This window comes from Nonomuraea sp. NPDC049141, assembly GCF_040648415.1.
Taxonomy (GTDB): Bacteria; Actinomycetota; Actinomycetes; order Streptosporangiales; family Streptosporangiaceae; genus Nonomuraea.
In genome coordinates this window covers 135,754-364,114 of the sequence record NZ_JBEZDR010000006.1, presented here as the reverse complement: position 1 = coordinate 364,114, position 228,361 = coordinate 135,754, and the positions used below count along the sequence as shown (strand labels likewise).

202 protein-coding genes and 5 pseudogenes (1 of these 207 cut by a window edge) are annotated in these 228,361 nt (G+C 70.9%); 120 read left to right on the top strand and 87 right to left on the bottom strand.

Features of this window, described 5'->3' with window-relative positions; genetic code table 11:
• On the top strand, positions 1-872 hold the 3' portion of the coding sequence (locus AB0B91_RS20680) for a hypothetical protein (protein WP_358321682.1). The gene continues 112 nt to the left of window position 1, outside the view; the window shows 872 of its 984 coding nt (coding positions 113-984); its start codon lies beyond the left edge, outside the window; its stop codon occupies positions 870-872.
• Positions 872-1,237, top strand: a complete 366-nt coding sequence (locus AB0B91_RS20675; protein WP_358321679.1) for a GntR family transcriptional regulator — start codon at positions 872-874, stop codon at positions 1,235-1,237. Before AB0B91_RS20680 ends, AB0B91_RS20675 begins: the two co-directional genes overlap by 1 nt.
• An 842-nt stretch (positions 1,238-2,079) precedes the next feature.
• Here AB0B91_RS20675 and AB0B91_RS20670 read toward each other — a convergent pair.
• Positions 2,080-2,334 carry an RICIN domain-containing protein gene (locus tag AB0B91_RS20670; RefSeq protein ID WP_358321676.1) on the bottom strand — a complete coding sequence of 85 codons (255 nt, stop codon included), beginning with the start codon at positions 2,332-2,334 and terminating at the stop codon, positions 2,080-2,082.
• Between the two features lie 366 nt (positions 2,335-2,700).
• On the opposite strand from AB0B91_RS20670, the gene AB0B91_RS20665 reads away from it, so the two are divergent.
• Positions 2,701-3,132 (top strand): calmodulin-binding protein, encoded by a 432-nt coding sequence (locus tag AB0B91_RS20665; RefSeq protein ID WP_358321673.1) that lies wholly within the window; start codon positions 2,701-2,703, stop codon positions 3,130-3,132.
• A gap of 331 nt (positions 3,133-3,463) precedes the next feature.
• Here AB0B91_RS20665 and AB0B91_RS20660 read toward each other — a convergent pair whose 3' ends face one another.
• Complete coding sequence (locus tag AB0B91_RS20660) at positions 3,464-4,228, bottom strand: SDR family oxidoreductase (RefSeq protein ID WP_358321670.1); 765 nt, start codon at positions 4,226-4,228, stop codon at positions 3,464-3,466.
• 159 nt (positions 4,229-4,387) lie between these two features.
• Here AB0B91_RS20660 and AB0B91_RS20655 point away from each other — a divergent pair, with 159 nt between their 5' ends.
• Positions 4,388-5,050 carry a TetR/AcrR family transcriptional regulator gene (locus AB0B91_RS20655; protein WP_358321667.1) on the top strand — a complete coding sequence of 221 codons (663 nt, stop codon included), beginning with the start codon at positions 4,388-4,390 and terminating at the stop codon, positions 5,048-5,050.
• Between the two features lie 41 nt (positions 5,051-5,091).
• Here the strand turns inward: AB0B91_RS20655 and AB0B91_RS20650 are convergent, their stop codons facing one another.
• On the bottom strand, positions 5,092-6,102 hold the full coding sequence (locus AB0B91_RS20650; protein ID WP_358321665.1) for an ADP-ribosylglycohydrolase family protein: 1,011 nt from the start codon (positions 6,100-6,102) through the stop codon (positions 5,092-5,094).
• Between the two features lie 86 nt (positions 6,103-6,188).
• Here AB0B91_RS20650 and AB0B91_RS20645 point away from each other — a divergent pair, with 86 nt between their 5' ends.
• Positions 6,189-7,181 carry a pyridoxal-phosphate dependent enzyme gene (locus AB0B91_RS20645; protein ID WP_358321663.1) on the top strand — a complete coding sequence of 331 codons (993 nt, stop codon included), beginning with the start codon at positions 6,189-6,191 and terminating at the stop codon, positions 7,179-7,181.
• Here AB0B91_RS20645 and AB0B91_RS20640 read toward each other — a convergent pair.
• Together AB0B91_RS20640 and AB0B91_RS20635 are read right to left on the bottom strand one after the other, a co-directional pair.
• Positions 7,120-7,848 carry a TylF/MycF/NovP-related O-methyltransferase gene (locus AB0B91_RS20640; protein ID WP_358321661.1) on the bottom strand — a complete coding sequence of 243 codons (729 nt, stop codon included), beginning with the start codon at positions 7,846-7,848 and terminating at the stop codon, positions 7,120-7,122. The genes AB0B91_RS20645 and AB0B91_RS20640 overlap by 62 nt on opposite strands.
• A 108-nt stretch (positions 7,849-7,956) precedes the next feature.
• Positions 7,957-8,817 (bottom strand): SpoIIE family protein phosphatase, encoded by an 861-nt coding sequence (locus AB0B91_RS20635; RefSeq protein ID WP_358321658.1) that lies wholly within the window; start codon positions 8,815-8,817, stop codon positions 7,957-7,959.
• Between the two features lie 241 nt (positions 8,818-9,058).
• Between AB0B91_RS20635 and AB0B91_RS20630 the strand changes: the two genes are divergently transcribed.
• The 10 genes from AB0B91_RS20630 to AB0B91_RS20585 all read left to right on the top strand — a co-directional run bounded on the left by AB0B91_RS20630 (position 9,059) and on the right by AB0B91_RS20585 (position 20,359).
• Positions 9,059-10,213, top strand: coding sequence for a hypothetical protein (locus AB0B91_RS20630; RefSeq protein WP_358321655.1), 1,155 nt, complete (start codon positions 9,059-9,061; stop codon positions 10,211-10,213).
• A complete protein-coding gene (locus AB0B91_RS20625; RefSeq protein ID WP_358321652.1) occupies positions 10,210-11,328 on the top strand; it encodes a hypothetical protein in 1,119 nt (372 codons plus the stop codon). Before AB0B91_RS20630 ends, AB0B91_RS20625 begins: the two co-directional genes overlap by 4 nt.
• Positions 11,298-11,984, top strand: coding sequence for a response regulator (locus AB0B91_RS20620; RefSeq protein WP_358321649.1), 687 nt, complete (start codon positions 11,298-11,300; stop codon positions 11,982-11,984). Before AB0B91_RS20625 ends, AB0B91_RS20620 begins: the two co-directional genes overlap by 31 nt.
• A 52-nt stretch (positions 11,985-12,036) precedes the next feature.
• Positions 12,037-15,513: a serine/threonine-protein kinase gene (locus tag AB0B91_RS20615; RefSeq protein WP_358321646.1), complete on the top strand. Its 3,477-nt coding sequence runs from the start codon at positions 12,037-12,039 to the stop codon at positions 15,511-15,513.
• A gap of 2 nt (positions 15,514-15,515) precedes the next feature.
• Positions 15,516-16,490, top strand: coding sequence for a hypothetical protein (locus tag AB0B91_RS20610; protein ID WP_358321643.1), 975 nt, complete (start codon positions 15,516-15,518; stop codon positions 16,488-16,490).
• 66 nt (positions 16,491-16,556) lie between these two features.
• Positions 16,557-17,375 (top strand): ABC transporter permease, encoded by an 819-nt coding sequence (locus tag AB0B91_RS20605; RefSeq protein ID WP_358321640.1) that lies wholly within the window; start codon positions 16,557-16,559, stop codon positions 17,373-17,375.
• 32 nt (positions 17,376-17,407) lie between these two features.
• Positions 17,408-18,451: an ABC transporter substrate-binding protein gene (locus tag AB0B91_RS20600; protein ID WP_358321637.1), complete on the top strand. Its 1,044-nt coding sequence runs from the start codon at positions 17,408-17,410 to the stop codon at positions 18,449-18,451.
• Positions 18,435-19,238 (top strand): ABC transporter ATP-binding protein, encoded by an 804-nt coding sequence (locus tag AB0B91_RS20595; RefSeq protein ID WP_358321634.1) that lies wholly within the window; start codon positions 18,435-18,437, stop codon positions 19,236-19,238. Before AB0B91_RS20600 ends, AB0B91_RS20595 begins: the two co-directional genes overlap by 17 nt.
• Positions 19,239-19,243: 5 nt before the next feature.
• The gene (locus AB0B91_RS20590; RefSeq protein ID WP_358321631.1) at positions 19,244-20,104 is read left to right on the top strand and encodes a TauD/TfdA family dioxygenase; all 861 of its coding nucleotides are present in this window, start codon (positions 19,244-19,246) and stop codon (positions 20,102-20,104) included.
• A 39-nt stretch (positions 20,105-20,143) separates the two neighbouring features.
• Positions 20,144-20,359, top strand: a complete 216-nt coding sequence (locus AB0B91_RS20585) for a hypothetical protein (protein ID WP_358321628.1) — start codon at positions 20,144-20,146, stop codon at positions 20,357-20,359.
• A 10-nt stretch (positions 20,360-20,369) separates the two neighbouring features.
• Here AB0B91_RS20585 and AB0B91_RS20580 read toward each other — a convergent pair whose 3' ends face one another.
• Positions 20,370-21,068 carry an SDR family oxidoreductase gene (locus AB0B91_RS20580; protein WP_358321625.1) on the bottom strand — a complete coding sequence of 233 codons (699 nt, stop codon included), beginning with the start codon at positions 21,066-21,068 and terminating at the stop codon, positions 20,370-20,372.
• A gap of 147 nt (positions 21,069-21,215) precedes the next feature.
• On the opposite strand from AB0B91_RS20580, the gene AB0B91_RS20575 reads away from it, so the two are divergent.
• Complete coding sequence (locus AB0B91_RS20575; RefSeq protein WP_358321623.1) at positions 21,216-21,431, top strand: hypothetical protein; 216 nt, start codon at positions 21,216-21,218, stop codon at positions 21,429-21,431.
• A 65-nt stretch (positions 21,432-21,496) separates the two neighbouring features.
• Here the strand turns inward: AB0B91_RS20575 and AB0B91_RS20570 are convergent, their stop codons facing one another.
• A complete protein-coding gene (locus AB0B91_RS20570; protein ID WP_358321620.1) occupies positions 21,497-22,042 on the bottom strand; it encodes an HAD domain-containing protein in 546 nt (181 codons plus the stop codon).
• A 136-nt stretch (positions 22,043-22,178) separates the two neighbouring features.
• On the opposite strand from AB0B91_RS20570, the gene AB0B91_RS20565 reads away from it, so the two are divergent.
• The 3 genes from AB0B91_RS20565 (at position 22,179) to AB0B91_RS20555 (ending at position 24,925) form a co-directional block, all read left to right on the top strand.
• A complete protein-coding gene (locus tag AB0B91_RS20565; RefSeq protein ID WP_358321618.1) occupies positions 22,179-23,081 on the top strand; it encodes an aminoglycoside phosphotransferase family protein in 903 nt (300 codons plus the stop codon).
• Positions 23,082-23,625: 544 nt separating this feature from the next.
• Positions 23,626-23,967 (top strand): Tn3 family transposase, encoded by a 342-nt coding sequence (locus AB0B91_RS20560; RefSeq protein WP_358321615.1) that lies wholly within the window; start codon positions 23,626-23,628, stop codon positions 23,965-23,967.
• Between the two features lie 547 nt (positions 23,968-24,514).
• Positions 24,515-24,925, top strand: a complete 411-nt coding sequence (locus AB0B91_RS20555; RefSeq protein WP_358321612.1) for a spore-associated protein A — start codon at positions 24,515-24,517, stop codon at positions 24,923-24,925.
• Positions 24,926-25,210: 285 nt separating this feature from the next.
• Here AB0B91_RS20555 and AB0B91_RS20550 read toward each other — a convergent pair.
• The 3 genes and pseudogenes from AB0B91_RS20550 to AB0B91_RS20540 form a co-directional block, all read right to left on the bottom strand.
• Positions 25,211-26,024, bottom strand: a pseudogene (locus tag AB0B91_RS20550) (IS5 family transposase).
• Between the two features lie 60 nt (positions 26,025-26,084).
• On the bottom strand, positions 26,085-26,669 hold the full coding sequence (locus tag AB0B91_RS20545) for a DinB family protein (protein WP_358321609.1): 585 nt from the start codon (positions 26,667-26,669) through the stop codon (positions 26,085-26,087).
• A gap of 199 nt (positions 26,670-26,868) precedes the next feature.
• Positions 26,869-28,173, bottom strand: a complete 1,305-nt coding sequence (locus AB0B91_RS20540; RefSeq protein ID WP_358321606.1) for an MFS transporter — start codon at positions 28,171-28,173, stop codon at positions 26,869-26,871.
• An 89-nt stretch (positions 28,174-28,262) separates the two neighbouring features.
• On the opposite strand from AB0B91_RS20540, the gene AB0B91_RS20535 reads away from it, so the two are divergent.
• Positions 28,263-29,243: a winged helix-turn-helix domain-containing protein gene (locus AB0B91_RS20535; RefSeq protein WP_358321604.1), complete on the top strand. Its 981-nt coding sequence runs from the start codon at positions 28,263-28,265 to the stop codon at positions 29,241-29,243.
• A 32-nt stretch (positions 29,244-29,275) separates the two neighbouring features.
• Here the strand turns inward: AB0B91_RS20535 and AB0B91_RS20530 are convergent.
• A pseudogene (locus AB0B91_RS20530) lies at positions 29,276-29,462 on the bottom strand (IS5/IS1182 family transposase); the annotation flags it as partial.
• 105 nt (positions 29,463-29,567) lie between these two features.
• Between AB0B91_RS20530 and AB0B91_RS20525 the strand changes: the two are divergent.
• Positions 29,568-30,026 (top strand): annotated as a pseudogene (locus tag AB0B91_RS20525) (transposase); the annotation flags it as partial.
• Between the two features lie 127 nt (positions 30,027-30,153).
• The gene (locus AB0B91_RS20520) at positions 30,154-30,651 is read left to right on the top strand and encodes a DUF4265 domain-containing protein (protein WP_358321601.1); all 498 of its coding nucleotides are present in this window, start codon (positions 30,154-30,156) and stop codon (positions 30,649-30,651) included.
• Between the two features lie 70 nt (positions 30,652-30,721).
• Here the strand turns inward: AB0B91_RS20520 and AB0B91_RS20515 are convergent, their stop codons facing one another.
• The 6 genes and pseudogenes from AB0B91_RS20515 to AB0B91_RS20490 all read right to left on the bottom strand — a co-directional run bounded on the left by AB0B91_RS20515 (position 30,722) and on the right by AB0B91_RS20490 (position 37,732).
• Complete coding sequence (locus tag AB0B91_RS20515; RefSeq protein ID WP_358321598.1) at positions 30,722-31,711, bottom strand: serine hydrolase domain-containing protein; 990 nt, start codon at positions 31,709-31,711, stop codon at positions 30,722-30,724.
• 4 nt (positions 31,712-31,715) lie between these two features.
• Positions 31,716-32,120, bottom strand: a complete 405-nt coding sequence (locus tag AB0B91_RS20510; RefSeq protein WP_358321595.1) for a RidA family protein — start codon at positions 32,118-32,120, stop codon at positions 31,716-31,718.
• A gap of 370 nt (positions 32,121-32,490) precedes the next feature.
• Positions 32,491-32,592 (bottom strand): annotated as a pseudogene (locus AB0B91_RS20505) (transposase); the annotation flags it as partial.
• A gap of 127 nt (positions 32,593-32,719) precedes the next feature.
• Positions 32,720-35,020: a family 43 glycosylhydrolase gene (locus tag AB0B91_RS20500; protein WP_358321592.1), complete on the bottom strand. Its 2,301-nt coding sequence runs from the start codon at positions 35,018-35,020 to the stop codon at positions 32,720-32,722.
• A gap of 62 nt (positions 35,021-35,082) precedes the next feature.
• The gene (locus AB0B91_RS20495; protein WP_358321589.1) at positions 35,083-36,411 is read right to left on the bottom strand and encodes an MFS transporter; all 1,329 of its coding nucleotides are present in this window, start codon (positions 36,409-36,411) and stop codon (positions 35,083-35,085) included.
• Between the two features lie 157 nt (positions 36,412-36,568).
• Positions 36,569-37,732 carry a sugar diacid recognition domain-containing protein gene (locus AB0B91_RS20490; RefSeq protein WP_358321586.1) on the bottom strand — a complete coding sequence of 388 codons (1,164 nt, stop codon included), beginning with the start codon at positions 37,730-37,732 and terminating at the stop codon, positions 36,569-36,571.
• Between the two features lie 181 nt (positions 37,733-37,913).
• Here AB0B91_RS20490 and AB0B91_RS20485 point away from each other — a divergent pair, with 181 nt between their 5' ends.
• The 11 genes from AB0B91_RS20485 (at position 37,914) to clpB (ending at position 51,135) form a co-directional block, all read left to right on the top strand.
• Positions 37,914-38,771: a transporter substrate-binding domain-containing protein gene (locus tag AB0B91_RS20485; protein ID WP_358321583.1), complete on the top strand. Its 858-nt coding sequence runs from the start codon at positions 37,914-37,916 to the stop codon at positions 38,769-38,771.
• A 14-nt stretch (positions 38,772-38,785) separates the two neighbouring features.
• A complete protein-coding gene (locus AB0B91_RS20480; protein ID WP_358321580.1) occupies positions 38,786-39,499 on the top strand; it encodes an amino acid ABC transporter permease in 714 nt (237 codons plus the stop codon).
• Complete coding sequence (locus AB0B91_RS20475; RefSeq protein WP_358321577.1) at positions 39,496-40,236, top strand: amino acid ABC transporter ATP-binding protein; 741 nt, start codon at positions 39,496-39,498, stop codon at positions 40,234-40,236. Before AB0B91_RS20480 ends, AB0B91_RS20475 begins: the two co-directional genes overlap by 4 nt.
• Positions 40,233-41,516: an FAD-dependent oxidoreductase gene (locus AB0B91_RS20470; RefSeq protein ID WP_358321574.1), complete on the top strand. Its 1,284-nt coding sequence runs from the start codon at positions 40,233-40,235 to the stop codon at positions 41,514-41,516. The genes AB0B91_RS20475 and AB0B91_RS20470 overlap by 4 nt, the downstream gene beginning before the upstream one ends.
• 113 nt (positions 41,517-41,629) lie before the next feature.
• Positions 41,630-44,224, top strand: a complete 2,595-nt coding sequence (locus tag AB0B91_RS20465) for an AAA family ATPase (protein WP_358321571.1) — start codon at positions 41,630-41,632, stop codon at positions 44,222-44,224.
• A gap of 90 nt (positions 44,225-44,314) precedes the next feature.
• Entirely contained in the window at positions 44,315-44,791 is a 477-nt protein-coding gene (locus tag AB0B91_RS20460) for a general stress protein (RefSeq protein ID WP_358321569.1), read from the top strand.
• Between the two features lie 12 nt (positions 44,792-44,803).
• A complete protein-coding gene (gene dnaK / locus AB0B91_RS20455) occupies positions 44,804-46,702 on the top strand; it encodes a molecular chaperone DnaK (protein WP_358321566.1) in 1,899 nt (632 codons plus the stop codon).
• A 1-nt stretch (position 46,703) separates the two neighbouring features.
• On the top strand, positions 46,704-47,228 hold the full coding sequence (locus tag AB0B91_RS20450; protein ID WP_358321563.1) for a nucleotide exchange factor GrpE: 525 nt from the start codon (positions 46,704-46,706) through the stop codon (positions 47,226-47,228).
• Positions 47,228-48,163, top strand: coding sequence for a DnaJ C-terminal domain-containing protein (locus AB0B91_RS20445; protein ID WP_358321560.1), 936 nt, complete (start codon positions 47,228-47,230; stop codon positions 48,161-48,163). The genes AB0B91_RS20450 and AB0B91_RS20445 overlap by 1 nt, the downstream gene beginning before the upstream one ends.
• Positions 48,160-48,453 carry a chaperone modulator CbpM gene (locus tag AB0B91_RS20440; protein WP_358321557.1) on the top strand — a complete coding sequence of 98 codons (294 nt, stop codon included), beginning with the start codon at positions 48,160-48,162 and terminating at the stop codon, positions 48,451-48,453. Before AB0B91_RS20445 ends, AB0B91_RS20440 begins: the two co-directional genes overlap by 4 nt.
• A 66-nt stretch (positions 48,454-48,519) precedes the next feature.
• On the top strand, positions 48,520-51,135 hold the full coding sequence (gene clpB, locus AB0B91_RS20435; protein WP_358321555.1) for an ATP-dependent chaperone ClpB: 2,616 nt from the start codon (positions 48,520-48,522) through the stop codon (positions 51,133-51,135).
• Between the two features lie 3 nt (positions 51,136-51,138).
• Here clpB and ppk2 read toward each other — a convergent pair whose 3' ends face one another.
• On the bottom strand, positions 51,139-52,035 hold the full coding sequence (ppk2, locus tag AB0B91_RS20430; RefSeq protein ID WP_358321552.1) for a polyphosphate kinase 2: 897 nt from the start codon (positions 52,033-52,035) through the stop codon (positions 51,139-51,141).
• An 84-nt stretch (positions 52,036-52,119) separates the two neighbouring features.
• Complete coding sequence (locus AB0B91_RS20425; RefSeq protein WP_358321549.1) at positions 52,120-53,076, bottom strand: acyl-CoA desaturase; 957 nt, start codon at positions 53,074-53,076, stop codon at positions 52,120-52,122.
• Positions 53,077-53,292: 216 nt separating this feature from the next.
• On the opposite strand from AB0B91_RS20425, the gene AB0B91_RS20420 reads away from it, so the two are divergent.
• The 4 genes from AB0B91_RS20420 (at position 53,293) to AB0B91_RS20405 (ending at position 58,677) form a co-directional block, all read left to right on the top strand.
• Positions 53,293-54,600, top strand: a complete 1,308-nt coding sequence (locus tag AB0B91_RS20420) for a cytochrome P450 (RefSeq protein ID WP_358321546.1) — start codon at positions 53,293-53,295, stop codon at positions 54,598-54,600.
• Between the two features lie 2 nt (positions 54,601-54,602).
• Positions 54,603-56,189: a peroxidase family protein gene (locus tag AB0B91_RS20415; RefSeq protein ID WP_358321543.1), complete on the top strand. Its 1,587-nt coding sequence runs from the start codon at positions 54,603-54,605 to the stop codon at positions 56,187-56,189.
• Positions 56,186-58,357 (top strand): hypothetical protein, encoded by a 2,172-nt coding sequence (locus AB0B91_RS20410; RefSeq protein WP_358321540.1) that lies wholly within the window; start codon positions 56,186-56,188, stop codon positions 58,355-58,357. The genes AB0B91_RS20415 and AB0B91_RS20410 overlap by 4 nt, the downstream gene beginning before the upstream one ends.
• 77 nt (positions 58,358-58,434) lie before the next feature.
• Positions 58,435-58,677 (top strand): hypothetical protein, encoded by a 243-nt coding sequence (locus AB0B91_RS20405; protein WP_358321537.1) that lies wholly within the window; start codon positions 58,435-58,437, stop codon positions 58,675-58,677.
• Between the two features lie 73 nt (positions 58,678-58,750).
• Here AB0B91_RS20405 and AB0B91_RS20400 read toward each other — a convergent pair whose 3' ends face one another.
• From AB0B91_RS20400 to AB0B91_RS20365, 8 genes are all read right to left on the bottom strand, one after another.
• Positions 58,751-60,289 (bottom strand): FAD-dependent oxidoreductase, encoded by a 1,539-nt coding sequence (locus AB0B91_RS20400; protein WP_358321534.1) that lies wholly within the window; start codon positions 60,287-60,289, stop codon positions 58,751-58,753.
• Between the two features lie 45 nt (positions 60,290-60,334).
• The gene (locus AB0B91_RS20395; RefSeq protein WP_358321531.1) at positions 60,335-63,532 is read right to left on the bottom strand and encodes an amidohydrolase family protein; all 3,198 of its coding nucleotides are present in this window, start codon (positions 63,530-63,532) and stop codon (positions 60,335-60,337) included.
• The gene (locus tag AB0B91_RS20390) at positions 63,529-63,774 is read right to left on the bottom strand and encodes a hypothetical protein (RefSeq protein WP_358321528.1); all 246 of its coding nucleotides are present in this window, start codon (positions 63,772-63,774) and stop codon (positions 63,529-63,531) included. Before AB0B91_RS20390 ends, AB0B91_RS20395 begins: the two co-directional genes overlap by 4 nt.
• A 7-nt stretch (positions 63,775-63,781) precedes the next feature.
• Positions 63,782-64,597 carry an ABC transporter ATP-binding protein gene (locus AB0B91_RS20385; protein WP_358321525.1) on the bottom strand — a complete coding sequence of 272 codons (816 nt, stop codon included), beginning with the start codon at positions 64,595-64,597 and terminating at the stop codon, positions 63,782-63,784.
• Between the two features lie 44 nt (positions 64,598-64,641).
• Positions 64,642-65,691, bottom strand: a complete 1,050-nt coding sequence (locus AB0B91_RS20380) for an iron chelate uptake ABC transporter family permease subunit (RefSeq protein ID WP_358321522.1) — start codon at positions 65,689-65,691, stop codon at positions 64,642-64,644.
• Positions 65,688-66,758: an iron ABC transporter permease gene (locus AB0B91_RS20375; RefSeq protein ID WP_358321519.1), complete on the bottom strand. Its 1,071-nt coding sequence runs from the start codon at positions 66,756-66,758 to the stop codon at positions 65,688-65,690. Before AB0B91_RS20375 ends, AB0B91_RS20380 begins: the two co-directional genes overlap by 4 nt.
• Before the next feature lie 6 nt (positions 66,759-66,764).
• The gene (locus AB0B91_RS20370) at positions 66,765-67,820 is read right to left on the bottom strand and encodes an ABC transporter substrate-binding protein (protein WP_358321516.1); all 1,056 of its coding nucleotides are present in this window, start codon (positions 67,818-67,820) and stop codon (positions 66,765-66,767) included.
• A 290-nt stretch (positions 67,821-68,110) separates the two neighbouring features.
• Positions 68,111-69,127 (bottom strand): LacI family DNA-binding transcriptional regulator, encoded by a 1,017-nt coding sequence (locus AB0B91_RS20365; RefSeq protein ID WP_358321513.1) that lies wholly within the window; start codon positions 69,125-69,127, stop codon positions 68,111-68,113.
• A 116-nt stretch (positions 69,128-69,243) separates the two neighbouring features.
• Here AB0B91_RS20365 and AB0B91_RS20360 point away from each other — a divergent pair, with 116 nt between their 5' ends.
• The 3 genes from AB0B91_RS20360 (at position 69,244) to AB0B91_RS20350 (ending at position 71,578) form a co-directional block, all read left to right on the top strand.
• Positions 69,244-70,470 carry a serine hydrolase gene (locus tag AB0B91_RS20360; protein WP_358321510.1) on the top strand — a complete coding sequence of 409 codons (1,227 nt, stop codon included), beginning with the start codon at positions 69,244-69,246 and terminating at the stop codon, positions 70,468-70,470.
• 94 nt (positions 70,471-70,564) lie between these two features.
• Positions 70,565-71,356 (top strand): hypothetical protein, encoded by a 792-nt coding sequence (locus AB0B91_RS20355; protein ID WP_358321507.1) that lies wholly within the window; start codon positions 70,565-70,567, stop codon positions 71,354-71,356.
• A gap of 9 nt (positions 71,357-71,365) precedes the next feature.
• Positions 71,366-71,578: a hypothetical protein gene (locus AB0B91_RS20350; RefSeq protein WP_358321505.1), complete on the top strand. Its 213-nt coding sequence runs from the start codon at positions 71,366-71,368 to the stop codon at positions 71,576-71,578.
• A gap of 28 nt (positions 71,579-71,606) precedes the next feature.
• On the opposite strand, the gene AB0B91_RS20345 is transcribed toward AB0B91_RS20350, so the two are convergent.
• From AB0B91_RS20345 to AB0B91_RS20320, 6 genes are all read right to left on the bottom strand, one after another.
• Complete coding sequence (locus AB0B91_RS20345; protein ID WP_358321502.1) at positions 71,607-72,212, bottom strand: Chromate resistance protein ChrB; 606 nt, start codon at positions 72,210-72,212, stop codon at positions 71,607-71,609.
• A gap of 75 nt (positions 72,213-72,287) precedes the next feature.
• On the bottom strand, positions 72,288-73,277 hold the full coding sequence (locus AB0B91_RS20340) for an NlpC/P60 family protein (RefSeq protein WP_358321499.1): 990 nt from the start codon (positions 73,275-73,277) through the stop codon (positions 72,288-72,290).
• Positions 73,278-73,572: 295 nt separating this feature from the next.
• Complete coding sequence (locus AB0B91_RS20335; protein ID WP_358321496.1) at positions 73,573-73,986, bottom strand: peptidase inhibitor family I36 protein; 414 nt, start codon at positions 73,984-73,986, stop codon at positions 73,573-73,575.
• Positions 73,987-74,160: 174 nt separating this feature from the next.
• Complete coding sequence (locus AB0B91_RS20330; protein ID WP_358321493.1) at positions 74,161-75,039, bottom strand: hypothetical protein; 879 nt, start codon at positions 75,037-75,039, stop codon at positions 74,161-74,163.
• Between the two features lie 130 nt (positions 75,040-75,169).
• Positions 75,170-75,541, bottom strand: a complete 372-nt coding sequence (locus AB0B91_RS20325; protein ID WP_358321490.1) for a nuclear transport factor 2 family protein — start codon at positions 75,539-75,541, stop codon at positions 75,170-75,172.
• Positions 75,542-75,669: 128 nt separating this feature from the next.
• A complete protein-coding gene (locus AB0B91_RS20320) occupies positions 75,670-76,932 on the bottom strand; it encodes an FAD-dependent monooxygenase (RefSeq protein WP_358321487.1) in 1,263 nt (420 codons plus the stop codon).
• Between the two features lie 93 nt (positions 76,933-77,025).
• Between AB0B91_RS20320 and AB0B91_RS20315 the strand changes: the two genes are divergently transcribed.
• Positions 77,026-77,910 (top strand): TetR family transcriptional regulator, encoded by an 885-nt coding sequence (locus tag AB0B91_RS20315; RefSeq protein ID WP_358321484.1) that lies wholly within the window; start codon positions 77,026-77,028, stop codon positions 77,908-77,910.
• A gap of 79 nt (positions 77,911-77,989) precedes the next feature.
• Here the strand turns inward: AB0B91_RS20315 and AB0B91_RS20310 are convergent, their stop codons facing one another.
• The 3 genes from AB0B91_RS20310 to AB0B91_RS20300 form a co-directional block, all read right to left on the bottom strand.
• A complete protein-coding gene (locus tag AB0B91_RS20310; protein WP_358322200.1) occupies positions 77,990-80,548 on the bottom strand; it encodes a tetratricopeptide repeat protein in 2,559 nt (852 codons plus the stop codon).
• Between the two features lie 110 nt (positions 80,549-80,658).
• Complete coding sequence (locus AB0B91_RS20305; protein WP_358321481.1) at positions 80,659-81,141, bottom strand: hypothetical protein; 483 nt, start codon at positions 81,139-81,141, stop codon at positions 80,659-80,661.
• Positions 81,142-81,335: 194 nt separating this feature from the next.
• Positions 81,336-83,039, bottom strand: a complete 1,704-nt coding sequence (locus tag AB0B91_RS20300) for a serine/threonine-protein kinase (RefSeq protein ID WP_358321479.1) — start codon at positions 83,037-83,039, stop codon at positions 81,336-81,338.
• 271 nt (positions 83,040-83,310) lie between these two features.
• Between AB0B91_RS20300 and AB0B91_RS20295 the strand changes: the two genes are divergently transcribed.
• From AB0B91_RS20295 to AB0B91_RS20270, 6 genes are all read left to right on the top strand, one after another.
• Positions 83,311-85,086, top strand: a complete 1,776-nt coding sequence (locus tag AB0B91_RS20295) for a PA14 domain-containing protein (protein WP_358321477.1) — start codon at positions 83,311-83,313, stop codon at positions 85,084-85,086.
• A gap of 95 nt (positions 85,087-85,181) precedes the next feature.
• A complete protein-coding gene (locus tag AB0B91_RS20290) occupies positions 85,182-86,894 on the top strand; it encodes an AMP-binding protein (protein ID WP_358321475.1) in 1,713 nt (570 codons plus the stop codon).
• Positions 86,891-87,547, top strand: coding sequence for a nitroreductase family protein (locus AB0B91_RS20285; RefSeq protein WP_358321472.1), 657 nt, complete (start codon positions 86,891-86,893; stop codon positions 87,545-87,547). Before AB0B91_RS20290 ends, AB0B91_RS20285 begins: the two co-directional genes overlap by 4 nt.
• 102 nt (positions 87,548-87,649) lie before the next feature.
• On the top strand, positions 87,650-89,518 hold the full coding sequence (locus tag AB0B91_RS20280) for a ricin-type beta-trefoil lectin domain protein (protein ID WP_358321469.1): 1,869 nt from the start codon (positions 87,650-87,652) through the stop codon (positions 89,516-89,518).
• A gap of 49 nt (positions 89,519-89,567) precedes the next feature.
• Positions 89,568-90,068 carry a MarR family transcriptional regulator gene (locus AB0B91_RS20275; protein WP_358321466.1) on the top strand — a complete coding sequence of 167 codons (501 nt, stop codon included), beginning with the start codon at positions 89,568-89,570 and terminating at the stop codon, positions 90,066-90,068.
• Between the two features lie 108 nt (positions 90,069-90,176).
• Positions 90,177-90,845 carry a DUF4142 domain-containing protein gene (locus AB0B91_RS20270; protein ID WP_358321463.1) on the top strand — a complete coding sequence of 223 codons (669 nt, stop codon included), beginning with the start codon at positions 90,177-90,179 and terminating at the stop codon, positions 90,843-90,845.
• A gap of 18 nt (positions 90,846-90,863) precedes the next feature.
• On the opposite strand, the gene AB0B91_RS20265 is transcribed toward AB0B91_RS20270, so the two are convergent.
• Positions 90,864-91,400, bottom strand: coding sequence for an NUDIX hydrolase family protein (locus tag AB0B91_RS20265; protein WP_219538811.1), 537 nt, complete (start codon positions 91,398-91,400; stop codon positions 90,864-90,866).
• 109 nt (positions 91,401-91,509) lie between these two features.
• Here AB0B91_RS20265 and AB0B91_RS20260 point away from each other — a divergent pair, with 109 nt between their 5' ends.
• On the top strand, positions 91,510-92,379 hold the full coding sequence (locus AB0B91_RS20260; RefSeq protein WP_358321460.1) for a phenylalanine 4-monooxygenase: 870 nt from the start codon (positions 91,510-91,512) through the stop codon (positions 92,377-92,379).
• 8 nt (positions 92,380-92,387) lie between these two features.
• On the opposite strand, the gene AB0B91_RS20255 is transcribed toward AB0B91_RS20260, so the two are convergent.
• Positions 92,388-92,963: a TetR/AcrR family transcriptional regulator gene (locus AB0B91_RS20255; RefSeq protein WP_358321457.1), complete on the bottom strand. Its 576-nt coding sequence runs from the start codon at positions 92,961-92,963 to the stop codon at positions 92,388-92,390.
• A gap of 95 nt (positions 92,964-93,058) precedes the next feature.
• On the opposite strand from AB0B91_RS20255, the gene AB0B91_RS20250 reads away from it, so the two are divergent.
• On the top strand, positions 93,059-94,426 hold the full coding sequence (locus tag AB0B91_RS20250) for an MDR family MFS transporter (RefSeq protein ID WP_358321454.1): 1,368 nt from the start codon (positions 93,059-93,061) through the stop codon (positions 94,424-94,426).
• On the opposite strand, the gene AB0B91_RS20245 is transcribed toward AB0B91_RS20250, so the two are convergent.
• Both AB0B91_RS20245 and AB0B91_RS20240 read right to left on the bottom strand, forming a co-directional pair.
• Complete coding sequence (locus tag AB0B91_RS20245) at positions 94,427-95,689, bottom strand: M1 family metallopeptidase (RefSeq protein ID WP_358321452.1); 1,263 nt, start codon at positions 95,687-95,689, stop codon at positions 94,427-94,429. It abuts the gene before it with no gap.
• Entirely contained in the window at positions 95,686-99,678 is a 3,993-nt protein-coding gene (locus AB0B91_RS20240; protein ID WP_358321449.1) for a Pls/PosA family non-ribosomal peptide synthetase, read from the bottom strand. The genes AB0B91_RS20245 and AB0B91_RS20240 overlap by 4 nt, the downstream gene beginning before the upstream one ends.
• A gap of 254 nt (positions 99,679-99,932) precedes the next feature.
• Between AB0B91_RS20240 and AB0B91_RS20235 the strand changes: the two genes are divergently transcribed.
• A complete protein-coding gene (locus AB0B91_RS20235; RefSeq protein WP_358321446.1) occupies positions 99,933-100,919 on the top strand; it encodes a phosphotransferase in 987 nt (328 codons plus the stop codon).
• A gap of 4 nt (positions 100,920-100,923) precedes the next feature.
• Here the strand turns inward: AB0B91_RS20235 and clpX are convergent, their stop codons facing one another.
• A complete protein-coding gene (gene clpX, locus AB0B91_RS20230) occupies positions 100,924-102,141 on the bottom strand; it encodes an ATP-dependent Clp protease ATP-binding subunit ClpX (RefSeq protein ID WP_358321444.1) in 1,218 nt (405 codons plus the stop codon).
• Between the two features lie 19 nt (positions 102,142-102,160).
• Entirely contained in the window at positions 102,161-103,339 is a 1,179-nt protein-coding gene (locus tag AB0B91_RS20225) for a cytochrome P450 (RefSeq protein WP_358321441.1), read from the bottom strand.
• Positions 103,340-103,444: 105 nt separating this feature from the next.
• Between AB0B91_RS20225 and AB0B91_RS20220 the strand changes: the two genes are divergently transcribed.
• Entirely contained in the window at positions 103,445-104,536 is a 1,092-nt protein-coding gene (locus AB0B91_RS20220) for a TetR/AcrR family transcriptional regulator (RefSeq protein ID WP_358321438.1), read from the top strand.
• Here AB0B91_RS20220 and AB0B91_RS20215 read toward each other — a convergent pair.
• Positions 104,533-105,087, bottom strand: a complete 555-nt coding sequence (locus AB0B91_RS20215; protein WP_358321436.1) for a hypothetical protein — start codon at positions 105,085-105,087, stop codon at positions 104,533-104,535. The genes AB0B91_RS20220 and AB0B91_RS20215 overlap by 4 nt on opposite strands.
• A 190-nt stretch (positions 105,088-105,277) precedes the next feature.
• On the opposite strand from AB0B91_RS20215, the gene AB0B91_RS20210 reads away from it, so the two are divergent.
• The 13 genes from AB0B91_RS20210 to AB0B91_RS20150 all read left to right on the top strand — a co-directional run bounded on the left by AB0B91_RS20210 (position 105,278) and on the right by AB0B91_RS20150 (position 122,030).
• A complete protein-coding gene (locus tag AB0B91_RS20210) occupies positions 105,278-107,305 on the top strand; it encodes a translation factor GTPase family protein (protein WP_358321433.1) in 2,028 nt (675 codons plus the stop codon).
• Positions 107,306-107,396: 91 nt separating this feature from the next.
• Positions 107,397-108,446, top strand: coding sequence for an aromatic ring-hydroxylating dioxygenase subunit alpha (locus AB0B91_RS20205; RefSeq protein ID WP_358321430.1), 1,050 nt, complete (start codon positions 107,397-107,399; stop codon positions 108,444-108,446).
• Between the two features lie 5 nt (positions 108,447-108,451).
• On the top strand, positions 108,452-108,643 hold the full coding sequence (locus tag AB0B91_RS20200; protein ID WP_358321427.1) for a hypothetical protein: 192 nt from the start codon (positions 108,452-108,454) through the stop codon (positions 108,641-108,643).
• Entirely contained in the window at positions 108,640-109,566 is a 927-nt protein-coding gene (locus AB0B91_RS20195) for a PDR/VanB family oxidoreductase (protein WP_358321424.1), read from the top strand. The genes AB0B91_RS20200 and AB0B91_RS20195 overlap by 4 nt, the downstream gene beginning before the upstream one ends.
• Before the next feature lie 14 nt (positions 109,567-109,580).
• Positions 109,581-110,339 carry an IclR family transcriptional regulator gene (locus AB0B91_RS20190; RefSeq protein ID WP_358321421.1) on the top strand — a complete coding sequence of 253 codons (759 nt, stop codon included), beginning with the start codon at positions 109,581-109,583 and terminating at the stop codon, positions 110,337-110,339.
• A gap of 135 nt (positions 110,340-110,474) precedes the next feature.
• Positions 110,475-111,350, top strand: a complete 876-nt coding sequence (locus tag AB0B91_RS20185) for an SDR family NAD(P)-dependent oxidoreductase (protein WP_358321418.1) — start codon at positions 110,475-110,477, stop codon at positions 111,348-111,350.
• A 1-nt stretch (position 111,351) separates the two neighbouring features.
• A complete protein-coding gene (locus AB0B91_RS20180; protein WP_358321415.1) occupies positions 111,352-112,227 on the top strand; it encodes an amidohydrolase family protein in 876 nt (291 codons plus the stop codon).
• Complete coding sequence (locus AB0B91_RS20175; protein WP_358321412.1) at positions 112,224-112,682, top strand: MaoC family dehydratase; 459 nt, start codon at positions 112,224-112,226, stop codon at positions 112,680-112,682. The genes AB0B91_RS20180 and AB0B91_RS20175 overlap by 4 nt, the downstream gene beginning before the upstream one ends.
• 9 nt (positions 112,683-112,691) lie before the next feature.
• Complete coding sequence (locus AB0B91_RS20170; protein WP_358321411.1) at positions 112,692-114,278, top strand: long-chain fatty acid--CoA ligase; 1,587 nt, start codon at positions 112,692-112,694, stop codon at positions 114,276-114,278.
• The gene (locus AB0B91_RS20165; protein ID WP_358321408.1) at positions 114,275-115,753 is read left to right on the top strand and encodes an aldehyde dehydrogenase family protein; all 1,479 of its coding nucleotides are present in this window, start codon (positions 114,275-114,277) and stop codon (positions 115,751-115,753) included. Before AB0B91_RS20170 ends, AB0B91_RS20165 begins: the two co-directional genes overlap by 4 nt.
• Positions 115,754-115,763: 10 nt before the next feature.
• Positions 115,764-116,870: an NAD(P)-dependent alcohol dehydrogenase gene (locus tag AB0B91_RS20160; protein ID WP_358321405.1), complete on the top strand. Its 1,107-nt coding sequence runs from the start codon at positions 115,764-115,766 to the stop codon at positions 116,868-116,870.
• 240 nt (positions 116,871-117,110) lie between these two features.
• A complete protein-coding gene (locus AB0B91_RS20155; RefSeq protein WP_358321402.1) occupies positions 117,111-118,991 on the top strand; it encodes a potassium transporter TrkA in 1,881 nt (626 codons plus the stop codon).
• A 129-nt stretch (positions 118,992-119,120) separates the two neighbouring features.
• Complete coding sequence (locus AB0B91_RS20150) at positions 119,121-122,030, top strand: CBM35 domain-containing protein (RefSeq protein ID WP_358321399.1); 2,910 nt, start codon at positions 119,121-119,123, stop codon at positions 122,028-122,030.
• Here AB0B91_RS20150 and AB0B91_RS20145 read toward each other — a convergent pair.
• The 7 genes from AB0B91_RS20145 to AB0B91_RS20115 form a co-directional block, all read right to left on the bottom strand.
• The gene (locus tag AB0B91_RS20145) at positions 122,019-122,411 is read right to left on the bottom strand and encodes a DUF1622 domain-containing protein (protein WP_358321397.1); all 393 of its coding nucleotides are present in this window, start codon (positions 122,409-122,411) and stop codon (positions 122,019-122,021) included. The genes AB0B91_RS20150 and AB0B91_RS20145 overlap by 12 nt on opposite strands.
• 108 nt (positions 122,412-122,519) lie before the next feature.
• Positions 122,520-123,479 (bottom strand): phosphatidate cytidylyltransferase, encoded by a 960-nt coding sequence (locus tag AB0B91_RS20140; RefSeq protein WP_358321394.1) that lies wholly within the window; start codon positions 123,477-123,479, stop codon positions 122,520-122,522.
• Positions 123,476-125,191, bottom strand: a complete 1,716-nt coding sequence (locus AB0B91_RS20135) for an aminotransferase class I/II-fold pyridoxal phosphate-dependent enzyme (RefSeq protein ID WP_358321392.1) — start codon at positions 125,189-125,191, stop codon at positions 123,476-123,478. Before AB0B91_RS20135 ends, AB0B91_RS20140 begins: the two co-directional genes overlap by 4 nt.
• A 158-nt stretch (positions 125,192-125,349) precedes the next feature.
• Positions 125,350-125,811, bottom strand: a complete 462-nt coding sequence (locus AB0B91_RS20130; RefSeq protein ID WP_358321389.1) for a peptidase inhibitor family I36 protein — start codon at positions 125,809-125,811, stop codon at positions 125,350-125,352.
• Positions 125,812-125,921: 110 nt separating this feature from the next.
• Positions 125,922-126,596, bottom strand: coding sequence for a FadR/GntR family transcriptional regulator (locus AB0B91_RS20125; protein ID WP_358321386.1), 675 nt, complete (start codon positions 126,594-126,596; stop codon positions 125,922-125,924).
• 7 nt (positions 126,597-126,603) lie between these two features.
• On the bottom strand, positions 126,604-127,740 hold the full coding sequence (locus AB0B91_RS20120; RefSeq protein WP_358321383.1) for a mandelate racemase/muconate lactonizing enzyme family protein: 1,137 nt from the start codon (positions 127,738-127,740) through the stop codon (positions 126,604-126,606).
• Between the two features lie 39 nt (positions 127,741-127,779).
• Positions 127,780-128,589 (bottom strand): IclR family transcriptional regulator, encoded by an 810-nt coding sequence (locus AB0B91_RS20115; protein WP_358321380.1) that lies wholly within the window; start codon positions 128,587-128,589, stop codon positions 127,780-127,782.
• Between the two features lie 96 nt (positions 128,590-128,685).
• On the opposite strand from AB0B91_RS20115, the gene AB0B91_RS20110 reads away from it, so the two are divergent.
• Genes AB0B91_RS20110 through AB0B91_RS20085 form a run of 6 tightly spaced genes read left to right on the top strand, consistent with a single transcriptional unit; the run spans position 128,686 to position 134,370 of the window.
• Positions 128,686-129,624: a 5-dehydro-4-deoxyglucarate dehydratase gene (locus AB0B91_RS20110; protein WP_358321377.1), complete on the top strand. Its 939-nt coding sequence runs from the start codon at positions 128,686-128,688 to the stop codon at positions 129,622-129,624.
• A 15-nt stretch (positions 129,625-129,639) separates the two neighbouring features.
• A complete protein-coding gene (locus AB0B91_RS20105; RefSeq protein ID WP_358321374.1) occupies positions 129,640-130,932 on the top strand; it encodes a glucarate dehydratase family protein in 1,293 nt (430 codons plus the stop codon).
• Between the two features lie 13 nt (positions 130,933-130,945).
• Entirely contained in the window at positions 130,946-131,941 is a 996-nt protein-coding gene (locus tag AB0B91_RS20100) for a tripartite tricarboxylate transporter substrate binding protein (RefSeq protein WP_358321372.1), read from the top strand.
• Positions 131,938-132,462: a tripartite tricarboxylate transporter TctB family protein gene (locus AB0B91_RS20095; RefSeq protein WP_358321369.1), complete on the top strand. Its 525-nt coding sequence runs from the start codon at positions 131,938-131,940 to the stop codon at positions 132,460-132,462. The genes AB0B91_RS20100 and AB0B91_RS20095 overlap by 4 nt, the downstream gene beginning before the upstream one ends.
• A gap of 16 nt (positions 132,463-132,478) precedes the next feature.
• A complete protein-coding gene (locus tag AB0B91_RS20090; protein ID WP_358321367.1) occupies positions 132,479-133,978 on the top strand; it encodes a tripartite tricarboxylate transporter permease in 1,500 nt (499 codons plus the stop codon).
• Positions 133,975-134,370 (top strand): universal stress protein, encoded by a 396-nt coding sequence (locus tag AB0B91_RS20085; RefSeq protein ID WP_358321364.1) that lies wholly within the window; start codon positions 133,975-133,977, stop codon positions 134,368-134,370. Before AB0B91_RS20090 ends, AB0B91_RS20085 begins: the two co-directional genes overlap by 4 nt.
• A 7-nt stretch (positions 134,371-134,377) precedes the next feature.
• Here the strand turns inward: AB0B91_RS20085 and AB0B91_RS20080 are convergent, their stop codons facing one another.
• From AB0B91_RS20080 to AB0B91_RS20065, 4 genes are all read right to left on the bottom strand, one after another.
• A complete protein-coding gene (locus AB0B91_RS20080; protein ID WP_358321361.1) occupies positions 134,378-135,922 on the bottom strand; it encodes an OmpA family protein in 1,545 nt (514 codons plus the stop codon).
• A gap of 66 nt (positions 135,923-135,988) precedes the next feature.
• A complete protein-coding gene (locus tag AB0B91_RS20075; protein WP_358321358.1) occupies positions 135,989-136,942 on the bottom strand; it encodes an NAD(P)-dependent oxidoreductase in 954 nt (317 codons plus the stop codon).
• A 10-nt stretch (positions 136,943-136,952) separates the two neighbouring features.
• The gene (locus AB0B91_RS20070) at positions 136,953-138,215 is read right to left on the bottom strand and encodes a hypothetical protein (protein WP_358321355.1); all 1,263 of its coding nucleotides are present in this window, start codon (positions 138,213-138,215) and stop codon (positions 136,953-136,955) included.
• 260 nt (positions 138,216-138,475) lie between these two features.
• The gene (locus AB0B91_RS20065; protein ID WP_358321352.1) at positions 138,476-138,799 is read right to left on the bottom strand and encodes a hypothetical protein; all 324 of its coding nucleotides are present in this window, start codon (positions 138,797-138,799) and stop codon (positions 138,476-138,478) included.
• 332 nt (positions 138,800-139,131) lie between these two features.
• Between AB0B91_RS20065 and AB0B91_RS20060 the strand changes: the two genes are divergently transcribed.
• The 5 genes from AB0B91_RS20060 to AB0B91_RS20040 are packed head-to-tail and all read left to right on the top strand — an operon-like array spanning position 139,132 to position 152,068.
• Positions 139,132-139,998 carry a DUF4132 domain-containing protein gene (locus AB0B91_RS20060; RefSeq protein ID WP_358321349.1) on the top strand — a complete coding sequence of 289 codons (867 nt, stop codon included), beginning with the start codon at positions 139,132-139,134 and terminating at the stop codon, positions 139,996-139,998.
• A gap of 2 nt (positions 139,999-140,000) precedes the next feature.
• Positions 140,001-144,935: a DNA-binding protein gene (locus tag AB0B91_RS20055; protein WP_358321346.1), complete on the top strand. Its 4,935-nt coding sequence runs from the start codon at positions 140,001-140,003 to the stop codon at positions 144,933-144,935.
• Positions 144,936-144,972: 37 nt separating this feature from the next.
• Complete coding sequence (locus AB0B91_RS20050; protein WP_358321344.1) at positions 144,973-146,109, top strand: AAA family ATPase; 1,137 nt, start codon at positions 144,973-144,975, stop codon at positions 146,107-146,109.
• A complete protein-coding gene (locus AB0B91_RS20045; RefSeq protein WP_358321341.1) occupies positions 146,106-149,942 on the top strand; it encodes a DUF5682 family protein in 3,837 nt (1,278 codons plus the stop codon). Before AB0B91_RS20050 ends, AB0B91_RS20045 begins: the two co-directional genes overlap by 4 nt.
• A complete protein-coding gene (locus AB0B91_RS20040; RefSeq protein WP_358321339.1) occupies positions 149,942-152,068 on the top strand; it encodes an SWIM zinc finger family protein in 2,127 nt (708 codons plus the stop codon). Before AB0B91_RS20045 ends, AB0B91_RS20040 begins: the two co-directional genes overlap by 1 nt.
• Before the next feature lie 435 nt (positions 152,069-152,503).
• Here AB0B91_RS20040 and AB0B91_RS20035 read toward each other — a convergent pair whose 3' ends face one another.
• The gene (locus tag AB0B91_RS20035; protein ID WP_358321336.1) at positions 152,504-153,619 is read right to left on the bottom strand and encodes a branched-chain amino acid aminotransferase; all 1,116 of its coding nucleotides are present in this window, start codon (positions 153,617-153,619) and stop codon (positions 152,504-152,506) included.
• Positions 153,620-154,000: 381 nt separating this feature from the next.
• Between AB0B91_RS20035 and AB0B91_RS20030 the strand changes: the two genes are divergently transcribed.
• Positions 154,001-154,945, top strand: coding sequence for a zinc-binding dehydrogenase (locus AB0B91_RS20030; RefSeq protein WP_358321333.1), 945 nt, complete (start codon positions 154,001-154,003; stop codon positions 154,943-154,945).
• Between the two features lie 186 nt (positions 154,946-155,131).
• On the opposite strand, the gene AB0B91_RS20025 is transcribed toward AB0B91_RS20030, so the two are convergent.
• Both AB0B91_RS20025 and AB0B91_RS20020 read right to left on the bottom strand, forming a co-directional pair.
• Entirely contained in the window at positions 155,132-156,250 is a 1,119-nt protein-coding gene (locus AB0B91_RS20025) for an epoxide hydrolase family protein (RefSeq protein ID WP_358321330.1), read from the bottom strand.
• A 43-nt stretch (positions 156,251-156,293) separates the two neighbouring features.
• Entirely contained in the window at positions 156,294-157,127 is an 834-nt protein-coding gene (locus tag AB0B91_RS20020) for an NAD(P)H-binding protein (protein ID WP_358321328.1), read from the bottom strand.
• Positions 157,128-157,239: 112 nt separating this feature from the next.
• On the opposite strand from AB0B91_RS20020, the gene AB0B91_RS20015 reads away from it, so the two are divergent.
• The 4 genes from AB0B91_RS20015 to AB0B91_RS20000 all read left to right on the top strand — a co-directional run bounded on the left by AB0B91_RS20015 (position 157,240) and on the right by AB0B91_RS20000 (position 161,062).
• A complete protein-coding gene (locus AB0B91_RS20015; protein WP_358321325.1) occupies positions 157,240-158,220 on the top strand; it encodes a WYL domain-containing protein in 981 nt (326 codons plus the stop codon).
• 59 nt (positions 158,221-158,279) lie between these two features.
• On the top strand, positions 158,280-159,299 hold the full coding sequence (locus tag AB0B91_RS20010) for an NADP-dependent oxidoreductase (protein WP_358321322.1): 1,020 nt from the start codon (positions 158,280-158,282) through the stop codon (positions 159,297-159,299).
• A gap of 16 nt (positions 159,300-159,315) precedes the next feature.
• Positions 159,316-159,702 carry a MerR family transcriptional regulator gene (locus tag AB0B91_RS20005; protein WP_358321319.1) on the top strand — a complete coding sequence of 129 codons (387 nt, stop codon included), beginning with the start codon at positions 159,316-159,318 and terminating at the stop codon, positions 159,700-159,702.
• An 88-nt stretch (positions 159,703-159,790) separates the two neighbouring features.
• Positions 159,791-161,062, top strand: a complete 1,272-nt coding sequence (locus AB0B91_RS20000; RefSeq protein WP_358321316.1) for a lipase family protein — start codon at positions 159,791-159,793, stop codon at positions 161,060-161,062.
• Between the two features lie 11 nt (positions 161,063-161,073).
• Here AB0B91_RS20000 and AB0B91_RS19995 read toward each other — a convergent pair whose 3' ends face one another.
• Positions 161,074-161,592: a GNAT family N-acetyltransferase gene (locus tag AB0B91_RS19995; RefSeq protein WP_358321313.1), complete on the bottom strand. Its 519-nt coding sequence runs from the start codon at positions 161,590-161,592 to the stop codon at positions 161,074-161,076.
• Positions 161,593-161,672: 80 nt separating this feature from the next.
• On the opposite strand from AB0B91_RS19995, the gene AB0B91_RS19990 reads away from it, so the two are divergent.
• Both AB0B91_RS19990 and AB0B91_RS19985 read left to right on the top strand, forming a co-directional pair.
• A complete protein-coding gene (locus tag AB0B91_RS19990; RefSeq protein WP_358321311.1) occupies positions 161,673-162,257 on the top strand; it encodes a TetR/AcrR family transcriptional regulator in 585 nt (194 codons plus the stop codon).
• Positions 162,258-162,334: 77 nt separating this feature from the next.
• Positions 162,335-163,507 carry an MFS transporter gene (locus tag AB0B91_RS19985; RefSeq protein WP_358321308.1) on the top strand — a complete coding sequence of 391 codons (1,173 nt, stop codon included), beginning with the start codon at positions 162,335-162,337 and terminating at the stop codon, positions 163,505-163,507.
• On the opposite strand, the gene AB0B91_RS19980 is transcribed toward AB0B91_RS19985, so the two are convergent.
• Complete coding sequence (locus AB0B91_RS19980) at positions 163,487-164,746, bottom strand: MFS transporter (protein WP_358321305.1); 1,260 nt, start codon at positions 164,744-164,746, stop codon at positions 163,487-163,489. The two genes, AB0B91_RS19985 and AB0B91_RS19980, sit on opposite strands and share 21 nt — an antisense overlap.
• A gap of 92 nt (positions 164,747-164,838) precedes the next feature.
• Positions 164,839-165,270, bottom strand: a complete 432-nt coding sequence (locus AB0B91_RS19975) for a MarR family transcriptional regulator (RefSeq protein ID WP_358321302.1) — start codon at positions 165,268-165,270, stop codon at positions 164,839-164,841.
• A 79-nt stretch (positions 165,271-165,349) separates the two neighbouring features.
• Here AB0B91_RS19975 and AB0B91_RS19970 point away from each other — a divergent pair, with 79 nt between their 5' ends.
• On the top strand, positions 165,350-165,763 hold the full coding sequence (locus tag AB0B91_RS19970; protein WP_358321301.1) for an organic hydroperoxide resistance protein: 414 nt from the start codon (positions 165,350-165,352) through the stop codon (positions 165,761-165,763).
• A gap of 214 nt (positions 165,764-165,977) precedes the next feature.
• Here the strand turns inward: AB0B91_RS19970 and AB0B91_RS19965 are convergent, their stop codons facing one another.
• Both AB0B91_RS19965 and AB0B91_RS19960 read right to left on the bottom strand, forming a co-directional pair.
• Positions 165,978-166,448, bottom strand: coding sequence for a VOC family protein (locus AB0B91_RS19965; RefSeq protein WP_358321298.1), 471 nt, complete (start codon positions 166,446-166,448; stop codon positions 165,978-165,980).
• A gap of 110 nt (positions 166,449-166,558) precedes the next feature.
• The gene (locus tag AB0B91_RS19960; protein ID WP_358321296.1) at positions 166,559-167,095 is read right to left on the bottom strand and encodes a TetR/AcrR family transcriptional regulator C-terminal domain-containing protein; all 537 of its coding nucleotides are present in this window, start codon (positions 167,093-167,095) and stop codon (positions 166,559-166,561) included.
• 93 nt (positions 167,096-167,188) lie between these two features.
• On the opposite strand from AB0B91_RS19960, the gene AB0B91_RS19955 reads away from it, so the two are divergent.
• Entirely contained in the window at positions 167,189-168,352 is a 1,164-nt protein-coding gene (locus AB0B91_RS19955) for an NAD(P)/FAD-dependent oxidoreductase (protein ID WP_358321293.1), read from the top strand.
• A gap of 10 nt (positions 168,353-168,362) precedes the next feature.
• Here AB0B91_RS19955 and AB0B91_RS19950 read toward each other — a convergent pair whose 3' ends face one another.
• The gene (locus tag AB0B91_RS19950) at positions 168,363-169,019 is read right to left on the bottom strand and encodes a pyridoxamine 5'-phosphate oxidase family protein (protein ID WP_358321290.1); all 657 of its coding nucleotides are present in this window, start codon (positions 169,017-169,019) and stop codon (positions 168,363-168,365) included.
• Between the two features lie 148 nt (positions 169,020-169,167).
• Between AB0B91_RS19950 and AB0B91_RS19945 the strand changes: the two genes are divergently transcribed.
• Positions 169,168-170,010: a universal stress protein gene (locus tag AB0B91_RS19945; RefSeq protein ID WP_358321287.1), complete on the top strand. Its 843-nt coding sequence runs from the start codon at positions 169,168-169,170 to the stop codon at positions 170,008-170,010.
• A 10-nt stretch (positions 170,011-170,020) separates the two neighbouring features.
• On the opposite strand, the gene AB0B91_RS19940 is transcribed toward AB0B91_RS19945, so the two are convergent.
• Complete coding sequence (locus tag AB0B91_RS19940; protein ID WP_358321284.1) at positions 170,021-171,304, bottom strand: ArsB/NhaD family transporter; 1,284 nt, start codon at positions 171,302-171,304, stop codon at positions 170,021-170,023.
• A 175-nt stretch (positions 171,305-171,479) separates the two neighbouring features.
• Here AB0B91_RS19940 and AB0B91_RS19935 point away from each other — a divergent pair, with 175 nt between their 5' ends.
• From AB0B91_RS19935 to AB0B91_RS19915, 5 genes and pseudogenes are all read left to right on the top strand, one after another.
• Positions 171,480-171,947 (top strand): cupin domain-containing protein, encoded by a 468-nt coding sequence (locus AB0B91_RS19935; RefSeq protein ID WP_358321282.1) that lies wholly within the window; start codon positions 171,480-171,482, stop codon positions 171,945-171,947.
• 227 nt (positions 171,948-172,174) lie between these two features.
• Entirely contained in the window at positions 172,175-172,264 is a 90-nt protein-coding gene (gene kdpF, locus AB0B91_RS19930) for a K(+)-transporting ATPase subunit F (protein WP_358321279.1), read from the top strand.
• The gene (locus tag AB0B91_RS19925; RefSeq protein WP_358321276.1) at positions 172,264-172,692 is read left to right on the top strand and encodes a potassium-transporting ATPase subunit KdpA; all 429 of its coding nucleotides are present in this window, start codon (positions 172,264-172,266) and stop codon (positions 172,690-172,692) included. The genes kdpF and AB0B91_RS19925 overlap by 1 nt, the downstream gene beginning before the upstream one ends.
• Positions 172,686-172,895: pseudogene (locus AB0B91_RS19920) on the top strand (potassium-transporting ATPase subunit C); the annotation flags it as partial. The gene AB0B91_RS19925 and the pseudogene AB0B91_RS19920, both read left to right, overlap by 7 nt.
• The gene (locus AB0B91_RS19915) at positions 172,892-175,426 is read left to right on the top strand and encodes a sensor histidine kinase KdpD (RefSeq protein ID WP_358321273.1); all 2,535 of its coding nucleotides are present in this window, start codon (positions 172,892-172,894) and stop codon (positions 175,424-175,426) included. The pseudogene AB0B91_RS19920 and the gene AB0B91_RS19915, both read left to right, overlap by 4 nt.
• 12 nt (positions 175,427-175,438) lie before the next feature.
• Here AB0B91_RS19915 and AB0B91_RS19910 read toward each other — a convergent pair whose 3' ends face one another.
• From AB0B91_RS19910 to AB0B91_RS19900, 3 genes are read right to left on the bottom strand one after another with little or no spacing between them, the layout of a single operon-like run.
• The gene (locus AB0B91_RS19910; RefSeq protein WP_358321270.1) at positions 175,439-175,849 is read right to left on the bottom strand and encodes a DUF1232 domain-containing protein; all 411 of its coding nucleotides are present in this window, start codon (positions 175,847-175,849) and stop codon (positions 175,439-175,441) included.
• Complete coding sequence (locus AB0B91_RS19905) at positions 175,846-176,463, bottom strand: Chromate resistance protein ChrB (protein ID WP_358321267.1); 618 nt, start codon at positions 176,461-176,463, stop codon at positions 175,846-175,848. The genes AB0B91_RS19910 and AB0B91_RS19905 overlap by 4 nt, the downstream gene beginning before the upstream one ends.
• A gap of 18 nt (positions 176,464-176,481) precedes the next feature.
• Positions 176,482-177,924 carry an MFS transporter gene (locus tag AB0B91_RS19900; protein ID WP_358321264.1) on the bottom strand — a complete coding sequence of 481 codons (1,443 nt, stop codon included), beginning with the start codon at positions 177,922-177,924 and terminating at the stop codon, positions 176,482-176,484.
• A 57-nt stretch (positions 177,925-177,981) separates the two neighbouring features.
• On the opposite strand from AB0B91_RS19900, the gene AB0B91_RS19895 reads away from it, so the two are divergent.
• From AB0B91_RS19895 to AB0B91_RS19885, 3 genes are all read left to right on the top strand, one after another.
• Entirely contained in the window at positions 177,982-178,647 is a 666-nt protein-coding gene (locus tag AB0B91_RS19895; protein ID WP_358321262.1) for a TetR/AcrR family transcriptional regulator, read from the top strand.
• Positions 178,648-178,785: 138 nt separating this feature from the next.
• Entirely contained in the window at positions 178,786-180,663 is a 1,878-nt protein-coding gene (locus tag AB0B91_RS19890) for a glycoside hydrolase family 97 catalytic domain-containing protein (RefSeq protein WP_358321259.1), read from the top strand.
• A 125-nt stretch (positions 180,664-180,788) separates the two neighbouring features.
• A complete protein-coding gene (locus tag AB0B91_RS19885; protein WP_358321256.1) occupies positions 180,789-181,208 on the top strand; it encodes a hypothetical protein in 420 nt (139 codons plus the stop codon).
• Here the strand turns inward: AB0B91_RS19885 and AB0B91_RS19880 are convergent.
• Positions 181,198-181,848, bottom strand: coding sequence for a TetR family transcriptional regulator (locus AB0B91_RS19880; RefSeq protein ID WP_358321254.1), 651 nt, complete (start codon positions 181,846-181,848; stop codon positions 181,198-181,200). The genes AB0B91_RS19885 and AB0B91_RS19880 overlap by 11 nt on opposite strands.
• Before the next feature lie 81 nt (positions 181,849-181,929).
• On the opposite strand from AB0B91_RS19880, the gene AB0B91_RS19875 reads away from it, so the two are divergent.
• The 5 genes from AB0B91_RS19875 (at position 181,930) to AB0B91_RS19855 (ending at position 186,220) form a co-directional block, all read left to right on the top strand.
• The gene (locus AB0B91_RS19875) at positions 181,930-182,814 is read left to right on the top strand and encodes a hypothetical protein (RefSeq protein ID WP_358321252.1); all 885 of its coding nucleotides are present in this window, start codon (positions 181,930-181,932) and stop codon (positions 182,812-182,814) included.
• Positions 182,811-184,058, top strand: a complete 1,248-nt coding sequence (locus tag AB0B91_RS19870) for a methyltransferase (RefSeq protein WP_358321249.1) — start codon at positions 182,811-182,813, stop codon at positions 184,056-184,058. The genes AB0B91_RS19875 and AB0B91_RS19870 overlap by 4 nt, the downstream gene beginning before the upstream one ends.
• A gap of 85 nt (positions 184,059-184,143) precedes the next feature.
• Positions 184,144-184,704 (top strand): dihydrofolate reductase family protein, encoded by a 561-nt coding sequence (locus AB0B91_RS19865; protein ID WP_358321246.1) that lies wholly within the window; start codon positions 184,144-184,146, stop codon positions 184,702-184,704.
• Positions 184,705-184,714: 10 nt separating this feature from the next.
• Positions 184,715-185,053, top strand: coding sequence for a YciI family protein (locus AB0B91_RS19860; RefSeq protein ID WP_358321243.1), 339 nt, complete (start codon positions 184,715-184,717; stop codon positions 185,051-185,053).
• A 3-nt stretch (positions 185,054-185,056) separates the two neighbouring features.
• A complete protein-coding gene (locus AB0B91_RS19855; RefSeq protein ID WP_358321241.1) occupies positions 185,057-186,220 on the top strand; it encodes a sigma-70 family RNA polymerase sigma factor in 1,164 nt (387 codons plus the stop codon).
• Positions 186,221-186,276: 56 nt separating this feature from the next.
• On the opposite strand, the gene AB0B91_RS19850 is transcribed toward AB0B91_RS19855, so the two are convergent.
• Positions 186,277-188,232, bottom strand: coding sequence for an AfsR/SARP family transcriptional regulator (locus AB0B91_RS19850; protein ID WP_358322197.1), 1,956 nt, complete (start codon positions 188,230-188,232; stop codon positions 186,277-186,279).
• A gap of 93 nt (positions 188,233-188,325) precedes the next feature.
• On the opposite strand from AB0B91_RS19850, the gene AB0B91_RS19845 reads away from it, so the two are divergent.
• The 6 genes from AB0B91_RS19845 to AB0B91_RS19820 all read left to right on the top strand — a co-directional run bounded on the left by AB0B91_RS19845 (position 188,326) and on the right by AB0B91_RS19820 (position 193,464).
• Entirely contained in the window at positions 188,326-189,204 is an 879-nt protein-coding gene (locus tag AB0B91_RS19845; RefSeq protein WP_358321238.1) for an alpha/beta hydrolase, read from the top strand.
• Positions 189,205-189,252: 48 nt separating this feature from the next.
• A complete protein-coding gene (locus AB0B91_RS19840; RefSeq protein ID WP_358322194.1) occupies positions 189,253-189,564 on the top strand; it encodes a PadR family transcriptional regulator in 312 nt (103 codons plus the stop codon).
• Positions 189,561-190,409, top strand: coding sequence for a hypothetical protein (locus tag AB0B91_RS19835; RefSeq protein ID WP_358321235.1), 849 nt, complete (start codon positions 189,561-189,563; stop codon positions 190,407-190,409). The genes AB0B91_RS19840 and AB0B91_RS19835 overlap by 4 nt, the downstream gene beginning before the upstream one ends.
• Before the next feature lie 79 nt (positions 190,410-190,488).
• Complete coding sequence (locus AB0B91_RS19830) at positions 190,489-191,562, top strand: MerR family transcriptional regulator (protein ID WP_358321233.1); 1,074 nt, start codon at positions 190,489-190,491, stop codon at positions 191,560-191,562.
• A complete protein-coding gene (locus tag AB0B91_RS19825; RefSeq protein ID WP_358321230.1) occupies positions 191,559-192,854 on the top strand; it encodes an MFS transporter in 1,296 nt (431 codons plus the stop codon). Before AB0B91_RS19830 ends, AB0B91_RS19825 begins: the two co-directional genes overlap by 4 nt.
• Before the next feature lie 4 nt (positions 192,855-192,858).
• The gene (locus AB0B91_RS19820) at positions 192,859-193,464 is read left to right on the top strand and encodes a TetR/AcrR family transcriptional regulator (protein ID WP_358321227.1); all 606 of its coding nucleotides are present in this window, start codon (positions 192,859-192,861) and stop codon (positions 193,462-193,464) included.
• Here the strand turns inward: AB0B91_RS19820 and AB0B91_RS19815 are convergent.
• Complete coding sequence (locus tag AB0B91_RS19815; protein WP_358321224.1) at positions 193,461-194,117, bottom strand: response regulator transcription factor; 657 nt, start codon at positions 194,115-194,117, stop codon at positions 193,461-193,463. The two genes, AB0B91_RS19820 and AB0B91_RS19815, sit on opposite strands and share 4 nt — an antisense overlap.
• A complete protein-coding gene (locus tag AB0B91_RS19810; RefSeq protein ID WP_358321222.1) occupies positions 194,114-195,298 on the bottom strand; it encodes an ATP-binding protein in 1,185 nt (394 codons plus the stop codon). The genes AB0B91_RS19815 and AB0B91_RS19810 overlap by 4 nt, the downstream gene beginning before the upstream one ends.
• An 86-nt stretch (positions 195,299-195,384) precedes the next feature.
• Between AB0B91_RS19810 and AB0B91_RS19805 the strand changes: the two genes are divergently transcribed.
• The 3 genes from AB0B91_RS19805 to AB0B91_RS19795 are packed head-to-tail and all read left to right on the top strand — an operon-like array spanning position 195,385 to position 198,628.
• Positions 195,385-196,314, top strand: a complete 930-nt coding sequence (locus AB0B91_RS19805; RefSeq protein ID WP_358321219.1) for an ATP-binding cassette domain-containing protein — start codon at positions 195,385-195,387, stop codon at positions 196,312-196,314.
• On the top strand, positions 196,311-197,855 hold the full coding sequence (locus AB0B91_RS19800; RefSeq protein WP_358321216.1) for an ABC transporter permease subunit: 1,545 nt from the start codon (positions 196,311-196,313) through the stop codon (positions 197,853-197,855). The genes AB0B91_RS19805 and AB0B91_RS19800 overlap by 4 nt, the downstream gene beginning before the upstream one ends.
• Positions 197,852-198,628, top strand: a complete 777-nt coding sequence (locus tag AB0B91_RS19795) for an ABC transporter permease (protein WP_358321214.1) — start codon at positions 197,852-197,854, stop codon at positions 198,626-198,628. The genes AB0B91_RS19800 and AB0B91_RS19795 overlap by 4 nt, the downstream gene beginning before the upstream one ends.
• Position 198,629: 1 nt before the next feature.
• Here AB0B91_RS19795 and AB0B91_RS19790 read toward each other — a convergent pair whose 3' ends face one another.
• Positions 198,630-199,724, bottom strand: a complete 1,095-nt coding sequence (locus AB0B91_RS19790; RefSeq protein WP_358321211.1) for a hypothetical protein — start codon at positions 199,722-199,724, stop codon at positions 198,630-198,632.
• A complete protein-coding gene (locus AB0B91_RS19785) occupies positions 199,721-200,239 on the bottom strand; it encodes a SigE family RNA polymerase sigma factor (RefSeq protein ID WP_358321209.1) in 519 nt (172 codons plus the stop codon). The genes AB0B91_RS19790 and AB0B91_RS19785 overlap by 4 nt, the downstream gene beginning before the upstream one ends.
• 138 nt (positions 200,240-200,377) lie before the next feature.
• On the opposite strand from AB0B91_RS19785, the gene AB0B91_RS19780 reads away from it, so the two are divergent.
• On the top strand, positions 200,378-201,550 hold the full coding sequence (locus AB0B91_RS19780; RefSeq protein ID WP_358321206.1) for a beta-propeller fold lactonase family protein: 1,173 nt from the start codon (positions 200,378-200,380) through the stop codon (positions 201,548-201,550).
• A 27-nt stretch (positions 201,551-201,577) separates the two neighbouring features.
• Here the strand turns inward: AB0B91_RS19780 and AB0B91_RS19775 are convergent, their stop codons facing one another.
• From AB0B91_RS19775 to AB0B91_RS19760, 4 genes are all read right to left on the bottom strand, one after another.
• On the bottom strand, positions 201,578-202,138 hold the full coding sequence (locus tag AB0B91_RS19775) for a GNAT family protein (RefSeq protein ID WP_358321204.1): 561 nt from the start codon (positions 202,136-202,138) through the stop codon (positions 201,578-201,580).
• A 24-nt stretch (positions 202,139-202,162) separates the two neighbouring features.
• On the bottom strand, positions 202,163-203,296 hold the full coding sequence (locus tag AB0B91_RS19770) for an alpha/beta hydrolase (RefSeq protein WP_358321201.1): 1,134 nt from the start codon (positions 203,294-203,296) through the stop codon (positions 202,163-202,165).
• 87 nt (positions 203,297-203,383) lie between these two features.
• Entirely contained in the window at positions 203,384-203,701 is a 318-nt protein-coding gene (locus AB0B91_RS19765) for a hypothetical protein (RefSeq protein ID WP_358321198.1), read from the bottom strand.
• 74 nt (positions 203,702-203,775) lie between these two features.
• Complete coding sequence (locus tag AB0B91_RS19760) at positions 203,776-204,393, bottom strand: helix-turn-helix domain-containing protein (RefSeq protein WP_358321195.1); 618 nt, start codon at positions 204,391-204,393, stop codon at positions 203,776-203,778.
• A 156-nt stretch (positions 204,394-204,549) separates the two neighbouring features.
• On the opposite strand from AB0B91_RS19760, the gene AB0B91_RS19755 reads away from it, so the two are divergent.
• The 3 genes from AB0B91_RS19755 (at position 204,550) to AB0B91_RS19745 (ending at position 206,919) form a co-directional block, all read left to right on the top strand.
• On the top strand, positions 204,550-205,497 hold the full coding sequence (locus AB0B91_RS19755) for an NAD(P)-dependent alcohol dehydrogenase (protein WP_358322191.1): 948 nt from the start codon (positions 204,550-204,552) through the stop codon (positions 205,495-205,497).
• 109 nt (positions 205,498-205,606) lie between these two features.
• Positions 205,607-206,452 carry a universal stress protein gene (locus AB0B91_RS19750; protein WP_358321193.1) on the top strand — a complete coding sequence of 282 codons (846 nt, stop codon included), beginning with the start codon at positions 205,607-205,609 and terminating at the stop codon, positions 206,450-206,452.
• Complete coding sequence (locus AB0B91_RS19745; protein WP_358321191.1) at positions 206,449-206,919, top strand: CBS domain-containing protein; 471 nt, start codon at positions 206,449-206,451, stop codon at positions 206,917-206,919. The genes AB0B91_RS19750 and AB0B91_RS19745 overlap by 4 nt, the downstream gene beginning before the upstream one ends.
• On the opposite strand, the gene AB0B91_RS19740 is transcribed toward AB0B91_RS19745, so the two are convergent.
• A complete protein-coding gene (locus tag AB0B91_RS19740) occupies positions 206,916-207,944 on the bottom strand; it encodes an amidohydrolase family protein (RefSeq protein WP_358321188.1) in 1,029 nt (342 codons plus the stop codon). The genes AB0B91_RS19745 and AB0B91_RS19740 overlap by 4 nt on opposite strands.
• Before the next feature lie 93 nt (positions 207,945-208,037).
• On the opposite strand from AB0B91_RS19740, the gene AB0B91_RS19735 reads away from it, so the two are divergent.
• Positions 208,038-208,763 (top strand): TetR/AcrR family transcriptional regulator, encoded by a 726-nt coding sequence (locus AB0B91_RS19735; RefSeq protein ID WP_358321185.1) that lies wholly within the window; start codon positions 208,038-208,040, stop codon positions 208,761-208,763.
• A 28-nt stretch (positions 208,764-208,791) separates the two neighbouring features.
• Here the strand turns inward: AB0B91_RS19735 and AB0B91_RS19730 are convergent, their stop codons facing one another.
• Entirely contained in the window at positions 208,792-209,391 is a 600-nt protein-coding gene (locus AB0B91_RS19730; RefSeq protein WP_358321182.1) for a TetR family transcriptional regulator, read from the bottom strand.
• Between the two features lie 71 nt (positions 209,392-209,462).
• Here AB0B91_RS19730 and AB0B91_RS19725 point away from each other — a divergent pair, with 71 nt between their 5' ends.
• Complete coding sequence (locus AB0B91_RS19725; protein WP_358321179.1) at positions 209,463-210,290, top strand: class I SAM-dependent methyltransferase; 828 nt, start codon at positions 209,463-209,465, stop codon at positions 210,288-210,290.
• A gap of 48 nt (positions 210,291-210,338) precedes the next feature.
• Here AB0B91_RS19725 and AB0B91_RS19720 read toward each other — a convergent pair whose 3' ends face one another.
• On the bottom strand, positions 210,339-210,833 hold the full coding sequence (locus AB0B91_RS19720) for an FBP domain-containing protein (protein ID WP_358321176.1): 495 nt from the start codon (positions 210,831-210,833) through the stop codon (positions 210,339-210,341).
• A gap of 74 nt (positions 210,834-210,907) precedes the next feature.
• Here AB0B91_RS19720 and AB0B91_RS19715 point away from each other — a divergent pair, with 74 nt between their 5' ends.
• Positions 210,908-211,483, top strand: a complete 576-nt coding sequence (locus AB0B91_RS19715) for a WHG domain-containing protein (protein ID WP_358321174.1) — start codon at positions 210,908-210,910, stop codon at positions 211,481-211,483.
• 7 nt (positions 211,484-211,490) lie between these two features.
• Here the strand turns inward: AB0B91_RS19715 and AB0B91_RS19710 are convergent, their stop codons facing one another.
• Positions 211,491-212,342, bottom strand: a complete 852-nt coding sequence (locus AB0B91_RS19710) for an NAD-dependent protein deacetylase (RefSeq protein WP_358321171.1) — start codon at positions 212,340-212,342, stop codon at positions 211,491-211,493.
• A gap of 98 nt (positions 212,343-212,440) precedes the next feature.
• Between AB0B91_RS19710 and AB0B91_RS19705 the strand changes: the two genes are divergently transcribed.
• Positions 212,441-214,000 (top strand): PucR family transcriptional regulator ligand-binding domain-containing protein, encoded by a 1,560-nt coding sequence (locus AB0B91_RS19705; protein WP_358321170.1) that lies wholly within the window; start codon positions 212,441-212,443, stop codon positions 213,998-214,000.
• A 16-nt stretch (positions 214,001-214,016) separates the two neighbouring features.
• Here the strand turns inward: AB0B91_RS19705 and AB0B91_RS19700 are convergent, their stop codons facing one another.
• From AB0B91_RS19700 to AB0B91_RS19685, 4 genes are all read right to left on the bottom strand, one after another.
• The gene (locus AB0B91_RS19700; RefSeq protein WP_358321168.1) at positions 214,017-215,144 is read right to left on the bottom strand and encodes an NADH:flavin oxidoreductase; all 1,128 of its coding nucleotides are present in this window, start codon (positions 215,142-215,144) and stop codon (positions 214,017-214,019) included.
• On the bottom strand, positions 215,141-215,746 hold the full coding sequence (locus tag AB0B91_RS19695) for an urea carboxylase-associated family protein (RefSeq protein ID WP_358321167.1): 606 nt from the start codon (positions 215,744-215,746) through the stop codon (positions 215,141-215,143). Before AB0B91_RS19695 ends, AB0B91_RS19700 begins: the two co-directional genes overlap by 4 nt.
• Before the next feature lie 122 nt (positions 215,747-215,868).
• Positions 215,869-216,825 carry a hypothetical protein gene (locus tag AB0B91_RS19690; RefSeq protein WP_358321166.1) on the bottom strand — a complete coding sequence of 319 codons (957 nt, stop codon included), beginning with the start codon at positions 216,823-216,825 and terminating at the stop codon, positions 215,869-215,871.
• Between the two features lie 205 nt (positions 216,826-217,030).
• Positions 217,031-217,225 (bottom strand): hypothetical protein, encoded by a 195-nt coding sequence (locus AB0B91_RS19685; protein ID WP_358321164.1) that lies wholly within the window; start codon positions 217,223-217,225, stop codon positions 217,031-217,033.
• 251 nt (positions 217,226-217,476) lie between these two features.
• Here AB0B91_RS19685 and AB0B91_RS19680 point away from each other — a divergent pair, with 251 nt between their 5' ends.
• On the top strand, positions 217,477-218,019 hold the full coding sequence (locus AB0B91_RS19680; protein WP_358321162.1) for a MerR family transcriptional regulator: 543 nt from the start codon (positions 217,477-217,479) through the stop codon (positions 218,017-218,019).
• A 24-nt stretch (positions 218,020-218,043) separates the two neighbouring features.
• Here the strand turns inward: AB0B91_RS19680 and AB0B91_RS19675 are convergent, their stop codons facing one another.
• Entirely contained in the window at positions 218,044-218,808 is a 765-nt protein-coding gene (locus AB0B91_RS19675) for an SDR family oxidoreductase (protein WP_358321161.1), read from the bottom strand.
• 135 nt (positions 218,809-218,943) lie between these two features.
• Between AB0B91_RS19675 and AB0B91_RS19670 the strand changes: the two genes are divergently transcribed.
• Both AB0B91_RS19670 and AB0B91_RS19665 read left to right on the top strand, forming a co-directional pair.
• On the top strand, positions 218,944-219,483 hold the full coding sequence (locus AB0B91_RS19670) for a helix-turn-helix domain-containing protein (protein ID WP_358321159.1): 540 nt from the start codon (positions 218,944-218,946) through the stop codon (positions 219,481-219,483).
• A 226-nt stretch (positions 219,484-219,709) separates the two neighbouring features.
• A complete protein-coding gene (locus tag AB0B91_RS19665) occupies positions 219,710-225,199 on the top strand; it encodes a carboxyl transferase domain-containing protein (RefSeq protein WP_358321158.1) in 5,490 nt (1,829 codons plus the stop codon).
• Between the two features lie 13 nt (positions 225,200-225,212).
• Here the strand turns inward: AB0B91_RS19665 and AB0B91_RS19660 are convergent, their stop codons facing one another.
• Complete coding sequence (locus AB0B91_RS19660; protein ID WP_358321157.1) at positions 225,213-226,196, bottom strand: hypothetical protein; 984 nt, start codon at positions 226,194-226,196, stop codon at positions 225,213-225,215.
• Positions 226,197-226,417: 221 nt separating this feature from the next.
• Here AB0B91_RS19660 and AB0B91_RS19655 point away from each other — a divergent pair, with 221 nt between their 5' ends.
• Both AB0B91_RS19655 and AB0B91_RS19650 read left to right on the top strand, forming a co-directional pair.
• Complete coding sequence (locus AB0B91_RS19655; RefSeq protein ID WP_358321155.1) at positions 226,418-226,948, top strand: I66 family serine proteinase inhibitor; 531 nt, start codon at positions 226,418-226,420, stop codon at positions 226,946-226,948.
• Between the two features lie 449 nt (positions 226,949-227,397).
• The gene (locus AB0B91_RS19650; RefSeq protein ID WP_358321154.1) at positions 227,398-228,225 is read left to right on the top strand and encodes a hypothetical protein; all 828 of its coding nucleotides are present in this window, start codon (positions 227,398-227,400) and stop codon (positions 228,223-228,225) included.
• Positions 228,226-228,361: the final 136 nt, after the last annotated feature.

The window sequence follows — 228,361 nt, the reverse complement described above, 5'->3', positions numbered from 1 at the left end:
GGGGACGCCTCCCCGACCGCGCCTACGTCGACAGCTGGGCCACCACCACCGAATACGCGCCCACCTGGGAAGACTGGGTGTCGCAACATCGCTTCTCACTGGTGTTGTTCGAAGCGGCGCTCCTCGTCCCGTTCCTGCGCTGCTGGCGCCTGCCGCAGGCCCAACGCGCCATGGTGATCCTCAGCTTCGTCGTCGGCGTGTCCGTATCGGTGTCCGGCGCACTGTGGCTGATGACGCTGCTCGACGCCCCAGGTCCCATGCCCCGGCCCGCCTGGCACCTGGCGGTGGAGATCGCCGCGACCGTTGCGGCGGCCGTGCTGGGCTACCTGGCGGCGGGCCGGCTGCCATCGCCGCCCGAGGCGACCGCCGCGCCACCGCCGCACACGCCCGCCATGGAGCTCGGCCCGTCCCAGCGGATCATGTTCGTGACCTCGTCCTGGTCGGCGCGCAGGCTGGTGGTCGCCGCGGTACTGGGCGCGGTCACCGCGCTGAGCGTGGACAACTTTTCCGACGCATGGCAAGGAACAGCGTTGCTGGCACTGTGGACGATTTTCGAGGCGGCGCAGACACGCACCCGCCTGCAGATCGACGCCTCAGGGATCACAGTGAGGCCCTCCTGGCTGCCCGTCCTGCGGCGTACGGTGCCGTACTCCTCGGTACGGTTCGCCGAGGCCAGGAGCGAACCTCCTCCCGGGCGTTACAAGCTGGACGACGGTGAGGCGGGCTGGGGCGTCGTCACCGGCAAAGGGCCGGTCCTCGTTTTGTCGTTGACCGACGACCGGCGGTTCGTCTATTCCACCCGCGCGGCCGAGACCGCGGCTGCCCTGGTCAACGGATGGCTGAGCAGGCAACGACAGGGAGAGACGGCGTAGTGCTGATCACAGTGGATCCGGCATCGTCCCAGCCGCTCGCCGACCAGGTGGCCGGCTCGGTACGCGCCGCGCTGGCCAACGGCACGGCAGCGCCCGGGGACCGGCTCCCCTCGGCCCGCAACGTGGCCGCCACCCTCGGCATCAACCTGCACACCGTGCTGCGGGGCTACCAGCAGTTGCGCGACGAGGGGCTGGTGGAGCTACGCCGCGGCCGAGCGGCCGTGATCACCGAGACGGCCGACCAGTTCCGGCTCCGGCTCGCCGCAGCGGCCGAAGAGTTCGCCAGAGCCGCCCTGCACACCGGAGCCTCCGACGAAGAGGCACTCACGGCAGCGCAAGAGGCGTTGCTCGCCCTGCGAGGCTGACGCGCCTGTTCCAGCCCCCACATGGTTCTGTCGCACCTGCTCTGGCTCATGGCGTGCTGGATCCTGAGCACCGAGATGCGCACCTGGAGCCTGCTCATCCCCATCATGGTGGCCGGACTTGTCCCAGATCATGCAGTCCCAAGGCTGGGGATCGGCGCTGTGGAGCCTGCCAACCGTCGTCACCATCCACGAGGTGGTACATCGTCTACGCCGACGTTGGAACGTGACAGCGCGGCGTCCCCGCCTGTGGCTACGCAGCATCGGCCGACATGCCCGTCACCGCGACGACTCATCCAGCCGCAGATGAGCAGCATCCGCCCGAGCCCCACCGCGCATACTCCCCAGCCGGAGCGACCGCCGCGCGCGGAGCGGCTCGGCCGCCGAGGGTTTCATGACTTTTGTGACAGGGTCACGCGCGCACGCATGAGGGGGTTGCGGAGTCCTGGGATCTTCAGGGTGCATGGTGTGTTCTCGATGCCGCTGAGACCAACGTTGACTTTGCGCGCATCCGGCGACCTGACATGTGATGGCGTCAACTTCCATGTCCAGCTCCAGTCGCCGCTGAGCACCCTCGGCCAGCAGGTCTCCACGATCGTCGGCGGAGGGCTCGTGAACTGCCACGCGGCGTTGCCCTTGCCGTGGCCTGCTTGTGGCGGTCAGCCAAGGTGAGCGGGGCTGATCACTTCGGGCCCGCCACTCCGCTACCAGTGGATAACCGAACAGTCCGCACTCCGTCCTCCCCGGGGGTGCGTGAGCAGGACGTCGATGCCGACAGGCAGGGAGATGGGGCCGTGCCGGTAGAGCCGGCACGGCCCCTTGTGCTTCCGGTGTGGCCGGCGGGGTCAGGTCAGGGTGTCTTCGACCTCGATCAGGCCGTTGTCGATCACCCACTTCTGGTTGGTGTGGTTCGCGCACTGCCACAGGTGCACCCGGGTGCCGTTGGTGCGGGCGTTGGTGGCGTCCAGGCACATGGGGGGTCCGGCGAGAGCGGTGTGGGTAGCGAGTTGTTGGGCGGCGGCCGCGGCGGGCAGGGCGGTGACCGCGCTCAGGGCGATGGCGGCGACGGCGCCGGCCAGGAGGTGGCGGGCATGCAGCATGGGGGGTCTCCTCGGGAAGGATGATCAGGACCCAAGCACCAGCTCATAGCTGAGAGTGATTGATATATTACTCATAGTCACATTCGCCTGCCCCTGGGGCGCGGCGAAAAGAGGTGGGCGACACCGACGACGGTCCGCCCCGCGGTGGTCGTGCACCATCACCCAATCGGCGCGCGTCATGGCAGCGTCGCCGACGGCACTCGCGAACAGCGCCACAGCGGGCGCCCAGCGTCGGGCCAGTCGGGCACGCGTGCAGGCGGTGACTGCGTTGTCACCGTGACGTCAGGGACCGTTTCTCATCTTCGCGTGATTACTTAGAGCATGCGACAGTAACTCAAAGTTATCGCGCGTAGTGAAAGGATCTCCATGCGCCGCATCCTGACCAAGACCCTCACGCTTCTCACCGCCGTCGCGACAATCGGCCTCGTCGCCCCAGCACCCGCCCATGCAGCGGACTCGGCCTACTTCGTGATGACCGACGTCACCCGCGCGGAGTTCGTCGTCAAACTCACCGACCCTCGCAAGATCCAGCACGCCCGCGACCTGCTCAGCGGCACCACCACCAACGAACCACACGTCATCGGACGCATCGACAAGAGACCCGCTCCCTACAACTGGCGCTGGAGTTACCATCTGAGGCCCGAAACGGTCGACTTCTTCGACTTCGCCATCGAGGTCTGCGACGCGACCATCCCCTACGTCGAGGATCACCTGGACGAGGCCGGCGGGCCGTTCCTGCCCGGCCTCGTCTGGTGCCCCTGGACTTCCAACCTCGTGCGCGAAATCCCAGCGCCATAGCCCCGGACGTCATCTGTTATCGCGGCTGCTTCGGCCCGTCCGGGCGGGAAGCGCGAGTCCGTCGTTACAGGTTTCAAGCGGACACGGCACCGTTGCGCCGCGATTACATCGCGTAGCTGACCATAACGTTGCCCGTTTCATGCCGAAGGCCGTAGCCCGGCCGCCCGCTTCGGGGCCATCGCCGCCAGCAGTTCGGCCGCCCGCTTGGAGTCCATCGCCGCCAGCCGCCCGGCCGCCCACATCGGGTGGACGGCCTGTTCGAGTACAGCCTCGCCCGCCCCCTCGACGGTTTCGCCGCCATGGTGGAGGGATCGTCCCGCAAGGCGCCTGGCTAGACTGCGGCCCAGCCGTTGTCGACGGGGAGGACGACGCCGTTGATGTTGCTGGCGGCGTCGGAGGCGAGGAACACGATGGCGGCGGCCTGTTCGTCCGCCTCGGCGGGGCGGCCGACGTTGTGCATGTACGCGCCGATGGTCTGCGGGCCGTGCGTGGCGGGGTCGGCGTTGACGACGATGCCGGTCTTGGTGCCACCCGGGGCGATGGCGTTGGCCCGGATGCCGGAGTTGCGGTACATGACGGCGACCGACCGGGTGAGTCCGACGATGCCGTGCTTGGAGACGGTGTACGCGGTGCCGGCCGCGCTGCCGCGCAGGGCCGCCTCGGACGCGGTGTTGACGATCGCGCCCTTGCCCTTGGCGAGCATGTGCGGCAGTGCGGCCCGGGTGAGCAGGAACGGCGCGGTCAGGTTGACCCGGATGACGCGTTCCCATTCGGCGTCGGAGACGTCGGCCGTGCCGGACATCTGGTCCATGATGCCGGCGTTGTTGACCAGGACGTCCAGCCCGCCGAAGGTGTCCATTGCGGTGGCGACGACCTGGTCGACCACCGCGGGGTCGCTCAGGTCACCGGTCACCACGACCGCGGTGCCACCCGCCTCCTGAATCTCCGCCACGACGGCCTTGGCGGCCTCACCGTTGAGATCGGCCACCACCACCTTGGCGCCCTCCTGGGCGAAACGCAGAGCGGCGGCCCGCCCGATACCCGATCCGGCGCCGGTCACGATGACGCTGCTGTCTTCCAGGCCACTGCTGCTCATGTTCCGCTCCTCGCGGTCGTACGTCATGGATCAGGCCCGCCGATAAGACCTGGTCAGGAGACCGTACGACTTTTTGTCGCTGAACGCCAGATAGTCAGGAGGCGACAAAAAGTGCTAACGTCCGCAGAGTCGTGTGCGCGACAGGCCGGGGAGGTAGTGGTGACTCACGACGCATGGGCGCCGGTCGGGGTGACCACGGCTCGCTCCACCGCGCGGATGGGGCGCCCGCCCCTGACCGAACGGCGCAAGGCCGCGACCCGTCTGGAAATCGCCCGAGAGGCGGTCCGCCTGTTCACCACCAACGGCGTCGGCGGCACCTCCGCCGAGGAGATCGCCGCGGCGGCCGGAATCTCCGCTCGCACGCTGTGGCGCTACTTCCCGAACAAGGAGAGCTGCGTCCTGCCCCTGCTGACCGGCGGGATCGAAGTCACCCGGCGTTGCCTGCGCTCATGGCGCCCCGACCAGGGCGTGACGGAGCTGCTCGACGCCATGCGGGCCAGTGCCGGCGAGCTCGCCGCCGACAGAACGGCGCTGCTCAACCTGGTACGCCTGACCGGCAGCGAGCCGGGACTACGCGCGGTGTGGCTGGAGGCGCACCGGGAGGCCGAACCGGTCTTCGCGGCCGCGCTCGCCCAGCGTGCCGGGATGTCCAGCCCCGACCTGGTCGTCACCGTGCAGGCCGCCATGATCAACACCGCGCTGCGGACAGCGGTGGAGCACTACGCCTTCCACACCGACCCGGCCGCCGCGGAGGAGGCGGGTCTGCTGGAAGCGACGGTGAACCAGGCGCTGCTGGCGGCGGCTCGCGGTCTCTCCCATTAGGCATGGGAAGTGGCCAGGCTGTTTGAGCGGAGTCGGCTGGATCAGCCGTACGCGGCCGAGAGCTCGTCGGCGAGCCGCTCGATCGTCTCCCGCCCCTCCAGCGGACGCCACCACTCGGCCGGGAATACGGCGGCGCCGTGCGCGACCCCCAGGAGGTTGCCGCAGACCGAGCCCGTGGAGTCGCTGTCTCCCGAATGGTTGACCGACAGCAGCATCGCCCGTTCCACCGACGGCTCCACCAGCGCGCAGTAGACCCCGATCGCCAGCGCCTCCTCGGCGACCCACGCCCCGCCGAGCGACTCGACCGCCTCCGGCGTGTGCGCGCCGCCGCGGGCCAGCTCGGCCGCCGCGCGGAGCGCGCCGGCCGTCTCCTCATGCCGCGGGTACGTTGCCAGCAGATCCAGAGTGTCCTGTACGGCCTGCGCCAGGGGCTTCCCCGCCACCAGGAGCGCGACGATCGCGGCGAACGCCCCGGCGGCCAGGGAGCCGGTCGGATGCCCGTGGGTGATCTGCGCGCAGGCGGCGGACAGCTCGAAGGCGGCCCGCGGGTCCCTGACGGCCAGGCCGAACGGTGCCGAGCGCATGACCGTGCCGCATCCCTTGGAATCGGGGTTCACCGGGCCTGGCTCGCCGAGCGGAGCCGGGCCGGGAAAGTGCCGATGCAGCCCTGACAGGCAGGCGTTGCCCGGTGCCCGCCGGGAGTACAGCCAGCCCTCCTCGCGCAGCCGGCCCGTACGATGCGGGCGGTCCGGTGGGGGAGGCGCCGGATTGTCCTGGGTGTCGAGCCAGCGCTGGTACGCCAGCCGCACTGACTCCACGGCACCGTCCACGGTCTCGGCGCGGGTGAGCCCCTCCACCGTGAAGAGCGTCATCTGCGTGTCATCCGTGATCAACCCGGTCTTGCCCCGCCAATCGGTGACATATCCGGAAATGCCGTCATTGCCCCAGTGCTTGCGGATCTCCCTGAGCGACTGGAACTCGATCGGCGCCCCCAGCGCGTCGCCGATCGCTCCGCCGAGCAGGCAGCCTCGAACTCGATCCCGGACGTCCATGGGAAGATCCTGCCAGGTCCCCAAGGGCGGCTGAAAGACCGCGGGTCATCGATGGCGGCTCGCCCGGCGGCAGACAGGAGAAGCCAGTGATTCTCCCCATCGAGGACACCCCGCTGCACCGGCTGCCGAATCTGGCGAGGCACCTCGGCATGGACCCAGACCAGTTGTGGGTCAAGCGGGAGGACCTGACGGGCCTCGCCGGCGGCGGCAACAAGGCCCGCAAGCTGGCCGCGATCGTCGCGCACGCGATGGCCCAGGGCTGCGATCACCTGGTGACCGGCGGGGGAGCGCAGAGCAACCACGCCAGGATGACCGCCGCCGCGGCCAACATCGCCGGCCTCGACTGCGACCTGGTACTCACACCGAGCATGCCAGGCGACGAGAGCGGCAATTTCCTGCTGGACCGGATACTCGGGGCGCACATTCACCGCCTGGACGCCGCGGCGATGCCGTACCACGAGCTTGAGGCCGCCATCCAGGCGCGTGCCGACCGGCTCGCCGAGCAGGGACGCCGACCGTACGCCATCCCGATCGGCGGCTCGTCGGCGCTCGGCGCGGCCACGTACATCCAGGTGGCCCGCCAGCTGAGGCAGCGGCTGGACCCCGACCTGGTCGTGGTGGCCGCCGGTTCGGGCGGCACGCACGCCGGCCTGGTCGCCGGCTTCGGTGACCACGGCAAGGTGCTCGGCATCGACGTCGGCGCGCGCCCCGGGCTGAGCGCGGCGGTGGAGGAGCTCGCCGCCCAGGCGGCGAGCCAGGCCGGCCTGCCCCGGCCCGCAGGCCGGTGCCGGATGGATACCGCGCAGGTCGGGGCGGGGTACGGGGCGCCCACGGACGCGGCGTTGGCGGCGCTGCGGGTGGCGGCCAGGACCGACGCGTTGCTGCTCGATCCCGTCTACACGGCCAAGGCGATGGCGGGCCTGTTCGCCGCGGTGCGCGCCTGTCCGGGGACGCTGGTGGTGTTCCTGCATACCGGTGGTCTGCCGGGGTTGTTCGCCTCGCGGTATGCGGGGTGGCTCACCAGTTCGCTGCCAGCCTCCTCCGCAGCCGGGCCAGGAACAGCGGCGGAACCTTTCTGACCTCGCGGGCACCGATCACCTGGAACAGCGCTCGCCTGTCGGTCATGTCGCCCTTGCCGCTCGGTTCCCTGCCGAACATCGCGACCAAGGCCGTCGTGATGCCCGTCTTCTCGCTCCACTCCACCAGGGCGCGGCACTCGGCGGGATCCTCGCCGAAGAACTCGTCGAACAGCAGCAGGCAGCCATCGGACAGCAGCGGCGTCACCCAGGCCAGCGCGCAGGCCGTGGCGGATTCGAGGTCGGCGTCGAAATGGACCAGGCTGACCTGGTTCACCTCGGCGGCGAGCTCCGGCGTGAGGGAGTCCTCGAAGAACCCCTCGACGATCCGGACGCCCCTGAGCCGCGGCACCGGCGTCGCGAAGGTGCCCGCGCGCAGGTGCTCGTAGCTTTCCGGAAGCCCTTGGAAGGAGTCGCAGGCGTAGATCCGCTTCCTGCGTTGCCGGCGATCCCAGAGGCCGCTACGCCACAGCTCGTCCCTGATCACCCGGGTGGAATACCCCTTCCAGACGCCGAACTCGACGATGTGGCCGGGCACGGCGCGGGCCAGCTGCACGGACAGTTCGATGACCTGGGCACGGGAGGGGAAGGTGACCTTGCCCCTGATCCCCGTCCAGTCCCCGGGAGTGCCCCGTAACCACGTCTCGTCGAGCAGCCGGTTGTCGGCCATGAGAGGTTCCTCCACTTGTCGCGACTCCGGCCCCCCGGAGACCCTCCTCATGGAAGCAGTGCCGACACGCGCGGACCATGCAGAATTACCGGCCCGGCACGGGAGGCCTCAAGTGGTGACGAAGTCCGCGATGACCACGGTCGCGTCGTCCTTCGGCTCCACGGCGGCCATCTCGTCGAACACCCTGTCCAGACAGGCGGCGGGGGACTGCCCACCGGCGAACAGCTCCCTCATGCGGGGCACGCCGAGGGCGCGGATCGCGCCGTTCGTGACGATGACGACGCGGTCACCCGGACGGAGGGACACGGTGCCGACCTGCGGATCGGGGTCGGACGCCAGGCCGATCCAGCGCGGCGGCGAGCCGTCCGCCAAGGAGTGCGGCGTGGTGATCTGCTGAGGCGGCTCGCTCTTCGCGCAGTGCCAGATCGCGCCGTCGCCGACGTGCGCGAAGCGCAGGCACGGGCCGTCCTCCGGGTCGAGGATGATCAGGTCCAACGTGCTGACCAGGCCGGACGTGGCGGGGTCGCGCAGGTAGGCGGTACGCACGGAGTGATGCACCGCCTGGGCCCAGTCGTCCATGTCCGCCTCCCGCGTCCCCGTGTAGTGGGGCCGGGCGGCGACCACGGCACCCAGGACCAAGGCGGCAGAGGCCTGGCCGCCCGTTCCGCCGCCCGTTCCGTTGGCCGCGCCGTCGTTCGCGCCGTCGGCCAGGCGGTCGGCCGGGCCGTCGTCCGCGGGACCATCCGCGGGACCGTCCGCGGCGTCGTCCGCGCCGCTGGCCGCCGCGATCAGCCGTTCCTGGATGACGTACGCGTCGGACGGCCGGCGGTGCGAACCCTCGTACGTACCGCCCACCGCCGACAGCCGCGGCCGCGCCATGGGCATGCCGGCCGGCCAGGTGCCGCGCTGACCACGAACCGCCATCACAGACAGACAGGAGAGCAGAATCGTGATCACGATGAAGGTCATGAGGTCCCCTCTCGTCGCGGTCATCGCGACACGCGCCCAGTACACGCCCGCGCGAGACGACGGCGACTGACGGCCGATCAGCCGTCATGCGGCCCGGCCGCCGGTGGTCCAGGGTGCGAAGACGCGGTGCATACCGCAGGAGAGCCGGCCCGAGGAAAACAGCCATGCGACACCCCGCTCGTCCCTACCGGGTGCGTTATCGTGAGACCCGTTTTGTGCTCTCATCGCGAGCGGACGGCGCATGGCTCACCCCGGTTCCACGAGGTACGACTCGGCGGCCAGGCAATTGGAGAAGGCCGTCGCGCGTACGGCCGCGGGAGCGCGGGTCGCGGTGGGCCTGGTGGCGGTCATCACCGCGACGATCGGCGCCGTCCCGCCGGTCTCCGCCCGGTGGCTGGTGCCCATGCTGGTGGTCGAACTCGGGTGGACGCTGCTGTTCGCCCGCCTGGTGTGGCGCAGGGAGTTGCTGCCCATCTGGCTGGCGGCCGGTGATGTGGCCATCACCGTCGCGTTATGCCTCGCGCAGCGCGACCTCGTGGCGAGGGCGGCGCTGGAGGCCGGCGCGAGCTGGATCGCGGGGCTGGTCACGATGACCATCGTCGTCGCCGGGGTCGCCTGGCCGCCCAAGGTGGCCATCCCCACCGGCCTGGTCATCTCGGGGGCCTATCTGGCCGGGGCGCGGCTCGCGTCCCCTTCCCCGGACGTGATCATCACGACGGGGACCCACTTCGTCCAGATTCTCTCGATCGTGGTGCTGATGATGCTGCTGCGCCGCTCCTCGGCCTCGGCGGACGCCTTCCTGAAGGAGAGCGCGCGCGCCGAGATCGCGCTCATGGTGGAGCGGCTGCGCCGCGAGGACGAGCTGCGGCAGGTCGGCAGCATCCACGAGACGTCACTGCACACGCTGACGATGGTCGGGCTGGGCACCTACGACGGGCCCTCGCCGACCCTGCGCGACCAGGCGGCGACCGACCTGTCGGCGCTGGAGAAACTCCGTGACACGCCGCGCGCCGGCTCCGCCTCCATAGCCCTGGACACCCTGCTGGACGAGGTGGCAGGGCGGATGACGGGCCTGGACGTCCACCGGAGCCTGGTGCCGGAGACCGTGCCCGGGGACGTCGCGGAGAGCTTCGCCCGCGCCGTCACCGAGGCCCTGGCGAACGTCGCGCTGCACGCCGGCGTACGCGAAGCGGAGCTGCTGTCGAGCAGGCACGACGGCGAGATCCGCGTGGAGGTCGCCGACGAGGGCCGCGGGTTCGACCAGGACCGGCTGCCGGCCGACCGGTTCGGCGTTCGCGGATCGATCCTCGACACGATGCGGTCCCTGCCGAACGGCGGCGCCGAGATCTCCTCAGGCGGCCAGGGCACCCGGGTGAGACTGTGGTGGCGGCCGTGACCGAGGAGATCGAGCAGGTCGCGCAGCGCTATGCCCGCTACACCGCGATCGGCGCGGTGATGATCGCCCTGCTCTGGCACACCGGCTACGACCTGACGGTCACGATCACCGGCTGGGACGACTTCCGCTGGCCGGTGGTGGCGGCGGTGTCCTGGATCCTGTACACCGTGATCGCGGTGGTGGCCGCGTCGGCGCTGCTGCGTTACTCCAGCGGACCGCGCAGGGGGCGCGAGCTCGCCATCCCCGCGCTGGCCCTGGCCATCGCGGTGATCGTGGCCTGCTACCCGAAGGACCTCATCGCCCCCATCGACTGGGGCTGGGGTTCGGTCGGCTGGCTCGGCGTCCTGCTCCTGTGGAACCGGCCGCGCGGCCGGGGCGAGCTGCTCGCCTTCCTCACAGCCAACGCCGGCATCATGCTGGCGGCGATGGCCGTGACCGGGACGCTCGACCGCGTCTCCATCGCCAAGTACCTGATGGTCGAGGTCGGCAGCATCACCCTGCAGCTCGGTTACCTGGCAGGCTGTCATACCCTCCGCGTCCGCGCCGAGGACGCCGTGCTGCTGGCCCGCCGGCTGGCGGCCGACGACGCCTGGCGGGAGTCCGCCCGGCGCATCCACGCCGACCGGCTGCGCAGGTACGACGCCATCCGCGACGTGGCGGAGTCGCTGCTGAAGCAGCTCGCCGACGGCGCCGATCCCGGTGATCCCCGCGTACGCGCGGACTGCACGGCCGGGGCCATGCGCTTGCGCCGCCTCATCACCGAACGGGAGGATGTGCCCGACGAACTGGTGTCGGCGCTGCGCGAACGCATCGACGCGGCCGAGCGGCGCAAGGTCCTGGTGACGGCGCCGCCGTTCGGCGACAACCTGCCCGACCTGCCGGAAGGCGTACGAGAGGACCTGCTCAGAGCGCCGATCCTGGCACTGGACGGCGCCAGATCGCGGGCCAGGGTGACCGTGTCCGCGATGTCCACCATGATGAGCGTGGCCGTCGTGGCCGACAACGACGACCTGCCCATCAGCCCGACCCCGATCCGCGAGCCCAGCGGCGTCGTCGTCACCTATCAGCGGCAGGGAGGGGAGGTATGGGTCAACAGCATCTGGCAGGGCCCGTGACGGTCGCCTTGGTGGAGGACCACCAGGTCGTGGTGGACGGCGTCAGATCGTGGTTCGGCCCGCCCAGCCCGGTGGAGCTGGTCGCCCAGGGGTCCACCATCGAGTCCGTCCGCGGCACGGCCGCCGACGTGCTGATGCTCGATCTCAACCTCAACGGCACCCTGGTCATCGACCGCGTCGCCGAGCTGTGCGGCGGCGGGCAGCGGGTCATCGTCTTCTCCGAGCACGAGGAGCCGGAGACGGTACGCGCCGTGCTGGACGCGGGGGCGTCGGCGTTCATCGGCAAGGGCCGGGCCACCCGGGAGTCCTGCCTCGAGACCATCCTGGAGGTGGCCGCCGACAAGCCGAGCATGACGCCGCCGATGGCGCAGGCGATCGCGACGGACGAGAGCCCGTACCGGCCGCAGCTGTCGGACAAGGAGCGGGCCGCGCTGCTGTTCTGGTTCCAGTCGATGTCGAAGGCGTCCGTGGCGGCCCGGATGGGGATCAAGGAGCGGACCGTACGCCAGTACATCGACCGGGCCCGGGTCAAGTACGCGGCGGCCGGACGACCCGCGCCCACCAAGGAGAAACTGCTCATCTGCGCCATCCAGGACGGCCTCATCCGTCCCGACGAGGTGATCGTCTACACCTCCCTGGCCGCTCGGGAGAAGTGACAGGCGCGGCAACCCCTTCTCGATCGGGTGATGCCGTTGCACCATCGTGGACATGCGTGCCCTCGTCCCCGGCGACCCGCGCCAGCTCGGTGAGTACTGGCTGGCGGGACGGCTGGGGGAGGGTGGGCAGGGTGTGGTCTACGAGGCGTACGACCCGGCCGGGCAGCGCGTGGCGATCAAGGTGCTGCACCCCGGGGCCGGGGCGGAGCTGCGTCTCCGGTTCGCCAAGGAGGCCGCGGCGACCCGGCAGGTGTCGGCGTTCTGTACGGCCCGGGTGCTGTCGGTCCGGCTCGACGACCCCCGGCCGTACATCGTCAGCGAGTACGTCGGCGGTCCCAGCCTGCGCCGGGCCGTCGAGACCGCCGGGCCGTACCGGCCGGACGACCTGCACCGGCTGGCCACCGGCATCGCCACCGCGCTGACCGCGATCCACGAGGCCGGGGTGATCCACCGCGACCTCAAGCCGGACAACGTCCTGATCGGCCCCGACGGGCCACGGGTGATCGACTTCGGGATCGCCAGGACGTCGGAGATGTCGCTCACCCCCACCGGGCAGAACGCCGGGACTCCGGCGTTCATGGCCCCCGAGAGCGTCATCGGCGAGCGCGCGGGCCCGGCCGTCGACATCTGGGCGTGGGGCGCGGTCGTCCTGTACGCGGCGACCGGCCGGGACCCGTTCACCGGCGAGAACCTGGCGGGGCTGCTGCACCAGATCCTCGCCGCCGTCCCCGACGTGTCCGTGCTGGCCGAGCCGCTGCGCACCCTGGTGACGGCGGCCCTCGCGAAGGACCCGGCCGACCGTCCCAGCTCCCGGGGCCTGCTGCTGGCCCTGGTCGGCGGTCAGGACGTCACCCCACGTGAAGACGGCGGCACCCAGGCCCTGCTGACCGAGGGAAGCAGGGCGGCCGAGGTGATCCGGCCGCCCGCCCGGCTCGCGCAGCCACCCCTGGAGCTGGTGGCCGAGCAGATCTACCGGCGGCTGCGCGGCACCGACCAGGCGGTCGTGCCGCAGATCATGCTGCGCCTGGTGATGCCCGGCGAGGGCGCCGAGGACATGCTGCGCAGGGTGCCGGCCGGCGAACTCGACGACGGCGTCGTCGACCCGGCCATGCTGAACCGGGTGCTGCTCGGGTTCACCCGGGCCGAGCTGGTGGTCCGCGACGACGACACGGTGTCGCTGGCCAACGCGGCGCTGCTGCGCGCCTGGCCGCGGATGCGCGGGTGGATCGACGCCGACCGGGCCGGGCTGCGGATCCACCGCAGGCTCGGCGAGGCCGCCCAGCGATGGGACGCGCACGGGCGCCGTCTCGGCGACCTCTACCAGGGCGGCTCCCTTGAGGCCGCGCTGAGCTGGGCCGCGACGGGCCGCCAGCACGTGACCCTGAACCTCGTCGAGAACGCCTTCCTGGAGGCGGGCCTGGCCTACAGCCGGGTCCGGGCCCGTCGCCGGCGGCAGGTCATGGCGGCGCTGGCCACCATGCTGGTCATCGCGCTGGCCGCCACGGGCGTGGCCGCCGGGCAGCGGGCGGCGGCCGTACGGGAACGGGACATCGCGGTGGCCCGCAAGACCGCGATGCTCGCCGAGACGCTCCAGACCTCCGACCCCGTCAGGGCCATGCTGCTGAGTGTGGCGGCCTGGCGGATCGCCCCGGTCCAGGAGGCGCGGGCCGTCCTGTACAGCGCTCTCGCGCAGCGCGAGCTGACCGTGCTGCCGCCGCCGGCCGCCGGGGCGGACGCGCGTTTCGACCTCAGCGCCGACGGCCGCGTCCTGGCCGTCGCCGACGCGGGCCGGGTGACGCTGCGAGCGGCCGGCCGCCCGGTCCGTACGGTCGCCGGAGTGGGTACGGATGTGCGCGCGATCGCCCTGAGCGGCGACCAGGCGAAGGTCGTGGTCTGCGGCCCCGACACGGTACGCGTGTGGGACGTGGCGACGGGCCGGCCCGGACCGCGGATCGCCGGAACCGCGCTCGGCGCGACACTCAGCCGTGACGGCCGGCTGCTGGGCCTGGCGACGACCGACGGCAGGGGCGAGGTCAGGGACGTCCGTACCGGCGTACGGGTCATGGGCACGCGGGACGAGCGGATCGACCGGATCACGATCTCCGACGACGACCGGTACGCCGCCGCCACCTTCACCGACGGCCGCTACGAGCTGTGGGAGCTGGGTTCGCGGCGCCGGATCCGGGGGTCGGGCAGCGCGGTCGCCTTCGGGCCCGGGACGGCCGCGATCGCCACGGGCGGCCAGATCCGGCTGTGGGACCTGGCGGCCGGGCGGTTCCGCCGGGAGTCGCTCGTCGACGGCATCACGGCGGCCTGGCTGTCCTTCAGCGCCGACGGGCGGCTGCTCATCTCCTACGACCGCGCGGCCATCGCCATCTGGGATGTCGCGACGGGCGAGCCGACGCTGCACTACCCCCTGACCGACACCTCCGGCATGCCCTCGGCCCGGCTCGACGCCGGGCACACGCGGCTCAGCTACCTGCTGGGCAGGGGCGCGGTGGCGGTGCTGGACCTCACCATGGGCGTGCACGTGGCCGGTTCGGCGAGCGCGGCGGCGTTCGACCCCGCGGGACGGTTCGCCGCGCTGCAGACCGAGCGTGGCCTGGTGCTGTGGGACGTCGCCGCCGCCCGGTCGCTGGGCACTCTCGGCTACCGGGATTCCGCCACCACCACCGATGCCGATGACGCCGCCGACGGCGCGTACGCCCTGGCGTTCAGCCCCGATGGGCGGACGCTGGCGGCCGGATCGGCCGGTACGACCACGGTCACCCTGTGGGATGTGGCGAGCCGGACCGCGACCGCGCGGCTGCCGATAGGCGGCCGGCAGTACATCGACGGCCTCGCCTTCAGCCCCGACGGACGGACCCTGGTCGTGGCGCCCGCCGGAGGCCGGGCCGAGCGGTGGGACGTACGCCTTGCTCAGCGACTGCCCGACCTGCCGCGGGACGGGTTCGACGCGATGGCCGTCCGGCCCGACGGCAAGACCTTGGTGATCGGCGGCAGCGACGCCGCCCTCATCGACCTCGCCGCCGGGAACGTCATCCGCGACAGGCCGTTCGGCGGCAGCGTCGACGGGGTCAGGTCGCTGGCCTACTCCCCGGACGGCTCGACGATCGCGGTCGGCTTCCGGCAGCTCGGCGTCGACCTGTGGGACGGGCTCGGCCGCCGTCAGCTGGGACGGCTGGCGCCCGGACGCGGCGAGTTCGACACGGTCATGGCGATCGCCTTCCACCCGGCCGGCGCCATCCTGGCCACCGGCGGCAGCAGCGGCCAGGTCCAGCTGTGGGACGTGGCGGCCCGCACGGCCCTGGGGGATTCGTTCAAGGCGCACGCCGGCGGGGTGCTGGCCCTGGGGTTCTCCGGCGACGGCCGGCACCTGCTCAGCATCGGGGACGACGGCACGATTCACGATATCCCGGTCGATCCCGCCGCGGCCGTGGCCCGGATCTGCGCCCGCGCGGGCGTCGGCCTGGCCCCGGCCGACTGGGACAGGTTCATTCCCGAGATCTCCTTCAGAGAGGTGTGCTGACCATGGCGACCCCGAGAACGACCCCGCGGACGATCCTGTGGAAGCTGCTGCGCGATGACGGCCTCATCGAGTCGGTCGACATCACGCCGGTCCCCGTGATCTCCGGCGTGCCGCTGGCCGTCGACGTCGCGACCTCCGGCGTACGCGACCTGCGAGGTTTCCTGCGCGGCCCTGGCGGGGAGCGGGAGAAGCTCGTGTTCGAACGCGTCGAGAGCGGCGAGTTCGGCGACCTGTGGCGGGCGGAGAGCGTCGTGAAGGTCACGGGGACCTGGCGGGTGCGCATCGGCGCCCGCTGTGACGCCGTGGAGGACACCTTCACGGTGGTGACCGAGGCCGAGTCGGGCGTGGAGACGCGGATCGACGGGTTCGGCCTTTCCCCCGATCCGGTGCGCGAGGGCGACGAGCTGACCTTCACCGGTGTCCTGCAAGCGGACGCGGACGTCAGCGGCCTGCCCGTCCTGCTGGAGTTCCGCGAGGACGACGAGTTCGCGTGGACCGAGATCACCCGTACGGACACCGGGAGGGAGGGGGAGTTCACCGCCGTCGTGATCGCCCGGAACTCCGGCTTCTGGCGGGCGGAGTTCCCCGGCTCCGGCACGAGAGGCACCGGGAGAGGGCTGTCCGCCGATGCCGAGGCACTGCGCGGCTCGCGCAGCGTCCAGCAGCACTCGACGGTGGAGAAGGCGGGCCTGTACCAGGTGTCCCACACCGTCAACGACCAGTCGGTCTCGAAGAACACGAACGTCAGGCACACCGGGAAGGTGCAGAAGCGCGACAACGTCAACGCGCCCTGGACCAAGCTCAACAACGAGAAGGTCGAGCTGCTCTTCAACGGATCCGGCACCAACCGCAAGGACACCACCAAGGGCATGGGCAGGTACCAGATCGACGCCAAGGCGGCCGGCACCGGCACGTGGGGGGTGAAGATCACCAGCTCCGCCAACCAGTTCGCGGAGATCAAGGTGACCGTCAGCTGATGGGCCCGGGATCGCCTGGGGAGCAGTCGCTTGCCTAAAACCCCTCTAAACTGGTAGGAAATACATGTGTACCGAAAATCCCCGGACAAGCCGCTGTCGCGCCGACGGGCGGCCCCGCGGTTCGCGGTGCGTACGCTCGCCGTCCTCGTACTGCTCGGCCTGTGGCAGGCGGTCGCCACGGCGCTCGACAACCCGTCCTTCATCCCGGCTCCGAAAGCGGTATGGGACCGGTTCGTGCTGCTGTCCACGACGCACGACGGCATCCGCGGCTACAGCGGCAGCCTGCTCATCGAGCACCTGGGGGTGAGCCTGCGCCGCATCCTCATCGGCTCCGCGATCGGCGTGGCGGGCGGGCTCGTCCTGGGGGTCATCCTCGGGACGGTGCCCTGGATCCGCATCGTGGCCGAACCGGTGGTCACCTTCGTGCGGGCGCTGCCGCCGCTGGCGTACTTCAGCCTGCTCATCATCTGGTTCGGCATCGATGAGACGCCCAAGCTGTGGCTGCTGGCCATCGCGGCGCTGCCGCCGGTCGCGGTGGCCACCGCCGCCGCCGTACACGGCGCGCCGACGGACCTGGTCGAAGCGGCCAAGGCGCTGGGCGCCTCGCGCCGGCATGTCATCCAGGACGTGGTGCTGCCCAACGCGCTGCCGGAGATCTTCACCGGCGTCCGCCTGGCCGTCGGCATCGCGTACTCCTCCGTGGTCGCCGCGGAGACCGTCAACGGAGTGCCGGGCATCGGCGGCATGGTCAGGGACGCCCAGCGTTACCTGCAGACCGACGTGGTGGTCGTGGGGCTGTTCGCCATCGGCATCTCGGGCCTGCTCATCGACGGCATCCTGCGGGTCGCCGAACAGCGGCTCATCCCCTGGAGGGGTCGTTCTTGACCATCATCCACCGTCCCATAAGGAAGCGCGCCATGTCACGACCGCGTCTCACGCTCCTGCTCTCCCTCGTTCTGATCGCGGCTCTGGCCGGCTGCGGCAACGGGACCGCGGCCGCGGGAGGCGGTGGCGGGACGAAGGCCAAGAGCATCCGCATCGCCTATCAGGCGTTCCCCAGCGGCGACCTCGTCGTGAAGAACAAGAAATGGCTGGAGCAGGCGCTACCCGGCTACACCGTCCAATGGACCAAGTTCGACTCCGGTGCCAGCATCAACACCGCCTTCGTCGCGAAGAGCGTCGACATCGCCGCCATCGGGTCCAGCCCGGTCGCGCGCGGGCTGTCGGCTCCGCTGAACATCCCGTACCAGGTAGCGTTCGTGCTGGATGTGGCCGGTGACAACGAGGCCCTGGTGGCCAGGAACGGCAGTGGCATCTCGTCGGTGAAGGACCTGCGCGGCAAGAAGGTCGCCACCCCCTTCGCCTCCACCGCCCACTACAGCCTGCTGTCCGCGCTGAGCCAGGCGGGCGTGGCCGAGTCGGAGGTGAAACTCATCGACCTCGAACCGCAGGACATCGTGGCGTCCTGGGCCCGCGGTGACATCGACGCCGCCTACACCTGGCTGCCGAGCCTGAAGGAGCTGAAGAAGACCGGCAAGACGCTGATCAGCAGCCGCGAACTGGCCACGGCCGGCAAGCCCACGCTGGACCTCGGCGTGGTGTCCACCGCGTTCGTCGAGGCGCACCCGGATGCGGTCGACGCCTGGCGCAAGGTCGAGGCCAAGGCCCTCCAGTTGATCGCCGGCGACCCCGGCGCGGCGGCCCAGTCCGTGGCCGCCGAGCTGAACCTGGCCGTAGACGACGCCAAAGACCAGCTCAGCCAGGGAGTCTTCCTCAAGCCCGCCGACCTGGCGGCCGCCGAATGGCTGGGCACACCGGACAAGGTCGGCGGCCTGGCGCAGAACCTGGTCGGCGCCGCCCAGTTCCTCAAGGACCAGCAGAAGATCGACGCCGTCCCCGACCTGGCGACCGTGCAGCGGGCCATCTACAACAAGGGTCTTCCCGATGTCCTCGCCCCCTGACCTCGACCGCGCGACCGCCGTACACGCGCATGAAGTCGAGCATGTGTACGGCAGGGGCCGCGACGCCGTGACCGCCCTGGGGCCCCTCTCGCTCGACGTCCCGCAGGGCTCGTTCCTCGTGATCGTCGGCGCCTCGGGCTGCGGCAAGAGCACGCTGCTGCGGCTGATCGCCGGCTTCGAGCAGCCCACCTCCGGCACCGTACGGACCGGCGGCGACCGGCCCGTGCCCGGCAAGGGCGCCGGCATCGTCTTCCAGCAACCCCGGCTGTTCCCCTGGAAGAGCGTGGGCGGCAACATCGAGCTGGCGCTGCGGTACGCGGGCGTGCCCCGCGAGGAGCGCGCCCGCCAGATACCGGAACTCCTGCGGCGAGTGGGTCTGCACGACGTCGCGCACCGCCGGATCTGGCAGATCTCCGGCGGCCAGCAGCAACGCGTCGCCATCGCCAGGGCACTGGCCGGCGACAACCCGCTCCTGCTGCTCGACGAGCCGTTCGCCGCGCTGGACGCGCTCACCCGCGAGCGGCTTCAGGAAGATCTGCGCCAGGTGAGCGCCGAGACCGGCCGCACCTCGGTGTTCGTCACGCACAGCGTCGAGGAGGCCGTGTTCCTGGGCAGCCGCGTCGTGGTGCTCACCAGGCGACCGGGCCGGATCGCGCTCGACCTCGACATCCCGCTGCCCCGTACGGGGCTGGAGCCGGACGAGCTCCGCGCCCTGCCCGAATACGCCGCCCTGCGCGCCACGGTCAGCCAGGCCGTACGCACCGCCGCCGCCCTCAGAGGAGAGTGATCCACATGTCCGTCCGAACCGCAGCCAAGCTCACCCTGAACCCGCTCGGACCGCACTTCGGCGCCCAGGTCGAAGGGCTCGACCTGGCCAACGCCCACGACGACGACCTGGTCGCCGTACGAGCCGCGCTCACCGAGCGGAAAGTGCTCTTCTTCCGCGGCCAGCACCTCGACGACGACGGCCAGGTGGCACTCGGCCGGCGCCTCGGTGAGCTGACCGCCTCCCATCCGGTCGTCGGCGGCGTGGACGAGGCGCATCCGGAGATCTACGCGCTCGACAGCGCCGACAACGGCTTCGCCGACGTCTGGCACACCGACGTCACCTTCATGCCCCGCCCGCCGCTCGGATCGATCCTGCGCGCCGTCATCCTGCCCCCGACCGGCGGCGACACGAGCTGGGCCGACAGCCAGCTCGCCTACGACTCCCTGTCCGAGCCGGTACGCGAGCTGGCCGACCGGCTCACCGCCGTGCACGACGGCAACCGGGAGTTCGGCTACTACCTGGCCCAGCGGCGCGGTGGCAAGGGCAGCGTCTGGGACGGCGACGTCGTCACCCGGCTGGACCCGGTGGAGCACCCCGTCGTCCGCGTGCACCCGGAGACCGGCCGCAAGGGCATCTTCGTCAACCCGGGCTTCACCTCGCACATCGTCGGCGTCTCTGAGGCGGAGAGCCGTGGCATCCTGGACCTCCTCTACGCCCATCTCACCAAGCCCGAGCACATCATTCGCCATCGCTGGAGTGCCGGCGACATCGCCATGTGGGACAACCGCAGCACCGCTCACTACGCCAACCGCGACTACGGCACCGCCCACCGCGTCATGCACCGCATCACCCTGCGCGGAGACCGCCCCGTCGGGCCCCTGTAGGACATCCGCAGGGGCCCGGACGCTGGCACAATACGGATCATGATGTGCACTCAGTGCGAAGGAACGGACCTGGAGCCGGGCTTCATCGACGACCAGGGCGAAGGATCCCAGGGCTACGGGCGATGGATCCAGGGTGCGCTGGAGCGCGGGCTGTTCGGCGGGGCCAAGCGCATGGGGAGAGCCGTCTGGATCATCGAGGCCTTCCGCTGCACCCGCTGCTCGCATCTCGAACTGTTCGTGCGCCCCAGGGACTGACCTCTCTCGTTCACACGGTCGGGTAGAGGAGTTCCAGGGGCCCGGACAGTGCGGCGCGCACCCGCCGGGCGGTCTCGTCGACGAGTACCTCCGGCTCGTCGCGGCTGATCGCGTCCATGGTCTGTGCCGCCACTTCCGCGGCCTCCACCTTCGGAGCGTCGACCTCCACGGTGGCATCGGTGTCCACATAGCCCACATGCACACCGACGACCAGCGTCCCCTGCTCCCGAAGTCCCACGCGCAGCGCGTTGGTGAGCGACCATTGGGCGGCCTTCGACGCCGCGTAGCCGGGGAACCGGTTGTTCGCCCGCCAGGAGGCCACCGACAGCATGTTCACCAGGACTCCGCCACCGTTGGCGGCGAGGACGGGCGCGAAAGCCCGCGAGACCGCCCAGGTGCCCAGATAGTTCACCTCCAGCTCCTGCCGCGCGCCCTCCAAAGAGCCCTCCAGCAGGCCCGGCCCGGCTATGATGCCGGCGTTGTTGATCACGATGGTCGCGTCGGACGCCGCCGACGCCGCGGCCGCGATCTGGTCCGGGGCGGTGACGTCCAGGCGCAGTGGCTCAAGTCCGGGCTCTTCGAAGTCCTCGGGCCTGCGGACGCCCGCGTACACCTTGGCGGCGCCCCGTGCCAGCAGAGCGCGGGTGAACGCCCGGCCGATTCCCCGGTTCGCGCCGGTCACCAACGCGACCGATCCTTCGACTTCCATCGGACACCTCGTTCCACGGTTCCCCTGTACGGGCGTGTGCGGCCCCGTTGCTGCTGAGGCGCCGCCTCCCCTCTCATTCTGGTGCTCGCGGTGCGGCACCTCATCACGTGGGGGTCGTAGCGGTGCCGGTGCGCGCGGTGCCGTCACGTGGTCGTCTCCCGGTCAATCACTACGCGCAGTACGTGCTGCGGCGCCCGGCCCCCATCCATCTACCTGGTCGCCTACCTGAGCTTCGGAGTGTCGTCGATCATCGCAGGACTCCTGATCGCTCTGGCCGGTCTACTGGGGACCGTCCTCGGCTACGGCGTCGCCATAGCAGCCCTTGGGCTGTTCGCGCAGTACTGCGTCAACAAACGCCGCTGACCCGGAAAGCGGGCGGGTTACGACGTGTCCGCAGGTCAGAGCAGTAGGGTCTGGTCGAAGCTCGATCAGGTGGAGCCATCGGACAGTGCTGCCGTACTGGTCCCGCGTAGCCACTGGTTGATGATGAGGTAGTCGGCCTCGGTGAGGCCGGTGCGTGGGTCGATGCGGTGAAGGAGTGCCGGCCCGGGATGGTGCGCGGAGACCCAGGTGCGATCTTTGTCGGTGACCTCGTCGTCGATCCAGGCGAATGGGCGTCCTGCTGCCCAGGTGACAAGGGTGCGGGTCTTCCAGTGCAGGCCGTCGCGTTCGTCCTGCTGCTCGGTCTCGGACTCGTCCGGCCAGGCCACGATCGCCAGCGGGGGCAGTCCCATGCGGGGTGCGATGCACTCGTTGGCGTCGTCCATCCAACTGGTGGCCCAGACCAGTTCGCAGGGCAGCGTCATCAACCGGGCTCCGTGGTCGGGATTGATTCTGGCCAGGAGCGGATTTGCTTCCGCTTGCGGCGACGAAACGGCCTGGTAGGTCGGATACCGATGTGACGGGGCACCGAAGGGGATGAGTGGTCCGTCGACGTCGAGGAAGAGCAGCGGACGCTGTGCGGATCCGGTCACGACTGCACGATATCGAGAGTGGTGGAAGCGTTTGCGGATGCTGGGCATTCCGAGGTTGACGGTGCTCGCGCGAACAGCCGCTTCACGCATGGCTTGAAGCTGCTGCTCCGCTGCCGCCTCAGTACTGTGGCTTCGCATGACCGACACCGAGATTGAGATCACCGCCGACCTGGTCCGCGACCTGCTGCAGGAGCAACATCCGGACCTTGCGGGGCTGGCCATCCGCGAGGTGGCGGGCGGCTGGGGCAACCAAATGTGGCGCCTCGGGGACGAGTTGGCCGTACGCATGCAACGCATGGACCCCACCCCGGAGCTCCAGCTCAAGGAGCGGCGGTGGCTACCTGTGCTGGCCCCGCGCCTGCCGCTCCCGGTGCCGACCCCGGTGCGATTCGGCGAACCGTCCGAGCGCTTCCCCAAGCACTGGACCGTGATGACGTGGGTTCCCGGCGAGCCGCTGGACCACGGCTCGATCAGCCGCGGCGCCCACGCGGCCGACACGCTGGCGAGCTTCCTCCAGGCGCTCCATGTGGAGGCGCCCGCCGAGGCCCCGGCCAGTTCGGACCTCGGCGCTCACCCCAAGAGGTGCACGGGCGGCTTCGAGCAGTTCTTGCAGGCCATTGACCCCGACGCCGTCGGCGATGTCCGCGCCGTCCGGGCCGTCTGGGCAGATGCCGTCGCGGCCCCCGAATGGGAGGGCCCGCCGGTGTGGGTGCACGGCGACCTCCATCCCGCGAATGTCGTCGTCTCGGACGGAACGCTCTCGGGCGTGATCGATTTCGGTGCCTTGTTCGCTGGCGATCCCGCGTGGGACCTGGGCGCCGCGTGGGTGCTGCTCCCCGCGGGCGAGGCCGCACGGTTCTTCGACGCGTACGCGCACGCGGACGAGGCGGTGATCCGGCGCGCCCGCGGGCTGGCCGCTATGAAGAGCCTCTTCCTGATGCTCATGGGACAGAGCGGAGATCGGGGCCTTCCCGGCGGCAAGCCGCACTGGGGACCTGCGGGCCGGGCGGCACTTGATCGTGTTCTGAAGGGCGTTTGATACATGATTCTTTGACTTTTCTCGATCTTGGTTGAGGCCATGCGGCAGCCCACCTTCGTGGATTCATCGATCATCACGCGCGGTGGGGATGCCAAGGTCTACGGCCGTATGCTGCCCGTGGCCCCGATCGAGCCGGCGGAACTTCTCGTCGGCGCCAGCCAGGCTGACCTGGAGACCTTGCCGAGTCGGCCTTCGCGTTCGGCGATCCGGGCGACGAGGTTGTCGCGGATCCCTCCAACCGGCCGCGCTGGGCCGGGTCCGGCCGGAGGAGCGAGCAGCGAACGCAAGCTTAACCGAACTGATCTTGAAGGAGGTTCAAGGTCATCGAGAACCTGTTAGGTGACTGAACGTGACCGCAACAGTCTTTGATAGCCCGCCGCTCGGCGTGTCGCGGGCGCCCCGGCTCTTGCGGATCGGCGCAGCATCATGGGACGGAGTCTGCTCAGCGGTGGCACGTCACCTCGTTAGCCGTCGAAGCGGGCCAGGTAGAGGTCAGCCGGCTTCGGCGGAGTCGAGATGGCGGGTGTCACCGAGGTTGACGACCGTGCGGTTAAAGCTGGCCCGGGACGTGTGCCACGGCAAGCGCGGCACCATCCACCAGGCGTACCGGGACGGCGTGGAGGACCAGCTCGGCTCGCTCAGTCTGGTCCTCAACACCATCGTGGACGACCCGTTACGTCGACGCCGCCGTGGCCCCAGCTACCAGGCCGAGGGCCACGCGATCCGCGAGGAGGACATCACCCGGCTCTCCCCTCTCAAGCACCGCAACCTGAACCTGCTCGGCCGCTACAGCTTCACCGCCTCGACCCCGGCCGCCGGCGCCCTGCGCCCGCTGAGCGACGCGGACGCGCTCGAGCTGGACGAGGACGACAAAGGCGCGGACTGAACGCCCACATCGGGTGACGCGGGCACATCAGGTGGCCGGGTGCTCGGAAATCGCAAGCGCCGGTAGGGGAGCTGATGTCAGGCTGCCTGATATGCCCGACTAAGAGGTCCTAACAAAATGATCTAGAACCGTGTCCCGTGAAGTTGCTGATCGTTGATCTCGACGCCAGGGCTTTTCGGCATCGGGCTGGCGATCGCGTGCATGATCGGGCCGCTGTTCGCACGCTCATCGTCGGGGTGGGCGCGCCTGGCTGGCTGGCCCTGGGCGTGCTTTTCTCGGCGCCGGACTCGGCATGGCGCCGGCCGTACGGTGGACCGGGCGAACGAGAGCCCCGCTCAGCCGCGCCGCCCACGTGGGTGCCTTTTCCATAGGGTACATACGCCGCTCCAGGTCAGGCTGGGGTCGGCTGGGTGAAGTCGCGCGCTCTTCTGCCGACAGCCGCACTGCCAAATTGACCATACTACGTTGAATGGAATATGGTCGCTGCCAGCGAAGCCCATGGGGCTTACGAGAGATGACGATAGACCCGGAAGGACGAAGGATGCTGATGCGCACGAAACTTGCTGCCCTGGTAAGCGCGGCCACGGTCGCTGCCTCGCTGATGGCGGGGGCCACGCCGGCCAGCGCGGCTGGTCCTTGCGGCAGCGGGTACACCAGGGTCGGCGTCTACGCCATCCCGTCGACCGGTACGAGGGTGGGCACTCTGGAGGTCCACTACAACTCCAGCTCGCGCAAGAACTGCGCCCTCACCTACGGCTACGGCTCCACGGCGGGGACCACCACCTGGAAGTCGGTGAAGATCATGGTGGCTGGTGGCGGCTGGTGGGACGACGTCGACGCGGGGAATTATGCGGAGTACGCCGGGCCGGTGTACGTCTCGGCTGCCGGCAGATGCATCGATGTTGAGGCGGCCGTCAAGAATAAATCCCGCCTCTTGTCTGGTGTGCACTGCGGCTGATGATGCCCTGGGCGGGACCGCTGACGATCGCAAGCGGCCGTAGTCTGGACGACGATGATGGCGTTGAATGGGCCCTTCGGCAGATCATCAAGTGGACACGCGAGATCCAGGGCGGCAACTGGGATCATCTTCTACAAGCCTGGACGTACGGCGGTGTGCGGCACCTCATGCCGGTAGTGGTGTGGACGATCTCGCTGCCCTGTTGGCGTGGCGCTGCCAGGATAGGGAGCCGTCCCGGACTCACGGCTGAGTTTCCTGCGCCGCTTAGAGGTCCTAACAGAGGGGTCAGCGGACGAGGCGTCGCCAGCAGATGATGGCGGCGGCGAGGGTCATGAAGGCTTCGTGGATGTCGTCGCGGATCTCCCAGCGGATGCGCAGGCGGCGGAACCAGTGCAGAAGCGCAATGGTTCGTTCGACGACCCAGCGGTGGATACCCAGGCCGGAGCCGTGTGGGGTGCCGCGGCGGGCGATGTGCGGTTTGATGCCGGCGCGCCAGAGGAGGCGGCGGTACTTGTCATGGTCGTAGCCCCGGTCGGCGTATAGGCAGGCGGGTCGCTTGCGGGGACGCCCTACTCGGCCCCGCACCGGCGGGATCGCTTTGATCAGGGGCATGAGCTGGGTGACGTCGTTGCGGTTGCCACCGGACAGGGAGACGGCGAGGGGGATGCCGTTGCCGTCGGTGATGACGTGGTGTTTCGAGCCCGGCTTGGCGCGGTCGACCGGGCTCGGGCCGGTTTTGGGCCGCCCTTGAGCGCCCGGACGTGGGAGCTGTCGATCACCGCCTTGGACCAGTCGAGCTGGCCGGCGGCGTGCAGTTCGGCGAGCAGAAGCTGGCGCAGCCGATCCCACACGCCGGCGGCGTGCCAGTCGCGCAGCCGCCGCCAGCAGGTCATGCCCGAGCCGAAGCCCAGCTCCTGAGGCAGGAACTCCCACGGGATCGCGGTGTAGAGCACGAACAGGATGCCCTGCAGAGCGAGCCGATCGTCCAGTCGTTTGCGCCGGGATGATGCTGTCGCCGCTCCACCTTCGGTAACAGCGGTTCGACGCGCTCCCACAAGCTGTCCGGCACGATCCAGGGCAGCTGCTCACCCTTCTTCATGCAGAGACCAACGATCAAGAGGGCCCCTGGACACGCTCCTAGATCATTTTGTTAGGACCTCTAAGCCTTGATTGATGCGGCCGACCTGGCGGCCTGCTCGATCTTCGCGCAGTAGGCTGCACGGACTTCCTCGTCGATCTGCTGCTCGTTTTCGGCGCGCACCCCGGTCCGGCCGTCGAGGCCCTCGCGCAGGATATCGGCGTGCCCGGCATGCCGGATGGACTCGCCGAGTACATGGACCATGATGGCGAACAGGTTCGTGTTGGGATAAGGCTCCGGCCACCACGGCACGTGGCCGGGGGCGTCGAGGGGAAGCTCGTTGATCGTCGCGTCCGAGTGTTCCCACGTGCGCCGGTAGAACTCGATGATCTGATCGCGGGTCTCGTCCTCGGCCGCCCACTGATCGCTGCCGTCGGAGTCCTGCCACCGGGACAGCGATTCCGGGGAAGGGCGGTCGAAGACCTCGCCGAAGTACCTGGCCTCGACGGTGGCCACGTGTTTGACCAGGCCGAGGAGGTTGGTCCCGGTCGCCGTCAAAGGTCTGCGGGCGTCGTATTCGGACAAGCCGTCGAGTTTCCAGAGCAGCGCCTCGCGGTCCCGCCGCAGTCTCCCGTGCAGGTTGTCCTTCGCGAATGTCTCGATCATGCGGCATGAACCTTCCATGGGCTGTTCGTGGTCTCAAGATCCCGTATGTGGTCCGCAACGGCTGGCAGAGCCGAGGCCTAGGACTCCTAACACAATGAGCTACCGGGAATGACTGTCTATCAGAGAGATGTCGGGGTAGGGGTGGGTTGCGTGACGGCTCGCGGCCGACCTGACCTGCGACGGTTACTGCGCAGGAGAACTACACGCACGCATGCTGTTCGGTGCCGTTCTCTGATCCCGTTGAGTAGTTCGGGACGGGGACCGGGGAGGTGGGCGGGTGCCAGGTGAGAATCCAGCCGGCGGTAAGCATCGCCGCGCCGCCTGCCAGGGCGATTGCGCCGCCTGTTCCGATGCCTGCGGCCACCGCGCCGAAGCAGGCCGGCCCGACGCCCTGCAGCGTCATGCTGCCGGAGCCGAGCAGACCGAAGGCCTGGCCCAGGCCATCCTGCGGCAGGGCGTCCAGGAAAGGCCGCTGCAGGCCGAGACCGTAGGCTAATCCGAAGCCGCAGAGCAGCAGCAGACAGGAGGAGACGCCCACTCCGGGCTCGGTAGCGAAGCCGACCAGCGGCAGTCCCGTAAGCGCAATCAACGGGACTACCAGTCGCTCCCGGGTGGGTGGCCGTAGCAGTCGACCCACCAGCAGGTCACCGACAAGCATGCCGACCGGCAGACAGCCCATCAGCACCGCGTACCAGCCGGGCGCGAAGTGGCGTCCTCCCGCGTAGGCGACGATCAGACCTTCCGCGCCCGCCACGAACGCGGGCGGTAGCCACTGGGCCAGCATCAGTCGTCGTACCGTGTGTCCGCGCAGCAGCAGGCCGGCACCGTGCAGGCTTGCCCGGACGGCCCCGCCATCGCCCCGAGCGCTGCCAGGTGTGCCGCCGAACTCTCCCGGCTGCAGCCGGGGTAGCCGGATGCGGATGGCGAGCGCGCAGCCGAGGTAGAGGGCGGCGCTTACCGCGAGCGCCCGGTGCGGGCCGAGTACCGCGACGACCGCACCTCCCAGTGCCAGACCGAACAATTGCGCGCCGGAGGCAGCGATGTTGTTCAGTGAACGGCCCAGTACATAGGCGTCGCCCTCCAGCGACTGCGCGACCAGCCGACTCGACGCGCCGTGAAACACCGGTGTGGCGAGGGCGACCAGCGCCACGACACCGAGGCTTGCCGCGATCGGCATCCGCACCAGGGCGAGCAGCAGGGCGGCGGCGCACGTCAAGGCGTAGCCGCCGGTGATGAGCGCGCGGGGCGGCAGTCGGTCGGCCAGTGAGCCCAGCAGCAGCGAGCCGAACAGCTGCGGGATGAAGCCGATGCCGAAGGCCAGTGCGCTCAGCAGCGCGGAGCCGGTGGCCGAGAAGACCAGCACCGAGAACGTGGTGATCCGCAGCGCGTCCGCAGTGATCGCGACGGTGCGGGTTGAGAAGAGCAGCCGGAATCGCGGCTCGGCCAGCACCTCCCGGTAGGTGGCACGGTGGTTGCCCTGCGCGGGTTCGGCGGTTGGGGTCATGACGCCCAGCCTCGCCGTGCGCCCACCCCACCCAACAATGATTCGTCGCTCGACGAATCGGAACGGACGTCCTGCGGTAACGTCGCAGGGTGCTCCGCTTCGAAGTCTCCGTCGAGGCCCTGCTGCGCAGCCGCTTCGCACTCTCCCCCGCGATGGACCTCTGCTTCCTGCTGCGCTCGCTCGCCGGCCAAGACCGGCCACTGCCGCGAGCCTGGGCCACCCGGCTCCTGCCGGCCTTCGAACGGCTTCGCCGCGAGACCGAACTGAACGCCGTCCTCGCCCTGCACAGCCCCCAATCCGGACCGAACTTCGTCGCCCCACCCCCGCGCGGCCTCAACCAGACCTGGGCAGACGACCTGGCCATGATCCGGGCCACACCGCTGGAAGCGGCCCGCCACGAATTCGCCACCAACGCGACCGGCCCGTCCGCCCGCGATCCCCGCGTACGCGCAGTGCTGGACTCGACGGACGCCGCCTCCAGGATCGCCGAGGCGATGGACCAGGCGTGGCACGAGCTGCTCGCCACGGACTGGCCGCAACTGCGCGCGATCTGTGAGCGCGACGTCGTGCATCGGGTGGGTGTGATCGGCGAACACGGATGGGTCACGACCATCGAGAGCCTGCACCCGAGCATCGCCTGGCAAGCCGGCGGTATCGAGATCGGCCACTTCCCCCAAGTCGGAACAGTCCGCCTCGCCGGCGACGGGCTCCTGCTGATCCCTTCGGTCTTCGTCGCGAATATCGCCGCCCACCTGGAAGACCCCTGGCCCAGGACCTTGATCTATCCTGCCCGCGGCACCGCCGCCCTGTGGGGCGAACAGGAGACCGTCCCCCGACCGGACGCCCTGACCGCTCTGGTCGGCCGGTCCCGAGCCCGGCTGCTGTTGGCGCTGGACGCCCCGGCCAGTACCAGCCACCTCGCCCGAAGCCTTGCCATGGCACCCGGCGCGGTAGGAGACCACCTCGCCATCCTGCGAGGCGCGGGACTGCTCGTCCGCGCCCGGTCCGGACGGTCGGTGCTCTACCGGCGCACCCCGCTCGGCGAGGCACTGGTAGGCGGCATGGGCTGAGGGATCAGATCAGCACTGCTTTTGAGGCGCCGTCAGCAGACGATTGCGCAGCCGAGGGATGTCGGCGCGGATTTCCCAGCGGATACGCAGTCGGCGGAACCAGCGCAGAAGCGCGAAGGCCGCTTCGACGACCCAGCGGTTCTTGCCCAGGCCGCTTCCCTGCCCGGTGCCGCGCCGGGCGATGAGCGTGCGAATGCCCAGCTCACGGACATGGCGGCGAACCCGCAAGTACCCGATTCCGGACCGCCATCGACATGATCGCCTCCGTCGAATCAGGCAGCGAGCCCACAACACCGACCGAACCGCCGTGTTGATTCTTTACGGCTTCACCTGCTGCGCAATTCGTTCCGGTACGCCGCCCGCCAGGACTGGGACAAGATCGCACGTGCGCTCAAGCCCGTCTACACCGCCCCGACCGAGGAGGCCGCGCTGGAGCGGTTCTACGACTTCTCCGAGGTCTGGGGACGCAAGTACCCGGCGATCGTGCGCCTGTGGGAGACCAGTTGGGCGGAGTTCGTGCCCTTCCTGGCCTTCGACGTCGAGATCCGCAAGGTCATCTGCTCCACCAATGCCATCGAGAGCGTCAACGCCCGCATCCGTAAGGCGGTGCGTGCCCGCGGCCAGTTCCCGAACGAGAGCGCGGCCCTGAAGTGTGTGTTCATGGCGCTGATGAGCCTCGATTTCACCGGAAAGGGCCGCAAGCGCTGGACCATGCGCTGGAAGGCACCCTTGAACGCCATCCACATCGCCTTTGAAGGCCGCCTCACTCCTGCCAACCTCTGAACACTTCAACAACCAAGATCAGCCGTTAACTTGACACTCCCGTGCCGATGGATACCTTACGTTTCTCGAAGTTGCTCTGCACTTTGTCAAGCGCAGGCCTGGCGGATGAATCTGCCATCCTGTGCGGGTGAGCGAGAACAATCCGGAGCGGGACCCTGACGTTGACTGGGTGCGAGTGGTGTTCGACCTTGAACCCGAGGACGGGTGGCCTCCTGCGCGGACCGAGCGTTTGTGGGCGGTCCGGGTCGGTAACGATCGCGTCCGGTTGGGTAATACCCCGTTTTTCGCCCGTGGCTTTGCGCTCGGCGATGTTGTCGTGGTTGCGCCTGATGAGGACGGGGTGCTGTGGGTGAAGCAGGCCGTGGAGTACTCCGGCAACTGCACGATTCGGATCATCCCAGCAGAAGGCGGTCATCAAGTCGAGGTGCGTCAAGCGGTGCTGGACGCCTTCGCGCCGTTCGGGATTGAGGGCGAGGGGATAGAGCAGTTCGGACTGGTCGCGTTGAACGTTCCTTCAGCGGCTGAGATATCTGCGGTGAAGCGGTTCGTGATCCAAGGCGCGGAAGAGGGCCGGTGGCACTACGAAGAGGGCTGTGTCACTCCAGAGTGGCGAGCGACGGAGTAGCCGTTACGGTCACGCATGGCCGGGCTGTGGACCTCGTGCCGTACCGCCCTCTGATGAGATCGCGACGACTCTAGGTGGTGAGTTCTTCGATCATGGCTGTGGCCAGAGTGGCCGTGCGGGCCTCGTCGTCGTCCAGGGCGATGATGACGAAACTGGAGCACTGATCGGCGAGGCGGACGAGTTGCGTGCTCAGCCCGGCCCACCTGCCGCCGTGCCGGTAGATCCGCCGGCCTGCGTGCTCACGGACGCCGAGGGCCCACGCGTAGTCGAGCCGCGTGCCGTCGTCCAGGTGGCCGGGTGTCTGCAGGAGCGCGGAGACGCCCAGCTCGTCGCGTTCCAGGGCCTGGTTCCAGCGGATGAGGTCCGGGGCGGTGGACCAGACCCCGCCGTCGCCGAGGGACAGCGGTGCCGGGTAGTGCGGGTCGAGGGGTGTGGCTCCGGGCGGATGCGGGGCCGGGCCGGACCAGTACCGGCTGTCGGCCATCCCGAGCGGGGCGAACACGTGCTCGCGGGCGAAGTCGGGCAGCGGCCGGCCCGTCGCGCGTTCGATGATGACGGCCAGGCAGACGTAGCCGACATTGCAGTAGCGGTATTCGGTCCCCGGTGCGCTGACGAGGTGGTCGAGCGGGAGAAGTGCGCGGACGACGCCGGCGGTGGTGCGGTCGAGCTTCGCGCGATGGAGATCGTCGAATTCGACGCCCTCGGGCAGGCCGCTCGTGTGGGAGATCAGATGGCGCAGGCGTACGGTGCCCGCCCACGTGGGGAGCTCGGGCATCCACTGCGCCAAAGTCGATTCGGTGTCCAGTCGGCCCTGTCGCACAAGTAGAGCCGCGCAGGCGGCCGTGATCTGTTTGGACAGCGATGCGGTGTAGACGATCGTGCCGGCGGTCAACGGCTCCCCGGCCGCGGTCCGTCCACTGGTCAGGAAGACAGGCGGTGCGCTGTCCTGTTGCACGCCGACCATGAGCGGGTCGTGGGCGCCGTAGCCGGCCATCCTGGTCAGAGCGGCGGTACGGTCACGAAGCCGCGTCGCAGGGGTTCGGTCGGGGTTCGATGGCATCGATTCAGGCCGACAATGCCGCGGTGAGGTCGATCTCGATGAGTTGTTCTCGGTAGCCAAGCGACGCCACTCCTAGCAGTGTGCTGGCGGTGGTGAAGGCTTCAGCCAGTGGTGATGCCTTGAGCTGCCACCACACCGCGGACAGGATGTCGCTGTCCGGGCTCACCACGTAGATCACCGACCGGACCACGTCGGCGGGGGTGGCGCCGGCCGCCGCCAATACCGCAAGGCAGTTCGTGACTACCTGCTCGGTCTGCGCGGTGAAATCACCGGGGGCGCCGACCACCTGGCCGGAGAGGTCGAGCGGACACTGGCCGGCCAGGTGCGCGAGCCGGTCGGCGTTGGAGATGGTCACATGGCTGTAGCCGGCCGGTTCATGAACCGTCGACGGATTGACCTTTTCGATCACCGGCCCATTATTGAAGCGCGCCCGGCGAGGTGTACATCGATTTAAAATCACCGGTGATCTCGTGGTCAGGCCGCGCCAGGCTCTGAGCCCCGGACATCCATCCTCGAGCTGATCGCCGCAGGCGAGACCGCCATGCCGGGCTGGCCGAGCGGTTCGCTTCCGATGCGGCCCGGTCTGGCCATGGTTCGGTCCCGTTTCGGCGGGTAATCGGGGTAACCGGCGGCATCCGAACCATAGAAGAGCCGCTTGGGTTCGGCGAGCGGTGCATGGGAGGCGAACCGAGCCGGCAGATCCGGTTCTTCACGGCGGTCACCGGCGCTCTGCCAAAGTCCGTTTGCGGGCTTTCCCCGGCTGTGCCGTTGAACTACCCGTACACGGTGGTGTGGGCCGGGAAGCCGTGCGGCAGGTGGCGCCAGGCGATGCCGGCGCGGGCCACGTAAGGGATCGCGTTGGCCTGCCGCAGATCGGTCGTGGGCCCGGGGCGGTCAGCTGAAGAACGCCGAACGGATCAGCGGATGGCGGAACGGGGGGAAGATCTCCAGCTCCGCCGACCAGTTCGCGGAGATCAAGGTGACCGTCAGCTGAGAGACCCCGCCGGGTCAGCCGCCATAGGTCCTGACGTAGTCGAACCGTGCCACTGCGCCTGACCTGTTCATCGAGACCAGGCCGATCTTGAGCCGGTCCTTGGTCGGCAGCGTCCACACGCCGTTGTACACCCAGTGCGCGCCGTCCCTGCTGGTCGCGGCGCGTACCTCGGTCTCGCCGTGTGCGGTGTCGGCGTGATGGGACAGCCGCAGCCACATCGTGTCGGCGGTCGGCCCGCCGAACATCGGGCCGTTGAAGACCGCGGTCGGCGGGGTGGTCGTCGGCCGTTCCCCTTCCTTGGCGAACTCGCTGAGCTGGACCACCGCCCCGTTGCCCCGCTGCAGCGGGACCACCGAGTGCACCATCTTGAAGTAGCGGTCGTCATTCTCGTACAGCAGGATCCCGGCCTGCTGGGAGGACTGAGTGGGCGCGAAGTCGATCTTCGTCTCCACCGTGTAGTCGCCTTCCGGCGCGTCCCGCAGCAGCACCGACGCGGTGTTGGTGCCCTGGAATAGCTCGGCGTTCTGGGTCGGCCAGGACAGCGCGCCGCCGGTCATGGTGACGCCGGCCGCCGGGCCGCGTACCCACTGCCAAGGCGAGCCGGGGACGGTGTCGCCGTCGAACTCGTCGCTGTAGGCGGGCAGCAGATCACCCGGCTGGGGGTCGGGCACTCGTTCGGTGACGGGGGTGTACAGCTTCGCGGCCCCGACGTTGTCGGCATCGGCGCTGCCACGCGCGACCGCGCCGACCGAGCCGTGGCGGGCTGTGGCCGCCGGCAGGCGGCGCGTCTGCTCGGCGACCGGGTCACCGAGCCGGTCGCCGCTCACCTGGACGGTCAGCTCGGTGCCGCGCAGCTCGGCCACCACGCTGTGCCAGGTGCCGAAGTCGAATCCGGCCGGCAGCGCCGTCACCGACCTGCCGCGGCTCCTGCCGCCGATGAGCACGTCGGTGACCAGCGCGCGGCGGTCCCGGTCCAGCCAGGCCACCACGTTGTTCTCGCGGTTGACATGGGCGAAGGTGAGGCCGGCGGCGCCGGAGGTGACGCGCAGGTCCGCCTGCGCCCGCACGTCGGCGGTGGGTGCCTTCTTCACGGTCACCAGGTAGGTGGTGCTTCCGGTGTGGCTCGCGTACCCGCGCGCGTCCTGGTCGGTTCGGACAGACCAGTCTCGCGCGGCTCGCCAGCCGGTCAGGGAGCCGTTGTTGAACGTGCCGCCGGCGTCGAAGGAGGTCACCGGCGCGGGCTGGTCGCCTTCGGAGGGGCCAGCTCCGGCGCGTACCACCGGCCAGCCGTCGATCCAGTCCAGCCGGTCGATCAGCAGCGGGCGCTTGCTCAGGCCCGCGAGCCGCCCGCCGCCGATCGGCGGGAAGTCGGGGTCGTCTTTCGAGATGCCGTGGTAGACGAGCCAGTCCTGGCCGGACAGGTCGGTCTGGAAGCCGCTGTGGCCCGGCCCGGTCCAGCGGTTGCCGTTGGCGCCGACCACGATGGCGCCTTTGCTGGTCAGGTCCATCAGGTCGACGCCCTCGTCGTCCACGAACGGGCCCCACGGGCTGGTGGCCCGGCCGGCCTTGACCTGGTAGCCGCTGTAGGAGCCCTGGCAGCAGCCGGCGTCGGAGTAGAACAGGTAGTAGAAGGCGCCGTGCCGGACGACGTACGCGCCTTCCATCCGGCGCCCCCTGGCCACCTGGGTCGCCGCGCCCTCGATGCGGGTGGCGTCGGCGTTCATCTTCGCGACGCAGATGATGTCGTAGCTTCCCCAGTACATGTACGGGGTGCCGTCGATGTCGGTGAACTGCGCCTGGTCGATGTTGCCCGTGGGACAGCCGGTCGAGGACGGCAGCACGTCGCCCGCGTCGGTCCACGGCCCGGTCGGCGTCGGTGCCGTCGCCAGTCCGAGATCACCGCCGTTGGGGGACACCGAGTAGTAGAGGTAGTACTTGCCGTTGATGTACCTGATGTCCGGCGCCCAGAGTCGCGCGGCGTTGTGCCAGGCGGGCTGGGTCTCCGGGGTGAAGACCTGCCCGGCGTACTCCCAGCGCACCATGTCCCGGGAGCGCAGGATCGGCAGAATGCGCTCGCCGTCCTCGCCCTTGCTGTTGAACACCGGGTTCTGGGTGCCGTAGGCGTACCAGAACCCGTCCTTGCCGTGGATCATCGTCGGGTCGGGGAAGGTGTCGACCACCCCCGCCGACACCGGGTTGGCGTACGTGCTGGGCGCCTGCGCCGCCGCCGGTGGGCCGATGACCAGCCCGGACAGCAGGGCGGAGACGCCGAAGACCCGGCTGAGCCGCGACAAAGGATCATGGGTGAGGGGCATGCCGCAGAGTCTGTCGACGCCTAATTTTTCCGTCAATAATCCGGAAAAATAAGCAATTCAGGTCAACCCGCGTCCTCGGATACCGGCTCGTCTTTCAGGCCGGGCTCATGAAGATGAGGCATTCCCCTGACCAGGAGGAGAGCGGGCGGCACGATGAGCACGATGCCCGCCGCCACGGCGAGGACGGTCGCCGTGTTCGTCAGTTCCGACAACGGCCCGGTCAGCGCCTGGCCGAAGGGCAGCAGGCCAAAGCCGCACAGCCAGGCGAAGGAGGTCATCCGTCCGATGAGCTGGTCCGGGATGGCCCGCTGCAGGGCCACCTCCCAGTGGATGGCGTAGATCTCGACGCCCGCTCCGGCGATCACGTACGCGGCGAGGATGGGGAGCGGAGAGGTGGCGAGCAGGAGCGAGAGCGGCGCCGCGGCGTACAGCGCCATGGACACCATGGCCAGCACCCCGACGGCTCTGGGCCGCCACGCCATCGTGATCAGCCCGCCGATGAGGCCGCCGACGCCGTAACACGTGAGGGCGAGACCGTACACGGCGGGCGACCCGAACCTCGTCGTGCTCACGACCGGCAGCAGGACCTGGACCGGCGCCAGGACGAACATGAGGCTGACGGACGAGAAGATCAGTATGGCCAGCACCCAGGGACGCCGCCGCGCCTCGGCCACGCCGGTCCTGATGTCGTCGGCGAACGAGGCGTGGGGCGCGGGAGTCCAGCGCGGCTCCCTGATCCGCCAGAACACCACGGCCGTCACCGCGAACACGGCCACGGTGATCCCGTAGGCGGCGCGCGTCCCGGTGGCGGCGACCAACGCCACGCACAGGGCGGGCCCCACCATGATGCCGGTACGGATCGAGACCGCGATCAGGGACCGGCCGGACATCCGTTCGTCCTCCGCGAGGACGCCTCGGAGTATCGCGTTGAAGGCGGGCCGGATGAACGCCTCGGTGACTCCGGCGATGAAGATGACCACCGCGGCGGTCCAGATCGGCAGGCCGGGAGCCAGCGCCAGCGCGGCGACCACGACGGCCAGGACCCCGTACGCGGCCAGCATGATCCGCCGTCGCGGCAGCCGGTCGGCCCACACGCCGCCGATCGGCAGGAAGATCACCAGGGCGACGCCGCGGACGGCGAGCACCAGTCCGAGTGTCGAGGCGTCACCTCCGGCGCCGAGCACCGAAACGGTGATCGCGACGGCGAGCATCTGCTCGCCCATCACCGAGGCCGTCTGGCTCAGCAGGAGCAGCCGGAACCGGGCGTTGGCGAGGGCCTTGACATCGATGAGAATCGTCTCTCCTGGCGGTCGTGGGACGGAATGGAACGCCTGAACGGCGACCACCGAAGTCAACCGGTTCTGGACGCGGCATTGGGGAGATTTCTTCAACGGCAGATATTCCCGGCGCAAGATCGTCGGCGGCTACTCCCGCTCCGGCAAGCTCCCGCCCTCCTGAAGAGCGGTTATCGCTCCGGCGACGCGTGGGTGTATCTGGTCATCGCTCACGAGTGGGGGCATACCGTCCAGGCACGGACCGATCCCTCGCTCAGGGCTCTATCTGGTCGGCCACGCAGGCCAGGTACAGAGCCAGGCGGGCCTGGTGATCGTCGGCCGGCCGGCCGGACAGCTGGGAGATCTTGTCCAGGCGGTAGAGCAGCGTGTTGCGGTGGATGTTCAGCGCGGCCGCGGCCCGGACGAGGTTGCAGCCGCTCTCGCAGTACGCGATGACGGTCTGGCGCAGCACCGGCCAGTCGGGACGGGCTCGCAGCCCGGCGATGGAGAACCCGGCGAAGCGCGAGCGTGCCCTGCGTGGCACGGCGGCCAGCAACTGGTGGACCCGCAGGTCGCCGATGGAGTGGACCTGCGCGTCGGCCTGGACGCGCGGCCCGAGGCGCAGCGCGGTGGCCGCGTCCTGGTAGGAGTCGTGCAGCCCGGGGACCGAGTCGGCCGCGACGCCGAGGCCGATCGCGACCCGGAGCCCGATCCGCTGGCGGATGTGGTCGGCGAGCGGCAGGCAGAGCGATCGCAGATCGGTGCCGGCGGGCCGGCGGGGGAGCGCGGCGAACCGGCTGGAGGTCATCGCGGCGACGAGGTCCTGGGAGCCGGAGAACGTCTCGCGGATGGCCCGGAGCAGCATCGACCGGGTGCCCGATCCGTCGGGGCTCGGCGCGCCCTCACCGACGTCGATGATCACCGCGGTCCGCTCCGCCCGCAGGTTGTAGCCGAGCTCGCCGGCCCGCGCGACGAGATCTTCGGGATTGATCACATCGGGGTCGAACTGCGCGATGTCGCGGAGCAGGTCCTCCACCGTCCGCTCCAGCACCAGCCGGGAGCGCAGCCGCATCGACTCCTGCAGCATGATCTCCGTCTGCCGCTTGACCACCAGCCCGAATCGCTGGACCCGGGCGGGGGAGCCGGTGATGCCGACCGTGCCCAGCGCCCGGCCGTCGATGATGATCGGCAGCGTGATGCCGGGCCGTACCCCCTGCAGCCGGCGGGCCTGTTCCGCAGAGTGCGCCGCGGACTTCAGGGTGCGCATGACCTCCACCGACGCCTCATGGAACGAGCCGATGCGGCGGGTGTCGCCGCTGCCGATGACCACGCCGTCCGGATCGGTGATCAGCACGTTGAAGCCGATGATGTCGCTGGTGTCACCGGCGATCCCCTGGGCGAGCGTGGGCGTAAGGACCGGTGGCCAGGGCTGGGACATACATCCACCTCTATCGTGCGGATCGTACGACAACGCGCCGAAATAGGCCGCTAACTATGAATTTATCGTCCAATGACGTGCGAGTGAAGCTCGTCTACGGTGGGCGCAATACGAGTTCTGGGGGATATATCGGAAAGAGGTCGCCATGAGGCGGAAAAGCGGCGTTATAGTCGCATTGATCATGATTACCGCCCTGGCAGGGTGTGGATCTGACAAACCCATCGAGAACTCCTACAACACCATCGAACCGGGCGTGCTCAAGGTCGCCGTCCAGCCGTACATGCCCTACACCGCGGTCCGCGGCCAGGACCTCGTCGGCATCGACAGCGAGATCCTCCAGGCTGTCGCGAAGAAGCTGAACCTGAAGATCGAACCCCAGGTCACCGACTTCAGCGGGATGCTCGGCAACGTGCAGGCCCGCCGGGTCGACATCTCCATCGGCGGCATCGCCTGGTCGAAGGAGCGGCAGGCGCAGGGCCTGTTCACCGACCCGCCCTACTACTCGCCGCCGGCGATGGCGGTGCACGGCGACAAGCAGTACACCACGGTCGCCAACCTCGAAGGACTCCCGCTCGGCACCGTGACCGGCTACGTCTGGGTGAAGTCGATCCAGGCCATCCCCGGAGCCAAGCTGCACGCCTACCCCGACGCGCAGGGCGTCTTCAACGACCTGTCCGCCGGCCGTATCCAGGTGGGCTTCCTCGATCCGCTGCTGATCATCTACACCCAGCAGAAGCGCCCTGACATGCGGTTCAGCACCCGCTACCTCACCGCGCCGACCGACGACGAGGTCAAGAAGCAGGCGGCGTACGAGTACCTGCGGCCGTACATGACCAGCTTCTACATCCCCAAGGAGGAGCCCAAGCTGGAGCAGGCCGTCTCCCAGGCGATCAGAGGCATGTACGCCAACGGCGAGATGGCCGCGCTGATCAAGAAGTACGGCGGCGACGCCCAGCAGTTCCTCAAGCCCTCACCCTGGATGGCCCAGCAGCGGCGCGGTGTCGACCGCCCGGCCGGCTGGCAGCCCCCCAGCCTGTAAGACGGAGGCGCGACGTGTTCAAGGTTCCCTGGTCCGACTACACCGACGCGCTCCTGCAAGGGCTGTTGCGCACCGTGGAGTACGCGGCGCTGGGCTTCGCGGGAGCGGTCGTGCTCGGGCTGCTCCTCGCGCTCATGCGGCTGAGCGGGTCGCGCCTGGTGCGGTTGCCCGCCTCGATCTACACCGAGGTGTTCAAGAACATCCCGTTGCTGGCGATCATCTTCGTCACCTACTTCGGGCTGACCTCGATCGGCGTGCGGTTGGGCGCGATCGAGGCGGGCGCGCTCAGCCTGGTGGTCTTCTACGCCGCCTACCTGTCGGAGATCTTCCGGTCCGCGCTCGCCGGGGTGGACGGCGGCCAGCGGGAGAGCGCCCAGGCTCTGGGCATGAGCCCGCTCGGCACGTTCACCCACGTGATCTTCCCGCAGGCGCTCAGGCTCGCCCTGCCCGGCACCAACACCATGCTGGTGGACCTGCTGAAGTCCACCTCGCTGCTGGTGACGATCTCGGCGGCCGAGCTCATGACCCAGGCGCAGCTCATCACGTCGGACACGTTCAGGGCGCTGGAGGTCTACCTCGTCATCGCGGCGATCTACTTCGCGCTCTGCTATCCGCTGTCGCAGGCGCTGCTCTGGCTGGAACGGCGGGTCAGGGCGGGCTCGCCGCTGCTCATGGGCAGGCGGCGCCGCCTGCGCAAGGCCCGCGCACTGCTGGGAGAGGGTTCATGACACCGCTCGTGAGAATCGACGGGCTGATCAAGTCCTTCGACGGCCGCCGGGTGCTCGACGACGTCGGCCTGGAGGTGCGGCCGGGCGACATCGTGAGCATCCTGGGCCAGAGCGGCGGCGGCAAGAGCACGCTGCTGCGCTGCGTCAACCTGCTGGAACGACCGGACGCGGGCATCATCGAGCTGGCCGGCGAGCGGATCCACCCGGCGGCCGGCGACCTGGCGAGGCTGCGCCAGCGCGTCGGCATGGTCTTCCAGCGCTTCCATCTCTTCCCGCACCTGACGGCCGTGGAGAACGTGGTGCTCGCGCAGATGAAGGCGGCCGGCATCGGCGAGGACGAGGCGGTGGCGACGGCCGTACACCTGCTGCGCAGGGTGGGACTGGCGCACCGCGCGCTGGCCTTCCCCGGGCAGATGTCCGGCGGCGAGCAGCAGCGGGTCGCCATCGCCAGGGCGCTCGCGCTCAAGCCCGCGGTGCTGCTGTTCGACGAGCCCACCTCGGCCCTCGACCCCGAGTCGACCGGCGAGGTGCTGCGCGTCATGCGCACCCTCGCCGACGACGGCATGACCATGCTGATCGTCACGCACGAGGTGCCCTTCGCCAGGGAGATCTCCGACTGGGTGGCCTTCCTCGACCGGGGCCGCATCGTGGAGGAGGGGCCGCCGCAGAAGGTGCTCGACGACCCTCGGGAGGCACGGACGAGAGCCTTCCTCACGTCCTACGGGCCGGCACGGTGAGCGCGCCGCCCGTGGTCGTGATCGGCGGCGGCGCGGTCGGCCTCTGCACCGCCTTCTACCTGCGCCGGCAGGGCATGGAGGCGCACGTCGTCGACCGGGGTCCCGTCGGTGGCGGCTCCTCGCGCGGCAACGCGGGCTGGGTCTGCCTGAGCCACTCCGCGCCGGTGCCCGCGCCCGGCGTCGTCCGGTACGCCGTCAGCTCGCTCGGCCGACCTGACTCTCCGTTGTACGTACGGCCACAGGCGACGCTGGCGTTCGCCCGCTGGCTGCTGATGTTCCGGCGCAGCAGCACCAGACAGGCGTTCGAGCGGGGGTACGCTGCCGTCGCCCGCTTCGCCGAGCCCGCCTTCGACCGCTACGGCGAGCTGGCGGCGGCCGGGGTCGACACGACCCTGACCCGGCCCGGCCTGGTACACGCGTTCACCTCGATGGAGGAGGCCACGCGCTTCCACCGCACCCAGCGCGCCATGACGTGGGCCGGGTACGACGTGCCCGCCGACATCCTCACCGGCAGGGACCTGCTGGACCTCGATCCCGCGCTCGGCGGCAAGGTCACGGCGGGCTACCGCGTGCGCGGGGAGGGCGTGCTCGACCCGACGGCCTTCGTCGAGTCGCTCGCCGGCCACCTGCGCAAGGCCGGGGTGCGCATCACCGAGCACACGGCCGTGCGGGGGTTCCGCGTGCGCGGCGGTCAGGTGGCCGCGCTGCGCCTGCCCGAGGGCGATCTCGACTGCTCCGCCGTGGTGGTGGCCGCCGGGTCCTGGTCGGCGGATCTGCTGCGCGGCCTGGGCATGCGGATGCCGCTGCAGGCGGGCAAGGGCTACAGCTTCTCGGTCGACCTCGACCCCGCCCCCGAGCACCCCATGTACCTCGGGGACAAGCACGTCGCGGTCTCGCCCATCGCGGGGAGCACCCGCATCGCCGGGACGATGGAGCTCAGCGGCAACAACCGGCGCCTCGACTGGCGGCGCGTGGTGGCCATCGCCCGTGCCAGCCGCGACTACCTCGGCCCGTGGTACGACACCCCCGACGACCTGATGGCGCTCATCCGCGACCCCTGGGTGGGCGGGCGGCCCATGCTCCCCGACGGGCTGCCCGTGCTCGACCGGGTTCCCGGCACTCCCAACGCCTACGCGGCCACCGGGCACGGGATGCTCGGCATCACCCTCGCCCCGGCGAGCGGCCGGGCGATGGCCGACTACGTCGTCACCGGCCGCCGCCCGGCCGGGCTCGCAGCCTTCCGCGCCGACCGTCCACCCCTCCGCACCGCCCGGCGATAGCGAACGCGCCGCACCCCCCAGACCGCACTCCTCGGACTGCGGTCCGAAAGATCTCCCCCGGCATGAGGTTCATGGGTCTCTGCCCGGAAAGCCATGCATTCAGGGGATATGAGATGTGGGAGCGCGAACGGGAATGGCGTCACGTCGACAGCCTGCTGTGCACGGTCGAAGGAGGCGCGGGCGGGACCCTGCTGGTGGACGGCGAGCCCGGAGCCGGGCGGACGCGCCTGCTCGCCGAAGCCGCCGCCGCCGCGGCCGGACGCCACCTCACCGTGGTCCGCGGCAGCCCGGAGGACATGGGCGAGCTGATCCCGTGCGGCATGCTGTTCCAGGCGCTCGATCTGCGCTTCGAGCCGGCGGCCGGCGATGATGCCGGCGCCTCGCGCACCCGGACCCTCGAACGGCTGAGGGCGGGCTTCGAGGAACGGGCCACCCGGCCGACGCTGGCCGTGCTCGACGATCTGCACGGGGCCGATCCGATGACGCTCATGGTGCTGCGCGCCCTCCACCACGTGCTCGCACCCCGGCCCATCGGCTGGCTGCTCAGCCGCTCGACCGTCCTGGAGCACGGCCGGGCCGCTTTCCTGTTCGACCTCCTGGAGCGGGAAGGCGCCGCCCGGGTCGAACTCGAGCCGCTCTCCCCGCAGGCGGCCGCCGGGCTGATGACGGAGGCGCTCGGGGTGCCGCCCGACCCGGGGACGCTGGCCTGGGTGGTGGGCGCCGCCGGCGGCAATCCGCTGCTGATCAACGAACTGCTCGCGGGACTCCGGGACGAAGGGCTGCTGGGAGCGTTGATCGACGGTGCCGGCCTGCCGCACGCGCATGTTCCCCACCGGCTGCGGATGGTCGTGCGGCGCTGGACCGACACCCTCAGCACCGGCGCCAGGAACCTGGTGGAGACCGTCGCCGTTCTCGGCCGCTCGTTCTCGCCGGAACAGGCCGCGTCCCTGCTGGGCATCACCCCTGCCGCGTTGCTTCCCCTGGTCGAGGAGTCCATGGCGGCGGGCATCCTGACCGCCGACGCGCACGGCCTCACCTTCCGCCACGAGCTGGTCAGGCTCGTGATCGCCACGCGGATCCCGCGGCCGGTACGGCACGCGCTACTGGACCAGTTCGGCGTCCGCACGCGGACCCAACCGGCCCGGCCACCGGCCGGCGCCGGCCTCGGCCACGTCGTGGCCCTCCTGGACGCGGCGATCGCCGAGGGCCGGCTGCAGGAGGCCGAGCAACTGGTCAAGGAGAGCCTCGCCGACAGCGAGTCGGTGAACGGCGTGGTGGAACTGCGTGGCGTTCTCTCCGACATCCTGTATCTGACCGGCCGGATCGAGGAGGCCCTCCGGGAGGCCGAGACGGTGCTGGCCGTACCGGACCTGCCCGGCCAGGTACGCGATCGGGCGATCCTGGTACGGCTGTACGCCCTGGCACACCGGCCGGATGCCGGGAACTCGGTGCGGGCGTACGCGCACGAGGTCATGGAAGGGGCCGCCCGGCACGGTCCGGGGGCCACGGTCGCGGCCCTGGTCGCGCTCGCGGTGACCGAGTGGGACGAGGGGCGGCTGTCCACCGCGCTGGCGTTCGCCGAGGACGCTCGCCGGCTGGCCGGCACGGACGAGTCAGGAGTGCATCGCTACGACGCGCTGCTCGTCTCCGCCGCGCTGCTCATGGACATTCACCGCCTCGACGAGGCGCTGGCGATCCTCCGGGAGGCTCGGGCGGACATGTCCGCCCACGGCCATCTGGCCTGGCTCGCGGACGTCTCCGCGCTGGAGGCCCGGGCCGAGCTCGCCGCGGGCCGGTTCGACAACGCCGTCACCGAGGCGGAGCGAGCCCTTGACCTGGCCACCGCCCTGGGCACACCGCTGTCCGTCATGGGGGCCAACGCCGTCCTGGCCACCGTCGCGCTGCGGCGCGGCGACCTGCGGGCGGCGACCCGGTACGTCATGGAGGGGGCCGGTGGCCCACTTGACGGGCAGACACGGCACGCCCTGCTGACCGCGCAGGTCGCGGAGGTCCGCGACGGCCCGCTGAGCGCGATGACGCTGCTCGCGGGACTTCCCGGCCCACGCGCGCGGCAGCGTTCGATGCTCACCATGGAGCCCTCGGCGGGCGCGTGGATGGTCCGTATCGCGCTGGCCACGGACGACCGCCCGGCGGCCGAGGCCGTCGTGGCCACCGCGGAGGCGCTCAGCCGGGCCAATCCGGAGTTCGCCCTGCTGGTCGCCTCGGCCGCGCACGCCCGGGGCCTGCTCGACGGTGACGGCGACTCCCTCGCCCGGGCCGCCGAGCAGACGGACGACGCATGGGCTCGGGCCTCGGCCGCGGAGGATCTCGGCGTGCTGCTCGTCGCGGCCGGTCGGCACGACGACGCGGCCGGCCACCTGGATCGCGCGCTCGCGATCTACCAGGACCTCGGATCCGCCAGGGACTCGGCGCGCGTGCGCCGGAGGCTGCGCGGCATGGGCGTACGCCACCGCCACTGGAGCTACGCCCAACGGCCGGTCACCGGTTGGGAGAGCCTCACCGAGACCGAGCGCAACATCTCGCTGCTCGTCGCCGACGGATGGACGAACCGGCAGATCGCCGAGCAGAGCTTCATCAGCGTGCACACGGTGGCCTTCCATCTGCGGCACGTCTACCGCAAGCTGCAGATCAACTCCCGCGTCGAGCTCGCCCGTCTCGTGATGACGCAGGGAGGGGCGGAAACCTGATGACTACACGTCTGGGGGATGTGGCGCGCGGACACGCGGTGGAGCCTCGGAAGCGTACGCAGAGGTATCGCGCCTGAACAAGGAGGAGCCGTGTCTCTAGCACCACATGGTCCCATCACGGCGAACCGGGTGCCGGTCGCCAGTTACCCGACATATCAAGAGGCCGAGAAGGCCGTCGACTTCCTGTCCGACCATGGATTCCACGTACAGGGAACCCTGATCGTCGGCGTGGGTCTGCGCTCCGTGGAGCAAGTGGTCTCGCGCATGACCTACCTGCGCGCGATCGGGCTGGGCGCCGCGTCCGGCGCCTGGTTCGGCGTGCTCATCGGCCTGTTCCTGGGGATCTTCTCGCCCAGGATGACCATCGCCGTGGTGCTGTGGGGGCTGATCTGGGGAGCGATCGCCGGTGCGATCTACGGCTTGATCTCGCACTCGGTACACGGCGGACGGCGGGACTTCGTCTCGGAGAGCGGTCTGGTCGCCGACAAGTACGAGGTCCTCGTCGAGTCCGAACTTGTGCCCAGAGCCCAGGAACTTCTCGGACAGATCGGAAAATCAACGGGCTAGGGGGAGCTCGCCATGGCGAAAGCAGTCGGCATCGATCTCGGTACGACCAACTCGGTGATCGCCGCCACGGAGGACGGCGTTCCCACGGTGATTCCCAACGCGGAGGGCTCCCGGACGACGCCGTCGGTGGTCGCGTTCACCGACCAGGGCGAGCGACTGGTGGGCCTGCTGGCCCGCCGGCAGGCCATCCTCAACCCGAAAGGGACGATCTACTCCGCCAAGCGCTTCATCGGCCGCCGCTACAACGAGGTCGAGAGCGAGCTCCACGCGGTCTCCTTCGACGTGGTGGAGGGGCCCGACGGAGCCGTACGCTTCCAGGTCGGCGACAAACAGTACGCTCCGGAGGAGGTCTCGGCCCTCGTGCTGAGAAAGCTCGCCGCCGACGCGGCGAAGTACCTCGGCGAGAAGGTGACCGAGGCCGTCATCACCGTCCCGGCCTACTTCAACGACGCCCAGCGCCAGGCGACCAAGGACGCGGGGCGCATCGCGGGGCTGGAGGTCCTGCGGATCATCAACGAGCCGACCGCCGCCGCGCTGGCCTACGGGCTGGACAAGAAGGCCAACGAGACCGTGCTGGTCTTCGACCTGGGCGGCGGCACCTTCGACGTCAGCGTCCTGGACATCGGTGACGGGGTCGTCGAGGTACGTTCGACCTCCGGCGACGGACACCTGGGCGGCGACGACTTCGACCGGCGCATCGTCGACTACCTGGCCGACGAGTTCCAGAAGGAGCAGGGCATCGACCTGCGCAAGGATCCGCAGGCCCTGCAGCGGCTCTTCGAAGCGGCGGAGAAGGCCAAGGTGGAGCTCTCCTCGGTGACCCAGACCACGATCAGCCTGCCGTTCATCACGGCGGACGCCTCGGGGCCCAAGCACCTCAACACCACGCTCATGCGCTCCACGTTCGACCAGATCACCGCCGACCTGGTGGAGCGTTGCGTTCACCCGGTCGAGCAGGCGATGGAGGACGCCAAGCTCAGGCCCGCCGACATCGACGAGGTGATCCTCGTCGGCGGGTCGACCCGGATCCCCGCCGTGCAGAACCTGGTGCGCAGGCTCACCGGCGGCAAGGACCCCAACATGACGGTGAACCCGGACGAGGTCGTGGCCATCGGCGCGGCGATCCAGGCGGGCATCCTCAAGGGTGAGGTCGAGGACGTCGTGCTGCTCGACGTCACGCCTCTCTCGCTGGGCGTCGAGACGCTCGGCGGCGTCATGACGAAGGTCATCGAGCGCAACACGACGATCCCGGCCCGCAGGACCGAGACGTTCAGCACGGCCGACGACAACCAGGGCGCCGTCGACATCGTGATCCTGCAGGGGGAGCGCGAGCGGGCGGCCGACAACCGGGTGCTCGGGCGCTTCCGGCTGGAGAACATCCGGCCCGCGCCGCGGGGAGAGCCGCAGATCGAGGTCACCTTCGACATCGACGCCAACGGCATACTCAACGTCACCGCGCGTGACAAGGACACCGGCGCCGAGCAGCGGATCACCATCAGCGAGAGCTCCAACCTGGACAAGCAGGAGATCGAGCGCATGGTCGCCGACGCCGAGCGCAACCGCGGCGAGGACGCCAGGATCCGGGAGACGATCGACGCGCGCAACGAGCTGGACTCGATCGCCTACCAGGTGGAACGCCGTCTCCAGGAGCTCGGCGACGCCGTCCCCGTACACGAGAAGGCGCGTGGGGAGCAGCTCGTCCAGGAGGCTCGGCAGGCGATCAAGGAGGAGGTGCCGACCGATCGGTTGCGGTCGCTCGGCGGCGAACTCCAGCAGGTCTTCCACGGGCTCGCGGCCACCAGCCGGCAGGAGGGCCGGCCCGGCGTGCCACCACAGGGAAGGACGGAGGGCGCCGCCGGTGGTGACGAGGACGTGATCGACGCCGAGTTCACCACGTCCGACTCGGAGTGACATGAACGGCCGCGAAGACAGGACGGACGAGGCCGAGGCGCCGGGCGCGCCCGCGGATGCGGTGGCGGACGCGCCCGAGGAGACCGACGCCAAGCTCGCGGAGCTGGAGGACCGGTGGCTGCGTTCGGTCGCCGAGCTGGACAACGTGCGCAAACGCATCGCCCGGGACACCGAACGGCTGCGGGCCGAGGAGCGCGACAGGGTGGCGGCCGAGTGGCTGCCCGTCCTGGACAACCTGGAGCTCGCGCTGGGCCACGCGGCCGGTCAGGAAGGAGACGCGCGCGCGATAGTCGAAGGCGTACGGGCCGTGCGGGACCAGGCTCTCGCGGTGCTGTCCCGCCTGGGCTACGCCCGCCACGACGAGACCGGCGTGCCGTTCGATCCCGTTCACCACGAGGCGGTGGCCACCGTCGAACGGGACGACGTCGCGCCGGGCACCGTCGTGCAGGTGGTCCGTCCGGGCTACGGCGACGATCTGCGGCAGCTCCGGCCCGCGGTCGTGGTCGTCGCGAAGAAGGCGGAGTGATGGCGGCCCGGCGGGACTTCTACGAAGTGCTCGGCGTCGACAGGAAGGCCGACCAGGACGAGATCCAGCGGGCCTATCGCAAACTCGTCCGCGCCCACCATCCCGACGTCAACAAGGATCCCGGCGCGGAGGACCGGTTCAAGGAGATCTCGGAGGCGTACTCCGTACTCTCCGACCCCGGCACGCGCCGCCGCTACGACGCGTTCGGGCATGATTTCCGCCAGGTGCCGCCCGACGTGGACCCCGCGCAGTGGGCGCGGGCCAGGTCCGGCGGCGGGGCACGCGCGGGCCGGGGCGTCCATCCGGGGACCCAGGACTTCGGGTTCGGCACCGAGGAGGGCATCGACCTCGAGGACCTGCTCGGCGGCATGTTCGGCGGCCGCGGCAGGCGGGGCTGGGGGCCCGTGCCCGGCGCCGACCAGGAGGCGGAGCTGACGCTCACCGTCGAGGAGGCCTACCAGGGCGGGCGTCGTACGATCACGCTGCCCGGCGGCCGGCGGCTGGACGTCACGATCCCCCCGGGGGTCACGAACGGGCAGCGCATCAGGCTCGCTGGCCAAGGCGGGCACGGAAGCGAGGGCGCGAAACGCGGCGACCTCTACCTCATCGCGCGGATCGCCGAGCATCCCCGCTACCGCGTGGAGGGCCGCGACATCCACGCCGTCCTGCCGCTCGCCCCTTGGGAGGCCGCGCTGGGCGCCACGGTCGCCATCGACACGCCGGGCGGCGAGGCGAAGCTCAAGGTGCCGCCGGCCTCCTCGACCGGCCGCCGCCTGAGGCTGCGCGGGCGGGGCATGCCCAGCCCGCGCGGCGGCCCTGGCGACTTCTTCGCCGAAGTGCGGATCATGGTGCCGGCCCGGCTCACCGATGAAGAGCGGCGCCTGTTCGAGCAGCTCGCCGCCGTCTCGGCCTTCGACCCGAGGGGGAGTTCATGACCTACGCACTCGTACGGCCGGTGCTGCTGGACCTGAACTCCTTCGCGCACACGACCGGGCTGCACCCGGAGGCCGTCCGCCGGCTCGTGGCGCTGGGCCTGCTCGAACCGGTCAGGGACGCCAAGGGGGAGCTGTGCTTCCCGCCCGCCCAGGTGGCCTTGGCGGCCAGGATCCAGCGGCTGCACACGGGCCTGTCGCTCAACTACGCCGCCATCGGCCTGGTGATCGACCTCCTCGACCGGATCGAGGAACTGGAGACGACCCTGCGGAGCCTGTCCACACGACACTAAGGGGACGACATTGAGGAGACGACATTGAGGAGACGACATTGAGGAGACGACATTGAGGAGAGTGGAGTGGACCCGAACCGGATGACCCAGAAATCGCAGGAGGCCCTGCACGACGCCCAGACCAAGGCCCTGCGTCACGGGCACACCGAGGTCGACGCCGAGCACCTCCTGCTGGCCCTGCTCGAACAGCCGGAGGGGCTCGCGCCCCGGCTGATGGAGATGGCCGGGGCCGACCCGAAGAGCCTGCGCGCCGACCTGGAGGCGGACCTGTCCCATCGGCCCAAGGTCAGTGGGCCGGGCACCACACCCGGCCAGGTCTTCGTCACCCAGCGGCTGTCCCGGCTGCTCGACACCGCCGACCGGGAGGCGAAGCGACTCAAGGACGAGTACGTCTCCGTCGAGCACCTGCTGTTGGCCCTGATCGAGGAGGGCAGCGCGACCCCGGCGGGACGGCTGCTGCACGGCCAGGGACTGACCCGGGACCGCTTCCTCCAGGCACTCACCGCCGTCCGAGGCAACCAGCGGGTCACCTCGGCCATGCCCGAGGCGGCTTACGAGGCGCTGGAGAAGTACGGGCGCGACCTGGTGGCCGAAGCCCGCGCGGACAAACTCGACCCGGTGGTCGGCCGCGACACCGAGATCCGCCGCGTGATCCAGATCCTCTCCCGCAAGACCAAGAACAACCCCGTCCTGATCGGTGACCCCGGGGTCGGCAAGACGGCCATCGTCGAGGGCCTCGCCCAGCGGATCGCCCACGGCGACGTCCCCGAGGGGCTGCGCGACAAGACCGTCTTCAGCCTGGACATGGGCTCGCTCGTGGCCGGCGCCAAGTACCGAGGGGAGTTCGAGGAACGCCTCAAGGCGGTGCTGAACGAGGTGAAGAGCGCGGAGGGCCGGATCATCCTGTTCGTCGACGAGCTCCACACGGTGGTCGGCGCCGGGGCGGCCGAAGGCGCCATGGACGCCGGCAACATGCTCAAGCCGATGCTCGCGCGCGGCGAGCTGCACATGATCGGCGCGACCACGATCGAGGAGTACCGCCAGCACATCGAGAAGGACGCGGCCCTGGAGCGGCGCTTCCAGCCCGTCCTCGTCGAAGAGCCCTCCGTCGAGGACGCCATCTCGATCCTGCGCGGGCTGCGCGAGCGGCTGGAGATCTTCCACGGCGTGAAGATCCAGGACAGCGCGCTCGTCGCCGCGGTGAAGCTCAGCCACCGCTACATCGCCGACCGGTTCCTGCCGGACAAGGCCATCGACCTGGTCGACGAGGCGTGCGCGATGCTCCGTACCGAGATCGACTCCATGCCCGCCGAGCTCGACGAGCTGACCCGGCGGGTGATGCGGCTGGAGATCGAGGAGGCCGCGCTGGCCAAGGAGGAGGATCCCGCGAGCCAGGCCCGCCTCGCCGATCTCCGCAAAGAGCTGGCCGACCTGCGCGCCCAGGCCGGCGCCACCCGGGCGCAGTGGGAGGCCGAGCGTTCGGCCCTGCGCAAGGTGCAGGGCCTGCGGCAGGAACTGGAGACCGTACGCCGGGAGGCGGAGCAGGCCGAACGCGACTACGACCTCAACCGCGCCGCCGAACTCCGCCACGGCAGGCTCCCCGAACTGGAACGCCGGCTCCGTGCCGAGGAGGAACGGCTGGGCAGCCGGCAGAGCGGGCACCGCCTGCTGCGCGAGGTCGTGACCGAGGAGGAGATCGCCTCCATCGTCTCGCGCTGGACCGGCATCCCCGTGAGCCGGCTGCAGGAAGCCGAGCGTGACAAGCTGCTCAGGCTGGACGAGATCCTGCACGAGCGGGTCATCGGCCAGGAGGAGGCGGTGCGGCTCGTCGCCGACGCCGTCATCCGCGCCCGATCCGGCATCAAGGACCCCCGGCGCCCCATCGGATCCTTCCTCTTCCTCGGGCCGACCGGAGTCGGCAAGACCGAGCTGGCCAAGTCGCTCGCGGCCGCGCTGTTCGACACCGAGGACAACATGATCCGCATCGACATGAGCGAGTACCAGGAGCGCCACACGGTCAGCCGCCTGGTCGGCGCGCCTCCTGGCTACATCGGCTACGAGGAGGGCGGCCAGCTGACGGAGGCGGTGCGCCGCAAGCCGTACTCGGTGGTGCTGTTCGACGAGATCGAGAAGGCGCACGCGGACGTGTTCAACACGCTGCTCCAGGTCCTCGACGACGGGCGGCTGACCGACGCGCAGGGCCGCACGGTCGACTTCCGCAACACCGTGGTCATCATGACCTCGAACATCGGCTCGCAGTACCTGCTCGACGGGGTCACCTCCGACGGCGAGATCAAGCCCGAGGCGCGCGAGCGGGTGATAGGGGAGCTGCGCCGGCACTTCCGGCCGGAGTTCCTCAACAGGATCGACGACATCGTGCTGTTCAAGCCGCTGACCGAGGCCGAGATCGAACAGATCGTCGAGCTGATGTTCGATGACATCCGGCAGCGGCTGGCCGAGCGGCGTCTCACCCTGGAGGTCACCGCCGAGGCGCGGCGGCTCATCGCCAACCAGGGGTACGACCCGGTCTACGGCGCCCGGCCGCTACGCCGCTTCATCGCCCGCGAGGTCGAGACCCGGATCGGGCGCGCCCTGCTCAGCGGCGACGTCCCCGAAGGCTCGACCATCACGGTCGACGTCGACAAGGGCGAGCTGAACGTCACCTTCCACGGAGCGGGGTGACGCCTACGTTCCCGCGGTGTGGTCCTCGTCGTAGATGTCGGAGGCCGATCTGACGATGAGCGGGTCCGGGGCGCCGACCACCTCGTGGTCCTTGTTGTCGTAGTCGAACAGGTTCAGCACGTGGCGCATCGCCTCCAGGCGGCCCCGCTTCTTGTCGTTGCTCTTGATGACCGTCCACGGCGCCTCGCGGATGTCGGTGTTGAGGAACATCTCCTCCTTGGCGCTGGTGTAGTCGTCCCACCGATCCAGCGAGGCCAGATCCATCGGCGACAGCTTCCACTGCCGCACCGGATCCACCTGCCTGATGATGAAGCGGGTACGCTGCTCCGACCGCGTCACCGAGAACCACAGCTTGACCAGGTGGATGCCGTCGCGTACCAGGGCCCGCTCGAACTGCGGCACCTGCACCATGAACTCCCGGCACTCGGCCTCGGTGCAGAACCCCATCACCCGTTCGACCCCGGCCCGGTTGTACCAGGACCGGTCGAACAGCACGATCTCCCCGGCGGACGGCAGGTGGGCGATGTAGCGCTGGAGGTACCACTGGGTGCGTTCGCGCTCGGACGGCTTCTCCAGCGCGACCACGGTGGCCCCGCGTGGGTTGAGGTGCTCCATGAACCGCTTGATCGTGCCGCCTTTGCCCGCCGCGTCACGCCCCTCGAACAGGACCACCAGGCGCTGGCCGGTGTCCTTGACCCAGTACTGCAGTTTCAGCAGCTCGATCTGCAGCAGCCGCTTGTCGTGGTCGTAGTCCTCCCGCGGCATCCGCTCGGGGTAGGGGTAGTGCTCGCGCCAGGTGTCGACCCGGCTGCCGTCCGGCCGCAGCAGCACCGGATCGTCGTCGTCGCTGTCGTCCACCAGCAGGCCGGGGGTGGAGTCCAGCAGAGAAACCCGCTCCATGACACCCGACTTGCCCAAATTTCGCCCGGCGATGCCGTTTTCGAATGACGTTCAGGTGGTGTTCAGCAGCGGTCACTCGGGTCGTCACAGGTGTGGATCGCGCTGGTCGACACGGCGCGCGTCCAGGCGGCCGGGGTCGGGCCAGTGCACGCCGTAGGCCCAGCCCGCCAGCTCGAACCAGCGGATCAGCCGGGCGCTGGGATCGAGCTGGCCCTGCAGCACCCCGTGCCGGGCGCAGGCCGGCTCCATGTGGTGCCAGTTGTGCCAGCCCTCGCCGAGCGTCAGCAGCGCCACCCACCGTACGTTCGACGAGCGGTCCCTGGTCCGGAACGGGCGATCGCCGAAGGTGTGCGCGATGGAGTTGACCGACCACGTGACGTGGTGGACCACGGCGTAGCGGACCAGCCCGCCCCAGAAGAAGGCGGTCCAGGCGCCCGCCCACGACATCGACCACAGCCCGCCCACCGCGGTGGGCAGCGCGAACGACAGCGCCGCGACGACCGGATAGGCGGCGTCGAAGCGCCGTACGTCCGGGTCGGCCAGCAGGTCCGGCACCCAGTGCCGGCGGCTGGAGCGCTGACGGGCGGTGTAGAACCAGCCGATGTGGGCGTGCGCCATGCCGCGCAGCAGGGCCAGGCCGTCGTCGCCGTAACGCCATGGCGAGTGCGGGTCGCCGTCGCGGTCGGCGTACTTGTGGTGCCGGCGGTGTTCGGCCGCCCACAGGGTGACCGGGCCCTCGACCGCCATGCCGCCGGCCAGCATGAGGGCGATGCGCAGCGGCCGATGACACCTGAAGGCCCGATGGGTGAAGAGCCGGTGGTAGCCGATGGCGATCCCGAAGATGCTGATCAGGTACATCACCACCGCGATCACCACGTCGCGCGGGCCGATGCCCCATCCCCAGGCGGCGGGCACGGCGAGCGCAGGGAGCAGCACGGGGAGCACCACGAGGACGATCAGGTAGACGGTCCGGCGGCCGGTGGTGGCCGTCACCGTCTCCGCCGTGCCCGAGTCCGGCTGCGGGACGGGTGAGGAGTTCACGCTATCTCCCATGATCGGCGAAGACGATGCGGCTCCTCATTCAACGGCCGCGTGCCCAGAGCACGGCAATGACCTGGAAGTGACGAACCCGTCACTGAGGGGAATCAAAACACTCCATACGGTAGTCATCAAGAAATGGGTATCGGCTGCCTAGGTTGTGGCTACACAGCGTAATGATCTTTGCGCGCTCCGGCGTCGGACGAAAGGGCCTACGGCATGGGTGCTGTCGATCAGACGACCACGGGCGGCCATCTGGAGAGATACGACGAGGCGCTGGCCCGTGCTCCGATGTCCGCGATCGGCCTGGTCCGGGAGTGGATGCGGACCGACTGGCGGGACCTGTTCGCCGAGCTCCGCGAGCGGCGCCCCATCTTCGTCACCCCCGTCTTCACGATCGTGACCCGCTTCGCCGACGTCACCGAGGTGCTCTCCCGCGAGGAGGTCTTCTCGGTCCGCGCCTTCGGTCCGCGCCTCGACGCCGCGCTGGGCGGTCCGTTCATGCTGGGCCGGGACGCCACCCCGATGAATTGGCGGGACAAGGGGCTGATGCGGGTCATGCTCGACCCGCGCGACGTGGCCGGGGTGCGTGAGCTGGCCGGGAGCATCGCCGACGAACTGCTCGTCGCCGCTCAGCCGGATGGCCGCATCGAAGCGGTCCACGGGCTGTTCCGCACCGTCGCCCTGGGCGTGTCCGCGGAGTACTTCGGCTTCCCCGGCCCCGACGCGCAGACCCTGTCGCGGTGGACGCGGGCCATCGTCACCGACGGCTTCGCCAACTTCCTGGGCGATCCGGAGATCCAGGCGGCGTCGGCCCGCGCGGGCTCGGAGATGGTCGCATACCTGCGCGACCGGCTCGCCGACCACCGGGCCGCGCTGCGGGCGAGACAGGAGCTGCCCGACAACGTCTTCACCCGGCTCGCCGGCGTCACCCTGCCCGCCGGGATCGGCCTGGACGACGAGCGCATCCTGATCAACATGGCCGGCCTGCCGCTGGGGTTCGTGGAGAGCGGGCCCGGCGCCATGGTCGAGGCGGTCGAGCAACTGCTGCTGCGCCCGCAGGTGCTGGCGCGGGCCGTCGAGGCCGCCCGCGACCTCGACCCGGCGCGCTTCGACCCTTATGTATGGGAGGCGCTGCGGTTCAATCCGTTCTTCAAGCTGCTTCCCCGGCTGTGCGAGCGCGACTACGTGCTGGCCGCCGGCACCCCGCGCCGCACGGTGATCCCCGCGGGCACGTTCGTGCTCGCCGCGCCGGCCTCGGCCATGTTCGACGCCGACGTGGTGGCCGAGCCCGACGAGTTCCGCCTCGACCGGCCGGCCCACCATCACCAGTTCTTCGGTTACGGCCACCACGCCTGCCTCGGCGTGCATCCGGCAAAGGCCGTGATCTGCGAAGCCGTACGCCGCCTGCTGCTGCGCCCCGGCGTGCGCCTGCTCCCACCACCGGAAGGGCGGATCGAACGCGCCGGCGGGATCTTCCCCGACCGGTTCGTCCTCGGGCTCGGCCCCGAAGACCAGGAAGGCTGACGATGGCCCACCGCGACGCGACGGCGCGGACCATCGCCACCGACGGGGTCGCCAACCGGCTCAGGTTCCTGGCCCTGACCAACGGCCGGCCGTTCTGGGATCTCGTCCAGTCCATCCAGCCGCTACGGCGCCGCCTCAACGCCATGCTGATCGACCACGCGATCCGCGAGATGCCGCCACGGCCGGAGCCGCTGAGCACGATGGCCGACTACACCTCATGGGCCTCGCTGACCGACCGCACCTACAGCGGCCGGCACATGCCCCCCGTCGCGGCGGCCGAGGGCGCCCGGCCCACGCCCGAGCGGGCCGCCGACCTGTTCACCCGGGGCGAGAACATGATCGCCTGCCCACGCTCCACGGTGTTGTTCGCCTACTTCGCCCAGTGGTTCACCGACGGCTTCCTGCGCGGCGACACCCACATCCCGCGTGACCCCCGCAAGAACAGCTCCAACCACCAGATCGACCTGAACCAGCTCTACGGCCTGCGCGAGGAGGCGACGGCCGCGCTGCGTACGTTCGACGGCGGGCTGCTCAAGAGCCAGTTCATCAACGGCGGGGAGTTCCCGCCCTACCTGTGCGAGAACGGCAAGATCAAACCGGAGTTCGCCCCGCTGAGCGTCATCCGCTTCGCGGAGCTCACCGACGCGCAGCGCGACACGCTGTTCGCGACCGGGAGCGACCGGGGCAACATCCAGGTCGGCTTCACCATGCTCACGGTGCTGTTCCTGCGCGAGCACAACAGGGTGGCCCGCCTGCTCGGCCAGCTCTGCCCGCGCTGGGACGACGAGCGCCTGTTCCAGACGGCGCGCAACATCCTCATCGTGCTGCTGATCAAGCTGGTGGTCGAGGAGTACATCAACCACATCACGCCCTACCACTTCCGCTTCACCCTGGACTCGCGGCTGACGACGATGCTGGCCCGCGTGCCCTGGCACCGGGAGAACTGGGCCTCGGTGGAGTTCAACCTCGTCTACCGCTGGCACAGCCTGATCCCCTCCCGGCTTTCGGTCGGCGGGAGCGAGCTGCCGATGGAGCGGACCCTGCTCGGCGGCGCGCTGATCACCGAGCATGGCCTCGGCCGGCTCTTCGAGGACGCCTCCCGCCAGCGTGCCGGCCGCATCGGGCTGTTCAACACCGACCCCCTGCTCCGGGAGGTCGACGTGGCCAGCATCACCGACTCGCGCACCCTCGGTCTGGCCTCCTACAACAGCTACCGCGAGCACTGCAGCTTCCCCCGGGTGCGCGGATTCGAGCACGTCTCCGGCGACGAGCGGGTCAGCGGGGCGCTGCGGGAGCTCTACCGCAGCGTCGACGACCTCGACCTGTACGTCGGCCTGTTCGCCGAGGAGCCCGGCGCGCCCGACGCCATCCTGCCGCCGCTCCTCACGAAGATCATCGCCATCGACGCCTTCTCCCAGGCGCTGACCAACCCGCTGCTGGCCCCCCGCGTGTCCAACGCCGCGACCTTCTCCCCGCACGGCATGCGGATCATCGCGAGCACGCGGACGCTGTCGGACGTACTGCACCGCAACATCCCGGAGGATCCGGGGCCCCGCTTCGTCAGCATGGCACGAAAGGGGCTCCGGTGAGCGGGGACCCCGACCCGGCCGCGCCGGAGAGCGGTCTGGCAGCCGGGCCGCTGCGGGACGCGGCCCGTGAGCTGGTCGACATCGGGGTCACGATCCGGGAGGCGGCGGCCCACACCACGGCCGCGCTCACCGACGGCGCCCTGCTCCGTGCCCTGCCGCACGCCCCCTCGCCGGGCTATCTGGCCCACCGCGCGCTGCTCCGCGCGATCCTCAACCGCAAGGGCCTCGGGTACGCGGTCACCGGCGGCCGGCTGGGCACCCTGGCGGCCAAGCTCGGCGGCATGGTCGGCGCGGAGAGCCTGGCCGTACGCGTGCTGGCCACCTCGCTGCGCCTGCGGATCACCGCCGTCGCCGTCGACCACCCCGAGCTGACCGGCGACCCCATGCTGGCCCGGCTCATCGAGGCGGCCGCCGCCGACCGCGACCTGGAGGCCATCCGCGCGCTCCGCGCCCTGCTCAAGGACCGTGGCGCGGTACGCGCGCTCAGCGGGCTCGCCCCGATCTTCGGCGAGGTCCTCGCCCTGCGGGCGCTGCTCGACGAGAACCCGCTCAACGACGACACCGCCTGGCTGATCGCGACGGGAAAGGGCTACGCCACCGCCGACCCGATCACCGGCATGAGCAACAAGGCCGTCGCGGCCCTCGACACGGGGGAGGGGGCCGCGCGCCGCGTCGACCTGCAGACCGCCGAATCCGCGCGGTTGTGCTCGCAGGGGTCGCTGCTCGGCTTCCTGCGCAACATCAGCGTGGTCGGTACGACCGGCCGGATGCTCATCCAGAGCGTCGAGGGCCCCGACGGGGTGATACGCCACATCGTCCAGGCGCCCGGCATGCGGGCGGGACGGCCGGACGGCGACTCACCCCAGGACCTGCTCGGTGCCTTCAGCAGCGCCGTGCTGGACAGCAGCCCCTACAGCCGCTCGCTGGCCAAGGCCGTCGACGACTACGGCCTGCCCCAGGGCGCCGAGCTGGCGCTCATCGGGCACAGCGCGGGTGGCGCGGCCATCATGAACCTGGCGCAGGACGCGGACTTCTGCGCCCGCTACAAAGTCACCCACGCCGTCGCGGTCGGCTCACCCGTCGACTTCAAGCACCCCGCCGACCCGCGCACCTGGGTCGCCAGCGTCACCAACCAGCACGACATCGTCCCCACCCTCGACGGCCAGGGCGCGGGCAGCTGCTTCGACCTGCATCCCGACTGGTACGTGGTGGACTACTTCGACTCCACCCACCTGTTCCCGCTCTGCCACAGCATCGAGCACTACATCGCCAACATCGCCGACGACCTGCCCGAGGCGCGGCACCGGATCGACGGGCGGCTCGGGCCGTACCGGGGGCCGGTCGTGCGCTCGCAGGCGTACCTGCTGGCCGACCGCCCGCCCGACCCGGAAAGTTTTCCCTTCCTCGCCGTGCCCACCTACGCGGTGGACGGCCCGGACGGGACGGTCGAGCTGCCGATCAGGTGCCAGGACGGCAGCGCCCTCACGGCGTACTTCGCCGCGGACCCGGCGGTGGCGGCGGCCCTGCTGGAGGGGACCGGGCTCGGGCCCGCCGTGCGGGTCGCGGGCCGGGCCCTCGTGGCCGTGCACGCCTTCTCGAACCGGCGTACCAGCGTGGGCGGCTACCGCGAGGTCCATCTCGGGATCGTGGTGCCCGGCCCGTGGCGGTCGCGGTCGCTCCGCGTCTGGCCGGATCTGCTGCGCGGTGCCGACCGGCGGCGCTCGGGCAGCTTCCTGGCCGGCTCCGTGCTCGACGACGACGCCGTCCGGGCCGTGGCGCCGCGGTTGTGGGGCGGCGAGCCGTATCTGGCGCCCCTGGAGTTCGAGCTCACCACCAGGGCCGCGCGCATCGACGTCGGTCCGGTCGACGACCGGCTCCTCACGCTGCGCGGGCTCCTCGGTCCGTGGCTGCCCGTGAGTGATCGCGATCTGGTCGGCTACGCGCGGGGGGCGGCGGACACGATGCTGCGCTCATGTGTACGGACCCGCGGTCTGGGCCGCCTGCACCCCGTGCCCCGGGTGCGGCTGGCGGTCGGGCCGCGGTCGGCGCATCCGCTGGCGCGCTGGCTTCGCGAGCTGGGCCTCGACGGCGCCCGCCCGCTGCTGTGCCTGTCCGCCACCGCCCACCAGACGCTCCGGGAGGCCGCCGTCCTGGTGCTGACCCCCTGACCGGGATGCTGCCGTCCTGGTGCTGACCCCCTGACCGGGATGCCGCCGTCCTGGTGCTGACCCTGACCGGAGGACCGATGTCAGCCGAACCCGCGGCGATCGCCGCCCACGCCGTGATGCTGCAGGCCGATATCCGCGCGCTCGCCGACTGCGCCGTACGCCTGCGCGAGATCGAGGCCAGGCTGACGGCCGCCGGTGGCGCGCCGCCCTGGCTGCGCGACGCGCTGACCGCCCACCACGCCGCGTGTGTGACGGCCGCCGCCGATCTGACCACGGCGGCGGCCTACCTGCGCCAGTACGCCGAGCGGGCGCGCCCCTGACGCGCGCCCACCCGCCGCGTTGTCCGGCCTGTGCCGGGTTCGGACCGTCTTCTCGTACGGGCCCGCGCCGCGCTCAGTCGGCCTCGTGGATGGCCCGTGCCGCGCTCAGCCCCGACTCCAGCGCGCCCTCGATCCAGGCGTGCCACAGTGAGCAGTGCTCGCCCGCGAAGTGCACGCGGCCCTCCGGCGCGATGATCGCGTCATGCAGGTTGCTCTGCTGATGCGGCTCGAACAGGGCGAAGGCGCCGGCCGCGTAGGGATCGTTGTACCAGGCGTGCGTGACGCCGAACTCGAAGTGGTCATGGATCTGGGGGTGGATCTTGGCGACGTCCTCGAGCGCCTGGTCGACCCGCTTCTGCGACGACATCGCGCCCCACCGCAGCGCGTCCTGCCCCCAGGTGTAGCTGGCCAGCAGGACCGTACGCTCGTCGCCGGGGCCGGGGTGCGAGGGGTAGCAGATGCGCCGGATCGGCAGGTCGGTGACCGTGGTGCCGCCGACGATGCCATCGCTCTGCTCCCAGAACGGCCGCCGTACCTGAAAGAGGATCTTGGTGGAGGCGTTGTAGTTCAGCTCGCGGATGGCGCGCTGCTTGCGGCGGGAGAAGGCGGGCCTGGCCTCGACGTCACGCAGCACCGAGAACGGAATCGTGCAGATGGCGTAGTCGCCGGTGAGTGTGGTCTTGCCCGAGCCCGTCCTGAGGTGCAAGGTGACCGAGTGGTCGTCCTGCTCGATGGCGGTGACCTCGTGGCCGAACCGGATGTGGTTGCGCAGCTCCCGGTAGAAGGCGTCCGGCAGCCGGTCGGCGCCGCCCTCGATCTCCTGCATGTCCTCGAACGCCCGCCCGATGATCTCGCGGAACTGCTCGATGACCGCCGCGTTGAGGTTGGCCTCCCGGAAGCTCATGACGCCGTAGAGCTCGATGGCCCCCTCGGAGAATCCGCGCTCGCGCAGGAAGCTGCGGATGGAGTAGCGGTCGTACTCGGCGCAGATGCGGTCGAGCGCGTTCTCGCCCTCCTGGGCGTACAGGTCGTGAATCTCCTGAGTGGCGGTGCGCCACAGGTCCTCGTAGGTGCGACCGCGCTCGTGCTCGGCCAGGCCGAAGTCGACGATCTCGGGGTTGTCGTTGAGCTCCTGGATCGTGGTCCTGACGCCCTGGATGTAGGCCAGGGTGCGGGGGTTGCCCATGACGAACGGGCGCAGGGCCAGCCCGAACTTCGCGCAGTAGGCGAGCGTGAGGTCGTGCACGCGCGGGATCCGCATCGCGCCCGCCTCGGCGTACAGGCCGGGCGCGAATCCCCGCAGGGTGAGCACGCGCCCGCCGACCCGCTGCTGGGCCTCCAGAACGACGGGCTCGTGGCCCTGCCGCATCAGCTCGTAGGCGGCGACCAGACCGGCCATCCCGCCCCCGATGATGAGTACGCGTTTGCGGGGCCGGCCGCCGGCGGCCAGTCCGTGCTCGGCGGTCGCGACCAGGTCGGCCGGCACTCTGAGGTCGTGACTCGGTCTCGGCACTCCCGCGTCCGCCAGCTCCGCGGGCATGGCCGAACCCAGCGGTTTCGACATCTTCTCCAGGACGTCACACTCCTTCATCGTCACGTAAAGCAAGTACATGATTGCTCTAAGTGATGAGTTTGCCAAGGGGTACGCCCTGCCGGGTCAGGGGCAGCAGCCGCCGCCCCAGGCCTCGCACCAGTCGATGCCGTGGGTGTCCTGGGTCTCCCAGTAGAACCTGGTTCTGAGCCTGCGGCGCGGCGCCAGCTCGTCGAGCGAGTAGGCGTCATACAGGCGCCCGTTGACCATCGTCATCGTCACGGTCGTCGAGTTGCCGATGTCCTCCAGCGGGTTCTCGCGCATGACGATCAGGTCGGCGAGCTTGCCCGGCTCCAGTGAGCCGAGCTGGTGGTCCACGCCGAGGCTCTCGGCCACGTTGATCGTGGCCGCCCGCAGCACCCGGTGCGGTGGCATGCCGCCCTCGGCGAGCAGCGCCATCTCCCAGTGCATGGCCATGCCGGGGACCTCGCCGTGGGAGCCGGCGTTGATCCGCACCCCCGCCTGGTCCAGCCGGTTGACCGAGCGGGACACCGCCAGGACCCCGATGTCGTACAGCTCGTCGGCCACGTGGATCGTGGTCATGGCCCGGGCGTAGGGAGGGGCCTCGTACGGCGTGTTCAGCGGGCTGTACCCGCTCAGGCACGCCTGGACATAGGTGCGGATCCGGGGGTCCTTCCACACCTCGGTCCGCTGGTACATGTAGTTCTCGCCGAACAACTCCCCGAAGGCCACGATGAGCGTGGGCGTGTTGGAAACCCCGGCCAGGGCCATGAGCTGGACCACGTCGTCGTAGCAGGTGGCCACGGGCAGGTTGTGCTCCAGGTTGGTGTGGCCGTCCAGGATCATGCTGATGTTGTGGTAGAAGTGCGTCTCGCCCTCGACCACGATGTTGACGCCGTGCTCACGGGCGGCCTTGACCAGCATCTGCCGGTGGCGCCGCGCGGGCCACTTGTAGCTCTTGACGCTCAGCGCGCCGAGCGCCTTCTTCCGCTTGATCACGCCTTCCGCGTCCTCGTACGTGTCGATCGGGCTGTAGAGGTGGAAGACGTTGTGCGGGCGGCCGTGGATGGCCGAGCCGGTGCCGATCCAGCGGGGTCCGACCGTCAGGCCGGCCTGGGTGGTCTCGGTGCTCTCGAAGTTCGGCAGTTCGGAGGAGAAGGGGTCGAAGTTCGTGGTGACGCCAAAGGCCAGGGCGGCGAACCTGGCCGCCTGCTTCTGCGGTGTCACGCCGTTGTCCGTGCTGCCGTCGATGTGCCCGTGGCCGTCGATGAGGCCGGGCATCAGGGTCATCCCCGTGCAGTCGATCACCGTGGCGTCCTCCGGCACGGGCACCTCGCCGCCGACCGCGACGATGCGGTTGCCGCGGACGACGACCGTTCCCGGGCGGTGCACCACATCGCCGCGCATCGTGATCACGGTGCCGCCGGTCAGCGCCACGCACCCGCCGGGCACGTCGGCGTCCACCGTGAGGTCCACGGGGGAGGAGGCCCGGGGCGATTTCCACGCGCCGGTCTCCCGTACGTGCAGGTCGGGGCCGACCGCCCAGTGCAGGCTGGCGCTGTCCGCCGCCCAGGCCAGCGCGTACCCGCCGTGTTCGGTGAGCCGGTGGCAGGGCACCTCGGCGGTGGCCGGTGTGATGAGGAGCTCGTGGCCGGTCTCGCGGTAGGGGATGACGTAGTACTCGCTGGCGTGCCTGAAGGCCAGCCAGGCGCGGTCCGGGCTCAGGCGCAGCTCGTAGGTGTCGGCGTCCGCCGTACGGGCGTGCACTCTGCGGTTGCCGCCGAGCAGGTCGACGCTGACGAGCACCTCGACGGGCTCGGTGCCCGAGCTGTCGGTGATCGTGGCGTAAATCCTGGAGCCGTCCGGGCTGAAGACGGGCGCGTCGTCCGCGGGGGCCAGGTAGCGGGGTTCGCCGCCGCCGCTGTCCACCACGTACAGGCCGGGGCGCGAGCGTGAACCGCCGAGCTGGACGTCGTGCTCCTGCAGCCGGTAGGCGATCAGCCTCCCGTCGGGGCTGAACGTGGGCTGCCGCATGACGCCGGAGCAGGCGGTGACCTCGGTGGTCTCGTCCCAGCGGTCTCGTGGGCAGCGGCGCAGCGTGCTGCCCCGTTCGTCGTCCCATTCCACGTAGGCGAGCAGGCGGCCGTCGCGGCTGAAGGCCGGTTCCGTCGCGTGCGGGGCGTGGTCGCCGACGGGCGTCACGGTGTCCTTGCCGCGCGTGGTGTGCCAGAGGCGGCCCAGCGCGGTGAACGCCACCTCCTGCCCGCCGGGCGCGACGGCCAGGTGCCGCACCGCGCGGGCCACCACCTTGTCCGGCGCCAGATCGTGGCGGACGCGGACCGGCTCGACGAGCGTGTGGTGGCACTCCGCGGTGAACGGGATCGCGGTGCTCTCGCCGCTGCCGACGTCGATCCGCCGCAGTCCGCCGCCCGCCCAGATGGCGACGTGACGGCTGTCGGGAAACCAGGAGAACCTCGGGTAGTAGTTGCCCTGGATCTCCCAGACCGCCTGGTTGTCGCGGTCGAGGCCATCGAAGACCGGACGCTGCCGGCCGTCGGTGAGGTCCAGGCAGAACAGCACCGTCTTGTCCATGACGCGCCGGATGAAGGCGAGCCGTCTGCCGTCGGGCGAGAGCGCGGCGCGGATGGCCCCGCCGAACCCGCCCACGACGGTATCGGTGTGCCCGTCCTCCAGCCTGCGCCGCCGGATGGCGAAGTTGGCGTGGTTGGCGTCCACGTAGATCTTGGGATTGACGAGCCGCTCGCTGTAGTACAGCCAGGCGCCGTCCGGGGACAGCGCGGGCTCCAGGACGTCCCGCCCGCTCGATGGCACGTCCACCAGCAGCCGCCCGCTGCGTGCGCCGCCCTGGCCCGGGGCCTCGAACAGGCGGATCTGCGAGGAGAAGAGCTTGCGGTGCGCCCGGAAGATCGTCGGCGCGATCACGCCGCGCCCACCGGGACCCCAGATGGGGTCGGTCAGGATCGCGTCGGTCTCCCAGGTGAGTTGCCGCGGGTTCGATCCGTCGAGGGCGCAGGACCACACGTTGTCGAACCCGTCGGCGTCACTCAGGTAGAGGATCTCCGTGCCGTCGGGGCTGACGGACGGCATGCGGTGCATCGCGGGGCCACCCTGGAGCAGCGTCGCCGTGCCGCCCGCCGAGGGGATGGAGTAGAGGTCGCCGAGCAGGTCGAACACGATGGTCTCGCCGTCGGGGCTGACCGAGACGCTCATCCAGGTGCCCTCGGTGGTGGTGAAGGAGACCTCGCGGGTGGGCTGTCCCGTCGCGGTGACGTCCCAGCTCATACGGCGACCTCCGTCCAGCCGTCCTCGGTGGCGCCGCAGGGGCCGCCCTCCTGCAGCACCAGGCAGCGCCGATCGAGGTCGAAGCTGATCATCATCTTGGTCTCCCATCGGTCGGTCACCGGCGCTCCCGGACGCGGGTGGGCGCAGATCGGCGCGCCGTCCGCCCAGTGGCAGACCTTCCCGATGCCGAGACCGCGGGCCAGCGGGTCGCGTTCGTCCGAATGGTGGAAGTTGATGGACATCGGCGGCTCAGAAGCGCAGGTGGCGGCCGATGGGCACCACCATGGGGGTCTGCGAGACCGGGTCGGGGATCACCTTCGACTTCAGGCCGAACACCGCCTCCACCAGCTCCTCGTTGACGATCTCGCTCGGCTCGCCCTGGGCGATGATCTCCCCCTTGCGCATGGCGATGAGATGGTGGGCGTATCGGCACGCCAGGTTCAGGTCGTGCAGGACGACGGCGATGGTCCGTCCCTCCTCGCGGTTGAGCTGTACCAGCAGGTCCAGCACGTCTATTTGGTGGTGTACGTCGAGGTAGGTGGTGGGTTCGTCGAGCATGAGGATGCCCGTCTCCTGGGCCAGCGCCATCGCGATCCACACGCGCTGCCGCTGCCCGCCCGACAGTTCGTCGACCGCCCGCCCCGCGATCTCCGCGGTGCCGGTGGCCGCCAGCGCCCAGGCGACCACCCGCTCGTCCTCGTCGGTCCACTGCCGGAACCACTTCTGGTGCGGATACCTGCCACGGCACACCAGGTCGGTCACCGTGATGCCCTCGGGCGCGGTGGGCGTCTGCGGGAGGATGCCGATCCTGGTGGCGAGCTGTTTGGACGGCATCTCGTGGATCGCCTTGCCGTCCAGCGTGACGGCGCCGCCGCGGGGTTTGAGCAGCCGCGCCAGCGCCCGCAGCGTCGTCGACTTGCCGCACGCGTTGGCGCCGACGAGCACGGTGATCTTCCCGGGCGGGATGTCGATGCACAGGTCGCCGACGATGTCGGCGCCGTCGTAGCCGAGCCTGAGGTGGTGGCCGCGCAACTGTTGCGCGTCGGACGGCTGCGCGGGCGTCATGGGATCCACTTGGGAGGAAGGCGGTCGGGAGGAGGGCATCGCCGTCAATCTCCTTGTCCTGAGCTGTTCGTCGTGGCCAGCAGCCACAGCAGGTAGGGGGCGCCGATGATGCCGGTGATGATGCCGACGGAGACCTCGGTGCTGGACAGGGCCATGCGCCCGATCAGGTCGGCCACCGCGACGAGGACGGAACCAATCAGGGCGGCCGGCAGGAGCGCGGGGCCCGGTGAGCGCGACAGTCGCCGGGCGATGGGCGCGGAGACGAACGCCACGAAGGCCACCGGACCGGCCGCGCCGATCCCGGCTCCGGCCAGCGCCACCCCCACCACGAGCAGCAGCAGCCGGGACCGCTGGACGGACACGCCGACGGCCGTCGCGGAGTCGTCGCCGAGTTCGAGCACGTTGAGCTGCTTGCCGAGGGCGAGCGCGCCCGGGACCAGCACCAGGAGCATCAGCGCGATGGGCTCGATGTTCTCCCAGCCGCGCCCGTTGAGGCTGCCGCTCAGCCACAGCGCGGCGGAGGCCGCGTCGTGGGTGTGCGCGCGGGTCCAGAAGAACTGCGTCAGCGCCAGCGCGACCGCCCCGACGCCGATGCCAACCAGGACCAGGCGGTAGCTCGACAGCCCACGCCGGTAGGCGAAGGCGTAGATGAGGGCCGCGGTCAGCAGCGCGCCGGCCGTCGCGGCCAGGGAGAGCGGCAGGCCGCTCAGCCCCAGCAGGGTCAGCCCGATCACCGCGGCCAGGCTGCCGCCCGCGGTGATCCCGAGGATGTCCGGGCTGGCCAGCGGGTTGCGCGCCAGCGACTGGAAGACCGCGCCCGACATGCCGAACGCGGCGCCGACGAGTACGGCGAGCAACGCCCTCGGCAGGCGTAGCGACTGGACGACGAACACCTCGCCGCCGTCGCCCGCGCCGAACACCGCGGGCAGGACGCGCAGGACCGAGATGGTGAAGTCGCCGATGGATAGGCTCAAGCAGAACGCCAGCACGGCCGCCAGCGCGAGGGCGACGGTGACCGCGCGCCTCCTGCCGGCGACGCGGCCCCGGGTACGCGACACCGAGGCGACGGCCTCGGACAGTGCCGGAGCTGTCATAGCGAGGCCAGGTTCTTGCGACGGACCAGGGCGATGAACATCGGGGCGCCGAGCAGGGCCGTCACGATGCCGACCTGCAGCTCGGCCGGCGCCACGGCCAGCCGGCCCACGATGTCGGCGACCAGGAGCAGGATGGGGGCCAGCACCGCGCTGTACGGCAGGACCCAGCGGTAGTCCGGGCCGACGATCGCCCGGGCGATATGCGGCACGGTCAGGCCGACGAAGACGATGGGTCCCGCCGCGGCCGTGGCGGCGCCCGCCAGAATCATGATCGCCACGCCGCAGACGATCCGGGCCCGCGTCACGCTCTGGCCCAGCGAACGGGCCACGTCGTCACCCAGAGCGAGCGTGTTGAGCACGCGGCCACCGGCCAGCGCCAGCACGGCGCCCACGGCGACGAAGGGCCACACCTCGGCGGCGACGTCGGCCCCGCGTCCCGCGAGCGACCCGACGGACCAGGCACGGTAGGCGTCCATGGTCCTGACGTCGAGCAGCTGGACGAGGGTGGTGAAGGAGGCCAGCAGAGCCGTCACCGCCGTGCCCGCCAGCGCCAGCTTCACCGGGGTCGCGCCGTCCCTGCCGAGACTGGAGATGAGGTACACGATCACCACCGCGACCCCGGCGCCGGCGAAGGCGAAGGCGAACCACACGTAGCCGAGCAGGGTCGTGACACCGAGGAAGTGCACCGCCGTCAGCACCGCGAGCGCGGCACCGGCGTTGACGCCGAGGATGCCCGGGTCGGCCAGCGGGTTGCGGGACACCCCCTGCATCACGGCCCCCGCGAGCCCGAGCGCCAGCCCGGCGAGCAGCCCGATGATCGTCCGCGGGACGCGCAGGGAGTGGATGACGGCCTGGGCCTCGTCCGTGGGGTCGTAACGCAGGAGCGCGTCGTAGGCGGTGCCCATCGGCAGGTGCCGGGAGCCCAGCACCAGGCTGGCCAGGGCGATTGCGGCCAGCACGGCGATCGCGATCGCCAGGCAGAGGGGGCGCCCCAGCCCGCCGACCAGTCCCCGGCGAGGCGGGGCCTGGTCACGGCGGACGGAGCGTCGCACGGTGGTCGCGCTCATGCGGCGCTACACATTCTTGGCCCGCTCGAGCACGGCGGTCAGGTCCTGGACCTGCCGGGTGTAGTCGTTGTAGTTCAGCGAGACCCGCACCCAGCTGCCGACCTGACCGGCCTTCACCGCCTTCAGGGCGTTCCACGTCGGGTACTTCTTGAGCGCATCGATGCCCAGCGTGTAGCCGCGGGCGTCGACCAGGACGACGCTCGGCTGGTACTTCGCGGCGTTCTCCCAGCTCACGGCCTCGTAGTAGGAGCTGACGAGCTTGCCGTCCGGGGTCATCAGGTCGATGCCCCAGTCCCTGAGGTCGAGCAGGTCCGGGAACAGGTCGGGAACGGCGAAGTAGACCTGTTCCTGGGCCGGGGTCACGGCCAGGACCTTCAGATCCGGGTGCTGCTTGGCCGTGCTCTTCAGCGCCTCGACCGCGCCGGCCCACTTCGTCCGGGCCTGCGCGACCGCCCCTCCGTCGACGTCGGCGCCGAGGGCCTTGGCCAGCGCGGAGAAGCGCTCGATGACGTGGGAGGACGGTTTGGTCGAGTCGATGGCCAGGATCGGCGCGATGGTCTTGGCGTCGTTCTGCATCTTCGCGGTCTGGAAGCCGTAGACGCCGCCGGGGAACAGGACGCCGTCCCCGGTGTAGAAGGTCGAGACGATGACGTCCGGCCTCAGGGAGGCCAGCTTCTCCATCTTGACCTCGCCGAAGACCTCGCCGACCGACTCGATGCCGGTCAGGTCGAGCCCTTTGAGCATGGGGTTGCCGTTGAGGGGCGCGCCGCCGAAGATGCCCACCGGTCTGATGCCGAGGTGCATCAGGGCGTTGGCGGCGTCCTCCTGGGCGACGACCCGGATCTCCTTCTTGTCGAGCTTGACGGTCTCCGCCCGGTCGTCGGTGAAGGAGAAGGCGGCGGACGCCGCCGCCGCGTTCGTGGCCGTCCCGGCGGCGGTGCCGGTGGCGCCGGATCCGGGCTGACCGGCGCATCCGGTCACGACAAGAAGCGCGGCAGTGACGAGACCGATCAGACGCGGGCGGATGCTGAGAGTGTCCGGAGATTTGGGGGGCGCGCTCATGTTGTTCCTCTCTCGGCGCCTGTTCGCCCGGGGGACATTTCTGTCGGCCCGCGAAGGGCAGCGCAGCACGGGGCGCTGGTCGGTTGAGGCAGCCGATGCGTTCTTGCCTGAACGTTTCGGCACATACAATCACCGGCGAAAGATGGTGTCAACGATGCGTTAGCGGGGGATTACTGAGGCAGGTGCCGGGCTGTTGCGTCCTTCGCGGGCGCGTGCCTAAGGTGTGCCGAAACGATTCGGCACGGTGTGAGGTGCGCGTGACAACGGAGCCCGCCCGCCTGACGGCCGGTTCAGTGCCGCGAGGTCGACTCGCGCACCCGGAGCTCGGTCTGGATGACGACCGGGCCCGCCGCCTTCTCGCCGCTCACCCGCCTGGCCAGCAGGTCGACCGCGGCCCGGGCCATCTCGATCGGCCGCAGGTCGACGGCGGTGATGGGCGGCGAGGAGACCTGGAGCATCTGCCCGTCCATGCCGCCGGCCAGCAGGAGGTCGCCGGGCACCGAACGTCCCGACTCGGTGATCGCGTCAAGGGCGCCGAGCGGGGTGCCGAACGGGATCGCGAAGATGGCGTCCGGCGGGTTCTTGAGCCGCAGCAGGCTGCGCACGCCCGCCGCCGCGGTCGCCCTGGGCCGCTCCACGTCGATCAGGCGCACCTGCGGCTTGACGCCGTGCTCGGCGCACCAGCGCGCGTACGCCGCGGAGGTGTCCTCGAACCAGGCCCAGGGGGCGTCCGCCGTCACCAGCGCGATCCGCTTCGCGCCCTGGGCGGTGAGGTGGTCGAGGACCTGCACGGTGCTGCCCGTGTTGTCGGTCTCCACCCACCAGCCGTCCGTACGCTGGATGTCGCGGTCGATGGTCACCGCGGGCACGCCCGCGTTGTTGAGCACCGTCAGCGCCTGGTCGCCCTCGCGCGGATCGGCGATGATCACGCCGTCGACGTCGAGCCGCGCCAGGTCCCGGACGTCGGTGGGGCGCGGGGCCACCAGGAGCTGGCGGTCGGAGTCGACGGTGGCCGCGGCGCAGGCGGCCACCAGGGCCATGTCGTACTCGGCGTTCGCCAGCCAGTCGCCCACGCCGACGTGGCCCAGCGGCAGGCACATGGCGAAGACCCCGGTCCGGCCGGAGCGCAGCGCGCGGGCGGACCGGCGCGGGCGCCACCCGACCTCGGAGACGGCCGTGAGCACCCGTTCGCGCGTCGCGGGATCCACCCGCCCCTTGCTGTTGACCACATCGGAGACCGTCGTCATGGACACACCCGCCCGGATCGCCACATCACGAATCGTGGGGCGCGCTGGTTTCGTGCTCATGAAGGGACTCCGTCTGTGCCTGGGGCCGCGGAGCGGCGAGGTTCTGCGGCCGCTTGACTGCGGATCAGGCCATTTCTAGCCTTGCCGAAAGGTTTCGTCAAAGGAGAATCAGGCCTATGTCGCCTGCGGAATCACCTATATCAAGCTATGACCAGTTCGACGCCGCGGGACCGGTGACGCTGGAGAACTGGATGCGGCCGCCCTACAACGTCAGCGCGTACCAGCGCATCGGAGAGTTGATCCCCACCGCGCCGATCTCCCGCGGTGATGGGCCCGTCCACGACCTGATCGCCGAGGGGACGAGCCTGGGCTCTCTGGAACTGCGCCTCCAGGACGGCCCGAGACGTCGCCTGACCGTGGCGGAGCTCGTCGATTGGTCGCACACCGACGCCCTGGTCGTGCTGCACCGGGGCCGGGTCGTCCACGAGCAGTACGAGCACGGCATGCGGCCGGGCACCCGGCATCTGTGCATGTCGGTGTCCAAGTCCATCACCGCCACGGCCGTCGGTTCGGTGATCGAGTCCGGGGCGCTGTCGCCGGAGGACGAGGTCTGCGCGATCGTGCCCGAGTTCCGCGGCACCGGGCTGGCGGGGGCCAGTGTCCGGCATCTGCTGGACATGCGCACGGGGACGCGCGAGGACATCACCACGCTCGAACTCCAGCGTGCCTACTTCTCCATCTGCCAGTGGGCGCCCCCGGCGGGCTCGCCGGACGAGGACTCGCGCAGCCATTTCTGGCGCTTGACCCAGGTGCGCCCGCACGGCGGTGACTTCGAGTACCGCTCGACCCTGACCTGCGTGCTGGCGCTGCTGGCCGAGCGCGCGACGGGCCTGCGGGTGCCGGAGCTGATCTCCCGGCAGCTGTGGCGGCGGCTGGGCGCCGAACACGACGCCGAGATCACGGTCGACCGCAACGGCCACGCCCTGGCGGACATCGGGGTCTGCTGTACGGCCCGCGATCTGGCCCGCCTCGGCGAGGCCCTGCGGCGGGACGGGCTGCGCTCCGATGGGACGCGGGTGGTGCCGGAAGGCTGGGTCGCCGACACCCTGACCCCCGACGGCGACCAGGCCGCGGCCTTTCCCCGGCACGGCTCGCCGTACCTGACCGTGCCCGGCGCCTACTACCGCAACCAGTGGTGGGTCGCCGCGCCCCGCACCCCGGACGGGGGCGGGGTCTACATGGCCTTGGGTATCCACGGCCAGATGCTGTTCGTCCATGAGGCGGCCGGGGTGGTCATCGCCAAGTTCTCCTCCTGGCCCGAGCCGTGGATCGACGACCTGGCGCGGGGGAGCATCGCGGGCTGCCTCGCCATCGCTGACACGCTGTCAGGCCACTCCTTGTAGACATAGCGTTGGATATATGCGCAAACTAACAACTGTTACATCTTGTGGCGAGTGATGGTTCGCCGGTGGAGGAGCAACGGAAGGAAGTGGGCCGATGGACGCGGCCGCATGGGGCTTGGGCACGGCGGTGCTGCTCGCCTCGATCGTGGAGATGGTCGAGGCCCTGACGATCGTCATGGCGATGGGCGTGACGCGGAGCTGGCGCTCCACGTTCGCGGGTGTGGCGGCGGCGCTCGTCGCGCTGACGGCCTTCACCGCCGTCGCCGGATACGCGCTCGCGACCTGGTTGCCGGAGGCGGCACTCCAGCTCGCGATCGGCGGCGTCCTGCTGATCTTCGGCCTGCAGTGGCTGCGCAAGGCGATCCTGCGGTCGTCCGGGCGCAAGGCCATGCACGACGAGGACCAGATCTTCGCCGACGAGGTGGCGGCGGCCGAGAGTGCGGGCGCGGTCAAGGCCAAGGGCCTCGACTGGTTCTCGTTCATGATCAGTTTCAAGGGGGTCTTCCTCGAAGGCGTCGAGGTGGTCTTCATCGTGATCACGTTCGGCCTGAGCGCGGACAACATGCCAGTGGCGATCGGCGCCGCCGTCCTCGGTGTGCTCCTCGTCCTCGGCGTGGGCATCGCCGTCAGGGGGCCGCTGTCGAAGGTGCCGGAGAACACCATGAAGTACGGTGTCGGCCTGCTGCTCGCGGCGTTCGGCACCTTCTGGGCGGTCGAAGGGCTGGGCATCTTCACCGCGAGCCGCCAGAGCCTGGAGTGGCCGGGCGCCGACCTGGCGATCCTGGTGCTCATCGCCGCGTGGTTCGGGCTGTCGCGGGTGATGGTCCACGCCCTCAGGCGGCCCGCCGCGACCGCGTCCACCGCCGTCCCGAGCGCTTCCAGCTAGGAGTTGAACATGGGTTTCATCCGAGGATTCGGGCAGTTCTGGTACGACCTGATCATCGGCGACGACTGGAAGATCGCCGTGGCCGTCGTCACCACGCTGGCGCTCGGCACGGTGGTCCTGCTGGCGTTCGCGGTGCCGGCAGTGGTGCTCACGCCGGTGCTCGGGGCGTGCCTCATGGCCGCCTTCGTCATCGCGCTGCGGATCGACGTGCGCGATCGCTAGCCGGCCTGGAAGATGACCCGTAGCCGGCCTAGAAGATCGCGCTGTCCTCGGCCTCGTAGACGGAGGCGGCGAACTCCTCCAGCGTCTTCGCGCAGTCCTCGAGCGCCTCGGTCACCTCTTTCGCCCGTGCGGCACCCAGGACGTCACGTGCCTTGACCTTCTCGTACCAGCCCTTGAGCTTGGTGAGGTCTTCCTCGTTCTCTTCCAGCTCGCTGTAGGTGAAGTGCCGCGCGGTCACCTCTTTGGCCACTTCGGCGTGGAAGTCGACGCACTTGTCGAGGATCTCTTCGTACTCGTCGTCGCGCGCGGCGTTGTAGAGGGCGACCAGTTCGGTCTCGCCGATGACCGAGGAGGTGCTGACCAGGAAGGCCTGACCCGACATCGACTCGACGATCTCGTTGCGCAGCGCCCGCAGCATCCGCTCGCTGTGCGGTGTCCGCGGCGCGGCGGCCGCGGAGTTCTGCAGGTAGATGGCGCCGAGGTTGCGCAGCCGCCGCCAGACTGCGGCGCGCAACCGGGTCGGCTCGCTGGGCACCCGGTAGATCAGCATGAGCCAGGTGACATGCTTCGCCGGCTCGACGGCCTCCTGGCCTTCGGGAGCGCGGCCGGTCTTCGGCCTCTCGGTGCCCGGCAATGCCCGCCTCCTCCGCAGCGCTGAACGAGTCGATCGTATCCGCCCTGACGACACCCGCCACCCGCGCGCCGAAGGTCAGGGGCGGACCGCGCCGAGCAGGCGGGCGCGCCAGTAGTCGTCGAGGTCGGACACCTTGATGACGTCTCCGGTCTGCGGCGCGTGGATCATCTTCCCGTTTCCCGCGTACATGCCCATGTGTCCGAGCCCCTTGCTGAAGAGCAGGTCTCCGGGCTGCAGTTCGTCCAGCGATACGCGGCGGTTGGCGCCCCAGCTCCACTGGGTGTAGGTCGTGCGGGTCAACTCGACGCCCGCGGCCCGCCAGGCGGCCTGGGTCAGGCCGGAGCAGTCGTAGGAGCTCGGTCCCGTGCCGCCCCACTGGTAGGGCTTGCCGATCTGGGCGAAGGCGAACTGGAGCGCGATGCGGGCGTTGCCGGAGGCCGCGCCGGTGTACTTGATGCCGGTGCTGTTGGGGTCGCCGGCCTGGAAGGCGCCCAGCTTGCGCAGGATCTTGGTCTGTTCGGCGACCAGCTTCTCGACTTCCGTCTTCTGCCCGCGGACCTTGTCGCGGGCGTCGTCCGCCTCGGCCAGGACGCTCTTGGCGTCCGTGCGCCGATCGCGCAGATCTTTGGTGGTCGCCTCGAAGGCGCTGAGTTTCGCCGCCCTGGCCTGCGCCATCTGGTCGAGCGTGGCCATGCCGCTCAGCGTCGCCTCAGGGCTGCTGTCGACGAGGAACCGCTGCCAGCCCGCGAAGTCGCCGAACTGGTAGCTGTTCACCGCCACCGCGGCGAGGTCCCTGCGCAGGACGTCGGCTTGTACGCCCTTGCGGCCGACCTCGGCGTTGAGGGTGTCGTACTTCTCCTTGGCCTTCTTGTAGGTCTCGGTGGCCTGGTTGTACTGCTCGACCACCTTGTCGGCCCGTTCGTTGAGTTTCACCAGTTTGGCCTTCGCCTTGGCCCTGGCCTGTGGGGTGGGTGTCGGCGCGGCGACGGCGCCGCTCGGGGTGGCGGCCAGCACGCCCAGCGCCAGTGCCCCGGCCACTGCCATCCGTCCAAGCCTTGTCGGCATGGCCACTACGACGCCTCCTCGTAACCGTCCTTGTATGGGGCGAAACCGTACCGGAGAGATGGCTTGTTCAGCACCATTTCTCGTCGGGACGGCTGCGAGATCCACTACTACGGGCGATAGCGGGGGTGATGTGCCGACCCATGTGTAGATACGCGCGTACGCGCTGGGACGTTCAGTCTTCGGGGGGTGGCGTTGATCGAGCGGGACCTGGCATCAAGGCCGGTCACCTGCCCGGGAGCGGACATGCGTGCGCCCCGGCATCGACGGTGCGATGCCGGGGCGCGTCGTGCCGCCGTCAGGAGTGGGACTTGACCCGGAAGTCGTCCTGGGTGCCGCAGGAGGGGCCGTTCGATCCGCCGATGCGAACGGAGTCGAAGAAGTCGCGGTAGGCGGAGAAGAAGTTGCCCTTGCCGCCCGGAGTGGTCACCGCCGAGCAGCCACCGTAGTTGGCTTCGGAGTAGAGGTGGATGTAGGAATCCGTCCGGTTCCAGTCCGACTTGGCTCTGCCGCCCATGTTCAACGCGGCGAGATCCGGCGTGTCGCTCTGGATCTCGATGATGTCGCCCGTGCCGTCGAGGCCGGAGAACATGCAGTAGTTGTCGTCATGGCACCGGTCATAGCCCGTGGCGGCGTGGGCGGGAACGGTCGGCAGGATGGACAGCGCGACGGCTGCGATCGGTAGCGCGAGCATCTGAAGCTTCTTGCCCATTGCCCCTCTTCGGTTGAAACTTTCTTTCGATGACGGGGTCGAACATACATGACTCGATCTTCGGTGCGGAAGGGGCAATCGCCGGTGATCAGGCGCAGCCCGATCACCGGCGATCAGGCGCAGCCCGAGCTCGCCGAGCGGGGCTGCCCGGCGGACTTGGCATGGCCGAATCGCCTACGAGCCGGCTCCGGACGTCACGGGGGCCGGTGTCTCCTGGGTCGCCAGTTCGGCCAGCCGCCCGGCCAGCAGCGCGGCCAGGATCACCGCTCCGGCGATGACCTGGAACACCCACACCGGCGTGGCCCAGAGCACCAGTTGTCCCTGGACCAGGGTGAGGAAGAGCACCGCGAGCACGGTGCCCGCCACGCCGCCCCGCCTGCCGTGCACGCTGATCCCGCCGAGCAGGACCGCGGCCAAGGTCAGCGTGGTCGTGGTCCAGCCCGAAGCGGGGGTCGCCGCGTGGGTCCTGGTCAGCAGCGCCACTCCGCCGAGGGCGGCGAGCAGGCTCGACCCGCCCAGCCCCACCATGGCGCTGATCCACGGCGACTCCACGCGCAGGGCGGGCCAGGCCAGCGCGCCGCCCAGGGACACGATGACGAACAGCACGAACCACACGAAGGTCGGAAAATCAATGTCGACGGGGATGACGCGGGCGTCCGCGATGCCGCTGACCAGCGCCTCGCAGGCCACGGCCGCGCCCAGGGTCACGGCCCACGCCGGCGCCGAGAGCGCGGTGACGAACAGACCCAGGAGGAGCCCGCCGACCGTGGCGACCAGGATCGCGATGATCGCCGCCGACCAGCCCAGCCCGCTCATACTCATCAGCCAGGCGGTCACCATGCCGGTGAAAGCGGCGATCGACCCGACGGCCAGGTTGGGCGTACCGGTGCGGAACGACAGCGCCAGCCCCGTCGCCACCAGCCCCAGAGCCCCGGCCTGCGCCAGTATGTAGACCAGATACTGGCCCGGCGACGCGCTCAACAGCGCCGCCACGATCAGCGCGATCGTGAGGATCCCGAGAAAGCCTTCCCAAACGAGAACGACAACTCGCATACGGGCGATCATCCTCGCGTGCGTGACCGCAATTCAAGAGCGTTCTGGTGGTCAGCTGAGCGTCAGGCCGATTCGCCGGGGGAGGGGCAGGTCAGGGTTTCGATTTCCCAGGGTTGGCGACGTTGATCGCTCAGCCGGCTCCGAATGGATTGTCGATGAGGTAGCGCCACAGGCCGTCCGGGCCCCGCCGCGCGACGTCGGTCGCCGTGCCGTGGAGGTCGATCTCGCGGCCGTCGCGCGCCTGGCCGCGAATGGTCCAGTCGACGATAAGCAGCGCGGTGTCGCCCGCGACGTAGGCGTGCCGCAACCGGGCGTCGATCGGCAGCCCGAACCCGAGCAGGTACTGGTTGGCGGTGGCCCGGTCCTTGCCCGTGACGGGATGCCCTGGGCTGGGGACGAGCACGCCCGGGTCGCTGTAGAGGTGCTCCAGGAGCTGGGTGTTCCCGGCGTTGAACGCGGCCATGAAGGCTTCGGGAAGTTGTGCGGCGTCATGAGTCGTCATGACCTATGCATCATATCACAAAGATCATTCTGAGGGTTGTTGATTCGGCGGACTCCTGCCAACAGGCATTCGGCGGCCACCACGCTCCTGGCCCCCAGTGGCCTCCGGCTGGCCGGGCGTACACGAGGTCAGGAGGCCGCGCGATCGCAGCGGGGGAACAAGCTCCGCGCTCGGTCCGCGGTCACGAGCTGGGGCTCGCGAATCAGGTGGTCGCGGGTGTAGTCGGGCAGTGGCGCGGTGTTCTTGGGCGCCATGATGCGCTCCACCGTCGCCATGGCCCGCATGAGTGGCAGCCGGGCCATGGTGTCGCGGACCCACCTGCCGGTGCGCGTCTTCGGCACCATGAGGCGGACGTTGGGCCCGATCTTCTGCTTCTGATCGACCAGCTCCCGGTGGCCGTCCTCATACCGGCGGAAGGCGACCTGGTGATCCCCGGCGGCCGCCGCGAGCTCGCCCGCGAGCCGGTACGCGCCGACCAGCGCCAGCTCGGCGCCGGCGCCCGACGCGGGAGACGCGCAGTAAGCGGCGTCACCCACGAGCGCCACGCGGCCCGACGACCACGACGGCATCCGCACCTGGCTCAACGCGTCGAAATAGAAGTCGGGGTCCGCGAGCGCTCCGGTGAGCAGCTCCCGTACGCGCCACGACTCACCCGCGAACGCCTCGCTCACCAGGCGCTTGTGCTGCTCGACGTCCCGGTGGTCGTACGTCAGCGGCTCGGACCGGCGGAAGATGAAGTACGCCTTGGCCTGGGAGTGGTTGCCCGAGCGGTAGATTCCGGCCATTTTGCCCGGCACGTTGTACATCGTCACCCAGCGGTTCTCACCCAGCGCCGAGTCGGCGTTCGAGAACGCGAAGTAGTGGCCCTTGTACTGGATGAACCGCGACTCGGGGCCGAAGGCCAGCCGGCGGACCGTGGAATGCATGCCGTCGGCGCCGATGACCAGATCGAACCGGCGAGCCGGGCCGTGCTCGAAGGAGACCGTCACGCCGTCGCCGCTCTGCTCCAGCGTCCGGATGGAGTCGCCGAAAACGTACTCGACGTCGTCCTTCGTCGCCTCGTACAGGAGCGCCACCAGGTCGCCACGCATGATCTCCACGTCGTCGCCACCGCTCCGCATGGCCTGCGCGTCGATGCGGGCCACGCTCCGGTTCGCAGCGTTCACGAAGGACATGCCCCGTACGTCCGCCGCCATCGTCCTGATCTGGGGCATGATCCCCATCCGTTCGGCCACGTCGATGGCGTGACCACGTACGTCCACACCGTTGCCGCCCGCGCGCGGCCGGGGCGCGCGCTCGACCAGGGTGGGCCGGAACCCGTGCCGGACCAGCCAGTACGCCAGGGTCTGCCCCGCGATACTCGCCCCAGAGATCAGAATCCGCTCGTTCATGAGACACCTCACCTTCGTTCGCCCTGACCATCGGTCAGTGGTTGAACCATAGGGTCCCGACCGGAGGTCAGTCAAGCGGCTAGAATCTGCGACATGACTGACGACACCCGCTCCGGGATCCTGCGGGTCGCGCTCGAACTGTTCGCCTCGCTGGGCTATCACGCCACCTCGGTACGGGAGATCGCGGAGCGGCTCAACCTGACGAAGACCGCGGTCCTCTACCATTTCCCCAGCAAGAAGGACATCCTTGCCACGCTGGCGGAGCCGATGCTGGCCGACATGGAGGCCGCCGTCGAGGCGGCCAACGGCATCGAGGGCGCTGACTTCCGGCGGAAGCGGTGGGTCGTCATCGAGGGGCTGCTCGACGTGTGGCTGAGGCACCGGTTCCTGATGCGGATGAACACGCAGGACCTGGCGCTGGGCGCCGACCGCCCGACGTTCGAGCGTTTTCGCGACACCGCGATGATGGCCGAGCACTTGATCGCCGGCCCCGACGCGGATCTCGCCGGGCAGGTCCGGGCGGTGCAGGCGTTCGCGATGCTCAGCGACCCGGTCGTCATGTTCGCCGACCTGCCCGCCGACCTGATCCGGCCCGCGGTGCTGGCCGGGGTGGAACGACTCCTCGGCGAGACGGCCCCGGGGCATGTGACCGGGTCCGCGACCGATCTCGATGCCGGGTCTCCGTCCGACTTTCAGGCAGGGCTTGCGCCCGACTTTCGGGCGGGGCCCTCCGCCGAGCCCTCCGCCGAGCCCTCCGCCGGGGCTTTCGCCGAGTCCTCAGCCGAGTCCTCGTCTGGCACTTCGCCCGCGCCCGCTCGGTCGTCGGGTCAACGGCGTGGCAGGCCCGGCGCGATGAGCCCGGACATGATCGAGACCGCCCGGCGGATGTACGCGACCGGCGAGCACTCCGCCGCCGACATCTCCCGAGCCCTGGGCGTCTCTCGCGCGACCGTATACCGGCACCTGTCGGACGGCTAATTTTGAGACTAAATATGCGACTCATTTTGAGACGATAGGTCAAACGCAACCCGCAGGTGTCACCGCGCGCACGCCCCTGTCACTCGGCGTTCCGCCGCCGCGCGGCCTCCGCAAGAGCCTGGGCCCGCTTGCGGCGCCGGTCGTCCCTCACCGTTTCGAAGATGATGGTCGCCCGCTCGAAGGCGCTGATGGCCTCGTCAAACCGTCCCAGCTCGCCCAGGGCATTGCCGAGGTTGGTCAGCGCCGTGCCTTCGCCGTGCCGATCGTCCGCCTCGCGGCAGATCGTCAGGGCTTTCCGGTGCAGGGTGACGGCCTCCTCGAACCGCCCCGCCTCGGCTAGGGCATTGCCCAGATTGTTGAGCGCCATGCCTTCGCCGTGCTGCTCGCCCAACTCCCGGCAGACCGCCAGGGCGTCCGTCAGGACGGTGATGGCTTCATCAAATCGCCCCACCCCGCTCAGGGCACTGCCTAGGTTGTTCAGCGCCGTGCCTTCGCCGTGTCGCTCGCCCAGCTCGCGGTAGACCGCCAGGGCGTCCCGGTACGCGGTGACGGCCGCCTTGAACTGCCCCAGCTCATCCAGGGCATTGCCGAGGTTGGTGAGCGTTATGCCCTCTCCGTGCCGGTCTTCCACCTCGCGGCGGGCTGTCAGAGCGTCCTCCAAGACCGTGACGGCCTCCTCGAACCGCCCCGCCTCGCCCAGGATGGAGCCGAGGCTGTTCAGCACTTTGGCTTCGCCGTGCCGGTCGTCCAGCAAGCGGAGGATTGTCAGGGCTTTCTGCTGTGCGGTGATGGCCTCTGTGTAGCGCCGCACTCCGGCCAGGGCATTGCCGAGGTTGATCAGCACTTGGGCTTCGCTGTGCCGGTCGTCCAGCAAGCGGAGGATTGTCAGGGCTTTCTGCTGTGCGGTGATGGCCTCTGTGTAGCGCCGCACCCCGCTCAGGGCATTGCCGAGGTTGATCAGCACGTGGGCTTCGCTGCGCGGGTCGTCCAGCAAGCGGAGGATTGTCAGGGCTTTCTGCTGTGCGGTGATGGCCTCTGTGTAGCGCCGCAGTCCACTGAGAGCGCTGCCGAGGTTGTTCAATACCTGGGCTTCGCTGTGTCGATCGCGTAGCTTGCGGAGGATCGTCAGCGCCTTGCGGTGCGTGATGAGGGCGTCGGTGAATCGCCGCATCTCGCACAGGGCGACGCCGAGGTTGTTCAGCGCGCCGGCTTCGCCCCGCCGGTCGCCCAGCCGGTTGCCGGCCCGCACCGCGACATTGGCGACGGCCAGACGGTCATCGAGGTGGCGGCGCCACGCAAGGTATTCGGTCAAGTGGGCCGACAGGTCCAAGGTGACGTGGTGGCGGTGGGTGGAGTCGGCCAGGGCGACCGCGGCGACCAGGTTGGCGCGTTCGGCGTCCAACCAGGCCAGCGCGTCCTGTCGGCCGCCGAACCGCTCAGACGTGGACTGACCGGGAAGAGCACGCAGGTGGCCGTCGGCGGCGTCGGCCGTGTCCAGGTAGAAGGCCAGCATCCGGTCCAGCGCCCGCTCGCGCCCGTCCGAGTTCGCCTCGGTCCTACCGTGCTCGTCGGCGTACAGGCGGACCAGATCATGCATCGCCCACCGGTCCTGGCCCGGGACCGGAGCGGTGACCAGGTGGGCACGGGACAGGGCGGCCAGGCGTCGGCGCGTGACCGGTTCGGGTGCGTCGTCCAGGGCGGCAGCGGCCGACAGGGACAGGTGCGGGCCCGGGTCCAGCGGCAGCAGCCGGAACAGCCGTGCCTGCTCAGGCTGCGTGTCGACCAGGTGCCGATAGGACAGGTCGAACGCGGCCCGCACCGCGTACGGCCGGCCGTGGGAGTCGGCATCACCGGTGTCCAGGGCGTCCAGCCGGTGCCGGGCGTCGGCGAGTTCCGCAGCCATGTCAGCCAGGAGGCGGTCCGGCTCGGCGCGCAGCAGGGCGGCGGTGATCTGTAATGCCAAGGGCAGCCGTCCGCACAGCCGGGCGATCGTTGTCGCGGGATGGGGCTCTGCGTCGATACGCGGATCGGGCCGGCTCGGCTGCAGGGCGGTACGCAGCAGGTCAAGGGCCTCTTCTTCGGGCAGCACGGTCAGGTCGACCAGGTGGGCGGACAGGGTAAGGGTGTGCCGTGAGGTGATCAGCAGCCGGTGGCACGGCTGGGCCGGCAGCAGCGGCTCGACCTGGCCGGTGACGGCGGCGTTGTCGGCCACTACCAGCACTGGCAGCCCTTGGCGGGCTTGTTCGGCCAGCACCGACCGGTACAAGGCAAGCCGTTCCTCGCCAGTCGGCGGAAGATCGGTGTCGCGGATGCCCATCTTGCGCAGCACGTCCCCTGCCGCCGCTGCGGCGGATACGCGTTTGCCGGGGTCGGGGGTGTAGCCGCGCAGGTCGACGAAGTACACGCCGCCGCCGAACCAGCCCTGCTCCATCGCCTGATGGGCGGCCACGAGCGCTAGCGCGGTCTTGCCGACCCCGGCCATCCCCGCCACCGCCGACACCACCACGCCTGTCCCACCCGCATCCGCCGGGTCCAGGAAGGCCAGCACCTCCCTCAGAGCGTCGGTGCGGCCGACGAAACCGACCGGGCCGGCTGGCAGGCCCGCCCGAGCCTGCGGGGCTGGACCGGTGACTTGCATGGTGATGTTGCGAGCCAAGGTCACCGGCGCGTTGAACGTCCCACCAGTGATCGCGTTACGGTGGCCACCGTCGTCAACGCCCTGATTGTCAACCGTGCGAGGCGGCTCGCTCACCGGAGCTGCTCCGGGACATCGGGATCGTCTGAGGGCAAGGCAGGAGGCGGGGACAGTTGAGCCGCGGATGGGCCGACGATGTCCCGGGCCATCGTCACGGGCCCATGGAAGGTGCCGCCCGTGATCGTGTTACTGGCGTTACCCGCCCCCGTGATGGCGGCCCGGCCGGCGTCGCCGGTCTGGATCACCCCGAAGTTGTCCCGAACGGCAACTGATCGCTCCTCGCGCTCCGTAATGGCGTCTATGTCTGAGCGTGGAGCGGTCGCCTGGGAAGAAGCCGGGCTCGAACTTCGGCGGGCCAGGACAACTCCGTACACCGAGATGCCCAGCCCCGCCAGGGCGACGAACACGCCTACCACGCTCGCCAGCTGATCGGCCTGTTCCAGATCCAGCACGATGAAGATCGTCCCCAGTGCGCCGACCACCAGACCGCCGACCGTCAGCGAGATCCAGCCCCAAGTGCTCTTCCTCGTCGCCATGCAGACCATGGTGAACGTGCTGGCCGCATACCGCCACTGAATGTGCAAACCAGCAGCCGGTCAGTTCACTTGCAGGAGCGGTTTCCCACCGGTTCTCTCAGGAGAGCAGCATGCGCTGGCGTAGTAGGGCGAAACCGGCGCGCCGTCCCAGAGCCGAAACCGCACAGTCGCAGAGAGGCCATGGAGACCAGCGTTCAGCTAGGAAAATCTAGGATGACGTATTCGTACTCTCCCGGAGACGAGCGTTTGAAGGTCCCGTCTCCGTCCAGGTCGATGAAGACGGTCAGGTACAGCTTCTTCTGCTGGGCGGCCAGGAGTGTCGAGGTGCCGTCCTTGAAGACCGTGGAGAACAGGACCGTGTCCTGGGAGTCGGAGCTGTGCCCGACCCGGTCTCCGATCAGGTAGTTGTGGCCGTGGTTGTTCAGATACAGCGTCCCTGATCCGTGCTCGTAGTCGGCGATGCCGGTGCCCGGTCTGAAGCAGGGATGGTCGGCCACCTTGCCTCCGTCGTCGATGGAGAAGACCGAGTCATCCGTCCAGGCGCAGACCTGGGCGGCCGTGTCCTTGGGGAGGGTGGGGAATCGCAGTTCGAACGGCTCGCGCTTCAGGGTGACGGTGGTGATGGGCTGGTCCAGATCGGTCAGGGACATCGGGCTGGCCGCCTTGTCCTGCCAGAATTCCAGCCCCAGGCGCGGTGAGCGCGCCACTTGCGCCGCGGGTGTGCCCGTGGGCGTGGCCGTCACAGTCGGGGACGTGGTGGCCGAGCCTGATGCCGATGGGCTGGTGCTGGGCTGCGGTGATCGGTACCAGTTGATGGCGACGGTGGCGGCCACCGTAAGGGTGATCGCGAGGCCCGCCGCGAGCGCCGTGCCGACGATCACACCGGCGCGCTTACGGCCCGGCTGTGTCTGGTGAGGCGTGGCGGGTGGCGGTGTGATCGGCCAAGGCCCCTGACGGAGCGGCGCTGGTGTCCCGTAAGGCGATGGCGTCCCGCCAGGGGGTGGCGTTCCCCCAGGTGGTGGTGTCCCGCCGCCCGGGGGCGGTCCGCCAGGCGGTGGTGTCCCATAGGACGGTGGTGTCCCGTACGAAGGGGGGCCGGGCTGCTTGTTCATCAGTCCCAGCAGCACCTGCCGGGCGGTCGGTCGCCACGAGGGGTCCTTGTGCAGGCAGGCGGCGACGAAGCCGCGTAAGGTCCCGGTCAGCGAGCCCAGCTCGGGTTCGGCGTTCAGGATGCGGTTGATCACGGCGGGCAGCGGTTCGTGGCCGAACGGCGGCCGGCCGTTGGCCGCGTACGCGATGGTGCACGCCCACGCGAACATGTCCAGGGTCGGACCGGCCGGGTGACCGGACAGTTGCTCGGGCGACATGTACGCCGGAGTGCCCACGACGCCGCTGACCGTGGCGGCGGTGGCGTCGATCGGGCGCGCGATGCCGAAGTCGATGACTCGCGGACCGTCGGCGGCCAGGAGCACGTTCGCGGGCTTGAAGTCGCGGTGCACCACCCCCGCCGCGTGAATGGCGCCCAGCGCCGTGGCCGTCGCGATGGCCAGACGGTCCAGGTCCGCGCCGCGCAGGACCCCGTTGTCGCGCACCGCCTCCTGCAGCGACGGGCCGTCGACGTACTCGCTGATGACGTACGGAGGGTCGGCGTCGGGATCGGCCGCCAGGACGCGGGCCGTGCAGAACGGCGCCACCCGCTGCAGGGACGCCAGCTCCCGGTGGAAGTGCCGCCGGGCGTCGAGGTCGTGGCCGATGTGCGTGTGCAGGAGCTTGACCGCCGCCCGCTGCCCGCTGGGCGAAGTGCCGAGGAACACCGTGCCCTGGCCGCCCTCACCGAGCCGCCCCCGCAGGACGTACCCGGCGACTTCCCGGGGATCGGTCGATCGGAGAGGTCGCATCAGATCCTCTCGCGCGGCAGCGGCAGCGGCAGCGACAGACGGCAAGCGCGGGGATCCGGCCGGCGGCGGCGAACCGCGTCCTCGCTTGGGTGCGGATGGGGCGGCATCTGCATAGAGCTGATTGTGCCGGATGCCGGGGTTGTCCGCCCGGACCGCGTCGATCCGTGAGACCAGCGCAGTGTCGCGCGCCACATCAACGCGAGAAGTCACTTTCACGTAATCCGCATATGTCATGATCCACGGGATTTGTGGACTTTGTGACAGGAGAAGGATGATCGCACTGGCACGTCGCACGCTGCACGCCGCCCTCGCGGGTGGTCTGGCCGCCGCGGCGGTCTGGACGGCGGGCGTACCGGCGGAGGCGGCCGTGGCCGCCACCGTCTCGGTGGACTTCACCAAACCGATCCGGACGATCGCACCCACTGACTTCGGCATCGGGATCACCGGCTACGGCGAGGGTTCGTACATCACCAACGACCCCAAGCACCAGGCCCGGCTGCGCGCTTTAGGCGTGGGCCGGATGCGGATCGAGCTCCACTACCAGGAGCCGGGCAACCATGACAGCCCGATCATCTGCGGCGGCTACGAATGCGCCACGGAGGTCTCGGGAGACGCCTGGATCAACGCGATCCGCGACCTCGGCGCCGAACCGGTCGTCATCCTCCAGGTGGACGGCCGGCAGAGCGCGGAGGTGAACCGCGGTGACGCGGTGGCCCTCTACAAGCACTTCGCGGCGACCGGAAAGCCGGTCCAGCGGTTCATTCTCGGCAACGAGCTCAACTGCGTGTGCACTCCCGACAAGCCGGAGATGACGGCGGCGGAGTACAGCAGCCGCTTCAACCTGATCACCGACGCGCTGCGGGCCGAGAACCCCGCGGTCAAGGTGGGCGGCCCCGCCACGGCATGGGACGACCACGACTACATCAGAACGTTCCTCCAAGGCTCCGGCAGCCGCGTCGACTTCGTCGACTACCACGACTACGGCAACGGCTTCGATGAGATCACCGACGAGGCGCTCCTCGGCAGCGTGATCCGCGACTACGAGACCGACATCAAGGAGGTGAGCGCGCTCGCGGAGTCCGTACTGGGCCGGAAGATCGACCTGCAGATCGGCGAGTTCAACTCCGACTTCAACGACCCCGACGGCCACCGTACGCTCACCCACTTCAACACGCTGTGGGGCGCGGCGGCGCTCGGGCAGATCCTGCACGCGGGCGCCAGCGCCTACCAGTACGGCGACAAGAACGGGCAGCTCGGCCTGACCAGCACGAACGGCGAAGGCAACATTCCGCGCAGCGAGCCCCTGCCCATCTACCACGGCATCGGCATGTACACCGGTGAGGGGCTGTTCCGGCCCTTCGGCAAGACCGTCGTCCAGGCGAGCGCGAACAACGACAAGCTGCACGTCTTCGCCTCGGACCAGAGCAAGAACGTGGTCCTGGTCAATGTCGGCGCCGACCCGATCGAGGCCGGTCTCGCGCTCACCGGGCTGACGGCGGGGACCGCGGCGATCTGGCAGAGCACGTCGGACGCCTGGACCCCGCACCGGACCGGAACCGCGGCCATCGCCGGCGGCAAGGCCACGGTGACGCTGCCGGCGGGTTCGGCGACGACGCTGGTGATCGACCAGCAGGGGCTGTCGGCGACGTACTTCGACAACGCCGACCTCACCGGCGCCACGGTCACCAGGATCGACCCCACCGTGAACTTCGACTGGGGTTCGGCCGCCCCGGACCCGGCCATCGGCGCCGACACCTTCAGCGTGCGCTGGACGGGGAAGGTCATGGCCGACAAGGCGGAGACCTACACCTTCGTCACCACCACCGACGACGGGGTACGGCTGTGGGTGGACGGCAAGCCACTCATCGACAACTGGACCGACCACTCCAAGCGCGACGACACCGGCCAGGTGGCGCTGAGCGCCGGGACGCACGACATCAAGATGGAGTTCTACGACAGCGGCTATGACGCCATCGCCGAGCTGCGATGGGAGAGCCCGAGCATTCCCCGCCAGATCATCCCCGCGGAGAAGCTGCTCGCCGGGTGAGCAGGCCCGCGCCCACCCCGCTCCTGGGGTGGGCGTCCGGGCTAGAACCGGATCCCATGGGTATGGCCTTCTTACCCTTGAGAACAGGTATCCGGATGATCACCAAGTTGGCGCGGCTGTGCGGCTTCGGGGCCGAGGCCGTCGAAACGTTCGCCCGCAACGGTCTGCTGCGCCCTGTGCCGCCCGCGGACCTGGCGCGCATGGTGGAGGCGTTCCGCCACTTCCACGTCACCCCCGCCACGGGCGTGGCCATGGCCGCCGCGCGCTGGCCGGATCGCCCCGCCATCCTCGACGAGGACGGCTCCCTGACGTTCGCCGAGCTCGACGCGCGGGTGGCGGCGCTGGCCTCGGCCCTGTACGACCGGTTCGGCGTACGGCCGGGCCGGACCGTGGCGATCATGTGGCCCAACCACCGCGGCTTCGTCGAGGCCGTGGCGGCCGTTTCGCGGCTGGGCGCGGACTTGCTGCTGCTCAACACCGGCCTGGCCGGGCCGCGCCTGCGTGACATCCTGCGGCGCGAGGACGTGCACACCCTGATCGCCGCGCCGGAGCTGCCGCCCGTGGACTTCGCCGGGACCCGCGTCGGCGACCTGGACGAGCTGATCGCCTCCGCGACGGCCTCCGCGACCGCCTCCGCCTCCGCGACCGCGACCGCCACCGGGCCCGAGCCGCCGGCGCCGCGTCGGCCGGGACGCCTGGTGCTGCTCACGTCCGGGACGACCGGGGTGCCCAAGGGAGCGACGCGACGGCTGTCACTGACCGCGCTGGCCGAGCCGTTCACCTCGATGCTGGCCACCGTGCCGCTGCGCAGCGGCGAGCCGATCCTCATCGCGCCGCCGCTGTTCCACGGTCTCGGCCTGCTCTGGTACGGCGTGGCGCTGGTGCTCGGCTGCCCGGTCGTGCTGACGCGGCGCTTCGACCCCGAGAAGGTCCTTCGCGCCCTCGACCGGCATCGGGCCACGGCCATGGTCGCCGTGCCCGTCATGCTGAGGCGGCTGCTGGCCCACGACGTCCAGCCGCTGCCGCACCTGCGGGTGGTGGTCTCCGGCGGGTCGGCGCTGCCGCCGGACCTGGCCACCGCGTTCATGGACGCCTACGGTGACGTGCTCTACAACCTCTACGGCTCCACCGAGGTCGGCTGGGCCACGCTCGCCACCCCGGCCGACCTGCGGGCCGCCCCGGACACCATCGGCCGCCCCACGCGCGGGACCACGGTGGTGATCGCCGGCCCGGATGGCCGCGAGCTGCCCCCGTACGAGGTGGGGCGCGTTCTCGTCGGCGGCGGGCTCACCTTCAGCGGCTACTCGGGCGGCGGCGGTGACGCGAGCACGGAAGCGGGCGGCCGGCAGAGCACCGGCGGCCCGCGGAGCACCGGCGGCCCGCGGAGCACCGGCGGCCCGCGGAGCACCGGCGGCCCGCGGAGCACCGGGGGCCTGCTGAGCACCGGCGACCTCGGGCACCGGGACGGCCGGGGGCGGCTGTTCATCGACGGCCGCGAGGACGACATGATCGTCTCGGGTGGTGAGAACGTGTTCCCGCAGGAGGTCGAGAACCTCCTCGGCCGGCATCCGGGCGTCGCCGACGTGGCCGTCCTGGGCGTACCGGATGAGGAGTACGGCCAGCGCCTGGCCGCCTACGTGGTCCGGGAGCCCGGCGCGAGACTGTCGGCCGACGAGCTCAAACAGGCCGTCAAGGCCGAGCTGGGCGGCTACAAGGTGCCGCGCGACATCGAGTTCGTGACGGCCGTGCCCCGCAACCAGACGGGCAAGGTGGACCGGCGGAGACTCGGTGGCACGATGAGCTCATGACGATCCCATCACTCGGTCTCGATGAGCTGCTCACCACCACCCGGAGCGTGCGCAAGCGCCTCGACCTCGACCGCCCCGTCCCGCTCGAACTGGTGCGGGAGTGCCTGGACATCGCGCTACAGGCGCCCAGCGGCGGCAACCGCCAGGGCTGGCACTGGATCGTGGTCACCGATCCCGAGCTCCGCCGGCAGATCGGGGACTACTACCTGCGCTCAGCGCAGGCGTACTTCGGGTCCGGCGCCTCGGGCGCGCACCTGTACAAGGACGACCCGGCCCGGGCCGAGGTGCAGCGGCGCGTCTCGGCGAGCGCCGTCCACCTGGCCGAGCACATGGGGGAGGTGCCGGTGCTGGTGATCCCGTGCATCCAGGCGTCCAAGCTCCCCGAGGGCAACCAGGCCGGGCTGTGGGGATCGCTGCTGCCCGCGGCGTGGAGCTACATGCTCGCCGCGCGGGCGCGCGGGCTGGGCACGGCGTGGACCACCCTGCACCTGGCCTACGAGAGCGAGGTGGCCGAGCTGCTCGGCCTCCCCGACGACGTCCGCCAGGGCGTGCTCATCCCCACCGCCTACTACACCGGCGACACCTTCAAGCCCGCCTCGCGCCTGCCGCTCGACGACGTCCTCCATCTCGACCGCTGGCGGGGCGCCATGTGACGGAGCCGGGGGCTTATCGGTGGCCTTAATTTATGCCTTGACATAAGTGGGAAACATAAGTTGTCTCGGTGTACACCCCCCAATGTCACCGAGGAGCCCCCCGTGACAACACCACACAGGCGCGCGGTCCAGGCCGCCCTGGCCGTGTGCCTCGCCGCCGGAAGCCTGATGGCCGCCCCGCAGGCCTTCGCCGCCAACGAGCCGGTCAACATCTACCTGACCACCACCTCCGACGCCGGCGGCCGGACGGTGACCCGGGGCCTGCAGCAGCAGGCCCCGACCGCGTTCGCGGCGAGCAGCGGCGCCGCCACCCACACGATCACCGTGAACGAGGGCACCCGTTACCAGACCTTCGAAGGCGGCGGCGCGTCCATCACCGACACCACCGCGTACCTGCTGCGTGGCGGCGCGGTCAGCGCCGCCACCCGGGACGAGGTCATGCGCCGGCTGTTCAGCCCGGCCGACGGCATCGGCCTGTCGTTCGTCCGCAACCCCATCGGCGCTTCGGACCTGTCCCGGCCGGGCAATGTGTCGCTCGACGACACCTGCTGCGACCTGAACGACTTCGGCGCCAACGGCTATGACACGAACGTGCGCCTGCTGACCCAGCAGGCCAGGCAGCTCAACCCGCAGCTGCGCATCATGGCCGTGCCGTGGAGCTCTCCCGGCTGGATGAAGGACAACGGCCGGATGGACCAGATGGGCTGGCTCAAGTGGGAGTACTACCCCATGTACGCGCAGTACCTGGTGAAGTACGTCCAGTCCTACGCCGCGATCGGTGTGCCGATCGACTACATCTCCGTGCAGAACGAGCCGAACTGCTGCCAGGCCGGCAACCCGACCGCGATGAACTACCCGGGCATGAGCTGGAACCCCTCCGGGCTGGTCGAGTTCACCAAGAACCACGTCTACCCGGCCTTCCGCGCGGCCGGCATCTCCAGCAAGGTGCTCATCCACGACTGGAACTACGGCGACTACGCCAACAGCGGCGCCCCCATCCTCGGTGACGCCGGGGTGCGCGATGACCCGCTGTTCGGGGGCATCGCGTGGCACGGCTACTTCGGCGACCCGGCGGTGGGCACCCAGGTGCACAACCAGTATCCGGCGGTACGGCAGTTCAGCACCGAGCACTCGGGCGGCACCTGGATCAGCAACCAGCACAACGAGGACATGGCCGACATCGTGACCTACGCCAGGAACTGGAGCGGCAGCCTGGTCAAGTGGAGTCTGGGCGTCAACCAGAGCATGGGCCCGCACAACGGCGGCTGCGGCACCTGCACCGGCCTGATCACCGTGCAGGAAGGCGGCTCGCGCGCCGGGCAGGTCGACTACACGATCGAGTACTACACCACCGGGCACCTGACCAAGTTCGTCCGGCCCGGGGCGCAGCGCGTCGACTCCACCGCCAACGCCACCGTGCAGAACGTCGCGTACCGCAATCCGGACGGCTCCAAGGCCCTGCTCGTCCACAACGGCGGCGCGTCCGCCCAGTCGGTCAAGGTGATGTGGGACGGCCAGTCGTTCACCTACACCATGCCGGCCCGTACGACGGCCACCTTCACCTGGAGCGGCACGTCGACCGGTACCCCGACCGGCACGGTCAGCGGGCTGGGCGGCCGGTGCCTGGACGTGACCGGCGGCAACAGCGCCGACGGCACGCCCGTGCAGATGTGGACCTGCTTCGGCGGGGCGAACCAGCAGTGGACCCGCGCCTCCGACGGCACGCTCCGCTCGCTCGGCAAGTGCCTCGACGTCACCGGCGGCTCCACGGCCAACGGCGCCCGCGCGCAGCTCTACTCCTGCAACGGGTCGGCCGCCCAGCAGTGGAGCTACACCACCGGCCGCGACCTGGTGAACCCGGTGTCCGGCAAGTGCCTCGACGTGGTCGACAACGCCGCCACCGACGGCGCCCGGCTGCAGATCTGGACCTGCACCGGCGCGGCCAACCAGAAGTGGACGGTCCCGGCCTGACGCCTCAGGGTTGGTCTCGTCCTCAGGCAGGGCGTGTACAACAGTGCGTATGTCAGAGGGTAATGCGGATCAGGCGAACCGGGAGGACTTGGCCGCCGTCGTCGCGGCCGTCCTCACCGGTTCGCGCCTGCTCGTCTCCATCGCCGTCCGCTCGCTCGGCGCGGTCGAGGACAAGGTCACGTTGCCGCAGTTCCGCATGCTGGTGGTGCTGGCCGGGCACGGGGAGACCAAGCTCGTCACCATGGCCGAGCTGCTCAACGTCAATCCCTCCACAGCCATGCGGATGGCCGACCGGCTCCTCGCCGCCGGGTTGATCGTGCGCGAGGTCAATCCGCGCGACCGCAGGGAGAGCCCGATGCGCCTGACGGACGAGGGTCAGCACATCGTGGACCAGGTCACCGCCCGCCGCGGCGAGGAGATCGCCGCGATCGTCTCGCGGATGCCGATCGAGCAGTGCCGGGCGCTGGTCACGGCGATGACGGCCTTCACCGAGGCGGGAGGTGAGCTGCCCGAGGACGCCCTGCACCCGCTCGGCTGGCCCGGCATCTGAGGGCCGATCTTTGCCTAGAGCAAATTTTGCATGCTGCCATGAACGCTCCCGCCCGGCGCTGCGTACCTCCTTCTGAACAGCCCGAGGACCCATGAAGGGGGTGACGGCGTGCGACTGCGACAGCGCCGTCCCGTTCTCGCCATCAGTGGCGTCGCCGTGCTCCTGGCTCTCGGCGCGTGCGCCGGCCTCCCCGGCGCGCAGCTCCCCAGCGCTCAGCTTCCCGCCGCGACGGTCGTGCCGGGCGTCAGCGGCGCGCCGCCCGCCGCGGCGGCGACGGCGGTCGACACCAGTACGTGGGCCACCAAGTGGGGCCCGTTGTCGGCGGCGGACAGGGAGCTGATCACCAAGGTCCGGCTCGCCACCCTGTGGGAGATGACCATGGCGCAGCAGGCCACCACGCGGGCGAGCACCGCGCGGGTGCGGAAGATCAGTGTGGAGATCGCGGCCCAGCACCACGTCCTGGACGAGAAGGGCCTCGCTCTGGCCGCCAAGCTCAAGGTGCAGCTGCCGATCAAGCCGACGGACCTGCAGCAGGAGTGGATGGCCGACATCTCCAGCCGGTCCGGCAAGCAGTACGACTCGACGTTCGTGAAGTGGCTGCGTCTGGCGCACGGGCAGATCTTCGCCCTGATCGGCGCGGTGCGCGGCAGTACGCAGAACAGTCTGGTACGGCGCTTCTCCGAGGAGGCCAACGCGGCGGTGCTGAACCATCAGCGGCTGCTGGAGAGCACCGGCCTGGTCAACCCGGACGCCTTCCCGTCCCCGCCGGCCGCCTGACAGCGGCCGGCGTTCCCGTTAGGGCAGGCGGCCCACCTGGGCGAGCGCCTGCTTCAGCAGCACTCCCTGGCCGCCGGTCATCTCCTGCTGGACCAGGGGGGAGGCGGCCTCCTCCGGCGTGAACCAGACGAAGTCGAGGGCGTCCTGGCGGGGGCGGCAGTCACCGGCGACCGGGACGATGTAGGCGAGCGACACGGCGTGCTGGCGCGGGTCGTGATAGGGCGTGACGCCCGGCGTCGGGAAGTATTCGGCGATGGTGAACGGCTGCGGCGACGCGGGCACCTGGGGCAGCGCCGTGTGGCCGAGATCCTTCTCCAGGTGTCGCAGGAGCGCGTCGCGGACCCGCTCGTGGTGCAGCACGCGACCCGAGACCAGCGCCCGGCTGACCGCTCCGTCTGGGTCGATGCGGAGCAGCAGGCCGACGCGGGTCACCACGCCGGTCTCGTCGACTCGCACCGGCACGGCGTCGATATAGAGGATCGGCATCCGCCCCCGCATGGACTCCAGCTCTTCCGGAGCGAGCCAGCCGGGCACAGTTTCGGTCTTTTCGGTCATCTGACGATCGTACGTCCCAGCGTCCCTTGATCCATCCGGACTCTCCAAGCTTCGGTAAAGCCTATCGTCACCGGCGTCAGGTGTCCGGCCTCCCGGTAATGAACCCCGCATGAGCGATGTGTGGCGCCGGACCCCGATCGCCGCCGACGGCACGCTCGGCGCCGCCGCCGAGCATCCTGGCCGGCGCGACCCGCTCTACCTCGCCCGGCGCCGCGCGCTCGCCGAGCTGGCCCGTGGTCACCAGGTGGGGGATCCGTCGCCGACGGTGGAGTACACCGAGGGCGAGCACGCCACCTGGCGCAGGGTCCACCGCGCGCTCGACGACGCGCATCGGGCGTACGCGTGCCGGGCCGTGCTCGACGCGCGGGAGGAGGCCCGTGTCCCCGCCGACCGCATCCCCCAGCACGCGGAGGTCGGGGCCCGGCTGCGGCGGTTGACGGGGTTCGACTTCACGCTGGCCGGGGGAGTGGTGGAGAACGAGCGCTTCCTCGGCTCGATGGCCCGGGGGTACTTCCATGCCGTGCAGTTCGTCCGTCATCCGGCCGTGCCGCTGTACTCGCCGGAGCCGGACATCATCCACGACGTGTTCGGCCACGGCATCCACCTGGCCGCACCGGAGTTCGCCGCGATCTACCGGCTGATCGGCCAGGCGGCGGTGCGGGTGGAGACCCCTGGAGCGCTGCAGATCATCAGTGATCTGTACTGGTTCACCCTGGAGTACGGGGTTCTGGAGGAGGGCGGGACCCCCAAGGCGTACGGGGCGGCACTCCTGTCCTCCTACGGCGAGCTCGGCCGGATCGACCGGAGCCGGATCCGCGACCTGAACGCGCTCGACGCGCTGGCCACCCCCTACGAGATCTCCGGGTATCAGCCGGTGCTGTTCGGCGCCCGCTCGCTGACCCACGTCGCCGACACGCTCGCCGACTTCCTGGACGCCTTCGACGACGACGCGGCCCTGCGACTGCGGCCGCATGGCTGAGAATCCGTCTAACCCCGCGCTGTGGCGTGGACCAGGGGCAGGAACACCTCGTCCACGATCTCGACGAGCGTGCTGTCGGGAACGGGGTGGCGGGCGAACAGGATCTCGTGGCGCAGCAGGTTGGTCGCCGTGGAGACGACTCGGGGGCTGAGCTCGGCGGAGGCGATCTCCCCCCGTCGGGCGGCTCGTTCGAGCACCCCGGTCATCACTTCGCTCATGATGGCGAACGGGCCCGGATCGAGGTCGGGGGCCTCGGCCAGCAGGCCGTGGATGACGTCCTGACCGATGTCGCGCTGCCGCTCGACCATCCGGCGCAGCACGGCGAGGACGTCGCCGCGTAGCTCGCCGGTGTCGGGGGGCTGGTCGGCGATGGATCCGGTGCTGTGGCGCATGGCGGCGACGACGAGCTCGGCCCGGTTGCGCCAGCGGCGGTAGAGGACCTGCTTGCCGGTGCGGGCCCGGGCGGCCACGCCTTCCATGGTCAGGCGGGCGTAGCCGACCTCGGCCAGCTCCGCCCAGGCGGCCTCGAGGATCGTCTCCTCCAGCGCCGCGCCGCGCCGGCGCTGGCTGGTCTGCTGCGGCACGAGAACCTCCGTTAGAGACGTTGCGTCTCCTGCTGTGATGAGCCTATCGTACGGATTGGAGACGGTTCGTCTCTAATCGACCGGGGAGACGGAACATGACCACGACCACCTCCGAACGGCTGGACCCCGCGGTGCTCAAGCTCGCCGGGGTCCTCGTCCTCGGCGCGCTGGCGCCCCTGCTGGACAGCACCATCGTGAACGTCGCCCTGCACACCCTGGGCCGCGACCTGGACGCGCCGGTGTCGGCCGTCCAGTGGGTGAGCACCGGCTACCTGCTCGCCCTGGCGATGGCGATCCCGATCACCGGCTGGGCCGTGGACCGCTTCGGCGCCAAGCGGATGTGGCTGGGCGCGCAGCTGCTGTTCCTGGCGGGCTCCGTGCTGTGCGGCGTGGCGTGGAACCTCGGCTCGCTCATCGCCTTCCGCGTGCTGCAGGGCGTCGGCGGCGGGCTGATGCTGCCGATCCTGCAGACCCTGCTCATGCGGGCGGTGGACGGCAGGCAGCTCGGCCGCCTGATGGCCGTCGTCAGCCTGCCCGCCCTCGTCGGCCCGATCCTCGGCCCGGTCGCCGGCGGCCTGATCGCGGGCCACCTGAGCTGGCGCTGGATCTTCTACGTCAACGTCCCCATCAGCCTGCTCGCGGTGCTGCTGGCCTGGCGCGGCCTGCCCGCCGACGCTCCGCGCGACGGCCACCGCCTCGACGTGACCGGCCTGCTCCTGCTCTCGCCCGCACTGGCCGCCCTCATGTACGGACTGACCCGGGTGGGCACCGAGGGCGGGTTCGGCCACGCGGCGGTGCTCGGCCCGCTGGCGGCCGGGGCGCTGCTGCTGACCGGCTTCGCCTACCGCGCGACGCGCACCGCGGACCCGCTCATCGACCTGCGGTTGTTCCGCACGCGGGCGTTCGCCGTGTCCTCGGCGCTGCTGTTCCTGTCGGGGTTGGCGATGTTCGGGTCGATGCTGCTGCTCCCGTTGTACTACCAGCAGGACCGCGGCGCGAGCGTGGTGGCCGCGGGGCTGTTACTGGCGCCGCAGGGGCTGGGCAGCCTCCTGGCCAAGGGGCTGGGCGGCGTCACCGACCGCGTCGGCCCCCGGCCGGTCGTCCTCGCGGGCATCGCCATGACCGCACTGGGCACCGTCCCCTTCGCCTTCGCCGGCCGGCACACCGGCGGCCTGATTCTGGGCGCCGCGCTGGTCGTCCGGGGCGCCGGGCTGAGCGCGGCCAACATGGCCATCATGGTCGGCGCCTTCCGCGGCCTGGACCGGGCGCGGATCCCGCACGCCAGCAGCACCACCCGGATCATGCAGCAGCTCGGCGGCTCGTTCGGCACCGCCGTGCTCGCCGTCATCCTGCAACGCCAGCTGGCCGACCATCCTGGCGCCGCGTTCGGCCACACCTTCGCCTGGGCGTTGGCGTTCACTGTCCTCGCCGTCGTACCGGCTCTCTGGTATCAGCGCACGTGATCACGGCAGTGGTTTGTCGTACAGCCACGAGCAGAGCAGCGGCACGACCGACGGGTCGGCGTAGCGGCCCACATGGGCGATGAAGGCGTCGGTGGTGACGTTGCCGTGCCGGTGGGTGTCGGTCCAGGCGCGCAGGATCAGGAAGAACGCCTGGTCGCCCAGCTTCCGCCGGATCGCGTGCAGGGTCAGCGCCCCGCGCTTGTAGACCCGGTCGTCGAACAGCAGCGCCGGGCTCGGGTCCCCCAGCACGAAGTCCTGGGGGAGGATCTCCAGGCGGCGCCGCCAGCGGCCGGCCAGCTCGTCGGCCGTCGGGCCGCCCGACGCCTGCGACCACAGCCACTCGGCGTACGTGGCGAAGCCCTCGTGCAGCCAGATGTCCTGCCAGGAGGCCACGGTCAGGCTGTTGCCGAACCACTGGTGCGCCAGCTCGTGCGCGACCAGCCGCTCGTGCCCGCGCCGGCCGTCGACGTGGTTGCGGCCGAAGATGGCCATGCCCTGGGCCTCGATCGGGATGTCGAGGTCGTCGTCGGCCACCACGACGGTGCCGGCGGCGAACGGGTACGGCCCGAACCGGTCGACGAACAGCGCCATCATCTGGTCCTGGCGCCCGAAGTCGTGCCGCGCCCGCGTCCCGAGCCGGGGCGGGTGGGCCAGCCGCGTGCCGCCCGCGTCCGAGAACTGGTAGCGCCCGATCTGCACGCTCGCCAGGTAGCTCGCCATCGGCTCCGGCTGCTCGTACACCCACGTCGTGGTGCCCGCCGACCGGTACTTGTGGACGAGCAGGCCGTTCGCGATCACCTGGTACGGCGAGGCGGTGGTCACCGTGATCCGGTAGGGCGCTTTGTCGCCGGGCTGGTCGTTGCACGGGAACCAGGAGGGCGCGCCGATCGGCTGACTGGCCACGAGCGCGCCGTCGGTCAGCTCCTCCCAGCCCAGGCCGCCCCACACGCTCCGCACCGGCCGGGGACTGCCCGTGTAGCGGACCTCCACGGCGGCGGTGGCCCCGACGTGCAGCGTCCAGGGCAGGGCGACGCGCAGCTTGCCGTCGCGGTGCGTGTAGCGGGCGCTGACGCCGTCGACGGTGACGCCCGCGACGCGGAACTGGCCGAAGTCCAGGTCCAGGCCGTCGAGCGGCTCGTGCGCCACCACCGACAGCAGGGCCGTGCCGTCCAGCCAGTTCGTGGACACGCGGTACTTCAGCGTCAGGTCGTACTGCGCGACCCCGTACCTGAGGTCGCCGTGCGAGGGGAAGTACGAGGTCATCGCCAGGCCGCGATGGGATTGCCGAACCAGCGGGAGCCGTCGGGAACGTCCTCACCACGCATGACCAGAGAGGCGGGGCCGATCGTGGCGTCGGCGCCCACTCGTGCCGCGGGCAGGATCACGCCGTGCGGGCCGAGCGTCGCGCCCCCGGCCAGCGTGACGGTGTCCATGCTCATGACCCGGTCGTGGAACAGATGCGTCTGCAGCACGCAGCCCCTGTTGACGCTGGCGCCGTCGCCGACGCTCACCAGGTCCGCCTCGGGCAGCCAGTAGGTGTGAAGGGTGACCCCATGCCCGATGCGTGCCCCGAGTGAGCGCAGCCACACGTTCAGGGGCGCGGTTCCCAGCCACGGCTCGGCGAACCAGGGCGCCGCCAGCACCTCCACGAAGTTGTCCGCGAGCTCGTTGCGCCACACGAACGAGCTCCACAGCGGCCGGTTGCCCACCGCGATCCGGCCGACCAGCGCCCACTTGGCGGCGGTCGCCACCGCCGCGGCGACCACCCCGGCGGCCAGCATCAGCACGCCGCCCAGCAGCGCGGCCACCCCGAAGCCGTACGACGCCGCGACCCACTCCATGGCCCCGGCGGTCAGGAGGGCCAGCGCCACCGTGCCCATCGCGGGCACCAGACGGCAGACCTCGACCAGCGCGCGGGCCGCCTTCAACCGCGCGGGCGGGTCGTAGGTGCGGCTCCGGTCGCCTTCCTCGGTGGTCCGGCGCAGCTCCACGGGCGGCATGCCCAGGTACGACGAGCCGGACTTCGCCTTCTTCGGCGTCGCCGACAACACGCCCACCAGGCCGTCCTTGGGCACCTTGCGGCCGGGCGCGGTCATCCCCGAGTTGCCGAGGAAGGCCCGCTTACCGATCCGCGCCGAGGCGATGCGCATCCAGCCGCCGTCGAGCTCGTACGGGGCGACCATCGTGTCGTCGGCCAGGAACGCGCCGTCGCCGACCGAGGTCATGGTGGGCAGCGCGAGCACGGTCGACAGCTCCACGCCACGGCCCACCCGCATGCCGAGCGCGCGCAGCCAGGCCGGCGTCAGGATGCTGGCGTACAGCGGGAACAGCCAGACCCGGGCCGCGGACATCAGCCGGCCCGTCGCCCACGCCTGCCACGCCTGGCGGCTGTGCACCGGATGGTTGCCGGGACGCATGCGGATGCCGAGCAGCCGCACGATCACCAGCGTGACCAGCGCGAACACGGCCATCCCGACGACCGTCGCGAGCGGCACACCGATCAGCGCGCTGGTGAGCGCCGCGCCGAGCGTGCGCGCGTCCTGGGCGTACCAGCCCAGGACCGCCAGGCCGGACAGGACGGCGACCGCCGGCAGCAGGCTGAGCACGACGGCCGACAGGCCGTACATCACGACCCAGAACCGGGAGCGGGCGGCCCGCTCGGCCGGCCGTGACCTCTTGCCCTGCCGGGAGGCCGGCGCTCCGGCCCAGCGCTGCCCGGCCGGCACCGCGCCCGCGATCGCCGAGCCCGGGGCGACCTGGGCGTTTTTTCCGATCTTGGTGCCGGGGAGCAGGGTCGACCGGGAGCCGACCGTGGCGCCCGCGCCGATCCGGATCTCGCCGACGCGCAGCACGTCGCCGTCGTACCAGTAGCCGCTGAGATCGACCTCCGGCTCGACCGAGGCGCCCGCGCCCAGCCTGAGCAGGCCGGTCACCGGGGGAGCGGAGTGCAGGTCGGCGTCGGCGCCCACCTGGGCGCCGAGCAGCCGGGCGTACAGGCCCATCCAGGGCGCGCTGGCCAGGTCGGGCACGCCGAGTCTGGCGGCGAGCTGTTCGGCGAACCACAGCCGCAGGTGCACGCCGCCGCCGCGCGGATGGCGGCCCGGCCGTACGCCGCGCAGCAGCAGCCGGGCCGACCCCGCGGCCAGGCCCATCCGCCCCGGCGGGGTGACGAACACCAGCCAGCCCAGTGCCACCCACCACCACGACAGGGTGGGCGCCCACGGCGGCGCGAGCAGGTTGCCGACCGTCGCGAGCAGCACGATCCAGCGCATGGCGCCCGCCGTGAGCAGCGGCACCATCAGCGCGGCCTGCGCGAGCGCGGCCCGCGCGGGCATTGGTTTCACCGCACGGCGCGCCGACTTTGCCGGGCCGCGGGAGGCGAGCAGCTTCGCGAGCCCGGCCAGGGTCGGGTGCGCGTAGACGTCGCCCACGGCCACGTCCGGGTAGTCGGTGCGCAGGAGCGACACGAGCCGTGCCGCGGCCAGGCTGGTACCGCCGTCGGTGAAGAAGTCGGCCTGCGGCCCGTCCGGCGCGACGCCGACGACGTCGGTCCACCGCTCGGCCAGCCACGCCTCGATCGGGCTCAACTCACCCTTCGCCGCGTCCGGCGCACCTGGCTCGGCCAGCGGCCAGGGCAGCGCGTCGCGGTCGATCTTGCCCGAGGTACGCGTCGGGAGCGCGTCGATCAGCGTCAGCCGGGGGACCAGGGCGGCGGGCAGCGATTCGGCCAGCAGCTCGCGGGCCTGCCCGAGGTCGAACCCGTCGTCCGCCACGAGGTAGCCGACGAGCAACTGGTGGCCGCCGCCGGCGGTCCGCACCGCGGCGGCCGCGCCCGTGACGCCCGGCAGCGCCTGCAGCGCGGCGTCCACCTCGCCGAGCTCGATCCGCCGCCCGCCCAGCTTCACCTGGTCGTCGGCCCGGCCGACGAAGTAGAGCCCTTCCGGCTCGGCGCGGACGAGGTCGCCGCTGCGGTAGGCGCGTTCCCAGCCGAGCGACGGCAGCCGCGGGTACTTCTCGGCGTCCTTCCCCGCGTCCAGGTAGCGGGCCAGGCCCACGCCGCCGATGATCAGCTCTCCGGTCTCGCCCATGGCCACCGGCTCGCCTTCGGCGCCGACGACGGCCAGATCCCAGCCGTCGAGGGGCAGCCCGATGCGTACCGGCTCCGCGCCGGTGAGCCGCGCCGCGCACGCGACGACGGTCGCCTCGGTGGGGCCGTAGGTGTTCCAGACCTCTCGTCCCGGTACGGCCAGCCGCTCCACCAGCTCGGGCGGGCACGCCTCTCCACCGAAGATCAGCAGCCTGATGCCGTCGAGCGACTCCACCGGCCACAGCGCCGCCAGGGTCGGCACGGTCGAGACGGCCGTGATGTCCTGCTCGGCGAGCCAGGGCCCCAGGTCCATGCCGGTACGCACCAGCGATCGGGGGGCGGGCACCAGGCAGGCGCCGTGCCGCCAGGCCAGCCACATCTCCTCGCACGAGGCGTCGAAGGCCACGGACAGCCCGGCGAGCACCCGGTCGCCGGGGCCCAGCGGCTGGTCCTGGAGGAACAGGCCCGCCTCGGCGTCGACGAACGCGGCGGCGGAGCGGTGCGTCACGGCGACGCCCTTGGGCTTGCCGGTGGAGCCGGAGGTGAAGATGATCCAGGCGTCGTCACCGGGCACGGGCGGCTGCGGGCGCGGGTTCCAGTCGTCGCCGGGGGTCAGCGGCTCCGGCGACATCGTCCGCACGATCAGGTCGCCGATCGGCCGGTCGGTCGCCGCGCCGGTCGCCTGGTCAGCCGGTCCGCCGGTCACGCCCGCGGCGTCGGCCGTCCGTTGGCCGGTCACGCCCTCAGGGCCGGCCGTAGGTTTGCCGGTCACGATCGCGGAGACGTTGGCTTCGGTGAAGACCAGCTCGGCGCGTTCCTCGGGGTCGTCGGCGTCGACGGGCACGTACGCGGCGCCTGCGGCGAGCACGGCGAGGATCGTGACGTACAGCTCGGCGGTGCCCGACGGCACCCGCACGCCCACCCGGTCACCACGGCCGATCCCGGCCTCCCTGAGCTCACCCGCGACCCGCGCCACCTCGGCACGCAGCCGCCGGTAGTCGAACCGCGTGGTCCCGTCGTCGAGCGCCGGCTCGTCCGGATGGACCCGCGCGGTCTCGTCGAGGACGTCGAGCAGGGTACGGGGCGCCGCCGCCAGCGGGCCCGCGGGATAGACCGCACGCGAGGCGAGCTTTAACGGCTGGAGATCGGCCATGTACGGACTCAAACGTTGCTCCTCGAGTCGGGCGGAGCTGGTCCTGTCGCACTGAAGAGCACACACTGCTTCCGCCGCCACCTGTGGCGATTACGCCACCGCGATACCAACAGCCGCATATCGGGCGTCTATTCCAACCTCTCCGAAGTCACCGAGTCGCGCCAGGCCCTTCGGCCGGTGAACTTCGGGGCGAAGCGGGCCAGGTGGCATCAACACCGTGTTACCGTCCCACACCTGGCAGTTGTCGATCGAGCGTTGGGGGATGCGTGGAACGCAGGTTCGCCGTGCGCGAGCAGTTGACGGGTGTGGTGCGAGCGGCGCTGGGTGCCGAGCACCGGCTGGTCGATGTGCTGCGGCTTCGGGGCGGCACCAAGAAGGGTGTGTACCGGCTCGTTCTCGACGACGGTTCGACCGCCATCGCCTATATCTGGGACGCGACCGAGAATTACTGGCCCGGTCTCCAGGTCGAGGATCACGCGGACGCGTTCTCGCCCGCTTCCGGTCTGGAGCTGTTCGAGGCCGCTCATCGGCGTCTGGAGGCCGCCGGGGTCCGGGTGCCACGGATCTATCTGGCCGACCGTGGCCGGGAGCTGTATCCGGCGGATGTCGCGGTGGTCGAGGACGTGCTGGGCGGCACCCTGGAGGCGCTGCTCCAGCGTGATCCGGCGGCGGCGGAGCCGGTTCTGGCGCGGCTGGCCGAGATGCTCGAGGTGATGCGGGGCCACACGGGGCCGGGTTTCGGCAAGGTGGCCCTGGTCGACGGTGGCGGGGTGGCCACGGGCCGGTCGTGTGAGCAGGTGGTCTTCGAACGAGCGCTCGTCGATCTCGAGGAGGGCGCCGCGCGGGAGCCGCGGCTCGCGGCCGCTCGTGATCGGCTGGAGGGGGTGCTCCGCGAACTGGCGGCGGGGGTGCGGCCGCGCTCGGCGCACGTGCTGGTTCATGGGGAGCTGGGGCCGGATCATGTGCTGGTGGACGGCGATGGGCGGCCGGTGCTGATCGATATCGAGGGGCTGCTGTACTTCGACGTCGAATGGGAGCACGCGTTTCTGCGGCTGCGCTTCCACGAGGATTATGCGCCGCTGAGCTGGGACGGGCTGGATGAGCGGCGAATGTCGTTCTACACGCTGGCGATGCGCCTGTCGCTGGTGGCCGGGCCCCTGCGGTTGATCGAGGGGGATTTTCCGGGGCGGGAGGCCATGCGGGGGATCGCCGAGCACAATCTGCAGCAGGCGCTGGCCTTCGTCGGCGGGTGAGGTGTCACGCGGACTTGTCGTGGCGTTCCGGTCGCCGGTCGGGGTGGTCACGGGGCACCAGGGTGGGGTTGACGTTGCCGAGCACGGTGTCGCGGTCGATGACGATCCTGGCCACGTCGTCGCGCGTCGGCATTTCGTACATGAGGTTGAGCAGCACTTCTTCGAGAAGGGCGCGGACGGCTCTGGCGCCGGTGCGGCGGGCGAGCGCCTGGTCGGCGATGGCGGCGATGGCCTCCTCGGTGAATGCGAGCTCGATGCCGTCGAGTTCGAAGAGCCGCTGATACTGCTTGACGATCGCGTTGCGTGGTTCGGTGAGGATCCGGGTGAGCGCGGTCCGGTCCAGCGGGTGGAGGGTGGAGATCACCGGCAGCCGGCCGACGAGTTCGGGGATGAGGCCGAAGGTCAGCAGGTCGGCGGGGGTGGCGTGGGGGTCGGGGGCGGGTTTCCCGGTTGTCGTGAAGCCGCTGCGGTTGTGGCCGGTGCGTTGCTCGATGATGTGGTCGAGGCCGGTGAAGGCGCCGCCCGCGATGAACAGCACGTTGGTGGTGTCGATCTGGAGGACTTCCTGGTGGGGGTGTTTGCGGCCGCCTTGGGGCGCGACGCTGACCGTGGCGCCCTCCAGGATTTTGAGCAGTGCCTGCTGGACGCCTTCGCCTGAGACGTCGCGGGTGATGGACGGGTTGTCGCTCCTGCGGGTGATCTTGTCGATTTCGTCGAGGTAGACGATGCCTGTCTCGGCTTTGGCGATGTCGTCGCCGGCGGCCTGGATGAGCTTGAGGAGGATGGTCTCGACGTCTTCGCCGACGTAGCCGGCCTCGGTGAGCGCGGTGGCGTCGGCCATGGCGAAGGGCACGTCGAGCATTCTGGCCAGGGTCTGGGCGAGGTGGGTCTTACCGCTGCCCGTGGGGCCGATGAGCAGGATGTTGGACTTGCCGAGTTCGATGTCCTCGGTATGGCGGATGCGTTTGTAGTGGTTGTAGACGGCGACGGCGAGCGTTCTCTTGGCGGCGTCCTGGCCGATGACGTAGTGGTCGAGACGTTCGTGCATGTCTCGTGGTGTGGGCAGGTCGCGGGGCGGGGCGATCTCGTCGGCGTCGATGAGTTCGGTGCAGAGTTCGACGCATTCGTCGCAGATGCAGATTCCGGCGGGGCCCGCGATGAGCTTGCGGACCTGCTGCTGGGTCTTCCGGCAGAACGTGCATGTCGGCTGGTCGCGGACCACGGAGGTAGCTCCTCGATGATCAGAGGGTGACGGTCAGGGAGGACAGACGCCAGGTGCCGGGGTCGGGGGCGCGCGGCGCGGGCTCGGCGAGCGCGAGGCCGGGGTAGCGGCGGAGCAGGGTGGCGAGGGCGACTTCGGTCTGTACGCGGGCGAGGGCGGCGCCGATGCAGAAGTGCGGCCCGTGGGAGAAGCCGAGGTGCCCGGGTTGTCCGGCGGGCCGGGTGATATCGAAGCGGTCGGGGTCGGTGTAGGCGCGGGGGTCGCGGTGGGCGGCGGCGACGGAGGCGGTGACGGCGTCGCCCTTGGCTATGGGGGCGCCGCACAGGTCGACGTCTTCGCGGGCGTAGCGGGGGATCGTCAGCAGGGCGGGGCCGCACCAGCGGATGAGCTCCTCGATGGCACGGGGCATAAGGCCGGTGTCGGCGCGCAGCGCGGCGAGCTGGCCGGGGTGGGTGAGCAGGGCTTCGACGGCGTTGGCGATGAGGTTGGTGGGTGTCTGGCCGGCCATGACGAGGTGCCAGATGAGGGTGACGAGCTCGGTGTCGCTGAGCCGGTCGCCGTTCTCCTCCTGAGCGTGGATGAGGTCGGAGATCAGGTCGTCGGCGGGTTCCGCCCTTCGACGGGCGACGGCCGCCTTGGCGCCGTCGATGATGGCCGGGATGGCGGCGGCGAAGGCGGGGCCGGCGCTGGTGACGACGGTGGCGCCGTACTCGCGCCAACGGAGGCGGTCGGCCTCGGGGATGCCGACGAGCTCGCAGATGACGTCCATGGGCAGTGGCCGGGCGAAGCGCGTCATCAGGTCGACGGCGCCGTGGCCGGGCAGGTCGTCGAGGAGGGCTTCGACGATGGACGCGATGCGCGGGGCGAAGTCGGCGGCGCGGCGGGCGGTGAAGGCGGGTGCGGCGAGCCGGCGTAGCCGCAGGTGTTCGGTGCCGTTCATCTCCGCCATGGTGCGCATGTAGGGCAGGCAGTCTTCGGGGACGTCGGGGCGCATGAAGCTGTCGGTCCTGATCTCGAACCGGGGGTCGCCGAGCATCGTCCTGATGTCGGCATGCCGGGTCACGACCCACATGGGCCCGAAGCCGGGGGCGCCCACGCGGGCGATGGGGGCCAGCTCGCGGGCGCGGCCATAGGCGGTGAAGGGGTCGCGGGACACGCCGGGGTCGGTGAGGTCGATCTGCGGAACGTCGCTGGTCACGCATCCTCCTGGGATTTCAGATGGTCAGATCAGATGATCTCATCATACGAATGGTGACGGTATCTTGGTTGCCGATGTACGGCAAACGCCGGAGCGAGGAGGACGATGGGCCGGCTCACCAGGGCAGAGACGCAGGAGCGCAACCGTGCCAAGGTGCTGGCCGCGGCCAAGGACGAGTTCGCCGAGCACGGTTTCCGGGACGCGAAGATCGACAGCATCGCCGAGCGGGCGGAGCTCACGCGGGGCGCCGTCTACTCCAACTTCCCCGGCAAGCGGGCGCTGTATTTCGCGATGCTGGCCGACCTGGCCGAGCGCGCCCCCGAGCCGCCGCACCCGGAGCCGGGCCTGACCGTGGCGGAGGCGCTCAGCGCGTTCGCGCGCGCGTGGGTGACACGGCTGCCCCTGGCCACCGACGATCAGTACGGCGCCGGCCGGCTCGGGATGGATCTGATGCCGGAGGTAGGCGCGGACGAGCGGATGCGCCGGCCGTTCGCGCAGCTGATGATGTTGGACGCGATGTTGCTCGGGCTGGCTCTGGAACGGTTGCGCCCGTCCGCCGGCCGGCAGGTGCGGGTGGCGGAGATGGCGCTGACGATGCTGCACGGCGCGAGCCAGCTGGCGGCCGTGGCGCCCGGTTTCGTGGACCCGTTCAACGTGGTCAGCGCGTGTGAGCAGCTGGCGGAGCTGGATCTGGGTGACCGGTGGCCGCAGCCGTCGATCGTGCCGCAGGCGCGGGTGGTCGATGAGCGGTGGGCGCCGCCGGTGGCGGTGGATCTGGTCCGAGGCGAGCCGGTGGAGCTCGCCGGCGACGGGGTGGTGGCGGTGCTCGGGCTGCACCGGTTGTCGGCGGCGGAGGAGGCGGTGCGCGCCGCCGCGCCGGCGGCCGAGGTCACGATCGTGCTGGTCACGGGCGTGGTGGACGAGCTGGCGCCGCTGGCCCGGCTGGTGATCGCCGACCTGCGTTCCTGCCTGCGTCAGGCTTTCCCCGCGGCGGCGTTGCCGCGACTGCGGGTGGTGTGCGACGAGTCGGGAGCGCTCGCGGCGGCGGCAGGCGTGCCGGCGGTCAGTGACGCCACCGAGACGGCGGTACGCGTGGCGTCCGGGCGGATCGTGACCCGGGCTGACGGCTACGGCGCCTGCCACGCCGCCGCCTCGGCCGGTCCGCCGTTCGAGCGGCACGAGCAGGAGTCCGCCTAGTCGACGTCAGGTCCAGGCGATGTCGCCTCTGGTGGGGGCATCCGGACCGGTGGCTGTTCCACCCGGCGCAGCCCGAGCTCCCGGCGGATGTCGGCGGCCGGGCGGGCCCGCGCGCGGGCCGCGAGGTCCTCGAAGAAGACCATGTAGCCCATGCCCCTGAGCTCGGCCTCCTTGTGGATGTAGGGCTGCAGGATCCGCCAGAACTCCGGGATGCTCTCGCCGAAGAAGCTGAGGACCAGGTCTTCCGGCACCGTCCGATGGGCGATGAGCAGCCCGGCGTTGTCGAACAGGAACCCGACCTTCCGCACCGCGGCGCGGGCCGGTTCCGGCAGCCCCGTGACCCCGTCGTCCGGCGGATGGTCGGTGGCCAGCCGCTGGAAGATGAAATCACGGGCCTCGAACCATTCGGTGCTGCGCGCCTCCTGGAAGGTCCCCAGCACCACGGGCAGCAGGGCGTGCCGGGACACCGCTCGGGCCTGCCGTATGGACAGCGCGACCGCCGCCACTGCCGCGACCGCGCTGGCGAGGCTCACTAAGAGGGAAACGTCCATGGTCCCTTCGATACGCGCGCTTTCGCCGTTACGCCACTCCGCCCGGGCGGCGGCAAAATCGGTTGCCCCGTTCGGCGGCCGTCTGTTGTACTCCCGGCATCTGTCCGTCGATCTCAGGAGCCTGAAATGCGTGAAGCGTTCTTGTCCCCCTTTGCGGCAATTGCCATCTATCTAGAGGACAGAACGCTTGATGCGAACGTTGAACTTGGGGATCTTGGCGCATGTAGACGCCGGTAAGACCAGCCTGACCGAGCGGCTGCTCCACGCCGCCGGGGTCATCGACGAGATCGGCAGCGTCGACGACGGCAGCACCCAGACCGACTCCCTGGCCCTGGAACGGCAGCGCGGCATCACGATCAAGTCCGCCGTCGTCTCCTTCGCCATCGGCGACGTCACGGTCAACCTGATCGACACGCCCGGCCACCCCGACTTCATCGCCGAGGTCGAACGCGTGCTGAGCGTGCTCGACGGCGCCGTGCTGGTCATCTCCGCGGTGGAGGGCGTGCAGGCCCAGACCCGCGTGCTGATGCGGACGCTGCAGCGGCTGCGGATCCCCACCCTGCTGTTCGTCAACAAGATCGACCGCCGTGGCGCGCAGGACGAGGGGTTGCTGCGGGCCATCGCCGAGAAGCTGTCGCCCGCGATCGTGGCGATGGGCTCGGTGCGTGACCTGGGCACCCGCGATGCCGCCTTCGCGCCGTCCGGAGCTGCCGACGCCGCCTTCACCGCGCGGCTGGCCGAGCTGCTGGCCGATCAGGACGACGCCTTCCTGGCGGCGTACGTTCATGACGAGACGGCCGTCTCCTACCGGCGGCTGCGCGGCGAGCTCGCGGCGCAGACCGGGCGGGCCCTGGCGCACCCGGTGTTCTTCGGCTCGGCGATCACCGGCGCGGGTGTGGACGCGCTGACCTCCGGCATCGCGGAACTGCTGCCCGCGGCCGCGTCCCAAGGCGACCCCGTCTCGGGCACGGTCTTCAAGGTCGAACGTGGCCCGGCGGGGGAGAAGATCGCCTACGTCCGGATGTTCTCCGGGACGGTACGCGTACGGGATCGGCTGCGGTTCGGCGGGGCCCGCGACAAGGAGCGCGGGGCCCCTGACAAGGAGCGCGAGGCCCCCGACAAGGAGAAGGTCACCGCGCTGAGCGTGTTCGACCAGGGTGCCGACGTCCGGCGTTCCTCGGTCACGGCCGGTCAGATCGGCAAGCTGTGGGGCCTGGCCGACATCCAGATCGGCGACTCGATCGGCGAACCGCGCCAGAGCCCCGGCCGCCACCACTTCGCCCCGCCCACCCTGGAGACGGTCGTCGTCCCCGCGAGCCCCGCCGAGCTGGGCGCCCTGCGCGTCGCGCTCGCCCAGCTCGCCGAGCAGGATCCGCTGATCGACCTGCGCCAGGACGACCTCCGGCAGGAGATCTACGTCTCGCTCTACGGCGAGGTGCAGAAAGAGGTCATCCAGGCGACGCTGGCCGCCGACTTCGGCCTCAAGGTCGCCTTCCGTGAGACGACCACGATCTGCGTCGAACGGCCGATCGGCACCGGCGCGGCGGTCGAGTTCAACGGCAAGGCGCCCAACCCGTTCCTGGCCACCGTCGGGCTGCGCGTCGAGCCCGCCCCGACCGGCACCGGCATGCGATACCGGCTGGCGGTCTCGCCCGGGGCGCTGCCGCTGGCCTTCCAACGGGCGGTCGAGGACACCGTACGGGAGACCCTGAGCCAGGGCCTGCACGGATGGCAGGTCACCGACTGCACGGTCACCATGACGCACTCCGGCTATTCGCCCCGGCAGAGCCACTCCCATGCCGTCTTCGACAAGAGCATGTCGAGCACCGGCGCGGACTTCCGCAACCTGACGCCGCTGGTCCTGATGAACGCGCTGAGGCAGGCCGGCACCAGGGTGCACGAGCCGATGCACCGCTTCACCCTGGAAGTGCCGGCCGACACGATCGGCACCGTGCTGCCGGAGCTGGCCCGGCTGCGCGCCGTGCCGCGCACACCGGCCATGCGGGGCGCGTCCTGCCTGGTCGAAGGGGACATTCCAGCGGCGCGCGTACACGAGTTGCGTCAGCAGTTGCCCGCGCTGACCCGCGGCGAGGGCGTGCTGGAGTCGGCCTTCGACCGCTACCAGCCCGTCTCCGGCGCGGTCCCGGTCCGGCCGCGCACGGACCACAACCCGCTGGACCGCAAGGAGTACCTGTTGCACGTCATGCGGCGGGTCTGAGTTGGGTTTCCGGCATCCGGGAAACGGCGTTCCGCCGCCGGTATGACGGAGGTCACCATCGGTCTCACTCGCCTACCGAAGGAGCCGGCCGATGTCGAGCATTCCCCGCGATCAGTGGTACGTCGCCGCGTACGGGCGTGAGATCGGCCGGGAGCCGTTCGGGCGCACCGTCTGCGGTGAGCCGATCCTGTTCTGGCGCACACGCGCCGGGGCCGTCACCGCCATGTCCGACCGCTGCGTGCACCGGCGCTTTCCGCTGTCCCAGGCGCCGAGCCGGGTGGTGGACGACCAGGTGGTGTGCGGCTACCACGGGTTCACCTACGGCGCCGACGGCGTTTGCGTCGCCGTTCCGGGCCAGACGCGGGTGCCCCGGACCGCGCGGCTGACCGGCTACCCGGTCGTGGAGCAGGACTCGTTCGTCTGGGTCTGGATCGGCGACCCGGCCAAGGCCGATGCCGCGAGCATCCCGCGGGCGCGATGGCTGGTCTCGCCCGAGTACACCACGGTGTCCGGGATGGAGCCGCTGAAGGCGCGGTTCGGGCTGCTGGTGGACAATCTGCTCGACCTCTCGCACGAGACGTACCTGCACGGCGGCTACATCGGCACCCCGGAGGTCGCCTCCACACCGATCACCACCGAGGTGGACGAGGAGGCCGGGATCGTCTACGTCAGCCGGCACATGGACGACGCGGAGTGCCCGCCGTTCTACGCCAAGTCCACCGGGCTGAGCGGGCGGATCATGCGCTGGCAGGACATCGAGTACACGCCGCCGTGCCTGTACAAGCTGCACTCGCGCATCGCGCCGCCCGGCGTCCTGCCCCGCGCCGACGGCAGCGACCCGGACGCCTTCCACGTCGAGGTCGTGTACGCCATCACGCCGGAGACCGAGCACACCACGCACGACTTCTGGGCCGTGGCCCGCGACTTCGCCCTCGACGACCAGGGCGTGTCGGACTTCCTGGCCGAGCAGAACCGTACGGTGGTGCTCCAGGACGTGGCCGCGCTCGACGTGCTGGAACAGGTGATCGCGGCCGAACCCCCCGGCTACCAGGAGCTGTCGATCAACATCGACACCGGCGGGCTGGCGGCGCGGCGGCTGCTCGCCCGCCAGGCCGGGCAGAGCGCGTCCGGCCGGGTGTGACCGGCATGGCACCCGACCGCATGCTCACCGGCCGCGAGGTGCTGAGGGTGGTGTGGCTGCCCGGCAGCGACCTGCTGGAGGGCACCTGTCACTGCGGCGCCACGCAGGTCGCCGAGGGGCCGATCGAGGTGTGGGAGTGGCTGCTCGCCCACCCGATCGGCCATACGGCGCAGGCTATTGAAGGAGCGGCGCGATGACCGAGCGCAAGCTGGTCGTGGACGCACGCGGGCAGGCGGCCGACGGCGTCGTCGTCCTGGACCTGCGTGACCCCGCCGGCGCCGAACTGCCCGAGTGGACGCCCGGCGCGCACATCGACCTCGTTCTCGGGGACGACCTCGTACGCCAGTACTCGCTGTGCGGCGACCCGGCCGAGCGCACGACCTGGCGGATCGCCGTCCTGCGCGAGCCCGCCGGCCGGGGCGGCTCGGCGTACGTCCACGACGAACTCCACCCCGGCACGGCGGTCCTGGTCCGCGGACCGCGCAACCACTTCCCGCTCCACCCCGCGCCCCGCTACCTGTTCATCGCCGGCGGGATCGGGATCACCCCCATCCTGCCGATGATCGCCGCCGCCGGCGCCGAGTGGGAGCTCGTCTACGGAGGCCGCACGGCCGCGTCGATGGCGTTCGCCGGCGAGCTGCGCGCCCGATTCGGCGACCGGGTGACCCTACGGCCCCAGGCCGAGCACGGCCTGCTCGACCTCGACGCCATCCTGGAACGCACCCCGCCCGAGACCCTCGTCTACTGCTGCGGTCCGGCCCCGCTGCTGGCGGCCGTCGAGCGCCGCTGCGCGAACCGCCCCCTGCACGTCGAACGCTTCTCGCCCCAAGACCCCGGCGATCCCGTACGTACGGCGTCGTTCGAGGTCGAGCTGGCCCGCACCGGCCGCACGCTCACCGTCCCACCGGAGCGGTCGGTCCTGGAGGTCGTGGAGGAGGCGGGCGTACAGGTCCTATCCTCATGTCGTGAGGGGACGTGCGGCACCTGCGAGACCACCGTGCTCGCCGGCACGGTCGACCATCGCGACTCGCTGCTGACCCCCGAAGAGCAGGCGGCCCACGACACCATGTTCCTGTGCGTCTCCCGCGCCGCCTGCCCGAGACTCGTCCTCGAACTCTGACAGGGGAGCCACCGATGCCGACGGGCGAACGGACCGGGCCCGTGGTGGCACGCGCGCTGCAGATCCTCGGCGCGTTCACGCCCGACCGGCGCGCGCTGACGCTCAGCGAGCTGTCCCGGCACTCCGGGCTGCCGGTCTCCACCGTGCACCGGCTGGTCGCCGACCTGGTGGCCTGGGGCGCGCTGGAGCGGGACCCGGCCGGCTGCTACCACATCGGCCTGCGCCTGTGGGAGATCGGCTCGCTCGCCCCGCGCGGCCTCGGCCTGCGTGAGGCCGCCCTGCCCTACCTGGAGGATCTGTCGCAGGTCACCCGGGAGAACGTGCAGCTGGCCGTGCGGGAGGGCACCGAGGTGGTGTTCGTCGAGCGGATCGCGGGCAGCAAGGCCGTCCCGGTGCTCACCCGGGTCGGCGGCCGATTCGCGCTCACCGCGACCGGCGTCGGACTCGTCCTGCTCGCCCACGCCCCGGACGACGTGCGGGAACAGGTGCTGTCAGCGCTCATCAAAAGCTATACCGAATGCACCATCACCAACCCGCACCGGTTGCGCGCCGCGCTCGCCGACACCCGCGCCCGTGGTTACGCCGTCAGCGACCGGCAGGTGACCATGGACGCCGTGTCGGTGGCGGCGCCGATCCACGGCGCCGGGGGCGACGTCGTCGCGGCGGTGTCCCTGGTCGTCCACCACGGCAGCGTCTCGCCGCACGCGCTCGCCCCGCTGGTGCGCACCAGCGCTCGCGCCATCTCCCGCGCGCTCATGACCGCACGTCCGTAACCTGCGGGCTCATCCCCGCCTCCCTCTTCGGCCGCATTGATGTTGGGCACATCTTTGACTGCGGTCATTGAACTGCCCTACATTTGACCAAACACCGTCCTTCCTTGGGGTGACATGGTGGATCTGTCAGGAAAAGTGGCTGTTGTTACCGGTGCTGGTCGCGGCCTCGGTCAGGCGTACGCACGTGCTCTGGCGCGAGCGGGCGCGGCGGTCGTCGTCAACGACGTGGACACGGAGGCGGCCGGTCAGGTTGTCGAGGGCATCACCGCCGAGGGCGGCAGGGCCGTCGTGGCGGCGGGCGGCGTCGGGGGGACCCAGGTCGCCCAGCGGCTGGTGGACACCGCCGTCAAGGAGTTCGGGCGGCTGGACGTCATGGTCACCAACGCGGGCATCCTGCGTGACCGCGTGCTGTGGAAGATGTCCGACGAGGAGTTCGACGCGGTCGTCGAGGTGCACCTGCGCGGCACGTTCAGCTGCGCCCGCGCCGCGGCCGTGCGCATGCGCGAGCAGGGGCAGGGCGGTCGCCTGATCCTCATCTCCTCTCCGGCCGGCCAGCGCGGGAACTTCGGCCAGACCAACTACGCCGCCGCCAAGGCCGGGATCGTGGCGATGGCCCGTACCTGGGCGCTGGAGCTGGCCCGTTCGGAGATCACGGTGAACGCCGTGGTGCCGGTCGCGGCCACCGAGATGACCAAGACCATCCCCGCCTTCGCGCCTATCCTGGAAAGGGGGGAGCCGTATCCCGACTGGGTGCGCAAGGACGAGGGCCTCGGGACGGTCGAGGACGTGGCCGGGCTCATCGTCTACCTCGCCTCGGACGCCTCCGCGGGGGTCACCGGGCAGGCCATCGGCGTCGGCGGCGACAAGCTGGCCCTCTGGTCGCATCCGGCCGAGAAGGCCGTGGCGTACGCGGACGGCGGGTGGAGCGCCGACGCCATCGCCGCCTCCTGGCACACCACGGTGGGCGCCGAGCCGGAGACGTACGGCATCCCCGCTCCCAAGGGGGCCTGAGATGGACCTCGACGAGCTCGTCGCGATCGACGTCCACACCCACGCCGAGGTGTCCAAGGACGGGCACGGCTCGCTCAGCCCGGCGTTGTTCGGCGCCTCCGCGGACTACTTCGGCTCGCACGAGCGCCCGACGATCCCTCAGATGGCCGCGTACTACCGGGAGCGGAAGATGGCCGCGGTGGTGTTCACCGTGGACGCCGAGCACGCCACCGGCCATCCCCGCATCTCGAACGAGGAGATCGCCGAGAGCTGCGCCGAGCACCCGGACGTGCTGATCCCGTTCGCCAGCGTCGATCCGTGGAAGGGCAGGGCGGGCGCCCGCGAGGCCCGCCGCCTGGTCGCCGAGCACGGGGTGCGCGGCTTCAAGTTCCACCCCAGCATCCAGGCCTTCGCCCCGAACGACCGGATGGCCTACCCCCTGTACGAGGTGATCGAGGAGGCGGGTGCGGTCGCCCTGTTCCACACCGGCCAGACCGGCATCGGCGCGGGCGTCCCCGGCGGGGGCGGGATCCGGCTGAAGTACTCCAATCCGATGCTGGTCGACGACGTCGCCGTGGACTTCCCGCACCTGAAGATCATCCTGGCGCATCCGTCGTTCCCCTGGCAGGACGAGGCGCTCGCGGTCGCCACGCACAAGCCGTACGTCCACATCGACCTGTCCGGCTGGTCGCCGAAATACTTCCCGCCGCAGCTCGTCCGCTACGCCAACACGCTGCTCAAGGACAAGGTGCTCTTCGGCTCCGACTACCCGGTCATCACTCCTGACCGCTGGCTGGCCGACTTCGCCAAGCTCGACATCAAGCCCGAGGTCCGCCCCAAGATCCTCAAGGACAACGCCGCCCGCCTGCTCGGCCTCACCTCCAAGGAGCAGCCATGACCATCACCGCGCACGGCCTGGAGGAGCTGAAGGCGCTCGCCGGCCAGGACCTCGGCCACACCGCCTGGCTGGAGATCACCCAGGATCGGGTGAACACCTTCGCCGGCGCCACCAACGACTACCAGTGGATCCACGTGGACGTGGAGCGGGCGAAGGACGGGCCGTTCGGGGGCCCGATCGCGCATGGGTACCTGACCCTGGCCCTGATCATCCCGCTGTTCAACGAGCTGCTGGACATCCAGGGCGTGACGATGAGCATCAACTACGGCCTCAACAAGGTGCGCTTCCCCAGCCCCGTCAAGGTGGGCGCCAAGATCCGCCTGGCCGGGAAGGTCGCCGAGATCGAGGAGGTCCCCGGGGGCGGCGTCCAGATGCTCATGGACTTCACCGTCGAGATCGACGGTTCGGGCAAGCCCGCCTGCGTCGCCCAGGCCGTCTACCGGCACTACGCCTGAGGAGCACCGATGCGGAATGCCGGAACAGGCGCCTGGCCCGCCAAGCGGGCCCAGATGACGCCGGACCGTACCGCCTTCGTGTTCGGCGACCGCTCGCTGACCTACGCCGAGGTCCATGAACGGGTGACCAGGCTCGCCGACCGGCTGCGGGGCAGCGGGGTGCGGGCGGGAGACCGGGTCGCCTACCTCGGCCCGAACCACACCGCGTTCGCCGAGACCATGTTCGCGACGCACGTGCTCGGCGGGATCTTCGTCCCGCTGAACTTCCGGCTCGCCCCGCCCGAGCTCGACTACATGCTGGGCCACTGCGGCGCGAAGGTCCTCCTCTACGCGCCGCAGTGCGCCGGTACGGTCCGCGCGCTGCGGCAGACCGCGGCGCTGGACGAGATCGTCGCGCTGGACGGCGCGGCGCCGGGGGAGCGGGACTACGAGAGCTGGCTCGCGCAGGGCGACCCCACGCCCATCGACCTGCCGGTGGACCTGGCCGACATCGCGCTCGTCCTCTATACCTCGGGCACCACCGGCCGTCCCAAGGGCGCCATGCTCAGCCACGCCAACCTGGCGTGGAACACCTTCAACATCATCATCGGCGTGGACGTCGCCGCCGACGAGACGACGCTGATCAGCGCCCCGCTGTTCCACGTCGCGGCGCTGAACCAGACGCTGCTGCCCACCTTCGCCAAGGGCGGCCGCTCGGTCATCATGCCGTCGTGGGACGTGGACGCGTGCTACGACCTCGTCGAGAAACACGGCGTCACCTGGATGTTCGGGGTCACCACCATGTTCGCCGCGCTCGCCCGCTCGCCCCGCTGGAGCGGCGCGGACCTGTCCTCGGTCCGTACGCTGATGGCCGGGGGAGCGGCGGTGCCGCCCGCCCTGATCCGGGCCTACCAGGAGCGGGGTCTGGTGTTCTGCCAGGGGTACGGGCTGACGGAGACCTCGCCCGGGGCGACCTTCCTGGAGGCCAGCCAGAGCGCGCGCCGGGCCGGGTCGGCGGGCGTGCCCGTGTTGTTCGCCGACGTCCGGGTCGTCCGGCCCGACCTCACGGACACCTTGCCCGGCGAACCCGGCGAGGTTCTCATCAAGGGCCCGAACGTCACCCCCGGCTACTGGGACGATCCGGCGGCCACGGCCGCGGCCTTCGTCAAGGGCGGCTGGTTCCGCTCCGGCGACCTCGCCACCCGCGACGAGGACGGTCACCTGTACATCGTCGACCGGGTCAAGGACATGTACATCTCCGGTGGCGAGAACGTCTATCCCGCGGAGGTGGAGGCGGCCCTCTTCGAGCATCCGGCGGTGGCCGAGGCGGCGGTGATCGGCGTGCCGGACGCGACCTGGGGCGAGAGCGGCCACGCGTTCGTGGTGGTGCGCCCCGGGCGGGCGGTCACGGGCGAGGACCTGCGCCGTTTCCTCCGTTCCCGGCTGGCCGCGTACAAGATCCCCGGCCAGGTCACCTTGGTCGACGCCCTGCCGAAAACCGGCTCGGGCAAGATCCTGAAGCCCAGGCTGCGCGAGCAGGTCAGGTCCGGCAGACAGGAAACCCAGGAACATCACGGTGCGGCGCGTGATCGCGCCGGGAAAGCGAGCGCGCTATGACCGACTCCGGGCTCCAGGACGTCCCGGCCGTGAGCCGGCCGCACGTCGAGCCGGGCAGGCTGTACATCGACGGCCAGTGGTGCGAGGCGAACGCCAAGGGCCGCAGGGACGTCATCGACCCGTCGACCGGGAAGGTCGTCACCACCGTCGCCGAGGCCGACGCCGCCGACGTGGACGCCGCCGTCACGGCCGGGCGCCGGGCGTCCGGCCCGTGGGCGCGGATGTCCGGCCGCGAGCGGGCCCGCGTGCTGCACCGCGTCGCCGACCTCGTCAGGCGGCGGGCGGACGAGCTCGTCGCGGTCGAGAGCCTCGACGTCGGCAAGCCGGTGAGCCTGTGCCGCGCCGTCGACGTCGCCACGACCGCCGAGATCTACGAGTACTACTCGGGACTGGCGCAGACCATCCAGGGCGCGACCCGGCAGATTCCGATCCCCTCGCACGCCTACACGAGCCGCGAGCCGCTCGGCGTGGTGGGCGCGATCACGCCCTTCAACTTCCCGCTGATCCTCAGCAGCGCGAAGATCGCTCCAGCGCTCGCCGCCGGCAACGCCGTGGTGCACAAGCCCGCGGAGGACACGCCGCTCAGCGCGCTGCTGATGGCCGAGATCCTGGCCGAGGCCGGCGTGCCCGACGGCGTGCTGAACGTGGTCACCGGCGCCGGCGCGGAAGCCGGCGAGGCGCTGCTGCGCCATCCCGGGATCGACAAGATCGCCTTCACCGGTTCCACCGAGATCGGACGGCACGCGGCCCGCATGGCGGGGGAGGTGCTCAAGCCCGTCACGATGGAGCTCGGCGGCAACGCCGCGCAGATCGTGTTCGAGGACGCCGACCTGGACAAGGCGATCGGCTCGGTGATCAAAGGCTTCGTGTTCAACACCGGCCAGTTCTGCATGGGCGGGCCGCGGCTGCTCGTCCACCGCTCCCTGTACGACACCGTCCTGGAGATCCTGGCGGGCGCCGTCGCCGGGGTGCCGGTCGGCGACCCCTTCGACCCGGCGACCGTCGTGGGCCCCATGGCCGCCGAGCGGCATCTCGCCAAGGTCGAACGCTACGTGGCGCTCGCCCGTGAACAGGGCGGCCGGATCGTCACCGGAGGCGAGCGTCTGGAACTCGGCGGCGGCTACTACTACCGGCCGACGATCATCGCCGGCCTGGACGACGACTCCCGGGTCGTGCAGGAGGAGATCTTCGGCCCCGTGCTGACCGTCCAGCCCTTCGGCACCGAGGACGAGGCCGTGGCGCTGGCCAACGGCACGCCGTACGGGCTGGCGGCGGGCCTGCAGACCACGGACCTGGCCCGCGCCCACCGCGTGGCGGCCCGGCTGGAGGCGGGCATCGTCTGGGTGAACGACTGGGCGATGCTCGACCCGGCGATCCCCTTCGGCGGCGTCAAGCAGTCCGGGTACGGGCGAGAGTACGGGCCCGAGGCGCTGGAGTCGTACACCAAGGTCAAGTCCGTCGTCATCGCCCTGTGAAAGGTATGCCATGACCACCACCACAGCAGCGGCCGTCGTCGAATCGGCGGGCGCGGGCTTTCACCTGACCCAGGTCGAGCTGGCCGACCCGCGCCCGGACGAGGTCCTGGTCCGGATGGTCGCCGCCGGAGTCTGCCACACCGATCTGGGCGTCGCCGCCGGCGCGCTGCCGTTCCCGCTGCCCGGCGTCCTGGGCCACGAGGGCGCGGGCGTCGTCGAGGAGGTCGGCTCGGCGGTGACGCGTGTCCGTCCCGGTGATCAGGTGCTGCTCTCCTTCACCTCGTGCGGTAGATGCGCCGACTGCCGGGACGGGCACCCCGCCTACTGCGCGGCCTGGCTGCCGCTGAACCTGCTCGGCGGCGCCCGCGCGGACGGCTCGCCCACCGTGACCAGGGACGGCGCGGCACTCGGCGGCCACTTCTTCGGTCAGTCCTGCTTCGCCAGGCATGCCCTGGTGGACGAGCGCAGCCTGGTCAAGGTGCCCGCCGGCGCGCCGCTCGACCTGCTGGCGCCCCTCGGCTGCGGCGTGCAGACCGGCGCCGGGGCGGTGTGGAACGTCCTGCACCCCCGCCCCGGCGCCACCCTCGTCGTGACCGGCGCGGGAGCGGTCGGCCTGTCCGCGATCATGGCGGCCCGGCTCACCCCGGCCACTCGCGTCATCGCCGTGGACCGGGTGCCCGCCCGCCTGGAGCTGGCGGCCGAGCTCGGCGCCACCCACACCGTGGACACCACCACGGCCGATCTCGCCGAGGCCATCGGCGAGATCACCGGCGGCCGGGGCGCCGACGGCGTGGTCGAGACGACGGGCAACGTGACGGTCGCGAGCGCCGCCGTCGGCGTCCTGGCCGCCCGCGGGACCGCGGTCCTGGTCGGCGCCCCGCCGTTCGGCTCCACCGTCCCCGTTGACGTCAACTTCATGCTCCCGGGCCGCCAGGTGGTGGGCCTGACCCTGGGTGACAGCGAGACCGAGTCGCTGATCCCGGTACTCGCGAAGCTGGTGTCCGACGGCCGGCTGCCGATCGACCGGCTGATCAAGCATTACAAGTTCGAGGAGATCCAGCGCGCGGCCGGCGACATCGTCTCCGGCGCCGTCGTGAAGCCAGTCCTTCGCTTCTAGGCGGTGAGGCGGGGTGCTTTAGGCGGATCGGTAGGGGCTAGACGCTAGATGTCGCTATTGTTATGGTGCGCGCCCCATTGCCACCTCTGGCGCCTCTGGTAACCCCGGTCACCGGGAGCGAGGCCCGAGTGGCGGGCGGACGGCCTGGGGGAAGGCGCGCTACGACGTTCTGTCCGTCGAACGGGGATCGGGGACGGGGTCGCTCGTCCCAGGCTTGGATCCACGAAAGACGGGATGATCATGGCCAAGCGGCGAGAGCGTCTGCGCTATTGGTTCGACAACACGATGTCGAGGGGCACTCCGGCCCTGATCGGCTGGCTCGCGCTGGTGACCGTCGTGATGGTCGTGAGCTTCGGCGTGCTCGTCTATGTGTTCGCCGGCGACGACCTGCCGCACGACAGCTGGAGCGAGGCGCTCTGGGGCATGCTCATGCGGGCGATGGACGCCGGCACCGTGGCGGGCGACAACGAAGGCAGCACGCTCTTCACCATCCTGGGGTTCACGATCACTATCGGCGGTCTGCTGATCGTCAGCAGCCTCGTCGGTGTGCTCACCACCGGTCTGGACAACAAGCTTCAGGAGCTGCGCAAGGGCCGCTCCAAGATCGTGGAGTCCGGGCACACGGCGCTGATCGGCTGGTCGGACCAGATCTTCACGATCATCCCCGAGCTCGTGGAGGCCAACTCGAGCGAGTCGAAGTCCTGCGTGGCACTCCTGGGGGACCGCGACAAGCTGGAGATGGAGGAGGAGCTGCGCTCGCGGCTGGGCGACACCGGCAAGACCCGGGTCGTCGTCCGCTCCGGCAGCGCCACCGAGCCGACCGACCTCGACCTGTTGAGCCTGGACACGGCGCGGGCGATCATCGTGCTGTCCCCGGCCGGTGACGATCCCGACGCGCACGTCGTCAAGACGCTGCTGGCGCTCACGAACCGCAACTGGCGCCGGCGTCGCCCGCCGATCATCGCCTCCGTCGTCGACACCACCAACCTGGTGGCCGCCGAGCTCGCCGGGGGCGGCCACGCGCAGGTGGTCGACACCGACGACATCGCCTCCCGGCTCATCGTGCAGTCCTGCCGCCAGTCGGGACTGTCGGTGGTCTGCACGGACCTGCTGGACTTCGGCGGCGACGAGATCTACCTGCGGCCCGAGCCGAAACTGACCGGCTTCCCGTACGGGGAGGCGCTGTTCGCCTACGACACCGCCTCGCTCATCGGCATCCGGCACGCCGACGGGTCGGTGGTGCTGAACCCGCCGATGAACACGGAGATCATGCAGGGCGACGAGATGATCGTGGTCGCCGAGGACGACTCCACCATCCGGCTCGTGCGCAGCTTCCCGCCGATCGTCGAGAGCGCGATCGCCCACCCGGTCCGCCAGCCGACGCCGCCGGAGCGGACGCTGCTGCTGGGCTGGAACAGCCGCGCCCCCAAGATCGTGCAGGAGCTGAACCAGTACGTGTCACCCGGGTCGTCCCTGCACGTGGCGGCCGCCGCCGTCGAGGAGAGCGACAGCCTGGAACGGCTGAAGATGGGCCTGCAGAACCTGGCGGTGAACGTCAAGGAGTGCGACACCACCGACAGGATCACCCTGGAAGCGCTGGACGTGGGCACGTTCGAGCACATCATCGTCCTGGCCGACAGCAACCTCGAACCGCAGCACGCCGACTCGCGCACGCTGGTGACGCTGCTGCACCTGCGCGACATGGCCGCCAGGTCCGGGCAGCGGTTCGCGATCGTCAGCGAGATGAACGACGACCGCAACCGCCGGTTGGCCCAGGTCACCAAGGCCGACGACTTCGTCGTCAGCGACAAGCTGATCAGCCTGCTGATGACCCAGCTGTCGGAGAACCCGCACCTCGGGCAGGTGTTCCGCTACCTGTTCGACTCCGAAGGGTCGGAGATCTACCTCAAGCCGGTGACGGACTACATCCAGCCGGGGGTGCCGGTCAGCTTCGCCACCGTGATCTACTCCGCGCGGATGCGCGGAGAGACCGCGATCGGCTATCGCGTGCTGGCCGAGGCCAGTTCCCCGCCTGCCTACGGTGTCGTGCTGAATCCCGGTAAATCCGACTCTGTCACGTTCGGCCCGCGCGACCTGGTGATCGTCCTCGCGGAGGACTGAAGTCATCGGATGAGTCAAACCGCCATGGGAGCGGTATGTCTTGACTCTGGAGTTTTTCTCATGTATTCGTCGGATGTCTGAAGAGAGCAGTCTTGTTGGCGTAACCCCCCCGACGAGAGAGCGATCGCCATGCCGCGCCACCGCACCTCCGCCAGAGTCTTATCCGCCTGCGCCGCCCTCCTCCTCGCCCTGACCGCCTTCATCGTCGGGGCTCCGGCCGCCGGCGCGGAGGTCGAGCACCCGCGGCAGCAGTGGCTGCGCGAGTCCACCGCGGGGCTGTTCCTGCACTGGGGCATGTTCACCGCCCCCCGGCACCTCGACTGCGCCGCCTGGGAGCGGGACGTCACCGGGGGCGGCTGGAGCCCCGACTACTGGGTGGACGAGGCCCGCAAACTGGGCGCCTCCTACATCGTGCTGGCGACCTTCCACAGCAGGCTCGGCTACGCCCGGCCGTGGCCGTCGAAGATCCCCGGCAGTTGCGCCACCCAGCGCGACCTGCTCGGCGAGCTGGTGAAGGCGGGCCAGGCCAAGGGCGTACGGGTGATCCTGTACATGACCGACGACCCGCAGTGGCACAACGAGCAGGGCGTCGAGACGCTCGATTCGGCCGCCTACTCCGCCTACAAGGGCAAGCAGGTCGACCTGACCACCAGGAACGGGTTCGGCCAGTTCAGCTATGACCTGTTCTTCGAGGTCATGGAGAACTATCCGGACCTGGCCGGGTTCTGGATCGACAACGACAACGAGTACTGGGAGCAGAACCAGCTCTACGAGCAGATCCGGCAGAAGCGCCCGTCCTGGTTGCTGAGCAACAACAACGAGGACACGCCGATCATGGACACGGTCAGCAACGAGCAGAAGACCGGCATGACGCCCGCCTACGACTACCCGCAGGCGGCGTGGACCCCGATGCCGCGCCTGGTCGAGGCCGACTACAAGCTGCCGACCACCGGCGACTGGTGGTACGACGGCGGCAGCCACCCGGTCGACTTCCGGCTCAGCACCGGCCGGTACGTCACCAACGCCGGCTCGTCGATGAAGTCGCTGATGGCCGAGACCCCGATGGTCAACGGCAGGTTCCCGGCGCAGCAGGAGGAGTTCAACTCCTTCATGGCCGGGTGGGTGCCGCCGATCCGCTCGGCGCTGCAGGGGACCGAGGGCGGCGGCCACATGTACGGCGGCATGCAGCCGGGCTTCTGGAACGACGGCGCGCACGGCGTCGTCACCGTCGAACCCGGCGCGAAGATCCAGTACGTCCATGTGGTGACCAGGCCCAGGACCGATCTGGTACGCCTGCGCGACAACGGCTACCGCGTGTCGGCGGTCACCGACCTGCGTACGGGCCAGCGGATGCGGTTCGCCCAGTCCGGCGGCTACCTGACGATCCTCGGCATCACCCGGTGGGACACCTACGACACCGTGTTCAAGGTCGAGACCCACGGCCAGGAGCACTTCTACCCCCAAGCCGGGCTCAAGGCGACCGCCTCCTCCGCCCGCGCGGACCACCCGGCGAGCGCCCTGGTCGACGGGAGCTTCCAGGACTACTGGGACTCCGGCGCCAAGCTGCCCGTCTCGCTCACGCTCGACCTCGGCAGGCAGCGCAGGACCGCCTACCTGGCGGTCAACCAGCGCGAGTGGTCGCCGTCGTACGCCCGAGAGACGTTCGGCCGGCCCGAGGACTCGGCCCGGATCAAGGACTATCGGGTGTACGCGAGCGACGACGGTAAGCACTGGGGCAAGCCCGTACGTACCGGGGCGATGCGCAGCGCACGTGGCGTCCAGTTCGTCGACCTCGGCGACACCAGCGCCCGCTACCTCAAACTGGAGGTGCTGAACACCTGGGCCGGACCGCAGGCGCCGCGCTTCTACCAGGAGCTGCAGATCGACGAGATCAAGGTGGCGTCGGACTACCCGGTGGGCTTCGGGGCGGCGGTGCCGCTGGAGGCGGAACGGCAGGCCAGGAGCGGCTCGGCTCGGCTGGACCTGTGCCGGGCGTGCTCCGGGCTGACCCGGGTGACGGGGCTCGGCGGCGGCCCGCGTAACGCGGTCACCTATCGCGAGGTCACGGTGGCGGCGGCCGGGACGTACCGGCTCGAACTCGATCACACCGCGGCCGCGGCCACGTCACTGTCGGTGAGCGTCAATGGCGCCACGGCGGTGGAGGTGGCGGTGAGCGGCGACAACGCCGACGTTCCCGCCGCCACGGCGCTGGCGGTGCCGCTGAACGCGGGCGCCAACACGATCACGCTGTTCAGCACGGCCCGGCAGGGCCCCGGGCTCGACCGGATCGCCGTCGCGCCGCTGCCGCCGGCCTCGGAGGTCCCGAAGACGACCATGACCGTCGACCCGTCCGGCCTGCAGTGGGTCGGCCCCGGGCAGCAGTCCATGACGGTGTCGGCGAAGCTGCGGCTCGACGTCGACGACGCGCTCGACCAGGTCGATCTGGCCCCGGTCGCGCCGGCCGGCTGGACGGTGACAGGCGGCGCGGCCAGGGCGGCCACGTTGCGGCTCGGGCAGACGCTGGCGGGCTCCTGGACCCTCACCTCGCCGCCCGGCCAGGACGTCACCGCGGCGGACATCCCCATCACCGCGTCGTTCCAGGTGCTCGGCCGTGCCAACCAGGTCACCAGGCCGTTGCGGGTACGGCTGCGCCCGGCCGACCGGGTGTTCGTGCGCGAGGCCGAGGACTCGCGCAACGGGCTCGGCAGCGCGGGCATCACCGGCTGCTCGCTCTGTTCGGGCGGGCAGAAGGTGCGCAACCTCGGTGGGGCGGCGGACGCGTACGTGCTGTTCGAGAACGTCACCGTCGACGCCGCCCGCGAGTACACGCTGTTCATCGACTTCACGGTCAACGGCGACCGGTCGTTCTTCGTCACCGTCAACGACGCCGCGCCGGTCGAGGTGAAGGTGAGCGGCGTCGGCAACAGCACCCCGTACACGACGTCCGTGCCCGTCACCCTGCGGGCCGGCGCCAACACCATCAAGATCCACAACGACACGGCGGCCGCGCCCGACCTGGACCGGCTGTCACTCGGCTGAGGCCGGGGCCGACTCCCTGCCGCCGGGCTCCCCGGTGGCAGGGGCCGGCTGCCAAGGCCAGCGGCCCTCCAGCTCGACCTGGAGCGAGAAGCTGAGGAACGTACGGACCGCCACGATGATGGCCAGCACCCCGAGGCTCTGGAAGGTGGGGGAGACCGCCACGGTCTTGATGATGTCTGCCGCGACCAGGAACTCCAGCCCCAGCAGGATCGACCTGCCCACGCCGCGCCGGTAGGCCTGGTAGAGCCCGCCCACCCGCCGGGTGCGCGCCAGGTTCAGGGCGAACGTGGCGGTGGCGATGACCAGGCCAACCGCGATCACGGCCACGCCCACGACGTCCAGCACCGTGCCGATGGTCTCGATGACGTCATTCACCTGCACGGTGTCCCTCCCCGGCCCGCCGACCCGTCCGGATCATGGTCGCACACGCCACCCGGCCCGACCTCAGCGGACGAACCCCGCCAGAAAGGCCCATGGCGCGCCAGCGGGTCATGCGAGGAGCAAGGCCAGCGCGAGTGTGAGCAGCAGGGAGTCCAGCCGGTCCAGCAGGCCGCCCGCCCCTGCCAGCCACGACGCCGAGTCCTTGGCCCCGGCCCCGCGCTTGACCATCGACTCCAGCAGATCGCCCAGCGGCGCACCCAGCGCCACGGCGAGCGCGAGCGGGACGGTGAACGCGCCCAGCAGTGCCAGCGCGCCCAGCCCCGCGACGGCGCCGGCCAGCGCGCCGCTCCAGCGCTTGGCCGGAGACAGCGGTGACAGAGCCGGCCCGCCCAGCAGCCGCCCGGCGAACGAGGCCGCGATGTCGCCCACCGACACCGCGACGAACACCGCCAGCACGACCGGGCCAAGCAGCACCACCCCCACCAGCGGCAGCAACCAGACCACCCCGAACACCCCCAGCGACGCCCTCCTGAGCCCGCCCGCCGCGTCGCCGCCGAGCAGCGGGACGAGCGTGACGGCCAGGGCGGCGGCGATCAGCACGCGCGGCAGGTACGGCAGCGCCAGCCAGGCCACCAGCGGTAACGCGACCACGACCACCACAAGCGCCGCCCGGTCAGGCACGGCCAACCCCATCAGCCCGCCGTACTCGAGCGCGCACACGACCCCGGCCACAACGGCCAGCGCCGCCGCCCCGCCCGGCCCGGCGTACAGCGCGGCGACCACCACGGGCACGGCCACCGCCCAGACACACCAACGCAGGATGTACTCCCGCCTGCGCGACAGCGCGACGGCGATCCCACCGACAACAAGCGCGCCCGCGATGTACGGGATCGCCGTGCCGGGGGTGATCAGATCCGCGGTGTGCGGGATCGCCCTGCCGGAGATGGCCAGGGCTGCGATGTGCGAGATGGACGCGTCGGGAGCGACGAGGGCTGCGGTGTGCGGGAGCCGCGCCCCAGGGATGATCAGGCCGACAGCGTGCGGGACGGTCGCGTCAGGCGTGATCACGCGATGGTCCGCAGGTGGTCCAGCGTGGCGGCGACGGTGGCGGTGATGTGGTCGTTGGCATCGGGGTCGCGTACCGAGATCCGTACCGTCCTGCCCTCGAAGGCGGGTGACAGCGGCGACAGGTCGCGCAGGAACACCCCGGACCGCCGGCACGCCGCCACCAGGCCGGCCGCGCTCGGGCCGGACCGGGGCAGCGTCAGCAGGACGAAGTTGGCGGCCGACTCGTGGACGTGCAGGTCGTCGCCGATCGCGGCGAGCCGTTTGGCGAGGCCGGAGCGCAGGGCGCGGGTCTGGGCCCAGTGTTCGGCGTAGTGGCCGGGGTCGCGCAGGGCGTGCACGGCGGCGATCTGGGCGGGCAGGCCGAGCCCCCAAGGAGGGGTCCAGCGGCGTAACTCGGCCGCGAGAGCCGCCGGTCCGGTGAGGTAGGCGGCCCGCAGGCCCGACAAGGCATACATCTTGGACAGCGACTTGCACACCACGGTATTGCCGGACGCCGCGGCGAACGTCTCCAGCGATTGCCCGGCACCGGCGTACTCGACGTAGGCCTCGTCGATCCAGAACCGCGTCCCGCCAGGCGCGTCCGCGATCACCCGGCGCAGGTCCCCGGCGTCGGTGTGGACGCCGGTCGGGTTGTTGGGATTCACGATGACCACCAGGTCGTAGCGCTCACGCAGCGCGTCTCGCAGGCGGCCGGGGTCCGGCCGCCAGCCGTCCGCCCGGCGCAGCGGGAAGCGGTCGGCGCGGCAGCCGATCACCCGCTCGACGACATGGGCGTACTCGCCGTAGACGGGGTCGGGCAGCAGCACCCTGGAGGAGGGGTTCAGCCAGCCACGGAACGCGCGGAAGATCAGGTCCGACGAGCCCGCCCCGGCCGCCACGGCCTCCGGGGGCAGGCCGCGGCGTTCGGCGATCTCCTCGACGAGCCCTTCGGGGTAGGCCGGGGGAGAGGTACGGGCGAGCCAGCCCAGATCGTCGCCCAGCAGCTTGACCACGGCGGGAGCGGGCGGATACCACGCGTCGAGCACGTCGGCGGGAACGACGTCGCCGCGCGCCGGCAGCGTGTCGAACCGGCGCCCCAGCGCCCCTATCGAGGCGCCGCCGTGCTGGCAGGCGGGCGGGCCGGGCAGGAACGGCATCTCCAGACTCCAGCGCACCCTCGGCTCCAGGGCGCGCAGCAAGGGGCCGTGGTCCCGCAGCGCCCGTTCGGCCAGGTCACTCACCTGCCCGGACAGCACCTCGAAGGTGACGGCCCCCGCGCGTACCCGCGTCCCGGTGCCGGTCAGCCCGGCGGCCAGGTACATGCCGAGGATCTCGGTCCGTCCCAGCGCCACGACGGTGCGGCCGCCGTGCGCGGCCACCCAGCGCAGCGCCGCGTGCATGAGCAGCGGCGCCGCCGCCGAACCCCGCCAGCCCGGGTCCACGGTCAGAATGCGGATCTCGAACAGGCCGTCCCCACCCAGGACCGGGTGCCCGTCGCGGCTGAGGTACTTGTCGATCGAATAGCGGCCCGTCCAGGGCGGTGTCACACTGATGAACCCCACGGGCCGGTCGCCGTGGGCCGCGACGAGGTAGACGTTGTCGTCGTCGAGCGCGTCGGTCAGCCGTTCGGCCTGGTTGGGCGGGTGCTGGCCGAGCTCGTGCGCGTAGACCTCGTGCCGCAGCCGGTAGATCCACTCTCTGTCGGACGCGGACCCGGGGCGGATCTCCAGCATGACCATGTCTATCGGACGTACCCCGCGACCGGTCGGTTTCCCCTCCCGGACGACAGAAGCCCCCGCCTGAACTGCGCGGGGGCTTCTCATGCTCGTGCTCGCGATCGGCTATGGCCGGCGCCCGATGCCCGGATCACCTGCCCGCTGTCGCGTCATCTTTACCAGTCGACCACGTCGACCGTGTCGTTGTGCTCCGGAGGCTCTTCGAGGGATTCGCCCGCGGGCAGGATGCGCCGGACGTCGTCGTCGTCATCGACCAGCACGGCATCGGACTCGGTGTTGTTGACCCACGATGAGACGTTGTTGGCGGCGGACCGGCCGCCCATGGGTAGCCAGCGAAGGTCCACCCGGTAGCCCGCGCCGATGCCGTACGCGGGTCCCCGGCGCATGTAGTGCTGGTACAGGCACAGGGTCGCGGGTGGGCAGGGCTCGCCGTCGCTGAGCTGGATCACGCCGGGCGGGAACGCCGCGGGCGCCGTCGTGGCGGCGTGCGCCGCCGGCGGGATGATGAGGGCCGCTACGCTCGCGACGGCCAGCGTCACCACGGTGCGCGCGACGCGCAGTTGAGGTGTCGAGCGGTTCTTCGCCGGGATGGTCTTGTGCTGTGGCACTCCACGCATTGATTACCCTCCGCTGTCTATTGCTCACTCTCTGTAAGCAACAATCTCATTAGAGCAACGAAAGCCCTGCTTGGTCGAGGGTTGACCAAAGATGGGGCTCCAGGTGGTGCTCAGTGGGCGGCGAGCAGGCGGCTGCGGCTGTTGCCCAGGTGGACGCGGGCCGCCGCCCGCGCGCCGTCGCTGTCCTGGCGCTCGATGGCCGCGTAGATGTTCTCGTGCTCGACCACGATCTGCTCGAAGTGCCCCTGCCCGGCGGGCGACAGCCGGTCGCGCGGCACGATGATCATGGACGGGCCGAACGAGGTGATCAGGTCGGCGAAGTGGCGGTTGCCGGTCGCCAGGGCGACGCGGAGGTGGAACTGGTAGTCGGCGTTCACCGCCGCGCTGGGGTTGTCGGCGCTCACGGCGAACCGGTCGAGCGCCGCCCGCAGGTCCTCCAGGCGGGGCCCGCCGCGCCGGCGGGCGGCGAGCGCGGCGGCCTCGACCTCGAAGGCCGTGCGGAACTCGAGCAGGGCGACCACGTCGTCGAGGGTCAGCTCGCCGCTCTGCCCGAACTCGAACCTGGTCGAGCCCGGCCGGGCCAGCACGAAGCTGCCGCGGCCGTGCTGGGTCTCGACGAGCCCGGCCGCCTGCAGCCGCGAGATGGCCTCGCGGACGACCGTCCTGCTCACGCCGTACGTCTCCACCAGGCTGCTCTCGGTGGGCAGCTTGTCGCCGGGGTGGATGACGCCTTCCTGGATGCGAGCCGTCAGGTCGTCGACGAGGGTCTGGGTCAGGCTCGCCATCGGGGGGTCAGTCCTTCCTGGTGCCGAACTCGCACTGGTCCGCGGTCCACTTGGCGGCCTGCTCGCTCGGAGTGCACCCGATGCCGGGACGGCCGGGCACGATCATCCTGCCATCGCGGATCTCCAGGCGCTCGTCGAACAGCGGCTCCAGCCACTCGAAGTGCTCCACCCACGGCTCCAGCCCGTAGGCCGCGGCCAGGTGCAGGTGGATCTCCATCGCGAAGTGCGGGGCCAGCTGCAGGCGGTTGTGCTCGGCCAGTGCCGCCAGGCGCAGGAACGGCGTGATGCCGCCGATGCGCGGCGCGTCGGGCTGGATGACGTCGGCGGCGCCCACGCGGATGAGCTCGGCGTGCTCGGCGACGCTGGTGAGCATCTCGCCGGTCGCGATCGGCGTGTCGAGCGAGGCCGCGAGCGCCGCGTGGCCGGCGCTGTCGTAGGCGTCCAGCGGCTCCTCGATCCAGACCAGCCCGAACTCCTCCAGCGCCCGGCCCATGCGCTGGGCGGTCGGCCGGTCCCACTGCTGGTTGGCGTCCACCATGAGGGGCACGCCGTCGCCCAGGTGCTCGCGGACCGCGCGGACCCTGGCCAGGTCGACGCGGGAGTCGGGGTGGCCGACCTTGAGCTTGATGCCGCCGATGCCGCGTCCGAGCGAGGCGCTCGCGTTCTCCAGGACCTGCTCGATCGGGGTGTGCAGGAAGCCGCCGGAGGTGTTGTAGCAGCGTACGGAGTCGCGGTGGGCGCCGAGCAGCTTGGCCAGGGGGAGCCCGGCGCGCTTGGCCTTGAGGTCCCACAGCGCGACGTCGAGGGCCGCGATCGCCTGCGTGGCCAGCCCGCTCCGCCCGACCGACGCACCGGCCCAGACCAGCTTCTCCCACAGGCGGGCGATGTCGCTGGGGTCCTCGCCGAGCAGCTCAGGGGCGATCTCCCTAGCGTGCGCGTACTGGCCGGGGCCGCCGGCCCGCTTGGAGTAGCCGAAGCCGAAGCCCTGGTGGCCGCTCTCGGCGCCGATCTCCGCGAACAGGAAGGCGATCTCGGTCATGGGCCGCTGCCGTCCGGTGAGCACCTTGGCGTCACTGATCGGGGTGGCGAGCGGCAGGTAGACCGAGGAGAGCCGGACCCAGGCGATGCGATCGGAGGAAGTCATGGCAGTCATCGTACAACTCGCCATGTCGTCATACAACAGCTAGAACTCGCCCAGGTCCATGGGGGCCATGCGCTCGATGGCCAGCCGGGTGCGCTCCATCGCCTCGGTGATCTCCTTCGCGCGCTCCTCGGTGAGGTTGGTGATGGGCACCGAGCAGCTGATCGCGTCGGTCGGCGGGCTGGTGTAGCGCAGCGCGAAGCCGAAGCACATCACGCCGACGTAGTTCTCCTCGTCGTCGATCGCGTAGCCGCGCTTGCGGGTCAGCTCCAGATCCCGTTCGAGGGACTCGCGGTCCACCAGCGTCTTGGGCGTCAGGGGAGTGAACTGCTCGGGGATCGGCACCTCCAGGCCGGTGCCGAGCCGCTCGGCCAGCAGCGACTTGCCCATGGCGGTGCTGAAGGCGGGGAGCCGGCGCCCGACACGGCTGAAGGGGCGCAGGTACTGGCTCGACTCCTTGGTGGCCAGATAGACGATGTCGCCCCGGTCCAGGCGGCCGAAGTGGATGGTCTCGTCGAGGAGCACGCTGAGATCGTTGATGTGCGGCTGCACGATGCGCAGATAGGGGTCGGTGTCGAGGTAGGTGGTGCCGGCCAGCAGGGCGCGGATGCCGATGCTGTACAGCGTCCCGCTCGCGTCGGTGCGCACCCAGCCGCGCTCGACCAGCGTCCGGATCAGCGCGTAGATGCTGCTCCTGGGCGCGCCGAGCGCGTCGCTGAGCTCGCGCAGCCGGGCCGGCCGGTTCTGCCGTGAGGCCAGGAGCTCGAGGAGTTCGACGGTACGGGCGGCGGACTTCACGCCCCGCACGCCGCCCTGCGCCGTACCCTCGGCCTCGTCTAGGGGGAGTGTCATCGCACCTCATCTGTCATGGGAACGGCCGGTTGACACATTACCAATTTGCGAGCAAGACTGCTCGCCACGTAACAGGCATCTACATATGGAGACAGGATGACCGCTACGTATACAGTTGATGATGTACGCGCCAGGCTCCGCCGGGGTATGGAGGCCGCCGTGTTGTCGTTCCCGCTCACGCCGTTCGACACCGGCGGCGCCGTGGACCTCGACTCCTTCCGCGCCCATGTCCGCGATCAGGTCGCGGCCGGACCGGGCGCCATTTTCCCGTGCTGCGGGACGGGCGAGTTCTTCTCCCTGGCCGAGGACGAGTACGAGAGCCTCGTCACGGCCGCGGTCGAGGAGGCGGCCGGGTCGGTGCCGGTGGTCGTGGGAGCCGGGTACGGCTGGGCCCAGGCCGCGCGCTTCGCCGCCATCGCCGAGCGGGCCGGGGCCGACGCGTTGCTGCTGATGCCGCCCTACCTCGTGGAGGCGCCCCAGGAGGGCCTGGTCGAGCACGTACGAAGGGTCGCGGCCAGTACGTCGCTGCCCGTCATCGTGTACCAGCGCGCCCAGGTGAAGGTGGCGGTGCGCAGCATCGCCGCGCTGGCCGAGATACCTAATGTGATCGGTTTCAAGGACGGCCACTCCGACCTCGACCAGTTGCAGCGGCTCAAGCTGGCCGCGCCGCCGGACTGGCTGTTCTTCAACGGCGCCGCGACGGCCGAGATGCAGGCCCGCGCCTACCGGAGCATCGGCGTGCCCGCCTACTCCTCCGCCGTCCACGCCTTCGCCCCCGAGATCGCGAAGTCCTTCTTCCGCGCCTTCCACGCCGACGACCACGAGCGGGTCGACCTGCTGCTGAGCCGTTTCTACATCCCGCTGGTCGAGCTGCGCGACAAGGGGATCGGCTACGGCGTCTCGCTGATCAAGGCCGGGGCGCGGCTCCGCGGCGTCCCCGTGGGCTCCGTACGCGCCCCGCTCGCCGACCCCTCCCCAGAGCACCTCGAAGAGCTCCGTGCCCTGCTGGACACGGGCCTTGCCCTCGTCCGGTAAGGAAGGAATCCCCCTATGTCGCAACCCATCCCCCGGATTGTCAGGGCGACCGTCACGCCGATCCTGATCAGCGACCCGCCGCTGCTCAACGTCCTCGGCGTCCACCAGCCGTACACGCCGCGCACCATCGTCGAGCTCGAGACCGACACCGGCGCCACCGGGGTCGGCGAGACCTACGGCGACACCGAATACCTCGAGGTGGCGCGGAACCTCGCCAAGGCCGTCATCGGCCGGCCGCTCACCGCGCTGAACGGGCTGCACGACCTGGCCTACGACTCGGCGGGGCTCACGCCCGGCACGGTCAACGAGTTCGACCCGGCCGGACTGCGCGGCGCACGGACGAACGAGAAGATCGTCCGCAGCGTGGTCTCGGCGTTCGAGGTGGCCAGCCTGGACACCCTCGGCAAGGCGCTCGGCCTGCCCGTGCACGCGCTGCTCGGCGGCAAGGTCCGCGACCGGGTCGACTACAGCGGCTACCTGTTCTACCGGTGGGCCGAACACCCGGTGGAGGACGCCCCGCGCGACGACTGGGGCGCCGCCCTCGACCCCGAAGGCGTCGTACGGCAGGCGCGGCGGTTCACCGACACCTACGGATTCCGCTCCTTCAAGCTCAAGGGCGGCGTGTTCCCGCCCGAGCAGGAGATCGCGGCCATCAAGGCGCTGGCCGAAGCCTTCCCCGACCACCCGCTGCGCCTGGACCCGAACGGCGGCTGGTCGGTCGAGTCGAGCGTGCGCGTCGCCGAGGAGCTCGACGGCCGGCTGGAGTACCTGGAGGACCCGACCACGGGCATCGACGGCATGGCCGAGGTGCGCGCCAGGACCGGCGCGCTGCTGGCCACCAACATGTGCGTGACCACCTTCGGCGAGATCCCCGAGGCGTTCGCCAAGGACGCCGTCCAGGTGGTGCTGTCCGACCACCATTACTGGGGCGGCCTGCACGCCACGCGCGAGCTCGCGGCGCTCTGCCGCACCCACGGGGTGGCGCTGTCGATGCACTCCAACACCCACCTCGGCATCAGCCTCGCCGCGATGACCCACGTCGCCAGCGTCATTCCGGACCTGGAGTACGCCTGCGACAGCCATCGGCCCTGGCAGACCGAAGACGTCATCACCGAACCGAACCGCTTCACCGGCGGCGCCCTCGAGGTGTCCGACGCCCCGGGACTCGGGGTCGAGCTCGACCGCGACGCCCTGGCCACCCTGCACGAACGCTGGATCGAGCTCGACGGCTTCCGCGATCGGGACGATGTGGCCGCCATGCGACAGGCCGACCCCACGTGGGTCCAGCCCCCGCTTCCACGCTGGTGAAAGAGAGAACACCATGAGAATGCCCTCCACGATCGGCCTGCGCATCGGTGGCGCCCTGCTGGCGGTGGTCGCGCTGACCGCCTGCTCGGTCAAGGGCGGCGGTGCCGGCGACGGCGCCGCGTACCCCAGCAAGGCCGTGGAGTTCACCGTCCCCACGGAGCCGGGCGGCAGCACCGACCTGGTCACCCGCGCCCTGGCCAAGAGCATCGAGAAGCCGCTCGGCAAGCCGGCCGTGGTGGTCAACAAGCCGGGCGCCAACGGCAAGATCGCCGGCAAGGACGTCTTCAGCAGCAAGCCGGACGGCTACCGGGTGGCCGTGATGCCGCAGTCGCTGTTCGCCATCGGGCCGCTGATGGTCCAGGACCCCGACGCCATCAAGCTGGAGGACATGACCTTCGTCAAGGGACTGGCCGTCGAGGACTACGCCCTGGTGGTGCCGGCGTCCTCGCCGTACAAGACGGTCAAGGACATCCTCGCGGCCGACAACATCAAGTACGGCACCACGGGCGCGGGGACGGGCAGCCAGCTGTCCCAGGCCCTGCTGTTCGGGGTGGCGAAGGTGAAGGCGACGCCCGTGCCGTTCGACGGCGGCGCCCCCACGATCACCGCGGTCCTGGGCGGCAAGGTCGACGCGGCGTCCGTGCAGATCGCCGAGGCGGCCAAGCACGTCCAGTCGGGCAAGCTCCGGGCGCTGGCCGTGTTCGGGAGCAAGCGCGTCGAGGCGCTGCCCGACGTGCCGACCGCCACCGAGTCCGGCTATGACGTCGTGGTGGACCAGCGCAGGTTCGTGGCCGCGCCCGCCGGGCTGCCGGCCGATGTGCGCGACAAGCTGGCCGGCGCCATCGACAAGGCCATCGCGACGCCCGAGTACGGCGAACTGCTGAAGTCCAACTACATCGGCCGCTGGGAAGTCGGCGGCGACGAGGTCAAGACGCAGCTCACCAAGGCCCAGGGCGAGTTCGCCGCACTGACGAAGAAGCTCGGGATCGACCTCACGGGCGAGCAATGACCAGCGTCACGCCGGAGGAAGACCTGCCGCGGGAGGACGGGCCGGAGGAAGAGGGCCTGCCCGTCCCGCCGAGCCCGGAATACGCGCGCCGGCAGAACATCGTCGCGGCGATCATTCCGCTCGTCGTCGGTGTGATCGCCGGGATCATGTCGTGGAATCTCGGCATCGGCTCGCTGTCCAACCCGGGCCCCGGCCTGTGGCCGCTGGCCGTCTGCGTCGCCATGGTCGTGACCGCGGCGGTGCTCGTGCTGCGGTCCGGGCCGACCGGCGAGGAGGAGATGTTCACCCGGGAGACGCTGATCGTCGTCGTGGCGGCCGTCTCCCTCCTGGGCTACGCGTTCCTGTTCGAGCGGATCGGCTTCGAGATCCCCACCGTGGCGCTGCTGGTGCTGTGGCTGAAGGGGCTCGGGCGGGAGGGCTGGCGGATGACGGCGATCATCTCGCTCGGCACGACCGCCGCCCTCTACCTGCTGTTCGTCACCGGGCTCGGTGTGTCACTCCCGCACATCCTGCCCTTCTGAACGAGATCGGCTGACCATGGATTTCTTCTCCCCGGTGATCGCCGGGTTCGGGGTCGTCTTCCAACCGGAGAACCTGTTCTACTGCCTGCTCGGCGTCACGCTGGGCATGCTCGTGGGCGTGCTGCCCGGCCTCGGCCCCGCCGCCACGATCGCCATCCTGCTGCCGGTCACGTACAACATCGAGCCGACGGCCGCGATCATCATGCTCGCCGGCATCTTCTACGGCGCCCAGTACGGCGGCACGATCACCTCGGTGCTGCTGCGGCTGCCCGGCGAGGCGTCCAGTGTGGTGACGGCCATCGACGGTCACGAGATGGCCAGACAGGGCCGTGCCGGCTCCGCGCTCGGCATCGCGGCGATCGGCTCCTTCATCGGCGGCACGGTCGCGGTCCTCGCGCTCACCTTCGTCGCCCCGCTGGTGGCCGGGTTCGCGCTGGACTTCGGCCCCGCCGAGTACACGGCGCTGGCCCTGCTGGGCATCCTGCTGGTCTCCACGCTCGGCACCGGCTCCACGACCAAGAGCATCCTGATGGCCACCCTCGGCCTGCTGCTGGCGTCCATCGGCCAGGACCCGCTGGCCGGGACCTCGCGCCTGACGTTCGGCAGCGACCAGCTGCTCGACGGCATCGACTTCGTCATCGTCGCGATGGGCCTGTTCGGCGTCGGCGAGATCCTCTACAGCATGGAATCGCTGCGCGGCAAGAGCGCCCCCGCTCCCACCGTCGGCTCCGTCTACCCCTCGCGCAAGGACGTCAGCGAGTCCAAGGGCGCCATCACGCGCGGCTCGCTGGTGGGCTTCGTGCTCGGCATCCTGCCGGGCGGCGGGGCGACCATGTCGTCGATGGTGGCGTACGCGGTGGAGAAGAAGGCCGCCAAGCAGCCCGAGAAGTTCGGCAAGGGCGCCATCCAGGGCGTCGCCGGACCCGAGACCGCCAACAACGCCGCCGCCACCTCCTCCTTCATCCCGCTGCTCACCCTGGGCATCCCGGCGAACGCGACCATGGCCATCATGTTCGGCGCGCTGCTGCTGCAGGGCATCACGCCGGGGCCGCTGCTGGTGCAGGAGAAGCCGGACCTGTTCTGGGGCGTCGTCAACTCGATGTACATCGGCAACGTGCTGCTGCTGGCCATGAGCCTGCCGCTGATCGGGATCTTCGTCAGGATCCTGCGCATCCGGGCGGCGATCCTGGCCCCGCTGACGATCCTGATCACCATGATCGGCGTCTACACCGTCCGCATGAACGTCTTCGACATGTTCCTCATGGTCGGCCTCGGCATCGTGGGCTACCTGATGAAGAAGGTCGGCTTCGAGCCGGGGCCGCTGGTGCTCGCCTTCGTCCTCGGCAGCCTCCTGGAGTCGTCCTTCCGGCGCTCGATGCGCCTGTTCGACGGGCAGCTCACCGGCTTCTTCGGCCAGCCGATCGCCGCGACGCTGCTGGTGGCGATCCTGCTCATCATCGTCGTCCCGCCGCTGACACGCCTGCTGCGCAGGCCACGGAGAAAGGCCGAAGCATGACCGTCATCGTGGGATATCTGCCCAACAAGCTGGGCAGGGCCGCGCTCCAGCAGGCGATCGCGGAAGCAGTGCTCCGAGGGGTGCCGCTGAAGATCCTCAACGTCTCGCGGCCCGGCGCCTACGTCGACGCCTCGACCGCGGACGCGGCGGAGCTCGGGCGCCTGGTCGCGGAGCTGACTCCGGGCGGGCTGGTGCATGAGTTCGAGCAGGTGGCGGAGGACGACGTCGCCGAGGCCGTGCTCGCGGCGGCGGAGGCGGCCGCGGCGAGCCTGATCGTCATCGGGCTGCGCAGGCGCTCACCGGTCGGCAAGCTGATCATGGGCAGCAGCGCGCAGCGGATCCTCCTGGAGGCCAACTGCCCGGTGCTCGCGGTCAAGGAGCCTCAGGCCTGAGCCGTAGCTACTGGACCGGCACCTGAAGCTCGCGGAAGGTGGCGATCTTGACCTTCAGGGTGGCCGCCGCCGCGGGTAGCTCGAACAGGCCCCAGAAGTCCCTGCCCTGGCCGGGCCCGAACTTCCCGGTGCTCAGGCGGACCCCCGACATGTCGGTGCAGGCGCAGTAGGAGTCGGTGCCGCCGTCGTCCGCGGGGACCTGGAGGCGGCCGGGCAGGTACTGGCGGCCGGCGGCGGTCAGCGTGACGTCGGTGGCCGCCTGGTACTTGAACGACATCCAGTCCCGCGCGTGGTGCAGCTCGTTGAACCACGCCTCGGTGTCACCCTCGTTGGTGACGCGGTAGGTCAGCAGGCCGAGGCCGCCGGGCAGGCGCCGCAGGCCGGTCACCGCCATGGAGATCGGCTGGCCGTCCGCCCTGGCCGTACCCGTCAGCCCGGTCGCGTCCGGCGTGCTCGCCGTCGCGGGGGTGGGTGCCTCGGTGGGTTCAGGCCTGGTGAACGTCACCGTGACGCGGCGATTGCGGCGTTTGCCCTCATCCGTGTCGTTGCTGTACAGCGGGCGGCGCGAGCCGTACCCCCTGGCCTGGAAGGTGACGCCCTTCCTGGAGAGCTGCGTGGACAGCGCCCGCAGCACCGTCTGGGCGCGGCGCGTGGACAGCGGGTCGTTGATGGCGTCGGTGCCGGAGGAGTCGGCGTGGCCCTCGACCTTCACCGTGGCGCCGGGCGAGGAGTCGATCAGCTTGGCGGTGCGCGCCAGGATCGCCGCGGCCCCGCGGGTGAGCGCGGCCTTGTTCACCGCGAACAGGACGTCGGAGGAGAGGTTGACCCGCAGATCCTTGCCGTCGTCCGCGGTCTCCTCCGACTTGTCGAGCGACTCCGACGGGGTCACGATCCTTCGGGTGATGGTGGTGACCGGTTCGGCGTCCGGGTCGGGGATGTCCATGCCCGGCACGGTGACCGGCGGGTCGTCGCTGATGGGCACGTTCGTCATGGGCGGGCCGACGGGGGTGACGACGGTGGCGGTGGGCGGGTTGCCGGAGGGGGCGGGCGTGACCGCGTACACGGTGATCGCCTGTCCGGGGTCGATGAAGTAGCCGAGGCCGTCCCGCCTCTGGTCGGTGCACAGGCAGGGGAAGTCGGCGGGTTTGTAGGGCAGGATCCACGTACGGGCCGGCGCGTCGAGCACCCCGATACCGGAGGCCCACCGGATCTCGCCCAGCGGGCGGGTGGAGTCGCCCATCTCGCCCGTCCACGGCAGGTGCTTGTCGGTGCCCGTGTTGGTGAGCCGGACCTGGATGACCAGGTGCGTGCCCTTGACCCGGTTGAGGCCGACGACCTCGACCTTGAGGTTCTGGGTGAGCGTGCTGCGGGTCTCGGCCAGCGCGGGCCGCGTGTCCTGCCGGGAGACACCGGGGCTTGCCGAGGCGCCGGGGGAACTGGCGGGCGGGGCGGACGACGGCGCCACGGTCGGTGCCGGTGGCGCGGCCTTCTGCGGCACCCCGCAGGCCGTCACCAGGAGCACGGCGAGGGATGGGACGGCGATCCGGGACATCACCCGGTCGATACTGTCGTATCTTCCGCCCTAAATTCAGCATTTCGGGCAGTATGTACGTCGCGACTATCTGGTGATGGTCCCAGCCGCGACGAGCCAGTCGACCGCCTCGGCGATGGCCTCCAGCGAGGTGTGGCGCGGCCGGTGGCCGAGCAGGCGCTGGGCTTTGTCCATGGAGCAGTGGGGGCTGTGCGCGATGTGGTCGTAGGTGATGCCGGCCTGCTCTTCGGACACCGTGTCGCGCCACTGCTCCCACGGCAGGTAGGCGAGCCGGGCGTCCTGCCCGAACCAGCCCGCCACCGCCTCGGCGTAGCCGCGCAGCGTCAGGGCGGTGGTGGCGACGGAGTGGAAGTTCTCGCCCACGGAGCCGGCCGGGTTGGCCAGCGCGTCCATGAACAGGCGCGCCACGTCGTCGGCGTGGACGTGCTGGACGGTCTCCATGCCCAGGTTGGGCAGGGTCACCTCCGTGCCGTCGGCCAGGGCCTGGAACACGGCCGGGTCGAGATTGCCCGCCGGGTTGACCGGCACCCATCCCGGGCCGGTGATGTGGCCGGGATGGATGACGGTGGCCGGGAAGCCGTCACGGTGGGCGCGGTCGAGCAGGTGCGCCTCGATGGCGGCCTTCTGGCGGCCGTAGTGGGCGATCGGCCGCCGTGGCCGATCCTCGGTCGTGGGCACCCGGGTGCTGGGGCCGTGCACCCAGATCGTGCCGCAGTGCAGGAAGTGCCGGACGCGGCCGGTCAGCGCGGCCGCCAGGCGGCGCGCGCTGGACTCCTCGAAGCAGATGAGGTCCATGACGACGTCCGGCTCCAGCGCGACCATGCGCTTGCCGAAGGTGTCATCGGCCTCCTCCGCCTCGCGGTCGGCGGTGATCGTGGTGACCCGCTGCCAGGCGCCGTGCGGGGTGTAAGGGTCCCGCCGGCCCCGGCTCACGGCGACCACATCATGCCCCGCGTCGACGAGACGGGGAATGAGGTAGGTGCCGATATGGCCGCTGGCGCCGATCACCACAACTCGCATGAGCTACACGTTAGTCCACGTATTCGTAGGCGCCGGCTTCGATGTTGCCGTCCGAGCCCACCGTTACCGAGTCCAGGTCGAGGGGGTTGAAGGCGGTGATGCCGAGACCGATCGCCGGGCTGCCGCTCAGCAGGTGCAGGGGGTTGTTCGGGTCGAACTTGGGGTCCCGGCGCACGTTGGCGGTGCCGGCCGTCATCTGGTACTGGCCGCCGTAGAAGATGTTGTGGTCGTTGGCGGTGAAGGTGGAGTCGCCGTACGCGCTCTTCCCCGCGGCCACGATGATGTTCTGCGACAGCTTGAAGTGCGCGTTCGTGCAGCCCGCGTAGCAGACGACGCCCTCGGAGTCGGCGTTGGGCAGGTTCATCGAGTTGTTGCGGAACACGGTGCCGAACACCGGGCCGTTCGTCTCGATCTCGCCGTTGTCCTTCGTCGGACCGCGGGTGACGATGCCCGACCGGGACCTGTCGCCGTAGATGCCGTTGTACTCGAAGACGTTCCCGGAGGTTCCGTCGGGGTCGTTCGTCGATCCGTCGTCGTTGCGGCTGGTGCCCAGTTCGGTGAAGGTGTCGACGTCGAACGCGAGGTTGTGGTGGACGTAGTTGCGGGAGCCCATGAAGATCTCCACGGCCGCGCCGTCCCACTCGTAGTCGTAGCTGAAGGCCACCGATCCGGTGATGGTGTTCCAGCCGATGTTGGAGTCGTCACCCTGCACCAGCATCGCGAACGCGCCGGAGTCGTCGTTGCTGTTCTCCTCCTGCGGCGTGAGCTTGCTCATGAAGTTGTTGTTGACGAATTCGTTGCTGGTCACCGCGGTGCCGTTGGCGCTCGTCTCGATGTAGACGCCCGCCGCGGCGCCGGTGATGTAGTTCTGCTCGATGACGTTGTTGCTGCCACCTACCTTGATGCCCGCCCACGAGCAGCGGCCCTGGTTCGAGTCGACGCCGATCTGCAGGTTGTAGACCTCGATGTAGTCGCCTTCGAGGTACAGGCAGGCCTCGGTGTCGTTCTTGAGCACGGGGCGGTTGCCCGTGCCGTACGCGTCGACCACGATCGGTTGCCCGTCCGAGCCCGACCCCGTGATCCACAGCTGCCCGGACCAGGAGCTGCCGCGCTTCAGCATGAGTTTGGAGCCGGCGACCATCTCCGCGGCGTTCGCCTTGGCGAGGGTCTTCCATGGCGTGGTGTCCGAGAGGCCGTTCGCCGAGTCTCTGCCGTTGACGCTGTCGAGGTAGTAGGTGTGGGGGGTGTCGTCAGCAGAAGCGGGGGCCGACACGGCCCCCGCCATCACTAGTGCGAGTGCCGCCGCACTCGCCGCGCACGCCACTAATTTCCGGGTGGGTAAGTTCCAGGCACGCAACTGAGTTCTCAGCCTCCTGATCGCGGTGACGAGAGCCGGATGCCGTCCTCTGAGGACGAAGATCATCTGACTTCGGGGGTCACTTTAACCGTGATGCCCGGTTAATTTCGACACCCAAAATGATCATTTTGTGTCCGGAACGTGTCAGGAGGCCGAAAATCATCCCCAAAGGGGCGTCAGCGGATCACCCTGCACACCAGGGCGTCGGATGCGCCCCGCAGGGCGCTCATGACGACGTCCGTGGTGAGGAACTTGCACGCGAGGTAGGGATCGCCGGATCCGGCGTACTGCGGCGCGCCACCGGTGCCGCTGACGTAGCAGCGCAGGCCGCCCGCCTCGTAAAAGCCGAGCCACGAGGCCGAGTTGACCTTGGCGTGGCAGTATTCGCCGATCGAGGACGGCCCGAACGGGATGTCCACGACGGCCGCCTGGGCGGGCAGGGCGACGGCGAGCAGGGTGGCGGCGACGACCGAGGTCAGGGTGAGGACGCGACGAAGCACAGCGACTCCAGATTCGGGGGGTGAACACGTCATTCGGAGTATCTGTTAAGAAAGTTTCCTATGCAATATGTCGCCTCAAGGGAAAAGTCCCGTCATTCGGCGGAAAACCGGTACCGTACCAGCCATCTCTGACGGATCACCGCAAGACGCAGGCCGACAAAAGCCGCCTGCGCATGGCTCGCCACCCCACCCCCGTGCGCGCCGTCAGAGCGTCTGAAGCGGCCCGCCCGCCTTTGTCGGTCGGGGTCGCTAACGTTCGGCGCAGCACGGCGGCAGGGGCTGGAAAACCCCTGCTCATTTGGCGATTCATGCATGGTGAAAGGCGGGGACCGTTGGGTTGGCTGGCAGCGGGCGACGGCTACGAAGTCGCCCTCATAGAGGGCCGGGTGGCGGCGCGAGCCACCTCCGGCAGGGCAGCGGGACGGCAGCTGAAGTCGCTGCCGAAGGCGTTGCGGGATCATCCCGAGGTGGACCGGCTGCGCCGCTTCGCCGAATGGCTCGACCGGCACGCCGCCGCGTGTGTGGCGCAGGTGGACCTCTGGATGGTCTCGTCCCTGCCCGTGCCGACCGGGCTGCTGGCCCGCGTGTGGCCGGACGAGGCGTGGCAGTCGGCCCTGCGGGACCTGGCCGTGGTCGGTGACGATCCCGACGAGGTCGGCTTCCTGCGGGACGCCACCGACTCCGGCGAGCTGCGAGTGGTCAACCTCGACGGCGAGACCGTGCGGCTGTCGCCGCGGACGGTGACCCTGCCGCACCCCGTGCTGCTGCCCGACCTGGACGACCTGCGGGAGTTCGCCGCGGAGCTGGGCGTGGTCCAGAAGGTCGAGCAGATCCACCGCGCCACGTGGCGCAAGCCGGCCGACCTCAAGGCGGGCGAGACCACCGTGTCGGAGTTCTCCGGCGGCTCGTACGACTCCCGGTTCGGCCTGGCCGCGCGGGCCACCTCGCTCGGCTACCGCGTCTCCGGCGGCTACGCCACGTGCCGGGTCCGCGACGCGGGCAGCCTGGCGGAGGCGGCCGTCTGGATCGGCGAGCCCTACTGGGAGGACGAGGTGACGACGGGCGGCCTGAGCTGGCAGGACCTCGACGGCAGGACACTGCCACTGCGCGAGGTCGGGCCGGTGGCCTGGTCGGAGGGGATGCGGATGGCCGCGGCGCTCTACGCCGGGCGTCGGGTCGAAGAGGGGAAGGACGCGTGAGCATGTCTCAGGCCGAAGAGCTGCTGAAGGCCGGGGCCGTTCTGCCGCCCGGCACCGAGGAGACGGGCGAGCGGGCCGTGCCGATGACCGCGCGGCGCTACCGCCATCCCGGGCTGGACGACCGGGTGGTCGTGCGGCTGGTCGCCGGGGAGCTCGGCCCGGCCGAGGACCTGGCCGCGAGCTTCCTTGGCCTGGCGCCCGACGGGGAGCCGGCCGTGGTCGGGCTGGGCTTACAGCGCTCGCTCGGCTTCCCGGAATGGGTGCTGGTCAACCACCCCGAAGACGGGCATCACGCGCTCGCCGTCGTACCGGAGCTGGAGCGTACGGCCCGGCAGGCCAAGTCCAAGCCGAAGGCCGCGCTCGACACCTACCAGCGGCTGGCCCGTGAGCTGGCCGCCTCCGTTCCCCACTTCCTGCCCACGTTCTACGAGCAGAACGGCCGGGTGTTCCTGGGCGTCGACAACACCGGCTACGCCGCGCAGATGTTCGCCGCCGCGCGCCGGGCCGAGGCGGAGCACGGGCTCGACGTGGACGAGGACCGGCTCGACGCGGTGTTCCTGGAGTTCGCGCTGGCGGGGGCGCTGCCGGTCAAGGTGCTGTCCGGCTACGCCAAGGAGCTGGCCGTCCGGGTGCCCGCCGAGGAGGCGCTGCGCCGGTTCGCGCGGCTGTGCGTGCGGCGTACGGCGGGCGGGCTGCCGCCGTCGGCGCAGATGGCCACGGACCTGCGCCGCCTGGCCAAGGCCGCCGGGACCGACGCGGACGCGGCGGAGCAGGCCTACCTGGCCGAGCTGCTCGCCCTGCCGGCCACCCACCGGGCCGCGACGGGCTGGTGGAAGGCCCACCGCACGGCGCTGGCGGCCCTGGCCGCGCGGACGCCCGAGGTGCGCACCACGCTGCTCGACATCATGCCGGAGTCCATGGACGACGACCTGTCGGGCTTGTGGCTGGAGATCCTCGAGACGTCCGGCGCCACCGCCGGGCTGATCTCCGGCGAGGTGCCGGAGCGCCCCGGCGACGGCACCGCCGGCTGGCTCCAGCGGTTCCTGAAGGCGCGCAACCACGGCTGGGGTTCCCCGCCGCGCCAGCCCGCCCTCTACACCCTGGTGGAGCGGGCGGCCGAGCAGTTGCGGTCCGAGCTCACCGGGCCGGGGCGGACACTGACGATCGTCTACGACGTCGACCTGCTGGACCTGCTGCTCGCCCACGACCTCGCGGTGACCGATCCCGAGGAGCACGCCTCGCTGCAACTGGAGCGCTGGGCGAACGGGGAGGGGCAGCGCGACCTGGTCGCCCTGGCCGCCGACGCCCGGTTCCGGCCCTCGTTCGAGCGCGCGGCCTACTCCTTCAGCAACGACGAGTCCGGCCGGCGAGCCATCCGCCTGCTGGCCAAGTCACCCGGCGGGCGGCCGATGCTGGCCGAGTGGGTGGCCAAGGTGGCCCTGCGGTCGTCGGCCGCCGGGCTGCCGGAGCTGCCCGACGCCCTGAGCCGGCTGGCCTGGCTGCCGGGCGAGGCGCTGGCCCTGGCCGAGGACGAGGTGCGCCAGGCCGCCGCGGCGCAGGTCGCGCCGGTGCTCGCCCGCACCCTGCGGGCCGGGCTGTTCGACGAGCTGGGCTGGCCGGCCTGGGAGGAGGCGGCCGCGACCCTCGTCGCCAAGAAGGACGTCGACGACATCGTGGTCGCCGACGCCTGGCCGCACCTGATCACCGCGGGCTCCGCGCAGGTCCGGGTGCTCGGCCTCGAGGGCGCCGTGCTCACCCACGACCTGCGCGTCCCGGACAGGGACACCTGGAGCGACATCGGCCTGCACTATGTGGACGGCGAGTTGCTCGTCTACTGGCAGTCCCGCGACCTCGAGGGGCGGCTGCGCGGATACTGGCACACCGCCGCCGACCGCCTCCACCCGATGGAGGGCCGCGGCACCCGCGGGACGCGCATGGACTGGTACCGCGGTGAAGACGCGGTCTCCCTGTCGCTGCCCGGCGGCGGGCGGGCCACCGGCGCGGGGGTGCTGCATCGCGGGGACACGGCCGTTCCCGAAGAGCGGTCGATGATCTCCGACGGCACCTCGTTCTGGGTATGGAGCTGGGACGGATCCGACGGCGCCACCGCCGACTGGTACGAGTACGACCCGGTCACCGGGCAGGAGGGCAGGCGGGGCGGCCCCGCCTTCTTCGCCGACGCGCTCCGCGACGCTCCGGCCGGCAGCACGTTCCACGCGGGCTGGGTGCTGCCCGCGCCCTCGGACGAGGTCACTCCCGTGGGCGCTCCCGCGGGCGGGCTGTTCGGCTGGCGTGTGGTGCGGCTGCCCGACGGGTCGATGCGCGGTCAGGACATCTCCGGCCGTACGGTCACCTTGCCGCCCGACGCCGGGAACCCGGTGCGTGCCCTGACGTTCCCCGGGGATGACCGGCCGCGGACCGTCGTCAAGGGGAGTTACCGGCTCAGCCTGGTCGACCCGGACGGTGTCGTCACGGCCTGGGCCAGGACGGACGACGCCCCCGGCCACTTCGCCATGGGCAGCCTCATCCTGCCGCCGCTGCGCTACTGGTGCTACCTGCGCCCGAGGGATCCGCAGGGCTCCGCCGCCCTGCGGGGCCTGGACCTGGACACCGCGGCGGCCCTGCTGGCGGCCGGCGTGGAGAGAGCGGTCGGCGTGGAGAGAGCGGCCGGCGCGGAGAAGGACCTGGAGGCGCGGATACGCACGCTGCTCCCCGAGGTGAGCCATGACGCGCTCGTGGCCGGCATCGCCGGGGTCGTGCGCTTCGCCGCGACCCAGGTGACCGTGCTGGACGCCGTCGCGGCCCGGCTCTCCGAGGCGCTGGCCGGCGGCCACCGGGAGGAGGCGCCCGCCGGTCCCGCTGACCACCTCCTCGACCAGGCGCTCAGCGGGCTCGGCAGCACCGGCGGATACTCGTGGCTCCAGCACCTCGACGGCGCGTTCCGGCAGATCCGGGCGATCGGCCAAGGGCTGGCGTCTGGGGCGGCCACGGGCTCCTCGGGATCGGACTCGTCGGGATCGGGCTCACCGGGGCCGGGCTCGTCGAGGCTGGGTGGCACGCACCTCGACCGGCCGGGACTGCCGGACGTGGGCGTGCGCTGGGACGCCTTGCTCGACGACACCGCCGCCCTGGCGTTCCGAGCCGGATCGGCGTCGGCCGAGGAGGAGCACCGCACCACACTGCACAAGCTGCTCCACGAGCTCCACCGCCTCGGTCTGCCCGTCACGGCCGATCCGTCCCGCTGGCGGCGGATGTCGCTGCACCTCGACAAGCCCTTCCTCACCAAGCCCGACGGCGATTGGCGCGAGGGCAACTGGCTCGGCACCCTGCCGCTGGACGGCGGCGGGTTCCTCGCCTTCGTGAGCGCGGAGACCCGGGAGAACTCCGGCTGCGTGTGGACGGTGCTGTTCCACGACCCGGCCGGCCGCTTCGACGTCCCCCACCCGTACACCGTCCGGTCCTCGGACCCGGTCGGCGCGCCGCGCGAGGCGGGCTGGCTGGAGGCGTTCTTCACCGAACTGGCGGCGCGTGGACCGGCACCCTGGCGACCCGAGGCGGCCGAGGAGTTCGCCCGGCTCACCGGCGTCTCCCCGACGCTCGCCCGGCTCATCGTGGCGGGCCTGCCGTCCGTGGACACGTACGAGCGCAACTTCCTCGCCAAGGAGACCCGCACCACGCTCGGCGTGAAGCTGGCGGACGCCGCCGTCGCCAGGGACGAGCTGCGCAAGCTGGACGGCGGCATCCGGCGAGCGGTCGTCGCGGCGCTCCTGCCCGGCGACCCGGCCCGGCTCTGGACGGACGGCCCGGACGTGGCCGCCGCGGCGGCGGTGTGGAACGACAAGGTCGGGCCGCAGGCGGCGATTCCCGAATGGCTGCTGGGGGAGATGTCCCGCGCGGTGCGCACCGGCTGGGACACGAGCCGGGCGCTGCGCGTCCTCATCGACCCGGCCGCCGCGCCGGAGCTGGGCCGCGACCTGGCCTGGACCGTACGCGGCGACCGGGTCAGGCCCGTCGACGACAACGCCACCGGGTTCACCGCGAACGCGCTGGTCATGTTCGTCGCCACCGCGGGGTGGCTGGCGTACCGGCTGCCCGCCGGAGACCCGATCCGGGCCGCGCTGCCGGCGGCGCTGGCCGAGGTGCGCGCCCGGCTGGCCAACCCGGACCTGATGCTCGACCTCGACAGCTATGTCGACCTGCCCGCGTTCAGGAAGGCCGCCGGAGCCCCGACCGAGACCGGCCAGGGCTACGAGCGGTACGGCGCCCTCATCATGCCCACCCATGATGACCGCCCCTCCCCGGCCATCCGCACCGCGTTGCTGGACGCGGCAGGCGAAGACCCCTACCTGCGTGCCCTGCTCGGGTCCGAGGCGCCGTTCATCGCCGAGATCGCGTTGCGGATCGCCCGCGACCCGCGGTTCACGGCGCTGCTCGCCGATCCGGGCGATCCGGCGCAGGGGGAGCGGGACGCGGACGGGACGTGGTGGCCGCAGGATCCCACCAGGTCCGTGCCCGATCTGGTCGTCGAGGTGGCGAAGGAACACGGGCTCGGCGAGGACGCCGCGGCCACGTACCTGATGCTGCTGGCCCTGCCCGATCCCACCGACCGCAACATGGCCCGGTGGACGGGCTGGAAGCCCGCCCGGCTCAAGGCGGCCCGCGCCGAGCTGGCCGGCAGCGGCCTCGTCATCGAGGCCAGCCGGAGCCGGGCGGCGCGCACGCTGTTCCTGCCCGGCGGCTGGGCGGAGCAGTCGTCGCCGCGCCTGCCGGTGGAGCAGTGGAAGCTGGCCCTGTACGACCTGGGCAGCTACGACGGCACGCCGATCGTGCCGATCCAGCCCGTCGCCGACCTGTACGCCAGGGCGTGGCAGCGGGTGCGGGACGGCGACGTTCCCCGCTTCGAGCAGCTCAAGGTCAAGCGCGGACGGCGACGCTGAACACGCGTCGCCCCGACTCTCCTAAGGACTTCACTTCATGACCCTGACCGAAGACCGGGCTCCGGCCCGGCAGGTAATCTCCGCCGAAGAGCGATACGCCGACGAGCTCGCCTTCCTCGCCGCCCACGACACCGGCCCGCGCCCGCCCGGCTGGGCGCTGACCCCGCGCGCCGTGGTGACCTTCATCTGCGGCAGCGGTGACGAGACGCTGGTGGGGCCGGCGTCCAAGATGAAGGTGGCCGCCAAGTTCGTCGGCGAGCGCGCCCTCGTCGAACGCTGCGTGGTGACCCTCGCCGGCGAACGCGGCCTGCTGCTGGTCGGCGAGCCCGGCACCGCCAAGTCGATGCTGTCCGAGCTGCTGGCCGCCGCCGTGTGCGGCACCAGCGCGCTCACCGTCCAGGGCACCGCGGGAACGACCGAGGACGCCTTCCGGTACGGCTGGAACTACGCCCTCCTCCTCGCCCAGGGCCCCAGCCCCGCCGCGCTGGTCGACTCCCCGGTGCTCACCGCCATGCGGTCCGGCCGCGTCGCCCGGGTGGAGGAGATCACCCGCTGCCTGCCCGAGGTGCAGGACGCCCTGGTGTCCATCCTGTCCGACCGGCGGGTCAGCGTACCGGAACTGGCCGGCACCGAAGACGCCCAGGTGGCGGCCACATCCGGGTTCACCGTGATCGCCACGGCCAACCTGCGCGACCGCGGCGTCTCGGAGATGTCGGCCGCCCTGAAGCGCCGGTTCAACTTCGAGACCGTCGACCCCATCTCCGACGCCGGGGCGGAGACCGCCCTCGTACGCCACCAGGCCACCGCCGTCGTCCAGCGGGCCGGCGCCGCCTTCGGCGTGGACGACGCCGTGCTCGACGCGCTGGTCACCGTCTTCCGCGACCTGCGCTCCGGGCGCTCGGCCGAGGGCTGGGACGTGGAACGGCCCGGCACGGTCATGTCCACCGCCGAAGCCGTGCAGGTCGCCGCCTCGCTGGGCGTGGCGGCGGCGTACCTGCCCAGCGGTGATGTCCTTGACCTGGTGCCGGGGCATCTGCTCGGCGTGGTGCGCAAGGACGATCCGGCGGACCACGGGCGGCTCCTGGGCTACTGGGACGGGCCGGTGCGGCGGCGGGCCGAGGACGGCTCCGCCATGTGGCGCCGGCTCTGGGACCTGCGGGAGAACCTCCGTTGACCACCCAGAATCTCGACTCGCGGTCCGCGCAGGGTGCCGGTGACGCTGATCCCAGGCAGGCGGTCGCCGCGCTGGCCTCCTCCGCGCGGCCGTACCTGCTGGGAGTCCGTCACCACAGCCCCGCCCTGGCCGTCGCCCTGCCCGCGCTGCTGGACGCCGCCGACGCCGAGGTGGTCTGCGTCGAGCTGCCGGCGGACTTCCAGCAGTGGCTGGTGCACCTGGCCGACCCGGGGACCATCGCGCCGGTCGCCCTCGCGGGGGCTCGTGGTGACGGTGGGCTGGGCTTCTACCCGTTCGCGGACTTCTCGCCGGAACTGGTGGCCATCCGCTGGGCCTGGAAACGCGGCGCGGAGGTCCTGTGCTGCGACCTCCCGCTGTCCGACCCCGGCTGGCACGCCACCGACCCCTCCCCGCTGGCGGGCACGGCCGAGGACGCCGGCCCGCCTGCGGGAACGACGGCAGCCGCGCCGGAGGACTCCGGCACGTTGCCGGGGGCGTCGGTGGGTGCGGCAACGTCCCGGAGGAGGTCCTTCGCCGAGGCGTTGAGCGCGGCGGGGACCGGCCGCGAAGGGGACGACATGTGGGACAGGGCCGTGGAGGTCCTGGCGCCCGGATGCGAGCCGGAAGCGGTCCGCCGCGCCGCCCTCGGCGTCGGCTGGGCGTTGCGCCGAGACGCCGCGGCGGCAGGCGGCGTACCGGCCATGGACCTGGCACGCGAGGCGCACATGCGCCGCGTCATCACGGGCGCCGCGGCCAACGGGCGGCGCGTCGTGGCAGTGGTCGGCGCCTTCCACGCACCCGCGCTGACCGTGCCCGGCGCGGACGGCCCCGCGCTGACCGTGCCCGACCCGGACGGAGCCACCGGTCCGTCCAAGGGCGGCCACACTGTCGCCTCGTCCGGGACTGTCGCCTTGTCCGAGAGCGACGGGACCGGCGATGGCGACGTCAGCGGTCCGTTCGCGGACGACGGTTCGTCGTCGGTCACCTCGCTCGTCCCGTACGCCTTCGACCTGCTCGACTCCCGGTCCGGCTACCCGGCGGGCATCCGCGACCCGCGCTGGCAGCAGGCGGTGTTCACGGCGGACGGCGATCCCGAGCGGGTCAGGGACGGCGCCGCCCGCGCCATCACCGACCTGTGCCGGGAGCTCCGCGCGGCCGGGCACACCGCGGGCACCGGCGAGGCCGTCGAGACGTTGCGGCTGGCCTGCGACCTGGCCCGGCTACGCGGCCTGCCCGCCCCCGGGCGGGGTGAGCTGCTGGAGGCAGTGACGACCGTGCTCGGCCAGGGCGAGCCCCTGGGCCGGGGACGGGCCCTGGCCAAGGCGCTCGACACCGTGTTCGTCGGCACCGAACGCGGGCGGACCGCGCCGGGCACACCACGTTCCGGGCTGGGGCCCGCGGTCGAGGCGGATCTCGCCGCGCTCCGGCTCCCGTGCCCGGACGATCCCGAACGCCGTGAAGTACGCCTCGACCCGCTCCGCTCCGACCTGGACGCGCGCCGTGAGGTACTCCTGAAGCGCCTGCTGGTCTGCGGCGTCGGCTACGGCGAACCGATCGAGGTGGTGGGTACAGGCGATTCCACCGCACTCACCACCAGGTGGCGGCTGGCCTGGACCCCGGCGGTCCCGGCCCTGCTCGACCTGGCGGGCGTACGCGGCGTGACCCTCGCCCAGGCGGCGGCCGGTACGTTGCGTGAGACCTTCCGCCGCGAGTCCGCGGAAGGAGGGCCCACCTGCGGCCTGATCCTCGGCGGCCTGCGTGCCGCGGCCGGTTGCGACCTGCCCGACCTGGTCGCGGACCGCCTCGCCGACGCCGCCGTCACACTGCCCGCCACCGCCACGCTCACCGAACTGCTCGAAGCCCTCGACCTGCTGGAGGCGCTGCGCCGCCGGCATCTCCCCGGCACCACCCCGGAAGGCCGCGAGCACGCCGCCGAACTGTCCGGCACCCTGCTGGAGGCCGCGGTCCGCGCCCTGCCCGGCCTGGCCGGCAGCGACCAGCCGGAGGACGCGGTCGCCCTGGTCGCCCTCGCCTCCCGGGTCGGCGAAGAGCGACTCGGGCTGCGGATGGACGACGCCCTGGCGGTGCTCGCGCGTACGGCGTCGCCGCTCATCCAGGGCGCGGCCCTGGCCGCCCGTGTGCTGCTCGACCTGGACGGGCCCGACTCGCTCGGCGAGCGGGCCGCCGGCTGGGTCGACACCGCCACCGGCCCCGACGGCCGCCTCCGCCTGAGCCGCCTGCTGACCGGCGTGCTCACGGCCGCCGGGCCGCTGCTCCAGACGGCCCCGGCGGCGCTCGACCCGCTCATGGATCGAGTCGACGGCCTGGCCGACAGGGAGTTCCTCGACCGGCTGCCGGCGTTGCGGGGTGGGTTCGACACCCTCAGCCCGGCCGGTCGTACCCGGCTGCTGGGGGCTGTGTCCGAACGGCTCGGAGACCGGCTCGACCTGGCACTGGACGCTCCGGCCGCGCTCCTCGCCCTCTGGACCGCCGCCGACTCCGCCGCTCTGGAGGCCTTGCGCGCCCTCCGGCTCCCCATCCCCGCGCTGACCACCTCCGGCGATCCGGAGGAACGGGTAGCCGAGGTGACTCGCACCGACAGCCAGGCCCTACCGGAAGGGGAAGCCCGCACTGAGCGCCTCTCCTCGCTGGACGGGGAGGCGGACGCGGCTCGCGCCGAGCGCCGGTCCGAGGTGGACGGTGACGGTCGTGTCGAGCGAAGGCTGCTGCCGGTTGACCGGTGGCGGTTGCTGCTCGGGCGGGAGTCGGAGCGGCTTCCGGCCGGTGCTCGTGCCTACGCGCGGGCCCTTGACGAGCTGTACGGATCGGGACGCGGGGAAGGCGCCAACGACTTCGGCACGGGAGGCGACGCCGGTGGCAGGGAGAACCCCTTCCCCACCGCCCGTGAGTGGGGTGAGGAGCTGGAGAACCTCTTCGGGACCGAGGTACGCGAGGAGGTGCTGGCCCGGGCCGCCGACGCCGGCCGGATCGACGTGCTCAGCGAGCTCGATCCCGCCTCGGTGCGGCCATCCGTCGAGCTGCTGACCTCCGTACTGTCTCTGGCCGGCGGCCTGCCCGAGCAGCAGGTCGCCAAGCTGCGGCCACTAGTACGCCGCCTGGTGGAGGAGTTGACCCGGGAGCTGGCGACCCGGATGCGGCCCGCCATGACCGGGCTGGCGACCCCACGCCCGACCCGCCGTCCCGGTGGGCGGCTCGACCTGCCGCGTACCCTGCGCGCCAACCTGTCGCACACGCGCCGCCTCGACGACGGCCGGCTGGTGGTGGTCCCGGAACGGCCGGTGTTCAGCACCAGGTCCCGGCAGGAGGCCGACTGGCGGCTGATCCTGGTGGTCGACGTGTCCGGGTCGATGGAGGCTTCGGTGGTCTGGTCCGCTCTCACGGCCGCCGTCCTGGCGGGCGTGCCGACGCTGTCCACCCACTTCCTGTCGTTCTCCACGCAGGTGATCGATCTGACGGACCGGGTGACCGATCCGCTGTCCCTGCTGCTGGAGGTACGGGTCGGCGGTGGTACGCACATCGCCGCGGGCCTCGCTCAGGCCCGGTCGCTGGTCACGGTGCCGAGTCGTACGCTCGTCGTGGTCGTCAGCGACTTCGAGGAGGGCTACCCGATCGGGGGCCTGCTCGGTGAGGTACGGGCGCTGGCCGGGTCCGGTGTTCACCTGCTGGGGTGCGCGGCCTTGGACGACAGCGGCGTACCCCGTTACTCGATCCCCGTCGCTCAGCAGCTCGTCGCGGCCGGCATGCCCGTCGCCGCCCTCAGCCCGCTCGCCCTCGCCCGATGGGTCGGCGACCGCCTTCGGGGAGAGAAATGATGAATTCCCCCACCACGACCTCTGTCTCCTCGGCTGCCGGGCAACTGCCGCCGGCGGCGCCGCAGGTGGTCGCCGCCGCCGTCGAGGGCCTCACGTCCCGGCTGCGTAAGAAGCTGGACGCGGCGATCGAGCAGTACGCCGCCGTGCCCGTTGCCGTCGACGACGAGGGCGTCCGGATCAGCTGTGGCGAGGACGCGGTGGTCACGCTCTCGCCGGGGCCGTCCGGTGCGATCGTCGACGACGGCCAAGCGCGGTGCAGTTGCCTCCTGGCGCCACGATGTCTGCATCGCGCGGCCGTACTGAGTGCCTGCCCGGTGGCGGACCTGGAGCCCATCGGGACCGCCGAAAGCTCCGGCGCGGGTGATGCCCCACTCGGCGCCGATACGGTCGCCGGGTCCGCGTCCGACGGGACGGCCACCGACCCGGGCGCGGCGCCCGCTGCCGCGCTGGCGACCGCGGGGTCTGGCAACGCTCAGGCGACGAACGCTGGGTCAAGCGCCACAGGGCAGGACGCCGCCAAGGGCGCAGCGCCGGATACCGCGCAGGCGCCGAGTGCCGCGCAAGTGGCGGCGGCGGCGAGTCTCTGGCGTGCCGCCGCGGCCATCCTGTCGACCGGGGCGCCCGCGGCTGGTGCGGTGCCTCAGGGCGAGCTGCTCAGGGCCGCGCATACAGCCAGGCTGGCCGGATTGCCCAAGGCCGAGGCCGCCGCTCTGCGAGTGGTACGCGGGCTGCGCGCGGCTCGGGCCCGCCACGACGGGCATCGCCTCGCCGACCTGGTGTCCGCGCTGCGCGAGCTCCTGCTCACCGCGGGCCGGCTGGCCGGGGCCGACCCCGATCCGGCGCTGGTCGGCAGCGTGCGCCGGAACTATCAGCCGGGAGGGAGCCTGCGGGTGTACGGCGTTTTCCGGGAGCCGGTGATCAGCGCCACCGGCTACGGCGGCGTCGTCACCCACCTGGTCACCGACGACGGCCGGTGGTTCTCGGTGGCCGATGTCAAGCCGGGCGGTCCGGCCCGTGCCCGTGGGGCCGCCACCGCGCCCGTCTCCATCGGCCCCGCCATGCTGAACCACGCGCAACTGGCGCGGGCTGGGCTGCTGATCACCGGGGCGACGATCTCGCCTGATGGGCGTCTGGGGGCGGGCGGTGGCGTGCGGGCCACCCCGGTCTCGGGGATGTCGTGGACGGCGGGGCCGATGGCGGCGCTGTTCGCCCGCCCGCTGGCTGAGGCGGTCGGTCCCCGGCTCTCCGGGCACGCCTGGAGCGAGGCGGACACAGAGGATAAGGCTCGCGAACCGGTTGGATGCGACCTGGTAATCGTCGGCGCCGCAGGCGACCACGTACTCGCCCGCGAACTACTACCCACAGATGACCAGTCGGCCGTCCCTGGCCCTGGACCGCAGCCTGCGGACGATACCTCGCGCGCCCTGCCCGCGGACGATCAGGTAAGGGCTCTGCCGTCCGCTGGAGCGCCGCAAGCCGATCCGCAGGTCCCGGTACGCCCGGTCGGCCCGCTGATCCGGCTCGTTCCGGCGGCCCATCACCCCGACCTGGCTCACGTCGCCAATCTGCAGCGGCTCGCGTCCCGGCCCGGTCTGGTGGTGCGGGTGGTGGGCAGGGTGGATCCCGATCGGGCGGCCACCCTGCGTCCGCTGGCGGTGGGACCGGTGCCGGGGGCCGAGGCGACGCTGCGACTTCCCGCCGAATGGCAGGACCGGGCCGATCTCGGGTACGACCGTCTGCAGGGCTCCCACCTCCCACCGCCGGAGGCGTGCCTGCCCGTGCAGACGGAGGCCGGAAGCGAGGTGGACCCGGTGGCGAGCGCACCGCTCTGGCGGGTTCGTCGGCTGGTCGAGCTGGGCGTCTCCGGCGGGCGGCGAGCGGTCGCCGAATCGGCGCGCAACGGCGACTCCCACGCGCCGCTGCGCCGGGCCGGGTTCCGGACTGCCGCCGAACTCGCCACCACGCTCACCGCCGAGGCCGACCGCAGGACGCGTGACGTGTTCGGCCGGTTGGCGGACTCCGGCCCCGACCGGTACGCGTGGGCGTGGCTGGCCGCGGCGACCCACCTCGCGGCCACGGAACGAGCCATGATCCAGTCCTCCTGGCAGGCGGACCATCTCCTGTGAAGGGCGACTCTCCGTGATGGGCGGGCCTCCGTGAAGAGCGGCTGATCGCCGAGAACGTCTCCCCTTGAGCTGGACCGTTGTTCAGTGGTGCCGGTCCGCAAGGCGTGGAGCCTTACCCAGGCGATCGTTGGGCCTCCGCTGATCCGGCGGGGGCGCCGATCACAGCCACGAAGGCCCGCTCTCTTACGCCGGGCCAGAGGAGTATGGACAGGGGAGGGGCGAAGAAGGCCGCTGCGGACGCAGGGATCGGCGGGGTTGACGCCGACCGCGTGAATGCGGACGCGGACCTGCCCGGAGCCAGGGCCGGAGACCGCTGTACGGTCTCCGGCTGCGCTGAGGCTGGTCAGGTCGTGAAGATCTGGCGGCGGGCGTGGTCCAGGAGGGTCTTCCTGGGCGGGGCGGAGGTGACGAAGCGGGAGGCGCCGTGGGTGCTGGTCAGTGCACTGTCGTGCGCGGATGGTGCACCCAGCCGTTCGGGTCGGGGGCCCGGCCGGTCTGTACGGCCAGGAGCTCCTCGCGTAACAAGAGGGTGAGGGGACCGGGCTGGCCGTCGGCCATCTGCCAGGCGGTGGTGCGTGTGCGGGCCCGGCCGACGGGGGTGATGACAGCGGCGGTGCCGCAGGCGAAGACCTCGGTGATCGAGCCGTCCGCCGCGCCCGTTCGCCACTCCTCCAGACTGATGCGGCTCTCGCTGACGGGGTGGCCGAGGTCGCGGGCGAGGGTGAGGACGCAGTCGCGGGTGATCCCGGGCAGCAGTGAGCCGGTGAGGGCCGGGGTGATGATCTCGGCGGCAGGGCCGTGGCCGCGTACGAAGAAGAGGTTCATGGCGCCCACTTCCTCGATCCAGCGCCGCTCGATCGCATCGAGCCAGACCACCTGGGCGCAGCCGTGCTCGGCGGCGTCATTCTGGGCGAGGAAGGCGGCGGCGTAGTTCCCGGCGAACTTGGCGGCGCCGGTGCCGCCCGGGGCGGCCCGTACATAGTCCTCGGCGACCCACACCGACAGGGGTCTGATGCCTTCGGGGAAGTACGATCCGGCCGGGGAGGCGATGAGCAGGAACAGGTACTCGGCCGAGGGCCGGACGCTGAGCGTGCGCTCGGTGGCGAACATCAGCGGCCGCAGATACAGAGAATGCTCAGCGGCGTCGGGCACCCAGCACCGATCCTGACTCACGAGCAGCTCGCATGCCTTCATGAACAGCTCCACGGGCAGTTCCGGCATGGCCATCCGGCGGGCGCTCGCCTGGAAGCGGTGCGCGTTGGCCTCGGGCCGGAACAGGGCGACCGTACCGTCCGGCTGTCGATACGCCTTGAGACCCTCGAAGATCGACTGGCCGTAGTGCAGTCCTGTGGCGGCCGGGTCGATGGTCAGCGGAGCGTATGGGCCCAGTGCGGCGTCATGCCAGCCCGCCTCGCCGGTCCACCGGATGGTGACCATGTGATCTGTCATGTACCGGCCGAAGCCGGGCGCGGCCAGAATCTGCTGCCGCTCGGTGTCAGAACGCAGGTGAGGATGCGGTTTGATGGTGAACTGAGGGAGCGTGAGGGGCATCGGGGTTCCCTAAAGGGCGAGTGCTCACCGTGGTGCGCGGTCAGCGGGTGCGGAACGGGCTTCGGAGGACTGGCTACGGGCCAGGGATGCGGGCCGTCGAGGAGCCTGCGCAGGGCGCGGCGGAACTCGGTGAAGAACCGCTCGCGTGTCTCGGCGGTGGTGCAGCCCAGTAACAGGCAGGGGGGTCGAGATCTTCCAAAACCATGAGCAAGCAACTGCCCGTCGCCCGTGCGTACAGCGTAGACCCGCTTGATGCCGGGGTGAATGGCGTCGACGAAGGAGAACGGCGCACCGTATCGGATGGAGGTGATCGCGAGTTGACCTCGAGCTCGGTTGAGGTTGCATGCTGGGGACGACATCAGCCGAACAGGGGAGAGCAACGTGCGCGCGGTGTGGTTGAAGGAGTTCGGCAGGCCCGAGGTGCTCATACCTGGAGATGCCCCCGACCCGGTCCCGGGGCCTGGGCAGGTGTTGATCGACGTCGCCTACGCCAACATCACCTTTGTCGAGACCCAGTTCCGGTCGGGCGCGCCGTCGCCGTTCAAGCGGGAGCTGCCGATGATCCCGGGCAACGGCGTCGGGGGCATCGTCACGGCGGTCGGCGAGGGCGTCGACTCCGACCTGGTCACCCGTCGGGTGGTGACCTCCACGGGCGGCTCCGGCGGTTATGCAGAACGGGCCGCGGTGGACGTGTCCGGGCTCTACACCGTCCCTGACGGCCTCGAACTGGACGACGCGGTCGCGATCCTGGCCGACGGGCGTACCGCGACCATGATGATCCGGGCGACCGCACCGCAGCCCGGGGAACGGGTTCTGGTCGAGGCGGCGGCCGGCGGCGTGGGCTCGCTCCTCGTACAGCTGGCCAAGTCGGCGGGTGCCACCGTCGTCGCGGCGGCCGGGGGTTCGCGCAAGACCGGCGTGGCCCGCGACCTGGGCGCCGACGAGGTGGTCGACTACACGGCTCCGGGCTGGTCCGACGGGGTCGCCTCCGTCGACGTCGTCCTCGACGGGGTCGGCGGCGACATCGCCCGAGCCGCCTTCGAACTGCTCGGCCAAGGCGGCCGGATGGTCAGCTTCGGGCTGGCGAGCGGAGAGTGGGCCGGCATCGAGGAGGAGGCCGCTGTCGCGCGCGGCGTCACGCTCGTCCAGGCGAAGCCCACCCCGCAGACGATGCGCGAGTACACCGAGAGCGCCCTCGCCGAGGCCGCTGCCGGACGGCTGCGGCCGCTGATCGGGCAGCGCTTCCCCCTTGAGCGGGCCGCCGCCGCGCATGCCGCCATCGAGTCGCGCGCGAGCGTCGGCAAGACCCTGCTCGAAGTGTGCTGACGGTCCAGCCGGTCGCGCGGGCCCGCCGCGTATCCACCCTCGCCGTCAGCGGGACCAGCCGTAGCGCTCCCTCACGTCACATGCCAGATGCATTCTTGGGCGACCCGCTTGGGGGCCAGGCCGGCGCCGGGCGAAACGCCATCAACCTCTGAAACGAATGCGCCCGGTGAACGGCCCCGCAGCCCGTCAGGAGAGGCCGGCGAAGAAGGCCCGGATGTCTCCGGCGAGCAGGTCGGGCGCCTCCATGGCCGCGAAGTGGCCACCACGCTCGAACTCCGACCAGCGCACGATGTTGTGGACCTTGTCGGCGAAGACCCGGATGGCGTAGTCGGTGACGAAGACGGCGACCCCGGTGGGGACGGTGCCGCGCGGCTTGGGCGCCCACATGGCGTGGTCGTGGAAGCGCTCGTAGTACGAGTTGGCCGTCGAGCGCGCCGTCCCGGTCAGCCAGTACAGCATCACGTTGGTCAGTAGCCGGTCCCGGCCGACGGCGTCCTCGGGGAGCTTGGCCGCCGGATCGCTCCACTCCTGGAACTTCTCCACGATCCACGCCAGTTGCCCGACGGGAGAGTCGGTCAGCGCGTAGGCAAGGGTGTCCGGGCGGCTGCCCTGCACCTGCATGTACGCGGCCCCCTCGTCCTGGAACCGCTTCATCGCCGCCAGACGTGCCTGCTCGGCCTCGGTGAGGCGGGCCATGTCGTCCGGGTCGCCCGTGGGGAAGGCGAACATCGAGTTGAGGTGCACCCCGATCACCCGCTCGGGCTCGGCCCGCCCCACCAGCGGCGCGATCAGGGCCCCGACGTCGCCGCCCTGCACGCCGTAGCGCTCGTACCCCAGCCGTTCCATCAGCCGCGCGAACGCCGCCGCGGCGCGCCCGTCGGTCCAGCCGGCCTCGGTGAGCGGGCTGGAGAACGCGAAGCCGGGCAGCGAGGGGACGACCAGGTGGAACCGGTCGGCGAGCAGCTCGATGACGTCGGCGAACTCCACCACCGACCCCGGCCAGCCGTGCAGCAGCAGGAGTGGCGTGGCGTCCGGGGCCGCGGAGCGGACGTGCAGGAAGTGGATCACGGCGCCGTCGATCACTGTGGTGTACTGCGGGTGCTCGTTCAGCGCGGCCTCGTTCGCACGCCAGTCGTAGCCGTCGGCCCAGTAGCCCACGAGGTCCTTCAGGTAGGCCGCGGGCACGCCCCGGCTCCAGTCGTCGGCGGGAGAGGCGTCCGGCCAGCGCGTCTGCGCCAGCCGCCGGCGCAGGTCGTCCAGTTTCTCCTGCGGAACGTCGATCTTGAACGGTCGGATGTCGGACATGGCGCTCAGCTCTCTCTCAATGGTGGGTCGGTGGTTACGGCGGTCAGAATGCGGCGGCGTGGTCGATCACCCATTCGCGGTAGCTCCGCGCGGGGTGACCGGTGACGTCCTCGACGCCGGTGGTGGTCGGTGCGGTACGGCCGACGGAGTCGGACCAGGCTTTGAAGATGCCGTCAAGGATGGGAGCCGGGACGTGTGCGCTCATGGCCTGCCGCACCGACTCGGGGGGAAGATCGGTGAAGCGGATCGGCCGGCCGAGCACCTCGCCGATGATCCGGGCCTGCTCCGCATGGGTCAGTGACTCGGGGCCGGTCAGCTTGTAGACGCGGCCGGCGTGCCCGTCCTGGGTCAGCGCCGCGACTGCGACGGCGGCGATGTCGGCCTCGTGCACCGGTGCGGCCGTCGCCTCGGCGTAGGCACCGCGCACCAGGTCGCCGGACTTGGTCTGCCCGGTCCACATCAGGGTGTTGGCGGCGAAGACGTCCGGGCGCAGGAAGGTCCACTCCAGGCCCGAGGCGCGCAGGGCCTGCTCGATCTCGGCGTGGTACGTAGCGATCGGTCCGTCCTGGACCTCCGCGTCGTCATCGACCCCTCCGGAGGACAGCAGCACCACCTTGCGCACTCCGGCCTGCCGCGCCGCGGTGACGAAATCCGGTCCGCTGCCGGGGACGGCGAACAGGAACACCGCGTCGACGCCGGCCAGGGCCGGGCCCAGCGACGCGGCGTCGGCCAGGTCGCCGGCCACGACGTCGACTTCCGCCGCCCACATCGCGCGCTGCGGGTCGCGGGTGAGGGCCCGGACGGCTTGGCCGTTCTCGACCAGCAGGTTCAGCACGTGGCGGCCGACGTTCCCGGTGGCACCGGTGATGAGGATCATGACGTTCTCCCGTGGATCGCGTGCCCCGTTCGGGCTTGCAGGACAGACACTAGGAACCGTTGAGGACAGGTATGGTCCTCAAGGAACGTCGTCTCTCAAGGAGTTTTCGGACATGCTGGAGACCTCGGCGCGGCTGCTGCGGCTGTTGTCCCTGATGCAGTCGCGGCGCGACTGGCCGGGGCCGGAACTGGCCGACCGGCTGGGCGTGACCACACGTACGGTCCGGCGTGACATCGATCGGCTCCGCGACCTGGGCTACCCGGTGGAGTCCGCGACCGGCACGGCCGGTGGTTACCGGCTGGGTGCCGGCGCCGCCCTGCCGCCGCTGCTGCTGGACGACGAGGAGGCCGTCGCCATAGCCGTGGGGCTGCGCGCGGCCGCCGTGGGATCGGTCTCCGGAATGGAGGAGACGTCGCTGCGCGCGCTGGCCAAACTCGAACAGGTCCTGCCCTCACGGCTGCGCCACAGGGTGACGGCGATGCAGTCCGCGATCGTGCCGCTGACCGGCCCCGGGCCGGCAGTGGATGCCAACCTGCTGGCGGCCCTGGCCGCGGCCTGCCGCGCCCACGAGGGAATCCGCTTCGGCTACCAGAAACGCACCCGCCGCGCCGAGCCGTACAGCCTGGTCCACACCGGCCGCCGCTGGTACCTGCTGGCCTTCGACCTGGACCGCGACGATTGGCGTACCTTCCGCGTCGACCGTATCGACGCCCCACCACAGCCGGGCCCGCGTTTCACTCCACGGCCGGCACCGGCGGAAGACCTGCGTGCCTTCATGTCTGACGCGTTGTCCTCGGCGCCGTACCGATTCCAGGCGAAGATCCTGTTCCGCGCGCCGATCGAAGTGGTCGCCGAACACACCTCACCCACTGCCGGAAGGCTGGAGAAGCTCGACGAGCAGTCGTGCCTGTTCTACGCCGGCGCCGGCTCACTGGATCAGATCGCCGTGTATGTCGCGCTCAAAGGCATCGACTTCCAGGTCGTGGACCCGCCCGAACTCCGAGCCCATGTTCGGGCGCTGGCGGCACGTCTGACCCGCGCCGGCGAAGAGCCGGGTGATCGACCCACCAGGAGCACGTCCCCTTGCCCTTGACGTGCGGGTCAAGGGTTAAGGTCGCGACGCCCTTTGGCCGAACATCTGAGGAGTGCGACGTGCCGACCCTGCCGCGAACGTCAAGAGAAGTCCAGCTCGCCACCGTGCCCGACGGGCTGCCCAAGGCAGAGCATTTCGTGGTCACCGAGGTCCCCCTGCCGGCGCCGGACGACGGCCACATGCTGGTCCGCAATCGGTTCTTCCACGTCTTCGCCGCCCTTCGCACGCTGATCGGCGGGAGCGTGAAGGACGCGCCCATGCCGCCGGTGCGCCCCGGCGACACGCTGTTCGGGCCCGCGGTCGGAGAGGTCGTGTCGCCCACCGGGGACAGCGGGCCGCAGGTCGGCGACCTGGTCTCACACTGGCTGGGCTGGCACGAGTACGCGGTCGTGCCGGTCGGTCAGGTCACGCCCTTGGGCGATGCGCTGCCCGACCCCGTCGCGCACCTGGGCCAGGGCGGGCTCGCCTACGCGGCGCTGACCAGGGACGCCGAGGTCAGGCCGGGGGACACGGTGTTCGTCTCGGGCGCCGCGGGCGGGGTCGGATCGCTCGCCGGGCAGATCGCCCGCCTGCTCGGCGCCGGTCAGGTGATCGGCAGCACCAGCTCGCGGGAGAAGGCCGATCGGCTGATCTCCGAGCTGGGGTACGACGCGGCCGTGATCCGCGGCGCGGCGCCGATCGAGGAGCAGCTCGCGAAGGTCGCCCCGGACGGCATCGACGTCTACCTGGACAACGTCGGCGGCGACCAGCTCCAGGCGGCGATCGCCGCAGCCCGCCCCGGAGCCCGGTTCGTCCTGATCGGCGCACTGTCCGGACAGATGTCACCCCGCGGAACGGGTGGGACGGCGCCGGTCGAACTCGACACCTACCAGCTCATCCTCAAGCGCGTCTCGATGCGGGCTTTCCAGGGCTTCGACGAGCAGGCGCGATCCCAGTGGCTCGAACGCTTCGGCGGCTGGCTACGCGCGGGCGACATCACGTTCCCGTACGTCCGGATCGCGGGCATCGATGACGCGCCGCGGGCGTTGCAGGAATTGATCGAGGGACGGCATTTCGGGACCGTCATCGTCCAGCTGTAGGGCTTCTGGAGGATCGATGCGCATCGGCGACGCGGCAGCAGCGGCGGGCACCACACCCCGGGCACTGCGGTTCTACGAGCAGCGCGGGCTGCTGACCGCGCCGCCGCGCACGGCGACCGGGCAACGCGAGTACGGGCCGGGCGAGGTGGCCCGTGTGCGCGTCATCCGCGAGCTGCTGTCGCTCGGTCTGACGATCGAGGACGTACGTAGCTGCGCCGATCGCCTGCACCTGTTGGACGGCGACACACTGCCGCCACGCGGCGGCCCCGGCTGCTCCACGGAGAACGGCGTGGTGGAGCGCAGGCTCGCCACCCTCGACTCGGAGATCACCCGCCTGTCCCGGCTGCGCGACCAACTCGCCGCGCGGGCCGGAGTGGAGGAGGACGCGAACAGCGCGCTGTAGGGGAAGGCATGTGGCCCAGATCACTGTCACATCGCATGACCGTGTCCCGTCCGGTTGGTGAATGATCCACCGACTGAAAGACACCGATATGTGGACTCTCCGTCAGGCCGCCGCCGCACTGCTCGCCGCAGGCGCGATGATCACGGCCACCGCGTCCCCCGGCAATGCCGCCACAGCGCTCAAGACCACCCCTTCCCTCAACCAGGCCGACGCGGTGCCATGCGACCAGTGGTGCCAGACCGCCTGGGAACAGCAGCGCGCCAACGCCCTGCCCAGAACCGGCTTCTACGACCCGCCCACCCCGCTGCGCTGGGCCCCGGCGGGCACGCTGATCCGCAAGGAGGCGGCCACCGGCCACGCCGTCCCGGCCACGCGTACGCTCTACCACTCACGTGACTCCGGCGGCCGCGACGTCGCCGCCTCGGCCGTGGTCCTGGTGCCGCAGGGCACCCCGCCGTCCGGCGGCTGGCCGGTGGTCGTCGACGCCCACGGCGCCAGCGGCATCGGCCGTGACTGCGCCCCCTCGCTGATGCGCGACCTCTACCACGGCGACCAGATGCGGCGCTTCCTGGACAAGGGTTACGCCGTGGTCGCCCCCGACTACGCGGGCCTGGGCGCCGCCGGGCAGCACGCGCTCGGGGACAAGACCGCCGTGGCCAACGACGTGATCGGCGCCCTGCGTTCGGCCCGCCGGGCCGTGCCCGCGCTGTCGTACCGCTGGGTGCTGTGGGGCCACTCCCAGGGTGGCGCGGCGGCGCTGAGCGTCGCCGAACGCCAGCTCGACCGGCCGGAGCCCGGCTACCTCGGCGCGGTGGTCACCTCGCCCGCCGCCGACCTCACCCAGATCGTCACGCATGCCGCCACCCAGCCGGGTCTCGGCGGCTTCGTCCCGCTGATCGCCGCCGGCGCCAAGGCCGGCGACGACCGCGTCCGCCTGGACCGGGTGCTGACGCCCCAGGCGCTGGCCGCGCTGGAGGTCACGCGGACCGGCTGCCTGGGCGTGGTGGCGGCGGTCTACCGCGAGCTGACCGGGCCCGACCTGGTCCAGCCCGGCTACCTGGCCGAACCGGGCTTCGCCCGCTTCCTGGCCCGCAACACCACCGGTGTACGACCGGTCGCCGGGCCGGTGCTGCTGTTGCAGGGCGACGCCGACAGCGTCGTGACCCGGGCGATGACCGACCAGGTGGCCGCGACGCTCTGCCGTACCGGATCCCGGGTGGACTACCGCACCTATCCGGGACTGGAGCACGACACCTATCCGGGTGCGGTGACGGGCATCGACGACGGCGCCATGCCCGACATCCTCGCCTGGACCGCCGAGCGGTTCGGCGGCGAGCAGGCCGCCACGACCTGCTCCTGACCCGGGCCGGGCTATGCCCGTAGCCGCATGGCGGAGTCGGCCGAACGGACGAAGCCCAGCGACCGGTAGAGCGGCTCGCCCTCGGGGGAGGCGAGCAGGTCGATCGTCTTGATGCCACGGCCGCGATACCAGGCGAGCAGCGCCGTCATGCAACTCCGGGAATGGCCGCGCCGGCGGTGAGCCGGATCGGTCACGACATTGAAGACGTATCCCATCTCACCGCTGGGGTTGACCGGTCCCGGGAGCCGACGCTCGACGGTGCCCACCGCACAGGCGGCCAGCAGCCCCGCAGGGACCGGCCGGTCCGGTTGCTCCGGCTGGTCGGGTCGGTCCGGGTGGACCGGCTGGTCCACGACGAAGGCGACCAGCGTGGGGTGCGGCTCGGCCAGTCGCTCGCGCAGCGTCGCGGCCGCGGCCTCCCGCCAGCCGTCCCCGGCCCCCTCGTGCCTGGCCAGGTCGTTCATCAACACTCCGCGCAAGCGGACCAGCTCCGCGGCGTCCGCCGCGGTCGCCCTGCGTGCCTCGTTCATCGGCCAGAGCCTAGCCACCGCCCTGGCCGTCCGGGAACCAGTTCTTGACTGATCTGTACAAAAGTCGCTAGGTTCAGCTCATGGGCAGACCCCGCGAGTACAGCGATCAGGCCGTCCTGGACGCCGCGATGGAGGTGTTCTGGGAGAAGGGCTACGAGGCGGCCACCACCCAGGACCTGTGCGAGCGCACCGGGCTCGGCCGCGGCAGCCTGTACAACGCGTTCGGCAGCAAGCACCGCCTGTACGAGGAGGCTATTCGCCGCTACGCCGCGACCCGGGCCGATGCCCAGTTGGGGATGCTGGCGGACCCGGAAGCCGGGTCGGTGCGGGAGCGGCTGCGGGAGATGATGCTGGGCGTCATCGACGCCGACCTGGCCGACCCCGGCCGGCGCGGCTGCCTGGCGCTGAACGCCGCCACCGAGTCGAGCGGGCGCACCGAAAACGTCGCGGCGCTGGTGCGGCGGCAGTTCGTGGACCTGGAGCGGGCGATCTGCCACCTGGTGACGGTCGGCCAGAGCACGGGTGAGCTGTCCGCCGACCGGCCGCCGCTCCAGGTGGCGCGGGCGTTCCAGAGCGCCTACTACGGCCTGCGCGTGCTCGCGAAGGTGACCGACGACAGCAAGGCCCTGCTGGACGTCGTGGACGGGGCGCTCGCCGCCCTGTGAGCGCCGGTGGCCGAGCGTCGCGGGCATGGTGCTGCCCGTTTTTTGTACTGATCAGTCAACTATTAGAGGTGGAACGAGTGGCGGTACTCTCCCTGATGCTGTGCGTGTTCGGCATCACGACCGGCGAGTTCGTGATCGCCGGCATCCTGCCGGACATCGCCGATGACCTGGCCGTGTCGATTCCGGCGGCCGGACTGCTGGTGACGGCCTACGCGATCGGGATGATCATCGGCGGCCCGGTGCTGACGGCGCTCACCGCGCGCTTCGCCCGCAGGCCGCTCATCCTCGTACTGCTCGCCGTCGTGATCATCGGAAATCTGGCGTCGGCGCTCGCACCGACGTACGCCGTGCTGTTCGGAGCACGGATCGTCACCTCGCTGGTGACCTCCACGTTCTTCGCCAACGCGATCGTCATCGCGGCCTCGACCGCCCCGCCGGGCAAGCAGGCCTCCACCGTGTCCAAGCTGGTTTTCGGGATGAACCTGTCGATGATCCTCGGTGCGCCTATCGGCACCTTCATCGGCAACGGGCTGGGGTGGCGGTCCACGTTCGTGGCCATCGCCGGGTGCTGTGTGCTCGGGTTGCTGCTGGTGCTGCGGTTCGTACCGGACGTACAGAAGGCCACGCCCGGCACGTCCGCGCTGGCCGAGCTCCGGGTGTTGCGCGGCAGTGACGTGCGGCTCGCCATCGCGGTCACGGCGGTGGGCAATGCGGGGCTGCTCATCGTGTTCACCTATTTCGCGCCGCTGCTCACCGGCGTCACCGGATTCGCCGGCGACGCGGTCGCCGTTCTGCTGCTGGTGTACGGCCTCGGCGCGGCGGTCGGCAACTTCGCCGGGGGCTGGCTGTCGGACCGGGCGCTGATGCCGTCACAGGTCAGCCTGCTCGCCGCCCTCGCGGCGACGCTGGTGCTGATGTGGACGGTCAGCGCCGGGACGACGATCACCGCGGTCCTGGTCTTCGTGATCGGCGCGCTGGGCTTCTCCGTCATCCCCGGCATGCAGACCAGGGTCCTGACCGCCGCCACCGCGGCGCCGACGCTCGCCATGGCGGTGAACGCGTCCGCCTACCAACTCGCCGCGGCCTTCGCCGCCTGGCTGGGCGGCCGGGTCATCGACGGCGGGTTCGGGCTGCGGTCCCTCTACCTCGTCAGCGCCGCTGTCACCGTGGCCGGGATCGTCGTGAGCTGCTATGCGTGGTTCCGCGATCGGGGAGTGGTGGAGCCGGAGTCACGCGTCGAGCCCGTCTGACGCGAGCGCGGGTCGCGCGGGCTCCAGGTGGAACTGCTCGGCCCGCTGCGGCACGACCACCGCGATCAGCGCGCCCAGCACGGTGGTGCCGATCAGCAGCCCGAACGCGGCGGTATAGGAGTAGTTGTCGACCAGCCAGCCCATCAGCACCGGCGCGATGACACCCGCCACCTGCCCGCCGACGTTGACCACGCCCATGCCCGAGCCGATCACCTCCGGCGGCAGCGCCCGCACCGGCATGCCCAGGATGCCCATCATCGACAGCCCGCCCACCCCCATGGCCAGCGTCTGGAACAGGGTGAACCCGGCCGCGGTCTCCGCTCGCAGCATCAGCACCAGCAGCACGGCGGTGCAGAGCAGCAGCGGGATGACGTACAGGCGGGCCCGGTCGTGGAAGTAGCGGTCGAACAGCCAGCCGCCGAGGATGACCGTCACGGTCATCACCAGGCCGGGGATGGCCGCGTACAGGCCCGTCTTCAGCAGCGAGATGCCCCGCGCCTCCAGCAGATAGCTGGGCACCCAGGTGATCATCCCGTACCCGAGCATGTTGGTCGCGCAGAACAACGCCGCGAACTTCCACACCGACGGCGCCCGCAGCACGGACCCGAGCGGGGGAGCGGGGCGGGACAGATCGCCGGACCCGTTCAGCCCGGCGGGCAGCGGCGCGGGGAGCAGCGCCCACAGCAGCAGCCCGATCGCCACCCCCGCGGCGGCCGTCACCCAGAACGTGTGCCGCCACCCGAACGCCAGCAGCAGCGGCGCCACGACCAGCGGCGCCAGGCCCGCGCCCAGCTGGCTGGCGGCCAGCATCGCGCCCGCCGCGGTGGCCCGCCGGGCGGGGGTGGTCCGCTCGGACAGGGCCTTGAAGGACGCGCCGGGGAACAGCCCCTGCCCCACGCCGAACAGCGCCCGGATCACCAGCAACGCGACCAGCCCCCAGGCCAGGCCGGTCAGCGCGGTGAACACCGACCACAGCGCGAGCGACACCACGAGCAGCCTGCGCGAGCCGAACCGGTCGGCGAGCAGCCCGCCGGGGATCTGGCACAGCAGGTACACCAGGGCGAACACGGTGACCAGCGAGCCCTGTTCGGTCTTGGTGAGCTCGAAGTCCGCGCCGATGAAGGGCAGGGCGACCGCGATCATCACCCGGTCGACGTAGTCGACGACCCACACGCCCATGAGCAGGCCGGCGGTGAGGACGGCGGTCTTCCTGACATCGACGGTGTACGTGCTTCCCAAGGCGACCTCCGGTGATGCGGGCGTTCCGCACTCTTCTTACAGACCAACCGGCGGCACTTCGGGCGGTTCGCCGAATCGTGGGGAGACGAGAGCTATGTCGCTTCGGTGAGGCTTTGGGTCATCCGGCCGAGCGTACGGTGCAGATCGGCCAGCTCGCTCATCCGCAAGCCGGTGGCGTCCAGTACGTGCTCAGGCACCCGCAGGGCGGACTCGCGCAGCGCCGTGCCCGCCTCGGTGAGCCGCACCACCACGGACCGTTCGTCGCTGGCACTGCGTTCGCGCAGGACGAGCCCAGCCGCCTCCAGCCGCTTGAGCAGCGGTGACAGGGTGCCGGAGTCGAGCCGCAACGCCACACCCAGCTCCTTGACCGTCACCGGCTCGCGCTCCCACAGGACCAGCATCACCAGATACTGCGGATAGGTCAGTCCCAGGTCGGCCAGTTCGCGCCGGTAGAAGCCGTCGAGCGCGCGAGACGCGGCGTGTACGGCGAAGCACACCTGATTCTCCAGCAGCAACGCGTTCATGACACCAGCATACCCGGGGTTGACGGCGAGCAATTTAATTGTGCACAATTGAGTTACAGGCAACCGATTAGGAGCGATCATGAGCACCCTCTACACCGCCATAGCCACCGCGACGGGCCGCGAAGGCCGCGCCGTCGCCTCCGACGGCCGCCTGGACGTGGCCCTCTCCCGGCCGAAGGAGCTGGGCGGCACCGGCAGCGGCACCAACCCGGAGCAGCTCTTCGCCGCGGGCTACGCCGCCTGCTTCGCCAGTGCCCTCGACCTGGTGGCCAAGCGTATGAAGGTGGACGCCGAGCAGGCGTCGGTCACCGCCGAAGTGGGTCTCGCCGCGAACGGCGACGGCGGCTTCACCCTGGAAGTCGCGCTCCGCGTCGAACTCCCCGATCACCTGCAGGGCGAGACCGGCCGCGCCCTGGTGGAGGCCACGCACCAGGTGTGCCCGTACTCGAACGCCACCCGCGGCAACATCCCGGTGGCGCTCGTCATCGAGTAGTGCGTCTTGACGGTCCGCTGCGGTCGGCGGCCGGCGCCTTCGACGAGGCGGCCGCCGGCGCGCTCCGGCTCCGCCCCCATGAGTTGCGCAGATAGAGGACCCCGGCCCGCCCTGTCCCAGGATGGCCGGACCGAGGTCGCCTACCGCAGGCCCGGCACCGCCGAGATGGTCATCGGCTACCAGAAACCCGCGGCGAGCGCCGGGTAGCCCCCGCTCAGAGCCCGGCGGCCGCTTCCAGGGCGCTGATGTCGATCTTCCGCATGCCCATCATGGCCTTCATGACCTGCTGCGCCTTGGCCGGGTCGGGGTTGCCCAGCAGCTCGGGCAGCGCCTTGGGGATGATCTGCCAGGACAGGCCCCACCGGTCCTTCAGCCAGCCGCACTGCGACTCCTCGCCGCCTTCTGTGAGCTTCGCCCACAGCTCGTCGACCTCCTCCTGCGACGCGCAGTCGACGTACAGGGAGATCGCCTCGGTGAACGCGAACTGCGGGCCGCCGTTCAGCGCGAGGAAGCGCTGGCCTGCCAGCTCGAACGACACCATCATGGCCGTCCCCGCCGGTCCCGGCCCCGCGTCGCCGTAACGGTTGACCTCGAGGATCCGCGAGTCCTCGAAGATCGAGGTGTAGAACTCGGCCGCCTCTTCGGCCTGGTTGTCGAACCACAGGTACGTGGTGATCTTCTGCATCGTGCGCTCCTCCGCGTTCGGGACAGTGCGTCCCGTGCTGTCCTATCGCTGACGCGTCGAACGGGTCGACGGCGATTCGACACGACGGAGCAAGAATTTTCCGGTGGATTTCACGACGAAGATCCTTTGACCCCGGCGATGATCAATTCGAGTCCCTCGCGGAAGGCGTGGTCGCGGAACTCCCTGGGCTGGGTCCCGCGGGCCTGTTCCTCGGTCGTGTAGCCGTTGACGTAGGCCATGACGGTGTCCACGGCGACGGCGGCCATGCCCGCGGGGACGCCCGCGTCCGCCAGGGTGGCGATGAGGGCGTGGTAGAAGGCGACGGCCTCTTTGCCCGGGTTCTGGAAGGTGGACATCAGGCGCGCGCCATCGCGGTGGGCCAGCATGAGCTCACGCGTGCCGATGGCGAGGCCGCGCAGCTGCTCGTCCCAGGGGCCGTCGAGTGGCGGGACGGCGTCGGCCGGTGGGATGACCAGGTGCGCGACCATGGCGTCCAGCAGGGCCTGCTTGCTGGGGTAATGCCGGTACAGGGCGCCTGCCTGCACACCGAGCCGCCCCGCCAGCAGGCGCATGGTGAGACCGTCCAGGCCGACCTCGTCGAGCAGCTCGATCGCCGCCTGAAGCACCTCGGCACGCCGCTGCCCCATCGAATCCTCCCAAAGTCCCGGTTGACAACCCGGCTCCGCGTACGTGAACAATGTACACGTGAACGTTGTTCACGTCGGAGACGGGAGAGTTTCATGACCGAGCAAGGCGTGGGACGGGTGCTGGTGATCGGGGCGGGCCTCGGCGGGCTGACGCTCGCGCACGCGCTCGTCCGTGCGGGCATCGACGTACGTGTGTACGAGGCGGATGACGGCAGCGGCGAGCGGTCCCAGGGATACCGGATCGGGCTGGCGGAGCCCGGGTTGTCCGCCCTGCGCGCGAGCCTGCCGCGGCGGCTCTACGACCTGGTCGAGGTCACCAGCGGGAGCCTTACGGGGCCGGGACTGCTGTTCGACGAGCAGCTCACGGTGCTCAGCCGCGACCTGGAGGGGCCGTCGGCGGAGACCAGGGCGGTGGACCGCCAGGTGCTGCGGCGGATCCTGCTCGGCGACCTGGGCGACCGGGTCGCGCACGGCAAGCGGCTGAGAGGTTTCGCGGAGAAGCCGGATGGGAGCGTGACCGCGAGCTTCGCCGACGGCACGCAGGCCACCGGTGCGGTTCTGGTCGGCGCCGACGGCGCGAACTCCGTGGTGCGGCGGCACCTGGTGCCCGAGGTGGGGTTCGTCGACTCGGACCTGTGCGGGGCGATGGGGCGCACGCCGATCACCGACCGCTTCCTGCGGCTGGTGCCGGGGCGCGGCACGATGGTCAAGGGTCCCGGAGTCACACTGATGCTGGGCCGGATGCAGTTCGGCAGGGAACCGTCCGAGGCCGCCGCCGAGCTCGTTCCCGGGCTGGACCTGCCCTACCGGGACAGCTACGTACGGTGGGTGCTGCTGGTCCCGCCGGGGCACCCGGGGGCCACAGAGTCGGGGGACGCGCGCGAGCTGGTGCTGGACCTCATCGACGGCTGGCACCCCGACCTGCGGGATCTGGTGCGCTCGGCCGACATGAGCGCCGTAGGCCGGTCCAAGATCTACGACCGGCCGATGCCGTCCTGGCCGGTGGGCCGGGTCACGCTGCTCGGCGACGCCGCCCACCTGACCCTGGCCAGCGGCGGGAACGGCGCGAACACCGCCATGCAGGACGCCGTCCGACTGTCGGCGCGGCTGGCCGAGGTCGATCGGGGCGAGCGGGACCTGACGTCGGCACTGGGGGAGTACCAGGCCGATCTGCTCGACCGCGGGAACGCGGCAGTGGCGCACGGCAAGGAGGCGCTGAAGAGGTTCGTCCCTCCGCAGCCGCAGGAAACGCCGTGAAGGAGCCGGTTCACCGGCCGTGGACGCGGCGGCCGGTGATCTGGTGCGGGACGATGCGGATGTAGAGCCGGCGGTCGCCGCCGGCCCACGGGGTGACGTCGGAGTCGGCGACCCCGGCCGCCTCGTCCGGTGGCACGTGGTGGGCGGGGCCTTGGATGAGGACGCTCCAGCCCTCGCTCAGTGCCTCGTCCATCCGGTCGACCTCGAAGCCGACCTTGATCTCCACGTCCCGCAAGCCGGTGCGCAGGTCCTGGTCCATGGGGCCGCCGTGTGAGGTGCGGAACACGATGGCGCCGTCGTGGAGCCGGTAGTTGACGGGCAGCACCGTCGGCCCGTGCGAGCCGTTGAACGCCACCCGGCCGATGCCGCCCGGCGCGACCAGGCGCAGGCACTCCTCGGGCTCCAGCACTTCCAGGACCGGGTCGGCCGCGGCGGGGCCGCCACCGGACGGGCGGTCCCGGCCGCCGCCCAGCAGATCTTGGACGGTGGTCTCCAGCGCGGTGGCCAGGCGGGTCAGCGTGCCGGCGTTCGGGGGGCTCAGGTGCCCTTCGAGGTACTGGACGTACCCGGGGGACATCTCCGCGCGGTCGGCGACCTGCTCGCGGGTGAGACCCAGCCGTTCGCGGTGGTGAATCATCCGACGTGCGAAGTCACCGGTGCCGGTCATGATCGTCTCCTTGTCCTCATGCCCATGACGGTACGCACAGGTCACGGGGGCCAACAGGGTCCTTCGGCTCTTGCCTGACGGACTTCCGGCCCTGCACCGGCGCTCGGTGAGCGGGGTGCGATGGGAGGGAGGCGAAGGAGGACAGATCATGATCGTCGTAGGAGTGGACGGCTCGGTGGCCGCGCGGGCCGCGGTGGAGTGGGCGGTCAACGACGCCTTCCGGATGAAGGAGCCGCTGCGGATCGTGCATGCGGTGGCCCGTTCGCCGTACCAGATCGGTAGGTTCCCCAGCTCGGCGTCGCCCGACACGCTGCTGCGTGAGGGGCAGCGGATTCTGCGGGAAGCGCTGGCCTTGGCCCGTGAGCGCCGGCCGGAGGTCGAGGTCATGACGGCGGACATCGAGGGCGCGCCCGCGCAGGTGCTGCGTGAGCAGGCCGGGGACGCGACCGAGATCGTGCTGGGCAGCCGCGGGCTCGGCGGGTTCGCCGGTGCGTTGCTGGGCTCGGTCAATACGCACGTGGCGGGGCGGGTGCGTTGTCCCGTCGTGGTGGTGCGGGACGATCATCGGCCGGTGCTCGGGGAGATCGTGGTCGGGGTGGACGACTCGCCGCAGTCCGAGCCGGCGCTGGCGTACGCCTTCCGGCAGGCCGAGGTGCGGGGCAGCGTGCTGAGGGTGGTGCACGCCTGGCAGCTTCCGGTGCACGCGTTCGCGCCAGAGGTGGTCTACGGCATGGACGAGGTGCGTATCGCGCAGTACCAGGTGGTCCGCGACCGGCTGGAAACGTTCAGGAAGGACTACCCGCTGGTGACGGTGGTCGAGGACGTCCAACAGGGGCAGCCGGTGGAGGCGCTCACCGACGCGTCCGCCCGCGCCGACCTACTGGTGGTGGGCTCGCACGGTCACGGCGCGCTGGGCGCGATGCTGCTCGGCTCGGTCAGCCGCGGCGTCCTGCACCACGTCCACTGCCCGGTGGCGATAGTGCGCGCGTGAAGATCAGCGCCTAGTCGGTCAGGTAACGCAGCCACAGGTACGGCGTCGCCACCGCCACCGTGACCAGGGTGACGACCAGACCGTACTTGGTGAACGCCCAGAAACCGATCCGCACGCCGTTGCGCTCGGCGATGCCGAGGATGACGACATTGGCCGAGGCGCCGATCGCGGTGGCGTTGCCGCCCAGGTCGGCGCCGATGGCCAGCGCCCACCACAGCACCTGCGAACCGGGGCCGAAGGAGTGGGCGAGGTCGGCGACGATCGGGCTCATCGCGGCCACGTACGGGATGTTGTCGATGATGGCGGACAGGCCGGTCGACGCCCACAGCAGCACCATCGCGGCCAGGCCCAGCCTGCCCTCGGCGGCGGAGGCGGCGGCCTGGGAGACCCGGCCGACCACGCCGGTCTCGACGAGGGCGCCGACCATGACGAACAGGCCCATGAAGAAGGCCAGAGTGGGCCACTCGACCTCGCGTAATGACTGCTCGGTCGTCACCTTGGTGGCGGCGACCAGCAGGCCCGCGCCCAGCAGCGCGACGACGGCGGGTTCGTAGCGCAGCACCGGATGCAGGACGAACGCCGCGATCACCACCGCCAGGACGCCCAGGCTCTGCCACAGCAGCGGCCGGTCCCTGATCGCCTCCCGCTCGTTCAGCTCCATGACCTCCGCGACCCGTTCGGGGTGGTAGACGAACGCGTCGCGAAACAGCCACCTGCACAGCCCGGCGAACACCGCGACCAGGACGATGATCAGCGGCGTGAGGTGGATGAGGAAGTCGTTGAAGGTCAGCCCGGCGCGGCCGGCGATGATGATGTTGGGCGGATCGCCGATCAGGGTGGCGGTGCCGCCGATGTTGGCGGCCATCGCCTCGGCGATCAGATAGGGCGCGGCGGGCAGGGCGAGCCGGTCGCAGACCAGGTACGTGACGGGGGCGACCAGCAGCACGGTGGTGACGTTGTCCAGCAGCGCGGAGGCGCCCGCGGTGATGACGATCAGCATGACCATGAGCCGGAACGGCCGCCCCTTGGCCCGTTTGGCGGCCCAGATCGCCAGGTATTCGAAGACGCCGGTCTGCCGCAGCACCCCGACGATGATCATCATGCCGAGCAGCAGGAAGATGACGTTCCAGTCGATGCCGGTGCGTTCGGCGAAGAACGCCGCCCGGCCGTCCACGGCGTGGATCAGCAGCATCATCGCCGCGCCGCCCAGAGCGGCGGCCGTGCGGTGGATCCGTTCGGTCGCGATGAGGACGTAGGCCGCGATGAAGATCGCCACGGTTGCGATCGCGATCACAGGCGGTCCTCCGGGGGCGGTGCGGTCTCGCGAGCACCCTAGACCAGCCGTTCAGGCGGTAACGGTCTTGTTTACCTGCTTCTGCGGTCTTTTGCCCCCGGCTCGATTGCCTTTCTGGATCACTCCTGGTCGTGTGGAGATTACCGAATGTGGATATTGGCCATTGGGGGCTGAGATGGCGGACAACGTAATCGCGCGGAAGCCCGGGGGCGGGGATGCGTACTGGGTGATGGGCGGTCTCTATGCGATCAAGGCCGCGAGCGACGAGACGGGTGGCGGCGTGACGGTCGTCGAGATGACCGTCCCGGCCGGAATGGGTCCGCCGCCGCACACGCACCCGGGGTCGGAGATGATCTACGTTCTGGAAGGAACGGTCCGCATGCACATCGACGATCAGGTGGTGGAAGGCGGTGCCGGGTCCTTCTTCTACATCCCCCAGAAGACATGGGAGCGCTTCGAACCCCTCACCGACGTACGCCTTCTCGTGATCTATTCTCCCGGCGGCATCGAGCAGTTCTTCACCGAGGTGGGCGAGCTGGCGCCGACCCGGGACGTCCCGCCGTCGGAGCATCCGCTGCCCAGTCTGAGGGCGGTGACGGCGGCCGGGCTCCGCTACGGGCTGGAGATGAGACTTCCCGACTGAACCGAGCGTAGGAATCGCGTCAACGCCGGGACTTGGCGCGTATGGAAGCCGTCAAGAAACGAAAAACCACCCAAATCCCGAGATTCGCTTGCCTGGTGACCGCCTGTCCTGGTGGTTGAGAGCAATTTCCGGATTTGAGGAGCAGGGATGGCCGACGTCATCTTCGTCGTCCTGACGATCGCGGTCTTCGTGATCCTCGGGCTCGTCGTGAAGGTGGTGGAGCGCCTGTGAGCGCGATCAACGCCGCCGGTCTCATCGTCGTCACCGGTCTTGTGGTCTTCATGGTCGCGGCCCTGCTCTTCCCGGAGCGATTCTGATGGCCGGGGTCCTGTTCATCGGGTCCCTCATCCTCGCCCTGGCCCTCTGTTACCGCCCGCTGGGCGACTACATGTACCGGGTCTACACCGGAACCCGGCACAGCGCGGCCGAGCGGCTGATCTACCGGCTGATCGGCGTCAAGGCCGGCACGGAGCAGCGCTGGGCGGTCTACGCGCGCGGGGTGCTGGCCTTCTCGGTGGTGTCGATCCTCTTCCTGTACGGCCTGCAGCGCCTGCAGAACCACCTGCTCCTGAGCCTGGGCATGAAACCGGTCGAACCGGCGCTGGCCTGGAACACCGCGGTCAGCTTCGTCACCAACACCAACTGGCAGGCGTACTCAGGTGAGAACACCATGGGCCACGTGGTGCAGACCGCCGGCCTGGCCGTCCAGAACTTCGTGTCCGCCGCGGTCGGCATGGCGCGGTGACGGCCAGCGGCTCCGGGCTCGACCCGCACATCTCGCCCGCCTACGCCGAGCTCCAGGCGCCACGCGTGGCCAAGGAGCGCGGGATCGCTCTCGACCAGGTCAAGCGGCTCATCCACGCGAACACCACCGGCCGGGCACTCGGCTTCATGGGCGAGCCCGCCGTCAACGTGCTCGAACTCAACCTGGCGCTCGACGGGTCATGACCAGAGGGCGGCTACGGGTCTACCTCGGCGCGGCGCCCGGGGTGGGCAAGACGTACGCGATGCTCTCCGAGGGCCGCAGGGCGCTGGAACGAGGGAGAGACGTGGTCGTGGGCCTCGTCGAAACCTACGACCGCCCCCGTACCGCCGCCCTGCTCGACGGCCTGGAGCTGATCCCGCGCAAGACGCTCGTCTACCGCGGCGCCACGTTCACCGAACTGGACGTGGACGCGGTCATCGAGCGCGCGCCGAAGGTGGCGCTGATCGACGAGCTGGCCCACACCAACGTGCCCGGCTCGCGCAACGCCAAGCGCTGGCAGGACATCGACGACCTCCTGGACGCCGGCATCGACGTCATCTCCACGGTCAACATCCAGCACCTGGAGTCGCTCAACGACGTCGTCCAGCAGATCACCGGCGTCCCGCAGCGCGAGACCGTGCCGGACGAGGCGGTCCGGCGGGCCGACCAGATCGAGCTGGTCGACATGTCGCCCGAGGCGCTGCGCCGCAGGATGGCGCACGGCAACGTCTACGGGCCGGAAAAGGTCAGCGCCGCCCTGTCGAACTACTTCAGGGTCGGCAACCTGACCGCGCTGCGCGAGCTGGCCCTGCTCTGGGTGGCCGGAAGAGTCGACGACCAGCTCGACCGCTACCGCGCCGACCACGGCATCTCCGCGACCTGGGAGGCGCGCGAGCGGGTGGTGGTCGCGCTGACGGGCGGCCCCGAAGGCGACACGCTGGTACGGCGCGCGGCCCGCATCGCCGCCCGCACCAAGGGCGCCGACCTGCTGGCCGTCCACGTGACCAGCTCCGACGGGCTGGCCGGCGGCGACCCGGTCAACCTGGCCCGCCAGCGCACGCTGGTGGAGAGCATGGGCGGCAGCTACCACCAGGTCGTCGGCGACGACACCCCGGGCGCGCTGCTGGAGTTCGCCCGCGGCGTCAACGCCACCCAACTCGTGCTCGGCGCGTCGCGGCGGGGCCGGCTCGCGCACATCCTGTCCCGGGGCGTGGGGGTGGAGACGACGGCACGGTCCGGTTCGATCGACGTTCACATGATCACCCACGACGAGGTCAAGAAGGGCCGCCGCCACCCGACGCGTACGCGGGCCGCGCTCACCCGCAAGCGGCGGCTGAGCGGATGGGCCATGGCGGTGGCCGGGATGCCCGCGCTCACCGCGATCCTGAGCGTGTTCCGCGAGGATCTGAGCCTGCCGAGCGAGATCCTCATCTTCCTGCTCCTGACCGTCGGCGTCGCGCTGGCCGGCGGCATGTGGCCGGCCATCACGGCGGCAGTCGGCGGGTCGCTCCTGCTGAACTGGTTCTTCACGCCGCCCGTCGGCGGGCTCACGATCTCCGACCCGGAGAACTTCTTCGCGCTGATCGCCTTCGTGGTGGTCGCGGTCGCGGTCAGCACCATCGTGGACATCGCGGCCCGCCGTACCAGGGAGGCGGCCCGGGCCCGCGCGGACGCCGAGGTGCTCTCCACGCTGGCCGGGCACGTCCTGCGCGGAGAGGCCGCCGTGCCGTCGCTGCTGGCCAGGCTGCGGGAGACGTTCGGGCTGTCGTCGGTGACGCTGCTGGAGCGCGTCGGCCGGCCGACCCCGGACGACCAATCCCAGCCGAAGGACTGGCGGATCGTCGCCACCTCCGACGGAGCGCCGTGCACGAGCCCGTCGGACGCCGACACCGATGTGGTCATCGACGACGATCTGGTCCTGACCATGCGCGGCCACCTGCTCGACGCCGCCGACCGCGGGGTGGTCGAGGCCTTCGCCGCCGAGACGGCCGTCGCCCTGCGGCAGCAGCGGCTGGAGGAGGAGGCCGAGCAGGCCAAGCCGCTGGCCGAGGCCGACAAGATGCGCACCGCCCTGCTCGCCGCCGTCAGCCACGACCTGCGTACCCCGCTCGCCTCGGCCAAGGCGGCGGTCGAGAGCCTGGGCAACACCGAGATCGCCTGGTCCGAGAGCGACCGTGCCGAACTGCTGGCGACCGCCGACGAGTCGCTGGTCAAGCTCGACCGCCTGGTGACGAACCTGCTGGACATGAGCCGCCTGCAGGCCGGTGTGCTCGGGCCCGCCCTGCAGCCGGTGGCGCTCGAAGAGGTCGTGCCCCGGGCGGTCGACGATCTCGGGCCGCTGCACGACCGCGTCGACGGCGACATCTCGATCGGCCTGCCCGAGGTGGTCGCCGACCCGGCCCTGCTGGAACGGGTGCTGGTCAACCTCATGTCCAACGCCGTACGCCACAGCCCACCGGATCAGCAGGTCGTGATCACCGCGAGCCGGCACGGCGAACACGTGCAGATCCGCGTCATCGACCGCGGCCCCGGCCTGCCGCCGGAGGCGTACGACCGGGTGTTCCTGCCGTTCCAGCGCCTCGGAGATCGTGACAACCACTCGGGTGTCGGCCTCGGCCTCGCGCTCTCCCGAGGGCTGGCCGAGGCCATGGACGGCACCCTCGTACCCGAGGAGACCCCAGGAGGAGGGCTCACCATGACCCTCACCCTGCCCATCTCGGCGAGCCCGGGTTGACGATCTCCTTTATCAGGTCAGTCCGGTCAGGCGGCACAGCGCGGCGAAGCCGTCGTCGGTGCCGGGCCAGTGGCGGCGCACGGCCGGCAGCCCGGCCCGTCGTACCACCGAGCGCAGGACGGCGGTGACGATGATGGCGTCGTCGGCGTAGCCGAGCACGGGGATGAAGTCCGGGATCAGGTCGATGGGGAAGGCCAGGTAGGCCAGCAGCAGCGCGAGCCGCACCCGTACCCCGCGGGGCAGGGCGGGATCGGCGGCCAGGCGGCGTACCAGGCGCAGCACGTCGGGCAGCAGCCGCAGCGCCTCGCGCAGCAGTCCACCGCGGGGCCGCACGATGGCCAGCATGGCGACGAGCGCCAGCCAGGTGACCAGCGACGCGACGGCGATCCCGATCAACAGATCCCATCCCCACGACCCGGTCATCGCTGCTCGCTCGGGCGCAGGCTGCCCACCCTCTCGATGGGCGTTTCGGCGGCTGCCTCGCTTTCGATGGGCGTTTCGGCGGCCAGCGCGGCCTGCTCGAAGGCGGCCAGGTCGGCGGCCGCGTCCTCGACGGCCGCGCGGGCGGCCGCGCCGGTGGGGGCGGCGAAGTAGTCCCGCGCGGCGATCTTGGCCAGCCAGGAGCGGAAGCGCTCCAGATCGGCCTCGGACTCCTCGACCTCGGCGTAGGTGGTGCGACCACGGGCGCGCTCGTGCTCGAGCTCCGCGCGGAAGGCGGGCAGGCGCTCCAGGACCTCGGCGTACTCGGCGTCACGCGCGGAGTCGAACTCGCCGATGATCTGCCGGCGTTCGGCCGGGTCGGTGATGGCCATGCGCAGGATCCGGCCGGTGCCGCCCTGCTGGTGCACCCGGTCGAGCAGCCGGCGCGCCTGCCGGGTGGTCTCGGCGCGTTCGGGCAGCAGGCACACCGACTGCTGCAGATACAGCGCGCCGAGCGAGCGCAGTTTGCGCCACACCTGAACGCGCAACGTCCCGGCGGCGCCGGCGGTGGACACGCTGATCAGCAACCAGCCCTGGTCATCCGTAGCGTCCGTCACAGACGTATGTTACATCCGTTACAAGTCAGCCTTGTGGCCCTTCGGCAGCAGATACACCAGGACGGCCGCAACGATCGCGACGGTGCAGGTGAAGACCGAGGACATCGCCAGTGCGTGGGCCGCCGCGGCGGTCCGGCCGCCGTCGGCGGCGTCGAAGGAGTTGAAGAACACCACGCCGATGATGGCGACGCCGAGCGCGCCGCCCACCTGCTGCGCGGTCGACAGCACTCCGGAGGCGATGCCCGCGTCGTCGGGGTCTATGCGGGTCAGGACCGCGTTGAGCGACGGCGTGATGAGCAGCCCGCCGCCCACGCTCTGCAGCATGAGGGTCGGGATGACGACCCACGGCGTGAACGGCAGGCCGCACGTCAACACGGTCACGGTCGAGGCGTACCCGAGCGCGAGCACGATCGCGCCGATCTCCAGGACGCGGCGGCCGTACCTCGGCACCAGCCTGCCGGCGATCATGCTGAAGACGAAGAAGGTCACCGCGGCGGGGGTGTAGACCAACCCTGCTCCGAGGGCCGACAGGCCGAGTCCGTCCTGGAGCGCGATCGACAGGACGAGGTAGTAGGACGTGATGACGGCGTAGACGGCGAGGACGAGGACGATGCCGACGGAGAACGATCGCGTGGCAAAGAGAGAGATCCTCAGGAGGGGGTCGCCACCGAGCCTGCCGGTCCGGCGTTCGATGGCGACGAAGAGGGCGAGACCGAGCACGCTCGCGCCCAAACCGGCCCACGTCCACCAGGGCCAGCCCGCCTCGTGGCCGTGGATGAGCGGGAAGGCGAGCAGGAACAGCGCGACGCTGAGAACGACGACTCCCGGGAGGTCGAGCTTGCGGGCGAGCGCCGCCCTGGATTCCGGTATGCGCCCTGCGGTGAGCAGGATCGCGGCGAGCCCGATCGGGACGTTGATCCAGAACACCGGCCGCCAGCCGGAGCCGAACAGATCGGCGCTGATCAGCAGGCCGCCGACGACCTGACCGCCGATGGTGGCCAGTCCGAGGACGACGCCGAGGACGCCGAAGACGCGATGCCGTTCCTTCTCGGGGACGAGCACGGTGATGACGGCGTACACCTGGGGGAGCATCAACGCGGCGCCCAGGCCCTGGACGAGACGCGCCGCGATGAGTTCGGGCGCCGTCTGCGAGATGGCGCACGCGGCCGACGCCAGAGTGAAGAGCGCCAGGCCGGCGATGAAGGTCCGTTTGCGGCCGTGCATGTCGCCGAGGCGGCCACCGGTGATGAGGAACACCGCGAACGTCAGTTGGTAGCCGGCCAGGATCCACTGCAGTTCGCCGCCGGAGGTGCCGAGGTCGGCCTGGATCGCCGGTCCCGCGACGATGACGATGAACGCGTCGAGGGTCGCCATGAACGCGCCGACCAGCACGATCGACACCGCACCCCACGGCGTGGCCGGTGGCGCGGGTGTCACGGATTCTTGGGTGGTGTCAGTCACGAAAGTGAGCGTACGATCGTTCGTACACTTATGGCAAGCGTGTGGCAGGATGGGGCCATGAGCGAGCTAGCACAACGGTCGGGTGCCGACGCGGACCCGGGCTCGGCCGAGCCGGAGCAGGCGGAGACCTCCGACCTGCGGCTCCTGCGCGGCGCGCGGACCAGGCAGGCGATCGCCCGCCACGCCGTCGACGTCGCGTCGCTGGAGGGGCTCAACGGGCTCAGCATCGGCCGGCTGGCCGGCGACCTCAAGCTCAGCAAGAGCGGCGTCGCCACCCTCTTCGGGACGAAGGAGAAATTGCAGGTCGCCGCCGTCGCGTCGGCACGCGAGGCCTTCCTCGACGCGGTCGTCCACCCCGCGTCGGCCGCGCCCCACGGCGCCGCCCGGCTGCGCGCGCTGACCGAACACTGGCTCTCGTACGCCGAGACGCCGCTGTTCGCGGGAGGCTGCTTCTGGGCGGCGAACCTCGCCGACTTCGACAGCCGGCCGGGGCGGGTCCGCGACGCGCTGGTCCGGCATCACCAGGACTGGCTCGCTCTCCTGGCCGGCGAGCTGCGACGAGCCGTCGACTCCGGCGAGATCGCCGACCTGGACGCCGACCTGGCGGCCTTCCAGATCGACGCCGTGTTCACCGCCGCGAACACCGCTCTGCGCCTGGGTGACAAGGACGCCGGGGGCAAGGCCCGTCGCGTGGTCGACGGGTTCCTCACGCCTCGCCGCTGACCCGTTCGACGGGTTCCTCGCGTCTCGACACGGATCCCTTCGGCGGGTCAACACGTCGGTGGGTGGCGCTGGTCAAGCGACGATCTACGGGTTACGATCCGGGCACACATCCGATGTATGTGGCTCGCAGGAGCTCCCATGGCCGCGTTGATCCGTCTGTGCGTCGCTCTCCTCCTGGCTTTCGGCCTCCTCCCCGCGCTGCCCGCCCAGGCGGCCGCCCGGGGAAGCTGGAAGATCACCGGCTTCCCCGGCGGCCCCTCGGCGGAGCTCGTGCTCGACCCGCAGACGGGCACCCTCAGTCTCGCCGTGACCCGCGGTGGCGTCCGGGTGCTGGAGCCCAGCCCCGCGGGCATCGTCACCGAGCGGGCCGACCTGTCGCAGGGCCTGCGGTTCCTGCACCGCCGCGACCGTGTGGTGACCGAGCACTACACCACCACGGTCGGCAAGCGCCGCAAGCGGTGGGCTCTCATGCGGGAGGCCGCCTTCACCTTCGAGAACGCCGCCGGCGTCCGCCTCGACCTGGTCGTCAGGGTCGCCCACGACGGTGTCGCCTACCGTTACCGGCTGCCGGAGGACCACGGCGCGGTCCTGCGCGAGACGTCGGCTTTCACGCCCGCGCAGGACGCCACCGCCTGGCTGGCCCTGCATCGCCGCGACTACGAGAACCCGTTCCTGCAGTACCCGGCTCAGAGCGCGCCCGCGGCCGACTTCATGGTGCCCGCCCTGTTCGAGACCGACGGCACCTATCTCCTGGTCACCGAGTCCGACCTTGACGGCCGTTACTCCGGTCCCAGGCTCTCCCACGAGCTGGGCACCGGCACGTACCGCCTGCAGTTATGGGATCCGCAGGTCCAGGTCAGCGGGCCCCTGGCCACCCCGTGGCGCGTCATGATCGTCGGGGATCTGGCCACGGTCACCGAGTCCACGCTGGTGGACGACCTCGCGCCGGACGCCAAGGTCCGCGACACCTCCTGGATCGAGCCCGGCCAGGTGCTCTGGACCTGGCTCGCGGGCGGCAGGGAGGCCGGGCAGAGCCTGGACCTGCAGAAGGGGTTCGTCGACTACGCCTCGGCCCGCGGCTGGCCGTACGTGGCGGTGGACGCGGGCTGGTACTTCCTGAAGGACCAGTGGGACGTCACCGACCCGGAATGGCCGACCACGAGCTGGATTCCCCAGCTGGTCGAGTACGGGCGCGGCAAGGGCGTGGAGATCGTGGTCTGGATCCACTTCCGGGACCTGGACACGCCGGAGGAGCGCGCCCTGTGGCTGCCCACCCTGCGGAAGTGGGGCGTACGCGGCGTCAAGATCGACTTCATGGACGCGGAGTCACAGGAGCGGCTGCGCTGGTACGACGAGATCCTGCCCGCCACCGCCGAGAACCACCTGATGGTCAACTTCCACGGCTCGACCATCCCCAAGGGCATCCACCGCACCTGGCCGCAGGTGATGACCATGGAAGGCGTGCACGGCGGCGAGAAGCGCACCCTCACCACCTCCCACCTGACGACCCTGCCGTTCACCAGGAACGTCGTCGGCTCGATGGACTACACCCCGATGGCCTTCCAGCGTCCGGCCCGGCCCACCTCCGACGCCCACGAGCTGGGCCTGGCCGTGACGTACGAGTCCGGTCTGCAGGACCTGGCCGGCACCGTGGAGTCCTACCGGGCCCGGCCGGAGGCCGAACGCTTCCTGGAACAGGTGCCCACGGTCTGGGACGAGACGCGCCTGCTGTCCGGCCGCCCGGCCGACCACGTGGTGCTGGCCCGGCGCAGCGGCGACCGGTGGTTCGTCGGCGCCGGGATCTCCGGCGCGGCCCGGACGCTCGACGTCGCGCTCGGCATGCTACGCGGGAGGTGGCTGGTCGAGGTGGTCCGTGACGGTCCGACCGGCCTGGTGCGGGAGAGCCAGGTGGTCGACGGGCCGCGCGGCCGGCTCGCGGTGGCGGTGCCGGCCGAGGGCGGCTACGCGGCGATCGCCTGCCGCTGGCATCCGGGGATCACGACCTGCGACCGATAAACCTCCGCGGCGACCAATTCCGTAATTCGCTACTTTTACCTCGCCACCACCCGCGATACGCACGGGGCCATCGAGACGTACTGCATATTCGTGCGTGACTTCAGTGCTCTCGAAAAGGGAATGGCATGCTTGAGAACAAGAAGGTGCGCGCTTTTGTCTGGGTAAGTGCGGCGGCCGGCCTCGTCGTGGCGGTTGCGGGCGCGGGGGCAGCGGCGGCGACCATCGCCATGCCGACCAAGGTGACGGCCCCGTACGCGCAGGCGGCGGCCGTGGTCAACGCCGACGGAAGCATCAACCGGGCCAAGGGAATCGCGGCGGTCACGAAGCCCGCCACCGGACGCTACTGCGTCGAGTTGGCGAACAAGGAACTGGACGTCACGAGGCTTGTTCCGTCGGCCACTCTGCAGTACACGTCCTTCGAGTACGGGATCCGTGTGTCCATGTGGCCGGACCCCGCCTGCGGCACCCGGACGGACACATTCCTTGTCATTACTGGAAAGCCAAACGTGTGGGAAGACCGGGCATTTTCCATAGTCATTCCGTAATAACCTTCGGCGTCGACCCCGGCTTGCGGCGGCCGGGGAGGCGCATGGTGAGCAGCCTCGCGCGGGGCGCCACCCGTTCGGCCAGGTTGAACAGGGCCTCGGTCCGGGTGCGGTCGGCGTCGAGGTGGGTGAAGAGGTTGACGCCGAGGTAGAACGTGATCGCCGCGTACGCGAGGTCACGCGGGGGCAGCAGTTTGGCCAGCGGCGATCCCCCGATGACCCGGTCCAGGGCCTGCTCGATGAAGTCGATCCAGGGCTCGGACCGCGCGGTGATCTCCGCCCGGAGTTCGGGCCGGGCGATGCTCGCGCCGACCATCTCGGAGAACAGGGTGATGTGCCCGCCTTCGAGGTCGGCCCGGTAGATCTCGCTCGCGGTCTGGACCAGTTCCTCGAGGTTGCCGGCCTGCTCCACGGCCTGCCGGTAGGTCGCCATGCGCTGCTCCGATGACCGGTCCAGCGCGGCGAGCAGCAGCGCGTCGACGCCGCCGAAGTGGTAGAAGACCAGCGCCGAGTTGACCTCCGCGGCCTTGGCGATGGCCCGCGCGCTGGTGCCGGCGTAGCCCTGGCTCCGGATCGTCTCGGTCGCGGCGTCGATGAGCCGGTCGCGGGTCTCCGCACCCGACTGTTGCTTTCCGGCCACCCGCACCCCCGCTTGACAGAATCCCGTGCCCTCATCGTACAGTTTAATCGCCTGATTAAATCTCTCGATTAAGAGGTGCGCGTGGAGCCTGATAGCCGGCCGCAGCTGAGAGCGCGGCGCACGCTGGCCGGAGTGCTGGGCGCGCTGTTCGCGGCGATGTTGCTCTACAGAGTTCTGCACGAGGGGCATCTGGAGCAGACGGCGTTGTTCTACGTCGGCATCCCGGCCGTGATCGCCATCACCGTCGCCCTCACCGCCCGGGCCCGCAGCACCACCGGCATGGTCATGGCGTCCATCACCGTGGCTCTGGCCCTGGCCGGTCCGCTGCTCGGCGAGGGGATCGTCTGTCTGGTCATGGCCGCGCCGCTGTTCTACCTCGTCGGCGCGATTGTCGGGTTGTTCATCGATTCCGGCAGGCGCGGCGACGGCAACGGGCGGATGAACCTCTTCCTCGCGCCCCTCCTCATCGCCGCCATGCTGGAGGGCACCGCGGCCTCGCTGCCCCGTGACAACGAGGTCAGCGTCACCCGGCCCATCGGAACCACGGACGTCGAACGGGCGCTGGCCGCCGAACCACGATTCGGGCCGATGGAGTCGTGGTTCCTGGCACTCGGCTTCCCCCGGCCGTTACGCGCCGAAGGCACCGGACTGGCCGTCGGCGACACCCGGAAGATCTTCTTCACACCGCGCCGCTCCCTGGGCATCGGCGCTCCCCTCGAACCCCGATCCATGACCCTGCGCGTGAGCGAGCGCTCGCCCGGACGGGTCGTGTTCGCCGTGGTGGCGGACACCACCGTCGCCCGCTGGATGGACCTGCGCCGGGCGACGTTCGACTGGCGAGGCGGCGAGCTGAAGCTGACCCTCGGCTATCGCCGTACCTTCGACCCGGGCTGGTACTTCGGCCCGCTCCAGCGCTACGCGGTCTCCGAGGCGGCCGGCTACCTGGCCAAGACGTTCACCCCATGAACGACCCCGCGCTGATCCGCGGCGTCGCGCTCTTCGTCCCGATGGCCGCCGTCTGGATCGCGGCGGTCGCACGGCGGCCGGGGGAGCGGGACCTCGCCGCGATGATCCTGGCCACGGCGTGGAACCTGCTCACCCTCGCGATCGTGAACGCCCTCGCCCCGTACGCGGGCTGGTGGCGGTTCGCCGCCGACGGCGCCGTCGTCGCGGGCACCCCCGTCGATCTGCTGCTGGGCTGGGCGTTGCTGTGGGGCGCGCTGCCCGCGCACGCGGCGCGCGCCTACCCGCTCCCGCTGGTCCTGGCCGGGTTCGCCTGGGTGGACCTGGGCGTGATGCCGCTGGCCGAGCCGATCGTGGTGCTGGGTCACGGCTGGCTGTACGGCGAGGCCGTCGCGATCGCGGTCTGCCTGCTGCCCGGCGTGCTGCTGGCCCGCTGGACCGCCGCGGACCGCAGGCTCGCCTGGCGCGCGTCGCTTCAGGTGGTCCTCGCGGGCGGGCTCATGCTCGGCGCGCCCGTCGCGTTCACCGGCGTGTGGCGGCAGCCCGAGTGGGTGATCGGGCTGCTGGCCCAAGTCCTCGCCGTGCCGCTGCTGTTCGGTCTGGCCGCCGTCCGCGAGTTCGCCGTCGCCGGGGGAGGGACGCCGGTGCCGTACGACCCGCCGAAACGCCTCGTCACGAGCGGGCCGTACGCCTACGTGCGCAATCCCATGCAGGCCTCCATGGCGGGCGCCTACCTGCTGCTCGCGGTCCTCGACCTCCGCTTCGCCGCCGCCACGGCGATCTGCGTCGCCTACGGCGCCGGGCTGGCCTCCTGGCACGAAGGAACCCACCTCGCCACGCGGTACGGCCGGGACTGGGCGACCTACCGTGACCAGGTACGCCCCTGGCTGCCCCGGGTTCGCCCCTACGCCGGCCTGCCGCACGCCGACGTCTACGTGGCTGCGACCTGCGATCGATGCAGCGCACTCGGCCGGTGGATCGCCCACCGGCGGCCGGTCGCGCTGCGGATCCGGCCCGCCGAGGGCTATCCGCTCGGCCTGCGCCGGATGACCTACGAACGCGCCGACGGGCTGCGCGCCCAGGGAGTGGCCGCCTTCGCTCACGTGGCCCAGCACCTCCACCTGGGCTGGGCGCTCCTCGGCTGGCTGCTCCTGCTGCCGGGAATGGGATGGTTCGCCCAGCTGTGCGCCGACGCCTTCGGCGCCGGCCCCGCACGGGTCCCGGGACCTGATACGCAGCTTTTGTGACCGGGATCACAGTCGCCGCCTGTCCCCTGGAGACGTTCCGGCTCGTCCTGTGGCTGAGAAACCGGCTTCCAGGAGGTCCAAGGTCATGAGTCAGGTCATCGTCATCGAGTTCATCACCCTTGACGGGGTCATCGAGGACCCGGACGGGTCGGACGGCTCGCCGTGGGGAGGATGGGCCTTCCGCTACGGGCCCGAAGCCGTGGCCGGCGACAAGTTCGAGCTGGGCGAGGTGCTGGACACCGGAGTCATGCTGCTGGGCCGCGTCACCTGGCAGCTCTTCTCCCGCATCTGGTCCGCCAGACAGGACGAGTTCTCCCAGAAGATGAACGCCATCCCCAAGCTCGTCGCCTCACGATCGCTGGACGACGTCGAGAAGTGGAGCAACTCCACCCTTCTGCCGGGCGATCTGCTCGACGAGGTGTCCAAGCGCAGGCAGAGCCAGGATGTCGTGGTAGCCGGCAGCGCTAGCATCGTCGATGCGCTGCGGGCGGCCGACCTGGTCGATCAATACCGGCTGCTGGTCTTCCCGACGGTGCTCGGTCAGGGCCGGCGCCTGTTCGACCAGCCCGGCCGGCCCGTCGGCCTGAACCTCGCGGGCGCCGAAAGGACGGGCCAAGCCGTCCGCCTCGTCTACAACCGCGATTAGGAGACCGCCGATGAAGTACGCATTGCTGATCAACGAACGCCCCGGCGCTTACGACGGCCTCAGCGAGGACCAGCGCGCCGCCATCAGCGCCGAGTACATCGCGCTGATGCAGGATGAACGCATCCTCGGAGGCGAACGGCTCCAGCCGGCCGACACCGCGACCACCGTCCGGGTCGAGCACGGCGAACCGCTGCTGACCGACGGGCCGTTCGCCGACACCAAGGAGATCTTCGGCGGCTACTACCTCGTCGAGGCGATCGACCTCGACTCCGCGCTGGAACTCGCCGCCCGGATCCCGGCCGCCCGCCTCGGCGGGTCGGTCGAAGTACGGCCGCTGGTGGAGCGGTAGGCCGTGCTCGAGGAGGTCTTCCGCGACCAGTGGGCGCGCGTGGTGGCCGCCCTGGTGAGCTTCCTCGGCGACGTCGACCTCGCCGAGGAGGCCGCGCAGGAGGCGTTCGTCATCGCCGCCGAGCGCTGGGCGCGTGACGGGCCGCCGGACAATCCGGGAGCCTGGCTCGTAGTGACCGGACGCAACCGGGCGATCGACCGTCTTCGTCGTGACCGCACCCGCGCGGAGAAGACCCGGCTGCTGGATCACCCGATACCCGCAGAGGTCACGATGGACGAGACGACGACGATCCCCGACGAACGCCTCGAACTCTTCTTCATGTGCTGTCACCCGGCGCTGGCGACCGAGGCCCAGGTCGCGCTCACCCTGCGCGCACTGGGCGGCCTGTCCACGCCGGAGATCGCCCGGGCGTTCCTGGTGAACGACGAGACGATGAAGCGCCGCCTCTCCCGCGCGCGCAACAAGATCCGGGTGGCGGCGATCCCGTTCGCGATCCCGCACGACCACCTCCTGCCCGGCCGCCTGAGAGCGGTCCTCGCGGTGCTGTACCTGATCTTCAATCAGGGGTACGGCGACGGCCGGGCCGACCTCGCGGCGGAGGCGATCCGGCTGGGGCGGACCCTGCTCGATCTCATGCCCGACGAGCCTGAGGCCGTCGCGCTGCTGGCGCTGATGCTGCTGCACGACTCGCGTCGCGCGGCCCGCGTGCGCGACGGCGAGATCGTCCTGCTCCACGAGCAGGATCGCCGCCTGTGGGACACCGCCCAGATCGAGGAAGGGCGGGCACTGCTCGACCGCGCCATCAGGTTCGGTGCTCCCGGCGTCTATGCGGTGCAGGCGGCCATCGCCGGCCTGCAGACCGAGGAACGGATCGACTGGCCGGCCGTCGCCGCGCTCTATGGCCGGCTACGGGAACTGACGGGCTCGGCGATCGTCGAGCTCAACAGGGCCGTGGCGATCGCCGAGGTCGAGGGGCCGCGGGCGGCGCTGGCGATCGTCGACGCGCTCCACCTCGACGACTACCGCTACTTCCACTCCACCCGGGCCGAGCTCCTGCGGCGCCTCCACGACACCGCGGCGGCGCGAGCGGCGTACCGAAGAGCGCTCGACCTCACCACCACCGAGGCCGAGCGCCGCTTCCTCAACCGCCGCCTCACCGACCTGTGACCCACCTCGCCTCGCCTCCCCGAGCGTCGGCGCGGTAGGGCGACGGCCGGGCGAGCTCACCAGGAGCGGTGGAGGGCGGTGGCGAGGTCGTCGAGGTGTCCGGAGACCGGGCCCAGGGTGAGCAGGCCGCTGCCCGCCCCCGCCAGCTCCGCCGCCGCGGGGAGCAGCTCGGTGTGGGCGCGTTCCATCGTCGCCCGGTCGCCGACGGCGATGGCCGCTCGCGCGGCGAGGCACCACAGCGCCTCGTACAGCAGGTCGCGGGGTGGTTCCGGGACCAGGCGCAGTGCCGATGCGGCCGCGTCCGGACGGTCCTGGGCCAGCAGCACCAGGGGACGGGCCCACGGCTCGTACGGTCCCCAGTCGATGCCCTCGTCGGTCTGGGCGGGCCGTGCGTGCCGCAGGCGCAGGCACAGCAGCGCGAGCGGCAACAGCCCGGACCGCAGTCCGGGCATGCCGGCGCCGTCCAGCCGCGCGGCGGCGTCGCGATAGGCCGCTTCCGCCACCGGTGCCTGCTCGGTGGCGGCGAGCCGCAGTGCCCGGTACCACTGGGCGAACACGCCTGCCAGCGGCAGTTCGTGCCGTTCGGCCAGGCGGTCGGCGGAGGCCGCGTGCTCGTCGGCGCCGGGGAAGTCCGCGAGCGCGCTGCGGGCCTGGAGGCGGATGAGGTGCCCGAGCACCTCGAAGGTGACCAGGCCATGCCGGGCGGACAGGGCGATCAGCTCGGCGCCGAGCTCGTCCCGGCGCGGCGCCAGACCGGCCCGGTGGAAGGTCTGCATGAACACGCCGTTGAGAGCGAACGCCAGCAGCGCCGGATCGTCCAGGCGGCGGGCGATCTCCTCCGCCTGCGCTGCTGCCCGGGGCCCGCGCTCCGCGCGGGTGCCGCGTGACTCCAGGGCGATCGTGGCCAGCAGCCGGGCCCGCGCCGCCTGGTGCGCGGCGGATGGGAGGGCGGCCAGGGCGCGTTCGGCCGCCGCGACGATCTGGGCCGCCTGTTCAGGGTCGTCCGACCGGGTCCAGATCGCCGGTACGTCGTACGCGCCGATCACGCGGGCGGTCAACTCCGCGTCACCCAGCTCCTCCGCCGCGGCGACGGCCGTCAGGCGGTACCGGCGGGCCGCCTCCAGGCCGCCGCCCCCGGTCACCGCCAGATTACGCAGCAGGCCCACCGTCGACTCCAGCCGCGCCCGCGCGCCGGACGCCACGGTCCGGTCATAGGCGGCGGCCGTCTGCGCCCACACCCGGCCCGCCGCACCTGCCGGGTCGAGGTGGCCTGACTGGTGCAGGATGTCGCTCTCCAGGCCGCGCAGCGCCGGGCCGGGATCCACCCCCAACTGCTCGACCAGGAGCGTTCGTGCCCGGCGCAGCACCGCCAGCGCGTCACCCTGGCGGCCGGTACGGTACAGCGCGAGGGCCAGCAGCCGCCAGGCGTTCTCCCGCCAGGGGTGCTCGGCCACGTGCGCGTCCAGATCCGGCACCGCCTCGGCGGCAAGGCCCAGGGCCAGGCGTGCCTCGGCCCGGCGTTCCACCGCCTGCAGCCGCAGCTCCGCCAGACGGGAACGCTCCGCCCGGGCCCAGTCCTCCTCGGCGAACTCGGCGTAAGCAGGCCCGCGCCACCAGCCCAGCGCCTCCTCCAGCCGGGCGAGCACGCCTTCGGGTGGCAGCGTCGCGGCCACCGCCTGCTCGAACCGCCAGGCGTCCACCGCGTCCGGCTCCGCGCGCAGGGCGTACCCCGGCCCCTCGGTGACCAGCAGCCGGGCCGCGGTGCGCGGCGGGCGCTCGGGCTCCAGCGCGCGGCGCAGCGCGGCCACGAAGGTGCGTACCGCGCCCACCGCGCCCGGCGGCGGATCGAGCCACAGGTCCTCGACCAGGCGGGAGACCGGGACGACGCGGCGGCGGGCGACGATCAACCGGGCCAGCACCGCGCGGTGCCGCGGCCCCTTCAAGGCGATCGCGCCCCCGGCCTCGTCCCAGGCCGCCACCGGCCCCAGCACCCCGAACACCTTCCGTGTCATCGCCACCCCGGCCACGCTATAGCGCGCTCATCCGATGCTCATCGGCGCCCGGCAGGCTGGAGACCCCCGCTCACCTACGGAAAGGGCTCGACCATGCCGCCCGCCATCGCCGGCTTCGACTACCGGCGCGTCCCCGTCGCCGACGGCGTGTCCCTGAACGCGGCCGTCGCCGGCTCGGGCACGCCGATCGTGCTGCTGCACGGCTTCCCGCAGACCCACCTGATGTGGCGGCACGTCGCCGCCGACCTCGCGGCCGACCACATGGTGATCTGCCCCGACCTGCGTGGCTACGGCGCCAGCGACAAGCCCGCCGAGACCGGCGGCACCACCTACGCCAAGCGCACCATGGCCGCCGACATCCTCGCCCTGGCCCGCGCGCTGGGACATGAGCGCTTCGCGCTGGCCGGGCACGACCGCGGCGCCCTGGTCGCCTTCCGCGCCGCCCTCGATCACCCCGAGACGATCACGCACCTGGCCTGCCTCGACGTACTGCCGACCCTGGACATGTGGGACGTGATGCACGGCACCAGCGCCGCCGTCGGTTTCCACCTGTACCTGATGGCCCAGCCGCCGGGCCTGCCCGAGCAGCTGATCGCCGCCGCGTCGGACGCCTTCTTCGGCCACTTTCTCGACATCTGGACCACCGACCCGCAGGCGATCCCCACCGAGGTCCGGGCCGCCTACCTGGCCGCCTGCCGCGACGCGGTCCCCTCGATCGTGGCCGACTACCGCGCCTCCGCCGGCATCGACGTCGTCCACGACCAGGCCGACCAGGACGCCGGCAACCAGCTGCGGATGCCGGTCACCGTACTCCAGCAGGACTGGGGCGCCGCCCTCGGCTTCGACGCGGCCGCCCGGTGGCGCGCATGGGCGCCCGACCTGCGGCATGACACGGTCACCTGCGGTCACTTCATGGCCGAAGAAGCCCCTGCCGACATCACCAAGGCCCTCCGCGACCTCCTCATCCGCTGAACGGCCGATATATTTCGGCATTCGATATATGCTGCCCGCGTGACCAAGATGACAGAGGCGACGTATTTCATCCTCGCCGCACTGCTGGAGAAGCCGCTCCACGGCTACGGGATCATCAAACGCGCGGGCGAGCAGTCCTCGGAACGCGTGAAGCTCGCCGTCGGCACCCTGTACGGCGCGCTCGATCGGCTCGCCGAGGCCGGACTGGTGGTGATCGACCGCGAGGAGATCGTCGACGGTCGGGCCAGACGCTACTACCGGATCACCGAAGAGGGCACGGCCGCGGTGCGCGCGGAGGCCGTGCGGCTCCAGAGCGCCGCGGCCGTCGTGACCAGCCAGATGACGGTGATGGGCACGTGACCGTCCTCGAACAACGCTACCGCCGCCTGCTCAAGGCCTATCCCCGTACCTACCGCGAGCAGCACGGCGAGGAACTCCTCAACACGCTGATGGAGGCAGCCGCCCCGGATGCCCGCCGTCCGGCGACCCGCGAAGCGCTCGCGCTCCTGGCCGGCGGCTTCGCCGCCCACGCCAGAGACGCCAGGTCCCGCGCGCCCTGGTGGGCGGACGGCCTGCATCTCGGCGTGCTGGCCGTGGCGACGACCACCTACGCCATGAAGGTCGACGTCCTGCCCCACCTGATCCGGCCGATCTGGACCGCTCTCGCGATCCTTCTGCTGGTGGCGATCACCCGCGGCCGGCTGCTGCTGGCGCTGCCACTCGCGACTGTGGCTGCCTTCCAGACCAGCGGCCTCTTGGGTCGGATGGGCGTCCCCCGTTTCGGGCCGGCCTACGTCGAGATGTCGAACGTGGTCCCCCATGTGGTGATCCTGGCCGGGCTGGCCGTCCTCGTCATTGGACGACGCGGGAAGGAGCTGCCCGCGCGGTCGTGGCTGTGGCTGCTCATCCCGGTGTTCTGCTGGACGCTGCAGTACGTCTACTTCCCCTTCCCGGAAGAACTGCCCTGGTTGCTGTTCCGGGCGGGCGTGGAGGTGCTGGCGCTGGGTGCCGTGCTCTGGGCCACGGTGGCGGCCGGGGACGCCAGGTGGTCACTCGCCGCCGCCATCTATATGATCCCGGGCCTGGCCTATTTGGCGGAGAACCTGCCCGCGCACGGCAGGAAGGGCTTCGCCTACTGGGGGCTGCTCACCCTGCTGGTGGTCGCTTCGGCGGTGGCGGCTCGCCGTACCAGACGGAAGATCTGACGGTCTGGGTGGACCTTGCCCTTGGGTGAAGGCGCACCATCGTGGTGCCGGTCGCCTGGCCGGTGCGAGGAGGGTGGGCATGGGGCTGCTGACGATCGGGGCGTTCGCCCGAGCCGCGCGGTTGTCGCCGAAGGCGTTACGGCTGTACGACGAGCTCGGGTTGCTCCGGCCGGCCGCGGTGGACGGGGAGTCGGGATACCGCTTCTACGATCCGTCGCAGTTGGAGCGGGCCCGGTTGATCGCGTGGCTGCGTCGGCTGGGCATGCCGTTGGCGCGCATTCGCCAGGTGTGCGACCTGGACCCGGCGGCGGCGGCCGAGCAGGTCGCCGGCTACTGGGCGCAGGTCATGGCCGAAACCGCGGTACGCGAACAGCTGGCCACCTTCCTCGTCGACTACCTGTCAGGAAGGGGCAGCGCCGTGGAGGACGCGCAGACCATGACCGGGATCCGTTACGCGGCCCGATCGGAGTCGGGACTGGTTCGCACCAGCAACGAGGACACCGCCTACGCCGGCACCCGGCTGCTGGCGGTGGCCGACGGAGTACGCGGGCCCGGCGGGAACCTCGCGAGCGCGGCGGCCATCGAGGCGCTCAAGCCGCTGGAGACGAAGGCCGTACCCGCCGGCGACCTGCTCGGCGCTCTCGCTGACGCGGTTCGCCATGCCGACCGGGTGATTCAGGACATCGCCGAGTCGACAGTGTCCGGTGAGGCGGTCACGACGCTGACCGCGATGCTGTGGTCGGGCTCCCAGCTGGCGCTGGCGCACATCGGTGACACACGGGCGTATCTCCTGCGCGACGGTGAGCTCTTCCAGATCACCCACGACCACACCTACGTGCAGGCGCTGGTCGACGAAGGCCGCCTCAGTCCGGAGGAGGCCGCTTCGCATCCGCAACGCTCGCTGCTGGCCCGTGCCCTCACGGGCAGGGGCGGGGCCCAGCCTGACCTGTCGTTGCACCCGGCCGCGGCCGGTGACCGCTATCTGTTGTGCTCCGATGGCCTGTCCACCGTCGTCCCGGCGGAGTCCCTGCGCGCTGTGCTGAGTGGTACAGACGGCCCTGAGCAGGTACTGGACGAGCTGGTCAAGCTGGTGTACGCCGCGGGCGCACCGGACAACGTCGCCTGTGTGGTCGCGGATGTGGTGACGCTGTGACCGCCGGCCGGGTCCGGTCCGGCGCGTCGGTCGTACGTTCCTTCGGCGCGTACACGCTCGACCGGCGTCCCCTGGCGATCCCCGCCTACCGGCGCTTGTGGGCCGCCTCGGCCGTTTGCGCGGTCGGTGGCTCGTTCAGCGTGGTCACGGTGCCGACGCAGCTGTACACGCTGACCGGCTCGTCCGCGACCGTCGGCGTGGCGGCCGCGGTGTCGTTCGGCGCTCTGGTCGTCGCGTCGCTGTGGATCGGCACCCTCGCCGACCTCGTGGACCGGCGGCGGCTGCTGCTGGCCGCGCACTGTGGCCTCGCGCTGACCTACTTGGCGCTGTGGGTTCAGGCGGCGCTGGGCAGCCGCTCTGTCGCGGTCCTGCTGGTGCTGGTGGCCTGCCAGGGACTGGCCTTCGGGGCGATCATGGTGACGATGGGCGCCGCGGTGCCCCGCCTGGTGCCCGCTGACCTGCTGCCGGCGGCGAACGGTCTCAGCTCGCTCGTCCGCTACACCGGATCGATCATGGGTCCGCTGCTGGCGGGGGTGCTGATTCCGGTGGCCGGGCTCGGCACGCTCTACCTGTGCGACGCCGTCGCGCTGCTGGCCGTCATAGGCGCGGTGGTCACCTTGCCGCCGATCCTGCCCGGCGCCCGCCCAGAGCCGCGTGCACGATGGGGCTCAGCGGCTCTGGGCGGATTCCGCTACCTGCTCTCCAGCCGGGTGCTCGTGGCCGTGCTGGCGGTGGACCTCGCCGCGATGGTCTTCGCCATGCCGGCAGCGCTTCTCCCTGAACTGGCGCAACGCGCCTACGGCGGGCCCGCGGGAGGGGGCGTGGAGCTGGGGCTGCTCTACGCTGCTTACCCGGCCGGTGTCTTCGTGGCCGGACTGATGTCGGGGACGTTCACGCGCGCACGCCGTCACGGCGCCCTGATGGCTGCGGCCGCCGCGGCCTGGGGAGGGACCGTCGTGGTCCTCGGGCTGGCGGGACGACTCTGGCTCGCGCTGACGGCGCTCCTGCTCGGCGGTGCGGTCAACTTCGTGCTCAGCACCACCCGCAACGCCATCTGCCAGGCCTATGCCGACGACGCCATGCGCGGCCGGATCCAGGGATCACTCACCATCGTCCTCATCGGCGGCCCGCAGCTCGCCAACCTGCTGCACGGGACCGCCGCGGCGGCATACGGTCTTCAGATGACGATCTGCGCCGGTGGACTGCTCGCCGCGATCACCGTGGCCGTGATCGTACGGATGGCGCCTCAGCTCTGGCGCTACACGGCCCCGGCCTCCAGCGACTATAGTTAGTTAGGTGACTGACTCGAAAAGTTCCCGGGTGCGGGCCGCGTCCGCCAAGCGGGAGCGGCTGATGGCCGCCGCCGCCAGGGTCGTGCATCAGCAGGGCGCGGAGCGCACCACCATCGCCGACATCGCCCACGCCGCCGACGTCCCCGTGGGCAACGTGTACTACTACTTCAAGACCAAGGACGATCTGGTCGCGGCCGCGCTGACCGAGCACGTCCGGCAACTGGGCCTGCTCACCGGCCAACTGGATCACCTTGACGACCCGAGGGAGCGGCTCAAGGGACTCGTGGCGGCGTGGGCGAGCCAGCGCGAGGTCGCGGCCCGGTACGGCTGCCCGACCGGGACGCTGGCCGCCGAGCTGGACAAGCGCACCGAGGGCGGCCTGGACGTGGCGGCGGGCAACGCCATCCGGGTGCTGCTGGACTGGGCCGAACGCCAGTTCCGCGAGCTCGGGCTGCCCGATCCCGACGGGCTCGCCCTGACGCTGGTGGGCGCCTACCAGGGCATGTCGCTGCTGGCCAACGCCCTGCGCGACCCCGACGTCATGACACGGCAGTGCGCCCGCCTGGTCGGCTGGCTGGACTCCCTGTCCGCCGACGGAAGCGCCGTCTAACCGATGCGGTAGCCCACGCCGGGGGTGGTGGTGATGATCGGGGGGTCGCCGAGTTTGCGGCGCAGGCGGCCGATGGTGACGGTCACGGTGTTGGTGAACGGGTCGGCGTGCTCGTCCCAGACCTGTTCCAGCAGGTCCTCGGTGCTGAGGAAGGCCGGGGTCGCGCGCAGAAGGGCTTCGAGCAGGGCGAACTCCTTGACCGACAGATCGAGCCGGTCGCCGTCGCGGGTGACCGTACGGCGGAGCGGGTCGAGTTCGAGGCCCGCCGCTCGCAGGACGCGGGCGCGGGCGGCGGGCCGGCGGCGGGCCAGGGAGCGGATGCGCAGGACCAGTTCGGGGAAGTGGAACGGCTTGGCGAGGTAGTCGTCGGCGCCCAGGGTCAGGCCGCTGACCCGGTCGCCCGGCGAGCCGGCCGCGGTCAGCATCAGGACCATGACCCGGTCGTCACGTTCGGTGATCATCTGGCAGAGGGTGTCGCCGTGGATCCCCGGCAGGTCCCGGTCGAGCACGACCACGTCGTAGGTGTTGAGGTCGAGTTTGGCCGCCGCCTCCAGCCCGTCGTACGCCACGTCCACGGCCATGCCCTGATCACCCAGGCCCTCGACGAGGACGGCGGCGAGGGCACGCGCGTCCTCGACCACCAGCACCCTCACGCCGCGACCCCCGCCCGCGCCGGCGCCAGAGGCAGCGAGATGGCGACCCGGAGGCCGCCCTCGGGCCGGGCGCGCAGGTCCAGGCCGCCGCCGTGCGCCGCGGCGATGGCCGCGACGATCGACAGCCCCAGCCCGGAGCCGTCGCCGGAGCCGGTCCGGTCCGTGCCGAGCCGCTGGAACGGCTGGGCCAGCCGCGCGACCTGCTCCTGATCGAGCGCCTGCCCGCCCGTCTCCACCACGAGCAGCGCGCTCGCGCCGTCGGCGGTGGCGGACAGCCGGATCCAGCCGCCGTCGTGGTTGTGGGTGATCGCGTTGTCGATCACGTTGTCGGCCATGCGGGTCAGGAGCGTCCGGCTGCCCTGCGTCCAGGCGTCGTCATGGAGGTCGCCGTCGTGGACGGTCAGGTTCTTGGCCGTGATGTCGGCGGCCCGGCCGACCAGGGCGGCGGACACCACGCGGCCGAGCGAGAGCGTCGCCCGGTCGGCCAGGGCGCCGTGCTGGGTGCGGGCGAGCATGAGGAAGCCTTCCAGAAGCCGGTCCACCTGGTCGAGTTCGGTGCGGATCCGGTCGGCCAGCGCGAGCGTCTGCGCCGGTACGGGCTCCGGCTTGGCCACGGCCACGTCCAGCGAGGCCCGCATGGTCGCCAGCGGGGTACGCAGCTCGTGGGAGGCGTTGGCGACGAAGCGGCGCTGCGCGGCGAAGGAGCCCTCCAGGCGCTCCAGCAGCCCGTCGATGGTGTCGGCCAGGTCCTTCACCTCGTCGGCGGGGCCCGGCGCGGCCAGCCGCTCGTGCAGGTTGTCGGCGGAGATCCGCCGCGTGGTCGCGGTGATCGTCCGCAGTGGTCGCAGCACCCGGCCCGCGACGATCCGGCCCAGCACGGCCGACACCACGGCCATGACGGCGAGCGCGACCGCCGAGCCGATCAGGAGCTGGCGCGCCTGGAGCGCCTGTATCTCCGACAGCTGGCTCTGGAGCCGGCCGATGAGCTCCTGGGCGGCCCCGAGTGTCAGCTGCTCGCCCGGCGGCGTCTCGGTGGGGGAGTTGATCCGCGACCCGAGGCTCACGAGGTTGGTGATGACCAGCAGCCCGACGCCGGACAGCAGGAACAGGGCACCGTACAGGGCGGTGAAGCGCAGCCGTACGGTGCGGCCGGTCAGTGCCAGGCGTCGCAGCTTCCTCATCGCTCCAGGATGCCGTGCCGGACCTAACAACGGCATGACAGCCTCCGTTCGGCCCACGTTATGGCCACGTCCGTAGAACCGAACCCATGCAAGCAACCATCGAAGTCGCCGGGCTGCGTAAGCGGTTCGGCCAGACCATGGCGCTGGACGGGATGTCCTTCGCCGTGACGCCGGGGCAGGTCACCGGTTTCGTCGGCCCGAACGGCGCGGGCAAGTCCACCACGATGCGGGTGATCCTCGGCCTGGACGCGGCCGACGCCGGCACCGCGCTGGTGGGCGGGCGGCCGTACACCGGTCTGCGGAACCCACTACGTCACGTCGGCGCGCTGCTGGACGCCTCGGCCCTGCAGCCCAGCCGTACCGCCCGCAACCATCTGCTGTGGCTGGCCCACTCCCAGGGCCTGGGCGCCGGACGCGTCGATGAGGTGATCGAGCAGGTCGGGCTCGGCTCGGCGGCCCAGCGCAAGGCGGGTGGCTTCTCCCTGGGCATGCGCCAGCGGCTCGGCATCGCCGCCGCGCTGCTCGGCGACCCGCCGGTGCTCATGCTCGACGAACCGTCCAACGGCCTCGATCCCGAGGGCATCATCTGGATGCGCGGGTTCCTGCGGTCGCTGGCCGCCGAAGGCCGCGCCGTGCTGGTGTCCAGCCATCTGATGAGCGAGCTCGAGGACACCGCCGACCACCTCGTGGTGGTGGGGCGCGGCCGGGTGGTCGCCGACACCAGCGTGGCCGGCCTGCTCGCGACCGCCTCCGGAGGCCGGGTCACCCTGCGGACCTCGGCGCCGTCGGAGGCGATGGCGGCGCTGACGCCGGCCGGGGCCACCGTGACCGCCACCGGCCGCGACACCCTGACCGTGACCGGTCTGGCGGGCGAGCACATCGTGGCGCTCCTCAACCGGTACGCCGTGCCGTTCTCGGAGGTGTCGGCGCATCGCGCGACGCTCGAGGAGGCGTACCTGGAGCTGACCCGGGACGCCGTCGAGTTCCGCGCCACCGGGCAGGAGGCGGCGCGATGAGCACCACCGCTCCTCACCGGGCCGGGCGTGGCGGCTTCGCGCGGCTGCTGCGCGCCGAATGGACCAAGTTCCGGACGGTCCGCGGCTGGGTGCTCGCCATGGCGGGCGCGGCGCTGGTCACCGTCCTGCTCGGGCTGCTGTCCGCCTCGGGCAGCCACCAGTCGTGCGGCGGTGTCTGTCCCGCCGTCCCGGTGGGGCCGGGCGGCGAAGCGGTGGAGGACAAGTTCTACTTCGTCCACCGGCCGCTGGAGGGGGACGGCAGCATCACCGTACGCGTGACCTCCATGACCGGCCAGATCCGCCTGCCCGACATCAACCCGGGCAACCGGCGCGTGATCTCCGGGGTCGTGCCGTGGGCGAAGGCCGGAATCATGATCAAGGAGAGCATGAAGCAGGGCTCCGCCTATGCGGCGGTGATGGTCACCGGCAAGCACGGGGTGCGGATGCAGCACGACTTCACCCAGGACGTGGCCGGCCGCCCGGGCGGCGTCTCGAAGCAGTCCCCGCGCTGGCTGCGACTCACCCGCTCCGGCGAGGAGCTCACCGGCTACGAGTCCACCGACGGCCGGCAGTGGACCGAGGTCGGCACCGCGCGCCTGACCGGACTGCCGGCCGCGGTGCAGGTCGGGCTCTTCGCCGCCTCTCCGGGCGACCTGACGGTGACGCCGGGCGATTTCGGCGGGTCCAGCGCGGCCTCGCGCTTCGCCGAGGCCACCGCGGTCTTCGACCAGGTCAGCCTCCAGGGGCCGGTCGGCGGCGATGCGTGGCGGCCCGACGATGTCGGAGTCACCCTGAATCCCGACGGGTCGGCGCACCACCCGGGCGGGTTCAAGGAGTCCGGCAGCACGTACACCGTGACGGGGGTCGGCGACATCGCGCCCCTGTCGGACGGCCAGCAGATCGAGAACACCCTCACCGGCGCGCTGACCGGGCTGATCGTGGTGATCGTGGTGGCGGTCATGTTCATCACCGCCGAATACCGGCGCGGCCTGATCCGCACCACCCTGCTCGCCGGGCCGCGGCGCGGACGGACGCTCGCGGCCAAGGCCCTCGCGATCGGCACGGTCACCTTCGTCACCGGACTGGCCGCCGCCACGGCCGCGGTCACGTTCGGCGGGCAGGTCCTGCGCGCCAACGGCAACTACATCCTCCCGGTGACCGCGTTCACCGAACTACGCGTCATCGTCGGCACGGCGGTGCTGTTCGCGGCCGCCGCCGTCCTCGCCCTCGCCGTGGGCACGCTGTTCCGGCGCAGCGTTCCCGCGGTCATCGCCGCCATCGTGGTGATCGTCGTCCCCTACATCCTCGCGACCGCCTCCGTCCTGCCCGCGAGCGCGGCGCAATGGCTGCTGCGGCTCACCCCGGCCGCCGGCTTCGCGATCCAGCAGAGCATTCCCGAGTACGCGCACGTGCTCGGCAACTACGCCCCGTCGGCCGGCTACTACCCGCTGGCACCCTGGGCCGGCCTCGCCGTGCTCTGCGGCTACGCCGCGCTCGCGCTCGGCCTGGCCGTCTTCCAACTCCGTCGGAGGGACGCATGAGACAACAGCTTTACGCGGAGTGGACGAAACTCCGTACCGTGGCGGGCACCGGCTGGCTGCTGCTCGGGCTCGTCACGCTCACCGTCACCGTGAGCGTCGTGGCCGCCGCCGCGGTGTCCTGCACGTCGGCCGGGTGTGACTACGACCCGGCCAAGATCAGTCTTTTCGGCGTCCAGGTGGGCCAGGCGATGGTCGCCATCCTGGCCGTACTGGCGATCAGCGGCGAGTACAGCACCGGCATGATCCGCACCACTCTGACGGCGAGGCCGCGCCGGGTCACCGTCCTGGCCGCCAAGGCGGCCGTCGTCACCGGGCTGACGCTGGCCGGGGGCAGCGTCGCCGTGCTCGCCTCGATGGCGGTCGGGCGGCGGGTCCTGCTCGACAACGGCTTCACCCGTGGTCCCGGCACTCCGATGCTGTCGCTGGCCGAGGGGCCCATGCTGCGCGCCGCTTTCGGCTCGGTCCTCTACCTCGCGCTGATCGCCCTGCTCAGCCTCGGCGTCGCCGCCGCCGTACGGGACTCGGCGACGGCGATCGGAGCCGTGCTCGGCCTGCTCTATGTCCTGTCGATCCTGCCCTTCATGATCGCCGACCCGGCCTGGCAGAAGCTCCTCTGGCAGCTCTCGCCGATGAACGCCGGGCTCGCCATCCAGGCCACCACCCACCTGTCCACCCTGCCCCTCAGCCCATGGGCGGGGCTCGGCGTACTCGCCGCATGGGCCGCCGCCGCGCTCCTGGGCGGCGGGTTGCTGCTGCGGCTGCGCGACGCGTGACCTACTGATCGGCGGCGCCCGGCAAGGTCACGCGCGGGAACTTGCCAGGGTAGCGAGCCAGCTTCCGGCTCTGCCCAGTGCGGACGTCCACGGCATAGGTGATCATGAAACCCTTGTCGGAAAAGGCGATGGTGACCTCGGATCCGCTCTCCCAGATCGAGGTGCCGGCGAGGCCGCCGTTCTTCGGCAGGCCACGGATGGCCACCTTCCGCAGGGTCCGCCCGCTCTTGGCGTCGAGGAGGGTGAGCGTGCGCTTCTTCATGTCCCGATACTCCATGGCGGCCACCGTACGGCCGTCCGGGGCGAGCTCGCTGAACATGATGAACACGCCGCGGAAGCGCACCGGGGCGCCTCCACCGGTGACGGGCATCAGCCACAAGTCGGTCTTGATGTACCGGACCAGCTCGGCGACACCGTCCTTGATGCTGACCGCCTCGTACTTGCCGGGCACCGACACCGTCTTGCCCGTGCGGGTGTCGATCAGCAGTCCCGGGTCCTTGCTCCCCTCACGCGGGTCGAAGATCACGTAGCGGCCGTCGTCGGAGACCACGAACATGGAGCCGATGCCGATCCGTTCCTCCTTCACCGTGACCGGTGAGGTCACCTCGGATCCGGTCATCAGGTCGCGGACCACATGCGCCTGGGCTTGCCGGCTGTAGTAGGCGAGCATGCGCCCGTCCCGGCTGATCGCGACGGGCACGCGCCGCTGCTTGGTGGTGTTGACGAGCGCCTGCGGCACCCGGTAAGTCGTGCCGGCGCGGGTGACCACCCGCCACTCGACGGCACTGCAGTCGGCTTGCCGCTCCGCGGCGTCGAGCTTGCAGGGGGTCTGGTACGCGCTGCCGATCAACCCCACCTTGCCGTCGGGCAGATCGGGCACCGTGTCGGCGGCCCGCGGCGCTGCCGTGTGGTCGCCCCACGACCACGGCAGCGCCGCGGCGGTGGTCCCCACGCCCAGCAGCACCACTGCGGCGACTGCGGCCACTGTCCGGTTGGTGCGCCGCCTGCGCCGGTGGCCCGCGATGGCCACGTTCACCAGGCTCACCATGGGGGCCTCGTCGGCGAGGTCGTTCAGCGCCTCACGCAGCCTCGTCATCGGATCACTTCCTCGATCTCGGAATCGGACAGCAGGTGCGCCAGCTCGGGCGCGACCATGCGCAGACGGGCCAGCGCGTGATGGACCTGGCTTTTCACGGTGCCGACCGCGCAGCCGAGCACCTCGGCCGTCTGCGCCTCGGTGAGGTCCTCCCAGAAACGCAGCACGACCACGGCACGCTGCTTGGGTGTCAACTTGGCCAGCGCCTGGCGCAGCACGATCCGGTCGAGCGCGCCTCCGTCATAGGAGGCGCCGCGTTCGGGCGGGTCGGCGCTCGGTGACTCCGGACGGGGGCGGCGTCTCCAGGAGATGTACTGGTTGACCAGCGCCTTGCGCGTGTACGCCTCCGGGTTGCCGCCTTTGGACAGCTTGGGCCACTGCCCGACAACCTTGATGAGGACGCTCTGCAGCAGGTCCTCGGCGAGGTGGGCGTCTCCCGTGAGCAGGTACGCGTTCCGCATCAGCGCTTGCTGGCGGGCGAGCACGAACTCGCGGAAGCCGTCGTGACGATCCAATGTGATCTCCTCTCGCCCGTTGAACGCCACTCGTCGCGCGAAAGGTTGCAGTCCCTCCTGAACTTCTCGTCAGACCGCAGATGGAACGGGATGGCACGCCTACCGGGTGTAGGCCCATCGATTTCTGAGGAGTCAGTCGTGTCCATCCCGTTGTCCACGCGCGTGGGCGGTGCCCTCCTGGCCGCCGCGTTGCTCGCCGCCCCATCCCTCACCCCCGCCCAGGCCGCCGCCGGCCCGGTCTTGCCGCCGTCCGGCGGCGTGCTCTACGTCACGAACGCGGGCTCCGGCGATGTCTCCTCCCTGGCGATCGGCCCGAGGGGCACCCTCAGGCTCCTCGGCAAGCCGGTGCCCACCGGCGGCGAGACCCCCCGGGGCATCGCCCTCACTCCGGACGGGGCCACCGCGTACGTCGTCAACAGCGACTCCGACACGCTTTCGGTGTTCCGGGTGGGGGCGCAGGGCGCGCTCCAGCCGGACCCGCGGATCGTCAAGACCGGCGACGAGCCGTGGGGGGCGACCATCTCCCCGAACGGGCGCACCCTGTACGTGACCAACACCGGCGTCGGCGACGCGACGATCTCGGCGTACCGGATCGGCCCGGACGGGACGCCCACCAGAATCGGCGACTTCAAGACCACCTCGGACCATCCCAAGCAGACGGTGCTGTCCCCGGACGGGCGCTTCCTCTACCTCTCCTACGCCGACACGGACGAGACCGCCGACAGCCCGCCACGGGTCGTCACCAGATTCGCCGTACGCGCGGACGGCACGCTCGGACCCGCGCAGGACGTGGCGAAGGTCGGGCCGGCCAACTTCGGGATCGCGATCAGCCCCAACGGTGCCTTCGTGTACGTGACCTCGGTGGAGCCGCAGCACGTGTGGGGGTTCCGGCGCGGCGTGGACGGCTCGCTGACCCCCGTGCCCGGATCGCCGTTCCCCGCGGCCGAATTCCCGGTCGGTCTCAAGGTCACGCCCGACGGGCAGCACCTGTACGTCGCCGGCCAAGACTCCGACACCGACTCGCCCCCCGGCGGCCTGCTCGGCTTCACGATCCTCGCGGACGGCTCGCTCCGGCCGACCGCCGACTCCCCGGCCCCCACTCCCGACCACGCCGAGGTCGCGGCGGTCGCGATCACCCTGGACGGCCGGGACGTCTTCGCCGCCGTCCGGGACACCAACCAGGTGGCCGCGTTCGAGATCGGATCCGGCGGCACACTGAAGGAGGCCCCGAACTCACCGTTCGCCACGGGAGGGCTGAGCCCGCGGAGCCAGTCCATCGCCGTACGCCCGGTCCCCGCGACCCCACGGTAAGGAGAGGCGCGGGCGACCCGAGGGGCATCAAGACGCCTGCCGGGCCGCCCGCCACTCCGGCGCGAGCACCGACCAGACCTCGACGTCGTTCCGCTTCCCCCGGTGCCAGTAGCTCTCCCGCAGCACGCCGTCCTTGGTCATCCCGAGCCGCCGGGCCACCGCGATGCTGGCCGCGTTCGCCGCCGAGACCTGCCACTCCACGCGGTGGATGCCCCGCTCCTCGACGGCCCAGTCGATGATCACGCGGATGGCCCTGGTCACCAGGCCCTTGCCCGCGGCCGACGGCTCCAGCCAGCAGCCCGCCTCCGCGGTGCCGTGGCCGAGGTCCATCGTCCGGAAGATGACTCCGCCGACCAGCGTGCCGTCCGTCCAGATGCCGTGGATCCGCCCGGTGTCGGTCGCGGCCTTCTCCGCGTACGCCCGCAGGAACGAGCGGCTCGACTCCAGGTCCGTGACCGCGTCCGGCATGGCGACGTACTGCCCGATGAACTCCCGTCCCCGATCTATGTGGGCCAGGAACTCCTCGGCCTGCCACGGCTCCAGCGGCCGCAGCTCCGCACCGTCGTCACCCAGGGATATCGCGTACATTTCCCTCTTCCATCGTCTAAACCATCACATACCGCCAACGGATCTTCTCACGGGTAGCCGGCGCCTCATCTGGGCGGTGGTCGCGTGCCAGATGCCGGAGGCGGGATCGATGACGGCGAAATGGTCGCCTCGCTGCTCGACATGGACCAGCTCGTCGCCGGCCCGCTGCCCCCTGGCGGCGTAGCGGCGGTTGAAGTCGACGAGGTCGAGGTCGTCGTCCAGCCCTTGCACGATCAACTGCGGCACGCCCAGCGGGAGCCGGGTCAGCGGGTCGGCGGCCGCGTACACCTCGGGAATCTCCTCCGGAGCGCCGCCCAGGGCGGCCGGGACGGCGCCCGAGCTGATCCGCCGCCGGGCGCCTTCGCCGAGGTCCAGCACCCCGGCCAGCGAGACTGCCAGCGCGACCCCGGCCACGTCGGCGGCCAGCCGCAGGGCGAGCTGGCCGCCCGCCGAGTGGCCGATCACCGCGGTCCGGCCGAGGTCGAGCGGGTGCTCGCGGGCCGCGGTGGCCAGCGCGGCGAATCCGGCGGCGACGTCCGAGGTGGTGGCGTCCCAGCCGTGCCGGTCCGGGCGGCGGTATTCGAGGTTCCAGGCGGCGTAGCCATGCCCGGCCAGATCGATGCTCAGCGCGTCCATCAGGTCGGCGCCCCAGATCGAGCGCCAGTATCCGCCGTGCAGCAGAACGGCGACCGGCAGCGGCCGGGCGTCGTGATCGGGGGGCAGGCGGAGCTCGGCCCACTGGTCGGCGTGCGGGCCGTAGGGGATCCGGCGCGTCGGGTGGCGCAGCCGGTGCACGGCGTGCCGGATCGCCCAGGTCAGTCCCCCTATGCCGCGGCCGAAGAGGTGAGCGGAGCCGGCGGCGACCTCGGCCGGCCCGGTGTCGGTCACGTCGTACCACACCGTCCGGGAAGCGTGGGCTCCGGGCCGCGTGAGCATCGACCGGAGCGCAGGGCCGGCTCCCGGCAGCACCACGAACGCGCGGGTGTCGTCACGCCCGCCGTCGAGGAGCAGGCTCGCCAGTGCCTCGCCGTCGGCGGCGGCCTCCAGGCGGCCGGGCAGCCCGAGCGCGTCGCATTCGGTCGCCACGATCTGCCGGAGCAGCGCCGGGTCGGCGACGAGCCGCGGGCCGGTGACGACCACGAGACGAAGGTCCGTCACGGTTTCTCCAGACAAGGGCGAGGAAGCGCGGCAGGTTGCCGGACACCAGTCTGCCGCGCTGCTCGGCCGTACGCACGACGCGCCCGTTCAGGACCAGAGGTAGCTGAGCCTGACCCGCAGCGGCCCGTTGAACTCGATGGTGACCCGGGTGTCGACGCCGTTCTCGAAGGCGCGGACGTTGTGCACGGTCATCCGGGCGCCGCCGATGAAGGGGTGGCCGTTGGCGTCGACCTCCGTGATCGAGACGGTGACCGGGGTGAACGGCGTGACACCGGACAGCGCGGCGCGGAGGATGACCTCTCCGCCGGCGTTGAAGTGGACGTTCCGGGCGTTGACCTGGTCGGTGGCGGGCGGGTCGGTGTCGGCTTCGATGGTGGGAATGACGCCGACGGCTTCCGTGGACATGGGGGGTCCTTTCGCTGGCTCCCTCCCATCGTCGGTAGCCGCCTGGTCTTCCACATCCCCCCTGATCTGGGGGGTCAGTGGCGGCGCGGGTGCTGATGGATCTGCCGCAGTTCCAGCGGTGCGGGCGGCGCCAGGGGTTCGGCGTGGTCGGCCCGGAAGGACTGCAGGAGGTAGGTGACCAGGCGCCGGGACGCGGCCGGCGAGACCTGCTGGGACCCTTCGACGACGCCGCAGTTGGCCAGGAGCAGGAGAGTGATGTCGCTGGGGTCGAAGTCGTCGCGCAACTGCCCGGCGGCCTTGGCCCGCCGTACCAGCTCGGCGATGCCGTTCTCGGCGCGGGTGCGTTCGCGGTCGTAGTCGATGGCGTCGGGGAACTGGGAGAGGAACGCGCCGGTGAAGCCCCGGTCGGTGGCCTGCATGGCGCACACCCTCTCGATGACGGAGCAGAAGCCGCGCCAGGGATCGGGGTCCGCCAGCGCCTCGTCGAGGATCGCGACGCAGTGGGCGAACTGTTCGGCGAAGGCTTCGTTGATGAGCACGGCGCGGGTGGGGAAGTGCCGGTAAAGGGTGGCCGCGCCGACGCCGGCCCGGCGGGCGATCGTGGTGACGGGCACGTCGATTCCGCGGGTGGCGTATGCCTCGCGGGCGGCTCGCAGGATGCGCTCGCGATTGTGCCGGGCGTCGGCACGCATGGCTTCAGGGGGTTTTTGAGAGGTCTGAGCAGGCATATCTCTCACTTTACCGTAAATGGAATGTGTCATCCGTTTAACGCCTTAGCGTGGGCGAGCAAGCGGAACATCCCTCCGCTCGCGGCTCCGGTGACAGAACAGGACGAGATCGTGAACGAGATGCGCGCGGCCCTCTACGACCGGTACGGGCCCCCGGAGGTGCTGTACGAGGGCAAGGTCCCCGTGCCGGCCGTCAAGCCCGACCAGGTGCTGGTCCGCGTCCACGCGGCCAGCGTCAACGGCGGCGAGCTGTACGGCCGGGCCGGGCGGTTGCGGTTGGTGACCGGGCGCCGCTTCCCCCAGCGCGCCGGGATCGACTTCGCCGGCGAGATCGCCGAGGTCGGCTCCTCGGTGACCGGATCGCGGGAAGGAGAACGGGTGTGGGGGGCCTTGCCGAGGCGGTTCGGCAGCGCGGCGGAGTACGTGGCCGTCCACCCACGGCAGATCTCCCTCGCCCCCGCCAACCTCACCCCGGTGCAGGCCGTCTCCCTCCCGGCGGGCGGAACGACCGCGATCACGGCCCTGCGCGTCAAAGCCCGGCTCAAGCCCGGCGAACGCCTGCTGGTACGCGGCGCCAGCGGCGGGGTCGGCAGCGTCGCGGTCCAGGTCGGCAAGATCCTCGGCGCTCACGTCACCGCTCTCGCGGGGTCGAGGAACCTGGACTTCGTCCGCGACCTGGGTGCCGACGAGGTTCTCGACTACCGGACGGCCCACCCGTCGGAGCTGGGCCGCTTCGACGTCATCATGGACACCGTCGGCACCCAGCACTCCGTCTACCGCGGGCTGCTGGCCCCGGGCGGCCGCATGGTGGCCATCGCCTTCGATGTGGAGCACACCGTCGCCAGCCTCTCCTACATCCTCGCTTCGACCGTCCACGGCTCCCGGCGCGTGCGGTTCTTCAGCGGCAACCCCCGGCGCGAGCTGTTCGCCGAGCTGACCCGGTACGCGGAGAACGGCGACCTCCGCCCCGTCGTCGACACCGTCCACCCCCTCGCCGACATCGCCGCGGCCCACCGCGCCCTGGAGGCTGGGGGCGTACGCGGAAAGCACATCATCCAGATCGTGTGACAGGACTTGGGACCAATGGCACCCGAATTCGGGACTTCGTCCTCCGGTGGCCGGGTGCCCGCTCCGCGAGCCTGGAGGTGGAGAGCGAGCTCGCGAAGGGAGCCAGGCGATGAACGGACGGATCGCGGTCGGGGTGGACGGCTCCGCGCCCGCGACGGCGGCGGCGGAGTGGGCCGCCGTCGACGCGCGGCGCAGGGGGCTGGACCTGCGCATCGTGCACATCTGTGAGCAGTGGCCGCACGGGGTCGGCGACTTCAGCACGGAGTACTGCGCGGGCGCGCTGGAGGCCGCCGCCGATCGGGCGCGCGAGCTGGCCGGTGAGGTCGAGGTGACGACGGACCTGCGCGCGGGGAACGTGATCGAGGAGTTGATCGCCGAGTCCGCGTCGGCTGACAGCCTGGTGCTGGGCAGCCGGGGGCTCGGCGGTTTCGAGGGTATGGTGCTCGGCTCGGTCAGCACGGCCGTCGCGGGCCATGCGCGGGGTCCGGTGGTGATCGTACGCGGGGGCAGGCGGGAAGAGCACGGCCGGATCGTCGTCGGCTACGACGGGTCGGAGCATTCCGAGGCGGCCATGGAGTACGCCATCGAGCAGGCCCGCGCGTCCCATGCGCGGTTGCACGTCCTGTACGCCTGGCAACTGCCGGTCTTCGCGCCGTACGCGGCCGCCTACAACAGCCTGCTGGAGACGGCCTTCCAGCACGAGGTCCGGGTGGCGGCCGAGCGGGTGGTGCCCTGGCGGGAGAAGAACCCGGACGTCGAGATCACCGATGAGCAACTGTGCGAGCACCCGGCCGGCGCCCTGATCAGGGCCGCGACCACGGCCGACCTGGTCGTGGTCGGGTCGCGGGGGCTGGGCGGCTTCGCCTCGGCGGTGCTGGGCTCGGTCAGTCGCGCCGTGCTGCACCATGTGACCTGCCCGGTCGCGGTGGTACGGCGCCGTCAGGAGGGGCCATGAACCTGAGCGTCGAGTCGCTGACCGCCGAGCTGGTGATGAGCCGCATCCTGGTGGCGGTCAAGTCGGATGAGTCGCCGCTGATGGCCTGGGAACTGATGCGCCGCGCCGGCGTCCGCCATCTGCCGGTGGTCGAGGGGCAGCACGTCCTGGGCATCCTGTCGCGCGAGCAGCTCGCGGCGTCCTGGTCGGGCGGTCCGCAGGAACAGTCGAACCGCCAGGTGGGCGAGCTGCTGGCCGGCGAACGCAGGCCGCGCGTGCAGCCCGGCGACCTGCTGACCCGGGTCGCGGCCGTCATGACCGACGCCGGCTGTGACGCCGTCCCTGTGGTGTCGGACCGGGGACTGGTCGGGATGATCACCGCTTGCGATGTCGTGTCGGCGGTGGCGGGCCGTACCCGGCAGGTGAAGGAGCACGGCGAGGTGGTGACCGGCATGTTCCACCTCGAGCCCGTCATACCGGCACGCTAGTGAGGTCGGTGCGTCGCTGCGACGTGCCCGGTCAGCCGTTCCCAGTTGCCGGACCCGATCGCGGCCTTCTCCTCCTCGGTGAACGGCGCTCGCTCGAGGAACGACCGCGCGACCCCGCCGCTGGTGTCGAGGTACGGGAAGCCGCCGGGCCGCGTCCCATAGGTGTAGGGGTAGTCGGTGGAGTACAGCATGCGCTCGGTCCCGACGACCTCCGCGGTCCACCGCAGGTAGCGCTCGCTCACCGTGCCGCTGCCAGCCACCCAGAAGTTCTGCCGGAAGTAGTCGGCGAGGGGCCGCTCCAGCTTCGCGTCGGGTGCCAGGATGCCCGTGTGGTCGAGGTAGAAGAGGATGACCTCGCCCCAGTGCCCGGCGATCACCTGGAGCTCGGGGTGGCGGTCGAACACCCCGGAGAAGATCATCCGTAGGTACTGAACGCCCAGGTCGTAGTACCAGCCCAGCCCCGCGGTGGCCAGCCCCATGCCAACACTGCCCAACCCCGAGTAGTACGCGTCCAGGACGGGCTGCGCGGGGGTCTGCGGGTGGAAGTGCAGGGGCACCCGGAGTCGCGCGGCGGCCGCGTAGAGGTCGTCGAACTCCGGCGCGTCGGCCAGTTTGTCCCCGGTGCGCCCGTACAGCATCGCGCCGCGGAAGCCGAGCCGCGTGACCGCGCGTTCCAGCTCCTCGACGGCGGCTTCGGGGGCCGGCGTCGGGATGGCCGCGAGCGCCTGGAACCGCTCCGGGTTGCCGGCGACGACCTCGGCGAGCGCGTCGTTCGCCTCGCGCGCGACGCTCACGGCGTCCGCCGCCGCGAGGTTCTGCACGCCCGGTGTGGCCAGGGACAGCACCGCGACGTCCACGCCCTGATCGTCCATGTCGGCCAGGCGCAGATCGGAGACGTCGCGCAGCCGCCGCGCGATCGGGTCGTCGCCGAAGCCGCGCTGGGGGATCTGCGGCAGCCCCGCCCGCTTCCAGGCGTCGAGCACTACCGGCAGGACGACGTGTTCCTCAAGTCCGACGATTCGCATGTCCTACTCCTTCTGAATGGCGTTTCCAGTGGAAACGTCTGAACGGTATCACTGATACTAGCGACAGTACAGCGATGGCCGTATCATTGATTCATGGCTCCAGGGGTGAAGGACGAAGCGGCTTCGGTCGGCGGGCGCGAGCTCATCCGCCGGCGCGTGATCGAGGCGGCCGCGGACCTGCTCGCGCGTGAGGGCCGCGACGCGGTCACCACCCGCGCGGTCGCGGCGGCGGCCGGGTTGCAGCCCCCGGCGATCTATCGCCACTTCGCCGACATGGACGCGCTGCTCGAAGCGGTGGCCGAGCACGGTTACGCCACGTTCCTGGCGGCCAAACGCGTCGATCCCCACCCGGCCGACCCGATCGAGGATCTGCGCGCGGGCTGGGACCTCGCCGTCGAGTTCGGCCTCGCCAACCCCGCGCTGTACGTGCTGATGTACGGCGAGCCCCGACGTGGCACGACGTCGGCCGCCTTCCAGGCCGGCATGGAGATTCTGCTGGGGCGCATCCGGCGCCTCGCCGCCGGCGGCTGGCTGCGCGTCGACGAACGGCTCGCGGCCGCCCTCATCCACGCGACGGCGCGCGGCGCCGTGCTCACCTGGCTGTCGCTGCCCGCCGATCAACGCGATCCGGCTCTGCTGACCGCCATGCGGGAGTCGATGGTCACCGCCGTCACCAACGAGAAGCCCGCCGTGCAGGACGCGGGCCCGGCCGGCGCGGCCCGGGCCTTGCGTGCCGCACTGCCCGAGCAGACCACGCTGAGCGGCGCTGAGCGGCACCTCCTCGGCGAATGGCTCGACCGCCTGGCCGCCGACGGGTAGCTCGTGTCCGCGCGCGTGCGCTAGAGGTTCAGAGCAGCCGTCTCTGTACGACGTCGGCCATGACCGTGGTCACGACCTTGTCGACGGCTCCGGCCTCCGGCGGGGTGCCTTCCCGGCCGGCGAACAGCAGGTGCCCGGCCCCGATCAGCGTGAGCGCGAGCGTGTCGACGTCGGCATCGGCTGCGATACGGCCCATGGCCCGCTCGATGGTGAGATAGGAGGCGATCATGGTCGTGGCCTCCGTCAGTACGGGGACGCCGGTCGGCGTGGTCTGGCGCAGCCGGGCGCGCAGGTCGTCCCGGAAGGTGATGAGGCCGACGATCGCCACGGCGACCGACCCGAACAGGTCCGTCAGCGCGCCGGTGAGGTTGCCGGCGACGGTGCCGGTCCCGGCCGACTCGCGCAGGGCGGCGGCCTGGGCGCCGATCCGGCCGATGCGGTCCAGCACGAGCTCGGCCAGGAAGGCGTCGAAGTCGGCGAAGTGCCGGTGCAGAACCCCCTTGGCGCAGCCCGCCTCCGTGGTGACCGCCCGGCTGGTCAGCGCGTTCGGGCCGTCCCGCAGCAGGACGCGTTCGGCGGCGTCGAACAGCTGCTCGCGCGCGTCGCGCATGGCCACTCCTGTCGGCATACCGAAGATCCCTCCATGTCTCGCCGAGCCCGCCCGTTGACGAGTGGGCATGTGCCCACTATGGTGGGCGCATGCCCACTATACCTTCGGAGCAATCGCATCCGCCCAGGCACGAGCCTCATCGACACCGACAGGTAGCCGAGTCGTACGGCGCGGACACCGAACGCTACGACCGGACCCGCCCCCGCTACCCCGACGCCATGGTGGAGCGGATCGTCGCCGCCACCCCCGGGCCCGACGTTGTCGACGTCGGCTGCGGCACGGGCATAGCGGCCCGGCAGTTCCAGGCGGCCGGCTGCACGGTCCTCGGCGTCGAGCCCGACGCGCGGATGGCCGAGTTCGCGCGGCGCGGCGGACTCGAGGTCGAGGTGGCGACGTTCGAAGCCTGGGACCCCGCCGGCCGGACCTTCGACGCGGTCATCGCCGGGACGGCATGGCACTGGGTGGACCCGGTCGCGGGCACGGCCAAGGCCGCGCAGGTGCTGCGGCCCGGCGGCCGGCTCGCGGTGTTCTGGCACGTGTTCCAGCTTCCGTCCGACGTGATCGACGCCTTCGCCACGGTCTTCCAGCGGGTGGCGCCCGACTCGCCGTTCAACGCCCAGTCGATGAAGCCGGCCCTGGAGCTGTACCAGACGATGTTCGACAAGCCCGCCGACGCGATCCGGGAGGTGGGCGGGTTCGGCGAGCCGGAGCAGTGGCGGTTCGACTGGGAGCACACCTACGCCCGGGACGCGTGGCTGGACCAGATGCCCACCCAGGGCCCCCTCACCCAGCTCCCGCCGGACAAGCTGGCGGAGGTGCTGGACGGCGTCGGAGCGGCCATCGACGCGATGGGCGGCAGCTTCACGATGCCCTACATCACGGTGGCGGTCACCGCAGTGCGTACCGACTCGCCCTGAGTCGCCGCCGGCCAAGCACGAACGGGTGGCCACGGGTCTTTCGCGTGGTCACCCGACCACCTTGTCCAGGAACCCGGCCAGGTTGGCCGCGGTCCGCTCGATCTGCTCCGCCAGCGTGAGCGACTCGTGCAGCCGCCCGCCGGGCCCGACCTCCTTCTTCCCGCGCAGATAGAGCGAGCAGGCCAGATCGGTGCAGATGTAGGCGCCCACCGAGTTGCCCTGCTGCCCGGTCCGCCCCGCTCTGCGCGCGGTCATCAGCGAGACGCCGTCTCCCGTGTGCATGGTCAGGCAGAACGAGCACATGCTGCGCCGTACATGCCCGGCATGCGGCGCGGCCCGGCGCAGCGCCACCCCCACGAACCCGTCGCCGGACTCGGCGACCAGATAGGCCCGCTCCGGCGAGGCGGGGTCCCGCCAGCCGAGGAAGTCCAGGTCGTCCCACGGCCGCGCGGCCAGATCCCTGGGCACGGCCAGGCGCTTCGCCTCTCCCTTGGTGCAATTGACCAGTGACGCGCGGATGTCACGCTCGGAAACCACTCTCATAGGTGGGGAAGCTAGCTTCCCTAGGAGTATTATGCAAATACTTAATACCTCTAGGCAAGCGAGAAGGGCGGCCCATGCCACGTGCGGGGTTGACCGCCGAACGCCTGACCCAGGCGGCGGCGGAACTGGCCGACGAGGTCGGCTTCGAGAACGTGACCGTCTCGGCGCTCGCGCGCAGATTCGGCGTCACGGACCCGAGCCTGTACTCCCACATCAAGAACGCGCGGGACCTGAGGGTACGGGTGGCGGCACTGGCCCTGACGGAGCTCGCCGACCGGGCCGCCGCCGCGCTGGCCGGCCGCGCGGGCAAGGACGCGCTGAAAGCCTTCGCGGGCGCGTACCGGGACTATGCGAAGGAGCATCCGGGCAGGTACGCCGCGGCGCAGATCGAACTCGACCCGGAGACGGCGGCCGGCGACGCCGCGCGCCGGCACGCGGAGATGACGCGGGCGATACTGCGCGCCTACGAGCTCCAGGAGCCCGACCAGACAGACGCGGTACGGTTGCTGGGCAGCACGTTCCACGGGTACGTGAGCCTGGAGCGGTCGGGCGGGTTCAGCCACCACCCGCGCGACGTGGACGCCTCGTGGTCCAGAGCCCTGGACGCCCTCGACTCCGTTCTCAGAAACTGGCCGCCGGCTGACGTGTGAGCGTGTTTCAGAGCTGGGCGGCGAGGTGGGTCAGTGTCGCGCCGAGGGGTGCGTCCAGGGTGAGCACGGCTGCGGCGTCACCGCCGGTCGGCCCCTGGTTCACGATGGCGATCGGGATGCCGAGCGCGGCGGCCTTGGTGACGAACCGCAGGCCGGATCGGACCGTCAGCGACGACCCGAGGATCAGCAGCGCCCGCGCCGCCGCGACGAGCGCGAAGCACTCGTCCACCCGTGCCCTGGGCACGTTCTCGCCGAAGAACACCACGTCGGGCTTGAGCAGCCCCCCGCACGTCGCGCAGTCCACCACCCGGAACCTCTCGACCTGCTCGTCGTCGAGCACGGCGTCACCGTCGGGATTGATGCGGGCCTGGCCTTGCCCGCTGGCCTCCCAGCCGGGATTGGCCGAGCGCAGGCGGTCCTCCAGCTCCGTACGGGAGGTCCGCTCCCGGCAGGTCAGGCACACGACCCGGTCGAGCCCGCCGTGCAACTCGATCACCCGTCGCGCGCCGGCCGCCTGGTGCAGGCCGTCCACGTTCTGCGTGACAATCCCTTCGATGAGCCCGCGCCGCTCCAGCTCGGCCACCGCCCGATGCCCCGCGTTGGGCGCGGCCAGGCCGATCTGCCGCCACCCGACGTGACTGCGCGCCCAGTAGCGCTGTCGCGCCGCCGCGCTGCCGACGAACCGCTGGTACGTCATGGGCTCCGCCCGCCGGGCCCGGCCTGTCGGCCCCCGGTAGTCAGGGATCCCCGACTCCGTCGACAACCCCGCTCCGCTGAGCACCGCCACGCCGCCCCCGGCCACCAACTCGGCCAGCGACGCGAGCGGAGAACGGCCGAGCACGCTCCTGGTTTCGGTCACAGCACCATGGTGCCCGACGCGCCACGATGCCCGAGTATGAGCCTGCCTCGGTGGATGAAATTCCACAGAAATGGCCTTCTGCTGTATAGAGTCACACCGTGTTCACGCTCCAATCCCTGGTCGATCGCTCCGCGCTCGAACTCGGCGTGCTGGTGCCGGGCCGTCCGGGCGCGCTGGACGAGCCCCTCGCCTGGGTGCACAACACCGAGCTGCCCGACCCGTCGGCTTACGTACGCGAAGGCGAGCTCGTGCTGACGAACGGCGTGTGGCTCGACCGGGTGGATCCGGCGCGGTTCGTCCGCCAGGTCAAGAAGGCCGGAGCGGGCGGCATCGTGTTCGGCCTGCGTGCCGAGCTGCCCGCCACTCCGCCCGCGCTGGTCGAGGCCTGTCGCGACGAGGAGCTGCCGCTGCTGGAGATCTCCATCGCGGTGCCGTTCACGGCGGTCTCGGAGGCGGTCGCCGACATGCTGGCCGACGAGCGCAAGCAGTCGCTGGTCGGCATGGTGCGCCGGGGAGACGCCCTGGCCACGGCGATCTCCCGGGGCGCCGGCGCCTCCGGCGTGCTCGACGTCGTGCGGCGCGAGCACGACCTGCCGCTCGCGGTGGTCGACAGGATGGCCCGCTCGCTCGCGGCGGCCGGCGTCGACCTCGGGGCGGACCAGTTGCACGCCGTGGCCGCGGGGCTGGCCAGGCATCCGCCTGCCCTGGAGGTGGATCTGGGGGACGCAGGACGCGTGGCGCTGTTCCCGGTGGGCGCCGTCGGCGACATCGACGCGGCCCTCATCTGCCTGCGTCCCTTGCGCGAGCTCGCGGCGGCCGAGCGGGAGGCGCTGGAGCAGACGGCCCGGTTCCTGAGCCTGGAGGTCGCCAAGCAGCAGGCGGTCCAGGCGATCGAGATGCGCTTCGCGAGCGAGCTCCTGGAGATGATCCTGTCGGGCGGCCGGCGCGCCACGGAGGTGCCCGGCCGGCTGCGCGCCTTCGGCGTCGATCCGGGCGGCCCGCTGGCCGTGTGCGCCGTGGCGTTCACCCAGGGGGAGGCCGCCACGATGCACGGGCTCGCCGAGGTGATCGGGGAGTTCTTCGCGGCCGAAGGCGTGCCGGCGGTCGTCGCCGGCGGCACACAGGACGTCGTCGCCGTGCTGCCCTGGCGCCATCCCGAGCGCGAGCTGCCGCTGCTCGCCCAGCGCCTGGTGCGCGGCGTCGAGCGGCGCTTCCCCGGCCGCCGCCCGGTCGCGGGGCTGAGCGGCCTCGCCTCCCAGGCGGCCGAGCTGCGACCCCGGCTCCTGCAGTCCAGGGAGGCCTGCCGCGTGCTGCGGCGGACCTCGACGGGACCTTCCGTACGGGCCTTCGCCGAGCTGGGGACGCATCGGCTGCTCCTCGGATCGCTCGACGCGGAGACCTTGCACCAGTTCTCCGGCGAACTCCTCGGGCCGATGAAGGACCATGACGTGCGGCGGGGCGGTGAACTCGAGCTGACGCTACGGACGTTCCTCGATCACGATGGGCAGTGGGGGGCGACAGCCGGCGCGCTGCACGTCCACGTCAACACGCTGCGCAACCGGCTGGCCAAGATCACCGAGCTCACCGGCCGGGACGTGGGCCGCACCGAGGACCGGGTGGACCTGTTCCTGGCGCTGACCATCGACGCGATGGACTGAGCTCAGGGCGCCGTGCTCAAGCGGTCACCCTGGTGCCCTGCCGCCACTGGCGGGCGTTGCTCAGCGTCGCCATCGGCTGGAGCATCTGGTGGTCAAAGGGTGTCATGGGCAGCCCTTGGGCCAGGCGCCGCGGGAAGTCCGGGTTGGCGAGTGCGCCCCGGCCGACGGCCAGTACGTCGGCGTGGCCGTCCTCCAGCACAGTGGCCGCCCGGGTCGTGTCGTGCATGCCGCCGTTGGCCAGCACGGGCAGCCTGGTGACCTTCCGGGCCAGGCCTGTGATCGTCATCCCGCCGTCCAGGGTCGCCGTCTCCACCCAGTCCCGGCCTTCGCTGGCGATGTGCAGGTAGCTCGCGCCTGCCTCGGCGAGCGCGGCGAAGATGGTCTCCGCGTCCCTGGAGCCGCCCGCCCATCGGTGCGTGAAGTCGTTGACCTTGCCCTGCGACAGCCGGATGCCCACGCAGAAGTCCGGGCCGAGCTCCGCGCGGATGGCGGAGACGATCTCCGCCGCCAGCCGCACCCGGTGGGCGACCGGGCCGCCGTAGCGGTCGTCACGCCTGTTGGTGTAGTCGGTCAGGAACTGGTCGACCAGGTAGCCGTTGGCGCCGTGCACCTCGACCCCGTCGAAGCCGGCCCGCCTGGCGCGGACGGCCGCGGCCACGAAGCCCCGCACCGCGCGGTCGATGTCGTCCTGGTCCATCGCCCGGGGCGTGGGCCACGGACCGTGCCCGCCGTATTCGGGCATCTTCTCACCGCGCGGCCGGACGGCCGACGGCGCGACGGTGTCGTCGCGGTAGTGGTTGCCCTGCGACAGCGCTCCCGCGTGCATGAGCTGGAGGACGAAGGCCGCGCCGGCCGCGTGCACCTGGCCGGCGATCTCCCGCCAGGCGGCCTCGTGGTCATCGGTGACGATGCCGGGCTGGTTGGCGTACCCCTGGCTGTGCCAGGTGTCGGTGTAGGTTCCCTCGGCCACGACGAGGGAGAAGCCACCGCGGGCGTACTCTGCGTAGTAGCCGGCCATCTCGTCGGTCGGTGTGCCGTCTGCGGTGGCGGACACCCTGGTCATGGGGGAGACCGCCAGCCGGTTGGCGAGGCTGAGATCGCCGATGCGCTCCGGGCGCAGAGCGGGGTGCGGGACGTCGTTCATTGTTCACTCGTTTCTGTTGGTGTATCCAGGTCGATCGCCAACGCCGTCGGGTGGTGCCCGTTGATCCCCACCAGGTCCTGCGGGCAGGCCGAGACCACGAGGACGCAGTCCATCGCCGCCTCGAATGTGATCGCGTCACCGGGACGGCTGATCGAGCTCAGCCAGCTCAGCCGGCCGTCGCCGGCCACCGGGATCCGCATGAACACGTTGACGGGCTGCGGGATGACCGGGACGGACAGGCCGAGCGCGGCCAGGCTCGCGCGCAGATTGTCCGCGCACGAGGCGTGGCCGGGCACGCCCAGGGCGCGATAGCGCTCCTGGTCGCAGGCCGCGATGAGCATGTCGTGACAGCCGGGGGAGGTGTCCTCCACCAGGGTGAGGATGGGCCTGCGCCGGGTGGTGACGAACTTCTCGCCGGCCACCGGGAACAGGCGGTTGGTCGCGGCCCGGGTGTGCGAGGCGCTGAGGTGCTCGTTGACGTCATCCGCGGCGACCGCGAACACGTCGCCGACCTGACCTCCGTCAAGGTCTGTGACGCGTACGCGGCGACCGGCGCCGACCCTTACCGCCCGCCCTTGGGTGGCGGGCACGATGACTCGCATGCCCACAGCCAACCAACCGGGACACGACCCGGACCATGGAGATTGCCACCGCATTCAGCGCTGCCGATAGAGGAATCTCCATCATGGAAGGTCCATGGCGAAGCGCCTTGCCACACTGACCGTTATGGGCTATCCGCGAGTTCGGTCACCGTGACGGCGCGCAACAGGTGCGGGCGCAGGAGTTCCGCCCGCTGCCTGCGCACACCGGCGGCGAGGGCCGCGTCGGTGAGCGCGGCGCCGATCCACTCGGCATCCACGCCCCGGCCGTCGCCCCGGCTGATCAGCGGCTCTCCACCGGCCCGGCTGCCGCACACCGCGCGCAACAGGTGGCGGACCTCTGGCGACACCGGGAACGCGACGATGCCGTCACGGCCGCCGCGCAAGGTGATCAGGGTGAGTCGGCCGTCGCTCGCCAGGGGGTGGACATCGTGGGCGGTCAACGCGGCCAGCGCCTCCACGGAGGTGCCGGTGGCCTCCAGCAGCGCGACGGCGAGAGCCTCGGCCCATCGGCCGTCGTCGGCCAGCCGCATGACCCCTTTCCGCAGCAGGCGCCGCTCGGCCGGGGTGGGCGGAGGCGTGCGGGTCACCTCGCGGCGGGGCCGCACCGCGCCGTATCGCCAGGCGAAGGTGTAGAAGGAGGCCAGCGTGGCGCGTCGCCTGATCACCGTCGCCCTGGCCAGGGGCTTGCCGGGCGTGCCCACGCCGGTGATGAGGGCGGCATAGCAGTACGCGTCCAACTGGGCGTCGGTGGCCGCGAGCAGTTCGAGAGCTGGTTCGGTCGCGTACAGCCAGCGCAGGAACGAGGCCAGGACCCGCAGCCGGGTCTGCCGCTGGGGAGCGGAGGAGTTGTCGCGCAGCCAGGCCGTCACCACCTGCCGCGTCAGCGGATCCAGCGCGTCCACGAGCTCGACGTCGGCTCCAGGGACGTCGCCCCCGTCACGGGGGCGCAGGCGCGGCCGCAATCCCGCGATCTGGCCGACGCTGGCCGGCTCTGGATCGCTCTCCGGCCACATGGGAGCGGAAGCGAGGGCGCCCCCGGACGTGTGGGGGACCCGCTTGGCGGTGTCCGCTTCGACCATGCTCAGCACGCGACCGACGCGGCGACCAGGGCGGCGTTGAACATCGCGGAGGCCCCACCGGCCGACCCGGAGGCGTGAAGGACGTGGCGGCCCATGCCTGACAGATCCATCATGATCTAGATGATCTCATGAAGCATCACCAACAATCCTCGCCACTGGAGTTGTCACCTTCATCGAGTACTTCAGCGCGGAATGACTTCCGCTGTTACTGCGCCCCTTGGCGGGCCGGGAGCTGTTCGGCGTGTTCGACGTGCTCAGGGGTGGGCTCCGGGCTGGAGCACTGTCCTTGGCAGTAGCCATTGGTCACGATGAGCCGCCCACGAGCCGGCGTGTAGGAAGCTTGGGAGGAGACGATCACGCCCTGGCAGGTCGGGCAGACGATCGGGTGGTTGGCGGTCATGAAAGCCCTTTCGGCACCATGGTAAGAGCGCTGAGTACGCGTCCCGGGGGGAGGCTTCTATCCTGGAAACGAGTGTTCACACGCTTCGCAGGACACATTGCGTGGGCCGCCGAGATTGTTGTCTCTCACGCACGGTGCGGGGATGCCACTTGGGCGCGAGACCGCTGAGCATATCTCGGGTACGCACCGGCGTGGTCAGGGGGATCGCCCGGATTCGAGGGCATCGGTCCGGCCCGTCTAGGCTGGCTGTCATGGCCACCGACGATCTGATGACCAGGGCGCTGGAAACGCTCGGGGACGACGGCCCGCTGTCGGTCGAGGCGATCCACCGCCTGGCCGATCTGGCCGACGCGCCCGAGTCGATGATGATCCACGAGGTCGCCGACCTCCTCGACGTCTCCCCTCACACGCTGCGCTACTACGAGCGGGCCGGGCTGGTCGAGGTGGCCCGCGACGGCAACGGTCATCGCGTCTACGACGCCGCGGCGGTGCGGCGCCTGGTGTTCCTCACCCGGATGCGGCTGTCCGGCATGCCGATGCGTGACCTGCAGCACTACGTCTCGCTCGTCGACGCCGGGGAGCGCACGGTGCCCGAGCGGCTCGACATGCTGCTCGAACATCGCGACACCATCCGCCGCCGGATCCGTGAGCTGACCCTTTCCCTCGCGGCGACGGAGTACAAGATCGCCACGTACGGAGGCTCGACCGGATCGAACGTCCGGCACACCGCCGCCGGCATCGACCGCACGACGCTGCCGCACCAGCCGACGCGCCGGGCACTACCGGCGGAATGAGGGACACCGGAAGCCTCAGGCAGGTCAGGCGCGCATGTTCGCGCCGCCGTCGATGGCCCACACCTGGCCGTTGATCCATTCGGCGTCGTCGGACAGCAGGAAGGTCACGACCGCGGCCAGGTCGCTCGGGCGGCCCAGCCGGGTGGTGGGGACGTGCTCCAGGAACATCTTCTGGAGCTGGACATCGTTCTGCGCCTCCTGCGTCTCGCCCATGACCAGGCCGGGCATCACTCCGTTGCAGCGCACGCCCTTGGGGCCGAAGCTGCCCGCGATGTGCCGGGTGAGCGCGTTGACCGCCGACTTCGATGCCCCGTAGGCCGGGCGCTTGCGGTCGCTGGCGCTCACCGCGGCGCCCGAGGAGCAGTTGACGATGCTGCCGCCGCCGCCCGCCAGCAGGTGCGGCAGGACGGCGCGGGCCGTACGGACATAACCCAGGACGTTGACGTCCAGAGTCCGCTCCCACACATCCAGGTCGGTGTCGAGCAGCGACCTGTCGCGCCCGAGGTTGCCCGGCGACAGGTCCGCGCCGACGTTGAACAGGCCGTGTACAGTGCCGAACTCCTCGACGGTCCTGGCGACCATCGCGTTGACGGAGTCCTCGTCGGCGAGGTCGAAGCGGAGCGCGATCGCCGAACCGCCGGCCTCGGTGATCTTGGCGGTGGTGGCCTGCGCGCCGGACAGGTTGATGTCGCCGACGACGACCTTGGCACCTTCCTCGGCGAGCCTGATCGCGGTGCCCGCGCCGATGCCGGTCGCCCCGCCGGCCACGATGATCGTCTTCTCCGTCAAACCACGCATTGTCCGCTCCGATCGATGGGGTTTCGCCGAACCGTACATGACTGTACGCTTCTAGCGCGGCTAAACGTACAGTCATGTACGGTTCATCGCAAGTAGGGTTGGACCGTGCGTGAGAGTGGGTTGCCCGTGACACGGAAGGACGCCGCCCGCAACCGGGACCGGCTGCTCGCCGCGGCCCGGCGGATGTTCGCCGAACACGGCCACGACGTCGCGCTGGAAGAGATCGCCAAGGTCGCCGGGGTGAGCCGCACCACGATCTACCGCAACTTCGCCACCCGCGAGGAGCTCGCGGCGACGGTCTTCGCCGACAACGTCGCCCAGATCGAGGACCACGCGGCCGGACTGCGGGAACAACCTGACGGCGCGGCCAAGCTGTTCGACTTCGTCCTGGACATGCAGCTGGACAACCGCGGCCTGGCCCAGGTCCTGTCCGGCGCCGACCTGCGATGGTTCATGGAACATCACCGCCGCATCGCGGCCTGCTTCGAGCCGCTCCTCGACCACGGCCGCGCGGCCGGCGTCGTTCGCCCGGTCGTCGACGTCGGCGACCTGATGCTCGCCATCTCCATGGGCGAGGCCGCCGTCGCCGGCCGCGACACCGCGCAGCGTGACGACCGCCACAAACGCGCACGGGAAATGCTGCACCGTGCCCTTTTCACCCGCTGACGTCGGCCGCTCTGGGGGCTTTGTCGCAGACCTTACGTGCGACAGCGGCCGGGCGGTGTGGCCCGGAAGGCATTTTGTAGGTTCCCTACAACGAAGCGGGCTCGGCACGCGTCATGTGGACCATTGGTTAACCACTCGGCAATCGAGCAGGGTATAGAAACAGGTACAGGCGACGCTCCGGGACCCGGACGTCGCCTTCTGTGCGGGTACTTGGGAGGCTCAGCCGGTGTTCAGTCGTGTCGCCATCGTCAACCGTGGAGAGGCCGCGATGCGGCTCATCCACGCCGTCCGGGATCTTTCTGCGGAAACCGGGACACGGATCGAGACGGTCGCCCTCTACACCGACGCCGACCGCAACGCGACCTTCGTCCGGGAAGCGGACGTCGCCTACGCGCTGGGCCCCGCCTCGGCCCGCCCGTACCTCGACCACGCCGTCCTGGAACGGGCGCTGGTGGAGACCGGGGCCGACGCCGCGTGGGTCGGCTGGGGGTTCGTCGCCGAGGACCCGGCGTTCGCCGAGCTGTGCGAGAAGATCGGCGTCACCTTCGTCGGGCCGAGCGCGGAGGCGATGCGCAAGCTCGGCGACAAGATCGGCTCGAAGCTGATCGCCGAGGAGGTCGGCGTCCCGGTCGCGCCATGGAGCCGCGGCGAGGTCGCCACCCTCGAGGACGCGCTGCGCGCCGGCGACGAGATCGGCTACCCGCTGATGCTCAAGGCGACCGCGGGCGGCGGCGGGCGCGGCATCCGCATGGTCGCCTCGGCGGAGGACCTGGCCGACGCCTACGAGCGCACCAGTCAGGAGGCGCTGCGCGCGTTCGGCTCCGGCGTGGTCTTCCTGGAGCGCCTGGTCACCGGCGCCCGGCACGTCGAGGTTCAGGTCATCGCCGACGGGCAGGGCACCGCGTGGGCGCTGGGCGTGCGGGACTGCTCGGTGCAGCGGCGCAACCAGAAGATCATCGAGGAGTCCGCCTCCCCGGTCCTGGCGATCGAGCAGATCGACGAGCTGAAGGCGGCGGCCGAGCGGCTCGCCGTGGCCGTCGAATACCGCGGCGCGTGCACCGTCGAGTTCCTCTACCACCCCGGCGAGAAGCTGTTCGCCTTCCTCGAGGTCAACACCCGGCTGCAGGTCGAGCACCCGATCACCGAGATCACCACCGGCACCGACCTGGTCCGGCTGCAGTTGCACGTGGCGGGCGGCGGGAGGCTCGAAGGCGCCCAGCCGGCCGAGGCCGGCCACGCCATAGAGGCCCGGCTCAACGCCGAGGACCCCGACCGCGACTTCGCGCCTGCTCCGGGGCGCATCGCGCGCCTGGTGCTGCCCGCCGGGCCCGGCATCCGCGTGGACACCGGCGTCAGCGAGGGCGACACCATCCCGGCCGACTTCGACTCGATGATCGCGAAGATCATCGCCTACGGTCGCGACCGCCGGCAGGCGCTGGGCCGGCTGCGCCGTGCGATGGCCGAGACCACGGTGATCATCGAGGGTGGCGCGACCAACAAGAGCTTCGTCCTCGACCTGCTCGACCAGCCCGAGGTGATCGACGCGAGCGCCGACACCGGCTGGATCGACCGCGTACGCGCCGAGGGCCGCCTGGTCAGCCACCGGCACTCCGCGGTCGCCCTGGCCGCCGCCGCGATCGAGGCGTACCAGGACGAGGAGGAGGTCAGCCGCCAGCGGCTGCTGTCCACCGCGCACGGCGGCCGCCCGCAGGTCCAGCACGACTCGAGCCGCCCGCTGAACCTCAAACTCCGCGGCGTCGGCTACCGGGTGAGCGTGGCCCGGGTCGGGCACAAGCGGTTCCGCGTCGGCATCGCCGGCGGCGGTGACACCCCGGCGGACGTCGAGGTGGAGCGGTTCGACGAGCACAGCGGCCAGATCGTGGTCAACGGGCGCCGCTTCCGGCTGGTGTCGGCCACGCACGGGCCGATCCACCTGGTCGAGGTCGACGGCGTCACACACCGGATCAGCCGCGACGAGGGCGGTGTCGTCCGCTCGCCCGCGCCCGCGCTGGTGGTCGCGACGCCGGTATCGGCCGGCGACGAGGTCGAGTCGGGCGCGCCGCTCCTGGTGCTGGAGAGCATGAAGATGGAGACGGTGCTGCGCGCGCCGTTCCGCGCCCGCGTGCGTGAGTGCCCGGTGTCGGTGGGCAGCCAGGTCGAGACCGGCGCGCCGCTGATGCGGCTGGAGCCGCTGCTCGACGAGGGCGCCGAGGAGGCGGAGTCCGCCGCCGAGACCGTGGAGATCGAGTTTCCCGCCGAGCCCGCGGCGGCATCCGCGGCCGAGCGCGTCGAGCGCGGCCTGCAGGACCTGCGCAGCCTGCTGCTCGGCTTCGACGTCGACCCGCACGACCACAAGCGGGTGCTGTCGGCCTACCTGGCCGCGCGCGCCGAGCTGGGCGGGCGGCTGCTCGAGGGCGAGCTGGACCTGCTCACCGTGTTCGCCGACCTGTCCGAGCTGAGCCGCAACAGGCCGCGCGGCGAGCTCGACGTCGAGCCGGACAGCCAGGTGCACAGCCCGCGCGAGTTCTTCCACAGCTACCTGCAGAGCCTCGACGTCGAGCGCGCCGGCGTCAGCGAGAGCTTCCAGACCAAGCTCGCCAAGGTCCTCGCCCACTACGGCATCGCCGACCTCGACCGCACACCGGAGCTGGAGGCCGCGGTCTTCCGGATCTTCCTGGCCCAGCAGCGGATGAGCACCGACGTCGCGATCGTGTCGGAGCTGCTGCGCCAGTGGCTGGCCGGCGCCCCGCCGCTCGAGTCGCTCAGCGAGCGCGCCGGGCTCACTCTTGAACACCTGGTCGAGGCCACGCAGGTGCGCTTCCCCATGGTGTCCGACCTGGCCCGTGGCGTGGTGTTCCGCTGGTTCGCCCAGCCGTTGCTGCGCCGCAACCGAGCCAAGGTCTACGCCGCGGTCCGCGACGACCTGCGTTACCTGGACCGCGAGCCGGACGCGCCGGACCGCGCCGAGCGGATCCAGGCCATGGTGGCCAGCGCCGAGCCGCTGGTCCGCCTGATCGGCCAGCGGATCGGCCGGCCAGGGCGGGACCACGCGCCGCTGCTGGAGGTGCTGACCCGCCGCTACTACGGCAACCGCGGGCTGTCCGGGGTCACCACGCGGGAGAGCGCGGGCTGCCGGTTCGTCACCGCCGAGCACAGCGGCTCAGGCGGCGTGACCCGCGTGGTCACCACCGCCGTCGACATCGCCGCCCTGCCCGACGCCATCGACGCCGTCGCCACGTTCGCCGCCGACGTCGCCGAGCGCGGGCTGGTCGCCGACCTCTACGTCACCTGGGAGGACCAGCCGGACGCCGACGAGATGGCGGTACGGCTCGGACGGCTGCTCGACGAGCACCCGCCGCCCGCCGGCGTCCGCCGGATCACCACCACCGTCGCCGGCACCAGCGGCGCCGTGATGCACCACCACTTCACCTTCCGGCCCGACGGAGCCCGCGAGGCGGGCTTCGCCGAGGACCGGCTGATCCGCGGCCTGCACCCGCAGATCGCCCGGCGCCTGCAACTGCAGCGGCTGCGCGAGTTCGATCTCACCCGGCTGCCGTCCGCCGACGAGGAGATCTACCTGTTCAAGGCCGTGGCGCGCAGCAACCCGGCCGACGAGCGGCTCATCGCGATGGGCCAGGTCCGCGACCTGACGCCGCTACGCGAGGCGGATGGCAGGCTGGTCGCGCTGCCCGCGGTGGAGGACGCGATCACCGCGGGCCTGGACGCGATCCGCAACATCCAGGTGCAGCGCCCCCAGAACAAGCGGTTCGATACCAACCGGATCATGATGTACGTCTGGCCGTCGACCGAGTTGTCGACCGATGAGCTGAACATGCTGGTCCAGCGTATTCTGCCGACCACGGCGGGCGCGGGGCTGGAGGAGGTACTGTTCGTGGCCCGCCAGCGCACGGCCGCTGGTGAGCTGAGCGAGGTAGCCGTGCGGATCGCTCTCGACCCGGGCCACGGCGCGCACCTGGATGTCGGCAAGCCGTCGGCGGAGCCGGTGCAGCCGCTGGACGACTACCGCCAGAAGGTGCTGCGGGCGGCCCGCCGCGGCAACGTCTACCCGTACGAGCTGACCGGCCTGCTCACCGGGCCGGCGGGCGGCTTCGTCGAGCACGACCTCGACGAGCACGGCGCGCTCGTGCCGGTGGACCGGCCGAAGGGGAAGAACTCCGCGGCGCTCGTGGCGGGCGTCGTCACCACGCCGACCGAGCGGCACCCTGAGGGCGTCACCCGCGTGATCCTGCTCGGCGACCCGACGAAGTCGCTGGGCGCGCTGTCCGAACCGGAGTGCGCGCGGGTGATCGCCGCGCTCGACCTCGCCGAGCGGATGCGGGTCCCGTTGGAGTGGTTCGCGCTGTCGGCGGGCGCGCGGATCTCGATGACCTCGGGCACCGAGAACATGGACTGGGTCGCGGCCGCGCTCAAGCGGATCGTCACGTTCACCCAGGCGGGCGGCGAGATCAACATCGTGGTCGCCGGGATCACCGTCGGCGCCCAGCCGTACTGGAACGCCGAAGCGACGATGCTCATGCACACCAAGGGCATCCTGGTGATGACGCCGGACTCGGCGATGGTGCTCACCGGCAAGCACTCGCTGGACTTCTCCGGCGGCGTGTCGGCCGAGGACAACTTCGGGATCGGCGGCTACGACCGCGTCATGGGGCCGAACGGCCAGGCGCAATACTGGGCGCCCAATCTGCAGGCCGCCCGCGACGTGCTGATGGCGCACTACGACCACACCTACATCGTGCCCGGCGAGACGGCGCCGCGGCGGGCCTGCACCACCGACCCGGTCGACCGTGACGTCTCCGAGTTTCCGCACGCGATCGCCGGCAGCGACTTCACCACCGTCGGCCAGATCTTCTCGGCCGAGCACAACCCGGACCGCAAGAAGCCGTTCGACATCCGCACGGTGATGCGCGCCGTGTCCGACCAGGATCACGCGGTGCTGGAGCGCTGGGCGGGCATGGCCGACGCGGAGACGTCCGCGGTGCAGGACGCGCACATCGGCGGCTGGCCGGTCTGCCTGGTCGGCATCGAGTCGCGGTCGGTGCCGCGGCGCGGCTTCCCGCCCACGGACGGGCCGGACACCTACACCGCGGGCACGCTGTTCCCGCGGTCGTCGAAGAAGACCGCGCGGGCGATCAACTCGGCGTCCGGCAACCGGCCGCTGGTGGTGCTGGCGAACCTGTCCGGGTTCGACGGCTCGCCGGAGTCCATGCGCAAGCTCCAGCTCGAGTACGGCGCGGAGATCGGCCGGGCGATCGTCAACTTCGACGGGCCGATCGTGTTCTGCGTGATCTCCCGCTACCACGGCGGCGCGTTCGTGGTGTTCTCCAAGGCGCTCAATCCGAACATGACCGTACTGGCACTGGAGGGCTCGTTCGCCTCGGTGCTCGGCGGTGCCCCGGCGGCCGCCGTGGTGTTCTCCGGTGAGGTCAACAACCGCACCGCGACCGATCCGCGGGTGACCGAGCTGCAGACGCAGGTCTCGGCGGCCAGCGGCGCCGCGCGGGCGGCGCTGAACGCCCAGCTCGCCGAGGTGCAGTCCGCCGTCCGGGCGGAGAAGCTCGGCGAGCTCGCCGCGGAGTTCGACCGGGTGCACAGCATTCAGCGCGCGGTCGAGGTCGGCTCGGTGGACGCGATCATCAGCGCCGCCGAGCTGCGGCCGCGGATCATCGAGGCCATCGAGCACGGCATGAAGGGCTGACGCTTCCTGAGGTTCAGTACGCCTGGTCCTGGTCGGGCCGGGCGGTGCTGTGGCGCAGCACCAGATCGGCGCAGAAGTAGCACTTGTAGATGATGGTCGCCACCTCGCGCCAGTCCCGGCGCAGCACCAGCAGCCGCAGCACGACGTACGGAACGCGCGCGTCCAGCTCGTCCAGCAGCACCGCCCACTCGTGCCTGTCGGGCAGGGCCACCCGCTTGCGCGCCAGCGCCCGGAGCAGGTCCGCGTCGATGCCGGGAAACTCCCGCGGTACGGAGTCGGCGAGGGCGCCGATCTCCCGGTCGCAGCGTACGTGGATGTCGTGGATCTCCTCGCGCAGGTCGTGGAGGCCGGAGAAGTAGAAGCGCAGGAGATCCCCCGGCTGGTCGGAGTCCGGCATGGCGCCGTCCAGCAGTTCCGCCAGCGCGTCCGGCAGCGCCTGGAACCGGGCGACGCGGTCCGCCTCCGTCCCTTCGGGGTCGAGCCTGGGGACGTGCCCGAACGAGCGCCGGCGCGCGGGCGGGGAGGCGAAGAACATCACGAGCACCGCGGCGATGACCGCCAGCGAGATCACGACCACCGCGACGATGAGCCAGATCAGGACGGTCCCGGCGACCTGGAACGCCGACGAGACGATTCCGCCCACCGCCGAGTAACGGATCGCCGCCCACACCAGGGCGGCGACCGCGCCGCAGAACGCCAGCAGCTTGGTCAGCCGCCACCCCGACTGCGAGCCGATGAATGCCAGCAGCACCGCGAGCACGAGGGCGACCAGCGGCCGCTCCAGGAAGGACACCACCCCGTCCCATTTCAGCTCGCGCAGGAGTTGCCCCGGGGACTTGCCCAGGGACGCGTACCTGATGCCCGTCCACACCAGCTCCGCTATGGCGAGGCCGAGCAGGACCGCGCGGAGCAGGCATGATCTGCTGACTGACGCCAGCACCGTGAGGAGCACGACGACGACCATGGCTGTGAGCGGGTCGGCCAGCGCATCCCACATGAGGGCACCACCCCGTAGACGGCTTGCTCGCATTCTCGGGCGGGCGGTACGCGGTGGCAAGAGAATGGCCCGCCCCGGGGCGGCGGCTCGGTCACGGCAACGTCACCGTCCGACTACAGCTACGGAGAGTAATTGACCGCATGCTTTCTGTGATGCCGCTGCTGGGCCGAAAACCGTCCAGCCGGCTCATCGGATCCGAAGGAAAGAGAGAAGACATGCGGATGATGCGCACCCGTCTGGCCGTCCTGGCCGCGACCCTGGCTGTTGCCCTGACCCCCTGGCTCGCTGACGCCTCCTGCGCCGCCGTCCGTCAGGCCGCGTCGCCCATCAGCGGTGTGGTGATCCTCAAGATCGGCGGGGGGCACGTGGTGAACATCGGCGACAAGCTCTTCGCGGCCCTGCTGCCCGTCCCTCGCGCCGCGAAGTTCCGTGTCGTCGACACCGCCGAGGGCGTTCGGTTCCGGGACGAGAGAACCGGTGGCGTGGTGTACGCCGACCCCAGCCTTGAGCCCTTCTCCCAACTCTCCGTGAGCGCGCCCGGCGAGATCCCGCCTTACTCGACCTGGACCGTCGAATCTCCGGAGGACGGCGCGGACTCCGCCGACGCGAAGGTCGTCACCATCAAACTGGCGGGCACCGATCAGTACATCGGACGGCACTTCGTCGAGGACCGCAGCCTGCTGCCCAAGCGGGTCCTGCTGCTTCCTCCAGGGGTCCAGGCCCCGCTGTGGACCATTGAGCCGGCCGGCTGATCTTGCGCGTCTCCCCGCGCGCTCCTGCGGCGCGCGGTAGCGTCGGATCAGGTCCGCTGGGCGGCAATGCCACCGCCTACGCCTATCACCTGTTCGGTTATGGCGATGGGGGCCGGGAGCGATACTCCTTCCGGCGTGAAGGCCGCCGCAGCCGTCGCCGGGCACGCCGCGAACTGCGTGCTTATCACCGCGAAGACCGAACGAAGGCAAGGGCCCGCCGCACGCCGCGCGGGCCCTTTTCTTTCTAACGCGGAAATGGCCGGATGTTCGGGCCGAAACTCCATGGATATCGTTGTGGCAAAAAGGGGTCACACGCCTTGTCCGACCGCACTTATGGGCGCACAGTCGAGGCACCGCCAATAGAAAAGGAGTCCTTTATGGACGGCACGGTCGCGCCACATCGCCGCGCGAAAAACCTCGTACGACGTCTCTTATCGGCCGGACTCGCAATGTTCACGGTAGCCTTTCTCGTCGCGCCGCCCGCCCAGGCCCAGGCACTCCCGACGCCGAAGGAATTCGTGACGAACCTCGACCTGGAATGCTTCAGGACCACCCTGTACCAGCCGCCGGCCGTCACGCTGGCGTTGCGGCACCTCAACCCCGTACTCGCCAACCAGCCGACCGTGCAGGTCACGCTCGGACAGCGCGAGCAACTGTGCGTCCCGGTGGCCAAGAACGGCGTGATCCCGCCGCCGAACGTCATTGATTTCATCAGGTTCGTCGACCTGTCGTGCTACCGGGTCACCGGCCCCTCGATCAACCTGCCCCTGGCGCTGCGCCATCTCAACCCGGTCCTGCAGAACGTGCCGGGCATCCAGGTCACCCTGAACACGCCTCAGCACCTGTGCGTCCCGGTGGCCAAGAACGGCGTGATCCCCGCCCCGGATGTCCTGCGGCTCATCTCGCACATCGACCTGTTGTGCTACGCGCACACGCCGAACCCGGCCATGAACGTAGGCCTCTCCCTCACCCAGCTCAACCCGGTCCTGACCAACCAGATCCCGCCCGCGGACGTCCGGGTCGCCAATGCCCGCCAGCTCTGCGTACCGGTGCAGAAATCCGGTGACGACATCCCGGCGGACGTGCTGCCCGTCGTGCGATGGGTCGATCTGGAGAAGTTCGACATCGTCGCCCCGACCATCTCGACGGTGGGGCTGACCCTCACCCACCTCAACCCGGTGCTGGCGAGGGTGCTGCCGGCCGAGGACGCGAGACTGACCGGTGCCCTGCAGTTGGCCGTACCGGTTTCCAAGAACGGGCTGATCCCGCCTGGCTGAACCACTCCGGCCGACCTGGATCGGGATATCCCGATCCAGGTCGGGCGGCGCGGATGGGGAAGGGTGTGTAGGGTTTGTGAATGCTGGGGGATGATTATTATGGGGGTTTCTATTTAGGGTGGGCGTGTATGCGACA

Excerpts from the sequence above, each read along its gene's own strand:
- AB0B91_RS20670 (WP_358321676.1), bottom strand. The coding sequence starts at position 2,334 with ATGCTGCATGCCCGCCACCTCCTGGCCGGCGCCGTCGCCGCCATCGCC.
- AB0B91_RS20665 (WP_358321673.1), top strand. The coding sequence starts at position 2,701 with ATGCGCCGCATCCTGACCAAGACCCTCACGCTTCTCACCGCCGTCGCG.
- AB0B91_RS20660 (WP_358321670.1), bottom strand. The coding sequence starts at position 4,228 with ATGAGCAGCAGTGGCCTGGAAGACAGCAGCGTCATCGTGACCGGCGCC.
- AB0B91_RS20650 (WP_358321665.1), bottom strand. The coding sequence starts at position 6,102 with ATGGACGTCCGGGATCGAGTTCGAGGCTGCCTGCTCGGCGGAGCGATC.
- AB0B91_RS20640 (WP_358321661.1), bottom strand. The coding sequence starts at position 7,848 with ATGGCCGACAACCGGCTGCTCGACGAGACGTGGTTACGGGGCACTCCC.
- AB0B91_RS20635 (WP_358321658.1), bottom strand. The coding sequence starts at position 8,817 with ATGACCTTCATCGTGATCACGATTCTGCTCTCCTGTCTGTCTGTGATG.
- AB0B91_RS20630 (WP_358321655.1), top strand. The coding sequence starts at position 9,059 with ATGGCTCACCCCGGTTCCACGAGGTACGACTCGGCGGCCAGGCAATTG.
- AB0B91_RS20620 (WP_358321649.1), top strand. The coding sequence starts at position 11,298 with ATGGGTCAACAGCATCTGGCAGGGCCCGTGACGGTCGCCTTGGTGGAG.
- AB0B91_RS20615 (WP_358321646.1), top strand. The coding sequence starts at position 12,037 with ATGCGTGCCCTCGTCCCCGGCGACCCGCGCCAGCTCGGTGAGTACTGG.
- AB0B91_RS20610 (WP_358321643.1), top strand. The coding sequence starts at position 15,516 with ATGGCGACCCCGAGAACGACCCCGCGGACGATCCTGTGGAAGCTGCTG.
- AB0B91_RS20600 (WP_358321637.1), top strand. The coding sequence starts at position 17,408 with ATGTCACGACCGCGTCTCACGCTCCTGCTCTCCCTCGTTCTGATCGCG.
- AB0B91_RS20595 (WP_358321634.1), top strand. The coding sequence starts at position 18,435 with ATGTCCTCGCCCCCTGACCTCGACCGCGCGACCGCCGTACACGCGCAT.
- AB0B91_RS20590 (WP_358321631.1), top strand. The coding sequence starts at position 19,244 with ATGTCCGTCCGAACCGCAGCCAAGCTCACCCTGAACCCGCTCGGACCG.
- AB0B91_RS20585 (WP_358321628.1), top strand. The coding sequence starts at position 20,144 with ATGATGTGCACTCAGTGCGAAGGAACGGACCTGGAGCCGGGCTTCATC.
- AB0B91_RS20580 (WP_358321625.1), bottom strand. The coding sequence starts at position 21,068 with ATGGAAGTCGAAGGATCGGTCGCGTTGGTGACCGGCGCGAACCGGGGA.
- AB0B91_RS20565 (WP_358321618.1), top strand. The coding sequence starts at position 22,179 with ATGACCGACACCGAGATTGAGATCACCGCCGACCTGGTCCGCGACCTG.
- AB0B91_RS20555 (WP_358321612.1), top strand. The coding sequence starts at position 24,515 with ATGCGCACGAAACTTGCTGCCCTGGTAAGCGCGGCCACGGTCGCTGCC.
- AB0B91_RS20545 (WP_358321609.1), bottom strand. The coding sequence starts at position 26,669 with ATGATCGAGACATTCGCGAAGGACAACCTGCACGGGAGACTGCGGCGG.
- AB0B91_RS20540 (WP_358321606.1), bottom strand. The coding sequence starts at position 28,173 with ATGACCCCAACCGCCGAACCCGCGCAGGGCAACCACCGTGCCACCTAC.
- AB0B91_RS20515 (WP_358321598.1), bottom strand. The coding sequence starts at position 31,711 with ATGCCATCGAACCCCGACCGAACCCCTGCGACGCGGCTTCGTGACCGT.
- AB0B91_RS20500 (WP_358321592.1), bottom strand. The coding sequence starts at position 35,020 with ATGCCCCTCACCCATGATCCTTTGTCGCGGCTCAGCCGGGTCTTCGGC.
- AB0B91_RS20490 (WP_358321586.1), bottom strand. The coding sequence starts at position 37,732 with ATGTCCCAGCCCTGGCCACCGGTCCTTACGCCCACGCTCGCCCAGGGG.
- AB0B91_RS20485 (WP_358321583.1), top strand. The coding sequence starts at position 37,914 with ATGATTACCGCCCTGGCAGGGTGTGGATCTGACAAACCCATCGAGAAC.
- AB0B91_RS20475 (WP_358321577.1), top strand. The coding sequence starts at position 39,496 with ATGACACCGCTCGTGAGAATCGACGGGCTGATCAAGTCCTTCGACGGC.
- AB0B91_RS20465 (WP_358321571.1), top strand. The coding sequence starts at position 41,630 with ATGTGGGAGCGCGAACGGGAATGGCGTCACGTCGACAGCCTGCTGTGC.
- dnaK (WP_358321566.1), top strand. The coding sequence starts at position 44,804 with ATGGCGAAAGCAGTCGGCATCGATCTCGGTACGACCAACTCGGTGATC.
- AB0B91_RS20450 (WP_358321563.1), top strand. The coding sequence starts at position 46,704 with ATGAACGGCCGCGAAGACAGGACGGACGAGGCCGAGGCGCCGGGCGCG.
- AB0B91_RS20445 (WP_358321560.1), top strand. The coding sequence starts at position 47,228 with ATGGCGGCCCGGCGGGACTTCTACGAAGTGCTCGGCGTCGACAGGAAG.
- AB0B91_RS20440 (WP_358321557.1), top strand. The coding sequence starts at position 48,160 with ATGACCTACGCACTCGTACGGCCGGTGCTGCTGGACCTGAACTCCTTC.
- ppk2 (WP_358321552.1), bottom strand. The coding sequence starts at position 52,035 with ATGGAGCGGGTTTCTCTGCTGGACTCCACCCCCGGCCTGCTGGTGGAC.
- AB0B91_RS20420 (WP_358321546.1), top strand. The coding sequence starts at position 53,293 with ATGGGTGCTGTCGATCAGACGACCACGGGCGGCCATCTGGAGAGATAC.
- AB0B91_RS20415 (WP_358321543.1), top strand. The coding sequence starts at position 54,603 with ATGGCCCACCGCGACGCGACGGCGCGGACCATCGCCACCGACGGGGTC.
- AB0B91_RS20405 (WP_358321537.1), top strand. The coding sequence starts at position 58,435 with ATGTCAGCCGAACCCGCGGCGATCGCCGCCCACGCCGTGATGCTGCAG.
- AB0B91_RS20400 (WP_358321534.1), bottom strand. The coding sequence starts at position 60,289 with ATGTACTTGCTTTACGTGACGATGAAGGAGTGTGACGTCCTGGAGAAG.
- AB0B91_RS20395 (WP_358321531.1), bottom strand. The coding sequence starts at position 63,532 with ATGAGCTGGGACGTCACCGCGACGGGACAGCCCACCCGCGAGGTCTCC.
- AB0B91_RS20390 (WP_358321528.1), bottom strand. The coding sequence starts at position 63,774 with ATGTCCATCAACTTCCACCATTCGGACGAACGCGACCCGCTGGCCCGC.
- AB0B91_RS20385 (WP_358321525.1), bottom strand. The coding sequence starts at position 64,597 with ATGACGCCCGCGCAGCCGTCCGACGCGCAACAGTTGCGCGGCCACCAC.
- AB0B91_RS20380 (WP_358321522.1), bottom strand. The coding sequence starts at position 65,691 with ATGACAGCTCCGGCACTGTCCGAGGCCGTCGCCTCGGTGTCGCGTACC.
- AB0B91_RS20375 (WP_358321519.1), bottom strand. The coding sequence starts at position 66,758 with ATGAGCGCGACCACCGTGCGACGCTCCGTCCGCCGTGACCAGGCCCCG.
- AB0B91_RS20370 (WP_358321516.1), bottom strand. The coding sequence starts at position 67,820 with ATGAGCGCGCCCCCCAAATCTCCGGACACTCTCAGCATCCGCCCGCGT.
- AB0B91_RS20365 (WP_358321513.1), bottom strand. The coding sequence starts at position 69,127 with ATGAGCACGAAACCAGCGCGCCCCACGATTCGTGATGTGGCGATCCGG.
- AB0B91_RS20360 (WP_358321510.1), top strand. The coding sequence starts at position 69,244 with ATGTCGCCTGCGGAATCACCTATATCAAGCTATGACCAGTTCGACGCC.
- AB0B91_RS20355 (WP_358321507.1), top strand. The coding sequence starts at position 70,565 with ATGGACGCGGCCGCATGGGGCTTGGGCACGGCGGTGCTGCTCGCCTCG.
- AB0B91_RS20350 (WP_358321505.1), top strand. The coding sequence starts at position 71,366 with ATGGGTTTCATCCGAGGATTCGGGCAGTTCTGGTACGACCTGATCATC.
- AB0B91_RS20340 (WP_358321499.1), bottom strand. The coding sequence starts at position 73,277 with ATGCCGACAAGGCTTGGACGGATGGCAGTGGCCGGGGCACTGGCGCTG.
- AB0B91_RS20335 (WP_358321496.1), bottom strand. The coding sequence starts at position 73,986 with ATGGGCAAGAAGCTTCAGATGCTCGCGCTACCGATCGCAGCCGTCGCG.
- AB0B91_RS20330 (WP_358321493.1), bottom strand. The coding sequence starts at position 75,039 with ATGCGAGTTGTCGTTCTCGTTTGGGAAGGCTTTCTCGGGATCCTCACG.
- AB0B91_RS20325 (WP_358321490.1), bottom strand. The coding sequence starts at position 75,541 with ATGACGACTCATGACGCCGCACAACTTCCCGAAGCCTTCATGGCCGCG.
- AB0B91_RS20320 (WP_358321487.1), bottom strand. The coding sequence starts at position 76,932 with ATGAACGAGCGGATTCTGATCTCTGGGGCGAGTATCGCGGGGCAGACC.
- AB0B91_RS20315 (WP_358321484.1), top strand. The coding sequence starts at position 77,026 with ATGACTGACGACACCCGCTCCGGGATCCTGCGGGTCGCGCTCGAACTG.
- AB0B91_RS20310 (WP_358322200.1), bottom strand. The coding sequence starts at position 80,548 with ATGCAAGTCACCGGTCCAGCCCCGCAGGCTCGGGCGGGCCTGCCAGCC.
- AB0B91_RS20305 (WP_358321481.1), bottom strand. The coding sequence starts at position 81,141 with ATGGCGACGAGGAAGAGCACTTGGGGCTGGATCTCGCTGACGGTCGGC.
- AB0B91_RS20300 (WP_358321479.1), bottom strand. The coding sequence starts at position 83,039 with ATGCGACCTCTCCGATCGACCGATCCCCGGGAAGTCGCCGGGTACGTC.
- AB0B91_RS20295 (WP_358321477.1), top strand. The coding sequence starts at position 83,311 with ATGATCGCACTGGCACGTCGCACGCTGCACGCCGCCCTCGCGGGTGGT.
- AB0B91_RS20290 (WP_358321475.1), top strand. The coding sequence starts at position 85,182 with ATGATCACCAAGTTGGCGCGGCTGTGCGGCTTCGGGGCCGAGGCCGTC.
- AB0B91_RS20285 (WP_358321472.1), top strand. The coding sequence starts at position 86,891 with ATGACGATCCCATCACTCGGTCTCGATGAGCTGCTCACCACCACCCGG.
- AB0B91_RS20275 (WP_358321466.1), top strand. The coding sequence starts at position 89,568 with ATGTCAGAGGGTAATGCGGATCAGGCGAACCGGGAGGACTTGGCCGCC.
- AB0B91_RS20265 (WP_219538811.1), bottom strand. The coding sequence starts at position 91,400 with ATGACCGAAAAGACCGAAACTGTGCCCGGCTGGCTCGCTCCGGAAGAG.
- AB0B91_RS20260 (WP_358321460.1), top strand. The coding sequence starts at position 91,510 with ATGAGCGATGTGTGGCGCCGGACCCCGATCGCCGCCGACGGCACGCTC.
- AB0B91_RS20250 (WP_358321454.1), top strand. The coding sequence starts at position 93,059 with ATGACCACGACCACCTCCGAACGGCTGGACCCCGCGGTGCTCAAGCTC.
- AB0B91_RS20245 (WP_358321452.1), bottom strand. The coding sequence starts at position 95,689 with ATGACCTCGTACTTCCCCTCGCACGGCGACCTCAGGTACGGGGTCGCG.
- AB0B91_RS20220 (WP_358321438.1), top strand. The coding sequence starts at position 103,445 with ATGGGCCGGCTCACCAGGGCAGAGACGCAGGAGCGCAACCGTGCCAAG.
- AB0B91_RS20215 (WP_358321436.1), bottom strand. The coding sequence starts at position 105,087 with ATGGACGTTTCCCTCTTAGTGAGCCTCGCCAGCGCGGTCGCGGCAGTG.
- AB0B91_RS20210 (WP_358321433.1), top strand. The coding sequence starts at position 105,278 with ATGCGAACGTTGAACTTGGGGATCTTGGCGCATGTAGACGCCGGTAAG.
- AB0B91_RS20205 (WP_358321430.1), top strand. The coding sequence starts at position 107,397 with ATGTCGAGCATTCCCCGCGATCAGTGGTACGTCGCCGCGTACGGGCGT.
- AB0B91_RS20200 (WP_358321427.1), top strand. The coding sequence starts at position 108,452 with ATGGCACCCGACCGCATGCTCACCGGCCGCGAGGTGCTGAGGGTGGTG.
- AB0B91_RS20195 (WP_358321424.1), top strand. The coding sequence starts at position 108,640 with ATGACCGAGCGCAAGCTGGTCGTGGACGCACGCGGGCAGGCGGCCGAC.
- AB0B91_RS20190 (WP_358321421.1), top strand. The coding sequence starts at position 109,581 with ATGCCGACGGGCGAACGGACCGGGCCCGTGGTGGCACGCGCGCTGCAG.
- AB0B91_RS20180 (WP_358321415.1), top strand. The coding sequence starts at position 111,352 with ATGGACCTCGACGAGCTCGTCGCGATCGACGTCCACACCCACGCCGAG.
- AB0B91_RS20175 (WP_358321412.1), top strand. The coding sequence starts at position 112,224 with ATGACCATCACCGCGCACGGCCTGGAGGAGCTGAAGGCGCTCGCCGGC.
- AB0B91_RS20170 (WP_358321411.1), top strand. The coding sequence starts at position 112,692 with ATGCGGAATGCCGGAACAGGCGCCTGGCCCGCCAAGCGGGCCCAGATG.
- AB0B91_RS20165 (WP_358321408.1), top strand. The coding sequence starts at position 114,275 with ATGACCGACTCCGGGCTCCAGGACGTCCCGGCCGTGAGCCGGCCGCAC.
- AB0B91_RS20160 (WP_358321405.1), top strand. The coding sequence starts at position 115,764 with ATGACCACCACCACAGCAGCGGCCGTCGTCGAATCGGCGGGCGCGGGC.
- AB0B91_RS20155 (WP_358321402.1), top strand. The coding sequence starts at position 117,111 with ATGGCCAAGCGGCGAGAGCGTCTGCGCTATTGGTTCGACAACACGATG.
- AB0B91_RS20150 (WP_358321399.1), top strand. The coding sequence starts at position 119,121 with ATGCCGCGCCACCGCACCTCCGCCAGAGTCTTATCCGCCTGCGCCGCC.
- AB0B91_RS20135 (WP_358321392.1), bottom strand. The coding sequence starts at position 125,191 with ATGCTGGAGATCCGCCCCGGGTCCGCGTCCGACAGAGAGTGGATCTAC.
- AB0B91_RS20130 (WP_358321389.1), bottom strand. The coding sequence starts at position 125,811 with ATGCGTGGAGTGCCACAGCACAAGACCATCCCGGCGAAGAACCGCTCG.
- AB0B91_RS20125 (WP_358321386.1), bottom strand. The coding sequence starts at position 126,596 with ATGGCGAGCCTGACCCAGACCCTCGTCGACGACCTGACGGCTCGCATC.
- AB0B91_RS20120 (WP_358321383.1), bottom strand. The coding sequence starts at position 127,740 with ATGACTTCCTCCGATCGCATCGCCTGGGTCCGGCTCTCCTCGGTCTAC.
- AB0B91_RS20115 (WP_358321380.1), bottom strand. The coding sequence starts at position 128,589 with ATGACACTCCCCCTAGACGAGGCCGAGGGTACGGCGCAGGGCGGCGTG.
- AB0B91_RS20110 (WP_358321377.1), top strand. The coding sequence starts at position 128,686 with ATGACCGCTACGTATACAGTTGATGATGTACGCGCCAGGCTCCGCCGG.
- AB0B91_RS20105 (WP_358321374.1), top strand. The coding sequence starts at position 129,640 with ATGTCGCAACCCATCCCCCGGATTGTCAGGGCGACCGTCACGCCGATC.
- AB0B91_RS20100 (WP_358321372.1), top strand. The coding sequence starts at position 130,946 with ATGAGAATGCCCTCCACGATCGGCCTGCGCATCGGTGGCGCCCTGCTG.
- AB0B91_RS20095 (WP_358321369.1), top strand. The coding sequence starts at position 131,938 with ATGACCAGCGTCACGCCGGAGGAAGACCTGCCGCGGGAGGACGGGCCG.
- AB0B91_RS20090 (WP_358321367.1), top strand. The coding sequence starts at position 132,479 with ATGGATTTCTTCTCCCCGGTGATCGCCGGGTTCGGGGTCGTCTTCCAA.
- AB0B91_RS20085 (WP_358321364.1), top strand. The coding sequence starts at position 133,975 with ATGACCGTCATCGTGGGATATCTGCCCAACAAGCTGGGCAGGGCCGCG.
- AB0B91_RS20080 (WP_358321361.1), bottom strand. The coding sequence starts at position 135,922 with ATGTCCCGGATCGCCGTCCCATCCCTCGCCGTGCTCCTGGTGACGGCC.
- AB0B91_RS20075 (WP_358321358.1), bottom strand. The coding sequence starts at position 136,942 with ATGCGAGTTGTGGTGATCGGCGCCAGCGGCCATATCGGCACCTACCTC.
- AB0B91_RS20055 (WP_358321346.1), top strand. The coding sequence starts at position 140,001 with ATGTCTCAGGCCGAAGAGCTGCTGAAGGCCGGGGCCGTTCTGCCGCCC.
- AB0B91_RS20050 (WP_358321344.1), top strand. The coding sequence starts at position 144,973 with ATGACCCTGACCGAAGACCGGGCTCCGGCCCGGCAGGTAATCTCCGCC.
- AB0B91_RS20040 (WP_358321339.1), top strand. The coding sequence starts at position 149,942 with ATGAATTCCCCCACCACGACCTCTGTCTCCTCGGCTGCCGGGCAACTG.
- AB0B91_RS20035 (WP_358321336.1), bottom strand. The coding sequence starts at position 153,619 with ATGCCCCTCACGCTCCCTCAGTTCACCATCAAACCGCATCCTCACCTG.
- AB0B91_RS20025 (WP_358321330.1), bottom strand. The coding sequence starts at position 156,250 with ATGTCCGACATCCGACCGTTCAAGATCGACGTTCCGCAGGAGAAACTG.
- AB0B91_RS20020 (WP_358321328.1), bottom strand. The coding sequence starts at position 157,127 with ATGATCCTCATCACCGGTGCCACCGGGAACGTCGGCCGCCACGTGCTG.
- AB0B91_RS20015 (WP_358321325.1), top strand. The coding sequence starts at position 157,240 with ATGCTGGAGACCTCGGCGCGGCTGCTGCGGCTGTTGTCCCTGATGCAG.
- AB0B91_RS20005 (WP_358321319.1), top strand. The coding sequence starts at position 159,316 with ATGCGCATCGGCGACGCGGCAGCAGCGGCGGGCACCACACCCCGGGCA.
- AB0B91_RS20000 (WP_358321316.1), top strand. The coding sequence starts at position 159,791 with ATGTGGACTCTCCGTCAGGCCGCCGCCGCACTGCTCGCCGCAGGCGCG.
- AB0B91_RS19995 (WP_358321313.1), bottom strand. The coding sequence starts at position 161,592 with ATGAACGAGGCACGCAGGGCGACCGCGGCGGACGCCGCGGAGCTGGTC.
- AB0B91_RS19990 (WP_358321311.1), top strand. The coding sequence starts at position 161,673 with ATGGGCAGACCCCGCGAGTACAGCGATCAGGCCGTCCTGGACGCCGCG.
- AB0B91_RS19975 (WP_358321302.1), bottom strand. The coding sequence starts at position 165,270 with ATGAACGCGTTGCTGCTGGAGAATCAGGTGTGCTTCGCCGTACACGCC.
- AB0B91_RS19970 (WP_358321301.1), top strand. The coding sequence starts at position 165,350 with ATGAGCACCCTCTACACCGCCATAGCCACCGCGACGGGCCGCGAAGGC.
- AB0B91_RS19965 (WP_358321298.1), bottom strand. The coding sequence starts at position 166,448 with ATGCAGAAGATCACCACGTACCTGTGGTTCGACAACCAGGCCGAAGAG.
- AB0B91_RS19960 (WP_358321296.1), bottom strand. The coding sequence starts at position 167,095 with ATGGGGCAGCGGCGTGCCGAGGTGCTTCAGGCGGCGATCGAGCTGCTC.
- AB0B91_RS19955 (WP_358321293.1), top strand. The coding sequence starts at position 167,189 with ATGACCGAGCAAGGCGTGGGACGGGTGCTGGTGATCGGGGCGGGCCTC.
- AB0B91_RS19950 (WP_358321290.1), bottom strand. The coding sequence starts at position 169,019 with ATGACCGGCACCGGTGACTTCGCACGTCGGATGATTCACCACCGCGAA.
- AB0B91_RS19945 (WP_358321287.1), top strand. The coding sequence starts at position 169,168 with ATGATCGTCGTAGGAGTGGACGGCTCGGTGGCCGCGCGGGCCGCGGTG.
- AB0B91_RS19935 (WP_358321282.1), top strand. The coding sequence starts at position 171,480 with ATGGCGGACAACGTAATCGCGCGGAAGCCCGGGGGCGGGGATGCGTAC.
- AB0B91_RS19925 (WP_358321276.1), top strand. The coding sequence starts at position 172,264 with ATGGCCGGGGTCCTGTTCATCGGGTCCCTCATCCTCGCCCTGGCCCTC.
- AB0B91_RS19915 (WP_358321273.1), top strand. The coding sequence starts at position 172,892 with ATGACCAGAGGGCGGCTACGGGTCTACCTCGGCGCGGCGCCCGGGGTG.
- AB0B91_RS19910 (WP_358321270.1), bottom strand. The coding sequence starts at position 175,849 with ATGACCGGGTCGTGGGGATGGGATCTGTTGATCGGGATCGCCGTCGCG.
- AB0B91_RS19895 (WP_358321262.1), top strand. The coding sequence starts at position 177,982 with ATGAGCGAGCTAGCACAACGGTCGGGTGCCGACGCGGACCCGGGCTCG.
- AB0B91_RS19890 (WP_358321259.1), top strand. The coding sequence starts at position 178,786 with ATGGCCGCGTTGATCCGTCTGTGCGTCGCTCTCCTCCTGGCTTTCGGC.
- AB0B91_RS19885 (WP_358321256.1), top strand. The coding sequence starts at position 180,789 with ATGCTTGAGAACAAGAAGGTGCGCGCTTTTGTCTGGGTAAGTGCGGCG.
- AB0B91_RS19870 (WP_358321249.1), top strand. The coding sequence starts at position 182,811 with ATGAACGACCCCGCGCTGATCCGCGGCGTCGCGCTCTTCGTCCCGATG.
- AB0B91_RS19865 (WP_358321246.1), top strand. The coding sequence starts at position 184,144 with ATGAGTCAGGTCATCGTCATCGAGTTCATCACCCTTGACGGGGTCATC.
- AB0B91_RS19860 (WP_358321243.1), top strand. The coding sequence starts at position 184,715 with ATGAAGTACGCATTGCTGATCAACGAACGCCCCGGCGCTTACGACGGC.
- AB0B91_RS19850 (WP_358322197.1), bottom strand. The coding sequence starts at position 188,232 with ATGACACGGAAGGTGTTCGGGGTGCTGGGGCCGGTGGCGGCCTGGGAC.
- AB0B91_RS19845 (WP_358321238.1), top strand. The coding sequence starts at position 188,326 with ATGCCGCCCGCCATCGCCGGCTTCGACTACCGGCGCGTCCCCGTCGCC.
- AB0B91_RS19840 (WP_358322194.1), top strand. The coding sequence starts at position 189,253 with ATGACAGAGGCGACGTATTTCATCCTCGCCGCACTGCTGGAGAAGCCG.
- AB0B91_RS19830 (WP_358321233.1), top strand. The coding sequence starts at position 190,489 with ATGGGGCTGCTGACGATCGGGGCGTTCGCCCGAGCCGCGCGGTTGTCG.
- AB0B91_RS19810 (WP_358321222.1), bottom strand. The coding sequence starts at position 195,298 with ATGAGGAAGCTGCGACGCCTGGCACTGACCGGCCGCACCGTACGGCTG.
- AB0B91_RS19805 (WP_358321219.1), top strand. The coding sequence starts at position 195,385 with ATGCAAGCAACCATCGAAGTCGCCGGGCTGCGTAAGCGGTTCGGCCAG.
- AB0B91_RS19800 (WP_358321216.1), top strand. The coding sequence starts at position 196,311 with ATGAGCACCACCGCTCCTCACCGGGCCGGGCGTGGCGGCTTCGCGCGG.
- AB0B91_RS19795 (WP_358321214.1), top strand. The coding sequence starts at position 197,852 with ATGAGACAACAGCTTTACGCGGAGTGGACGAAACTCCGTACCGTGGCG.
- AB0B91_RS19790 (WP_358321211.1), bottom strand. The coding sequence starts at position 199,724 with ATGACGAGGCTGCGTGAGGCGCTGAACGACCTCGCCGACGAGGCCCCC.
- AB0B91_RS19775 (WP_358321204.1), bottom strand. The coding sequence starts at position 202,138 with ATGTACGCGATATCCCTGGGTGACGACGGTGCGGAGCTGCGGCCGCTG.
- AB0B91_RS19765 (WP_358321198.1), bottom strand. The coding sequence starts at position 203,701 with ATGTCCACGGAAGCCGTCGGCGTCATTCCCACCATCGAAGCCGACACC.
- AB0B91_RS19760 (WP_358321195.1), bottom strand. The coding sequence starts at position 204,393 with ATGCGTGCCGACGCCCGGCACAATCGCGAGCGCATCCTGCGAGCCGCC.
- AB0B91_RS19755 (WP_358322191.1), top strand. The coding sequence starts at position 204,550 with ATGCGCGCGGCCCTCTACGACCGGTACGGGCCCCCGGAGGTGCTGTAC.
- AB0B91_RS19750 (WP_358321193.1), top strand. The coding sequence starts at position 205,607 with ATGAACGGACGGATCGCGGTCGGGGTGGACGGCTCCGCGCCCGCGACG.
- AB0B91_RS19745 (WP_358321191.1), top strand. The coding sequence starts at position 206,449 with ATGAACCTGAGCGTCGAGTCGCTGACCGCCGAGCTGGTGATGAGCCGC.
- AB0B91_RS19740 (WP_358321188.1), bottom strand. The coding sequence starts at position 207,944 with ATGCGAATCGTCGGACTTGAGGAACACGTCGTCCTGCCGGTAGTGCTC.
- AB0B91_RS19735 (WP_358321185.1), top strand. The coding sequence starts at position 208,038 with ATGGCTCCAGGGGTGAAGGACGAAGCGGCTTCGGTCGGCGGGCGCGAG.
- AB0B91_RS19730 (WP_358321182.1), bottom strand. The coding sequence starts at position 209,391 with ATGCCGACAGGAGTGGCCATGCGCGACGCGCGCGAGCAGCTGTTCGAC.
- AB0B91_RS19725 (WP_358321179.1), top strand. The coding sequence starts at position 209,463 with ATGCCCACTATACCTTCGGAGCAATCGCATCCGCCCAGGCACGAGCCT.
- AB0B91_RS19720 (WP_358321176.1), bottom strand. The coding sequence starts at position 210,833 with ATGAGAGTGGTTTCCGAGCGTGACATCCGCGCGTCACTGGTCAATTGC.
- AB0B91_RS19715 (WP_358321174.1), top strand. The coding sequence starts at position 210,908 with ATGCCACGTGCGGGGTTGACCGCCGAACGCCTGACCCAGGCGGCGGCG.
- AB0B91_RS19700 (WP_358321168.1), bottom strand. The coding sequence starts at position 215,144 with ATGAACGACGTCCCGCACCCCGCTCTGCGCCCGGAGCGCATCGGCGAT.
- AB0B91_RS19695 (WP_358321167.1), bottom strand. The coding sequence starts at position 215,746 with ATGCGAGTCATCGTGCCCGCCACCCAAGGGCGGGCGGTAAGGGTCGGC.
- AB0B91_RS19690 (WP_358321166.1), bottom strand. The coding sequence starts at position 216,825 with ATGGTCGAAGCGGACACCGCCAAGCGGGTCCCCCACACGTCCGGGGGC.
- AB0B91_RS19685 (WP_358321164.1), bottom strand. The coding sequence starts at position 217,225 with ATGACCGCCAACCACCCGATCGTCTGCCCGACCTGCCAGGGCGTGATC.
- AB0B91_RS19680 (WP_358321162.1), top strand. The coding sequence starts at position 217,477 with ATGGCCACCGACGATCTGATGACCAGGGCGCTGGAAACGCTCGGGGAC.
- AB0B91_RS19660 (WP_358321157.1), bottom strand. The coding sequence starts at position 226,196 with ATGTGGGATGCGCTGGCCGACCCGCTCACAGCCATGGTCGTCGTCGTG.
- AB0B91_RS19655 (WP_358321155.1), top strand. The coding sequence starts at position 226,418 with ATGATGCGCACCCGTCTGGCCGTCCTGGCCGCGACCCTGGCTGTTGCC.
- AB0B91_RS19650 (WP_358321154.1), top strand. The coding sequence starts at position 227,398 with ATGTTCACGGTAGCCTTTCTCGTCGCGCCGCCCGCCCAGGCCCAGGCA.